The sequence below is a fragment of the Bacillus cereus group sp. BceL220 genome, from assembly GCF_051776965.1.
GTDB lineage: Bacteria > Bacillota > Bacilli > Bacillales > Bacillaceae_G > Bacillus_A > Bacillus_A cereus.
On record NZ_JBPWBC010000001.1, the window covers coordinates 517,606 to 748,291 of the forward strand.

Consider the following 230,686-nt stretch of genomic DNA (forward strand, 5'->3'; position numbering starts at 1 on the left):
TAAGCAACTCATCGGAAATAACAATTCACCATCTGGATCTAATCCAAAGAAAACAAGGGGCATAATAAAATACACTAACCACATAACCCGAAAAAAGAACAAATCTTTATAGATTAGCTGACGCATAAGCACCTCTCCCTTTCGCAGTGTAAACGATGATATCGTCTAATGTAGGCTTTTCTAGTACAACCTCATTTCCAAACCAATCGATAATTGCTTGTTTATCCTTCGCTAAACCTTCGAAACCGAATTTATTTTTTCGTAATCCAACAAATAGTTCTTTTCCTTCTCGATCTAATAAATCATTGCTTCCCTTTACGATTACGTAGTTCTCCATTAATTCATCTTTTTCACCAGTAAATATAATTTCTCCATCGTTGATAAACGTAATATAATCTGCAATACGTTCTAAATCCGTTGTAATGTGGGTTGAGAATAATACAGATACTTCATCTTCCATTACAATTTCTTGCAACATATCAAGTAATTCACTTCGGACAACTGGATCTAATCCTGCTGTCGGCTCATCCATAATGATAAACTCTGCATGATGTGAAAGTGCGATGGCAATCGCAAACTTCATTTTCATCCCTTTAGATAGCTCTTTAATTTTTTTATACTTTGGAACTTGCAATCTTTGCATATACGATTGGTATTGATTTTCGTCCCACTTTTTATATAACGGTGCAATAATACGTTTCATTTGTTCACACGTTAAATCTTCGTAATAATGATTTTCATCATATACAAAACCAATATTTTGTTTTATGTCCTTTTCAGCTTTCTTATTGTCTTTGCCAAAAATTTTTATATCGCCGCTATCTTTTCTAATTAAATTCATAATCATTTTGATCGTTGTACTTTTCCCAGCACCATTTGGTCCGACAAACCCCATAATATATCCTCGTGGTAATGCAAAACTTATATTGTTCACTGCAAAATCTTGATAACTTTTACAAACATTTTTTAGCTCTAACATCTCTTATTCCCCCTTATATAAACACGCAATCATCTGCTGCAATTCTTCAAGTGAAAGCTGCAACACTTTACTTTCTTTTACGATTTCTTCAGCCTTACTTTCCAATAGACGTAGCCGCTGTTCTTTTAATAGTTCATTATTTTTACGTGAAACATAAGTCCCCTTCCCAGCAACAGTTTCTATATATCCTTCTTTTTCAAGCTCCTCGTACGCACGCTTCGTTGTAATTACACTAATTTGCAATTCCTTCGCTAAGCTACGAATAGACGGTAATTGGTCTCCACCCTTTAAACCACCATTTAAAATAAGCTGGCTTAATTGTTTTCTTATTTGCACATAAATAGGGTCTTGGGAAGAATTCGAAATAATAATATTCATGTTTTCCTCCAGTGTGTGTATATACTGTATATACCTTATATATACAGTATATACACAGCATCCTATTTTTGGCAAGAAAAAAAGACCAACATTTTCCTGTTGGTCTTTCGTATATGTATCACTTTTCAAAGCGATCTAACATCTCATCTCTCATTCCGAAACTTACTACTGCAATTCCTATATACATAAACAGAAGGAATGCCGGATGAACCGTGTTGTACCAGCTGCTGTCAACGATTAAATAAATCGTTAATGCCACAACAAGAACAAACGCTAAGATAAACATATAAAAGTGTCTTGTACTACCCATGATAAACTCCTCTCTTCTCACTTCACCATTCAACAGTTTATTTTATCGAATAATTCGATATGACTCAAGGTTAACTTTCTGTTATGTAATCAAGTTCCACCTTTACAATGTCCTCACATGCTATTGAAATGATTGTTCCTTGTTTATCAATCGCCGTCACTTCTCTATTATCCATTACACGATTTGCTACTCTTTCTAACACTTTTCCTTGGTCTCGATAGCAAAATTCTTTTACATCTTTAATTGTTTCTCCATTTTCTAAATGGTATACCATTCTATAACATCGATATCCCACACTTTCACCCCCGTCTTGTTCGTTTTTTCACATATACATAAAAATGAGTAAGCTTTGCCTCATCACATCTTCTTAATTTCAATAAAATTCTAACAAAAATAAATACTTTTATCAAACCGACTTTTTCAACAAAACTACCTATAAAACTACACCTTTACACCATTAGGAAACAAAAAATATAATTTTTTAACATTTTCTTCACTATTTCTGCACAAATTCTCCATACAAAAAAAGAACCCGCCGCAGCGAGTTCTTCTTTTGTTATTCTAATCAAACTTGTACAGGAGCTGGCTTTGCATAACGTAAAACTGGTTTACGTGCAGCCATCGTTTCGTCTAAACGTTTAATGACTGTCGTATGCGGTGCTTCTTGTACAACTTCTGGATTTTCTTCTACTTCTTTAGCGATTTGAATCATCTTATCAATGAAACCATCTAATGTTTCTTTTGATTCTGTTTCTGTCGGCTCAATCATAATACATTCTTCCACATTTAATGGGAAGTAAATTGTTGGTGGATGGTAACCGAAATCAAGCAGACGTTTTGCAATATCTAATGTACGTACGCCAAGTTTCTTTTGACGACGACCTGATAATACAAATTCATGCTTACAATGTCTATCGAATGGAAGATCGTAGAATGGCGCTAATCTTCTCATCATATAGTTCGCATTTAATACAGCATACTCAGTTACTGCACGCAAGCCATCTGGACCCATAGAGCGAATATACGTGTATGCACGAACGTTAATTCCGAAGTTACCATAGAATGGCTTCACACGACCAATTGCTTCTGGACGGTCGTAGTTGAAGTGATAACCATTTTCCGTTTTTTCTAAAATCGGTTTTGGTAAGTACGGAATTAAATCAGCTTTCACACCTACTGGACCAGAACCTGGGCCACCACCGCCGTGAGGACCTGTAAATGTTTTATGAAGGTTTAAATGCACAACGTCAAATCCCATATCTCCTGGGCGTGCTTGGCTTAATACCGCATTTAAGTTTGCACCATCATAGTATAACTTACCGCCTGCATTATGGACGATTTCTGCCATTTCTAAAATATTTTCTTCGAATAGACCTAATGTATTAGGATTTGTTAACATAAGTGCTGCTGTTTCTTCGTTTACAACACGTTTTAAGTCTTCTAAGTCAACAAGGCCATTTTCATTTGATTTTACTGTAATTGTTTCAAAACCAGCTACAGTTGCAGATGCCGGGTTCGTTCCGTGAGCAGAGTCAGGTACAATTACTTTCGTACGGTTAAAGTCACCTTTCGCTTCATGGTATGCACGAATTAACATTAAACCTGTCCATTCTCCGTGTGCACCAGCTGCTGGTTGTAAAGTAACAGTATCCATACCTGTAATTTCAATTAAATGCTCTTGTAAGTCATACATTAATTCCATTGCACCTTGTACTGTCTTTTCATCTTGCAGTGGATGAATATTTGCAAATCCTGCGAAACGAGCTACACTCTCATTAATTTTCGGATTATATTTCATCGTACAAGATCCAAGTGGATAGAATCCAGAATCAACACCGTGGTTACGGTTTGAAAGTGCTGTATAGTGGCGCATAATATCAAGTTCAGATACTTCTGGTAGCTCTGCATCTTCTACTCGAATATAATCGCTCTCAAACACATCTTCTAGTTTCACTTCTTCTACATCTAATTTGGGTAAGCTATATCCTATGCGTCCTTCTTTACTCACTTCAAAGATAAGTGCTTGGTCTTGATTCTTCATTGGATAGCCCCCATTTCGTTTACAAGTGTGTCAATTTCCTCTTTTGTACGAAGCTCAGTTACTGCTACAAGCATATGGTTTTCATGCTCTTTATAATCACGGCCTAGATCGTAACCACCGATAATATTCTTTTGTAATAATGCATCGTTTACTTCTTTCACTGGACGTTTGCAATCTACAACAAACTCATTGAAGAATGGTCCAGCAAATGTTACTGTGAAGCCTTTCGCCTCAAATTGACGTTTTGCATACTGTGCTTTAGAAATGTTTTGACGTGCCATTTCTTTCACACCTTGTTTGCCAAGTGCCGTCATTGCAACAGAAGCTGCTAATGCATTTAACGCTTGGTTTGAACAAATATTAGACGTCGCTTTATCACGGCGAATATGCTGTTCACGTGCTTGTAACGTTAATACAAATCCACGTTTACCATCTGAATCTACAGTTTGTCCAACAAGACGTCCTGGAATTTTACGCATAAATGCTTTCGTTGTTGCAAAATAACCACAGTGCGGTCCACCAAACTGCGTTGGAATACCGAATGGTTGTGCATCACCGATTACAATATCAGCACCAAATTTCCCTGGTGGTGTTAATGCGCCTAATGATAATGGATTTGAAGAAACGATAAATAATGATTTTTGTTGATGAACGATTTTTTCAATATCAGCTAATTTTTCAACTTGTCCGAAGAAGTTTGGATATTGAACGATTACACAAGCAACTGTATCATCTACTTCACTTTGTAATACGTCTAAATCTGTTACACCATCTTTATGATTAATTTCAACAACTTCAAGATTTTGACCTTTTGCATACGTTTCAAGTACTGCTCTTGATTCTGGATGAACCGCGCTAGATACAAGAATTTTCTTTTTGCGAGTATGGCCAGCTGCTAACATTGCCGCTTCAGCTAAAGCTGTACCCCCGTCATACATAGAAGAGTTTGCTACATCCATTCCTGTTAATTCACAAATCATTGTTTGGAATTCAAAGATTGCTTGTAATTCCCCTTGTGAAATTTCCGGTTGGTATGGTGTGTAAGCTGTATAAAATTCTGAGCGAGAAATAACATGATCTACAATTACTGGAGCATAATGATCGTATACGCCTGCTCCTAAGAAAGAAGCGTATTCTTTTAAGTTAGCATTTTTACTAGCCATTTGAGATAGCTCTTTTAAAAGCTCTGGCTCTGATTTTGCTTCTTTAATTTTTAAATCCCCTTTAAAACGAACACTCTCTGGAATATCAGAGAATAATTCATCGATCGTTTGAACGCCGATCGTTTGTAACATTTCTTTTTTGTCTTCTTCTGTCATTGGAAGATAACGATGCAACATGAAATCTACCCCTCTCCCCGTTACTTTGAACGTTTGTAAAATGGTGTTGGAACAACTACTGCTTTGACGCGTTTATTACGAATTTCAATTTCTACTTCTGTATCAACTGCTGCGTATTTTACATCAATTAGTGCTAAACCAATGCTTTTCTTTAACGTTGGAGATTGTGTACCACTCGTTACTTCCCCAATTTTTTCTTCACCAATAAATACAGGGTAATGCGTACGAGGAATTCCACGTTCGATTACTTCGATGCCGACTAATTTACGAGGCGCACCGTTTTCTTTTTGCTCTTTTAACGTTGCTTTTCCAAAAAAGTCTGCTTCTTTATTTGTTTTTACCGCAAAGCCAATTCCAGCCTCAATCGGTGTAATATCTTTTGATAATTCTTGTCCATAAAGTGGTAATGTTGCTTCGAATCGAAGTGTATCACGAGCACCTAAACCACATGCTTTTAAGCCCTCTTCTGCTCCAACTTCAAGAAGTTTCTCCCAAAGTTTTGCAGCATCTTCACTCTTACAGTAAATTTCGAATCCATCTTCACCTGTATAACCTGTACGAGATACAAGTGCTGGAATTCCATCTACAAGAATATCGTTTTTAAATTTAAAGAACTTAATTTCTTTCAAATCTTCTGACACAACTTTTTGTAAAATGCCTTCTGCTTTTGGTCCTTGAATTGCAAGCTGTGCAACTTCACTAGAAACATTGACTACTGTCGCATCGCCAATTACATGACTTGCTAACCATTCGTAATCTTTCTCGATATTTGATGCATTGATTACTAATAAATAGTCTTCTTCACCACGTTTGTAGATTAATAAATCATCTACTGTACCACCATTTTCGTAGCACATAGCTGTATATTGTGCGCCCCCTACCTTTAAGGTAGATACGTCATTTGTAACAACACGTTGTAAAAATGCTAAACTATCTACACCTTTTACTTCAACTTCTCCCATATGAGACACATCGAACAAACCTGCAGCTGTACGTACAGCTTCGTGTTCTTCTTTAATGCTTGAAAATTGAACTGGTAATTCCCAACCACCGAAGTCGATTGTTTTCCCACCATACTTCGCGTATACATCAAATAACGGTGTACGTTGTAATGTAATCATGCTCTCTCCCCCTTATGCTTTGACAAATCAATAAAAGTTGCTTCCCTTTTCTAAACATTTTCATTCTGAAAAGATAGGATATACGGAATCTCATTATATTTTTTTATGAAAGCGTAAATAAAAAATCACTTTCTTGGATAAAATACGAAAGATTCCACACATTTCACACCATTATCCTAACATCATTCGCTATATTTCATCAATATTCTAGCATAAAAAATAATTTAGAATTTTTTATGTTAAAACACAATAAATACAGCTTTTGAGATTTAATACTTTATTATTGTCTATCATATAGCCTTTAATAACGATAATTATGCCTTCTTTTAAGGCAAATCATCATACATTAAAAAATAATTACTTTAGTTTATAAAAGGTGGGAGAGTCGTAATGAATGTCGATATTTCCGTAGATCGGACGTGGCAAAACAATTTTTTAAATAGAATTGATGAAGATGGTCCTTGGACAAACTGGGATTTATATCACTTAGCTTATGAAACAGAAAAATCGTTACTTGTTCCTACTTTTGATGGACTACAAGCACCGAAACATTTATCCCATTTCACACCGCTTCCGCATCAATTAGAAGTCGCTCAAAATGTAATTGAACAAATGAATGGTAAAGCGATTCTAGCAGATGAAGTAGGTCTTGGAAAAACAATCGAAGCTGGACTTATTTTGAAAGAATACATGGTCCGCGGGCTTGTGAAAAAGGTACTTATACTTGTCCCAGCTTCTCTCGTATCACAATGGGCATACGAGCTGAATACAAAGTTTTTCATTCCCGCTGTAGCACAAAAGAAAAGCTACTCGTGGGAACAAGCTGACGTAATCGTATCATCAATTGATACTGCGAAACGTTCACCACATCGCGATATCGTGTTGAACTTAGAATATGACCTTATTATTATCGATGAAGCACATAAACTGAAAAATAATAAAACAAAAAACTATGAATTTGCACAACGATTAAAAAAGAAGTTTTGTTTATTACTAACTGCTACTCCTGTTCAAAATAAGATTGATGAAATTTTTAACCTTGTTTCTTTATTAAAGCCAGGACATCTAGGCAATCAATCCAACTTTGAAGAATATTACGCTCCCAAAAATCGTTCAGCCGAATCAGATGAAGACTTAAAAGCTCTCATTAACAAAGTAATGGTGCGAAATAGACGACATAATACCGGTATCGATTGGCCGAAGAGACATGTACGTACAATTTTTGTTGAGTTTAATGAACAAGAACAAGCTCTATATAATGATATCGAAAATTGGCGAGGACAAGACGCCTTCACATCTGCTTTCTCATCGTTAACTTTAAAACGGGAAGCGTGTAGTAGTCGTGAGGCTGTTTACTATTCATTGAAAAAGCATGTAGAAAAAAGACAGAAAGAAAATGAACATTATATAAAAGATCCACATATCGATGTGCTAATGGACAAAATTAATCATATTCCTTTCAACTCGAAAGCAACTAAAGCTCTAGAGCTTATAAAAGAAATTGACGATAAAGTCGTCATTTTCACGGAATACCGAGCATCACAGATGTACTTACAATGGTTTTTACAACAACACGGTATTTCTTCTGTCCCATTCCGCGGCGGATTTAAACGCGGGAAGAAAGATTGGATGAAGGAACTTTTCCAAAATCGTGCCCAAGTGTTAATTGCAACGGAAGCTGGCGGAGAAGGCATTAACTTACAGTTTTGTAGCCATATGATCAATTATGATTTGCCATGGAATCCAATGCGTCTTGAGCAAAGAATCGGACGTATTCACCGTCTCGGTCAAAAGAATGATGTTCATATTTATAACTTAGCTACAAAGCATACTGTTGAAGAACATATTCTGAAACTGTTATATGAAAAAATCAACTTATTCGAGCGTGTTATCGGTGAACTCGATGAAATTTTAACGAGAATTAATATGAAAAACATCGACGCGCATATTCAAGAAATTTTCGCGCAATCAAAAAGCGAAGGTGAAATTAGAATTAAGATGGAAAACTTAACATCTATTATCGACTTTGCGAAACGAAATGAAGCTGAGGTGCAAGGCTATGCAGCAACATGAAATTCATAATTACTTATACAATTTCTTTGAGGCGAATAACTGTGAAATTTTAGAACGTTCTCCTCATTTATTAGATGTACAGTTAACAATTGAGATGGATAAATTATTAATGAATCGCCCTTTTTATTGGCACTATCTTGAGAAAACAGGAGGCGTACCGAATCCGATGCGCCTTACTCTTATTACAAATCCAGAAAATGAAGAAAATGATGGTGAGCTTATTCACTACGGTTCACCACGTCTACATCAAATTTTCCAAACGACAAAAGAATTAGGCTCTTACATACGTTTATATGAGGATGTAAGACATAATGGGGCAACACATACACCGCTCCACCCTTGGCTCGGTATTAATATAAAAGTTTCCTATCAATGTGATCGAAAAAAAGACATCCTTCACTCGATTGGCATTCATCTCATTTCTGGAACAATGATGGCAAACTTTCATGAAACATTAACAAACATTAAACTTACACCAAAAATACCTGATTTTTGTTTTACGCTCTCGCCCATCATTAAACCTCAAAGTGGTTTACAACGCATAGAAGACGCTTTAAAAAATATAATTGCAGAAGATGACCATACGTGGGCAAAAGAAGCAAGAGTGCGTTGGAATCATGATTTAGACCTTTTAAACCGTTTTTATGAAGAAAGTGACGAACTTCCTGAGAGCTATGAAATTGAAAAACAAGCTCTGCAAGAACAGTATGAACCACGTATTACAGTGCAAATTATTAACGGTGGCCTTTTTTATGTTACCGCGAATCATTTTCTATCTTGAAGAAGCTCCTTCTGCTTTAGAAGGAGCCTCTTTTGAGCTATTTTCTACCCTACTCGCTATCGCCACTACGCTCTTGCTGTTTTTTCTGTGCCATACGTTTCTGCTGTGCACGATCCTTTGCGCTCACATGATTTGCATCAGTTGGAAGATTTTCTTTCGAACGTCCAATTCCATTGCTCATCTTTCCCACTCCTTTTTGCGTTTTTCAAAATACATGTTTATTTTCAGCTAGAGTTACAATCCTTATACAAAAAATAAGAGCAGCCATTGGCTACTCTTACTCGCTCACATATTTTTGAAACATATCATGGATGCCTTTATTTACTAGGTTCGAGATCTGCTCGTCAGATTTATTCGGATAACGATCACGCAATCTGATAGATGCCTTCACCATTAAATTTTCTAATACAGAACGGCCACCTTCTCCATAAATAATTTCAGCATATTTAACAAGCCTTCCATCCTCTACTGTTGCTGGATTATGATTGAAGAAAAATTTACTCATTGTCTCCACCTCTCTCTTTTGATAACGTTTACATTTATATAGATTATTTATGTTATTTATTTCACAATATTGTATGCATGTATATTTAATTAGTTTCATTATAAAGCAACATATCGATAGTAAATATGTGATTTTCCGTCCATTTTGTGAACAAACTAAAAATGAAAGCGTTTCCTTTATTATATACTAAAAAAACTTACTACGCTAGGGGCAATTTTTTTCAATCTACTAATCCCTCAAAAATTGATATATTTTTTCTTTTCCCATTAAACCTTATACAATTTTCAGAAATTATATTATAAAATATATGTATGACTTAAGGAGGCTTTGTATGAATCAAAATAAAAAAGCTATATTAGATCTTGTCTTTTATCTCGTAATCCCATTCCTCATTTGGAAATTTGCAAAACCTTATATCGATCCTTATTACGCGATGTTACTTTCCTCTGTTCCGGGGATTATTTATACACTGTATACCTTTAAAAAAGAAAAACAGTTTAACGTGACAGGGTTCTTTATTTTAATTACACTCATTTCTAATACAACGGTAGATCTATTATCTGGGTCAGCTGAACGAATGTTATGGAACGATGCGTATTATCACATCGTACTCGGTATTATCGTCATATGTACAATTTTTATAAAAAAACCACTTATGTTATATTTCGCAGCAGATATTGCCGCACTTCAAGGTCATGACCGTGATAAAAGTCGTGAGCTTTATCGTGATAGTCGTATCTATCCAGCACTGCAATATTTAACGTTATTTTTCGGGCTACAATTTATATTAAAAAGCTTTTTAAAAATTTATTTCATCTCTGTTTTTGGTGTAGATGGCTATGGTGAAATGAGAGCGATTATGACCGCTGTCGGCTGGGGCATTTCTATTTGTATCGGAATAGGGTTCGTATGGGTGAACAATAAAATACATGCCGTTACGGAAGAACAAGAATCCGTGCAGTAAACAAAGATGCCCTAGTGTATTACGACACTAGGGCATCTTTATTTTGCTAGACATATGACTAAAATTTAACTTGATTTTTTTCTTTTACTTTTTACATTTCGATAAAACAAAGCAGCACTCAGCGGCATAACACCAAACCACTTATTCATAAATGGCTCTTTTTCAGCACGGCGTTGTTCTTTCTTTTGTTTTCGATCTTCTTTTGGAGCATCCATATACGACACAAACTGCTGCGTCACAAAGCGAACATAATCATTAGTAGACATATTATCATCACCTCTACTTGATTAGTATGTCCACTTTTTTATACATTAATCTTTTCCTTTAATTCATTCATAATTTGCTTTACAGACTTATTTGTCGTATCGATATGAATATGAGCCTCTTCATAATAAGCTCGGCGTAATTCAAATTTCGTTACAAATGCATCTATATCTTTCTTTTGAAATAATGGACGTGTCGTATCTTCACGAAGCCTTTCTGCAATTACATGCGGATCACAATATAAATACACGACAGTTCCGTTCTCTTTCATCCACTTGCGATTTTCCGCTCGTTCAATAATTCCCCCACCAGTTGTAATAATGACATTATGGACTGGTAGCGAACGTAACATTTCGCTTTCATATTCCCGAAAAGCCGTTTCGCCTTCTTCGGCAAAAATATCACGAATTGCCTTCTCTTGCTTCTCTTCGATTTTTTGATCAGTATCTACAACATCCATTTGAAGTTCTTTACTTAACGCTTTTCCAATTGTTGTTTTCCCTGCTCCCATGTAGCCGGTTATGTATATAGATTTCATTTTCTGTCCTCTCAATCGTCATTTATTAATTGTTATTATAACGAAAGATGCTACTTTGTTTAATAAAAAAACGTTTTGTTCTTATACTATGAAGAACAAAACGTAACACTCGCTTTTACTTATAAGTACCTCTTCTCACCCACTGCGTTGCAATCCATTTCTCGCCTTTCGTTACAGGTGCCCCTCCGTGTAACGTAAGCTCATTTAGTGATTGATCTTGATAAAAATACTCAAAGTATACTGCCATTCCCTTTCTAGGATGTACAGAAAGATTTAATTTCGGGAAGTACGTTTCCCCGCCTTCTTCTACATCATTTAAGTACATTACAAGCGTACTAATACGATTGTTAGCAGCTGATCTACTATGTTCCGCAAAATAATCATAGTGTGCTTTATATTGTTGATCCACTTCATAATTTAAAATGTGTAATCCTTCACCATGCGACGCAGGAACATTCATGATAGATGAAATTCGTTTTTCAATCTTTGAAGTAAGTTCATTGTCTTCCAAAAATGCACCGCTACTTGTTCGAATATCATTTACATCACGTGATGAACCAACTTTAGACCGCTTCATTTTATTTTTAGACATTTCAATCAATTCACCACACTCTTCATCACTTAGTACATTTGCTAATACGACAATAAGAGGTTCTTCGAATTTTGAAATAATGTGTATTTCTCTATCCTCTGTCATAATCTTATTTCCTTTATGATCAAAAATAGTTTGTTCCTTATTTTCACCTATTTGATTGTTGTTTGTCATTTCCCTATTCTCCCTAAAAATAATGATTGGATAGCATGAATATATCACATTCTTTCTACCTTTCTCTTTTTTGAGAAAATTTAAACTTTTAATCGTTATATTTATCCATTTCTTCTAAAAAATCAATTCAATTTACAATAGAAATCCCTGGTTTTTCTTCTTATTTTTACATATTATCCTTCTATCCAATCGACTATTTTTCCATCCTTCTTTCTATACCGAAAGCTCACCGTATAGAAAGCTTCCTGTTTGAGTGTACACTGCAACGCAACGAGAATTAAATCATTTTCAAAGATATAATTTCCACTCACTTCTCCCTTTTCATACTGAAAGAAAAATGCACCTTCTTTTTCTTTTTGCTGTAAGTCTTTTTTTATATCTGTAATAGATCGGTTAAGTAGTTCATCCAGTAAAAACTTTTGTTCTATTTCTATATAAAAATTTTTATCTGTAAACAACATATTTGTTTCGTATATAAAAAAAGAAGTTAATAAAATAAGAAAGATGAGTGTTCCAGGCATTGTAAACCCATTTTTCCCTCTCATACATTCATTTCCATTTCACTATATCGCATAACTACACCTTCATATATTTTTCCGCTAGTATCTTTCACATTTATAATGAGTACATGAGGTGTTAGTTTGTAAGAAACCGTTCCAATATTTTGTAAAACAACTTCCCTCCCGCGCCTATTTACCTTTCTTATAAGACGACTATTCTCTTTTTCATACGATACTTCACTCCCATTACGCGATCGAAATCGTAAAATACTTTCTCCATTTTCAAATGCTAGCTGTTCTCCAGATGATACTTCACGAAACTCCAATTGCATTTGACCTAAAAATACATCCCACTCCCAATCATTTAATCCTTTTGACTGTTTATTTTCCATTTCAATGAAATGTAGGCGGGGAAAGAGCAAAAAAAATATTGATAATAGAAACAGACATACAATCATTTCTATTAATGAAAAACCAAATTCTAATTTATTTTTTCTCCTACATAAAAGCATTGTTCCATCACTCTGTCTTTCACATCTCTCCACATGGTACAAACTTCATTGCCTCCCCAATATGTGTAATACACAATTCCATTTATATTCTTTTCTATTATTCGCTTTTCTTCATTTCCATACATATATATAATTGCTTCCTTTTTTAATAATCCAGATGCCTTATAACGAATTTGTATATTTTTTCTTTCTTGCATAACTAATACTGTTTGCGGTAGTAGTAACGATACAGCCATCATTAAAATACTTAACGATACAATCATTTCAGCCATTATGGATCCTTTTTGACATTTCACGATACGTAAATCTCCCTCTTCCAAGCTGAAATACAATTTCATATTTATAATTTCGATATGAAATTATAATCGTACCACCTCTATTAATATTTCCACTTGGATTATATGTCATCGGATTTGGAAACGTATGCAAATCAATTTGTATATCTTCTTCATACTCCCGCTTGACGATATAATACTTTGTACCTGACTCTTTTATAGCATACATATTTCTATCTTTATGCCAACGTAATGTATAGTGCTTTTGACGATTTATCGCTAATTGCTGCATATACAAAATATCATTTGAAAACTGTCTCAAAAATTGTTCAACTTTTTGTCGCTCGTATAAGGAATGAACACTAAAATACGTAACTACACTTAATACAGAAATAGCAAATAAAACGAGTAACATTTCTAAAAAAGTAAACCCCTGTTGTTTCACAATGCCCTAATTGATACTGCGCCATCATCTGAAATATGAATAGATTCGCCATTCGGGCACTTATCAGTTGTAATATACTTTTCATCTGTCAGTTCTTTTAACGATGGAATTTTATTATGTTGTAATTGATATACTTGTATTTGTGCTTCTATAGATTTCACGTAAGCTGCACACCCTTTTCCTTGGACCGATGAACGCTGTGTAACTACATTTGGAATAATTAATAGTAATAATATAGTTATGACAACCATTACTAATAGCATCTCTAACAGAGTAAATCCTTCCTCATTCCGCATACAAATGCCCCCTAAATAGAATTCATCATTTGAAACATTGGCATAATCATCGCTAAATACATAAGGACAACGATTCCTCCAATACATGTAAATAAAATAGGCTGAATGATAACTAACATATGTTTAATTTTCCGTTCCATCTTTTCCATAATAAGATCGCTATAGTCACCTAATTCAATCGCTAAATTGCCGTTTGCTTGTCCATGCGTAATAACATAAGAAAGTTCTTTCTCGTAATACCCACTTTTAGCAATGATAGATTGTAACCGTTCTCCTCCAATTAATTGTCTTTCAATCCGGCTCGCTTCATATTGAAAGAACGGATGATATCTTTGCTCCATCATTATTGTTAAAGCTTCGCATACTGATAGTCCACCATTTAATAAACCACTCAACTGAGTAGCAAAATAATGTGAATGCTTTAAAATAAGAAATGTTTTGATGAGGGGCATACGAAGCATGATTTTTACTTGGCTAATATGTGGAAGTTTCCTAAAATACAACATATACAAACTACATCCAATAATAACAGTTAAAATAACGGTTAAAATAATGTAAGGCAGCAGTTTTATTGCACTTAAAATTTGTTCTGTAAGTAGTGGTGTATTAGAACCGAACGAACTATAAACCATTTCAACCTGAGGTAATAAAATGAGGTTGAAAATAAAAAGCATGATTAGTAGAAAAAACATTAAAAACATAGGATACTGCATGATTTTCATCATGTCTCTCCTATACTTATCTTTCTTATAAAGAAGTGCACTTCCTTGTTGCAAAGCAAAAGAAATATCACCATGTCGCTCGGCATAAAATAAATAACTTAACATGTCCTGATGAAACTTTAACTGATGAAAAGAATCGTGTAGACTTTTCCCATCTTTTAACCCCTCAATCATGTGCTGCAATTGTACTTTCTTTTCTACAGGTAATTGAAACTGTAAAAATTCTAATGCTTGTAAAAGAGAGTAGCCTTTTTCTAGTAATTCTCCTAAACGTTTCAACAATACTACTTGATCACTTAAACTCCAAGTTTTCTTAAACATAAACATCATCTTCTAAAAAACCTAAAGCATATCCTTTTCTTATTGACGATTCTAAAGTCTCATGTTTGTAAGTAACACATTCTCCATCTGCTTCTTTAAGCGCTTGTTTTAACTCATATCCATATAGCAGCTCATAAATGCTTGCTTGCCTTACTTGCCTCATTGATTTACATAAAGTTGAGCACTTTCCTCTGCAAAACGGACACTTCAATTCGACAAGTCGCTGTGCAGCTACAGCCAATAAAGACTGTTCAATCTCTTGCCTCGTTATACCATAATCCATGAAACGAATGATTGCTCCTTTCGCATCATTCGTATGCAACGTTGTCATGACTAAATGTCCTGTCAAACTTGCTCTTATAGCTATTTTTGCTGTTTCTTCATCACGGATTTCACCGACTAAAATAATATCTGGATCATGACGTAAAATAGCCTTTAATCCTGTTTCATATGTGAGACCCGCTTTTTCATTTATTTGAATTTGTAATACATCGTCACTTCTTTTTTCAACCGGATCTTCAAGTGTAATGATGCGACGTGTTTTCTTTTTTCTAATTACCTCTAATAATGCATACATTGTCGTTGTCTTCCCAGAACCAGTCGGTCCAGTAAACACGAGTAGCCCCTGTGAATAGCGTAAAAACGAGAGTAGTTTTGCTGCCGTACTTGGAAATAACGAAAGATGTGATAAGGGCTGCACAGATGCTTGTAAATGAAGGCGAATAACGAGACTTTCTTGATATACTGTTGGAAGTGTTGAAAGGCGTAAATACACTTCTTGTCCATCAATTTGCAAATACAACGAACCATTCTGTGGCTTCCGTTTCTCTCCTATGTCCATAGATGCTAAAAATTTAAAATGTGAGACAAGTTTTTCTCCAAACTCCTTTTTAATACAATGTCTCGTCATTAAATCTTTTCCTATACGTAGTTGCACCGCTACATCCTTCTGCCGGGGCACAATATGTAAATCTGACGCTTGTACCCTACACGCTTCTTTTAAAATTGTATTCGCAAAAATTTCAATCCCATTCATCACTTTTCCCTCCTCACTATGTATATAGCATGAAAACATGCACAATAAAAATTTGGAATTTTGTATTTTGACTAGAACAAAAAGGAAAAATATGTTTGTGAAATTATGAACAATTTCCGAATTATTGTCTGAAATTACCTATACTCATGTTTATCTGTATTATAATGTTATTATCTTGGATAAAGTGATAAAGGTGGAGATCCTCATGGAACAAGCTTTAAAAATTACAGGTGTATTATCTGACCCAACTCGTTATTACATTTATAAATATATTTCGCAAAAACATAGTTACGTAACGGTACAAGAAATTGCAGATGAGTTTGACATTCATCCAAACGTAGCGCGTTTACATTTATCTAAACTAGAAGATGTTCATATGCTAAAATCGGAAACGAAGAAAACTGGAAAAGGCGGACGACCGAGCAGATTGTATGTCTTATCTGAAGATGTTATCCAATTACAATTTCCATTCCGTGATTATCAATTGTTAGCAAGAATCGCATTTAATTCTTTACTTAGCCTTGGCGCTGCTGGTGAAAAAGCGCTATACGAAACAGGAAAACAATTCGGGGCCGAATTAATGCAACAACATATGCAACGTTTAAATGTGAGTGAAGATGCTTTAACAGTAGAGCAAAAAGTTCAAATTGCAAAAGAAGCTTTCTCAACAGCCGGCTTATCACCTGCATTTGAATTAAGTGCAGATGGAACAAAAATTTTCTATGATGTACACAATTGTCCATTTAAAGAAGTTGCTGTTCATCATCCAACTGAAATTTGTAACATGCACGGAGATATGATGAAAGGCATTTTTGAAATCCTATTCCCTAACATGGAATTAACTCGACATGATAGTCTATTAGATGGATGTAAATCTTGTAATTATAAACTAACAATTTAATTTATCATATAAAAAGAAGCCAATAATAATTGGCTTCTTTTTATATGAACGAATATTTACAATAGTAATAAAAATAAACTATAATGAAAAGAGGTTTTACTTTTTCTAGAAAAGGAGGGAAATAGCATGGATCGCATGTTTCGCGTTCTCGGCTTTTGGACTGGAATTTTCTCGGTTATGTTTTACGTAGGAGATATGCAACAGGCTGCACTACTATTTTTAGGACAAACAGGTTTCTTCGTACTTTTAAGCTATTTAAAATTAACAGAGCGTATGTATATATACGTATTCGGGGCATATTTAACTGTTTTCTTCATAGGATTTACATACTACACGACATTTTTACTTGTCCCTGGGGCTGGACATTAAAAGATGGCATTTTGCCATCTTTTTTTTAATCCCGGAATTTCCTAGTTGACTTATAGGTTTTATTACCTTATATTCTATATAACAGATTGGAATTAGGGGGAATCAACATGAATACACTGCTTGTCGGAATTAACGTTGCAGTCATGCTCATCTTAGTTGGCGTATTATATTATATGCAACGTAAGCATGTATCTTTTAATAAACGTGTATTTACCGCTTTAGGAGTCGGAATTTTATTCGGTCTTATATTACAATTCATTTATGAGCCAACTTCTAAAGTAATTATTGAATCAAATACTTGGTTTGGCTTAATTGGTAACGGTTATGTGAAATTACTTCAAATGATCGTTATGCCACTTATTTTAGTATCTATTATTTCAGCATTTACAAAATTACAGTTAACGAAAAACCTTGGTAAAATTAGTGGTCTTATTATAGGAATTTTAATTCTTACTACAGGTATCGCTGCAGCTGTCGGTATCGCTGCAAGTGCAGGATTTGATGTATCTGCAACAGGCTTGCAACAAGGTGATGCAGAATCTGCTCGTCTGAAACTAGTTGAAGAAAGATTTACTTCTATTGAAAAGACAACAATTCCAGATAAATTATTAGAGCTATTGCCTACAAATCCGTTTCTTGATTTAACAGGCGCTCGTCCAACATCAACAATTTCTGTCGTAATATTTGCAGCCTTTATCGGCATTGCCTTTATAGGTGTAAAACGAAAATATCCAGAACAAGCAGAGCTATTTAAGAAAATGCTTGATGCTGTATATGCAATCGTAATGCGTATGGTAACATTAATTTTACGCCTTACTCCATACGGCGTATTAGCTCTTATGGCAAAAACAGTTGCTGGTAGCGATATAAATGCTATTTTAAAGCTTGGTAACTTCGTGTTAGCCTCTTATGTAGCACTTATCGTAATGTTTATCATTCACTTATTATTAATTGCATTGTCTGGTTTAAATCCAATTCAATATTTGAAAAAAGTGTTCCCTGTACTAACTTTTGCATTCACATCTCGCTCTAGTGCTGGTGCGATGCCATTAAATATTGAAGCTCAAAAAGAAAAGCTTGGTATCTCCGAAGGAATTGCAAACTTCGCAGCTTCATTTGGGGTATCTATCGGACAAAACGGTTGCGCAGGTATTTATCCAGCAATGCTTGCAATGATGGTCGCTCCAACTGTAGGAATTGATCCATTACAACCACAATTTATTTTAACTTTAATCGCTGTTGTTGCTATTAGCTCATTCGGTGTTGCCGGAGTTGGTGGCGGTGCAACATTCGCAGCTTTAATCGTACTATCTACAATGAACTTACCAATCGGTATTGTTGCTCTAGTTATCTCGGTTGAGCCATTAATCGATATGGGTCGTACAGCTCTTAACGTAAGTGGTTCTATGACAGCAGGTCTTATTTCAAGTAAATGGCTTGGTGAATTAGATCAAGATACGTACAATCAAGATGATACAAAAACTGGTGAAATTGCTTCATAATGAAAAAAAGACGCTAACATACAATTGTTAGCGTCTTTTTTATTCCGTTCCCTCTTTATAAATCTTATCTTGAGAATTATCACTCCAAGTATTCTTCTAATTGCTCTTTTAACTCTTCCTCAATCTCATAACAAGATTCATCAGCGAGTTCTCCTACTTTCTTACTACCCAAAATGTTTGATTGAATTGGCATTCCTAAAAAGATTCTTTCACATTCCTAAATTGGAATATTGTGAAATTTAATCATCTCTTTTTCTTCATCTAATATAGCTATAGCAACTGTTGAATAATAACCCACCTCAAAGGGATTCTCTTTTTCTCTTGCAAATCCCATATCTAATTCCATGTTTTTTTCTATGTATAAATGCGAATACTCTTTATACAATTTAAGTGACATTCGCTCTATTTCCTTCTCCATACATTGAATGTTCTCTTTTAACTCCAACGTAAACTCCTGTTCTTTATATTTCATTTTCGCCTCCTTAAACATAGAAAAAGAGAATACAATAATATATTCTCTTTCCTCAAATATATTTCATTATCTCACAGCCCGTCCTTTTCACAAATAACCATTTTGTTCGCACCATTTATGAAATTGTCCTACGTCTACTCCAACTAACACGATATCCTTTAGCTCTACATCAATAATTTGTTCTCCAATTACAATAGCAAACTGCGATGCTAATTTTGTCTCGTTTTTCTTTACAATTCCAATTCGGTTCCGATGCGGTCCATCTTTTATATATGCTTTTTGTCCTACAATATCAAAGTTCAAGATTCTCACCTCTTTTACTGCGCTCAAATTGGAAATACGATCTCCACCTCGGAAAATTTCCTTTCATTGCACTATTTCTCTATATATATGACGAAACAATAAAAGAGTCCTTCCTTCTTTACAATTATTTTTTCTTTGTTTCATTTTTGTGATTGAAACGTAAAGTTTATAATAAAATACACTTGGAAGCGCTTTCTATGTAATTTTTTATGTTATAATATAAAAGTAGAACTTCGTAAAGAGGGTTAAAAAAATGAATACAAAAATGATTAAAAAAGTAATTGAAGCATTAAAAGTATATGGCTTTCAGGATGTATCATTCTGTGACAAAACGAGGCAATTTTTATTTCATAACGAAACCGATATTATGAGCGGCTATGCAGAAATAACATATAGTAGTCAATTTGAAAAATTCAACGTACAAATTCATCCAATTGAAACACATCACCAAGCAGAGTTACAAGAGGTTGAAAGACATATACAAGCTTGTATAAGAAAAGTGGAATATTTAAACGCACTTCTTACCGGGCAGACAAAACTAGATGATAAAATTATTATTATGTAAAAAAAGAACGTGATTGAATCACGTTCTTTTTTCATTATATGTTCATCTTTTCCTTTAGTTGTAATCCTGTAACAGATTCTAATACATCCATCGATTCTCCAAATGTCATATCAAAAATTGTATTGTCCTCTATGTACGGAAACTGTCTGAAACGCTTTTCTAACACCTTTACAGCATCTGATGTAAAGTTTGCACTATCAATGCCAAATTCTGTTTCAAGAAGAACGATCCAATCTAACACATGAAAACCTAATCCATTGACGAATGCAATAAGTTTTTCTTCTGGGTTTGAAGATAAGAATACTTGGCGTTCCATCTCACTAAAAAGTTCTTCTCCTAAGATTTCAGCTAACTCATCATCATGTTCACGTTCAACAAGTTCTTCGTAGCCGTAATCATCCACAAGCTCTTCTACTTCTTCACTATCCTGACAAAGCAATTGACTAAGAAGTGCCTCTTTCTTAAATTCACTATTTTGTACGACTTCTAAAAAGCTCGTTTCCCATCCATTTTCTAATTTCATATTATGTACTCCTTTATATACGTTTCTTATCATCACTGTACCCAAAAGATCACTTTTATAACCTTTTAGGTAGTTACTATTATTTCACATGATTCATAACATAAGATGCAAACTCAGCTACATCTCCTTCAAAAATATTTATTTCTGGCAAGTGATAGAACGTTGTTTGGAGCGGGTTTCCTGCATGATATACATATATCGTTTTCTCTAGTGCAATCGCCATTCCAAACTCTGTATGGCTCCCGTTTCCGCCATCTAATATAAGTAAAAACACATCCGCTTCTTTTACAGCATTTTTTTCTGCCTGACCAATTTCTCTTAATTGTTCTTGATTCACTGCTCTTTCGTTTTTGGTCCAATCATATGTATGGTGCCATCCTGCATGTTTCAGTTCATTTGCTACGGAACATACTAGATGTTTATTTTGGAAACCTGAGGCGATATAAAAATTCATTTATATACACTCCTTCATTATGTATCGGGAAACTCCTTTTTAGCGTTATTTGTTATAGCTATAATAAATAACAACTTCAAAAAAAATCCCCATCTTTAAAACTTATTTGCGTTTAAATGATGGGATGCTTCATGGTCTTCTTTTATTTTTTGTTTTTTATAACTTTCATCAGCTAACATTTCTAGTTCAGCTGTTATCTCTGATTTTTCAAGCTCTCTTTCTTGCGAAAATTTCCTTGAAATATAAACAATAACACTACCAACGTACAACACAAAGCATATAATAAGTGCAGTATTTTCATAGAGACTTAGCTCCAACACAGTCACTCCTAATCCATTCGTATTTTCACGCTTCATTAATTGGAATTTCCCTATTAACCCATTTGTTATCCCGCTATTTGAGGGCAGTAAACCCCCCTCCTCAAATTCCAGTGAAAGCAAAGAAGTTAGATGGAGGATGCCCCCAACTGATTAAAGTTTCACTTTATTGTAACATAAAAATATCAATTCTTGGAATCTTTCACCCTACTAAAAGAGGCATGATTGTTTCATCATGCCTCTGAAATATTTTGAATGATTGTTTTAATTGCTTCTTTTCCATTATATTTTTTTAGTGCTGTTTTATACTTCTCATTATTTTGATTCAATTCTTCGACATACTTTATAAGAGATTTTACAGTTACATCTTCTTCATATAATACGGAGGCATACCCTTGCCTTTCAAAGGACTCTGCATTTAATATTTGATCTCCACGGCTTGCAAATTTCGATAATGGAATTAAAACCATCGGCTTTTGTAATGTTAAAAATTCAAAAATTGCGTTGGAACCCGCGCGTGAAATAACAAAATCTGTTACCGCTAATATATCTGGCAGTTCTCCATGTACATATTCAAATTGTCTATATCCTTCTTTATTTTGTAAACTTTCATCAAGGTTACCTTTTCCGCAAAGGTGAACAATTTGATACTTTTTAAGAAGTTCTGGTAATGCTTCTCGAGCCGTATCATTAATTTTTTTCGCGCCCAAGCTACCTCCCATAATCGTAATAACTGGCTTTTTACGTGAAAAACCTAAAAATGCTAAACCTGTTTCTCGATTTCCCTTCAGCACTTCTTCACGTACAGGAGATCCCGTATATATTACTTTTTCTTTCGGTAAATGTTTCGCTGCTTCTTCAAATGTAACAAATATTTTCGAAGCAAAACGAAGCGCAATTTTATTTGCTAGTCCTGGCGTCATATCAGATTCATGTAATAAAACTGGTACTCTATTTAGCCATCCTCCAATTACGACTGGTACAGATACGAAACCGCCTTTTGAAAAAATCACATCTGGTTTTAGTTTTCGAATCCTTACATACGCATCCATAACACCGATACGATAAACTTAACTAAATCTATACAATTCAATCAAATTTACACGAGTTAGTGCTTCATCGTGTTCTCGCAGCCCCAAAGGGACGAGGGGTATAACACTCCACACGAGGCAGTATCGTTACCTCCTATTATCAAGCATTTATTTTACCCATCTTGATAAATTTATCGCAGCATTTACATCCCTATCGTGATAGCTATTGCATGAAGCACAACGCCATTCACGAATCTTTAAACTCCACTGTCCTTCTGGTTGAACTGAATGGTCGTATTTCACTCCGCAACATGAGCAAATCTTGCTTGAAGCGAACCATTTATCAGCTTTTACATACGCAATGCCGTACTTCTCGCACTTGTATGACAAACATTGAAAGAAGAAGTTTAATTTTTGAAATGAAAATGCTTTCGATAGTTTTTTGTTTTTTAACAGGTTTGAAATAGATAAGTCTTCCACAACAATCCTCATTGGTTTGGTTTTCACCAATTTAGCTGTTGCTTGATGGATATGGTTATTTCGGATATTCATAATTTTCCTAGATAACCGCAGGTGCTCAGCTTTCGCTTTTTCATATCCAGCAGATTGAATTTTCACACCTTTTTTAAATCTCCTAGACATATCTCTTTGCGCTGACTTTTTCCTTTTCAAAAATTTTTTAACCTTGGCATCTTTGTTTATATTTCGTTCTTTCGTACCATTAGAAGCTACAAAAAGCTCTTTTAAACCAACATCCACACCAATCGACTCATCGGTTAATTCTTGTGATTCAAAGTCTTCTTGGAACCCTACACTCATCCACCAGTGACGACCGTCAAAGGTAACTCTTGGATTGGATGGTTTTTTATTCCTTGGTAGTTGTTGGCTTGTTTTCACTTCTCCAATAGACTGAATATGAACTACTTTCTTTCCTATAACCAGTCTTTCATAATTGGCATAAAATCCTTGGATTAAATCTTTTTTGGATTTATAAGAAGTGTGATAACCATTTTTGTACTTTTTGAACGAATGTTTTCTCGCCGTATCAAAATCTTTTGAAGCCTGTTTGGGAACTTGTGCGTTGATGTCATTTAACCACTCATATCTCTTTCGCTTCTTGATCTTTGTAAATCGTTTCTGTAAAGCTAACTGTGAAACAGATTTTCCAAATAGCTTATAATACCTATCACTCATTCTTTTACAATAGTTATAAGCGAATCTTGCAGCACCAGCATGGTTTCTAAGCACTTTTTCTTGTTCAGGCGTTGGAATCAGTCTGACTTTCTTCGCTAATATCATCAGAATGTAACTCCTTTAATGAAAGATTTGTTCTTCTGAATCGTAGCGTGTTCCACCAGCATTCTCGTAAGACTACTCGGATGCAAACCTGTTAATTCTGATACTTGACTAACTCGTGAAAATTTCATTATTATTCTTACCTCATTGAACCCACAATAGCACATGCGTTCGATAGATTCAATGAGGTTTGATAGATTTAATTAAATGTATCTCGTTCAACTAAGGGCGCAATTCCTTAGCCAGTTCTCTTATGAACTTCTCATGTTTTCACATGAGCGCAGACTATATGTTTATCTCTTTAGAGATAGAGGATTTTTCCATCACCATAGGCTTGTGATGTACTCTCGTCAGTTATACGAGATAGTCGTTGAACGTTCATCTTATCGCTTTTGACTTAGATGATTCGAGGCGGAAGACCCATTGTTCTAGTGTTTAGGATTTAACCTTGCACGATCTGATTGATTTTTTCTGCTTTCGCAACATTCACGCTCGCCATTTCTAGCCACGTTGTAGTTCAATCAGCTTTAGGGATTGCCCGCAGTTAACCCTCACTACTAGCCAATCACTTGACTAGCAGGGCTTACTGATATATTTAATTAACTTTCGTTATAATTGGTTAAATAAATCGTAACAGTTAGTTACCCTTTATTACAAGAAAAGGATCTTTTATATTTTTCAAATCAAAATAACGACGTAGCTTTCCACTCGAAATACTATAGTAGGGAATGCCTTCCTTTTCTATAATCGTTTTCTCAATACCTTGATGAGAACCAATGTAAGAGATATCCCAGTTGTCTTCTTGTAAATATGGGATAATGGCTAAATTAGGTGTTACATGTCCTGCCGAACCGCCACCTGTAAAGACTATTTTCTTCATACGTCTCCCCCTTCTAGACTATAATACACTAAAATATCTTGCCTCAGGGTGAGAAAATACCATAGCCGTTACGGACGCTTCTGGCTCCATCATGAATCCTTCTGTTAATGAAATACCTATTTCCTCTGGATGAATTAAGCGAAATAGCTTTTCTTGATCTGCAAGTTCTGGACACGCCGGATAACCAAATGACACGCGTATTCCTCTATATTTCGTACGGAAACGTTCTTCCATCGTCAGTTCAGGTGAGTCTGGAATGCCCCAGCGGTCACGAATGAGCATATGTGTTTTTTCAGCAAGTCCTTCTGCTAATTCAAGCGCTAACGATTGAATGGCATGACTACGTAAGTAATCACCTTTCGCCTTCCACTCTTCAGCAATGTCCCGAACTCCTTCCCCAACCGTAACAGATAAGAAAGCAACATAGTCCATCTCATCTCCAATTGGGCGCAAATAATCGCCTAAAGTACGATAGGGAGCCTTTCCTTGTCTAGGGAATGTGAAACGCTCTATAACACGCGTATGATTTTCTGGATCATATATTACAATGTTTTGTCCGTCGCTTTGCGCTGGGAAAAATTGATACACTGCTTTCGGCTTTAACCAAGATTGTCCTTCCTGCAATAATTCATCTATTAAATCATTTAATTCATGTGCTCTCTTATCTCCCTCTTTCAAAAGCTTCTTCACATTTCCTTTTAATCCAAGGTGATGCCCAAGTAGCATTTGTCTATTTAAAAATGGAGCGAGATGAAGAGCCGGAATATCACGTAATACAATTCGTTTTGTTGAATCAGGCACCATAACCTCAGCCTTCGGTAATGGCTCAATTACTGTTGGAATTTCTATTTTCTTCTCCTCTTTTTTTACGATATGAAGATGACGTTCTTTTTTATCCTGTTTCATCTTCTCACGCTCTTCTTCTTTTTGAAGCTTATTAATAATATCGAGCCCCGTCATCGCATCACTCGCATAACAAACGAGCCCTTTATATGATGGTGAAATTCGATTATCTGTAAACTTTCTCGTTAACGCTGCACCACCTACAACAATGGGCACATCAATATTTGCTGCTTTTAAATCTTCAGCAGTCGTTACCATTTGTTGCGCTGATTTTACTAATAAACCTGAAAGGCCTATAATGTCCGGCTTCTTTTCTTGTACTTCTTGAACAATTCGATCCGAACGTACATTAATTCCTAAATTAATAATCTCATATCCGTTATTCGCTAAAATAATTTCAACGAGATTTTTCCCAATATCATGCACATCACCTTTTACAGTTGCTAATAATACTTTCCCTTTTTTTGCACTATCGCTAGATTCCATATGTGGCTCTAAATAACTTACAGCAGCTTTCATACTTTCGGCACTTTGCAATACTTCAGCAACAATAAGTTCATTATTATTAAATAGTCGTCCTACCTCATCCATCCCTGTCATAAGCGGACCGTTAATAATATCAAGAGGTTTTCTTCCTTCTTCAAGTGCAAGACTTAAATCCTCGTGTAATCCTTGTTTCGTACCTTCTACAATATAATTTGCTAGTCGTTCATCTAGCGTTAACGTTTCTTGCACAACGACATCTTTCTTTTTAGCGACTCGGTAAAAGTTTGTAAATTCTTCTAACGTCTCTTTCGTCGTTTCAAACAGTAATGCATCTGCAAGGTGTTTTTCTTCCTCTGGAATCGACGCATAGCGTTCTAATTTTTCCGTATTAACAATCGCGTAATCTAATCCAGCCTTCGTAGCATGATATAAAAAGACGGAATTCAATACTTCACGTCCAGCCGGTGGTAAACCAAATGATATGTTACTTACACCTAAAATCGTTAAACACTCTGGTAACGCTTCTTTAATAAGGCGAATGCCCTCTATAGTCGCTGCCGCTGAACCAATATATTCTTCATCACCTGTCCCTACTGGAAACACAAGTGCATCAAAAATAATATCTGACGGGCGTATCCCATATTTCGTCGTTAATAATTCGTAACTTCTTTTTGCAATTTCTAATTTTCTTTCAGCACTTACTGCCATACCATCTTCATCGATTGTACCAACTACAATTGCAGCACCATACTTACGAAGAAGCGGTGTTACCTTTTCAAAACGCTCTTCTCCATCTTCTAAATTAATAGAGTTGATAACAGCTTTTCCTTGAATATAAGTAAGTGCTCTTGCCATAACATTTTCATCCGTTGAATCAATCATAATCGGTACTTTTAACACTTTCGTAACTTCTGTCAAAAATTTCTCCATATCTTCTATTTCATCACGATCAGGATCTGCCATACAAATATCAATAATATGAGCATTTTTCTTCACTTGCGCTCTTGCCACTTCAGCAGCCTCTTCAAATTTCCCTTCTGCTACTAATCGTTTAAATTTACGTGATCCAATAACATTCGTTCTTTCACCTACAAATAACGGTCTCATAGACTCATCATATTGCAGTGCCTCTAATCCACTAATTCCATGTCCTTCTCTCTCATGATGGTCACGAGGCTTAAGAGATGCTAGTGCTTCTTTCATTGCTTTTATATGTTCTGGTGTCGTGCCACAACAACCACCGATAATATTAACCCATCCTTCTTCAGCAAATCGCTTCACCTTTTCAGCGAGAGAAGATGGAGACTCATGGTAATGTCCATCTTCATCAGGAAGACCTGCATTTGGATAACAAGAAATGTAACACTCCGATAAATCAGATAGTGAACGAATATGGTCCCTCATAAACTCCGGACCAGTCGCACAATTTAACCCAACAGATAATGGTTTCATATGTTCTACTGATAAATAAAAAGCTTCAATTGTTTGCCCAGCCAGAGTCGTTCCCATTGGCTCAATCGTTCCTGAAATCATAATAGGAACCGTTTTTTTCAGTTCTTCAAAAGCAGCTTGAATTCCAATATAAGCTGCTTTCACGTTACGCATATCTTGACTCGTCTCAACGAGTAATACATCAACTTCTCCCTTTAATAATCCTCGTGCCTGCCTTGTATAAGCCTCAATCAATTCTTCAAAAGTCACACCACCAGTAACACTAATTGCTTTCGTTGTTGGTCCCATCGCTCCCGCAACATATACTTCCTTACCGCTTTCTTTAACAGCTTGCTTCGCCAAAAGTGCTGCCTTTTCATTTAGTTCTTCATCTAAATGAGACAGCTCATAATCACTTAGTACAATATTCGTTGCCCCAAATGTATTTGTTTCAATAATATCCGCTCCAGCTTCAATATAAGCTTTATGAATCTTTAAAATAACGTCTGGTCTTGTTTCTACTAAATATTCATTACAGCCCTCGTACTCTTCTCCTCCGAAATCTTCAGCAGTTAAATCCTCTTGCTGAATCATTGTTCCCATTGCACCATCTAATATTAAAATGCTATTTTGTAATTTTTCTTCTATACACTTCATCAATTAATACCTTCTTTCACTTCTTGCTTTTCTCTTACATATTTAACAAGATGTTCTGTAATTTCATATTTTAAAAATGGTGTAATAAGATAAATACCATTAAAATATTTCATCGCTGCGTCGATCAATTCTTGCGAAATGCGAATCCCTTCCTCAATTGCCGCCTCTTTCGTTTCGTGTCCATCCATTCTCTCTCTTATTTCTTCTGGAAGAGTAATACCCGGTACCTCAAAATGAAGAAAATCTGCATTCCGCTTACTTACTAACGGCATAATTCCAATAAAAATAGGTTGTTCCAAATGCTTTGTCGCTTCATACACTTCTTCAATTAACGCGATATCGTAAATTGGCTGAGTTAAAAAATATTCCGCTCCAGCATCTATTTTTCGTTCCATTCGCTTAACCGCTGCTTTTAAGTGCCTCACGTGAGGATTAAATGCGCCGCCTACAGAAAACCTTGTCGCCGATCCAATTGATTTCCCTAAAATTGAACGTCCATCGTTCATTTCTTTAATCATTTTAATGAGCTCAATAGAGGACAAATCGTATACAGAAGTTGCACCAGGAAAATCACCAACGCGCGCTGGATCACCAGTTAAAGCTAACACTTCTTCCATCCCTAACGCCGATAAACCTAACAAATGAGATTGTAGTCCAATGACGTTATGATCCCTACACGTTAAATGTGTCAATACCGGGATATCATGCTTCGTTAATAACGCACCCATTGCCATATTAGAAATACGAGGCGATGCTAATGAATTATCTGCTAGAGTAATAGCATCTGCTCCCGCTCTTTTTAAAGCTCTTGCTCCTTCAAAAAACCGCTGTGTATCTAACGTTTTCGGTGGATCTAATTCCACTACAACTGTCGTTTGTTTTTTCGCTTTCTCTGCTAGAGTGACGTGAGCCTTCGAACGTTTCTCATGCGTATGAACAACTTTCGGCCTTTGAATGGTGTCTTTTTCTATTACAGGTGTAACATTCGCAACAGCGTGCTTCATACTTTGAATATGTTCTGGAGTCGTACCACAACAACCACCTAATAACCGAATACCTTGCTCAATAAATCTCGGCGTCATCGCCTCAAAATAAGCTGGGCTTCCCTCATATACGTAACGTCCCTCCACATAATTCGGGAGACCTGCATTTGGGTATGCTGATAAATAGCCATTTTGCGGAATCGATATCATTTTGAAAGCCTCCGTCATATGAAGCGGCCCTAGTTGACAATTTAATCCAACAACATTTGCACCGTAATCTATAAGTTGCTTTAATATTTCATTGACATCATTTCCATTTTGAGTCGTACCTGCTTCATGTAACGCTAATTGAGCAACAATTGGAATGTTCGTTTGCTTACGCAATACTTTAACAGCATGAAGTAATTCAAATTCATCGTAAAAAGTTTCTAATAGTAATCCATCAACCTGTTCTTCTAGTAAAGCCCCTGCCTGTTCAAGTAGCATAAACTCCCTTTCCATATCAGTCGTTGTAACGGCTCCGATATGTTTCATACCACCAATTGTTCCTAAAATTGCATTTTTATCTGTAACAGATGCTTTCGCCAGTTTTACTGCCGCTCTATTAATTTCTGTAACTTGATTTTCTAAGCCGTACATACGTAATTTCGCCTCATTTGCTCCATACGTATTCGTTTGAATTACATCTGCTCCAGCAGCTACATATTGTTTATGAATCGATATAATTAAGTCTGGATCAGATACATTCAATTCTTCAAAGCTACTTTGCAAGCCATGTGAATGCAATAACGTCCCAACCGCACCATCACCTATTACAATTCCTTTTGATAATAAATCTAGTAATTTCACGAATCTCCCTCATTTCTATCAATATAAAAACCCCCTCTTCACTTTGAAGAGGGGGACATAATCGTTCCTCCTCTTATTATGCAAAACATTCGTTTTGCAGGTATTAGCACCGTTTCAAACATTTCGTTTGAAGGTTGCCGGGTTTCACAGGGCCTTTCCCTCCACCGCTCTCAATAAGAGTTGTCTTTATTATTTTATTTATGTAGCTAAAAGGAAATGCGTTCCCCTTTTAACAATGTTTGTTAATTTTTTAATAAATTTAGCATGCACAAAAGTAAAAGTCAATGACACTTGCGGAAAAATAAAAAATATTTAAAATAAAGTTGCAATTCAATTATCTTTTGTTGTAAAGTTAAAAACATAATAAAAATTTCATACGAACATTCTTATCTAGAGAGGTAGAGGGACTGGCCCTGTGACGCCTCAGCAACCATTAACATTTTGTTAATAAGGTGCTAATTCCAGCAAATTGTGAAAGATTTGACAGATGAGAAGAAGACTCTATTCAAACCGAAAGCCTTCTTCTTAGAAGGCTTTTTTTATTTTATATTCACTTAATGTTTCAATTTAAAAAGGAGGAATTTTCACATGTCAACAATCGAAACAAAACTAGCACAAATCGGCAATCGCAGTGAAACTACAACTGGAACGGTTAATCCACCAGTTTATTTCTCAACCGCTTATCGTCATGAAGGAATTGGTAAATCTACTGGCTTTGACTATTCACGAACTGGCAATCCAACTCGAGGTCTTTTAGAACAGGCAATCGCAGACTTAGAATATGGCGAACAAGGTTATGCCTGTAGTTCAGGGATGGCGGCTGTTCTCCTCGTCCTTTCTCTATTCCGCTCTGGAGACGAACTTATTGTATCTGAAGATTTATACGGTGGAACGTATCGATTATTTTCTGAACATGAAAAAAAGTGGGATGTTCGATGTAGATACGTAAATACACAGTCTATTAAACAAATTGAGCAAGCTATCACAACTGAAACGAAGGCTATTTTCATAGAAACTCCAACTAATCCATTAATGCAAGTTACTGATATTGCTGCTGTCGCAACTGTAGCGAAAAGGCACGGACTACTTCTTATTGTAGACAACACATTCTACACACCTTATATACAGCAACCATTAACAGAAGGTGCTGACATTGTACTTCACAGCGCAACGAAATATTTAGGGGGACATAACGATGTACTAAGCGGACTTGTCGTTGCAAAAGGAAAGGAACTTTGTGAAGAAATCGCTCATTATCATAATGCATCAGGTGCAGTTTTAAGCCCATTTGACTCATGGTTATTAATTCGCGGTATGAAAACGTTAGCGCTTCGCATGAGACAGCATGAAGAAAATGCGAAAGCAGTTGTTGCATATTTAAATGATGAAGACGGGGTGACAGATGTATTTTATCCTGGAAGAGGCGGCATGATTTCATTTCGCCTTAAAGATGAAGCTTGGATTAATCCATTCTTACAATCTTTATCCTTAATTACATTTGCCGAAAGTCTTGGTGGTGTAGAAAGTTTAATGACTTATCCAGCAACGCAAACACATGCTGATATTCCTGAAGAAATTAGAACAGCAAACGGTGTATGTAATCGTCTTCTTCGATTCTCCGTTGGCATTGAAAATAGTAACGATTTAATTCAAGACTTAAAGCAAGCCATTAAACTTGTAAAAGAAGGTGTAAGAATATGAGTTATTCTATAGATACACTCTTACTACACAACCAATATAAACATGACTCGCAAACAGGAGCTGTGAACGTTCCTATCTATAACACATCAACTTTTCACCAGTTTGATGTAGATACGTTCGGAAAATATGACTATAGCAGGTCAGGAAATCCAACTCGTGAAGCTCTTGAAGATATCATTGCTTTATTAGAAGGTGGAACAAAGGGATTCGCCTTTGCATCAGGCATTGCAGCGATTTCCACTGCATTCCTCCTTCTTTCACAAGGTGATCACGTACTCATTTCAGAAGATGTATACGGAGGCACTTACCGAGTGATAACTGAGGTACTCTCCCGTTACGGTGTTTCACATACATTTGTTGATATGACCAATTTAGAAGAAATAAAACAAAGCATTAAACCAAATACAAAGCTCTTTTATGTAGAAACACCTTCTAATCCACTTTTAAAGGTGACAGATATTCGCGAGATTTCTAAACTTGCAAAATCTATTGGGGCTCTTACTTTTGTTGATAATACATTTTTGACACCACTATTCCAAAAACCACTTGAACTTGGAGCTGATGTTGTTCTTCATAGTGCCACAAAATTTATTGCTGGGCATAGTGATGTTACTGCCGGATTAGCAGTAGTAAAAGATGCAGAACTCGCTCAAAAGCTTGGATTTTTACAAAATGCATTCGGCGCTATTTTAGGACCTCAAGATTGTTCTCTCGTACTTCGCGGTCTAAAAACATTACATGTACGCCTCGAGCATTCAGCTAAAAATGCCAATAAAATTGCACATTATTTACAAGAGCACGCTAAAGTACAAAATGTCTATTATCCGGGATTACAAACACATCTCGGATTTGATATTCAACAATCTCAAGCAACATCAGCTGGAGCAGTCTTATCATTTACTTTGCAGTCAGAAGATGCACTCCGCCAATTTTTATCAAAAGTAAAATTACCTGTTTTTGCAGTTAGTTTAGGAGCTGTAGAGTCAATTCTTTCTTATCCAGCAAAAATGTCACATGCAGCACTGTCGCAAGAAGCTCGTGATGAAAGAGGAATCTCTAATTCATTACTTCGGTTATCAGTCGGTCTTGAAAATGTTAACGATTTAATATCCGATTTTGAAAATGCCCTTTCTTATGTAGAAGAACCTGTAAATGCATAGAGAAAAAAGAAGATATGAGAATAGGTTTTCATATCTTCTTTTTATGCGATTTAGTTATAGTCATTTGAAATTTTTCTTATAGTCCATAAAAAATAAAAGTATATCATCTATTTCTAAATAATGGGTTAATTGATATATTAAGAAATAAAAAAGGGGTAAAAATAATGGATACTTGTGCAGATATTTTAATCGTTATCGATTTACAAAATGGCGTATGTTATGGCGGAGAGCATTTATTTGATTTACAGAACTTACTAACAAAAGTAAATAAAAGAATTTCTTCATACAGAAAATTAAATAAACCAATCCTTTTTGTTCAACATTGTGATGATGATTTAGTACCCGAGAAAGAACTTTGGGCTATTCATACCGATCTTGATGTTCAAGAACAAGATTTTTTTGTAAGAAAAACACATGCAAATTCATTTTATAAAACAAACTTAAAAGAAATTTTAGATCAATTATCTGTAAATCGCATTGAATTTTGCGGTGCCCAAACAGAGTACTGTATGGATGCTACGATTAAGTTTGCCCACGGACTAGGATACGAAAACTTTATGGTACAGAAAACAACCTCTACGTTGAATAATCCTTTTATGTCCGCAAAAGAGACAATTGATTTTTACGAGAACATATGGAATCACAGATTTTTAACGTTGCTAAAAGATGAATTTTAGAATAAATGACTAATGACTTGATTATCCTAAGATTTATCAGCCGTAATCAAATATTTTATGATCACCATAAAGAAGCGAATTACATTCAGCTTCTTTTCTTTTAACCTGTTTTATATTCTATATATATCATTATAATTCCTTTGTCATATTATTTTAAAAATTTTGTATATTCATTTGAAAGAATAAGAAAATCATGATAAAATTGTGTTACAAATATATCTATATCTTTCAATTTTTAAAACGCATCGAAATTTTCACCCAAAAATGTCATTTTACAAAAACGTGCTAATTTACCTATTTTATTTACATCATGGTCTCTTTTCTTACAATTTCTTTACTTTAGGACTTTTTTTCTGCAACAACTATTTTCTTTTCTTTAAATTTTTGGTATGTATAGTATGGTATAATAGCTCACACGGAGGTGGAAAAGAACATGTTAGAAACCTTTCAAAAAGAATTAGAACTATATGAAAGTAATGCAGAATTATTAAAAGTGCTGGCTCATCCTGTTCGTTTATGTATCGTAAAAGGATTAATTGAGCGCGGTCCAAGCAACGTTTCTACAATGTACACTGGCTTAAACATGCCACAATCTACAATTTCACAGCATTTAGCAAAATTAAAAAGCGCTAAAATCGTTTCTAGTGAAAGAAAAGGATTAGAAATTTATTACAAAGTAGAGAACGAAACAATAATTCAACTCGTTCGCGTATTATTAGGTTAGGGACTAATAATCGAAGAAAAAGAACGTATTCTATATTTTTTATCTCATATCTTTAATATAAATATATATCATGAGAGGAAATATATAATACTACATAAGTCGTATTAAAAAACAAGACACAGTATATACTGTGTCTTGTTTTTTATATTGTTACATACCGCTCCAAATGTAAATGTTGCATATCTTTTGTATGTATAACAACATCAAACGCACTCCCTACTCCTCCATTCAAAATCATAGAACGAACTGCTCGATTTTGTTTTTGCGTTTCAGAAAAAGGATTCATATCTTGATGGCTCGTAAGCTGTTCTAATATCCCTGCAGCTAACAAGAACTCAGATTGTTTCTTATGCCATACTGCACTCATTCCTTGCAGACTAAACATCTCCTTTAGCTCGTCCCAATGAATATGAGTAGTAAGATCCATTTCACCTGGATGCGCTAGTGGGTTACGTATTAGCTTATGCTGATAATAACCTCGCAAACTTCCTTCACGGTGTGCTGGATGCATCCATTCTTCTTTTGTGTATCCGTAATCAACTGTAATACATATACCTTTTTGAAACCATTTCGCAATTTCTTTTACATACTCCTCCATCACAAGTGGTACTTCAAAACGTTGTCCTTCAGCAATATGAATATTATATTTCAATAAATATCGACCAATTCTTTTATCTAACGGCCTACATACTTCTGAAAGGTTTCCTTCCTCTGTATATGTAATACGCACTTCATACAACATACCATTTCTTTTCTCAATTATTTCAACAGGAAATGCATCAAACAACTCATTCGAAAAGAGAATTCCCTCAAAAGAATCTCCCATTTCACTATAGGAGGTATAGTACGATACATTAGAAAATGAGCCAAGTTGCTCCTGCTGTAATTTCCTATGAAAAGGGCTCACTTCAATCATTGAATAGTTTAAATCAATAAAGGTTTTTGGAGATAATTGCTTCCATTCTTGTAAAACATCATAGGCAAACTTTCCAGTTCCCCCACCAACCTCACAAATATTCGAAGCAACTTCACCACTTTCAACAAGACGAATAAAAAATTTAGCAAAAGTTTTTGCAAAAACAGAGGATACATTGCTACTTGTAAAAAAATCCCCTTGTCTTCCAATCTTTTCACGTTCTTTCATATAATATCCATGACCTTCTGTATACAATACAAGGTTCATATACGTACTATATGAAATTGAATAATCCTTTTCTTTCCTCATCCATTCTCTTAAAATGAGCTCCATTCCCATAATGATTCCTTATTGTAAAAACGGATTATTTTCTTTTTCAAAACCAATGCTTGTTTCTGGACCATGTCCACATAACACCGCTGTCTCATCTGGTAATACAAATAATTTCTCTTCAATACTTCCAATTAATTCAGCAAAACTTCCACCAGGCAAATCTGTTCTTCCAATGCTCATTTGGAACAATACATCTCCTGAGAATACAGCATTTGCCTCTTTACTATAATAAGAAATACTTCCTGGAGAATGTCCTGGCGTCTCAAAAATTTCAAAATTAAATGATCCAATTGTTAATGTACCTTCTGCATCAATAATATGATCCGCTGGTTTTGCTGTAATACTGCGGTTCATCATAAAAATTTGAGAGCCGTTTACAGTTGCATCTCCTAACCAATCTGCTTCTTCTTTATGTACGTATACAGGAATATGAAAAGCGTCTCTTACCGCATCAACAGCACCGATATGATCAAAGTGAGCATGCGTTAATAAAACAGCCAATGGTTTTAATTGTTCTTCTTGTAAATATGTAACGAGCTTTTCACCTTCGTGACCGGGGTCAAAGATAATGCACTCTTTTTGATCATTCATTAAAATATAAGCATTTGTTTGTAATGGGCCTAACGGCATTTGTATCCATTTCATATGAAAATCTCCTCCAGTTATTAAACTTACTTTTAATGATACAACATTTCTTTCTCTTAGGAAAAGAAAGGATGCTATCTCGACAATCATTTTTAAAACATGTACAATATAAAAGAGTAAATATTCCAAAAACTCATAATAAGAAATGGGTAGACAGAGGAGGATATTGCATGGGCCTTGTTATTATTTTTACACTTGTCACTCTGTTAGCTGTATTTGCTACGCTTAGAACACTTGGTGAAAAAAACTTTTTCGCGAGCGGCTTTGCAATTGCAACTGTACTCGTTTTCGGATGGTTTACGATCATGACTGTTCTATATAACGGGTATCCACCAGCAGCTTAATTCGTTTACACTTTATTCTTCATCGAGATTTCACACAAAAAGAGGAAGGGTTCCCCTTCCTCTTTTCATATTTCAAAACTTATATCATCTTCGCTTCGTATTTGTGCTTTTTTACAAGCCAAGCTCCTCCGATAACACCTGCATCATTACCAAGTGTTGCAATAGCTAACTTCGTGCTCTTTACAGCACGTGAGAAAGCGTATTGCTCGAAATAGCGTTGAATTGGTTCTAATAGCGCATCTCCAGCTTTAGACACGCCTCCACCAATAACAATTTTCTCTGGGTTCAACGTACTAGATAGGTTCGCTACAGCTAACCCTAAATAAGAAGCTACTTTTTCTACTACTTCGCCTGCTAATTCATCACCTTGTCCAAGTGCTTCAAAGACATCTTTTGATGTAATACGTCCTTCTTCAGCTAACATAGAACGCAACATGCTTTCTTTATTAGTCTCCTGTATTTTTTGCATAGCAACACGTACAATACCTGTCGCAGATGCTACTGTTTCTAAGCAACCAGACTTCCCGCAATTACATGGGAAAGCATTTTCTGTAACTACTGTAATATGTCCAATCTCACCAGCAGCACCACTCACGCCGTGTACAATCTCACCATTGGCGATTACACCACCACCAACGCCCGTACCAAGTGTCATGCAGATTAAATCTTTTGCACCTTCACCGGCACCTTTCCACATTTCACCAAGCGCTGCTAAGTTTGCATCATTATCAATAACAACAGGTAATCCTGTTTCTACTTCTAATAAATCTTTTAGCGGATAGTTTTTCCACCCTAAATTAACCGCTTCATAAATCATTCCAGATGCCACATGTACAGGGCCAGGAGCTCCCATACCAATACCAATTAACTTGCTCTTCAATTCGCCTAATTCTTCTAGCTTTTTATCAATTGCTTTCGCAACATCAAGTGTAATATGTTTTCCTTGCTCACCTGTATTTGTAGGGATTTCCCACTTATGTAAAATTTCGCCGTATACATTAATAAATGCTAATTTAATCGTTGTACCACCAAGGTCAACACCAACTAACCATTTCTCTTCCATGTTGCTTACCTACCTTTATCTAATTCTTATTTAGCTCTTTTTGAATTTCTTGCTTCAATAAAAATAAAGCTGTTTGATAGTCTTGTGGATCGATTAGCTGTGATTGATTTAATTCACGCAATTCATCTTGCATTAATTGTAAATCTGCAATTCGATCTCCCGTATAAATAATCGTACCAAATTTCTTTAGCAATTGCTGAATATCATAAATAGATACCATTTCATCACCCTCTATGCTCACTTACTATAAAAATTATAATAAGAAAACGTTCACATATTTTATTATAATCAAGAAGAAAAAGTCTCGTCAATTTTTATTTGTCTATACAAGCTCATTTATAAGCATTGTTCCTTTTTCTGTAATAATTTTTTCTATATTTTTATCAAATGACTCTACCGGAATGTGTTTTACCATTTGAAAATCATATGCTAATGATAGCGTTTTCCCTTTATAATGCACGAGATAACGATCATAATAGCCCCCGCCGTATCCAATCCGTTCTCCTCGCTCTGTATAAGCTACGCCTGGCACAATTTGAAGATCAATGTCATCCGCACTCACTTCTTCCGTAAGTCCCGGAATCGGTTCACGTAAATTCATGTACACCGTTTCTAATTGATCAAAATCACTAATTTTCCGGAAGGACATCGTTCTTGTTCCTTTATTACACTTAGGAACTACAACTTTCTTTCCTTCTTCCCAAGCTTTTTCGATAATAGGATATGTATTCACTTCATTTTCCATTGAGAGAGTAATTCCAATTGTTTTAGCTTCAACCCACTCTTTTTGCGCATACAACGAAAATGCAATCTGTTCTGATAAAGTTGTATATTGTTCTTCTGATAAAGAATTCATGTGTTCTATTATTTGTTTACGCAAACGCACTTTCTCTTCTTTCACACATTCTCCTCCTTACAGTGACACTTTACTCTATGATGATAGTGTATCACTTTTAACATAGGAATCGAATAAAAAAAGAAACAGTAGGAAAATATTCCTACTGCTTACTTTGTTTCACGGTGTAACGTAGACTTCTTGTCACGCTTGCAATACTTTTTAAGCTCGATACGCTCAGCGTTGTTACGTTTATTTTTCTTTGAGATATAGTTACGATCTCCGCATTCTGTACATGCTAGAGTAATATTCACACGCATTCTTATTTCCCTCCAGTACTAATAACTTAAATCAGACTATACTATAATACCACTTTTAAAATAAAAATTCTACACCTTTTGATATTGTCTAATTTTTTCTATAAGATTTTTCATGTTTTCCCTTGCTATTACTGGGTTTCTAGCATGTGAATACACTAAAAATTTTGGTTGTTTTGTGTCAGAAACGATATAAGACCACTCTTTTTCAGTATATTTGAACTGTACTCCTTCAAATATACCTTCTCCCTTCCTTTCAATATCATCCAATAATTTCCTCATAATTTTCCCTTTTTCATTCCATGAACATACCACTTCATCATAAAGTAAATAGAGCGGAGGTGATTGCTCTACTATGCTCAGAAACGTTTTTCCTTGCAATGCTATTAGCTCAAATAATTTTCCAATTCGATATAAAATATCTCGCTTCCACCTTACTTGAAACGACTTCCTTTCATCCTGCGTATAAAACAGAAGATAACATTCTCCTAATTTCAAAGACATTGGGTAAATATTCCCTGTAGATTCGAGTAAGAAATCTGGAATATCTACCTCTTCCAAATCTGTACCCTGGTAAATATTACTATGTTTATCGTATAACTCGAAATGATTTCCTTGCTCAGAAAACATAAGAGCCATATTCGCTTTACTTGATTTCATCAAAGCTTTCACATGATCTTTTTGTTCGCTTGCATAAATCCATGTAACTGTACAACCAAGTCTTTGTAGAAAGAGCATAAGTAAATGTTGCAACGTATCATTTCTCTTATTAATAAGAAGATGAAACTTCTGCATCTGTATTTTCTCGATATCAATATGCCCCAATATAACTTCTATATACTCATTCATAGAAACATGAACCAGCTTATTTCGCCCCATCTCTTTCTCATGCACGTAATAAAACAATTCGGACATATATACTTGTTCTATCTCTTTTTGCTGCTTATACGTTAACGGCATGCCAGCTTGACCATACAACTTTATAACAATCTCATTCTCATTCTCCACTTGAATGAAAACCCCACCTGCACATTGCAAATGATGAACACTATATTGAAAAAGTGACTCGTTCATTTCTTTGCATTCCATCGTATGAATCCCTATACCATGAATAGCATGTAAAAATAAATTTTTATAAGAGGTTGTTTCTATATTTTCTTGACTTCCAATTAATATACTTTCTCCTTTTGTAAAAAGAGAGCCATACGCCATCGCAATCTTCACGATAAACTGGGGAGTAATTTCAACATTCCCTCTTCCTACAATGCGGCTTTTTTGTAACCACCCTGCACTCATTTCACTCTCTTGAATACCAGCCGCTCCTACTATCGAATGACTATCAATCGCCTTATAAGGCCATAGTTTTCCTTTTTGCTTAATTATCGTACTTCTCCCGATATGACAGTGGTCCGCTACAATGCTTTTTTGAAACAATGTAACGTCATCTTCAACTATTGTACGCTCTCCTATTGTCGTTTCTAATAGTTCACAATACTTTCCAATATGGGCATTTGCAAAAACAATACTTTTTTGAAGATGAGAATAATTTGAAACGATACTATTTTTTCCAATAATAGAATATGGCTCAATTACAGCTCCTGTACCAATCTTTGCTCCTTCTCCAATGAAAGAGGGGCCATGAATTTTTGTCCCTTTCCCAATCGTCACCCCTTCTCCCATCCATACCATCGGTAATACTTCCGTATAAGGAATAGGTACTTGTAACTTTTTCGTTAACAAATCAAATTGTGCTTGTCGATATTGATTAAATGTGCCGATATCTAACCAATAACCTTCTGACAAATATGCGAATAACACATTTTTGTTTGCCAATAACGGAAACACATCATGACTGAAATCAAAAAATTGTCTAGGCGGTATGTAAGAAAAGATTTCTGGCTCCATAATATATATGCCTGTATTCACAACATTAGATACTACCTCATTCCAGCCCGGCTTTTCTATATATCGTGTAACCTCCTGGTCTTTATTCATTACAACCAATCCAAATGAGAGTGGATTTTCTACTTCTTTCACAAACATTGTTACCATTCTTCTCTTTTGTTCATGAAACCTAATTCCTTCTGATAATTGAAAGTCAGTTAATGCATCCCCGCTTATTACAACAAATGTTTCATCTAAAAATTGTTCTGCTTGTTTAATACTCCCTGCTGTACCAAGCGGAGGAGAGTCTTCAAAATAATACAAGTTAACTCCCCATTTACTACCATCACCAAAATATCGCTTAATCGTCGTACTCATATATTGAACAGTAATTGCAATTTCACGAATACCATGCTGGCGTAATAACTCAATATTGTATTCTAAAACTGGTTTTTCTAATAATGGTAACATCGGCTTTGGAGTATTACATGTTAATGGTCTAAGGCGTCTTCCTTTTCCTCCAGCTAAAATAACCCCCTTCATATACTTCAGCCTCCACTTATATAATGTTCAGTAGCTCCATATACCATATGTATATTCTCTATCCCACATGAACTAGCAGCATAAACTTGATTAGTTAAACGAATCCTCATTTAAAAGACCCTATAATTAAATTTCCCACCTATAAAAACGTACGTTTAAAACGACAAGAAAGCGCTTACTATTAATTGATAAATAATACTTATTAACGAACAACATATATACTAATTTTCCCATTACATTATGATACATCTTATCATCATAAACTAAAGGAAACAACGAGCTTTTTTTGTCATGTTTTGACTAAAAAAAGCAGGTGATTTCTCATCACCTACTTTCATTCCTACTCATTCAATAAATAATGCTTTCCTTTTACTAAATAAAATACATTTTCAGCAATATTTGTAATATGGTCTGCTACACGCTCAATATATCTCGCCACAAATGATAATTGTGTAATTTGCGTAATTGCTTCTGGTTGTTCCGGAACTGAAGATATAAACTCACGAATTGCTTTTCCATATATTTCATCAACGGAATCATCCATTTCAGCAATTTGTTTCGCGAAAGTTAAATTTTCTTGTTCATATGCTTCTAACGCTAAATGCAACATCTTATTTGCAACCGCAAACATTTCATCCAGGTTGTGCAAACTAACAGCCACTTCTTTTTCCCCAAGACGAATTGTAGCCTTTGCAATATTAACAGCATGATCTGCAATACGCTCTAAATCTGTCGCTGTTTTAATTGAAATAAAGATTCTTCTTAAGTCACTTGCTACAGGTTGCTGCTTCGTAATGAGCATAAGCGCAAGATCGTTTATTTCCTCTTCTAAATTATCCATACGGTAATCACCATCAATGACCTCTAACGCTTTCTCTACATCCCTTGTATGCAGACCTTCCATAGCAATCAATAAAGCCGCATTCGCTAATTTGCCAAGCTCAATCACCTTTTGCTGTAACACTTTTAAATCACCTTGAAACTGTTCTCTTACCATTTTTTCTTCCCCCTCAATATTATGTGCCATTATATACAAAGTGAAACTTTAATCACCCCTCATCAATCGGGCTTTTACAGGCCGCCCGCCCGCCCACCTAACTTCTTTGCTTTTGCTGAATTTTGAGGTGGGGTCTTACTGCCCGCAAATAGCGGGATAAATCTCCTACATAACCTCTTACGCTTGTAATAAACCTTAAGATAAAGAGAAGGTATTACTTCCCTATTAAAGTGAGATAAAAATAAGAAATGCCCTCTGTTAAGAGGGCATTTTCTCTTAGCTTTGCAACGATATCAACCAAAGCGACCTGTAATATAATCTTCTGTACGCTTATCTGAAGGCGTCGTAAATAATTTGTTTGTATCTGTATACTCCACAACTTCCCCGCTTAAGAAGAAAGCGGTTTTGTCTGAAATACGCGCTGCTTGTTGCATATTATGCGTTACGATAACAATACTAAAGTCTTTCTTTAACTCTTGAATTAATTCTTCTACTTTTAATGTTGAAATTGGATCTAGTGCCGATGTTGGCTCATCCATTAAAATAACGTCTGGCTCAATAGCTAAGCAACGTGCGATGCATAGACGCTGTTGCTGTCCACCAGATAAACCGTATGCATTATCGTGCAAACGATCTTTTAACTCATCCCAAATCGCTGCTCCGCGTAAACTTTTCTCAACAATTTCATCTAATGTCTTTTTGTCACGGATACCATGGATTTTTGGACCGTATGCTACATTCTCATAAATAGATTTTGGAAATGGATTTGGCTTTTGGAACACCATTCCTACGTGCGTTCTTAATTCTTCAACTGGATATGATTTATCAAATATATTGCGTTCTCTATATTCAATTACACCTGTAGTTCGAACGATCGGTACTAACTCTACCATGCGATTTAACGTTTTTAAGTACGTTGATTTACCACAGCCACTTGGACCGATAATTGCTGTAACTTCATTCTCATGAATACTTAAATTAATATCTTTTAAAGCATGGTCTTCCCCATACCATAAATTTAAGTTTTTCGTATCAAATACTACTTTCTTTGGCGCAGTCTCGATTTTCTCTTCGTTTTTCACCTGTACATTTACTACTGTTGCTACCATTTGAATTCCCCTTTCATCCACTTCCAACTTATTTTCGATTTCGTAACCATAAAACAAATATATTGATAAATAGCAACAAACCTAACAAAACAATCATCCCAGCTGCTGCTACATACTGAAATTCTTCTTGTGGCCTACTCATCCAATTAAAAATTTGAATTGGTAAAACTGTAAATCTATCAAACATACTAAATGGAACATAATTTGCAAACGCAAGTGCCCCAATAACTAATAGTGGTGCTGCTTCTCCAATTGCTCTTGATATCGCTAACGTACAGCCCGTTATAATCCCCGGGAAAGCATATGGCAATACAATTTGATACATCGTTTGCCACTTCGTAGCACCTAATCCGTAAGAACCCTCTAATAATGCACTTGGTACTGATCGGATTGCTTCTTGACTCGCCACAACAACTGTTGGTAAGACGAGTAAACTCATCGTCAGTGCTGCTGCAACTATACTCTCTCCTAAATGAAGAGCATATACAAAAATAGTTAAACCAAGCAATCCAAATACAACGGATGGTACTCCTGCTAACGTTTGATTATTAATCTCTACTATTTTTTTAAATAGAGATTCCTTCGCATATTGCTCTAAATAAAGAGCTGTTCCAACTCCAAATATAAAAGAAACAGGTATAACAATACTCATAAATAATATTGTCCCTGACAAAGCTGCAGCAATACCAGCTTCTTTCGGATTACGCGAAGCGAAATTTGTAAAGAAATCTATTGAAAGATAGCTTATACCTTTTTCAACAATTTGAAACAGTAACACAAACAAAATTACGATTGAAAATAAAATTGCTATATAAAATAACAATTTGTAAATTCGATCTTTTAAAAAGCGTGATGCCATATTTTTTTGTATTTTTTTATGATTCAACATCCGCATATTATGTCATCCTCCTAAAACGGCGCATAATTGACTGCGAAATGATGTTCATAATAAAAGTAAACAAAAATAATGTTGCACCTACAGCATACATGCTGTAATACGTAATCGTTCCATGCGGAGCATCACCTAAACTTACTTGCACAATATAGGCTGTTAACGTTTGAATAGAATGTGTCGGATCAAGCGATACATTTGGTGTGGATCCTGCCGCAATTACAACAATCATCGTTTCACCAATTGCACGCGAAGCCGCTAATATAATTGCTGCCATAATCCCTGTAAAAGCGGACGGAAACACCACTTGTTTTACCATTTCAAACCGCGTCGCTCCGAGTGCTAATGAAGCTTCTTTCGTCCCTTTCGCCACAGCTCTCATCGCGTCTTCAGATAGAGATGCAACTGTAGGCATCATCATAAATCCGATAACGATTCCTGGGCTAATCGCATTAAAAAACTGTAAATCTGGTATAATCCTTTGTAAAAGCGGCGTAACAATTGTTAATGCAAAAAAACCATATACAATTGTCGGGATACCTGCTAATAGCTCTAACATCGGCTTTAATATTTTCCGTGCACTATTTGAAGCATATTCGCTTAAAAATACGGCACACGCTAAACCGATAGGAATTGCTACAAACATAGCGATTGCTGTTACAAGGAACGTTCCACATATAAGTGGTAATATACCGAATTTAGGATTTTCAAAAAACGGTAACCATTCTTTCTCCGTCAAAAAGGAGTACAATGATATTTTTTGAAAAAACATGATTGTTTCATTAGAGAGCGTAAAAACAATTCCAAGTGTCGTAACAATAGAAACGCTAGCAATTATTTTTAGTAACAAAGGCATTATTCGATTGATTCGCTGCGTTTTTTTTCTTTGTTTTGTATTTCTTTCAATCAAATGTTGTACAGAAAATGTAATTTGACTTTTGTCATTATGAGCCAAAGATGAAAACCCCTTTCCACCCTGACATTACCTTATTATTTCTGTTAACATACGCAGCTGTTCATTGTATTTTTCTTTTCGTAATTTTACATACCCGACCTCTTCAGCGAGGTTACCAACATGCTGAATCATAAACTCAACATAGTTTGCTACATTCATTTTATTTCGGATAGATGCATTATTCACATAAGTAAGTAGCGGCCTAGATAACGGCTTATACTTCCCTGACTGAATGGTCTCTTTCGTCGGAAATACACCATTCACTTTTATTGCTTTCACCTTATCTCGATTAGCCATATAATAAGCATATCCTACAAAAGCAATGGCATGTTTATCATTCATTACCCCTTGCATAATAACTTGATCATCTTCAGACAAAGAGACTTTTTTTACAATGCGATGATTTTGTAAGATGACATTTTGAAAATAATCATAAGTACCAGAGTCTACGCCTGGTGCATAAAACTTCACTTGTTCACGTGGCCATGTTGAATGAATTTGTGACCATCGCTTCTCTCTTCCATCTTCACTCCACAGTAAACGTAACTCGTCTACTGACATATCGTCTACCCATGTATTGTGCCGATTCACAACAATTGTAAGACCATCGTTAGCGACCTCAAAAGGTGTGAACTGAATAGAGTTTTTCTTCATCTCATTTTTCTCGACTTGTTTCATTACTCTCGAAGCATTATTTATATCTACTTCTCCTTTACTGAAACGATTAAATCCTCCTCCAGTTCCAGAAACACTGATGGAAATTTTCACGTCTGGATGCACCTTTGTATATTCCTCCGCTACTGCTTCTATAATAGGAAAAACCGTTGAGGATCCATCAACTCTCACTTCTCCCATATCATTTAAAGCAAATGCAGTAGACATTTCAAAACAGAGGAACCATATCGATAGTACGAAAATTATAATCGGTGTACGCATCCATTTCACGTGTTCTTCCTCCTAGAAGTAACCGGAAATAACAGGATTACAGATATAAGAATACTGCTAAACTATTAATTCGGTTTTAATTGTTTGTAAAAGTTTTGTAAAGTTCCACAAAAATCAACATACGATAAAGTGAAACTTTAATCAGCCCTCACCAATCGGGCTTTTACGGACAGCCCGACCCCCCACCTAACTTCTTTGCTTTCGCTGAATTTTGAGATGGGAGTCTTACTGCCCGTTAATAGCGGGATACAATTTTAATCGGTAGTAGTTATTCATTTTCTCTGATAATTCCCCTATAAAACAGTTATCCCCTATCTCATCATATACAAGTATTATTTATAAGGCCGCGTGTTTTCCCAATATTGTATACTTGTCCACATTTATTACACGATATGCATAAACCATAAAAAAAAGCACACTATCTTTTCAGATAGTGTGCTTTTTTACAACTTTTTTATTCATCATCTTGCTCTTTATTTTTATTGTCTTTATCATCTTTTGGAGCTTCACCATTTACTTCTTTGTTTTTCAAATCAAAGTAAGCGTCCATAATTTCACGACCAATATATCCATTAATACCAGTCTTATCATCATGTACCCACGGAACGACAACAGAGAATGCTACTTCTGGATCTTCAAGTGGCGCATAACCTACTAATGTTAAGTTATATGTTTCCACACGTTCACCGTTTGCCTTTCTACCAATCTCTTTATCTCCGCCATACACAGTTTGCGCGGTACCTGTCTTCCCTGCCGCTTTATATTTTGCACCTGTAAAGTATTTTGTAGCTGTACCACCTGAATCATTATACACTTGTCTAAATCCTTCTTGAACACGTTTAATTTGCGATTCTGGCATATCAACACGATTTAATACTTTCGGTTCCATAGATTGAACAACTTTCCCAACTTCATCCGGTTTCACTGCCGGTTGACGAATTTCTTTTACAACTTGTGGTTGCATACGATATCCGCCATTGGCAATCGTCGAAATATATTGCGCTAATTGAAGCGGTGTATACGTATCATACTGTCCAATTGATAAATCTAGTAAGAAACCTGGTTGACTACTTCTACCCATCTGACCAGCAGATTCATTCGGTAAATCAATTCCTGTTTTTACACCAAGTCCAAACTGTCCGAAATAATAACGCATCGTATCAAATGCTTTTTGAGGTATATCTAACGTACCACCTCTCACATACTGAACACCGGCGATATTCATCGCTGTTTTAAACATATAAACGTTAGAAGACATTTTTAAAGCTGTAAGATCATTAATGTATCCCATCGTTTTCCAAGACGACTTCGTAGGTGTACCTTTTAATTTAATTGGTTCATCCAATTGCACCGATCCTGGTTGAATCGCACCAGTTTGATATCCAGTAAGTACTGTTGCACCTTTTACAGTTGATCCCATCGGATAAGAACTTGTCATGGTACCTAATGCAAAGTCATTTACTTTCGTTTGACCATCTTCGTTAACTAATTGTTTCCCCGCCATAGATAAAACTTCGCCATTTTTTGGGTTCATCATTACAACGAATGCGCGATCTAAAAGAGGTTCGCTTCCTTTAAACCTCATTAAATTCTTCGCAAGAATATCTTCCACGCGCTTTTGTAATTCCATATCAATTGTTAAGTTCAGGTCATTACCACTTTGTCCTTTTGATACATTAATCGTTTCTAAAATATTACCGTTTTTATCTGTAACATTTCTAACTTCTGCTTTCGTACCGTGTAGGCTATCTTCATACTGTTGCTCAAGATAACTTTTTCCTACTCGGTCATTTCGATTATAATCACGAACAAGATAGTAATCTAGTCTTTCTCTAGGTAAGCCTTCATCAGATGTCGACACCCCACCAAGTACACTTCGGAATAAATCATCGTACGTATATTTTCGATCCCAATCAACATTCGTATCTACACCTGGTAATACTGCTAAGTTTTCACTAATAATCGAATATTCCTTTTCTGTAGCATCCTTTTTAATAACTTGAGGTGTCATTGCATATCCGCCATCCATCTTACTCTTAATCGCTAGTATTTCTAGATCTTTTGCGGATAATTGATTAACCTCTTCTTCTGTTACACGACTTCGCTGGCGCTCGTCTAATTCTTTATCATCAATTTTTTTATCTTTAAACTCTTGACGATCTTTATTCGTAATTTTTTCTTTAGCTTCCTCTTTATGCATAGCAAGCCAATAATCCTTTTTATCGCGATCCGTTAATTTATCTGTCGGTACTTCAATCAAATCTGCTAGCTTTTTCGCTGTTTCTAAGCGATCTTCTGCAGTTGATCCTTTCATTTTTGTAAATGTAATAGTACGAATGGCTACATTATCTACTACAGCTCGCCCATAACGGTCAAATATTTTCCCACGCGGTACAGGATTACTTATCGTTGAGTTTTCTTTCTTCTCCACTTCATTCTTATATTCTTCACCACGAACAATTTGTACATATCCGAGCCTTACAATAACCGCGGAGAACATTAAAAACACGCAGAAAAACAGCACGTTTAACCGAAAAGGAACGTGGGTCTTTTTCTTATTTTGCTTCTGTTTCTTGCTCATACAAACCCCCTCTACCAACAGCTATGTAATGTGAAAGGGACACCTTCATACAGGTGTCCTCACTGCTGTCTTACATCTTTTTCTATTCTAGCATAAAACAAACGAGAAGTTAACCTTCTGGTTCAGTTTGGTTTTGCGCGTTCCCTTGCGTTACAACACTTGCTTTACTCGCATTTCCCTCATCATATTTGACATTTTTAACTGCAAAATAAATAAGAAAATGTCCAGCACCTAAAATACATAATAAGTAAGGTAAACTTTTTTCAGGTGGAAAGAATAGTACAGCACATAAAAAACTTAAAATGGAACAGATTCTTCCGGCGTTTAACCACAGCTCCCGAACAACGACATATTCCACACGCCATTCTCTCGCATTTTTCGCTCTACCAATTACGTCATATGTCATTGATCCGTACGGAACAAGTAAAATAGGATATGCAATTGCAATACATGCCGCATAAATAAGTAATTTCGTGTATGTAACATTGAAAATAACTAAAAAGACGACAGCATATAAAATAATGCCTCCAAGTAAAATTGCTTTTTTTCGCCACTCCTTCTTTAACATACGAGCAACTAAGTAATAACATACAAAGGATACAGCAGAGTTCACTAAACTGTATTTCCCTAATGCAAACTCACTATTAGTTGCTAAATAAACATATACTGAAATGACAAAAATAAACGTTCCTTCTCTCAATCCTTGGAAAAAATGAGCTCGTGTAATCTTTCCCCAATTTTTATCAATCCGTCGTTCTTTCAATACTTGCACGATTTCATAACGCCCTTCACATTCTCTTTTAGATAAAAAGAAGCTTAAGACGACAGCAATTGCAAATAGAACTAATGAAAGAAAGAATATAACAGTATAACCACTCCATTTCTCCATACGTGAAATTGTGTATCCTGCTGCTATTGGTCCGATCATCCCAGAGAAGGATGTAAGAAGTCCAAGAAACCCATTAAAGAAATCTCTTGTTTCTGGTTCTGTAATTTCAAATGTCAATAAGTTAAAAGCCAACCAGTAAAAACCGTATCCTACTCCTAAAAGAGCCCCCATTAATAAAATATACTGAGAAGCACTTTTCCCCGCTACTAAGACAACAATAAAAAAAATTGCGAGCGTTCCTACTCCTATTCGTAATAAAATCGAGCGATCGATACGTTTCGCTAATTTTCCCCCTACAAGAAATGTGAGAGGCTGTAATATAACGCTGGCCAAATTATACAAGCCAAGATTCACATAATTTTGTGTTTGTTTCCATAAATAAATATTTACAAACGTATTCGATAAAGAAATTGCGAGCGTGTATAAACCTCCTATAAGGAGCAATAACACTAAATCCCGATTCACTTCAACGTCACCAATTATATGTTTCCACTTCATACACAACTCTCCTTTACTTCATGTTCTAGTCTTCCAAAGACAAGCTCAATTATGTAAAAGGAAAGCATAGAAAAAAGCTAGGGGTTCTCCCCTAGCTTTTTTCTATATTTATTACAATTATTTTGCTTCTTGGTAACGTTTTTCAGCAGCGTTCCAATCTACAACGTTCCAGAATGCACCGATGTAGTCTGGACGACGGTTTTGGTAGTTTAAGTAGTAAGCATGCTCCCAAACATCTAAACCGATAACTGGCGTTTTACCTTCAGTTAAAGGAGAATCTTGGTTTGGAGTGCTTGTTACTTCTAGCTCACCATTGTTTACTACTAACCAAGCCCAACCAGAACCGAAGCGAGTTGCGCCAGCTTTTGCGAATTCTTCTTTGAATGCATCGAAGCTACCGAATTTTGCTTCAATTGCAGTTGCAAGTTCACCTACAGGTTGTCCTCCGCCGTTTGGAGATAGGATTGTCCAGAAGAATGTATGGTTAGCATGTCCGCCACCATTGTTACGTACTGCTGTACGGATTGCTTCTGGTACTTCGTTTAAGTTTGCAACTAATTCTTCTACGCTTTTGTCAGCTAATTCTGCATGACCTTCTAAAGCAGCGTTTAAGTTTGTAATGTACGTGTTGTGATGTTTTGTATGATGGATGTTCATTGTTTCTTTGTCAAAGTGAGGCTCTAAAGCATCATACGCATAAGGTAAATTTGGTAATTCGTGTTTTGCCATTGTTATATTCCTCCCAGTTTATGTATTGCCACTTAAGTGACATACAACTTCATTCTACCCTAATTGCCATAGGGTGCAAACAAATAAATCACATTGTCTTGCTATCATTAAAGTAGCAAAATTCCCACTTCTTTTCAATTAAAATGCTCATATATTCCGTAAAAAAAGCTTCCTTCTACAAGGAAGCTTCCTGCTAACATAATAAACATGCGAAATGGATATGGACCCTGTAGGACTCGAACCTACGACCGGACGGTTATGAGCCGTCTGCTCTAACCAGCTGAGCTAAGGGTCCACAATTATGTATGTAACAACATATCAAATAAAGGAATTCCTATCGGATATGCCCTTTAAGAAATGTAAGATAAATTTACCATATAGAAAAGAAAAGTGTCAATTGTATTTTTCTTATTTAAAAGAAGAAAGTTAATAAAAAGAAATTTAGTTATCTCCACTATATGTAAATATAATATATCTTGAGATTCTCTAGATTCCTACGTTACAATGATTTTATACATACATAAAGGAAGTGAATCTATGTCCATATTTACCCAATTCGTAAAAAGCATATACTCGCCTAAAGATATGGCGCTATTCCGTTTTCAAAAAATCGGTAAAACCATTTTGTATATTATGCTACTTTGCTTAATTACTACTATTCCAAGAACTTTTTTGTACGGTAGTTTTATCCAAGATGGTGTAGGCATGGTAAATCAAGTCATCGATAAAGATTTACCTGATTTTAAAATTGAAAATGGCGAACTAAAAGCCGATATTGATCAGCCTATTGAAAAAGAAGAAGGAAATGCACTTTTCGTATTTGATCCAAATTCAACAGACCTAGAAAAATATCAAAATAAAACAGGTTTATTTGTTTTAAAAGATAAAGTAGTCTCTATGGGAAATGGTCAAACACAAACGTATTCTTATAACGATTTGTTAGGTGCATCTCTTGAGAAAAAAGATCTACAAGAATTTATTTCTTTATTCGATAATATTTATCCAATTTTATTATTTGTTATTGGATTCTTAGTGTACCTATTCCAATTATTCATCACTTTTGTAGGCGTGACTTTACTTGCGTTCATCGGTTCTGCTATGAGCGGTCAACGTAAACTATCCTATAAACAAGTTTGGACACTAACTGCATACAGCTACACAATCCCAACCATTTTCTTCATGATTATGGATTTATTCAAAATCGTCGTACCTGGGGCAACATTCATTTATATCGCTGTTGTTTTAATCGTTCTATACTTAACGATTAAAGAGGTACCCCAACCGAAAGAAAAATAAAAAAATGCCTAAATAGGCATTTTTTTTTTGGACAAGCATATATTCCTAGCAAAGGAGTGAAGAATATGAAGAGGTTAGGTATATTCCTATTCGTGCTTGTTCTCGGTTATATATTTTATTACGATATAAAAATCGGTACTTTACCGATGTTAAGTTCATATAAAAAAACAACTGCTGCCCAAACGATTAAAAAAGAAAACACAGACAGCCAACAAAATAAAGAGAATAAAACAGAAAAAGAAACGGATACATCTTATAAAACAATTGAAGTAAAAACTGGCGAGACAGTTCTTTCTATTACAGAACAAATTAACAAGAAAAAAATTCCTTCCATAGAAAAAGTCATTGACGACTTTAAACAATTAAACAAAAGTACATCTGCTACAAAAATACAAATTGGAAAGTCTTATAAATTCCCGTTATATCAATAAGCCATCACTTAATCCTTGTCAATTACATAAAGGCGCTGATACAATAGTAAAAGTGAAACCGAGCACTTCGGTTTCTATAGCCCTATATCACGTATACTATTATTGATATGAGGGACTAAATAAGAAACTTCTTTTATAAGGAGAGCGATCTATTCGTGAATGAAATGACTCATCGTACAAAAACACGTCCAGTTAAAGTCGGTAATTTAACAATCGGCGGTAATAATGAATTAATTATACAAAGTATGACAACAACAAAAACACATGATGTTGAAGCAACAGTTGCTGAAATCAAGCGTTTAGAAGAAGCTGGCTGTCAAGTCGTCCGTGTTGCCGTTCCAGATGAACGCGCAGCAGATGCTATTGCTGATATAAAAAAACAAATCAACATTCCACTTGTTGCTGATATTCATTTTGATTATCGCCTTGCTTTAAAAGCAATTGAAGGTGGCATCGATAAAGTACGTATCAATCCAGGTAATATTGGTCGTCGCCATAAAGTAGAAGCTGTTGTAAATGCAGCAAAAGAGCGCGGTATTCCAATCCGTATTGGTGTAAACGCTGGTTCATTAGAGCGTCACATTTTAGAAAAATACGGGTACCCAACTGCAGATGGTATGGTTGAGAGCGCGCTACATCATATTAAAATTTTAGAGGACTTAGATTTCCACGATATTATCGTATCTATGAAAGCCTCTGATGTTAACTTAGCAATCGAAGCATACGAGAAAGCTGCTCGCGCTTTTGATTACCCATTACATTTAGGTATTACAGAATCTGGAACATTGTTTGCTGGAACTGTAAAAAGTGCCGCTGGTCTTGGAGCAATCTTAAGTAAAGGCATCGGAAATACACTACGTATTTCATTAAGTGCTGATCCAGTTGAAGAAGTAAAAGTTGCTCGTGAATTATTAAAATCATTCGGTCTTGCTTCTAACGCAGCGACACTTATCTCTTGTCCAACTTGTGGTCGTATTGAAATCGATTTAATTAGCATCGCTAACGAAGTGGAAGAATACATCTCTACACTTCAAGTACCAATTAAAGTTGCAGTACTTGGTTGCGCTGTAAATGGTCCTGGTGAAGCTCGTGAAGCTGATATCGGTATTGCTGGTGCACGTGGAGAGGGATTATTATTCCGTAAAGGGCAAGTCGTTCGTAAAGTACCAGAAGAAACAATGGTAGAAGAACTGAAAAAAGAAATCGACGTAATTGCTGCTGAAATGGCTGCTGAACGAGAAAAAGAAAAAGAGACACAAGAACAATAAAAAGAAGGTTGCCACAATATTTGTGAGCAACCTTCTTTTCTACGTAAAAAAGCTCGTCAGTTATATAACCGACGAGCTTTTACTTTGCACATTTTGGACAACGACCATATATTTCAAACTTATGACCCGTTACTTCATAACCAGTAAAATCTTTATTCATAAAATCCATTGGGCAGGAAGTAATCTCTTTCGTCCCCCCACAATCCAAACAAATAAAATGATGATGATGTTCCATAATAGAACAAGTGAAACGAAAATGTTTTTCACCATTTAATTCCGTTTGTTCTAAAACACCAATCTCAGCAAAAACTGTTAAGTTACGATAAATCGTATCAAAACTAAGCCCTGGATAATCGTCTTTCATATGCTCTAAAACGTCTTTCGCAGTTAAATAACGATTATGTGCTGCAAATAATCTGAGCATCTCTTCTCTTTTTCCAGTATGTTTGTATCCTTTTTCCTTCATTAGGCGTAAAGCTTCTGTTAGATTCATACCTATCCCTACTTTATGCAGTTTTTTTCTTCTTCCATAAAATCGCACCGATTAAAATAAGAACTGCTATCATAACAATTGTACCACCTGGTGCTAGATCAAGTTGATACGAAGCAAACATTCCACCAATTACTGCAATTTCACCAAATAAAATGGAAAAGAAAATTGTTTGTTTAAATCCTTTAGCAATACGAATACTTGCTGCAACTGGTAACGTCATTAATGATGATACGAGAAGAACCCCTACTACACGCATTGATACTGCAATGACAAGAGCAACTAATATAATGAAAATAAAGTGAATCCATTTCGCTCTTAAACCAGTTGATACTGCGTATTCCTCATCAAATGATAGTAGAAACAGCTCTTTATATAATAAAATAATTGTCGCAACAACAACAATTGCTACAATCCCAATAATAATTAAATCCGTACTTGTTACAGCACTGACACTACCAAATAAATAACTAAATAAGTCTGTGTTAAATCCATTTGCAAGTGAAATGAAAATAACTCCAACTCCCATCCCTGCCGAAAGGATAATCGGAATTGCTAATTCTTGATAGTGCTTATATACAGTTCTTAACTTTTCGATTAATAGCGCTCCACCAATTGAAAAAACCATCCCCATATATAAGGGGTTTAAAAATCCACCTGTAAAAATGGTTTTTTCAAGTAATAAACTTGCTGCAATACCTGATAACGTCACGTGACTTAATGCATCCGCAATAAGAGATAAACGACGAATAACAACAAACACACCTATTAGCGGTGCAACAAGTCCAATTAAAATACCTGCGTATAAAGAATTACGTAAAAAGTCATATTGTAAAAAATCTTGTATCATTATATCCTCCCGTGATGCTCATGTTCGTGTTCTAAACGATGAACATGATGTCCATATAAGACGGACATTTCTGCATCTTCTAACTCTCGGAACTTCTCTACATTTCCATGGAAATGTAGATGTTGGTTTAGGCATGCAACATGTGTTACTTTTTCGATAACAGCTCCCATATCATGAGTAACAAGAATTAATGTGATCCCGAGCCTTTTGTTTAAATCCTCTAATATTTCGTAAAAACTTTCCACATTTTTTACATCGATTCCAACAGTAGGCTCGTCTAAAATAAGCAATTCAGGATCACTAACGAGCGCACGAGCAATAAATACACGCTGTTGCTGTCCACCAGAAAGCTCTCCAATATTACGACCTTGAAACTCACTCATCCCTACATCAGCAATTGCTTTTTCTACCTTTTTCTTATCCTCTTTTGTGAAAAAGCGAAAAAGCCCTTTTTTCGAAACAAGTCCCATTGACACAACTTCAGAAACAGTTGCTGGAAAACCAGAATTGAAACTATTTGCTTTTTGAGATACATAACCAACTTTATTCCATTCCTTAAACTTCTTACTATCAACGCCAAACACACGAATGCTTCCTTCTTTTGGCTTTAAAACGCCTAATAAACACTTAAGTAAAGTTGATTTACCTGAACCATTCGGTCCCACTAAACCTAAAAAAGCTCCCTTCGGAACTTGCAAATTAATATTTTCTAACACATTCCGATCTTCGTATCGGAATGTTAAACCTTCAATCTCTAATATATTATTCATAGCATCTCACCTATTTTAATTCAGAATGATTCCGATTTATATCTATTTGAATTATAGTACAGCTTATTATAGTTGTAAACCAATCTGCCTAAAATATATCTATTTTTTCAAGAAACCTTACTATTATAACAAAAAGCAGAGAAAAATTCTCTGCTTTCGAAAAATATTCCTATATACGTTTAGTGAATAGCCGATTTAAACTTACCACCATTTGTCTCTTGCGTGCTCATAATCGTAACAAACGCATTTTCATCAATTTCATGCACAATTGACTTTAACTTCGTCACTTCTAGACGCGTTACAACTGCATAAATAACTTCTTTTTCTTTATCTGTATAACCACCTTTTGCTACAAGCTTTGTAGTTCCACGGCCGAGTCGATGTAAAATCGCATTTGATACTTCCTCATATTGATCAGATACAATTAAAACTGCTTTCGTTTCATCTAGCCCTTGAATTACTGTATCGATCGTTTTAAATGCAATATAGTACGTCATAACAGAATACATCGCTTGTTCCACACCAAACACAAATGCTGCCCATGCAAAAATAAATAAGTTCACAAACATTACGAATTCACCAACAGAGAACGGTAATTTCTTCGTTAATAAAATCCCCATAATTTCAGTTCCATCTAACGATCCACCATGACGAATTACAAGTCCTACACCAAGACCTAAAATAAGACCACCAAACACAGTCGCTAAAATAGGCTCTGTTGTAAACGGTGGCACCGTATGTAACGTTGACTCAATGAACGCTAACGCTACAATACCAAATGCCGAAGATAACATAAATGTTTTTCCAATTTGCTTATAACCCGAATACATAAATGGGATATTGAGAACAACGACTAAAGTAGAAAAACTTAACCACCAAATATTAGGAGTAAGATAATCTAATATAAGAGAAATACCAATAATTCCACCATCAATAATTTTATTTGGCATTAAAAATAGTTCAATCGCTACCGCTGCGCATGCTGCCCCAAAAATAATCATAACTAAACGATAAATGAGATGAATAACACTTTCTTTTCGATGTTGCTTTTGCTCCATAGGTCCTCCCTTTACTCTTTTTCTGTAGTTTTGTCCTTATATTATAACATACGCTTCTTTTCCTCATGAAAAAAGAAACTCTATACGAATATGTACAAGCTATATGCTCATATATTTCGATAGAAGAACGCGTGAAGGAGGATAACAAGATGAACCTCATTAAACAAATTGTTAATAAAAAATTAAATCATATTTCTACAAAAGAGTTATTAAAATATAGCAAAGAATATGAAGTTTCTATTACGACTGCACAAGCTGACCAAATCGTTTTACTTATGAAAGGTAAAAATATTAATATTTACGATAACAACGAGCGACTAGAGCTCTTAAAACAGATCGCAAAAGTAACTTCCCCTGCCACTGCCCAACAAGTAAATACATTATTTCAGCAATTACTAAAATAAGGAGGGGAAATCCCCTCCTTATTGCGCTTTAATTTTTTCAAGAAGCCCTTCATCAAAAGTACCGTTTTTCAGCATTTCGATTTCCAATTTGTATGGTGGCTTCTTATCTTTTTTATCTTCCCCTACATACGGTGTTTCAAGAATTTTTGGTACATGCATTAACTGTGGATGATGTACAATGTGATGCAACGCTTTATACCCAATGTGACCAAATCCGATGTTTTCATGACGGTCTTTTCCTGCTCCGCGTACATTTTTACTATCATTAATATGAAGTACTTGTAAACGATCTATACCAACGATCTTATCAAATTCGTTTAATACACCGTCAAAGTCATTTACAATATCATATCCTGCATCGTGCGTATGACACGTATCAAAGCATACAGATAGCTTTTCATTATATTTTACGCCATCAATGATCTTTGCAATTTCTTCAAAGCTACGACCACATTCTGTTCCTTTTCCTGCCATCGTCTCTAACGCAATGTTAACCGTCTGTTCTGGCGTTAGTACTTCATTAAGCCCTTTAATAATTTGTTGAATACCAGCATCTGCTCCAGCACCAACGTGCGCTCCTGGGTGAAGAACAACTTGTTTCGCTACACCTAATGCCGATGTTCTTTCAATTTCCATACGAAGGAAGTCTACACCTAATTGGAATGTTTCTGGCTTCGTCGTATTCCCAACATTAATAATATACGGCGCATGGACGATAATTTCCTCAATACCATTCAGCTCCATATGTTTTCTTCCTGCTTCTATGTTCAATTCTTCAATTGGTTTTCTTCGTGTATTTTGCGGTGCACCTGTATAAATCATAAACGTTGTTGCACCGTATGAAACAGCCTCTTCACTTGCTGCTAATAACATGTTCTTACCACTCATGGAAACATGAGATCCAATCTTTAACATACAATCACCTCTTCAATATACAATAGATATAATGATAGCATAATTTGTAGAAATATGTAGTGAATTGTTTGTTCACAAAAGACGCACTACACAAATTTATATGAGTATTTAAACAGACTATACTCTTCATTTAAATTAGCGGGATTAAAAAAAGATAAGGGAAACCCCTTATCTTTTTTTATTGCTATATTTTCTCTTCACTTTGTCACGTTCTGTTGCAAGTTTACGTTTATAGTTTGGTTTTACTTTTTTCGGTTTTTTAATAACTTTCGTTGCCATAACATCAAGTTCGTCATTTGGTTTTTTACGGCTCTTACGACGACGACGCTCACCTAAATCCGCCCACTCATCTCCGCGTAAATCTACATGTTTAAACTCGATATGACGTTGTTTTTCTAAGCTATCTAATGCTTCTTCGTTTGCTGGATCATAAATCGTCACTGCAATACCAGAATGCCCCGCACGTGCTGTTCTTCCAACGCGGTGAACGAAGAAATCTAAATCTGATGGTAGTTCATAGTTAATAACATGGCTAATTCCTTCAATATCAATACCACGTGCTGCTAAATCAGTCGCAACAATATATTGGAATTCAAGGTCACGAATTTGTTTCATCATTTTTTTACGATCACGTGGTGATAAATCCCCGTGAATTCGTCCAACTTTTAAGCCGCGTTCCATTAATCCATCAGCAACTTGATCTGCCATTTTTTTCGTATTCGTGAAAACAACTGCTAAATACGGTTTAAATTGAAGTAGCATTTTATTCACTAAATCAATTTTATTACGATGTTTAGAAGGCACTAAATAGTGTTCAATGTTTCCAGCTGCAACTTGTTTTGGATTGATATGAATATGCTCTGGATTCTCCATATATTTCTTCAGAAACGGTTTTAGTTTTTGAGGAATTGTTGCAGAGAAAACTAGCATTTGCAAGTTTTTAGGCATGCGTGCTGCAATTTTATCTACATCGTGAATGAATCCCATATCAAGCATTAAGTCAGCTTCATCGACAATAATCGTATTTGCTTTATGAACAAATAATGCTTGTTCTTCTACTAAGTCTTTAATACGTCCTGGTGTCCCGACTACGATATGAGGTTGTTTTTTCAACTTTTCAATTGAACGTTGTTTATCAGTTCCACCAATTAAACAACGCGCTGTAATCATTTGATCTTCCGCACAGAATTTTGTTAATTTCACAATCTCTTCGTAAATTTGTTGTGCTAACTCACGAGTAGGTGCTGTAATAACAAGTTGTACTTCTTCACGGCTTGCATTAATTCTGTTCAATGTAGGAAGTAAGTATGCATGTGTTTTCCCAGAACCTGTTTGGGATTGTCCAATTACACTTACACCTTTTTTCACGACCGGGAAAATTTTCTGCTGAATTCCTGTCGGCTCTGTAAAGCGTAGTTCACGAACTGCATCTATTAAAAATGGTTTAAAATCATACTGTGTAAAAGTTTGTTGTGTCATAAGTTACACCTTCTTTCTAAATTTCTACTGCGCGCACAAATCAGTCAAGTCTACATTATATCGAAATCTACAAGTAAAATCCATCTTTAGTTTAGGTTTTCCCTTCAAAAACTAACCTTCTTCCCCCTTATTGCATATTGTATGTGTATATACCTAACTGAAGAAAGGAGGATTTCTCACATGTTTCCAAAATCCCCCACAAGACAAATGTATCCAAATCAAGGGCAGCAACCTTATACACCATATCCAATTCCACAACTACCACCGATGGCACAAAAAAAGAAAGGGTTCCTTGCTAAACTCTTTAAAAAACACGATCCAACCGAACCTTACATGCAAATGGTTCCGCCTTATCGACAAATGGAAGGACCGCCACCAATGATGCACCAGCACCAGCAACCGCCACCTCAATATCGGCAACAATATCAACCCCAATATCAACAGCAATACCCACAGCAGTACTCACAGCAATATCAACCATACATGCAGCAGCATCCAGAGCAAATGATTCCCCCTCAAATGTACGAATCAAACGAAACGCGCGGCGGTGCAACAACTACAGCAGCATCCAGTAGCGGCATCGGCAGTTTTTTTGCGAATTTAATTTCGAATCCAACTAATATGATAAACAATATAGAAAAAGTATCCCAAGTCGTTCAATCTGTAAGCCCTGTCGTCGAACAGTACGGCCCTATTATGCGTAACCTACCAAGCATTGTTAAAATCCTCACCTCTGGAAAAAGTACGGAAGAAGATTCAACTAAAAATCAGGCTGAAGACATAACAGAAAAGGTTGAGGTAGCAACTCCGCCTCCTCCACAAAAAAAAAGAAAAAGAAAAAAAATAGTGATTGAGCCAGTCATAGAAAAAGAATTACGAGAGGAGCCTGTTCAAAAAACAGCAACAAAACCAAAACTATATGTGTAACAATCCTTTGTTTTCTATCCACTCCTCCTTTATAATGTAAAAGACTATGCACAAAAGTATCCCTTGTTTAGAAGGAGAGGATTACTCATATGAAAATTGTTAAAATTTCCCCTCGTGGTTATTGCTACGGTGTTGTCGATGCAATGGTAATTGCACGTAACGCCGCATTAGATAAATCATTGCCGAGACCCATTTATATTTTAGGTATGATTGTTCACAATAAACATGTTACAGACGCTTTTGAAGAAGATGGAATCATCACATTAGACGGTCCAAGTCGCTTAGAAATTTTAGATAAAATTGATTCTGGTACTGTTATTTTCACTGCACACGGTGTTTCTCCAGAAGTTAAACAACGCGCAAAAGAAAAAGGTTTAACAACAATCGATGCCACTTGTCCAGATGTTACCAAGACACATGACCTTATCGAAGCTAAGAAAGCGGAAGGGTATCATGTCATTTATATCGGTAAAAAAAATCATCCAGAGCCAGAAGGCGCAGTTGGTATTGCACCTGACATCGTTCACCTTATCGAAAAAGCCGATGATTTAAAAACATTAGAAATCCCAACAGATAAAATTTTAGTAACGAATCAAACAACGATGAGTCAATGGGATGTTCAACATTTAATGGAGGACATTCAAAAAAAATTCCCAACAGCAGAATTCCATAAAGAAATTTGTTTAGCAACTCAAGTTCGCCAAGAAGCTGTCGCTAAACAAGCTGATGTTGCAGACTTAACAATTGTTGTCGGTGATCCGAAAAGTAACAACTCAAACCGTTTAGCACAAGTGTCACAAGAAATTGCTGGTACGAAAGCATACCGCGTTGCAGACGTAAGTGAGATTAAATTAGAGTGGCTACAAGGTGTAGAAAACGTAGCTGTTACAGCAGGTGCTTCTACTCCAACTCCAATTACAAAAGAAGTTATCGCTTTCTTAGATCAATATGACCCAATGAATCCCGCTACATGGGAGAGAGTTCGAAAAGTACCGTTACAAAAAATATTACCTCGTGTAAAAGTGAAAAAAGAACAATAATAAAAACCGTTGCCTATATGAGCAACGGTTTTTATTTTTCTTATACAAATGTAAATGGATCTGTATGTAATTGCGAAGCATGAATGTGTACATTGAGTTTCTTTGCATCCACTTTTTCTTGTAATTGCTTTTGCACACCTTGCTTCATTACTTTTTCAACGTTATGTCCTGGGTCAACTATATTTAAACCGAGCATCATCGCATCATGAGCAACATGATAATACATGTCACCTGTTACATATACATCTGCTCCTTTAAATTTAGCTTGATTGATGTATTTGTTACCATCACCACCAAGTACAGCTACTTTGCGCACTTTATCATCTAATTTCCCAACAACTCGTGCACCCTTTACATCTAATGATTGCTTTACATGTTCTGCAAACTGTCCAAGTGTCATTTCTTCTTTTAAGTATCCTATTTTCCCAAGCCCTAATGTTTCGCCTTTGTTATCAAGTGGATACACATCATACGCTACTTCTTCATATGGATGTGCCGTTACCATTGCTTTAATCACTTTTCGTTGTAGTGAAACTGGAATAATCGTTTCGATCCGCACTTCTTCTACGCGCTCTAACTGTCCAGTTTCCCCTACATAAGGATTTGTCCCCTCTTGAGGTACAAACGTACCTGTACCCTCGCTACTAAACGTACAGTGGCTATAATTGCCGATATGACCAGCACCTGCGTCTCCTAATGCTTTTCGTACTTCCTCTGCATGAGTTACTGGCACAAACACAACAACTTTTTTCATTTCTTCTGCATATGTCGGTGCCAAAACTTCTGTATTTTGCAACCCTAACGCCTCAGCAAGTAAATCATTTACCCCGCCCTTGGCAACATCCACATTTGTATGCGCTGCATAAATGGCAATATCATTTTTAATACACGTTTCAATAATTCTTCCGTACGCTTTATCTGTATGAATCGCTTTTAACGGATTAAAAATTAAAGGATGATGCGCGATAATGACATTCGCCCCTAATTGAATCGCTTCCTCCACAACTTCCTCCGTTACATCTAATGCAATTAATACGTGTTGTACAGATTTATTAAGCGCTCCAATCTGCAGACCAATTTTATCTCCTTCCATCGCCAGATGCTTCGGATACATACTTTCAAATAAAGAAATAATTTCATGGCCGTTTGGAATTTTACTCATGATAAAATCTCCCCTATCATTTTCATTTTCGCTTCTACTTCTGCACGTTTCGCTTTTGTTTCTTCAGAATTAGCCGCACGTTCTAACTGTTTTAAAATATTTTGGAAGTTTTTCAATTCCCCTTCCCATTTTTCAACGAAAGCTTCACTTTTTTCTTTTATTAAAAATGGCCCCATAAACAATCCCGCTTGTTTATTTTCCGAGTAAGGTGCTTCGACATTTCCTCGCTCTCCTACTAAAATCTCATAAATTTTCCCATCTTCTTTTACGATTTTTTCATGGATAAGCTCCCAACCATTTTCAACAAACCATTCACGAATATGATGTGCTGCAATATTCGGCTGTAAAATTAAACGTGTTACACCTTCTAATTTTTCTTTACCACTTTCTAAAATGTCACGAATTAACGCTCCGCCCATTCCAGCAACCGTAATTACATCTACTTCTCCTGGCGCTATAACAGCTAATCCATTCCCTTTACGCACATCTACTTTATCTTGCAAGCCACTTTCAGCTACAGTTGCTTGTGCAGAGCGAAACGGTCCATCTACAACCTCTCCAGCAACTGCTTTTGTAGCAATATTATTTATAATTGTATAACACGGTAAATACGCATGATCCGATCCAATATCAGCAACTGTAGATCCTACCGGTATTTCACGCACAACTTCTTCTAATCGTTTTGAAAGCTTTACTTCATTCATGTATTTCCATTACTCCTTCTCTTGTCAGTCTGTCTCCATGATAATGAATTTATAGTAGTTGTTGCAAGCCTATAACAACAATTCACTTCTCTATCATTCATCGTATTTTAGAAAATATAGAAAAACAAGCCCTTTGCATAAGCAAAAGACTTGTCATACGGAACTTTATTTTTTCTTCGATAACCAATCAGCTACTTTAGTGGCTTGATCAGCTGGAACTATATTAGCAGGCATATTGCCCTTTCCTTTCGAAAGAATTTCTTTAATTTCATCCTTTGAAAGTTTCCCACCAATTTTTTGTAAGTTAGGTCCTACTGCCCCTTGTAACTGATCACCGTGGCAGCTCGTACAGCTTTGCTTCACAATATCCTCTGGTTTTGATGCTGTTTGTGCTGGCTTCCCGCCATTTTTTGCATCAGCTAACTCTTTAGATTTATTTAGCCCCTGAAATGAAAATACAAACATAACGATAATACCCAATGCTGCAATAAGAGCGAACGGAATCAGCGGATTACGTTTCATATCTCTTCTCCCCCCTCTATACCCCTAAATAGTTAGATGATTCAGTCATTTCCATTGTACTTGAAAACGCTCTATCAGAAAAGAGAAAACTACTACTTGTTAAAAATATTCCATAAATTCAGTTTATTGTTTTTTATTGTCATATAGCTTATTATTTCGATAATTATTAACGTTTCTCATCATATTTTTCGCTTTTCTACATATATTTTTGTATAGAATAAACAAAATTAATCGAAAAATCGAAAAATGAGCATTTGCAAATCAAAAGACAATTCTGTAAAATAAATTACAAGAAATTGTAATCGTTGCCGATAGCTAAATTTTAACAAAAATTAACAAAATAAAAAAGTTTACTTCACAAAGGTGAAGTAAACTTAAAAAATAACCTATTCTAAGAAATCCTTAAGACGCTTACTACGACTTGGATGTCTTAATTTGCGAAGTGCTTTTGCTTCAATTTGACGGATACGCTCTCTCGTTACGCCGAATACTTTCCCAACTTCTTCAAGCGTACGAGTTCGTCCATCATCTAAACCGAAACGAAGACGCAGAACATTTTCTTCACGATCTGTTAGTGTATCTAACACATCTTCTAATTGTTCTTTTAGCAATTCATAGGCTGCATGGTCCGCAGGCGATGTTGCTTCTTGGTCTTCAATAAAGTCACCTAAATGGGAGTCATCTTCTTCACCAATTGGTGTTTCAAGAGAAACTGGCTCCTGTGCAATTTTTAAGATTTCACGTACTTTTTCTGGAGCAAGATCCATTTCTTCACCAATCTCTTCAGGAGACGGTTCGCGACCTAAATCTTGTAATAATTGACGTTGTACACGAATTAACTTATTAATCGTTTCAACCATATGAACTGGAATACGAATTGTTCGCGCTTGGTCCGCAATCGCACGTGTAATAGCTTGGCGAATCCACCAAGTTGCATACGTACTAAATTTGAAACCTTTACGATAATCGAACTTTTCAACAGCTTTAATTAGACCCATATTACCTTCTTGAATTAAGTCTAAGAAAAGCATACCACGGCCTACGTAGCGCTTTGCAATACTTACTACAAGACGTAAGTTTGCTTCTGCAAGACGACGTTTCGCTTCTTCATCGCCTTCTTCAATACGCGTTGCAAGTCGAATTTCTTCTTCTGCAGATAGTAAGTCTACACGACCAATTTCTTTTAAATACATACGAACAGGATCGTTGATTTTAACCCCAGGTGGTACACTTAAATCATTGAGGTCAAACTCTTCTTCTGTTTTTGTAATTTGGCGATTATTAGGGCCTTCTTCGTTGTCATTATCACCAACTAAGTCAATGCCTTGTTCACCTAAATATTCATAGTATTCATCCATTTGATCGGATTCAATTTCAAATCCATTCATGCGTTCTGCAATCTCTTCATATGTAAGAACGCCACGTTTTTTTCCGAGCTCAGTGAGTTGTTCTTTCACTTGCTCAAGGGTCATTTCAGTTTCAATTTGTTTAGAACGAGCTGGTTTGTCAGCCATCTGTTCCCCTCCTTACGCGAGATACAAACATTCATTATACTAAAACTTTATCAAAAAAGCTATTTTCTCGCTTTTTGATTTTGTAAATATGCTACATAATATTTAGCAGCCTCTACAGGATCTGTTTTTTCCATTTGTTTCACTTTAAAGATGATCTCCATCTTTTCAAGTTTTTCCTGATGCCGTCTAAGCGTCTCCAAATGGCCTTGCAACACTTCTTCTGTGTATTCTGGATTAATAAATTCATCCGTCGAAATATCAGTGATAATATTTTTCAACTTTTCATCAGAGAGCCAACTTAAAAATGTTCCGACTGAAGGTTCATTTCCCTTTTCATAATATGCGTATAGTTCATATAAAATCCCTTTATGTTCTTCTGTATGAAAATCTTCTATATGGGATTCCATACGAACAGCTACTTCTGCACTTTGCAACATATGGTAAATAATTTCTCTTTCCGCTCTTTCAAAACCTGTTAACTTCGGTTTTGTTTGAACGACTTGAGACGGTTTAGCAACCTGCTTTATTTGTTTTTGCTGTACCTTTTGTTCTTTGCGATATTGGTGCAATTGATTCAAAAGTGTTTCCATTGAATACGAAAATTCTTGCGATAATGACTTCAAATATGACTCTGCCTGCATCGCATCTTGTAACAACGATAACTCTTTTAAAACACTTTTCACATATTCTTCTTTGCCAGACTCATCTTGCAAATTTTTCCCTAAACGCAAATAATTTATTTTAAAACCAACAAAACTCACACTTGATTTCACAAGATTTTCAAAAGCGGTAGTCCCATATTGTTGCACATATTCATCAGGATCAAGCTTATCTGGCAAGGATGTGACTTTCACTTGGCAACCAACTTTTAGCAATAATTGCCCTGCTTTCATCGTCGCTTCTCGCCCTGCTTTATCACCATCATAGCAAAGAACAACAGTTTCAACGTTACGTCGCAGAAGTTTTGCTTGTTCTTCAGTTAAAGCTGTTCCCATTGTCGCAACAGCTTCTTCCACACCACTTTTTACCGCAGCTAGTACATCGGCATATCCTTCAAAAAGAACCACTTGCCCACGCTTTCTAATAAACGGTCTTGCTTGGTGGAAGTTATACAACAATTTACTTTTGTGAAAAATCGGTGTTTCAGGGCTATTTAAATATTTCGGAGTGTCATCCCCTAACGCCCTTCCACTAAACGCTATCACCTTACCTTGTAACGTATAGATCGGGAACATAACTCTTCCACGGAAGCGATCGTAATGACTACCATCCTTCTCACTTCTTATTAGAAGGCCAGCTTGTTCCATACTAGACAGCGATAAACCTCTTTTTTGTAAAATTTTCGTCGCTGCATCCCAAGCAGGTGATGCATAACCAATTTCAAACTTCTCAATCATCTCTTTCGTAATACCACGGTTTAATAAATATGAAAGTGCTTCATTTCCCTCTTCCGTATTTACTAATAAATGATGATAATACTTTTTCAATAATTCATGAGCTTGTTGCATGATGACAGTGTCATCAGATATGTCTTCTTGTTGTCCTTGTCCTGATGTGTACTCTGCAACCGCAATTCCATTTCTTTCGCCTAGCTTTTGAACAGCCTCGGTAAAAGCCAGTCCTTCCATTTTCATTAGAAAGGAAAATACATTTCCACCTTCTCCACATCCGAAGCAATGAAAAATTTGCTTATCAGATGAAACAGAGAATGAAGGAGAATTCTCACCATGAAATGGACAAAGGCCGAAATAGTTACGCCCCTGTTTTCTAAGTTGAACGTATTCACCAATGACTTCTACAATATCGGATGATGTCCGAATCTGTTCAACAACTTCTTCGGGAATTCTGTTCCCCATAACTCCATCTCCGTGTCGTATTTTGTATTCGATATAAATTAAAAAATTCCTTTATAATTCGACAATATTTTTCTAAACTTGTTAGAAAGTGTTGCCGATTACATTGTATAAACGATTTTGAACCTTCCCTATAGGTCCTTTATCTGCATAAATCGCATATACATACTTGCTATATAAAATTGTATACATTTGCTCATCTGTTACAAATGTATCTCTTAGAAACAATACATATACACCTTTTTACAAGAAGAGTAGCAAGCCACATATACTGTTTGATCTTGAGATCTGTAACTTTTTCATGTTGATCCATATAACAATCAACTCCATTTTGTTCAGTATCTACAATGATCCAATTGCCTTGCTATTTCCTTAAAGGATGAGCATATGATGCGACAAACAAAATTCCGACATGAAATTCCGCTCCAACTTGCACAATTTCAGCCTTCACGGGATATACATCTACACCAACTAATATGTTGTTGATGTTTTGCATATTTCTGTATTCTACATCCCTTCTGTGAATCCTTCCATAATGTGCGTTTTCTTGTATAGATTTTGTCGATTTAACGTAATTACATGTCTTTTTCGTAAATCCTATCCCTAGTTTATTCTGAAAAATTAAAGTCTAAACGTAAAATATAGGTTTTTATCACAATTTTTTATTATAATATATTTTCTTCAACTACGCTACATATCCCTTTATTTTTTCAGCTTACATTTCAGGATGACAAACTCACACCTTGAATATACTAAAAGACAAAGGAGTATAAGTATAACCATTACACTACAATCTATTACAAAATCCATAGGTATCATATTTCACACGAGCGAAAAAAGCACATTCACCTTTGGTAAATGTGCTAAAACATTTTTTGGTTTTGCACTGCATTCACAATAATATTTGCTGTTTCTTCAATCGCTTTATTCGATACATCGATTACTTGGCAATTTATTTTACTAATTACTTCCTCAAAGTGATCAATTTCTTCTTGAATACGATTAATATTTGCATATGTTGCTCCATCACTTAATCCAAGTGATTTTAATCGTTCTTTTCGAATATGATTTAACTTATCTGGCGTAATTTTCAAACCGAAACATTTTTCTTTTGCCACTTGATATAGTTCTTCAGGTGGGTCAACTTCTGGCACGAGTGGTACATTCGCAACTTTCAAGCGTTTGTTATGAGCTAAATATTGGGAAAGTGGTGTTTTTGATGTACGCGAAACACCAATCAACACGATATCTGCTTTTAAAATACCTCGTGCATCTCTGCCGTCATCATACTTCACAGCAAACTCAATCGCTTCAATCTTTTTAAAGTATTCTTCATCTAACCTACGGACAACACCTGGCTCATATCTCGGCACTTGCCCCGTAATTTCTTCAATTTGATCAATAAGAGGGCCGATAATATCGTATGCCTCTACCCCTTCTTTTGCAGCCTCTGTTACTAAATACTGGCGCATATCAGGCTTAACTAACGTAAAACATATAAGTGCTTGATTACTCTTAGCAATCGAAATCACTTCTTTTAATGTCCCTGTATCTTCTACATACGGTACACGTCTAATATCAGGAGCAAACGGGAATTGCCCCATTGCTGCTCGAACAACCAAATCAGCCGTTTCCCCTACAGAGTCAGATACGACATATACGATTTTATTATCCATTACATTACCTCACTTTAAACAAATTACACTTATTCGTTATTTACTAAATTTACAAACGCACGTGTAATATTTGTCTTTGTAATTCGCCCAATCACTTCTAAACCTTGTTTCGTATCTTTTACAACTGGCATTGCATCAATCTGTCTTTCTATTAATTCCATCGCAATATCATATAAAGAATCCTCTCTACGACACATCGCAATGTTTGGCATCCTTGTCATGATAATATTAACCGGAAGAGAGGTTAAATCCTGCTTTCCTAAGCTCGCTCTTAATAAATCTTTACGAGACACAACACCAACTAATAGAGTCATCTGATCTACAACGAACAATGTACCAACATCCTCTAAAAACATCGTACAAATTGCATCGTATACGGAAACATTTTTATCAATTACAACCGGTCTAGATTGATAATCTTGTACTTTAATTTTCTTAACAGCTTCAGATAATAGCTGCCCCCCAGTTTTACCCGTATAAAAATAACCTACGCGTGGACGTGCTTCTAAATAACCAGCCATCGTTAAAATTGCTAAGTCTGGTCTTAGCGTCGCACGTGTTAGACCCAATTGCGCTGCAATTGATTCCCCTGTAATAGGACCGTGATCTTTTACAATCTGAATGATATGTTCTTGCCGTTTATTCAGCTCTATGATAATCACCACCTTTAATGCACAACGAAAAAAGTTATACTATCTCTTAAATATTATATACTAAATATGCTATTCGAAAAAGAAAGTATGTAAAAAGGACCGTATACGGCCCAAAATTATATTTGAAACTTATCAAGTTGTTCTAAAAAACGTCTTGATTTCAAATAAATTCCGCAATATTCATCATAATATGTATTCAATACTAAACGCATTTGTTTTTTTGTGCTATCCTTTACCGATACATTTCCGAGCCTATGTAAATCGAAATGGAAGAAAAGACGTAATAATTTATGAACAGCTTCTCCTACCGGTATACGATATGGGTCTTGCTCTGCATGACGTGAGCACAGAAAACCGCCTTCCCTTACGGAGAAGGCGACAAAGTCTGTTTCTTGATGACAAATCGCACATGTATCAAAGTACGGGCGCATCCCTAATACCGGAAGCATTTTCGTTTGATAAATTAATGATAATACTTCTGGATCAACACCCTCACACATATAATGCAACGTTTGATATAACATTTCAAATAAATACGGATTATGTTTTTTATCTTCTGTTGCTTTATCAGTTAACTCAACAATAAATGATGCATAAGCAGTTAAAAATATATCCTCGCGAATTTCTTTCATAGTTGAAATAATCTCGCCTTGTTGCAATGTTCCAAGCCCAGATCCCATTTGAATAAGAAAATGGCCATGTGTCATTAATTGCGACACAGATGCTAATCGGCTTTTCGGTTTTTTTGCCCCTCTTGCCATTGCACTTACCTTACCAAGTTCTCTTGAGAATATTGTAACAATCTTGTTCGTTTCTCCGTAATCTGTCGTACGGATAACGATGCCCTCAACTTTTTGAAACATGTTCGTCACCATCCAAGGTTTGAACAAAACGGGTCAAGAAATTGGAGAGTCTAGATGCGCTAGCTCCTCTTCATGTTGATCCATCTCATCGTTTACGTCTTTTTCCATTTCTTTCAAAAGCAAGTACGTTTCAATGCTTCCTGTTTTGGAGAAAAACTTCCAGGTAAAATCTAGCATAAGAATCCACCTTTCTCAATAAGCGTAGCCTATAAACCAATTTCCTTTGTTGTTATTAAATTGACCCATTTTGTCCATTTTCATGTGAGAAAAATTTTTCCTAATTTATCAAAGTTCATAAAAACCAATAATCAGTGGATGAACCAACCATCCACTGATTACAACTTTACTCTATTTTAGTACTCATCCTCGCGGAAACCTAGGTCACGAAGCTGAGACATTTTATTACGCCAATCTTTTTGCACTTTTACCCATACTTCTAAAAATACTTTAGAACCAAGTAGCGCTTCAATATCAAAACGAGCTCGCTTACCAACTTCTTTTAACATTTTCCCTTGTTTTCCGATGATGATTCCTTTTTGTGATGCACGTTCAACAACAATCGTTGCATTTATATAAACTGCCCCGCCCTCACGCTTTTGAATCGCATCGATAACAACAGCCACAGAATGCGGCACTTCTTCACGTGTTAAATGTAGTACTTTCTCACGAATAAGCTCTGCAATAATAAATCTCTCCGGATGATCCGTTACTTGATTCTCTGGATAGTATTGTGGTCCTTCTGGTAAATACTTTTTAATTGTTCCAATTAAAGCGTCCACATTATTACCGTCTAACGCAGAAATTGGTACAATCTCTGCAAATTCATGTAGTTTACGATATTGATCAATTAACTCTAGTAATTGCTCTGGATGAAGTTGGTCAATTTTATTAATGACTAAAAATACTGGTTGTTTCGTTTCTTTTAATTTCTCAATGATGAATTCCTCACCACGACCAAATCCTTCAACTGCATTAACCATAAACAGAACAATATCAACTTCTTTTAATGTCGTTTGCGCCATCTTTACCATGAAGTCGCCTAATTTATGTTTAGGTTTATGTATTCCTGGTGTATCAATGAAAATAACTTGTGCATCATTTTCTGTATATACACCTTGAATTTTATTACGAGTCGTTTGTGGCTTATCACTCATAATAGCAATTTTCTGGCCGATAATACGGTTTAAAAATGTAGATTTTCCAACATTCGGTCTGCCAATAATAGAGACAAAACCTGATTTATAACCTTTTCTATTCATGTAAATCCTCCGCTAAAAATGCTCCTGGTAACAATTCTCCGACTGTCGTCTCTTGAACGTCACCATGTAAGTTTGATAAGTATACTTTCGTATCCTGTTTACATAATTCTACCATAACTTGTCGACATGCTCCACAAGGAGGTACTGGGCGCTTTGTATCTGCTACAACCGCAATGGCTACAAATTCTTTATCTCCTTCAGAAACCGCCTTAAATAAAGCTGTTCTTTCAGCACAATTACATAAGCCATATGATGCATTCTCAACATTACACCCACGATATACTTTTCCACCGCGCGTTAATAATGCTGCACCTACTTGAAATTTAGAATATGGTACGTACGCTTGTTTACGCGCTTCGATTGCTTCTAGAATTAATTGTTTACTATTCATATTCCCGCATCCTTCCTGTTCACAGCTATGAAGAGATACACTCTCTCATTAAAGGCCCTTACAGCACTTCCAAAGCTTAATAAAAGCTTCGGAATGCAACTATACCATATACGGTAAAAAGATAATAGCACCAATTATAACAGCTATAATTGCAAACAATAAAACCGCTCCTGCCGCAACATCCTTTGCAATTTTTGCAAACGGATGAATATCGGCAGTCGCTAAATCTACCGTTTTTTCCACAGCCGTATTTACCATCTCTAAACTCATTACACTCCCTATTACAATAAGTAATATCATCCACTCTATTTTCGTAATATGGAAATAAAAGCCGCAGCATATAACAATGACTGCGGCTAAATAATGGATTTTCATATTTCGTTCATGACGAAAACAAAAGAATATACCAGCTATAGCATATCCAAAACTATCTATAAGTTTTCCTTTTTTCATCGTCCTAATCCAAAAGCTTCTAAAATTTCTTTTTGTCTTCCGAACATTTCATTTTCATCTTCTTCTGTCATGTGATCATAACCAAGTAAATGTAAAAAGCCATGTAACGCCAAAAATCCAAGTTCACGATCGAAAGAATGTCCGTACTCTTCAGCTTGCTCTTTCGCCCTTGGAATAGAGATAATAAGATCCCCTAACATGCGCGGCATCTCTGCACCAACAATCTCCATTTCTCCTTCTCCCATCTCTTCCATGGCAAAGGATATTACATCTGTAGGTTGATCTTTATCTCGGTAATCACGATTAATTTCTCTAATGCGCTCATTATCTACAAATGTCACCGATACCTCCGCACCATCCTCGATATTTTCCATTTGAGCTGCTTTTTCTAACACTTCACGAATTAAACTCATATACTCTTCTTTTACTTCTTCTGTTTCATCAATAAAATCAATTAACAAACTCATTCTTTCTCCTCTTCTTCCGGAGGTTCCGGATATGTAATACGCGAATGGAAAATACCATTTAACGTTTCACACAACGTTTTCCCAACGATTTGTAGTTCCTTAAACGTCAAATCACATTCACTAAATTGACCGTCTTGCAGTCGATCTTTAATAATACTTTGCACCAAATTATTAATTTGTTCTGGCGTTGGGTGATTCATAGAACGTACCGCAGCTTCTACACTATCAGCAATACCAACAATTGCCGATTCTTTCGAAGTTGCTTTTGAACCTGGATAACGGAACATCTCTTCTGTATATTTTTCTTTATCTTCTTTAATAGCTTTATAATAAAAATATTTCAGTAACGTTGTACCGTGATGTTGCCCAGCGATATCAATAATTTCTTGTGGAATATGATATTCTTCGAGCATTCTTACTCCATCCGTTACGTGAGCAATTATAATATCTTTACTCGTTACAGGATCTAATTTATCATGCGGATTTTCAATTCCCATTTGGTTTTCAATAAAGAATTGCGGTTGTACTGTTTTTCCTACATCATGATAATATGCCCCTACACGCGCTAATACACCATTTGCCCCAACTGCTTCACAAGCAGCCTCAGAAAGATTCGCTACCATTACACTATGATGATATGTCCCTGGCGCTTCTAACAAAATTCTGCGTAAAAGCGGATGATTTGGACTTGATAGTTCCATAAGCTTCATACTTGATACGATTCCAAGTCCACTTTCTAAATATGGTAAAATCCCCATAGCCAAAACGGATGATATAATCCCTGAAAGTGAAGCCATTAATAATTGCGTACCAATTTCAAGAGGCGAAAAATTCCCATTACGTAATAATAAGAGCGCCGCTAATACGACTACATTTAATACAGAAACGAGTATACCAGCTTGTAAAATCATTGTACGACGATTTTTTTCTCGCAAGAAAATACTAACCGATAATGAACTTAACAATACGTAAATCCCTACACTATAATTTAATGTACTCGTTACTCCTTCATTAAACATAATACTTCCGCATACAGAAAAAATCATACTCGTTAAAAAGACAAATCGATCACCAATCATTAGTTTTACAAGTATTGTTCCCATCGCAACTGGGACAACATATGCAATCCCTGCGTATTCAAGTTTTTGAAACAAACTAATGATTTTCATTAAGACGATTGTGATAGACAAAATTGTAATATACGCTAAAACATACGGTCTATCTTCTCTTTTTCTCTTTAAAAATAATTCAAATTGTTTATGCATAAAGTATAGTAATACACCAATGAGTACCGCTAATCCAACATAAGGTTGAAAGCCGTTCCCTTTTTCTAACAAACCAACTAATTTCAACTGATTATACACATCACTTGAAATCGTTTCACCTTCTCTAACAAGAACTTGTCCTTGAAGAATATAAACAGGTGGAACTAAATCTTCCTCTGCTTTTCTCTTCTCTTTCGTTAAGATCGGGTCATAAAAATAGTTCGCTGAAATTGCATATCTTCCTAGCGCCTTAATTGACTCTTTTAAACCATTATCAACATTAACACTATTCATCTCACTTACATATCGTTCTTTCGCATCTTTCAATTCGTCCATTTTAATATGCTCAGTCATGATACTATTAATCGCTGTGACCGCAGCATCTTTCGCTAATACTAATTGGCTCGAATCTGCATTAATCAAATTTAGTAAGTTTGAATCAGATAATTCTTTCGTTAAGTCAGCGGGTAGTTTCTTTTTTAACTTATCCACTTTCTCAGCATCAGTCATCTTTTTTTGATCATCCGGTCCAACAGCTTTAATCTCTTGCACCACTTCATCCACTTTAGCAAAGACGTCATTCACAATATCAACTTTGTTTTGTTTATACTCACTTTTATATGTATATTGATCTTCAACTTTTGTAGCGGCTTCTTTTTTCTTTTTATCCGTTGTAACTTTATCTTCAATTTTTATAGGAGAATGGATTGTCTTTTTCGCAATAGAATACATATTAACATCTAATTGTTCTGGTTTTACATTATTCATAAGCGCAAAAAACAGCACTGCTCCTAACACAACGTAAGAAATCCAACTTAGTTTTTTCGAATGTTGTAAATTACGAAACCACTTAGAAATTTCTTGAGATCTTGACATGATTTCAATACCTTCTCCTCTCCAGAAATAAAGTGAAACTATTTATAGCTTTCATTTCTTCTACCCAACGATACTTTGAGGCAACATTTTACACACCAGTACCTATAGTTTATTTTCCTTATCTTTCATGATAGTAAAAAATATGACGTTCGCCAACCTTATCATACAAAAAGAAATGATCCTGACAAATAGGATCATTCCATTTTATCATATGCCTCAATAATACGTTGCACCAATGGATGTCTCACAACGTCCGTTTGTTCTAATGTAATAAATGACAGACCTGATACACCAGATAAAATATTAGCAGCTATAGATAGCCCTGATTTTACCCCTTTTGGCAAGTCTACTTGTGAAGGGTCCCCTGTAATAACCATTTTAGAGCTAAAACCTAATCTTGTTAAAAACATTTTTATTTGAGCACCCGTTGTATTTTGAGCCTCATCTAAAATAACAAATGAATCATCAAGCGTACGCCCCCTCATATAAGCAAGCGGAGCTATTTCAATTACTCCTCGCTCCATCATACGCTGCGTATATTCTTGTCCAAGAATATCATGTAAGGCATCATATAATGGACGTAAGTATGGATCTACCTTCTCTTTCAAATCCCCTGGTAAAAAACCTAAATTTTCTCCAGCTTCTACAGCAGGTCTTGTTAAAATAATTTTCTTTACATATCCTTGTTTTAAAGCTCTCACAGCCATTACTACAGCTAAGTATGTTTTTCCAGTTCCTGCAGGCCCTATCCCAAAGACAATATCATTCTTCTTCATCGCATGAATATATCTTCTTTGCCCCATTGTTTTTACACGAATGGATTTACCTTTTGCAGTCTTGAAAATTTCTTCTTCATATAACTCTTCAAATTGAGCAATTTTCCCTTGTTGCGCGAGCTGAATTGCATACGCAACATCTCTCTCTGAAATTGATATACTTTTACGAATTACAACAAGTAATTGCTGTAAGATTTTTTCTACGAGTGTCACCGTTTCAACTGCTCCAGATACATGAACAGTTTCTCCTCTAGTTACGATCGATACATTCAGTTCTCGTTCAATTACTTTTAAATGTGCATCATTGACTCCAAAAAGAGCGATTGCTTCGTTAGTATTTTCCAATTGTTGGTTCATTTCTACTAATTGTTCTGCCATTACTCAGTCTCCTTGAATATCGGATTCGGATATTGGTTGTGGCTCTGCAATATTTTCAACCACAGTATAATGCAATGTGACTTTTAGTTGATCCGCCTCAACCTCTTTACTCAAAATCTTATCACTTACAATCATAGCATGTTCATCCAATTTTTTCTTTAGTTCTTTTTCGGCCATCTCCTTCGCTACTTTCAGCGCTTGCTTTTCTGTATATTCTCGATTCGCTTCTTCCTCTTCTCTCACAACATCTTTTTCATATGCAATCGGCAGTGTAAAACCAAATAATTTCACATCATGCTTTACACTTTCAGTACGAGAGCGTTTATACTTATCATGCTGAAATCCCCATATTTTTATTTTCGTATCCCCGAATTTAAGAAAATGTTCATTGTATACATTACCAGTATACACTTGGAATTGCGTCTTTAGCGGAACATCTACCTTAGATGTATACCACGTTTCGCCATACACAATACCTTTCGCTGAAACAATCGTCGGACTTTCCTCATTACCATATATTCCCGATACGAGAATCTGCCCTTTTTCTACATGATCATTCTTCAGTACAACCGGCTTTCCAACTTCTACAAACGTTTTTGTAATAATCGCTTCTTTTTTTGCTACTAAATTTTGCGGCCTTTGTTCCTTTTCTTTTTTTGGTTCGTTTTTTTCAACAATTTTAAAATGATACGTCGTTCCTCTTACTTCTAGTCCCGCCCAAGTAATGGCATTAATATTATCTGTCAAATGGCGTTGTACATCTTCTACATTCGGCATTTGAAATTGTAGTTTCCCTTTTTTAATACCCATTTTATCCAATTCTTTCATCAATATATATTCTGTTTCGGGTTTTGCTCCTGTAATTTCAATTTTCCAAACCATATTTGACATTGCAATCACGCCAAAAAAGAAAATTAAAAACCCAATTAAAAATCCACTATTTTTAATTAAACGCTTATTCCAAAAAGGAAAACCATAACGTCCAATAAAATATAATTTACATTCATTTTTTCTATAAATTGGTTTTATTTTTTTCACATCGCGTAACAACATACAAAAAACTAACGTTTCATCAGCTATTTTCTTAACATCCCAAACTAACAAATTCCTCCGTACACATTCATTAACAAACCGTTCCGCTCCTCTACCTTCAATCCGCACTTTTACATATCCAAGCCACTTTATAAACCATTTATTTTTCATTTACCACCTTCACTGCCTTTCTAAAAGTAGATATACTACTTTTTATTTGAAGCATTAAAATAGCTCGTACTAAAATGAAACAAATTAAAACTGTAATCGGTCTCTATCAACAAAACTTTTACAGGATAAAGAAGAAAAACTTCACAAATGGAAGTTTCACTTCAATCACCTTTTTTTTCATTTTCTAAAAATGTTACTTGCTCAATTATCCCTTCGAGTAAAAGCTCTTCTGGAAGAATCGTTTTAATAACAAAGGATTGTCCTTTAATTAGTAATTGACCATGTTTTAAAAGCAATCGCACTTCTTTATCTGAAAACACTAATAGCCCCCGATGATTTTCTATATAAATATGTATTTGCCCAACAAGAGTAATCCGAGGCAGATCCATTAATACATCCACTGGTAGGTCTACTTGTTTTGTTAACCAATTTTTCATTTGTTCTAATTTCTTCATCTCGAAAGACCCCCTCCTCATCCCATATATATGTATTTCTTCACAAGTGCCTATCGTGTTATAACGACTTCACTAACATAACTATATTCTGTAAGAGTTCATCTCATGTTAATTAAAACAGTCGCTATATGAAATCATATTTATCAGGACAATGATGGATCAGAGAATGTTACCCATAATAATAGAAGTATTAATACAAGAATATGCACCCTCAGGGGATATCAGTACAAGTTAAATTAAGAAATTGAGCCTAGCAAGAAGTTGGAAACTTGAAAAAACCTGTTACAATTCGTTCTGGACGTGACATACTGACCATAGAATAAGTAGTTGTCATTCATTAGACAAATGAGATAAAATCCGAAAAAGGAAATTGCTCCACTCTGAATTTTGCGGTGTAAGTAAGAATATTTTATAGGTGGTTGTTATATGAATTTCAAAAAAATATTAGGATTCATTAAAAAACAAAAAAATGAATTAATAAGCGAAGAAATACGAAAGGAAATTGGATTTAGTCAAGAAATTTTGAATGTTATAAAACAAGCTACTAACAGCAGCATCCAGCCCTTTTATGCAACTGATTCAAAATCTAAAATAGCCGGAGTCTCTTTCGTTACCTTTGAGGATTATGCTGAACAGCAAGTTATAAAACTTCAATCTGAGGTTCAGAAGCTTGGATACTTAGCTTTTATTTGCGAAAGAAGTTTTAGTCAAGGAAGTAAGAGTGAGTGTAGAATTGCAATTACACAAGGAAATGGCCAATTTGATATCCTTACAATCCAACAAACAAATGGCGTTAATTACGAAGTTAGCAATATAGATGTTATTTTTAAACTAAGAAAATGGAATGATCGCTATCCTTTTATCATAATCGGTGCAGATCATGACTGGGTTGATGCCATTTTTAGCGCGTTACCTACAGACGAAGAAATGCAATCTTTCGCGCAAGAAATGTATGAATTTTGTCCAGATATAGTGGAACAAGGAACAGAAAGCATTGAGGAGTTAGTCGAAGAAATTAAGAAAACGAAAAAGCTTTTTTTATGGTGGGATTAATCATAACTAAGGCCGTTACTTTTTTTACATACCAGAGGCGTTTCTATCACTTACAGAAACGCTTTTTAAGCAATATAGCGTTTTTCCTTAATAAGAACAATAAAAAAACGTCTCATACGAAATGAGACGTTTTTTTATGCTAATAGCTGGATAACCAACTTATTCACAAGTGATCCGTCTGTTTTACCTTTTACTTTCGGCATAACAGCAGTCATCACCTTACCCATATCTGCTTTAGAAGTCGCACCAACTTCAGAAATAACTTGCTTGATTACATCAACTAGTTCTTCTTCAGTTAATTGCTCTGGCAAATATGCGCTTAAAATCTGAATTTCACTTTGCAGTTTATTAACAAGGTCTTCACGACCAGCTTTTTTAAATTCAAGGAGGGAGTCCTTATACTGTTTTACTTCACGAGCTAAAACTGTTACTTCCTCTTCTTCAGTAAGAGTATGTTGCAGTTTAATACCTTCATTTTGTAAAGCAGCCTTAACCATACGAATAACGGTTAATTTTTCTTTTTGTTTATTCTTCATCGCTTGTTTCATATCATCGTTTAAACGACCGAGAAGACTCATAACTTACACCCTCTCTTAGAATTTACGCTTTCTTGCCGCTTCAGATTTCTTCTTACGTTTTACACTTGGTTTTTCATAAAACTCGCGCTTTCTTGCTTCAGCAAGTGTACCAGTTTTAGAAACCGATCTTTTAAAACGGCGAAGTGCATCCTCCAAAGACTCGTTTTTACGAACGACTGTTTTTGACATTCTCTTTCCCTCCCTCCGAAACATCACACTTACATACTAACTTCAGCATGCAAAAAGAAACACTTCTTCAGCATGTCTTTTACGATTATAATACATTTTATCACTTCAGGTCAACTATTTGGCAGAATAAAAGAAGAATAGAAGCATTTCCTTTTCAAAAGTTATACAAATAGCTAGTATCCTTCTTTCATGAAGACAACTATATTTTTATCATTTCAACTTTTTTCATACAGGGATGCACGAAACGCCTCTCCACCTTCTAGTACTTAACCGCTTCAAATAAAGAAAGCATGCAAACCGTTTCCGGTTGCACGCTCTTTTTTATGCGCTTGCTGATTCTTTTTTCACATCATCTTCAATAACACGAACAAATTGCGCTTCGTTATATGGATAGCCAGCTTTCGTAATTTTCACTTTCACTAGCTTACCAATTAATTCTTCTGATCCTTCAAATACAATTTTCAAGTAGTTATCTGTATACCCTACATATAACCCTTCACGGTCGCCGTCTTTAAATTGCTCTTCTGGAATGATTTCAAGCACTTCACCTTCAAACGCTGATGCATATTCTTTCGCTAATTGATTAGATAGCTCAATTAAACGATGAACACGATCGTTCTTCACATCTTCAGGAACTTGATCTTCCATGCGTGCTGCAGGTGTTCCTGTACGTTTTGAATAAGGGAACACGTGTAACTCAGAGAAGCGGTTCTCTTTAATGAAATTGTATGTTTCCATGAATTCTTCTTCTGTTTCACCTGGGAAACCAACGATTACGTCAGATGTAATCGCAAGGCCTGGTAACGCTTCTTTCAAACGATCTAAACGCTCTTGGAAGAATTCCATCGTATATTTACGACGCATACGTTTTAATACAGTATTAGAACCAGATTGCAACGGAATATGCAAGTGACGTACAACTACTTCAGATTTATCTAACACTTCAATTACTTCATCTGAAATTTGACTCGCTTCAATAGAAGAAATACGAAGACGTTTTAATCCGCCTACTTCCGCTTCCATATCACGAAGTAATCCAGCTAAGTTATAATCTTTTATATCTTCGCCGTATCCACCTGTATGAATACCCGTTAATACGATTTCTTTATAGCCTGCATCCACTAATTGTTGTGCTTGTTTAATAACCTCTTTTCCATCACGAGAACGCATTAAACCACGCGCCCAAGGAATGATACAGAATGTACAGAAGTTATTGCAACCCTCTTGTATTTTTAAAGACGCACGTGTACGATCCGTGAAATAAGGTACATCAAGTTCTTCGTACACACGTGTTTTCATAATATTGCGGACAGCATTAATTGGTTGACGCTCTTTACGGAATTCTTCGATGTAACCTAACATCTTTTCACGATCCTGTGTACCAACTACAATATCTACACCTGGAATCGCCATAATTTCAGCTGGAGATGTTTGTGCATAACATCCCGTTACGCAAATAACTGCATCTGGATTTTGACGCACAGCACGTCTGATTACTTGACGGCTTTTTTTGTCCCCAGTATTCGTTACTGTACATGTGTTAATAACATATACATCAGCTTTCTTTTCATATTCTGTTCTTTCATAACCACCTTGTTTAAACAATTGCCAAATGGCTTCTGTTTCATAGTGGTTTACTTTACAACCTAACGTATGGAACGCAACAGTTGACATTGATCATCACCCCATCAATTCAAAATGATACGAAGCAGCACTTAACGCGTATAACGGCGCCGTTTCTGTTCTTAAAATTCTTGGTCCTAAACTACATGGTACAAATTTATGTTCACGAAGCGCTGTAATCTCTTCCTCAGCTAAACCGCCTTCTGGGCCAAATACAATCAATAGCTTTTGACCTGGTTTCATTGTCGTTAAAGCTTTCGCAAAATTAGATTTCTCGCCTTGTTTCGCTTCCTCTTCGTAAGCAACAAGACAAACATCATACTCACCACTCATTGTAAGCAGTTGCTTAAATGATGCCGGAGCATGTACTTCCGGAATTTCACTTCTATGTGATTGTTCCGCAGCTTCTTTCACAATTTTTCTTAAACGCTCAACCTTTTTATCAGCTTTTTTCGCATCCCATTTTACGATAGAGCGAGATGCTTGAAATGGTAAGAATGCAGCTGCCCCAAGCTCAGTTCCTTTTTGAAAAATCAACTCTAGCTTGTCTCCTTTTGGCAGTCCACTTGCAATCGTCACGAAAACAGGAAGTTCACTTGACGCCTCTACCCATTCTACAATAGCCGTATTAATAAATTCACTGGTAATTTCATCAATTGAACATACTGCTGTTTTTCCGTTTACACAGCAATAAATTTGATCGCCAGCTGTCATACGCATTACTCTCGCAATGTGATGTACATCATCACCTACAATGCGAATTTTTGCTTCACTTACATGTTTTTCTTCTACAAAATAACGTTGCATATAATCACCTTAGTAGAGTTTCGTTCCTTTCGTAAGTCAACACTTACGAAAAGAACGAAACATTATCATTTTTCATATAACAAACGGCAAGTCCCTCACCTTATAGTGAGAGACTCCCCTTTTCATTATAGACTAAAATCTATATTACGCATTTCGTGCAATAATTGCTACCCAATCTTCCATTCGTAACACTTCTTCAATTGTAAATCCAGCTTGTTCTAACGCCTCAGAAATTACTTTTTCCTTCGCAGCAATAATGCCCGATGTAATAAATAATCCACCTGACTTCACAACTCTCGCTGCATCTTCAGGGAATAAAAGAATAATTTCTGCTAATAAGTTAGCTACGATTAAATCAACAGGACCTTCAATACCTTCTAAAAGACTATTTTGCCCAACAGACACGATATCATCTGTTTTATTTAAACGCACATTCATTTCTGCACTTTCAACTGCAACCGGATCTAAATCATATGCTTGAACAGAAGACGCACCTAATTTTGCCGCTGCAATACTAAGCACACCAGAACCTGTTCCTACATCAATGATAGTGTCACCTGGCTGTACTGTTTTTTCTAAAGCACGAATACACATCGTTGTTGTTGGATGAGTTCCTGTACCAAACGCCATACCTGGGTCTAATTCAATGATTTTTTCATCAGGAGAAGATGGTGTATATTCTTCCCACGTCGGTACGATTGTGAATGTATCAGAAATTTGTACTGGATGGTAATATTTTTTCCAAGCAGTAGCCCAATCTTCTTCATTGACTTCGTTAACGGTAATATTTCCAGTACCAATTTCAATGTCGTAAGATGGAAGCACATCAATAGATGATTTTACACCTGCAATCGTTTCATGTAAAGAATCCGTTTGCGGGAAATATGCTTTTATTAATACACCTTCCGCCGGATATTCATCTGGATTCAATGCATAAATTTCACCATATTGTTGCTCGCGCTCTTTCGTTAACTCCGCTGGATCCTCAATCGCAACTCCGCTAGCACCAGCTTCATGTAAAATATGAGAGACAGCTTCTACTGCTTCTTCTGTTGTATGAATACTAATTTCTGACCATTTCACAATTTACCAACTCCATTTTTTATTTCCATTATTCCCCTTTGAAAGCACGTTTAAGCTTTCCGAATAAACTATCATCCTGCTCTTCTTGTCCTGCAAATTCACGTAATAAATCTTTTTGCTGTGAAGTCAATTTCGTCGGTACAACAACACGAACGACTACATATTGATCTCCTTGGCCGTATCCACGTACGTTCGGAGCACCTTTTCCTTTTAAGCGGAATTCTGTTCCAGTTTGTGTTCCTGCTGGAATTTTCAGCTTCACTTTACCATGAACAGTAGGAACTTCCACTTCATCACCAAGCGCCATTTGCGCAAATGTTAATGGCATTTCGCAAATAATGTGATCTCCTTCACGCTCGAAGAATTCATGATTTCTTACATGAACGACAACATATAAGTCTCCTGCTGGTCCGCCATTTACGCCGGCTTCACCTTTTCCAGACACACGAATTTGTTGACCATTATCGATACCCGCTGGAATTTTAACATTGATTTTTTTACGCTTACGAACTTTACCTGAACCGTGACATGTCGTACATTTTTCTTTAATAATTTGTCCAGTTCCTGAACAATGACCACAAGCTTGACGGTTTACGATACGACCAAACGGTGTGTTTTGTTCTACACTCACTTGACCAGAGCCTGAACAATGTTTACATGTTTCTTTTGAAGTTCCTGGTTTTGCTCCACTACCTTTACAAGTATCACATGGATCTTCTACTGGAATTTCCACATTTAATTCCTTACCAAAAATAGCTTCTTCAAAATCTAAAGTGACTTGATATTGTAAGTCAGCACCTTGGCGCGGAGCATTTGGATCACGACGTCTGCCGCCGCCACCGCCAAAGAAAGAACTAAATATATCTTCAAAACCGAAGCCACCGCCGAAGTCTCCTCCGCCGCCAAATCCACCGAATCCTTGATTTGCACCAGCATGACCAAATTGATCGTACTGCGCACGCTTTTGATCATCACTTAACACTTCGTATGCTTCTTGTACTTCTTTAAACTTTTCAATTGCATTTTCTTCTTTGCTTACGTCTGGATGGTATTTTTTAGCCAAACGACGATACGCTTTTTTTATTTCATCTGTTGAAGCGCCCTTGCTAAGTCCAAGGACCTCATAATAGTCTCGTTTACTCATAAATTTACAACCCCCGAATCTTTCACATAAACGTAATTTTAACACCGAAAGAAAGTGCTTTGCAACAAAGTTTCCTCACTTACAGTATGCAAAGCGAAAAACTTAAGATCCTCACACATCGCTTCTCATTCGTGAAAAAAGCCAAAGTCAAGGCACGCTTGACTTTGACTTTTTGTCATCTTACTTATTATGTTTACAGTTGAATTACTTGTCTTCTTTTACTTCTTCAAACTCAGCGTCAACTACATTGTCTTTCTTCGTGCCAGCGTCTTGTGCACCTTGCGCACCTTCTGCTTGACCAGCAGCTGCTTGAGCTTGCTCGTATAATTTAACAGTTAATTGTTGTACGATTTCTTGTAAAGCATCTTTTTTCGCACGAATTTCTTCAAGCTCGTTTTTCTCAATTGCAGCTTGTAATGCTTCTTTCGCTTCTGTTGCTTTTGCAACTTCAGCTGCATCTACTTTACCTTCTAAATCTTTTACAACTTTGTCTGTTTGGAATACAAGTTGGTCAGCTTCGTTACGAAGTTCAACTTCTTCCTTACGTTTTTGATCAGCGTCAGCATTTGCTTCCGCTTCTTGTACCATACGTTCTACTTCTTCATCAGAAAGACCTGAAGAAGATTGGATTGTAATAGCTTGCTCTTTGCTTGTTCCTAAGTCTTTCGCACGTACGTTAACGATACCGTTCGCATCAATATCGAATGTTACTTCGATTTGTGGAATACCACGTGGTGCTGGTGGAAGGTCAGTTAATTGGAAACGACCTAACGTTTTGTTGTCAGCTGACATTGGACGCTCACCTTGTAATACGTGAATGTCTACTGCTGGTTGATTATCAGCAGCTGTCGAGAATACTTGTGACTTACTTGTTGGAATTGTAGTGTTACGCTCGATTAATTTCGTGAACACGCCACCCATAGTTTCAATACCTAAAGAAAGTGGAGTTACGTCTAATAATAGAACGCCTTCTACATCACCAGTAAGTACGCCACCTTGAACTGCAGCACCTAATGCTACAACTTCATCAGGGTTTACACCTTTATATGGCTCTTTACCAGTTTCACGTTTAATAGCTTCTTGTACAGCTGGGATACGAGTAGATCCACCAACAAGAATAACTTTATCTAATTCGCTTGGAGCAAAACCAGCGTCTTTTAATGCACGACGAGTTGGCTCTAATGTTCTTTCAACAAGACCTGCTGAAAGCTCTTCGAATTTCGCTCTTGTTAACGTTAATTCTAAGTGTAATGGACCAGCAGCTCCAGCACTAATGAATGGTAATGAAATTTGAGTTTGTGTTACACCAGAAAGATCTTTTTTCGCTTTTTCAGCTGCATCTTTCAAGCGTTGAAGCGCCATTTTATCTTGGCTTAAATCAATGTTATTTTCTTTTTTGAACTCAGCTACTAAGTGATCGATGATAACTTGGTCAAAGTCATCGCCACCAAGACGGTTGTCACCAGCAGTTGAAATAACTTCGAATGTGCCGTCTGCTAACTCAAGGATAGATACGTCAAATGTACCGCCACCTAAGTCATATACTAAGATTTTTTGTTCTTCGTCTTGTTTTTCTAAACCGTAAGCAAGTGCTGCTGCTGTTGGCTCGTTAATGATACGCTCAACTTCTAAACCAGCGATACGACCAGCATCTTTCGTTGCTTGACGCTCTGCATCGTTGAAGTATGCAGGTACTGTAATAACAGCTTTCGTTACTGTTTCACCTAAGTATGCTTCAGCAGAAGCTTTTAAGTTTTGTAAAATGATTGCAGAAATTTCTTGAGGTGTATAATCTTTACCTTCAACTTCTACTTTGTAGTCTGTACCCATATGACGTTTAACAGACATGATTGTATTTGGGTTTGTAATTGCTTGGCGCTTTGCAACTTCCCCAACTTGACGTTCTTCATTTTTGAAAGCTACAACAGAAGGTGTTGTACGGTTTCCTTCTGGATTTGGGATAACCTTTGGTTCTCCACCTTCCATAACAGCTACACAAGAGTTTGTTGTACCTAAGTCAATACCGATAATTTTACTCATGGCGAATCCTCCTAGTTTTATGTAAATTATTGATTTACTTTTACCATTGATGGGCGAATCACACGGTCTTTTAATTTATAACCTTTTTGGAATTCTTCCACAACCGCGTTTGATTCAAATTCACTATCTTCCACTTGCATAATAGCTTGGTGTTCATTAGGATCAAACTGTTTACCAACAGCTTCAATCACTTCCACACCTTCTTTAGTCAGCGCTTCTAACAATTGACGATGCACCATTTCCATACCTTGTAACAAGGATTTCGTTTGCTCATCAGTCGCTTCCACTTGCATTGCTCTTTCAAAATTATCAAGAGCTGGCAAGATGTCTGAAACTAGACTTTGTGCTCTATATTTTTCAGCAGCCTGTTTATCCATTTGGACACGGCGCTTATAATTTTCAAAATCAGCTTGTAGACGTAATGTGCGACCTTCCGTTTCCGTTAGTTTCGCTTGTAACTCATCTACTTTTTCTTGTAAAAGAGCAGCCTCACTTTTTTCTTCTACAGTTTCTTCACTGTTTTCTGGCGTGACAGCTTCTTCAACTTGCGCTTCTTTTACTTCTTCTACCACTTGTTCGTTACGCTCTTCCACAATATTCACCTCCTTAAAAGGTATTAGGTATCATGCATAGCATGATTACCTAAGCATTATATATTACACACAGCAATGAAAATTTCATCACTTGAGCGAATGTATTACTCTCATTTACTTTTTAAGTCCATCAGTAAATTGTCTCGTAAATAACTGTAACAAACTAATTACACGAGAATATTGCATTCTCGTAGGACCTAAAATAGCAATTGTTCCAAGTTGCTCTTCGCCGATCGAATATGTTGCAGAAATTAAACTGCAATCCTCCATAGCCGTCGAAGTGTTTTCCCTACCAATTTTCACTTGAATCCCGACTTGTTTATGACGCAAAATGTCATAAAATTCGGCTTCATTATCAATCATGGTAAGCAAAGATCTAACCTTTTGAATGTCATGGAACTCTGGCTGCGAAAGCATATTTGCTTTTCCTCCAAAGTATATCTTTTCCGATAACGGAACTTGAAATGTACCATCTAACATTTTTATTGCACTATCGTAATTATGAACATACCCACGTAAAACTGTAACAATTTCCTTAAAGATTTTATTATGAAGTTCTTCCATCGGTACGCCAGATAGCTTTTCATTTAAAACATTAACCATTTTTTCTAAATCTGATAAATCAACAGATTCCGGAACGGTAATCGTTTTACTTTGTACATGCCCTGTATCAGTTACAATAATAGCGACTGCAGTTTGACGATCAAGCGGCACAATTTGTACATTTTTAAGTTTATTTGTACTTAACTTCGGTCCAAGAACAATGGCCGTATAATTCGTAAGTTCTGATAAAATTTGAGCAGATTGCTGTGCAATTTTTTCCGCTTCAAAAATTCTTTCAGCAAATAAATCTTTAATTTGTACAATTTCAGCGTTCGGTAAGTTTTGCGGCGCTAAAAGATGGTCTACATAAAATCGGTAGCCTTTCTCAGAAGGAACACGTCCAGAAGAACTGTGCGTTTTTTCAATAAAACCTAATTCTTCTAAGTCCGCCATTTCATTTCGAATAGTAGCTGAACTAAATGTGATTTCATCTTTTTTAGCCAACGTTCTAGACCCAACAGGCTGCGCTGATCCAATAAAGTCATCAATAATTGTTTGTAAAATTAAGAGCTGACGTTCCGTAAGCATCTCATCATCACCTCTGTTAGCACTCTTTGTCTTTGAGTGCTAAATCTATTAATAACTTACCAAAATTGACATTCAATTGTCAACGGAAACGTCACGAAATAATGAAACTTTTTCACGCCTATGGAACATTTAATTAGTCAATCAAAAATGATTGGAATACTTCATTCCCTAATAATTTTCCTTTTCGCGTTAAACGCACATGTCCATTTTCCTCTTCAAGTAATCCTTGTTCTTGATTGCTTTGTAACTGCTTCGCGAAAACTTGATCCATCTCCACATTAAATTTATTGCGGAATGCCGTTTTAGAAACACCTTTTGTTTTTCGAAGTCCTAAGAACAGTTCTTCTTCCATTCTTTCTTTCTCCGTCACCTTATGAACATCTAAATACGGAAATCCTGTTTCATCAATTTTATTAAAATATTGCTTCAGCGGACCTACATTTTGAATACGTTCCCCATTCACATAACTATGAGCTCCAGCTCCAAAGCCATAATACTCTTCATTATTCCAGTATGTGAGATTATGTCTACTTTTATTGTCACCTTTTGAGAAATTACTAATTTCATACTGGTTATAACCGTGTTTCTCCATTTCATCCATTACCATTTCATACATTTTAGCTTCATGGTCTTCACCCGGAAGACGCAATTTCCCTTTATTCATTAAGTTATAAAACACTGTTTTAGGTTCCACAATTAATGAATATGCCGAGAAATGTTGTACACCAAGCGTAAAAGCAATGTCTAATGTTTCCTTCACATCTTCTATCGTTTGTCCTGGCAAAGCATAAATAATATCTACATTAATATTTTTAAAGCCTACTTCCTGAGCTTCTCGAATTGCTAGGAATGCATCTTCCCTCGTATGCTTGCGCCCGATTTTCTCAAGCAGTTCATCACGGAATGTTTGCACACCAAAACTAATTCGATTCACTCCACCTTCTAGTAGTACATTCAACTTCTCTTTCGGTAGATCTCCTGGATTCGCTTCAAATGTCAATTCACAATTCGGAGCAAACGGACGCAAATGACGATTAATAATCTCGAGTAATTTTTTTGTCTGTTCCATATTTAACGCTGTCGGAGTTCCACCGCCCACAAAAATCGTTTTCATACTATCAAACGGAACTTTTTGAACCGTATTTATTATTTCCTTCTCTAAATAATCTAAATATTGATCAACCGGTTGGCGTTCAATAAACACTTTATTAAAATCACAATAGTGACAAATGTGCTGACAAAACGGAATATGAATATATGCAGCTTGTACCAAATATAACTCCTACCTTTCTAAAAAGAAAACCTCCGCACTCCGGAGGATTCTCTACTTCTCTAACGTATTACGAATTTGTTCCATTCGCATTTTTCCCCAATCATACATCATTTCAACGATCGGTAAAAGTGACATGCCTAGTTCCGTCATATAATACTCAACACGAGGAGGAATTTCGGGATATACTGTTCGATCAACAATCCCATCTTCCATTAACTCTTTTAATTGGTTCGACAAAACTTTATGAGAAATGCTTGGGAATAACCGTTGTAATTCACTAAAACGATGAGGCCCTTCCACACCAAGATGCCACAGTATCACAACTTTCCACTTTCCACTAATAATAGAAAGCGTCAATTCCTTTTCACAATTAAAATTGCCATTTTGTATTTTATCTTGAATATCTTTTCGAATATTTTCGGACATTAACAATCTCCTAACTCTATATGAACTAAAAAGCTCTCTCATTATTGTAAATGAGAGCTGCTCAGATGTCTAAAAAGTAATTATACAGAAAAAAGAAGCCGCATAAACGACTTCTTTTTTATTTCAAATATTAGTTGTCATCCATTTTCAGTACAGCCATGAATGCCTCTTGTGGCACTTCTACAGAACCAACAGACTTCATACGTTTTTTACCTTCTTTTTGCTTATCAAGAAGTTTACGCTTACGAGAAATGTCACCGCCGTAACATTTTGCAAGTACGTTTTTACGCATCGCCTTAATTGTAGAACGTGCTACAACTTTATTTCCGATAGTCGCCTGAATTGGTACTTCGAACTGTTGTCTCGGAATTAATTCTTTTAATTTCTCTACAATTACTTTACCACGGTCATACGCTGAATCACGGTGTACGATAAATGATAAAGCATCCACTTGTTCATTATTTAAAAGAATATCCATTTTCACAAGTTTAGATGGTTTATAACCAATTAACTCGTAGTCAAATGATGCATACCCTTTCGTATTTGATTTCAATTGATCGAAGAAGTCATATACGATTTCTGATAACGGGATTTCATATGTTAATGTAACACGCGTTTCATCTAAATATTGCATATCAATAAACGTTCCACGTTTACCTTGGCAAATTTCCATTACAGCTCCAACATAGTCATTCGGAACCATAATTGAAGCCTTCACAAACGGCTCTTCTACACGATCGATAGACTGTGGATCTGGCATATTAGATGGATTATCAACAATAACATCTTCACCGTTTGTTAAATAAACTTTATAAATAACGCTTGGCGCTGTTGTAATTAAGTCAATCTTAAATTCACGTTCAATACGTTCTTGAATGATTTCCATGTGAAGAAGTCCTAAGAATCCACAACGGAAACCAAATCCTAACGCTTGAGATGTTTCTGGTTCAAACTCAAGAGCAGAATCGTTTAACTCTAATTTTTCTAACGCATCACGTAAATCGTTATAACGAGCAGAATCAATTGGATACAGCCCACAGAATACCATCGGGTTTAATTTACGGTAACCTGGTAACGCCTCTGCAGCTGGACGTTTCGCATGTGTAATCGTATCACCAACACGTGTATCACCTACGTTTTTAATAGATGCTGCTAAGAAACCTACATCACCTACTGTTAACTCGTCACGTTGCGTAGTTTTCGGTGTAAATACACCTACTTCTGTTACTTCAAATTCTTTACCCGTTGCCATCATACGTACTTTATCGCCAACTTTTACCGTTCCATTTACAACACGGATATAAGCAATTACACCACGGTACGGATCATATAAAGAGTCGAAAATCATACATTGTAACGGCTCTTCTGAATCACCTGCCGGAGCTGGTACTTTTTCAACAATTTGTTCTAAAATTTCTTCAATACCAATTCCAGCTTTCGCAGAAGCAAGTACCGCTTCTGATGCATCTAAACCAATTACATCTTCTACCTCTTGACGTACACGTTCTGGATCCGCACTTGGTAAGTCGATTTTATTGATAACTGGTAAAATTTCTAAGTTGTTATCGAGCGCTAAGTATACGTTCGCTAACGTTTGAGCTTCAATACCTTGCGCTGCATCTACTACAAGAATCGCGCCTTCACAAGCCGCTAAACTACGAGATACTTCGTACGTAAAGTCGACGTGTCCTGGTGTATCAATTAAATGAAGAATATATTCTTCACCATCTTTTGCTTTATAGTTTAATTGAACTGCGTTTAATTTGATTGTAATACCACGCTCACGCTCTAAATCCATAGAGTCAAGCAACTGAGCTTTCATTTCGCGTTGTGTTAACGCATTTGTTTTCTCTAAAATACGGTCTGCTAACGTTGATTTTCCGTGGTCAATATGAGCAATAATAGAGAAATTACGAATTTTGGACTGTCTTTTTGCTCTTTCTTCTTTGTTCATCTATGTTCTCAACTCCTAATAGTCTCGCCAATATACACTAGCACTGATTATATCAATAGAGCAACAAAGATTCAATGAAAACTCGTGCTGCTTACGATACAAATCATTCTATCTATATCTTATGCGAATAAACCATAAGAGACAAACCCTTTTCAAATTTTAAAACGGTTGTCTTACAAATCAGTAAAACAACCATCTCCCATGCTACTCTTAGCTAAAAATCCCCTTTATTTTCCCAACAACTATATCCGTTCCGAACTTCGTCATTTCATAAGCTACACTTGCTACCGCCATCCCAATTCCTTCTACAACATTAAAACTTCTTAAACGTTCTAATTGTTGTTGTTTTTCTGAAGCTGAAAACGAACTACCCAAAATTTCTGATTCAACACCTGTACTCTCTGTCCCTGTCATATGAGCTATTTGTTCATACGACAATTGCCGATAACCTTTCATACTTTTCAAACCATGATTAGCAAGTGACACTCCTGCTATCATCATAAGTAAACATAAAGCTACACTACATATACACAAAAGCGCAAAACGACTCAAACTATTATCATCTTTCTCCCTCAATGTGTATACGCTCCCGTATTATCTTGATCAATTTGATGATGCAGCGCTGCATTTAAACCACTCGCTATTACATTCGCCATATCCTCAATAAAAGTATCTACTTCTTTTGGGGTCACCATTAAGTTATGACCAAGGGGCGATAGCACTTCATAAATCAACCTTCTTTTTTCTTCTTCTTCTAACGTACCAACAGCACCTAAAAACATATTTCGGCTCTTTTCATCTGGCATATCTTCTTCTGTTAATTTTTTCTTTTCTCCAAATGAAAATCCCGCTGGTAACAAAGATCTTGAAGGTTTGTTTCCTTCTTTCATCTCTCGACCAAAATGTTTCAAAATAAAATCAATTGTATCACTTGTAATCGAAACGGCATCGACCACAGTCGGAACACCAATTGCGATAACAGGGATACCTAATGTCTCGTTACTTAGTTCCTTACGTTTATTCCCAACCCCTGATCCAGGATGGATTCCAGTATCAGAAATTTGTATCGTGCTATTTACTCGTTCAATAGAACGAGCAGCTAATGCGTCAATCGCAATTACAAAGTCTGGATTTGTCTTCTCAATAATCCCATAAATAACATCGCTCGTTTCGATGCCTGTAATCCCCATTACCCCCGGCCGAATTGCACTAACAGGCCTGAATCCTTCTTCTACACTTTCAGGCTGCAATTGAAACAAATGTCTCGTTACTAATACATTTTCTACAACTATTGGCCCAAGAGCATCCGGTGTTACATTCCAATTCCCAAGGCCTACAATTAAACAGCTCGCTTCTTTTGTAACACCAACCTCTTCTAAGAAATAAGAAAATTCTTTTGCAAAAATACGCTCCACTTTTTGTTGAAGTTCTGTATCTTGCTGACGTATACCTTGTACTTCAAGCGTTAAATAATTTCCAGGTTTTTTACCCATCGCTTCAGAGGCAGCTTCATCAATTGTTACTTTTGTAATTATAGTACCTTCTTCTTCCCTCTCTTTTACAATTACCCCCTGTATCCCTTTTTGTTCTTCTTGGCTTTCTTGCAACATTTGATGAGCTTCTACAGCAAGGTCAGTTCTAACGCTATATTTACTTAAATCCAATGGTTCTTTCATCGTATCTCCTCCGTAATTCATAGTAAATATCGTTAGATTTCCCAAAGTTATATAAGGTCATTCTTTCCTTTACGTGAAATTTCATGGATATACTATTGCAATTCTCTTCACCGTTTGATAGAATATCACTTGTTCTATGTAAGAATCGAGTCATTCGATTGCACCAGGGAGGTGAAAAGTATGGCAAACATCAAATCTGCTATCAAACGCGCTAAACTTAGCGAAGAGCGTCGTGCACATAACGCTTCTATCAAGTCTGACATGCGTTCTGCTGTTAAAACTGTAGAAGCTTTAGTTACTAATAACGATCTTGAAAATGCTAAAGAAGCTTTCAAAACTGCTTCTAAAAAACTTGACAAAGCAGCTCGTAAAGGTCTTATCCACCAAAACGCTGCATCTCGTCAAAAATCTCGCTTAGCGAAACAAGTAAACGCGTAAGGCGTTTAAAAAACGATCCATTTGGATCGTTTTTTTATATACAAAAAAAGTTCATGCACTAGGTACATGAACTTTTTTGTGTCATCACATATGATTTAATCGCATTAAGAAAAACTCGAGCACAAGTTTCTTATCCATCTTTCCCGTCTTCATACTATAATCAGCTTCTGCTAATTCTATAATCACTTTTTTTAATTCTTCAAAAGAGAAAAATTTCGTTTGATTCATCGCCAATTTTACACGATACGGATGTACACCAATATGAGATGCAATTTGATTTTGCCCATAACCACGTTGCTGTAACTCTTTCACTTGATACAACAAACGGAATTGACTCACTAATAACGCAAGCAATTTAATCGGCTCTTCCTGCTGCGTAAATAATCCATCCAAAATTCGCATTGCACCTGCAATATCTTTTTTCACCACTTTTTCTGTCAAAGCAAATACATTTTGCTCAACTGATTTTGGCACAAGCTCTGCAACAAGTTTCGTCGTAATCTCTCCGCCCATACCAACGTATAACGTTAACTTGTCCATTTCCTTCGCCAACATCGTTACATTACTTCCCACAAGCTCTAGCAACAAACTAACAGCCGCGTTATCAATGTGCACATGCACTTCATCTGCACGAGCAATAATCCACTTCTGAACATCCTGCACTTGCATCGCATTCGCTTCTACTACATCTGCTGTTTTCTTTAATAGTTTTGTAATTTTTTTTCGCTCATCAAGTTTTTCGTAAGGCGCAACAAAAACAAGAATAGAAAATGGAGAAGGTTCACCAATGTATTCTTCTAAAATTTTTATATTTTGCTCTAACTTTTCTTTTTGCGAAGTCAGAAATAGCGGTGATTTTATTAACAGTACTTTCCGTTCTCCAAAGAAAGGAAGCGTACGCGCATCCTCAACCACATCTTCTAAATATGCTTCTTCCAAATCGTATGTCACAACATTAAACTCTCGATCTTCTTCTTCAAGTGCTTCTGTCGTAATAAGCTTTATCGTTTCATTTATAAAAAAAGCTTCCGTTCCATATAGTAAATATAACGAAGCAAACTGTTTCTTTTTAATTTTTTTATGTATATCACTCATACTTTTTCCTACTCCCTAACTTGGCAATATATATTTATACTAATGCCCTAGCTTTTGTTTTACAAGTACAAAGGAACAGGCTTTATAACCCGTCCCTTTATTTATATTAAACGCCACGCAATAAGCCCCGGGTTTCTTATTGGTGTGCGGTAATCACCTTCCCTTTATTATTCACAATAAAAATTCGAGTATAAGTGCCAACTGTTAACATGCTTGGAAACAAAAAACTCACGTTACTTCATGATCTAAAAGTAGCAAAAAAGCTCATTTTCTCTTCATATGGAAATTGTAGATTTTTTTCTGACAATATTCTATACTAAAGTGGAATGTTGGGGAGGGATTCTAAATGAATGATTTTGAACAAAACGTTCAAAGTAAACGCAATGACGCTATTGATTCAGGGGTAGGATTTATCGTCTCATTTGGTTTTTTCGCAACACTTTTCATCATTGCAACTGTTATTAAATTTATCGGTTCTTAAAGGCTGCCACTTCATGGCAGTCTTCTCTTTTTCACCTATTATATGTCTTATCGTATGTGATTTTACTTTGAAAGGTTCCATTTTCCCCTTTAAAAACATAGGAAATAGCACCTTGCTTGTCCGTGCGCCATATCGCACTCCCCATCTTCTCCAAACGCTCTATCACTTCTTTATGCGGGTGTCCATATCTATTCTGCTTACCAACAGATATAATCGCTACACGGGGCTGTATAACGTTCAAAAAAGACTCTATAGATGACGTGTTACTTCCATGATGAGCAACTTTTAAAACATCTACTCGCAAATCTGGATACGCAGATACTAAAAACTGCTCTCCTTCTTCTTCTAAATCGCCTGTAAATAGCCACGTCAATCCTCCAAATTTTGCCCATATTACAATTGAAGCATTATTTTCACTTTTTTCTTTTCCTTTTGGAGCTAAAACGAAAAATTCAGCTTCATTTACACTCCAATTTTCCCCTTCCCCCACTTCAGTTATTTTCATTTCCTTTTCTAATGCCTGTTTCTTTACTACTTTTTCTAATACTGCATCTTTTCCCTTCCGGCCAAACACAACTTCTTTTACAGGTATATATGATAATAATTCTTGCGCAGCACCTATATGATCTGCATCTCCATGCGTTACGATTAATTTATCAATTGTTTTAATACCTTCTTTTTGTAAATAGGGTATTAAAACATCATTTCCAACAGAAAATTCATGCTTTTTTTGTTGCCACTCTTCCTTATTGACACGAAGCGTTCCACCTGTATCAATAAGATAAACCCCTTTATCATACGGAAGGCGAATTAATATTGCATCACCTTGTCCAACATCAATAAATGTTACACTTCCACTTCCTCTAAAATATGGATATACATAATGACACGTGCTAATAAAAAGAAATATACTCACAACTATACAAACCATTTTTTTCGGCGCTCTCCTTTCCCAAACCATCAATATACTGACAATACTCGCGCAATATACAGCTACAAGATTGAAGGACGTTTTCCCGAAAATAAGCTGGTTAAATGGTAAACTTTCACAATAACTTAGAAAAACATTAGACATACTCAAGCCTATTGATAACACATCCGCAAATCCTTTTGCGAGAAACGGGACAATTGGCATACACAGTAAAATAATAATGCTACATGGTAATACAATGGTAGATAAAAACGGAACGTATAAAAGATTGAGGAAAATGCTATATGGAGAAAAATAACCAAAGTGATATAACAAAATCGGAGTACTAACGAGCTGTGAAATGATAGAAATATAAATAGAATTTCGGATTACTCCGTTGCTACTCACTAACAATAACGGAGCAGACAAAAGTAAAGCGAAGCTACCTACAAAAGAAAACTGAAATCCAATATTAAAAACAAGATAAGGGTCATATATAAGCATACATATAGCTGTTACACTTAAAGCATCTAAACTAGATAAACGAATCGAGCACATAAAAGCAATCAACGTCAAAACTCCTGTTATAGAAGCCCTTATAACAGAGGGTGACGCTCCTGCTAAAACCATATACAAAGGAATACAAATGATAAGGCAAATTGTTGCTACCTCCCTCGTCGCACCACTTCTTAGCAAAATAAAATATACTATCACCATTAACAATACAATGTGCGAACCTGAAATTGCTAACAAATGTACAAGACCAAACTGTTGATATTGCTCTTCCACTTCAAACGTCATTTGTTGTCTATCACCAAATAGTAACGCATTCATAAAAGCACCTGATTGCTCTGGAAACATCTCTGTAACTTTCGAGATTACTTGTTGCCTCAAAAGGAGAATCCGTTGTATGAGCGACAGTGATGTTTTATAGCATTCAGAAATATATGTAGCCTCAAATGTGAAATGAATATGTTGCTTGTATAAATAATCACGGTAATTAAAACCATGAAAATTCCGAGCTGTTTGCGGTTCTTTCCTCTCACCCTCGAATACACATGATATCCCTGCGTATAATTGTTGCATTTTTTCCTTTTCCAAGGCTGATTTTATTCTATAACTTAACTGCACTATATTTTTATTGTGATCTTCAAACTGAAAAGATAGGCGATCTCCATTAACAAGCGGTTTATTTTGTATAACCCCTCTTGTAACTCCATAGGACTCTCCTAGAGACTTATTCCACCCTTGAACATAGGAAGTGTATATAGCGCCACTAAAGCACGCTACAATGCAAAAAAAGAAGGTTTTACGCGAAGTGCGATATAAACAGAAGAAAACATTTAAAAAGAGGCAAAAAACTATCAATAAAAGTGACGAGGAAAAGGCAATTGCAATCCCTATTATAAACGAGATTGCAACATACCCCCATTGTTCCTGCAACTTATACTCACTCCTTATAGCATCATTTTTGCTTTCGTGAATACATGCTGTAATTCTTCCATTGATAAATTATCTTTTTCTAAAGACGCAAATAATTCTTTTAACTCCGTATAACGTTTTTGCTCCTCTAATGCAGCGATATCATATTCTAGCGGAACGTGCTTCACTGTTACATTCGCTTGTTCAAATAACTCTATGGCGTATGGATGATTTTTATAATCCTGCGCATAATAAACCGCTGTAATACCACTTTGAATAATTGCCTTACAACATTGTAAACAAGGGAAATGCGTAACGTAAATTTCTGCTTCCTCTGTTTTCGCACCAAACTTGGCACATTGTAATAAAGCATTCATTTCGGCATGAATTGTCCGAACACAATGATTATCGATTACGTAACAACCATCATCTATACAATGTACGCCACCTTTAATCGAACCATTATATCCACCAGCAATAATTCGTTTATCGCGAACGATTGTCGCTCCTACCGCAAGCCTTGTACATGTACTACGTAACGATAGTAGATGGCTTTGCGTCATAAAATATTGATCCCATGAAATTCGTTCCATATTTTTCACCTACTTTTTTGTCTACTTGTAGTGTAGCGAAAGAAGAAAAACTTCGTCAATCTTTTACGGAATAATAATTTGATCTTTTATCTTTTCAAGAGACTTCGCACCAATCCCATCAATCTCTAATAAATCTTCTATTTTCTGAAACGGACCATGCTCTTCTCGATATTTCAAAATACTTTCTGCCTTTCGAGAGCCAATCCCTGTAATTTTTTCCAATTGCTCTTTCGCTGCTGTATTTATTCGAATCTTGCCATCTTCCTTAGAAGAAGTAAACATCCCTTGTTCTGACTCATTTTTACTCGGTATATAAAGAAGCATTTGATCTTGTACAATTTGTGCTAAATTCACTTTTTTCATATCTACTTCTGATAAAAAACCACCAGCCTTTTGAACCGCATCCTTTACGCGATCTCCTTCCTTCATTTCATATACCCCTTCTTTATTAACCGCTCCTTTCACATCAATTATAATTGTTCTTTTCTGTTCCTTTGTATCCGATATTTTCGGTTTACCCTTTTTTTCTATCTCCTTCTCTTGCACATTCATTGTAATAGGCGTTCGTTCTACACTCTGATTCGTTTTCCAAAAAACAAGAAAAAGTAAAGTTCCAATAATAGCCACTAAACCTAACCACTTTTTCGGAAAATCCCACATCATTTTACACCTCTAATCATAAATTTATAACATCATTCATATTGTTTAGGAGAAAGCTGTTACGAAGGAGGGATGAAACTTTGAACATAGGAATTATAGGGACAGGAAACATGGGGAATATACTAATCGATGCATTTTTAGAAACCCGTGCTGTCAAACCTTCGTGCCTTACAATCATTAATCGGACGCCTGCCAAAGCATATCATATAAAAGAAAAATACCCTTCTGTTCATATAGCAAAAACAATCCCGGAAGTAATCGAACAATCACAACTTATTTTTATTTGCGTTAAGCCGATAGATATATACCCTATCCTAAAAAAATACGCTGAACATTTTTCTGATGAAACGTGCTTAGTTTCTATTACAAGTCCAATATCTCCATCACAATTAGAGACTCTCGTACCGTGCCACGTCGCACGTATCATTCCAAGTATCACAAATCGCGCCCTCTCTGGCGCCTCACTATTTACATTTGGAGATAATTGCTCTGAAGAATGGCAACAAAAACTACTTCGTCTATTCAAAAATATTTCTACACCTCTTGTAATAGAAGAAGATATAACACGTGTTTCATCTGATATAGCAAGTTGCGGTCCTGCTTTCTTTAGTTATTTGCTACAATGCTTCATTAACGCTGCTGTAGATAAAACAAATATTACACACGAAGAGGCTACTACTTTAGTAAGTGAAATGGTCGTGGGGATGGGGAAATTACTTGAAAAAGAAATCTTCACATTACCTACCTTACAAGAAAAGGTTTGCGTGAAAGGCGGCGTTACCGGGGAAGGCATTCGGGTTTTAGAAGAACACGTTGGAGATATGTTCCATAAGTTAATCGAGCGAACACATGAAAAATTTGATGAAGATTTAGAATGCGTTGATCAGCAATTCAATAAACACACATAATAAATACGTCATTTTCATTCCAAATCCTTTTTATAAATACTTACTTTTTTACAATACATTTTCACTTCAACTACTATTCCCACACTTTACGCATACGATCTTCAGATTATGCTAGAACTAAAAATACATCTTCTTTATAAAACAAAAGCAACCTTCTCGGTTGCTTTTGTTTTATTTGTTTTATCCGTTTTTCTTCGCCATGAAGAAAATACGCTCTGTTTGTTCTGTAACTTCAAGTCGCTCAAAATCACCTGTTACACGAAGAACTGTAAAACCTGCTTCTTCAAGCCATTTCGTTAACTCTTCCACTTGATATGCACGTTGCACGTGACATTCGTCAAACCGATGGTACACATCTTCTTCCGGATCTTGAACAAAGAATGTCAAATCATGCTCTACACTATTTGATTCTTCACCAGGGAAGCAATTCCAAATAAGAGATATTTCTTCTCCATTCACTGTATACGTTTCATTTTGAAATACATGATGTATTTTATATAAAGAATGTACATCAAATAAAAACAAACCATCTTGACGCAAATGGTGAAACACTCTTCTAAATGTTTCTTGTACTCCATCTTCTTGCAATACATAATTTAATGAATCACAAAAGATAGTGACGCAGTCAAACTCACCTGGAACATCAAGCTCTCGCATGTCTTGTTGGTAAAAAGGAATAAAGTATCCCTCTCCTCCTAGTTTTTGCTGAGCGACTGTTAACATTTCTTCTGAAAGATCGACACCTATTAAATCGTAACCCTTTTGCACAAGCGGAAGGGTTACATTACCCGTACCGCATGCTACATCAAGAATTTTTGCCTCTTTCATATCTGCCTGCTGCAGGCTTTCCTCTGTGAATTCTACCCATTTATCATAAGGGACATCATTCATCAGTTCGTCGTACAACAATGCAAATTGTTCGTATTTCATTGGCCTAGCTCTTCTGTTATATCTTCACGTGGCACATCGCCCCATAGACGCTCTAAATTATAGTGATTACGCTCATCTTTATGGAATACATGGGCAACTACATCTCCAAGATCAACTAATACCCAACGTGCTTCGTCAAAACCTTCCATACGTTGTACGTCGATTTGGAACTCATGTGCTTTTGATTTAATTTCACGTGCAATTGCTTGCACTTGTTTATCTGAATTACCGTGACAAATAATGAAATAATCTGCAATTGGTGAAATACCTTGCATATTTAGGACAACCATATCTTCTGCTCTTTTATCATCAGCTGCTTTTGCCGCTAACACTAATAAATCTTTATCGTTCATTTACTCATTTCCTCCTTGATAACTGCATTGTATGTTTGGAATGTTAATGGATAAATCGTCTGATTTTTTTCCATTAAAAATTGAATTGTTCTCTTTAAGGCAAATAATAAAGCTTGATTTATATCCGTATATGCGAGTTTACGAGCCTCTTCCACACCTGGAAACTTTCGCCCTGGCTCAATGTAATCAGCTACATAAATCACTTTATCTAACATCGTCATGTTCTCATGACCACTTGTATGATATGTAATAGCTTGCAATATTTCAGAATCCGTAATGCCTACCTCTTTTTCTACTAAGTATGCCCCAACAGGCGCATGCCACAACTCTTTATTATAACAAAGTAAATCTTTCGGCAAATCTTCACGTTTAATAATCTCTTCCATCTCTGAAATTGCTCTACATTTCGCATAATCATGGAATATAGCTGCCATCTCTGCTTTTTTCTCGTCCACACCGTATAACTTAGCAAGCTCAATCGCTGTCTCCATTACACCAATTGTGTGTATATAACGTTTTTCATGCATTTGTTGTTTGACAATATGAAGTGCATTCTCACGATTCATACAACCCATTCCTCTCGATATATACCTGTACTTTTTCAGGAAGTAAATATTTACACGTTTTCTTCTCCTTATATCTCTCACGTAATAAGGATGAAGAAACTGCAAATTCCGGAATTTCCACTGTAGTAATCTTATATGGTGTATGCAATGTATACCCAGGTCTTGCAACTCCAACAAATGTTACAAGATTAAGTAAAGCTTCAATGTTATACCACTTCGGTAAATACTCAACCATATCCCCACCGATAATAAAGTGAAACTGCACATCCGGATACTTCTTCGTCAATTGTAACATAGTGTCATACGTATAAGATGGGCCCTTCCTGCTTAGCTCTTCTAAACAAATAGAAAAGTGTTCTTCTGCCTCAGTCGCAAGCTCTAACATATGTAAACGACTTTCTATACTTGTAATATTACGTCCTTGTTTATGTGGCGGAATCTGGTTTGGCAAGAACCATACTTCTTCCAATTCCAAAGCGTGATATACTTCATTTGCAATTAGCAAATGTCCATAGTGAGGCGGATCAAATGTACCGCCAATGATGCCAATTTTCCTCAAAAGAAACGCCCCTTCCTTTTACATACAGCAACTCTCCTTGGTTAGGAACGAAGAGAGTTGCTATTAATAAAAGTTCAATTGGTTTCGCTCTCTACATCATTACGCATCAGCGATAAAAAATAGCGCATGCTAATCTTTTTATCGAGGAAGCTTAATTTGTTTATTTTCTCTTGATTCTTTGTATAAAACGATTGTACTTCCAATTACTTGAACGATTTCAGCACGTGCACCTTTTGCAAGTTCTTCCGCAACCTCACGGCGATCAAATTCACAGTTTTGTAATACACTCACTTTAAATAGTTCACGAACTTCTAACGCTTCTCCAATTTGTTTTACCATATTTTCATTTACTCCGCCTTTTCCTACTTGAAAAATTGGTGTTAAATGATGTGCTTGTGCACGTAAAAATCTTTTTTGTTTTCCTGTTAACATATATGTTAGCCTCCAAGCTTTTCTATAACTAATTGTTTCATTCGATCAATATTTGGTACACGTCCTGTCCACATTTCAAATGCAAGTGCTCCTTGATAAACAAACATATCAATACCATTTTGAATGATTGCACCTTGCTCTTTTGCCTCACATAAAATTTTCGTTTCAAATGGATTATAAATTATATCTGATACAATCGTTCCTTTTTTTAACGAACACATTTGTAATGGCGTATGTTCGACGTGTGGATGCATACCTATCGTTGTCGTCTGAATGATAATATCATAATTTCCTTGTTCTTCTGTCGCTTTTTCTAACGACAAAGCAACAGAATTAACATCGGCCGTACGTGCAGCAATAAGTTCTTTCGCCTTATCTACTGTACGATTGGCTACATCAATCTCTTTTACACCTACATCAGCAAGAGAAAAATAAATAGCTCGGCTAGCACCACCTGCACCAAGTAACAAAATACGTTTCCCTTGAAGTGGTTCATTACTAATTGACTGCAGCGCTCGAACAAAACCAATTCCATCTGTGTTGTAGCCAATTAACCTTCCATTCTTATGAACCACTGTATTTACTGCACCGATTTTCCTTGCCAATGGATCAATCTCATCCAAATACTCCATGATAGCAACCTTGTGCGGAGTTGTTACATTAAATCCTGAAATACCTAATGCTTTTAAACCTCTTACTGCTTCCCCTAGCGCTTCCTCTTCAACAAGGAATGCATGATAATGGGCATCCATATTCAAGTGTTCAAATGCATCGTTATGCATAACGGGTGATAATGAATGTCCAATTGGATTTCCGATTACACCATATAATTGTTTCATAAATCCCTCTCCATATTAAATTAAAGATTTACGTAGTGAAACACTTACTCCTTTTGGTACGTGTGCAACAATTTTTGCGCCTGGTTCGTTCACAGTAACCCATCCTAATCCAGAGAATACAACATCCGTCTTTGGTTCACGAATATTAAATTCGTATTTCACTAACTCAGGCATATTTGCTAATTCTTCTGGTGTTGGCGGGCTTAGTAAATCTCCAGCATGATTTTTATATAATTCATCTGCTTTCTCAAGCTTTGTACGATGGATTGTTAAACGATTCGAGAAGTGACAAGTAAACGCACGACGACCACCACTTACATAATCAAAACGTGCCAATCCACTAAAGAATAACGTTTGTTCTTCATTTAATTGGAATACCATCGGCTTAATTTCTTTTGTTGGTGTAATAAGCTTTAAGCTTTGCTTCCCAACATAATGAGCCATTTGGTGGTGGTTAATAATACCTGGCGTATCATATAAAGAAGATTCTTCGTCTAATGGAATATCAATTAAATCCAGTGTTGTTCCTGGGAAATGAGATGTTGTAATTACATTTTCAGTCTCATCACTAAATTCTTTAATCATACGATTAATAAATGTCGATTTCCCTACATTCGTACATCCAACAACGTAAACATCTTTGCCGCCGCGATAATACTCAATAGCATCTGCTAGTTCAGCAATTCCTTGTCCCTTCGCTGCACTAATTAAAAAGACATCTTCTGGTTTTAATCCTAGCTGCTTTGCACTATAGCGCATCCAATGCTTTACTTTATCATGTTTTACTGACTTTGGAATTAAATCAGCTTTATTTCCAACAAGTAATACTTTATTATTTCCTACGAAACGATGTAAGCCAGGTAACCAGCTACCATTAAAATCAAAAATATCTACAATTTTGACTACTAATGCATCTGATTTTCCAATTCCATTTAAAATGCGTAGGAAGTCATCATCTGTTAACGATACATCTTGAATTTCATTGTAATGCTTCAAGCGAAAACAACGTTGACAAATGACTTGTTCTTTCTCTAAAGATGAGGTAGGAGCATACCCCACTTCGTTTTTATTTTCTGTTTGAATTTCTACACCGCAACCAATACATTTAATTGTTTCAGTCAAACTTTATTCCTCCCAGTTAATTAAACCTTTTTTCTTCATATTTTTCATGATTCTTCGTTCAATTTTTCGATTAAAGCGCGTCACTAATCCGTCCGTTTGTGCTACCGGTACAACTAAAATTGTATGAAGCCCTACTCGGTTTCCACCAAGCACATCAGTCAGTAACTGATCTCCAATTACTACAACTTCCTCTGCCTGCAGATGCATCTCTTGTATCGCACGCTTAAACGCTCGAACAAATGGTTTACGTGCACTATGAATAAATGGAATACCTAATGGGTCAGCAAAATCTTTTACACGTTGCTCATTATTATTTGAAACAACCGTTACTTGGATGCCTTGCTCTTTCATTTTTAAGAACCATTCTTCAAGTTGCGGGGTTGCATTTGGACGATCCCATTCAATTAAAGTGTTATCTAAATCAGTAATAACACCTTTAATCCCACGTTTTTTTAAATCTTCTGGTTGAACATGATATACATTTTTCACGTATTCATTTGGTAAAAATAGCTTCAATTTCTTTCACCTCTTTGAGGATTTTTCATAAAATTTTTCGACAACATTTTTCGATATATAACCTGTGGATAAAATTGTACACATTTTCCACATTAATCTTTCAGCTAATTTGGAATTTACTAACAAACTATACACACTTTATCCACCTAGGTATGTGGATAACCACTCGTTTGTGACTGTCATACTTTTTTGGTACATTAAATGCATCAACGAATCAATCCTTATATTATTAGGAGGTGACTCACCTTGAAAACAAAACATATGGAACAGTTATCCACTGAGTTACTCACTGAGTCTTATTATAAAGCAAAAGAACTAAAATTAAATCCCGACTTCATTTTACTTATAAAACAAGAAATCATTAGACGCTCATTAGAGGACAAGCTTGTCAAATCTTCTTGATTACATATAAAGTGAAAGTTTAATCAGCCCGTACCAATCAAACAGTTACAGGATACATTATTGAATGCCCTGTAAAAAGAGCCATCCTACGATGGCTCTCGAATAAACAAGTACTCCCATCTAGGGGATTTCATCATTAAGTATCTTTGCCCATAACTCTTACTTACGGTTATAAAAGCTTTTCTTTATTTATGAGCTAATCGAGTAGCTATTTTTTCACCAAGACGCAGCTCTTGTCCACTCTTTAATTCCTGCACTACTTCTATCATATCTTTTTCAAACAATAACACAACTGTTGAACCAAATGTAAAGTATGCCATTTCTTCACCTTTTTGAACAGTGTCTCTCTCATGCAAAAGCTCAATACTATTAACAAACATGGCCCCTACTTTTACAAGAGCCATATGTTCGCCATCACTGCTTACTTCTGTAACAGAACGATAATTTTTTGACAGCGGTTCTTTCCCGTATTCCATACCAGCTGCATTTACCGGATACGATTTTCTACCGAGTACAAATCTTTCAGTCACAGAACCAGAAAGCGGACTATGAATGCGATGATAGTGACTTGGACTCAAATAAATTACCATATATGTACCGCCTGCATATCGCGTTGCACGTTCTTCATTACCTAGCATATCCACAATTGAATAGCGCTTTCCTTTAATATCAAATGTTTTTGTATCCTCAATAGGACCATGATCTGCAAAAACACCATCAACAGGACTAACGATACTCGATGCATCTGTATCAATACTACGCTTTCCTTCTTTTAGCTTACGCGTAAATAATTCATGCAATGTTCTATATTCCTTCAAACCCTTTTCCATCTCATCTTGATTAATTTGAAAAACTTTCGCATACGATGGAATAATGATAGAGCTCAAACGAGATTGTGCAAATTTACGTAATATATAAGAAGTAAAGCGACCATTTGTAAGTTCTATCATAAGTCGATATAATGTACGTCGCAAATTGCGAAACCCCCTAATCAGTCTATAACTTTAGTTTTCCCTTATTTTCTTTCTATATCATACGTAAAATTGGTTCTTATTCCCACATATCATATAAAGCAGCCTTATTATACATACAGAAAACTAAGTATGGTATTATTCTTAAATTATTTAGCACCTTCTAATATTACAGATAGAATCCGTCATTTTCAACAGTGAACATGTATTTCTTCTTAGCATAACGCGTTTTCTTTTCTTATTTACAATAAGAAAAGCAGCCTATTTTAAAATATGGCTGCTTCTAATACACTTTACTCTTTCGCTTTTTTCTCTTTCTCTGCCCTTACAAACTCGTGGAACATTTTCATTAAAGCACGCTTTTCGATCCGTGATACGTAACTTCTAGAAATGCCAAGCGCCTTAGCTATTTCCCGCTGTGTTTTCTCCTTATCTAGCCCAAGTCCAAAACGTTTCACAATCACTTCTTTTTCTCTTTCGTCTAAAATATCGATATACTCTTTAATTTTTTCTAACTCCATACTAAGCTGAATCATATCAATTACATCTTCAGACTCTGATTTTAATATATCAATAAGCGATATTTCATTGCCCTCTTTATCTTGCCCGATCGGATCATGAAGTGAAACATCTTTTTTCGTTTTCTTTAGTACACGTAAATGCATCAAAATTTCATTTTCAATACAGCGTGCTGCATACGTCGCAAGCTTCGTTCCCTTTCCTGCAGAATAGCTCTCGATCGCTTTAATGAGCCCGATCGTACCAATTGAAATTAAATCTTCTGCATCTTCTCCTGTGTTCTCAAATTTTTTAACGATATGAGCTACAAGCCGTAAATTATGTTCAATTAAAAGATTTCTCGCTTGAGCATCACCTTGCTCCATTAACTCTAAGTACTTTCTCTCATCATCTGATGATAACGGCTGCGGAAACGCATTATTTTTCACATAAGAAACAAAGACAAACACTTCTCGAACCATATATCCAATTGCGGCGAATAGACTCAAACCTTTCACCTCCGCCAAAATAGTGGTCTTTATTATGTGTATGTGGGCTTGAGGTTGTTTGTGTCTGTACAGTTTATTTATAAAACTCAACACTTCCAACATTTAAAATATTTTATTGTTATATTATAATTATATAAAATTGTTATTTATATATGAATATGCTATTAAAGGGGAAACTATTCATGCTTACATTAGATCGATTATTAAATGTAACAATTTATTTAGGGGTATTTTTACTTTTCATTTCGTTCATTACTTTTGTTATTAAGAGAGGGCCTGATTTATTATTTTTTCAATTTGGAATTTCTTTGTTTTTTGGAGCTCAAATTATAATTGGAATGAAATTTTTTCATAATTATGGTTTCTCCTTTCACTCAAAACTAGAACTACTTATCTTTATTTTCTATGTAATTGGATTTATTACATGTATACTACTGTTCTTTAACTTTCAAAATCCGTATCGAATTTTTTTATTAATTTGTAGTTTTTTATTTTTAACTGGATCCAATTATTACTTTAAAGAAACATTAAATTTTAGTAAAAAAACTCCAAAGCAACATAAAACTTTTTTAAGTACACAAGAAGACTCTTTTCCAAAAGAAGTCCGTAAATTTTCAGAGGATTACAATAACATAATAAGGAATGATTTTTATGAAATACCGATGATTCCTACTGAATTACAGATTACAAGCAAAAAACATTCTTCCCATAGTACATCTTTCTTAGTTGAACTTTATAATAGCGAGAATGAAATTACTGATGACTCTGTACAATTAACTCCATCAGACCGTTTTTATATACTGTTAAATACACAAAAAACAAAAATATCAAAAATAGTATATGAAGGGCAAAATTTTTTCACATTAACAGTCACACTAAAGGCTCTTAATTTACAGCAAGAACCAGAAATTCATAATATGTTTTTAGAAATAGATAAACGTAGAGCGATGAATCTTCTTAATTTTGAAATTAAAGCCCATACTAAAGAATGGAAAGTAACATTTAAAAGTGATAATTCTTCTTCCAATCTTCCTATCACATTTAATTTTGAAAAACGAACAGACAAATTATAAAAATAAAAAGAGTTATTTTCTTTGAAAAATAACTCTTTTTACTTTACTTACTCCAAATCTTTCTCCCAGTTTGGGCATCAATATAACGAATTTCCCGACTACAATCAAAAGGTTCTTTATGTTTTTCATCTGTCGTTTGTTTGTACAGTAGTTTGTATTTCGTTTCCTCTGCATCATGATCTACAAACCATTCTAATTTAACTCGGATAGCCTCTCTGTATATTTCTAACGCTTTTTCTTTTGTTACTTTTGGTGTTGTTTCATATGTAAGTAATTCTTTTATAAAGTTGCCAGACTCTCCAGAGTAGTGCATCACAGCACCATTTTCTGCATTGATGTTGATCATAATATATTTCCGCTCTACATGAATGTCATTTACATAGATTGAAAAGGAAAACCTCTCTATCCCCTCTTCCTCCTCATAATTATCCCAAAGTTGAACATACTTTGTCGCATCTGGGATAATATGCTCTAAAAATTGAAGTGCCTTGCTTAAACATTGCTCTCTTGATAAGATTGTTTTCCTTTTTTTCTCATCCTTCCACATAAAAAAAGAAAGCAATTGATTTGTTTCTTTATCTAGAGTAATTACAACGAATTCATCATGTTTCAACATTGGAAAATGTTTTTTATAAAACTCATCCATTGAATATGAATCCTTCTCTTCTATTTCTTTTTGTAATTCTTCTTTTAATACAAATTTTATCCGGACTTCATCCTCATCTACTTTTTCATCTATTTTGACAAACTTCCCCTTGTCCCAATCAAATAAATCAAACACATCTTTTTTTTGACTACTCTTTAGCGGTTTATCAACAAGTACTGTAGAAGGTAATTTATAGTGTTCTGGCCCATATAAATCTTTACCTGTACTTGCATCAATAAACGCATGACTAGGCTCTGGTTCATATACAAGATGGTACCCTTTTACTTCTTCCCCGTTTTCATACTCACATGAAGAGTATGTTAAATCTACAAATACAAGTCTCATATCTTGTCTAGCTTTCAAATTTTCTAAAACGATATTCTCCCCAACAATTTCACTTGGCCATAACGGTTTTTTCTCTATGGCTTTTTGTCCATTGTAATGAAAATGCACAACATTACCTGAAGGGTGCACTTGCACAACACACCCAGTATTCGGCAATGGATAGCTATTCACTTCTTGCATATAATTTACTTCTTTCCAACCGCGCCTGTCGTCCTTAACCGTTACATATGTATAGAATTCATATCCTTCTTTTGTATATTTTTTTAAGAATGTATTTGCAACCTCTCTTGCTTTATTCTCCTCTATCGCTCCCTTATCACTCGAAAAAGAATTTCCATCATCTATCCTAAATTCAATTAAATTACCAGTATGTCTATTTAATGTAATTTGTATCTGTTTCTCCTCATCATCTTTATGTCCCCACCATAATAGATGATACGGGTCATCAACCCCTTCTTGATCATCTACAACAAGCCTATATTCATCTGGAATTTCAATAATATGAGCTACGTGCTCTTTTCTTTCTTTATCTTTTTGATTCACCATACCCTCTCCTTCGTTACAATTTAAGGTAATTATAACAAAGAAAACCAAAACTTATTAACAAAAAAAGACTAGAGATATCTCTAGTCTTCTACTTCGTCTCACGATGTAACGTTACTCGCTTTAATCGTGGACAATATTTTTTTAGTTCGATGCGTTCTGGATTGTTTCGTTTATTTTTTTTAGAAATATAATTACGATCACCGCACTCCGTACAAGCTAATGTAATATTTACACGCATAGGTAATTCTCCTTTCTTTCAAAGATCGCAAACTAAAACGTAATGATTACGATTTATATATTATAAAACTTCATTCTATTTGTCAATTGCAAAAACAAGAAGATTCTATTTAGAATCCCCTTGTTTTTATAGTTAAATAAATTTTATTAAAACGATTCGTATGTAACAAACTCACTAATTGGCTTTCGATATCCTCTTGGACGAACTTTAGTCGTATCACTTTTCCCTATCGTAATCATTAAAACAGGTATTACATGCTCTGGCATATTTAATTCACTTTGTACTGCTTTTTCATCGAAACCAATCATTGGACATGTATCATAGCCATAATATTTAGCTGCGTACATAAAAGTCATCGCACTTAACGAAGCATTTCTAATCGCTTCATCCTCCATGAAACGCTCTCCTTTTCCTTCATATAAACCTTTCGTTTGCCTAATGGTATCTTCATATTCGCATTCATCAATCATTTTTAAAACTTTCATACCGAAGTAAATATTTTCAACATTTTGGTATGCTCTTTTATCACCACAAACGAGCACTACCGCTGATGCACTCGATACTTTATATTGACCGAACGCTAATTCTTTTAATCTTTCTTTTCGCTCTTGATCACGAATTACAACATAATGTGTGTGCTGCAAATTATAGCAAGATGGAGAAAGCTTAGTTAACTCAAATATTTTTTTAAAATCCTCATCAGGGATTTCTATACCTTGTATAAATTTCATTGCAGAACGTCTAGCAATTGCTAATTCTTCAAAGTTCACCGTATATCCTCCTTAATAACTATAAATTTAAATATACATTAATTTATACAAATGGATAAATCAAATAAAAACACTTTAAATCCGAATAATAATTATGATTAACAGCAAAAAAGACAAAAAGCTGAAACAATTAGTTCATACGAAATTCACACGAATCTATTACTATAGAAATTGTACATAGTGAACTTATTAACAATCACGTTTATTTATATAGAATCTTACTCGAAAGGAGTTGAAAGTATGAAAACTAAATATCGCTTTATGATCTCATCATTTGCCGCTTGTGCTTATATGATTTGGTATTTAGTATAATAACAACCTCACTTGTAAATAGGAAAAGGTGTGTATATAAAATGGAATATAATCAATCAACAGTTAACTACTGGAAAGCTTTTGTATTACCATATACATTTGCTTTAGAAGAGTTAAAAACTAAATTTGAAATTATGAACCGGGAAGCTCAATTTTTAGAGGATTACAACCCGTTTGAACATATAAAAACAAGACTAAAACAACCTGAAAGTATTATTAAAAAGCTTGAACGTAAAAATTTATTACCGACAGTTGAAAATGCCCAAAGGCATTTACAAGATATTATTGGTATTCGTATTACATGTTGCTTCGTAGAAGATATTTATCATTTAAAAGAAGTCATTCAAAAGCGTGAAGATATGGAAATCATAGAGGTAAAAGATTATATCGCTAATCCAAAGGGAAACGGTTATAAAAGTTTACACATGATTATTAAATATCCTTTATCACTGAATTCTGGTACAAAAGATGTATTTGCAGAAATTCAGTTACGTACACTGGCAATGGACTTTTGGGCAAGTTTAGAACACAAACTTTATTATAAATATGAAGGGAAAATACCGGAGTATTTAAAAGATGAACTACATGATGCAGCAATGAAAGCTGAAGATCTTGATAATAAAATGGCCACAATTCGTCAAGATATTGATGATATTGAGGCATGCTCAAATCAAATTATGCTACCACTATAAAAAAAGGTTCTCGCCAATGAGAACCTTTTTTGTACCATTTTTTAGAAGTGCGACTCCCACACTTATTAAAGTTTCACGTTATTTTTTCTCTATCGTGCGAACCTCTTCAATCTTCCATTTCTCATCTTCTTTTCCAAGAGCGTACTGTACTTTCTTTTGAAGAGTGACACTATCGTCTACTTCCTTTTCTTTCGTTTCAACAATAACATACCCTACTTTACTAGCTTTCATATCTATATGTTCCAATTCAATCTTCTTATTTCCCTTTTGAAATGCGGCTTCTTTTTGTGTTTTTAAGTCTTCAGCACTAGGCATCTTCTTTGAAAATAACTCCATATGTTCTGCAAAATTTTTTTCATTCGTCGTTCGCACAAATGTAGTAATAACATCTTGAATAGATTTCTCTTCTTCTTTTGTTATTTGTACCTTTTCCTCAGTTTTTTTAGTAGTAGATTTTTGTTCTACGTTATTCTCTTCTTGTTGACATCCAACTAGTAATACTACAAATACTAGAAGGAATCTTAATTTCCTAAATATTTTTTCCATATTCCCAACTCCTAAAAAGAAAAGTGAGGCATTTCGCCTCACTTTCGCTCTTAATTAACGTCTTCCTTTATTCGGATCGCCACCGCCAACGATATCAAAGACACGTTTCGCTATATTTGTATTCTCTTGAACGCCTGAGAATAAGTATTTACCTGGACCAAATGCATACACGTTCACATCTTCCCCTGTATGCCCACCAGTTGTCCAGCCTGTAACCGAGCGCTTATTGAAAATATCTTCAATTGCATTATCAATCTTTGTTACATCTTTTGACGGAGCTATATCATTTACAGCTTGAATTTCTTCTGGAGTTAATTGTAAATCAATATACTTTTTCAATGTTTCTTCTACATTTGCACCTTTTGCAATCTCATTTGCCATAAAGTCTGGTGTGCGTTTTGCAGCTTTAATTGGATCTACTTTAAAGTTATACTCGCCATTGGCACCTAAAGATAATCCACCTGTAGCGTGGTCTGCCGTTGCAACAACTAACGTATTTTTATCTTTTTTCGCAAACTCAATCGCTGCTTTGAAAGCTTTTTCGAAGTCTTCCATTTCACTCATTGCACCAACGATATCATTATCATGTCCAGCCCAGTCGATTTGACTTCCTTCCACCATTAAGAAGAAACCATTTTTATTTTTGTTCAAACGCTCAATTGCTGCATTAGTCATTTCTTCTAATGAAGGTGTTTTATCATTACGATCAATCATTTTATCTAATCCACCTGGTGCAAATAAACCAAGAATTTGATCATTTTTATCATTTAACAATTGATCTCGATCCGTTACATAGCTATAACCAGATTTCTTAAACTCTTCTGTAAGATTACGATCTTTTCTAACAAAGTTCTTTACACCGCCGCCAAGCATAACATCTACTTTATGCTTCCCTTTAATTTTCTCATCAAAATAATCATTTGCAATTGCGTCCATATTTTTACGGCTAATGTCATGCGCACCGAAAGCAGCTGGTGTTGCATGTGTAATTTCAGAAGTTGCAACAAGTCCCGTTGATTTCCCTTTTTCTTTCGCTTGCTCAAGAACCGTTTTCACTTCCGCTTTATCATTATCAACTGCAATTGCAGCATTATATGTTTTAATCCCTGCTGACATAGCTGTTGCTGCTGATGCAGAGTCTGTAATATTTTCATGCTCATCTTCTGGGTATGTTTTTTGTGTTCCTACAAGATGCTTATCAAATTCTGTAGATTCCATTTCAAAGGTTTTTGGATTATCTTTCATATAACGGTGAGCCGTCATATATGAAGGGCCCATACCATCCCCAATTAATACGATAACATTTTTAATCTTTGCATTGCTTCCGTTCTCATCTGCATTAACCTCACTAGAACGAGTAAAATTCCATGTTGCTACCGAAGTAACTGCTAATGATGCCACAACTGCAAATGGCCATGCTTTTTTCACAAACTTTTTCACTGTCTTGTCCCCCTAATTAGGTTATTCATTTCCCACTATCAAATTTAATGGAAGACTATTAAGAGAAAATTAGCTGTATGTAAATTTTTTGTTAACTTATGTAAATATCAGTTATAATTTGTATAACTTTGTCTCTTCGTATCAGCCATCCTGCCCTTTACAATTTAAATATAAACAGGTTGGATTTCATTTAACGTAAATCTCTTTTTTTTACATTTTGACTCTATTTTTATGAAATTAAATAGAAATGCGGTGAGCCTTTATGAAAATAGTAAAGCTAAATGAGTCTTTTATTTTTGAATTACTTAATCTTTGCAAATCTGTTGGATGGTTACACGATGAAATTTTTATGAAAAAGCAATTCGAAATGTATCTTTCTATCGGCACACTTGTAGGTTATATTCATGAAAACAAACTCATTGCGACTGGAGGAGTATTTCCCTTTACAAGTAACTTCACTTCCATTGGTATGTTAATCGTTCACCCTAATTTTCAAGGACGAGGAATAGGGCGCATGTTGCTAAATCATTGCTTGGAACAAATTCATCCAAAACAACCAATTGCACTTATTGCGACAAAAGCTGGCGAACCTCTATACACATCATGTGGATTTCAAACAGCAACAACAATTCATCGTTTTGAAAAGCAAACTACTAAGACGTATCCTTCTCACTTACAACAAGTACGAGAAGAAGACCTTATATCTCTTACTTCTCTTGATCAAATTGCAACTGGTGTGAATCGTTCTCTACTTTACTCTTTGCTATTACCAAGGGCCATACACGCTTTTAAAATTGAAAGAAATAACCGTATAGAAGCTTTTTCATTATGCATACGAAAGGGCAATATATTATGTATCAATCCACTTATCGCCAAGCAAGAAGAAGATGCTATTCAAATATTAAAAAAGATATGTGAATGTTGGAATGGTATAGTACGAATTGATGTCCCACACTCACAATTTACATTTCGTAAATTTCTTCAAACAGAAAATTTCCAAGAAACGCTCCTTTCACCTCTTATGATAAAAAATGGTAGCCAACTTCCTGGAAATCGTAATATGCTATTTGCTATGATAGATACAGCGTTATGTTAGAAAGGAGACACCTAATTGAAGCGATTTAGCTATTTTATGGTAGGTTGTCTTACTCTTACACTATTAGTAGGATGTAGTGCAGCAGAAAAGCCAGTAGAACAAGTAAAGCAAGTGAAAAATACAATTACAGCTAAACTAGCTACCGAGGAAAAAATGGTAGAAATAGATGGTCAAACCATTTACTTTAAAAAGATTGGTAATGAAAAACAACCTTTACTTATGATTCATGGCTTTGGAGGGTCATCAGATGGTTTTCAAAAGATTTACTCCGATTTAGCAAAAGATCATACAATTATTTCTGTAGATGCTTTAGGATTCGGGCGCTCATCTAAGCCAATGGATTTTTATTATTCTTTTCCAACTCATGCAAATTTGTATTATAAATTAATGAAAAAACTAGGGTATGATTCATTCGCAATACTGGGGCATTCCATGGGGGGAGAAATTTCTCTAAATTTAACATATTTATATCCTGAAGCAGTTACTCACCTTATTTTAACTGATGCTACAGGTGGTCCTCATACATTCGTTACTAAACAAGGCTCACCAAAACCACAATTGTCGACTGATTTAAATGCCGTTTCTTCTATTACTGATTATGATGAGAGCAAAGTGAAATTCAAACGTAACGATGAAGAGCATTATAACAAAATGAAACTATGGCCTAGACGTCTTAAAATTAATGCGAATGAAATGAAACAGCCTACTTTAATTATATGGGGCAGAAATGATAGTAGCGTTTCTTGGAAAGAAGGAGAAACGTATCATCAATTCTTAAAAAATAGCACTTTACATATTATTGAAAAAGGTTATCATGCACCATTTCGCCAAGAACCACAAGAATTTGTCGGGTATGTACAAGACTTCTTTAAGAACAATCCGATCAAAGTTGAAAAATAACATAAACGGGTATCTCATTTTGAGATACCCGTTTTCATATATTAAGCAGCTTGCTTTTGGCGTTTTTGAGTTTTTGATCCTAATACTTTCGGGATAACAAAGCCATCCATTCCAAATTTCCCAGCGTTCATACCGGCAACAAGAACAAACATAGATAAGATAACCATCCCAGGGTTCACACCAATTGACCCACTAAACATATAGGAAAAGTTCATTACAAGACCAAAAAAGACTGCTGTTTTTGTTAAACAGCCTACAATTAAACCAATTCCGACTAAAATTTCTCCCCATGTTACAAGCGTATTAAACAAATCTACATTTGGAATTGCAAATTCTTGTAAGAATGATGCCCACCAAGATTGAACAGCCGGTTGTGCACCTTTAGATTTTTCAATTGCGCCTTGCAAATAACCTGTTGCATCGAATCCTTTTCCTTGTAGTTTACCGATTCCAGCCATTAACCATGTGTAACCAAGATATACTCGAATTACTGCTAATACAAAAGAAACTGCTTTGTTTTCTCTTAAAAATTGAATAACCATATCTTCCTCCTAAAGTTGTAATTAAGTTAGTTACAGTTAATATAATAACATTAGTTACTTATTTTTCAAATGTTAATTATGAATAATTCATGAAATGTGTATGAAACATTAAAAACTAACGTTTATATAGTAACTTTTATTACCTGTAAAAACTTGAACATATCATACCACAGGTGATAATCATTTTCATTGAAAAAAATGTAAAATAATTGTGAGTTAAATGTGAAACACGTTTATTCGAATATAGAATAAACGTGTTTCACACTAATTATAGAATCGAAATGTATGTGTCTCCTCATCAATTAAACTCGCTTCTTGAAACGCTTCTTCTAACGTTTTCCCATGGTTAATAACCCCATAAAATAAGCGTATAGTAAACATAAGTGCTGCATTTCCATCTACATAATCAATCGATCCAATATATGATTTTGCACCACTATGTAAAAAGATTTTGCAATATTTTTCTCCCCTAACGTGCACCCGCTATTTACAATATGTGTATTATGCAATTTTGCATATTTATAAATTTCTGCTGTACCAAAATATCCTCTCGGTTCATCTTGTTCATATACTTCTTCGTCTAATTCTTCCATGACAAACTTTCCTTCTTCACCATGAAAGCAAAAAATAATATAATTAATATCGTTAAATAAGTTCTTTCCAGAAAGAACTTCCACAAAATCTTTCGGTCTACCAATCCAATATATCACAACTCTTGCACCAAAATACTCAAGAGATGCTCGGATTGATTGCGCCTCTAAATCCGAATTAAAACCAACTACTAATGCAATATTCAACATACAACCCCATCCTATAATCAGCCCTTATTAATCAGACTTTTATGGGATATATCCATTTCATATATGCCCGTTTCTTTCAAAAAGTCTGATCTATTTAAAACGACTTTCTGTAAATATTGCCTATATGCTGTAATTGTTCCATCGTGAGATACAATGCAAATTCTTTCAACACTCAGTTCATAACACCAAAGAAGAAATTCATCTACTATTTGCTGAAAACTATTCTCTGAAATAGTGTTTATACCTTCCTTCCATAACTGATTATTTGAGCTTTTCTCTATCGAAAAATGCGGAAATAACTTTGTTATCATTCCCTGATCTACTATATAATCGCACGGTAATGTTTTCGCTCCTTCTCGATAAGGAAAAATACGTGGAGATACATATGGATGGACTATTTTTTGACAAGCTACTTTCGCACTCCATATTGTCGCCGTTTGTAAAGTTCTAAGTGTAGGACTAACAATTAATATATCCGCTTCTTGTAATGATACATCACGTTGAAGTAATTTAGCTTGAGCCTTTCCTACTCTCGTCAATGGTGGGTCAAACACTTGTAAACTTTCTGGTAAATCCGTTGTATGTTTACCTTCACCATGCCGAACAAAAACGATTTTCATATTCAGTCTCCTCTTACTATAAAATCCTCACACATATTTCTTCCCTATTGCATTCTTTATTCCTGCTGTATAAAAACCGATATGTAAAAAAGGTTTGACACGAAGGTTTGTAAAATATTACAATATTACATGTAAAATACTTTTTACACCGGAAGGAGAATTACATATATGAAATGGATAATTGTCTTTATTGGAATGATTGTATGGGGATATATAAACGGCTTCTTTAGTAGTGATAAAACTGCTAATCCTTGGATTACAGATGATGAACGTGAAACAAAAATTAAACAAAAAGCAATTACGGCAAGCTGGTCCGGTGTTTTTATGTTTTGTACCATTAGCCTCTTAAATAAATGGTTAGGTTTAAGCACAAATGATAACTCACCGTACTTACCAGACCCTATCGCAGCTATTTTAAAGGCAAATGTAGAGTTACAAGTTTTACTCATGCTATTTGTTATGTATGGAATATTTTACTTACATTATCGAAGAAAATTAAGTGCCTAACTTCTAACTCATGATTATCCTCCTAAATGGTTATAGTAATCATGACAAAATGAAAGGAGAGATATAAACATGAGTAACTCGAATGAATTTTTAGATACACTACATGAAAAACAAGCAAAAGATGAACAAAATAGAAAGCGCCAAGGGAACGGAAACCCAGCGAAAAAAAAGCCAAATAAAACACATAAATAACAGTAAAAAACTGCCTAAAACGATCTTTTAGGCAGTTTTTTATTCTTCTTTCACCGAGATAACATTTTCCCAATTCCATTTCTCATAATACCACTCTGGTATATCTACATTTTCAATCCACTTTTTTTCATGTTTTCCATCACTATGAGCTATCCATATATTAGCTTTCTTACGATCTGAACGTATCCATATTAATTGATTGCTCTTCTTCATGAAAATTGGATGATAATCGCCTTGCTTATTAGATGACTTTGTAATTTGATATTGTTTATCGCTTGTGCTATTTATCTCATATAAAGATGGGAATGGCCTTTTTTCTGGCAGAGTTTCAAACCCTCCCTCTTTTGCTCGTGAAACGATAATTACATTATCGTTCTTCCATGTAAAATCCCAATCCACATATCCTTTCGGCGTAAATGTTTGCTGCTGGAGTGCTGGCAGTTCTTTTATTTTTAAATGTTTATTCTCTAATGCAACTCTCCCGCTTCCCTCAATATAAGCCAATATGTTTTTTGATGGCGCCCATTTGAACCATTCTGTATTTAATAGCATTTGATCTACTATTTCAAACCGACTACCATCTGCTCGAACTAAGCAAAGCGTATTACTATCAGCTGACCATGAAGCTGTCGGTATCGCTAAAAATGAAATCCACTTTTGATCTGGTGACCACTTAAAGCCACTTGCTACTAGCGCTAGAAAATCATCATGTTCATTTGGCAATGCATACAAATGCTTCATTTTGTGAGGATTCATATGTGCATCTTTTTGTACTTCATATAGCTGAGCCCCTGTCCATCCTGTTGGAAGTAAGTGCGCTTCAGAGGATACAAGAAAGTTCTTTCCATCAGGATACCATGCATAATCACCCACACCAGCCGATACATTTTCAAAATCTGCATTCTTTTTTTCTACATCAAATGTATTCAATGTACCTGTAAATATAAATGCAATTATATTTTCTGTTGGTGACCATTGATAATTCGATGCTTCTGAGTGAAACGGCGTAACTTTCTTTCCATCTTTCAGCCGATATAACTCAAGAATATTTTGTTTCTCCCCTTTTACATATGCCAGCCATTCTCCATCATGTGACCACTTTGGCCCTGTTATGTTCTCTCCTTTTGTAAGTTGTTTTTCTTTCCCATCAACTTTAATCCAAAGGTTATGATGACGAATAAAAGCAACTTTCACACTATTATTTTCTGCGCTAGTAATAGCGATAGAACATAAAAACATAAACAACACTACACTACCACTTACTATTAGCCTTTTCATACCATCACTCCATTTCCCTCATAGCATTCCTCACTTTCTTCCTACAATATGTGAAAAATATCGATTCGACATAATCAGAAAAAATTCCCCAAGAAATTTTCAATTCATAGAGGATTGGTATGAATTATGTCGAAAGTATAGTTTAGCCAACATTTATATTTATAAGTTCTAACTAAAATGTAAGATTCCATTTCTGAATATTGGCACTTTTTATTAGGGGGAGTATCAATGAAAAAAACTACATCTACACTATTAAGCATGGCGCTTGTCTTTTCTAGTTTTGGAGCTTTAAGCACTCATGCTGAATCACTACAAAAGGAGAAGCAATTTAGTCCACAATTAAAAACAACGATTGAACAGTGGGGAGAACATAAAATTGCTCAAAATGTTGAAACGAAAACAACAAAAGAAATATCAGTAATTGTAGAATTGCAACATGCACCTCTCGCTGCTCAAAGTAATATTCAGCATGCTCCAGATTTACAAAATAGTAATGCGCAGTCTTATCATGCTGAGCTAAAAAAAGCACAAGAAGATACGACTAAGAAAATAAAAGAAAAAGCACCTGGTGCAAAAATTAAAGAAGTGTATAATACGTTATTTTCCGGATTCTCTATTTCAGTTCCTGGAGATCAAATTACCTCTCTTGCCTCTTTACCTGAAGTAAAAGCAGTCTATCCGAACTTAACATATAAATTGCATGAAACATCAAAAAGTACTACTAACGAAGAAGCACCAAATATCGGTGGACCGACAATTGGTGCACCTGAAGCGTGGAATTTAAAAGATCCATCTGGCAAACCGCTTGATGGAAAAGGCATGAAAGTAGCCATTATCGACTCTGGCGTAGACTATACACACCCTGACTTAAAGGCAAATTATATCGGTGGATATGACACGGTTGATGAAGATAGCGATCCAATGGATGGTAACGTACATGGTACTCATGTAGCTGGAATTATTGCGGGTAATGGACAAATTAAAGGCGTTGCTCCAAACGCTTCTATTCTAGCCTATCGTGTAATGAATGACGGTGGAACTGGTACAACAGATGATATTATCCAAGGGATTGAGCGAGCGATTCAAGATGGTGCAGATGTGTTAAACCTCTCCCTTGGGCAGGATTTAAATGTACCTGATCAGCCTGTAACATTAACGTTAGAACGAGCAGCGAAACTTGGTGTTACTACTGTCGTTTCAAATGGAAATGACGGACCAAAACCTTGGTCTGTTGATGCTCCCGGTAACGCAAGTAGTGTCATTTCTGTTGGAGCATCTACGGTTTCTATCCCGTTTCCAACATTCCAAGTAGCTGGTTCCAGCAAAACATATCAAGGGTTACCGTTATCAAAATCCGATTTTCCAATAGGAAATGATTCCCCTCTTGTATACGTTGGTTATGGCAATCCAAGTGATTATGCAAAACAAGATGTGAAAGGGAAATTCGCACTTATTTTACAAGGTACTTCTAGTACATTAGTAAAAGCAGAACAAGCGAAGCAAGCTGGGGCGCTTGGTGTGTTATTAATCTCTAGCGAAAAAGAAATGAATATGATGCCGGAATATTTTTCACGTGAACATCTAGCTGTCCCAGTAATGCAATTATCAAATACAAATGGGGAAGAATTAAAAACTTTAATTACAAAACGAAAGAAAAATATAAAAATTGGACAACCAAAGCAAACAGAACTTATCGGTAACTTTAGTTCAAGAGGACCATCACAAGGAAGTTGGCTAATAAAGCCTGATGTTGTTGCACCTGGAGTACAAATTACTAGTACAGTACCGCGAGGCGGCTATGAATCGCATAACGGAACAAGTATGGCTGCTCCGCAAGTAGCTGGAGCGGTTGCCCTCTTGCGTCAAATGCATCCTGATTGGACGACAGAACAATTGAAAGCGGCTCTTGCTAACAATGCAAAAACATTACATGATGTCAATGAAAATACATACCCTGTTATGGCACAAGGATCAGGTTTAATTAACATTCCGAAAGCAGCTCAAACAAATGTATTAGTAAAACCTAACAATGTCAGCTTTGGTCTTATTAAGCCAAATAGCGGAAAAGTAAAACTGACGCAAAATGTTACATTACAAAACCTTTCTAGTAAAAAGAAAAGTTTTTCAACTCGTGTGGAGTTACTAGATGCAAACACAAACACAAAAGTAAAAGCTTCTGTCCCTTCATCGATTAGCATTCAACCGAATAGTAGTACCGAAAAACCATTTACTATCACTGTAGATAGCTCACTACCACAAGGTGTGTATACTGGAAATGTATATGTAAAAGAACAAGGGGCAAAAGAAGAAATTCGAATTCCATTCACATTTAGTATCGATCCTAAAGATTATAAACGTATCGATGGACTTGAAATTATTAATTCTACTTTTAGCCCAAATGGCGACCACGTACTAGATGATAATCTCATCAACTACTATTTAGTTGCGCCTGTGGATGATGTAACATTGCATGCAAATTTAGTTACGAAAGAACGTGTAACGTATCAAGGGATTATCCATCAAGCTAAAAATGCAACTCCTGGATACAAACCTTTCAAATGGAATGGTACAAAAACCGATGGAACTCCTTTAGCTGACGGGCTATATCAAATCGAAGCAGTTGCTTCTAATTCTGGCGGAGAAACAAAACAAACAGCTGCTGTATTTCTTGATCGAACTGCACCTAAGTTAACATACGAAGTTGACCAAGAAAATCTCGTAATTAGAGGAAAAGTTGATGATATTCTACTAGATTGGATGTCAGAATCTGGTTGGATAGCACCTGGTATTCCAGTGAGAATGTAATATGAAATTAACGGAAATGGTGTATGGGACCAGGCATTCCTGAACCCTTGGGATAAAAGCTATGACATTTATTTCGATCGTACTCAATTACAAGAAGGAAAAAATACTATTCACATTGTAGCAACTGATGCAGCTGGCAATACCTCTAATTTAACTGTTAATTTAGAAGTGAAATAAAGTGAAACTTTAATCAGTAGAGATTTCGTTCATCCCCACTGATTATTACCCTTCACCAATCGGGAGTTACGGGCAGTTAATCTCCCATCTCACTTCTTTGCTCCAACCGAATTTTGAGGTAGGAATTTTACTGCTCATTAACACGGGATAAAAAATTTTTGTTGACAATTTTTTTAATATAGTTTTATAATACAAAACATAGTTTAGTTGAACGAATTATATATCGGCTTTGAAGGAATACTAGTAGCGACTTATATCACTGTCTCAGAGAACTGATGGTTGGTGCGAATCAGTACATATACAAGCGTGAATTACAATTCTGGAGCTTCTTTCCCGTAATGCTTTTTATGCATGAAGAGAAAGACGGATCTTTCCGTTATCGTAAAGTGAGTGGTAAACAATTAGTTGTTTACAAATAGGGTGGTACCGCGATTTTTATCGTCCCTATCGGATTTTCCGATAGGGACTTTTTTGCGTCCATCCTCTTACACAATTTCATATATACGCGTTGAAAGAATCGCAGTAGTATCTTATATCCCTGTTACAGAGAGCTAATGGTCGGTGGAAATTAGCACATATATAAGTATGAATTACAATTCTGGAGCTTCTTTTTCGTAGTGCTTTTATGCATGAAGGAAAAGACGGAATTTTTCCGTTATCATTAATTGAGATGTAAGTATATTTTCACTTACAAATAGGGTGGTACCGCGATTCTTTCGCCCCTATCGGATTTTCCGATAGGGGCTTTTTCTATTTCTCACAGAAACAGATGTTAAATAATTCCGAATCTTATGATAAAATTTTATAAGCGCTTACAAATAATGAAGGGAGGTGATACAAGCTATACGAAATCGATATTCAATTTTATAGAAAAAAAGGAGGATGTCTAAATGACAAAGAAAACAGAAATTCCATCGCATTTAAAACCATTCGTATCCACACAACATTATGATCAATACACACCGGTGAATCACGCTGTGTGGCGTTACATTATGAGACAGAATCATAGCTTCTTAAAAGACGTTGCTCATCCAGCCTATGTGAACGGACTACAATCATCTGGTATTAATATAGATGCAATTCCAAAGGTAGAAGAAATGAATGAGTGTTTGGCACCAAGTGGCTGGGGCGCTGTAACGATTGACGGACTTATTCCCGGCGTAGCATTCTTCGATTTTCAAGGACACGGATTACTACCGATCGCAACAGATATTCGGAAAGTAGAAAATATCGAGTACACACCAGCTCCAGATATCGTACACGAAGCCGCAGGACACGCACCGATTTTACTTGATCCTACATATGCAAAATATGTGAAACGTTTTGGGCAAATTGGTGCAAAAGCTTTCTCTACAAAAGAAGAACATGATGCATTTGAAGCTGTTCGTACATTAACGATAGTGAAAGAAAGCCCTACTTCTACTCCTGATGAAGTTAAGGCTGCTGAAAATGCTGTAATTGAAAAACAAAACTTAGTTTCTGGTTTATCAGAAGCTGAACAAATTTCACGTCTTTTCTGGTGGACAGTAGAATATGGATTGATCGGAAATATAGATGATCCAAAGATATATGGTGCTGGTCTCCTTTCTTCTGTTGGCGAAAGCAAACATTGCTTAACAGACGCTGTAGAAAAGGTTCCATTTTCTATCGAAGCATGTATAGGGACAACTTATGACGTAACAAAAATGCAACCACAACTATTTGTTTGTGAATCCTTTGAAGAATTAACAGATGCGCTTGAAACATTTTCTAAAACAATGGCCTTTAAAACAGGTGGAAAAGAAGGTTTAGAAAAAGCAATTCGCTCTGAGAACTATGCAACAGCTGAGCTAAATAGTGGATTACAAATTACAGGTACATTTAGCGAGACAATTGAAAACGATGCAGGTGAATTAATTTACATGCGAACAAATTCGCCAACGGCATTAGCGCTTCATAATAAACAGTTAGCAAATCATTCTAATTCTGTACACAGTGACGGATTTGGAACACCGATTGGATTACTCACTGAAAATATTGCATTAGAAAATTGTACAGACGAACAACTACAATCATTAGGAATTACAATTGGAACTATCGCTGAGTTTACTTTTGCAAGTGGTATTCATGTAAAAGGAACAGTAACAGATATTGTAAAAAACGATAAGAAAATTGCTCTTATTTCCTTTATCGATTGCACAGTTACTTATAACGCCCGCGTTTTATTTGATGCTTCATGGGGCGCATTTGATATGGCTGTTGGCTCACAAATCACTTCAGTATTCCCAGGTGCCGCAGATGCCGCAGCATTTTTCCCAATGGATGAAGAAGTTCACGAAATTCCTGCTCCACTTGTACTGAATGAACTTGAACGTATGTATCAAACAGTTCGAGATATTCGAAGTGAGGGGATTTTACACGACGCGCATATCGATCAATTAGTAGCAATTCAAGAAGTATTAAATAAATTTTATGCGAAAGAATGGTTGCTGCGCCTTGAAGTATTAGAGTTACTTTTAGAGCATAACAAAGGGCATGAAACATCGGCAGCATTACTACATCAACTTTCTACTTTCACAACTGACGAAGCTGTAACACGCCTTATTAACAATGGTCTTGCGTTACTTCCAGTAAAGGATGTGAAAAATGATGCTAAGATTAACTGAAGAAGAAGTTCACGAAGAATTATTGAAGGTAGATAAATGGATGGTAAAAGATGAGAAATGGATTGAACGAAAATATATGTTTTCCGACTACTTAAAAGGAGTCGAATTTGTCTCTGAAGCCGCCAAACTATCAGAAGAACATAATCACCATCCATTTATCCTTATCCAGTATAAAGCAGTTATTATTACTTTGTCATCTTGGAATGCAAAAGGTTTAACGAAACTAGATTTTGAGCTTGCAAAACAATTTGATGAACTATTTTTACAAAACGAAAAAGCAATTATAAGAAAATAAAAGGAGAAGCCTTTTTAGGCTTCTCCTTTTATTTTGAAATGGATACAATGTCCAAATGGATCCTCGACTTGTAATATTCCATCTTTGTACGTAGCAATCTTGCCAATATTTTTTAAGCTTTCACATACTTGCTCTTTTTGTTTTTCATTCGCTAGTACAACTGTGAAATATTTCAAACCAACAGAACCTGGCATTTGCGGTGGTACCCCTTCACCTTGCCATGTATTTAAACCGATATGGTGATGATAACCACCTGCAGATACGAACAATGCTCCATTACGAGATGGAATCGTTACTTCAAAACCAAGACCATCAACATAGAAACGTTTCGCTTCCTCTAAATCAGCTACATGAAAATGAATATGCCCCATCACAGTACCAGCTGGAAAGCCATTCCATGTACTTCCTTGCTGTAATAATTCTTCACCAGCTAACGGGTTACTAACAAATGGGAGTTCTCCATTCTCATCACGCCAAACTTCTTTTTGTCGATCATGATAAATTTCAATCCCGTTTCCATCTGGATCAGCTAAATAAAGAGCTTCACTAAAGTAATGATCGGCTCCGCCATGTAGTGGATATACCATCTCTACAAGATGACGAAGAACATTCGCTAAATCCTGTCTACTTGGTAATAAAATTGCGTAATGATATAACCCTGTTCTTCCTCTTTGCTTCGGAAAAGCTTCTTTCTTTTCTTCAATGATAAGAAGTGGTTCATCATTTTCATTCCCAAATGTAACGACTGCTTCTTCTTCTCTTAGCACCTTCATACTTAGTACTTCCGTATAAAACTCTAGTGATTTCTTTACATTAGATACGTATAAATGAACAACATCAAGTGTTGTATCGGGATGAAGTTGAAAACTCATCTTGTTAGCCCCCCCATTTAAATTAGTTCTTCTTTGACATTTTTTCTTTTAAGAAATTATCTACAAAGCCATCAGCTTTTGCAACAAATAAGTATGCACCCATTGCTAATAATGCAAGTTCTAATTCGAAACCAGGATTTTTTCCATCTCCCAATAAACCAGCTGACCATTTCACTTTTACGATTGCTCCAACCATAACAAGTGCAAATAATAATCCAATATATCTTACACCTAAACCTAGAATTAATAATAGACCTCCAACTAATTCAAACGTTGCTACACCGTATGCAAGTCCTCCTGGTAAACCAATACTTGTAAACCATCCTGCAATATTGTCAATTCCTGATTGGAATTTTGTTAAACCGTGCATGAAGAATGTTACCCCTAACACGATACGAATAATTAAGTTACCAATATGTTGATTCATTTCATTCTCTCCTTTATAGTTTTCTTATACAAAACTTTTATTTACATTACAAAACATACACTAATTTTTTTTATTCGTCAATTCATTTTCACTGGGAAAAAATATATTTTTTTTGCTATGATACAAATAGTTGTTTACAAAAAGGAGCTTGATTTTATGAATATTGGTTCTGCAATACGTGAAATTCGTCAACGTAGAGGCATAACAATTGCACAAATTTGCGAGGGAACAGGTCTTTCTAAAGGATTTATGAGTCAGGTTGAAAATAATAAAACATCACCATCTATCTCAACTTTAGAAACGATCTCCAATTTTTTAAACGTTCCCCTTCCCTATTTATTGTTAGAGCAAAAAGATCGATTAAAAATTGTCAAAAAAGAAGAACGGAAATACAGTGTATACGGCAAAGATGAGCAAAGAATTGAACATGTTGCGGAGCAAGGGGGCCTTCGCCTATCTTTAGTAGAAATCCCTACTGGATTCCCGAAAGAAAACTCACCAAATGCCCATGAAGGGGAAGAATGTCACCTTGTATTACGCGGAAAACTAGAAGTTCAGCACGGTGAAGATATTGCAATTGTAGAAGAAGGTGATTCTTTCTCATGGAATGCATGCGTTCCTCATATTGTTCGTAATATAGGAGAAGAAACTGCATTATTACTCATCTCTAGTTATGCGGAAAATCGAAAACGTGTTTATTAAATAACAAAAAAAAAGAAGCCTGTTAAACAGGCTTCTTTTTTATCCCCTTATAATTCCATAACTTGTCCCAACTAGTACAGTCTTTTCATGCTGATTGCGATAAACTGACTCGATTGAAACTTTTTTATAGCCTTCCATTTGCTCAACATTTGTTAAAGTTAGTTCACAAGTGATCGTATCTCCTGTGAAAACTGGTCTAATAAACTCACTTACTAATTCTCTTGCTATGTAATGTAACTCTTCTCCCACTTTCGTTCCAATGCTAGCAGTCAATAAACCATGAACCATTAATCTTCCATTTTCATCGTATTCCACATGGTGTCTACCTTTATCACCGGTAATATTTGCAAATTCAAAAACTTCTTCCTCAGTAAATCTTCTTTCATATTTAAATACATCCCCAGCTTTTACACTCATTTTTATCCCCCTAATAATAAACAGAATTTTCTTTTATTTTAGCATAAAACGAGCCTCAATCCATTCTCTATTATCAAAAGTCTCAAAATTACCTCGCTATACTTTTTTACTTTCCATTCATTTATCGGTGACCATCTCTTTTCGCGACTTGGTATCCATAATACGCACATGTTCCATTTCTTGATAGCTCTCTAACTTCAAATCCACAACTTCTATAAAAATCAAAATTGTTCGCTGATGTATGCGCAAACCAATCACCGTGGGGAAGTTTTTGCAGGCAAAGAGCTACAAGCTTCTTACCTAATCCCTTCCCTCTATATTCACACTTCACAACTAAATTTACTATGTTCGCAATCATAATTCCATCAGAAATGACTCTAACCATCGCAACCATCTCTTCCTCATCCCAAATTGTGAAAGCCCATGTTGAATTTTCGAATGCTATCGTAAATTTTTCAATTTGCCAAGAAGGGATATTATCATTACTCCAACCGGCATCTTCAAACAAAGCTTTAATTGCATATGCTGGTACGCTACTCGTTCCCTCACGAATAATAAGTCCATTATGATAAATGTACATGTAATCCCTCCCTTTATTTTCATATACCATTCTTCAAAAAATGCAATTTACCTTTAAAAAAGTAATTTTTTCATCCAACACGCTTAATAGAATAAACTAGAACATCGATTCCATGAAATGACGTTGTTTTCTCATAGCTGAGCCCGGTTTTTCTAGCAACAAATATTGAGGCGGGATGATTCGGATTAATAAGAGAAATTAATTTATTCATTCGTAATGCTTGGAAACCGTAGTCACGAAATGCTGCCGCTGCTTCTTTTGCATACCCTTTTCCCCAATACTGAGGAAGTAACCAATAACCAATTTCAATTTCCTCTTTTCCATCTATCTTCTGCTTTACCAGCCCTGCATGACCAATTCTTGTTCCCATTTCCTTTTCAATCAATACAAATAAACCGAGACCGTTTTTATAGCTAGGAATCACCCATTCCTCCAGACTTTTTTTACACTGCATATATGTTTTTAACGTCCCATTTCCAATATAACGCATTACCTTCTCGTTCCCCCATAGTGAAGCGTAGAACTGTAAATCATCCATTGTATATTTGCGAATTTGTAAACGTTCTGTATGAAACATGCTGGCACTCCTTTCCACTAATTTTTTCTTCATTTCACGATCACGTTTTGTGTGTATACGAAATGTTACTATTTATTATAAAGTGAAACTTTAATCAGTGGGAAATTTTGTTCATCCCCACTGATTATTAGCCTTCACCAACTAGGCGTTTACGGGCAGTGTATCTCCCGTCTAACTTCTTTGCTTTAGCCGAATTTTTAGGCGGGAGTCTTACTGCCTGGAAAATAGCTGGATAAATGAACCAACAATAAAATACAGAATATTCATTCTTAATAACTAAAAAAAGCAGTAGACAAATATTGTCCACTGCATCCATATCATAACTAGCATAAAGAAAACTACAATTGAGGGGGGTGTAGGATTTTCAAATATACTAGATACTGATCCCGTTCTAACGGGCGGTAAACTTTCCAATTGTTTCAAGTGAAAAGTTTACCGCACATAAGAACTTCCTTCGTTCATTAAGATAGTATTGCTAAATAATCATATACACGCTTAGATTTCTCTCCACCCATTCGTGCATGTTGAAGAAGAGAAATACCATGAGGGCCAGATGCACGCAATGCTTCTGGTTGAGCTACTAAAATAGCTTGTACAACTTCTAATTCACCAAGCATAGCTGCTGCAAAAATATCCATCCGAGCACCCTTTTCTAGTAAATAAAGAGCAATATCTTTACGACCTACATGTGCCGATGCGCCTAACGCACTTTCCCAATCTGATCCACCCCAATTATAAGAGGCGTGAAGTAAGCTTGGTGATTCAACCAATAGCTCTTGTACTTTCTCTAAATCCCCGTGAGCTGCCATAACAAATTCTCTTACTAATTCAGTGGTAATACGCTCTTCTATTTGCATCGCTCTTCTCCCCTTCTAGAAATTCGTTTCGGTGTAAAAAACGGTTTGTCATTTCCTTGAAAAATATCTACATCTATGCCAAATACATGTTGAAACATTTCATGGCATAGTACTTCTTCTGGTATACCATCATACTGAATCTTTCCTCGCTTTAATACAAGTAAACGATCGCTATATTGAGCAGCTTGGTTAATGTCATGTAAAACCATTATAATTGTCATTCCAAACTCCTCATTTAATCGTTTCACAAGTTCCATTACTTCCAACTGGTGAACGATATCTAAAAAGGTTGTTGGTTCATCCAATAATAAGACATTTGTACGTTGCGCTAGCGTCATCGCAATCCAAGCACGTTGCCGTTCCCCTCCTGATAAAGAATGTAAAAGACGATATTCATACCCTTCAAGATTTGTAACAGACAATGCCCAATCAACAATTTCTTCATCTTCTTTATTTAAGCGGCTACTCCATGATTTATGTGGACCTCTTCCGAACTCAATTAGTTCTTTCACTGTCAAATCTAATTGATGATCATGCATTTGTGGTAACATCGCTAATTGCTTCGCTACATCAGCACTCTTCATCATATGAATATTTTTCCCATCTAAAATGATGTCCCCTTCGCTTTGTTTCAGTAGCCTTGCTATTAAACGAAGCAAAGTAGATTTTCCCGATCCATTCGGACCAATTAAACTAACGATTTCTCCAGCCTTAATATGTACATTCATATTTTGCATTTGAAATCTTTCAGAGTGTGCATAAAACACTTTGTTAACGGAAATCACGTTGTTTTCCTCCTCTATGAATTAAATATAAGAAGAAAGGACCACCTAAGAAGGACAGTAAAATACCAACAGGCAATTCAATTGGGTCAAACCAACTTCGAGCTATTGCATCCGCAAAAACAAGTAATACCCCGCCGCCAAGGCATGATAAAGGTAGCAAATATCTATAATCATTTCCAACTAATAAACGTAGCATATGTGGTACGACAAGACCGACAAATCCAATAAGACCAGACACACTTACCGCAATTCCAGCTAATAATGTACTTACTACGATTAAATAAAACCGACTTTTTTCCACATTATGTCCTAATAGTTTTGCCATTTCATCTCCAAGCATTAACACTCGAATATGCTTAATACCAAAGAAAGCTAATATAATGGCGAATATTGCATAATAAATAATCATGTTTAAATGTGCCCAACTTACACCACCAATGCCGCCCGCTAGCCACGGTAACACGGATTGTACTTTGTCACTATGTAATAACATTAAAGCTGACGTTGCTGCACCAATTAATGCATTGATTGACACTCCTACTAAGACGATTCTTGAAGGTGGTGCCCCTTTTTGCCATGATAAAGCATAAATAACCATCGCTGTTATGAAAGCTCCTAAAAACGCCCCTAGTGGTAAAAAAGCTAGATGCTGTGGGAATAAAATCATGATGACAATTGCTACAAGGCCTGCCCCAGATGAAACCCCGATAATACCAGGATCTGCAAGAGGGTTTCTCATAACCCCTTGCAGCAGTGTACCAGATGCAGCTAAACATGTTCCTACTATAAACCCAACGAGAACTCTCGGTATGCGAAGATCCCATACAATTCGATGAACTGTCGAACCTTCATCTTGTATACCTGTTAGAATGTCTCGTACAGAAAAAGATAAACTTCCTGCGAAAAGTCCGTAAAAGAGGCCTAGAATTGTTAATACAACTAAAGTAACTGCTATTATCCATCTTTTTTTCGCAAAAGGATGTTCCTTTTCTCTTACTACTTCACTACTTTCCATACGTATCATTTCCTTACATCTTGTATACTTTTATACATAAAGTCCATTGCTTCTGTAACTTTTGTCCCAGGATTAGATCCAAATAAATCAGGTGGCAAAATAACTACGCGGTTTTGTTTTACTGCATCTAAATTTTTCCACGCTTCATTTTTCATCATTTCGCCTTCGAATGCTTTTTTCACACTTTTTGGATCTCCGTGTGTAATTAAATAAATGACATCTGGATTCGCCTCAATAATACGTTCTACACTTAGCTGTGCATATTGCGGATATTCTTTCGTTTCTGGAAAATCAGAAGCAATATTTTTCCCGCCTGTTTTTTCTAAAACATCACCTGATAAAGATGTTGGTAATGCCGCTAAATAAGTACCTGGTGCGCCATACACTAGCAATGCTTTCACATCGCTCTTTTTCTCATATTTCTTCATTTGATCATTGATTTTTTGATTAAGTTCTTTTGCTTTATCTTCTTTCTTCATTACCGTTCCATATAATTCAATATTCTTTTGAATATCTTGTACAGAATTCGCAGAAGAAATGATTACTTTCGTTCCCTGTCCTTCAACCGTTGGCACATTCTTTTGGAATCCATTGTTAGCAACAAGTACATCGGGCTTTAAACTAGCAATTTGCTCAAAGTTCGGTTGATGTGCATTCCCGATTACTTTTGCTTTCTTTAACTCCTCTGGAAGAGTTAATTTCGTATCCGGACGACCTACTACTTTTCCACCTAAAGCATGAATAATATCCATGTCTCCCATACTTAATGTTGCAAAACTTTCTGGTACTTTATCGAATGTTACCTTTCTCCCTGACAGGTCGGTAATTTCGATTTTTTCTTTTCCTTTTTCTGTTTTGGTTGCAGACGCTTTCTCGTCCCCTTTGGCACTGCAACCTATTAACAAGAAAAAAATAGATAAAATCGCTGTAAATAGCGTAATAGATTTTTTCATTCCTTCACCTCTAATTGATAATGATAATCATTAACTACTATTCTACTTTAATTGATAAGGATTATCATTGTCAACATGAAACGCATACATTTTTCTACAAAAAACAAAAAGCGCGACAAAAAGATTCTTTCTTTTCGCCGCGCTCTAGTTAACAATATTATTCACATTCGTTTTCCTCTAACTGGTCACGCATCACTTTCACACGCTGAAAGAAAAAGAACGATAAACTTAAAAATATAACGATGCTCCCCATCATAACAAAAAATTGGATTGTCTCTTTTGCTCCATCCGGAATCAACAAGCCAACCATTAACAATGTACTTACAGCGAGAAGAATTTGTCCAAACCGAGTATAATCTTCTATTTTTCCTTGTAATTCTTTCATTATATTCTCACTCCTCCATTTCACTTTATCATATTCTATGAAACTGAAAGACCAGTAAATACAGCCATTCTGGGAGATGTTTTCCAACAAAAAAAGAGCCGCTTTCTGCGGCTCTTTTTTAATCATTATTCACCTTTATATGCTTCCATATAAATTTCTTTCAGCTCTGAAATAAGCGGTAACTTTGGATTAGCAGTTGTACATTGATCTTCAAAAGCTCTTTCTGCTAATACTCCAACAACCTCTTCAAATTGCTCTTTATCTACCCCTTGTCCTGCAATACTCATATTAATATTTAAGCTTTTTCCAAGCTCAATAATTGCTTTGACGAGTGATTCCACACCTTCTGCTACTGAGCTTGCTGGAAGCCCGAGCATTCTCGCAATATGTGCATAGCGTTCATCTGCTACAAAGTGCTCATATTTTGGGAACAATGCGTGTTTTCTTGGCTTAATAGCATTATAGCGGACTACATGCGGCATAAGAATTGCATTTGCACGTCCGTGCGGAATATGGAATTCTGGACCAATTTTATGTGCTAAGCTGTGATTAATACCTAGAAAAGCATTTGCAAATGCCATCCCTGCAATTGCAGAAGCGTTATGCATTTTTTCCCGTGCTTCTTCATCATTTCCATCTTTATATGCTCTCGGTAAATATTTGAATACGAGATCAATAGCTTTTAATGCTAATCCATCTGTATAGTCATTTGCCATAACAGACACATACGCCTCAATTGCATGTGTTAAAACATCCATACCAGTATCTGCTGTTACATGTGGTGGTACTGTCATTACAAATTGTGGATCAACAATTGCTACATCTGGTGTTAATTCATAATCTGCGAGCGGATACTTTATATTATTTTTCTTATCTGTAATAACCGCAAATGGTGTCACTTCTGATCCTGTTCCTGATGTTGTTGGAATCGCAACAAACTGCGCCTTATTTCCTAATTCCGAATATTTACATGTACGTTTTCTTATATCTAAAAACTTCTGTTTAATGCCATAGAATGTCGTTTCTGGATGCTCATAGAATAACCACATTCCTTTTGCTGCATCCATAGCTGAACCACCACCAAGTGCGATAATTACATCTGGCTTAAAGCTTCTCATCATTTCCGCACCTTTAAAGACAGTTTCATCTGATGGATCTGGTTCGACCTCAAAGAAAACTTCAATTTTCACATCATTTGCATGCTTGTTTAAATAGTGCGTGACTGTATCCACATAGCCATGTTCAACCATTCCAGGATCCGTTACAATAAATGCACGTGAAATGTTAGGCATATTTGCTAAATACGCTGTAGCATGTTTTTCAAAATAAATTTTTGGCGGCAATTTGAACCACTGCATATTCTTTTTTCTATTTGCCAGCCTTTTTATATTTAATAAATGAGTCGCTGTTACATTTTGGGAAACTGAATTTTTTCCGTAAGAACCACAACCAAGTGTAAGTGATGGAATAAATCCGTTATATATATCCCCTATTCCACCTTGTGATGAAGGTGCATTTACAATGAGACGGCAAGCTTTCATACGTAATCCAAATTGCTTTTGCACTTCTTTATTTGTAGAATGAATAACTGCTGAATGTCCTAAACCACCGAGGTTCAACATTTCTTCGCAATATGTAAATCCTTTTTCTAATGAATTCGCCTTCACACAGGCTAATACTGGGCTCAGTTTCTCACGAGATAACGGGTATGCTGCTCCAATACCTTGAATTTCAGCTACAAGCATTTTTGTATGTTCAGGAACAGTAATCCCAACTAATTCGGCAATATACTGTGCTGATTTTCCTACAATATCACTATTTACTGCACATGTATTTTCATTTATAACGAGCTTTTCTAATTTTTTTCTTTCTTCTTCTGTTACAAAGTAACAATTGTTTTCGATCATTTCTGTTTTAACATCATCATAGATTTCTTTATCGACAATGATTGCTTGTTCCGATGCACAAATCATACCGTTATCAAATGTTTTCGATAAAATTAAATCATTAACAGCTCGTTTTACATGTGCTGATTTTTCTATATAACACGGTACATTACCAGGACCTACACCTAGCGCTGGTTTTCCAGTAGAGTAAGCTGATTTCACCATACCAGCGCCTCCAGTTGCTAGAACGAGTGCCACACCCTCATGGTTCATTAATTGTTTCGTCGCTTCGACAGACGGTCTTTCAATCCATTGAATACAATGTTTTGGTGCACCAGCTTTCATTGCTGCATCATATACGGTTTTCGCTGCTGCCACCGAACAATTTTGTGCAGAAGGATGAAATGCGAAAATAATTGGATTTCTCGTTTTTATCGCAATCAACGCTTTAAACATTGTTGTCGACGTTGGATTCGTTACTGGTGTTACCCCAGCTACTACACCGACAGGTTCTGCAATTTCTATTATTTCTTCATGAGGATCTTCGTGAATAATTCCTACCGTTTTATCTTGCTTTATACTATGCCAAATATATTCAGTGGCAAAAATATTTTTAATGCATTTGTCTTCATAGACACCACGGCCTGTTTCTTCAACAGCCAATTTTGCAAGTGGCATATGTTGATCAACACCTGCTAATGCCATTTCATGAACAATGTTGTCAATCTGCTCTTGTGTAAAACTTTCTAATGCTTGTAAAGCTTGTTGACCGTTATTTACTAACGTATCAATCATCTCTTTTACCTCTTGCATTTCATTGACAACTTTCTCTTTGACTACCATGTAAATTTCCTCCTATTCTGTTATCACGGTCTTTATAAGTCCCTACAGGTCATAATAAGTCCCGATTAGCGAAAAAAAATAGAGTTACCGTCCTACATGAATCCCATTGTTTGTGAAACATTTCACAAGTTTACTCGTGAATAACATTTCATGAATTCAATATACATGAAATCATTTCATTTGTGTATGTCTAATTTGTGAAATATTTCACAAATTAACATAATAAAAATGCACTGCTCCACATTAGCAGTGCATTTTTTATTACGCTAGCGCTTGTGCTAAATCTTCAATTAAATCTTCACCATCTTCAATACCGACAGAAATACGAATTAATGTATCTGTAATTCCTAATTCTTTACGGCGATCCGCTGGGATTGATGCATGTGTCATTTGAGATGGGATAGAAATTAAACTTTCTACTGCTCCTAAGCTTTCAGCAAGTGTAAAGTATTGCAGTTTCTCAAGTACTTTATTTAATGTTTCCTCACTATCTACATCAAACGAAATAATAGCACCAAATCCATTTGCTTGTTCTGTTGCTAATTCATGGTTTTGATGTGATTCAAGACCTGGGTAATATACTTTATTTACTTTTGGATGATTATTTAAGAATTCAGCAATAGCGCGTGAATTCGTTTCATGTTCTTCCATACGAATTCCTAATGTTTTTAAACCGCGAAGTAGTAAGAAGCTATCTTGTGGTCCAAGAATACCTCCTGTTGAGTTTTGTACAAAGTGAAGGTCTTCTGCTAGTTGTGGGCTATTTACCACTACTAGACCTGCAACTACGTCACTATGACCTCCTAAATATTTCGTTGCACTATGAAGTACAATGTCTGCTCCTAAAGAAATCGGCGACTGCCAATATGGCGTCATGAATGTATTATCAATAATTGTTAATAAATCTTTCTCTTTAGCAAGAGTAGATATTTTCTTAATATCAGTAATTTTTAGTAATGGGTTCGTTGGTGTTTCCACATAGATCGCTTTCGTATTTGGACGAATTGCTTCTACAACTTCCTCTAAGTTTGTTGTGTCTACAAATGTATGTTCAATACCGAAGCGGTTTAATACTTTCGTAATAACACGATACGTTCCACCATAAACATCATCTGTTAAAATAACGTGGTCACCTTTTGAGAACAACATAATTGTCGCTGTAATAGCAGCCATTCCAGAACCGAATGCAAATCCAGCATGACCATTTTCTAATACAGCAATCATTTCTTCTAAAGCTGCACGTGTTGGGTTACCTGTACGTGAATATTCATATCCTTGATGCTTACCAACCGCTTCTTGTTTGTACGTACTTGTTTGATAGATCGGTACGTTTACAGATCCAGTTGAAGGTTCTCCTATGCGAATACCATGAATTAACTTTGTCTTTGCTCTCATTTTTTATTCCCATCCTTTGTATATGTCTTTACTTAAATAGCGCTCACTACTATCAGGAAAAATGGTTACAATATTTGTACCTGGTGCTGCCTTCTCTGCCTCAAGTAAACTCGCATGAAATGCTGCTCCTGAAGAGCTCCCAACGAGAAGTCCTTCTTTTTGCGCTAATTCTTTCACTCGTAAAAATGCATTTCGATCAGAAATCGTATGAATTTCATCAAAATAAGATGTCTTCAAAAATGGCGGGATAAATTCCAGTCCAATTCCTTCGGTCTCATGTGAACCAGCCTTACCACCATTTAAAATAGATCCTTCTGGCTCTACGATAACTGTTTTAATATCTATATTTTTTTCTTTCAAATAAGATGCAGTCCCCATAAACGTACCGCCAGTTCCTGCTCCAGCAACAAATATGTTAATCTCTCCATTCAGTGCATCCCAAAGTTCAGGACCTAGTGTTTTGAAATAAGCACGCGGGTTTGCTTCATTCGCAAACTGACTTGGAGAGTATGAATTCGGTATTTCATTTACTAATTCTTTTGCTTTTGCAATTGCACCGGTCATTCCTTGCTCAGTCGGTGTATGGACGACCGTTGCACCTAGTGCTTTCATTAATTCTTGTTTTTCAATACTAAATTTCTCTGGTACACAAACGATAACACGTAAATCATGTTCTAATGCTGCAAGTGCCAGTCCAATACCAGTATTCCCAGCAGTCGGTTCAATAATTGTTCCACCTTGGGTAACAAGCCCTTTTTCTAGCGCATCTTCGATTAATTCTCTTCCTAAACGATCCTTAACGCTTCCGCCTGGGTTATAAAATTCAAGCTTTGCAAATAAGCGGACCCCTTTCGGAAGTGAAAAACGAGTAATTTCTACAATTGGTGTATGACCAATTAACTCATGAACTCCACGATATACATTCATCGTGTTCTCCCCCTTGTTTGCCAATAAAGAAAAGGCAACTGTATGTATTTTCTTTATATGAGACAGTTGCCTTTTTGTTACATTACTTTAACTCTTCTAACACTTTTACGATAAAGTTTGTAGAATGAAGAGCTGCTTGATCTAAAAACTGATCAAATGAAACATTTGATTCTTTACCAGCAATATCAGAAAGTGCGCGAATGATAACAAACGGAACTTCATATTGGTGGCATACTTGTGCGACAGCTGCTGCTTCCATTTCTACCGCATAAAGATTTTCAAATTTATCACGGATGGCTGCAACGCGGTTCGGATCACTCATAAATGAATCGCCTGTTGCAATCATGCCTTTTACAACTTGAATATTTTCTTCAGTTTGCATACATTTCTCAGCTAATGCAACTAACGCCTCATCAGCTTTAAATCCAGGCGGCATTCCTGGTACTTGACCATATTCATAGTTAAATGCTGTTACATCTACGTCATGGTGACGAACTTCAGTGGAAATAACTACATCACCAACGTTTAGAGAATGATGGAATCCACCAGCTGAACCAGTATTAATTACTTTTTCAGGCTTATATTTTTCTAATAAAATTGTCGTTGACATCGCTGCGTTTACTTTACCAATACCAGACTTTAACAAGATTACTTCATGTCCTGCTAATAGTCCTTTCGTAAATTCACAACCTGCAACCGTTTCTGTCTCTGCTTGTTCTAATTTGTCACGTAAAATACGTACTTCTTCTTCCATTGCTCCAATTACAGCAATTCTCAATCTAATCCCTCTTTCTATTGCTTAGTTGCCTCCATTACCCAAACGAAATGATTTAATCTCGTAAACGTTACATGGAAGCCATTGTTTTCAAAAATAGTCTGCATAACTGGAATACGTGTATAGTATTCCGTTTGCAAATCGTTTGCTAACTGGTGAAAACCTCTTTGTTTTGCTGTTTCAACAGTTTTATCATATGCATCTTGATCTGCAAATATCGTATCAGCAAACACTATTTTACCACCTTTGTTTAGCAATTGACTATACTTCGCAACCGCTACATTTTTTTCATCATCTGTTAAATGATGAAATGCATAGGTGCTTACAATGGTATCAATTGAATTTGGGACTTCAAACGAAAGAAAATCACCTTCTGTAATCGAAAATTCTTTTGGCAATTTCTCTTTTGCAATCATACGCATTTCACGCGACGGTTCTATACCGTAAACTGTGCGGCCAGCAAGTAATAATTTATTTGTTAAATTACCTGTACCGACACCAAATTCTAATACATTACCAAATGACTTGTTAACTACATCCTCTAGAATATCCTCATAATGGGCGAAAACTTCTTTATATTGTATATCTTCGCCTTGTACGAATGAGTCGTACGTATGAGCCCACTCATCAAATAAACCATTAAATTCTGTGCCCATAAAAATTCCCCTTTTTCTTATCGGTTTTATCAGTATGATATTCCCTCTTTCTAAAAATGTCAATTGAAATGTACATGGTATTTCCTTCTTTTCTTTGTTACACTATAGTTGATTACATAGGAGAGGGGCCGTCTTCATGTCATTTACCTTTGAAATGTTAGAAGATAAAGTAGAATTTTTTGAAGCGGGAGACTTAGCTTCTTTAGAACGAAAAATTAGTGAACAAATCGATAATAATAAAGCACTTATGCTTGAAGTTCATCACATCTCACATCAAATGGTTATGGATCCTGAAAGCAAAAGACCGTATTATAGCGCGGTTGTTCATTTTAAATTAAAGAAATTGCGTTAACTAAAAAAGAGAAGCTCCTAAGGAGCTTCTCTTTTTTAGTTTAGAGTTTGAACAAGTACTGGTTTCCAGCCCTCATTGTCTACCCAATCAATATTTACGTAATATCTTTTTCCACTTTGCTTATCTTGAACGTCACCATAAGCTTTACTCTTTCCAGTTTTGTCTCTTCCAACAAAATGGAATACTAATTGCTCCTTCGGTACTTCAATACCTGCAGCAATTGCACTTTGCATCTCATTCCAATCTGATGACCCCTGTTTAAACGTCATCGCTGGTGATGAACCTTGTTCTGTTCCTACAGCTTTCCAAGAAGGTTTTGTATAAGCCTCTTTTGCCTTGGATACAGTTTTTTCAGCTGATACTTTCTCGTTAGCTTTCGCTTCTTCTTCAGCTTTTTTCTTTTCTTCCTCAGCCTTTAACTTCTCTTCTTCAGCTTTTTGCTTAGCTTCTGCTTGCTCTTTTTCTTTTTCTTTTTTCTTAGCAGATTCTTTATCTTCTGATTTTCCAGCTTTCTCATTCTTTGTTGTTTGTTGAGAGACTTTCTTATCAGTAGAAGATGCTTGCTCTTTCGTACTAGGAACGAACAATTGATATGCTACAATAGCTACTAATAGTAATACAATAGCGATTGCAATATTTAAAACACCGTTTTGACGACGTTTTTGTTGTTTCTGTTGGAATCTTGATCCTCCTGCCATTCTCCAAACCTCCATGCAGTTTTTCCTAATTGCTATTGTAACATTAAATCTAGAAAGGTTGAACATTTACAATGATATTTTCATGAAATGAAAACAATTCACTATAAATTGCAAGATTACTTTTCATTCTCCAATTGATAGATTGCTCCTACCATATCTTTAAAAATAGGTGTGACTTTATTCACTTTGTTATCAGTCTCTAGATCAACAACAACTAAAGCATATCTTGGATTCTCATACGGAAAATAACCTGCAAACCAGCGATTCACCCTCGTCCCTTTCCCTGTTTGCGCTGTCCCCGATTTTCCAGCGACACTGAGCGGCAACGAACGGAATGCCGTTCCTGTTCCTTTCTCCCTTGTTACAACGCCTCTTAATAACTCTTGTAATGTTTTCACTGTTTCATACGAAAGCTGTTTTCCATGTAACGTATGGTTCTCAAATGTAAAAAAATCCGCTCCATTTTTATATACTATTTTTTCAACAGCTTTCACTTCCATTTTTTCTCCATTCCTCGCAATCGTCGCCATCATATTTGCAATTGCTAGAGGTGATATACGTACATCTTTCTGTCCAATCGCTGTTTGCTCTACCGCTTTTTTACTATTTTTGTTTTCTTCATTCCCCCAAATAGTAGTGCCTTTTTCTTCTGGCATTTGCTCGAAATGAGGTGTATGAAATACAGAACCTTTCCATCCAACCTTTTCATTTGCTCCTAAAGCTGCTACGTATGTTTCTAGCACCGTCCTATCCTTTTGTAATAGCTCGTTACCTAACTCGGAAAATGTCCTGTTACAGCTCCTAGCAAAGCTCTCTTTGAAGTTAAGTGTACCCATCATAACTTGTGGGTCGTTTTCACCATATAAATCTTTATTACAATTAAATGTCCGATTAAACAAATTTACTTTTTGATCAATGACTGCAGCTGCAACTACTGTTTTAAAAACAGAGCCTGGAAAATGCGGCGTTAACATTTGATTTTCAAGTGTAGTCTTATATAAATTCTTATCTCTTACTTGTAAAGACGGCTTACTGACCATCGCTAATATTTCATTTGTCTTTACATCAAGTAATACTAATCCCCCCTTCTTTATTTCATTTGCTTCAATCACTTCTTCTGCTTTTTGCTGCAACCCTTTATGTAAAGTAGTTTGAATCCTAACTGGGTAAAATGGATTTCCTGGTGAAGTATACTTCGCTTGCTTTCCGAAAATTGGTTCTCCTTGCCGATCTACTTGATACAATACTTTTGCCTCTCCATCAGTCAATAAAAATTCATCAAATGATTGCTGTAATCCTGAAATACCTATCGGCGTTTGTTTTGAAATTTTTTTCACTTCTCCATATCGCTTTTGAAATTCTCTTTCGTTCTCCCCTACATCACCAATTAAATGATTTATCTCCCCAGTTTGTTTTAATCGCACTTCAGCTGCTACAATACCTAATACATGTAATTGATTCACCTTCTCCATCTGCTCTCGTGTCACTCGAAATGGAGCAGTTTCCCCTTGCAGTATAAATGCATTTTTTTTATTTTTCATTTGTCTTCTGATCTCTTGTCTCGACACACCAATGATATGCGCGATTTTCTCTAACATGTCATTTTTTATTTGTAAAAATGAAAAAACAATTAAAACAGGATACTTTTCCTCACCTATTTCTTTACCACTACGATCTATAAACTGCCCACGTCCATCGTCTACTGCAATGTATTGCGTACGTTGCGTAACACTTTTTTCAATTAAATTTATTTTGCGATCAGTAAATGATTCTGTATCTATAATTTGGATTTGAATTAAACGACAAAGCAATAAAAACATAATGCCCATAAAACAAATTAAAACAATTGTAATTCTCCGTTTTATTTTCATAAAAAAACACCTCGTCTATTATAGTTTGGACGGAGTGTTTCATCTTTTATACAAATAAAAAAATCACTCGTTTTTACACGAGTGATTTTTTTATTATTTTACAGAGACAATCTCTACTTGCATTTCCCCGCCTGGTGTTTGGATTGTTACTTTCTCACCAATTTGCTTACCTAATAAGCTTTTTGCGATTGGAGAATCGTTAGAAATTCTTCCTTCAAATGGATCAGCTTCCGCGCTACCTACGATTGTGTACGCTTCTTCATCTCCGTTTGGTAATTCTTTAAATGTTACTGTTTTACCTAATGTAACAACAGTTGATACTTCGCCAGTATCTTTAATGATAACTGCATTACGAATCATATTTTCTAATTGTGTAATACGTCCTTCTACGAACGCTTGCTCATCTTTTGCTGCATCGTACTCAGAGTTCTCAGAAAGGTCCCCGAAGCTACGTGCGATTTTAATACGTTCTACTACTTCTTTACGTCTTACTGTTTTTAATTGCTCAAGTTCGTTCTCTAGTTTTTGCTTACCCTCTTGCGTCATAGGGTATGTTTTTTCTGTTGACATATTTTCCACTCCTTTTATATACCAATCCCCCGAAAAAAAGAGGAGTTCCATATGAAAACTCCTCCGCTTCCATTGTTAGCGGAGGTTTCTAGTACCCTCGCACTAGCGGAGTTGTCACATACAACCCCGTATTTCCAATTCTTCTTTATATAAAGAAGATATGTATGGAAAGTTGATATAAATATGCCCTCACCTATATATAGATGAGGTTGCATGTTTCATTGTATTCGATGGGAAGGGAAAAAATCCCTTCCTACCGTATATCTTTTACTATGCTATTACAAATTTACTTTTTGTTCAAGAATTGTTGCAATTTTTGTCACCATAATATCAATTGCAACATGGTTTTGTCCACCTTCAGGGATAATAATATCCGCAAACTTCTTAGAAGGCTCAATAAATTGATTGTGCATTGGACGTACAACAGTTACGTACTGATCAATAACTGAATCCATCGTACGACCGCGCTCTTTAATATCACGCTGCATGCGGCGCAGAATACGAAGGTCAGCATCTGTATCAACGAATAACTTAATGTCCATCAACTCACAAAGACGTGGGTCTTCTAAAATAAGAATTCCTTCTAAAATAATTACATCTTTCGGCTCAACTGGAATAATTTCTTCTGAACGCGTATGCAATGTATAGTCATATACAGGCTTATCAATTTGCTCATATGCAAGCAACTGCTGCAAATGTTCAATTAACAGATCATTATCAAACGCAAGCGGATGATCATAATTTGTTTTTAAACGCTCTTCCATTGGTAAATGGCTTTGATCTTTGTAATAATAATCTTGCTCCAAGATTAAAATGGAATGACCTTTAAAATGGTCAAAAATCGCTTTCGTTACACTTGTTTTTCCTGATCCTGAACCACCAGCGATTCCAATTACAACAGGCTTATTCGTCCCCATTCGACTACCACTCTTTCTTATTGAAGTATGCTTTTGCGCATCATATTATTCACATACACTGGTTGATCCACTTTGAATTTCACGATTTGCAACGGATGTCTCGCTGCATCTAATTCGTTTCCATCCTCATCCCAAATTTTCTCCACCGTCTGCGTAAAGTTTTCTATTTCTGGTCCAAAGAACTCCACTTCATGTCCTGGTTTGAAATGATTACGTTGCTCAAGCGTTACGATGCCCGTTTCTTCATTATAATCTAACACTAAACCAGCAAAATCATACGTTGTTTTCTTACTATGATTTCCAAACATTTGCTCTTGATGTCCTGGAACCCCTTCAAAGAATGCAGGAGCTGTATCACGATTTGCACATTTATCAAGCTCATCTAACCATTCTTGTTTAAACTCAAAGTTATCCGGATCCGCACAATAAGCATCAATTACTTTACGATATACAGTTGCTACAGTCGCTACGTAATGGATTGATTTCATACGTCCTTCTACCTTTAAACTATCGATTCCAATTTCAATCATTTTCGGAATTGATAAAATTAAATTTAAATCTTTTGGACTCATCGCAAAGTGAGCATCTTCTTCTTGGAATAGAGGAAGCTCTTTTGCATCTTTATGTTGTGATACTGTTTGAACTAAATCATAATCCCAGCGGCAAGATTGGCAACAACCGCCACGATTAGAGTCACGCGCTGTCATATGGTTACTTAGTGTACATCTTCCTGAATATGCGATACACATTGCACCATGGACGAATGCTTCAATTTCAATATCCACTTTGTCTTTAATTTCTTTCATTTCTTCATAGCTTGCTTCACGAGCTAATACAAGACGATGTAAACCTTCTTCTTTCCAATACTGTGCTGCTTTCCAGTTGGATAGTGATTGCTGTGTGCTTAAATGCACCTCAACAGAAGGCGCTACACGTTTACACGTCTCAATGATAAGCGGATCAGCAACGATAATTCCCGTTACGCCAGCTTTTTCAATCCCTTTTAAATATTCCTCTAGCCCGTCCATATTTTCATTATGTGCGAAAATATTTGTTGTTACATATATTTTCGCTCCATATTTCTTTGCAAATTCAACGCCTTCTGCCATATCTTCCAGCGTAAAGTTACCTGCATTCGAACGAAGACCAAATTCTTGTCCACCTAAATATACAGCATCTGCCCCATAATGGATAGCTACTTTTAATTTTTCTAAGTTACCCGCAGGGATTAACAGTTCAGGTTTCTTCACAATAACGCGCTTGCCATCGATCACTCGTGAAATTTCTTGTACAGTCATTTCCTACACCCTCCTCGTTTAGTAAACCGTTTCTTTAAAGAAGAATCCTGTGTCTAACGGACGATTTACTGGTTGCATTTCTTCTATTTCTTTATATAGAGCATCTTTCACGTCATAATACGCATCACGATCTTCTACGCATAAATCAATCGCTTGACGATATTTCTTCGTTACTTCAATAATGTATTCAGAACTTTTTAGTACACCATCGATTTTTAAGCTGTCAACTTCAGCTTCGATTAGTTCCTCTAATTCATCGATGAAACAAATATCGTTCGGACTCATAATATGAGTACCATTTTCATCTTCATAGATTGGATATTTATTATTACGCTCTGGGTCATATAAGAACATATTCTCTTCATATTTTTTCTTTTCAATGTCAAGATTACGTCCTTGATACTCAAAGTAGTTTCCTACTAATGAACGCTTCGATTGGAACATACAAGTCATACCGTGAATTTGTACTTCTAGTTCCACTTCAGCATTTTCTTTTAAATCAACAATTTCATCTAAGCTCAGCTCACGAGCTAATACAGCACGCTTCGCTCCTCTTTGTCCCCAGTAATTACAAGTGAACCAATTCGTTGCTGTCGTTTCTGTATTCCAGTGCAACTGCATATTTGGCGCTACTTCGCGAACAGCCATTAATACTGCTGGATCTCCGAAAACAATTGCATCTACATTTACTTCATTTAAAAATGAAACGTAATCTGTTAATTCTTCTACTTTATCGTTGTGGAACATAGCGTTCATTGCTACGTATACTTTCACACCATTTTCATGCGCAATCTTCACAGTTTGTTTTACATCTTCACGTGAAAACTCCCCTGCTAAACGTAAACCAAACTTTTGCTCACCGATCATTACCGCATCTGCTCCTGCTTTCGCAAGAAGTTCGATATCCGCCACCGCTCTTGGCGTTACTAACAATTCAGGTTTCTTCATACCTTGGTCACCCTCTCTTTTTACTAACAGCTACTCCATCACCAATTGGGAAAATCGTTGTATCATATCCTTCATGGTTCATAAGCCACTCATTGTACGTCTTAATACGACGGATTAAACCACGTGTACGTCTGTTTTCAATCTTCTCTTTTGTCGTTACAAGACCATGGTACATAACATTATCTGAAATAATTACGCCACCAGGATTTAATAACGGTTCATATAAGTCAAAAAAGCGACGATACTGTCCTTTTGCTGCATCAATAAAAATAACGTCAAATGTCCCGTGTTCTTTTACTTGTTCACCTGTCTCTAACGCATCACCGTAAATAACTGAAATACGATCTGTTACTGGGGAACGTTCTATATATTCAAGTGCTTTTTCATATCGCTCACGATTGCGCTCAACTGTCACAATACGTGAATTTGGAATAGCTTGCATCATACGAATACTAGAATAACCGATTGCTGTTCCAAGTTCTAAAATGCTTTTCGGTCCAATTAAACGTAAAAATTGCAGCATAAATTCCATTCCAAGTCGATCCATAATCGGCACATGATTTTCGGTTGCATATTCTTCCATTTCAAGAATTAATTTATCTTTCGGATCAATAAATGATAATAGGTACTCGTTAACTGCATCCTCCATAAATGGTCCTCCTTATTTACATGGAGAAGTGCCTCTATGACGTCTTTTCCCACATAGAATGCAATAAAAATACAAGCCAGCTTTACCCTTAGCTTGTACGTCCCGTTTTGATATTAAAAACGATTCTTCTGCCAGTTTTTAACCCGATATATTTTACCACAAAAAAGAGGGATGTGCGACTTTTTTCGCTATCCCTCCCCATTTCACTGTTTTTTCGTAATGTATTTTTGCTTTAATGCATTATGCTCTTCTAATGTTTTCGCATAGTACACTTCACCACTTGGTGCAGCTAAGAAATAATAATAATCTGTTTGCGCAGGTTCTAACGCAGCTTCCACTGAATGTTTACCAGAGTTTGCGATTGGCCCTACCGGCAATCCTTTTACAACATACGTATTGTACGGTGAGTTGACCTTTAAGTCTTCGTATAATACACGTTGTTTATGCTTTCCAAGTGCATATAATACCGTTGGATCCGTTTGAAGCGGCATACCTTTTGCTAAACGATTATAAAAGACACTAGCGATCTTTTGACGATCTGTAAAACCAGTTGCCTCTTCTTCAATAAGTGAAGATAATGTTAAAAGCTGATGAACATCCCAGTTCTTCGCTTTCATTTTCGCCTCATTTTGAACAATGATTGCATTTGTTTTCTCAAGCATCGGAATTACAATTTCTTCTAACGTTGTATCTTTCTTATAAAACGAATACGTTGCAGGATATAAATAACCTTCTAATGGGTATTTAATATTACTATCAAAGATTTTATCCGTTAATAACTTCGGATACTTTTGCTGCATTTTTTGAATAAATGCTTTATCGTTTAATTGACGCGTAACATCATCTTTATTCCACTTTAGTTCTGTCGCAATCGTTTCTGCAATTTCAGTTACTTGCGCCCCTTCTTTAATCGTCACTTTATAAAGAGCTGGACGATGCACGTTGCCAGATGACATTTGTTCGATCACATCTTCAGCATTCATTGAAGGGTTTAATAAATATGTACCTGCTTGTAAACTTTTCGATTTAGCCTTTGTATAAAAACTAAAAACTGTACCGTTTTTTACAGCGCCTTTTTCTTCTAAAATTTCTCCAATTTTACTTGTAGATGATCCTTTCGGAATTTCTACTTCAATCTCTTTTTTATTCCCGCTATCAACTGGTCCTAATGCGGATGAAATATACGCATAGACTGAACCACAAACTAAAAGCAGTGCAATAATCGAAAATAAAAAGATGCGTCTACGCTTCTTTTTCACTTGATTCTCTATCAAAACATTTCCTCCTTACTTAATTGTAGACCGTATGTACACCTTTCTATACAGCACGATGTAAAAACGCAACAAATTCACTTATCTTTTTTAATAGACACTTTATTTTTCTACAATCCGTCTCATTATACTACAAAGACTTACACAGTTTCGACAAAAAATCTTTCATTTTACATATAAATACAAAAAAAGATGGACTGTATGTCGTCCATCTTTTCAGTACCTATTATTCAGCTTCTTGCTCATCAGCAAGAGTGTTGAACATTTCTTGTACCATTTCCCACTCTTCTTCAGATTCGATTGGAAGTAAGCTTCCGCCCTCTTCTTCATTTTGCTCATAAGCCATTGCATCATAAATTGGGTCTCCATCTTCGTCTACTTCACCGATTGGAGAGAAGACTACATATGATTTTTTACCAAATTTTTCAGCATCAAAAGTGAAAATAATTTCACATAAATGTTCGTTACCTTTTTCGTCTACAATTGTAATTTGATTTTCTTCCATTTTGGTCACCTCTTATTTACTATCTAAAAATCCTTGTAAGATTACGACTGCAGCCATCTTATCGATTACTTGTTTTCGCTTCTTACGACTTACATCAGCTGAAATGAGTAGACGTTCCGCTGCCATCGTTGACAAACGCTCGTCCCACATTACAACGTCTAATTGTAACAGCTCTCGTAGGTTTTCTGCAAATTGTTGGCACGCTTCACCACGTGGGCCAATTGTACCATTCATATTTTTAGGTAAACCTACTACTATTTTATCCACATTGTACTGCTTTACTAACTCAGAAATACGATCAAAACCAAAGTGACCTCGTTCTTCGTTAATCTTAATTGTTTCTAATCCTTGTGCTGTCCAGCCCATTTCGTCGCTAATTGCAACTCCGACTGTTTTTGTACCTACATCTAAACCTAATATCCGCATAAACTACTCCTCACGATGATGTTTCAAGTAAGACTTCACAAGCTCTTCAATAATCTCATCACGTTCAAGCTTGCGAACGATGCTACGTGCATCTTTATGGCGAGGTATGTATGCTGGGTCTCCACTTAATAAATAACCGACGATTTGGTTAATCGGATTATAGCCTTTTTCTTGAAGTGCATCATACACAGTTAAAAGTACATCATTTACATGGACACTCTGTTTTTCATCTTGAATGCTAAACTTCATTGTTTTATCAAAACCGTCCATTTCAAGCACCTCACTTATATAGTAAGTATAGGGAGAAGAACTTCTCCTCTCCCTACCATTGTACACTACTATCTCTTTATTTTGAAACAGATTTAACGTACTCTTGTACAAATGCTAAAGCTTCTTCGACTTGAGCTGGGTTTTTACCGCCTGCTTGTGCCATATCAGGACGGCCACCACCGCCACCGCCGCAACGAGAAGCTACTTCTTTCACAAGTTTACCAGCATGGTAACCTTGGCCAATTAAGTCTTTCGTTACACCTGCTAGGATGTTTACTTTATCGTCATTAACAGACGCTAATACAACAACTGCTGACTCTAATTTATTTTTTAGATCATCCATCATCGTACGTAAGTTATTCATATCTGCAACATTTACTTTCGCTGCTAATACATTTACGCCATCAACTGTCATTACAGAATCAGTTAAGTTTCCAGCTTCGATATTGCTTAATTTCGCAGCAAGAGATTCGTTTTCTTTTTGAAGTTGTTTTACTTCAGCAAATAGACCATCAACTCTTGTTAAGATATCTTTCGGATTTGTTTTCATTTTTCCTGCTGCTTCTTTTAATAAACCTACTTGATCGTTCATTAATTCGTATGCAGACTTACCAGTTACTGCTTCAATACGACGAGTTCCTGCACCGATACCAGACTCAGCAACGATTTTGAAAATACCGATAGAAGCTGTATTATCAACGTGACAACCACCACAAAGCTCTAAGCTGTAATCGCCAACTTGTACAACGCGTACAACATCACCGTATTTTTCACCGAATAATGCCATTGCGCCCATTTCTTTCGCTTCTTCGATTGCTTTTTGAGAAATCTCAACATCAATACTTTCCCAAATTTTCTCGTTTACCATACGCTCAATTTTTTCTAATTCGTCAGCTTGTACTTGACCGAAGTGAGAGAAGTCAAAGCGTAAACGTTCAGAAGTTACAAGAGAACCTGCTTGGTTAACGTGTGTTCCAAGTACATCTTTTAATGCTTGGTGTAGTAAGTGAGTTGCTGTATGATTTTTCACAACGCTACTACGGTTTTTCGTATCGATAATAGCTTTCACAGCCGCATCTTTCGTTAATGTACCTTCTTCAACAACAACTTTGTGTAAGTTTTGACCATTTGGTGCTTTTTGCACGTCTTTTACAAGAACTTTCACGCCATCAGCAAGAAGGTAACCACGGTCTGCAATTTGTCCACCGCTCTCAGCATAGAATGGTGTTACATCAAGCATTAATTGTCCTTCTTCACCAGCTTGTAAGCTGTCTGTGTATTCGCCGTTTTTCACAAGTGCAACAACGTTACTTTCTGTTGCAACTGTACCGTAACCAACGAACTCACTCGCTACTTTAACTTCTCCAAGTACACCGCCTTGAACTTGCATTGAATCAACGTCTTGACGAGCAGCACGTGCACGCTCACGTTGTTTTTCCATTTCATTTTCGAAGCCTTCTTGGTCAACTGTCATACCAGCTTCTTCTGCATATTCTTCTGTTAATTCGATTGGGAAACCGTATGTGTCATATAGACGGAACGCATCTACTCCAGAAATAACAGTTGTTTTTTCTTCTTTTGCTTTTGTAATAACTTCAGCTAAAATTGCTTCACCATCATGAAGTGTTTCATGGAAACGCTCTTCTTCGTTTTTCACAACTTTCGCAATGAAATCTTTCTTTTCAAGTACTTCTGGATAGAAGTCTTTCATTACTTCTCCAACAACCGGTACTAATTCAAACATGAATGGACGGTTAATGTTTAATTTCTTCGAATAACGAACAGCGCGGCGTAATAAACGACGTAATACATAACCACGGCCTTCGTTAGAAGGAAGAGCACCGTCACCAACAGCAAATGTTACTGTACGGATATGGTCAGCAATTACTTTAAACGCCATATCTTTTTCTAAATCGCCATTACGATATTTCTCACCAGAAATTGATTCTGTTGCACCAATCATCGGCATGAATAGATCTGTATCAAAGTTCGTAGGCACATCTTGAACGATAGATGTCATACGTTCTAGACCCATCCCTGTATCAATATTTTTCTTAGGAAGTGGTGTATATGAACCATCTGGATTATGATTAAATTGAGAGAATACAAGGTTCCATACTTCTAAGTAACGCTCGTTTTCTCCGCCTGGATATAATTCTGGGTCACTAAAGTCATTACCGTAAGCTTCTCCGCGGTCATAGAAAATCTCTGTATTCGGTCCACTTGGTCCTTCACCGATATCCCAGAAGTTTTCTTCTAAGCGGATAATACGCTCTTTTGGAACGCCCATTTTCTCATTCCAAATTGTGAATGCTTCTTCATCTTCTGGATGGATTGTAACTGATAGTAATTCTTTATTGAATCCGATCCATTTGTCGCTCGTTAAGAATTCCCAAGCCCATGTAATTGCTTCTTCTTTGAAGTAATCACCGATTGAGAAGTTTCCTAACATTTCAAAGAATGTATGGTGACGAGCTGTTTTCCCTACATTTTCAATATCGTTTGTACGAATTGATTTTTGAGCATTTGTAATACGTGGATTTTGTGGGATTACACGTCCATCAAAATATTTTTTTAATGTAGCTACACCACTATTAATCCATAGAAGAGATGGATCTTCATGTGGAACTAGTGATGCACTAGGTTCTACTGCATGTCCTTTTTCTTGGAAAAAGTCTAAAAACATTTGACGAATTTGTGCGCCTGTTAGTTGTTTCATTGTATTTTCCTCCTTAAATATAAAAAACTCCCGCCCCTATAAAAGGGACGAGAGTTAACTCGCGATACCACCCTAATTATGAATTGATTACAATAACAATCAATTCATCACCTCATGGTGCCGTAACGTGGCAAGACGGCAGTGATTAGCTGCTCTCAGGATTAGCTTTCTGTTACCCTTCATTTAAAGCTTCTTTCAGCCATATGGAAGCTTCTCTCTATAAATGGACTGTAACGTACTTGTTCCGTCATTGATTTAATGTATTATATGACTAAATATAATAGAATTCTCTTAAGTTTGTCAATGTAGATAATCATTTATATTGTATGAATCGCTTATTAATCATAGGTATTCTACTATTCATTCTTAACAGCCTTTTCATATATTATGCGTTTATTAATAAATTGGAATCTCCTTACAATAATAATTTATAAAAATTTCTAAATATTACTTTTTTTGCTATAATTAAATTATTGTTAATAAAATAAAGGAGCGATCACAATGACAACCTTACTTAACAAAGCTAAAAACATATTAGCGACTGACGAAACGATATTATTTTACGCAGCATGTTCATTAGACATATTTATTTATCGTTCCGTCGCAAGGCCAGGATTGCTAATTTTAACGAACAAAAGGCTATTCTTTTACGGGCCAGATGTAAGTAAGAATCCAATATTTGAAGAGTACTCTTTTGCAAAAATTTCTAATCTAAAAGAACAAAAGCGTCTTTTCAACAATCAAATTGTATTTATGTATGATAATGAATGGAAAAAAATAAAACATATTCAAACAAATGATGTGAGCTCCCTCGTTCAAAAGATACACGAGCAGCTTTCTAAATAAATATATATGATTAGCCCTCTATTTCTTACATAGAGGGCTTCTATACTTACACATTTTCTTTTTTCAAGAGAGGTCTCACATGAACAATGACAGTACGAATAACTGCTAAAATCGGAACCGATATTAGTAACCCTACAATACCAGCTACTTCCCCCCCAACTAGTAATGCAAGCATAATAATAACAGGATGCATACGAAGTGACTTACCAACAATGTAAGGCGATAAAATGTTACTTTCCACAAATTGCAAAATAGCAATCGTAATCCCCGCCTTAATAAGTAAACTCGTTGATACTGTTGCTGCAATCATTAACGTCGGGATCGCTCCTAAAATAGGACCAAAGTACGGGATTATATCCGTTACCCCAATAATAATGCCAAGCAATAATGGATATTTCATACCGATAAACCAAAAAGAAAGAGCTGATACTCCCCCTAATACTAAACAAACAAATAACTGTCCTCGAATATAACTTCCAAGTGACTTATCAATTTCTTTCGCAAGCATTTGCCCCGTACCTCGCCATTTACTTGGGACTAGTTTCCAAAAGATATGATAAAACTCACCATAATCTTTTAATATGTAAAATACAATAAACGGTATTAAGAAAATAATGAGCAATGAATCGAGTACACCACGAGCTGTACTCATCACTTTATTTAAAAGCGCTTGAATCTTCGTTTCCACACCCACAAAAAGTTGTTTCACCTTTTCATGAATGAACGAAGGGAAATTCGCTGTTTGTTCTGTAACGCCATCCATCCACGAATCGTACATCTTTGTAAACTGCGGAAATTGTTCATTAATCTCTTGTAACTGTTTAATAACGACTGGTGTTCCTTTATAAATCCCATAACCAATTCCGCCAAAGAAAAGGATATAAATGAGCAAAATGGCAAGTGTACGGGGCATCCCTTCCTTATGAATTTTTTCAATTAAAGGGTGCAATAAATACGCAATAAAACAGGCGATAAGAAACGGCGTAATTGCTACTTTAAGTACAAAAATAATCGGTGCCCATAGTGGCTTAATTTTTAAAAAGACGAGCAAACAAAGAAAAACAAGTAACAATAATCCTAAACGATATATCCAAATGATTTTAAGATTCTTCACATGAAAAACCTCCTCCACCTTTATTTTGAAAATAAATGGGTTAGGTTATGTGTGAAACTTTTAAAATCTTTTCATACGGACCATACTGTTTTTTAAAGACGTACATATAAATAACATAACAAGGACAACCACCCCTGAGAATACAGCATGAAATAATGTAATCAGGAGGGCTAATTATGGTTTTGTTTATGCTTGGATTATCAGCACTTTTTATGATTCTTGAATGGATTTGTATCGGCTTTGGTATTTGGAAGGGGTTCTTTATTCGTTCCTCACGTAAAGAAAAAGCGAAGCAATTATGGCAGTATGGAATACTTGGCGTCGGCTGTTACGGTCTATCTTATCTTTTCTCAGAAATTGGACTTTTTTATTTGCATATGAGTGCATAAAAAAACTCCCTTGTCTATAAGGGAGTTTTTCACTTTATCGAAATGATTATAAGTAAGACTTAATCATCTTACGTGCTTTTTTCATATTGCGTTTTGAAAATACATCTTGCTTACGAGCATATTGATATGCTGCAGCTCCAACACCTAATGCGATTAATGAATTGCGTAGATTCAAAGTAAATCCCCCTTTTCGTTATCCGATCGTTCTTTCATTCTCATCAAATAAATCATCAAGAGAGCTTAATGAACCATCTTCCTCAACTTGATGCGTATGGATTTTCCCCTTTGAAACCGATAATTCGATATAACAATTCCAGCAATAAAATTGGTTGACACCTATTTTCCCAATGTCTTTCCCTTTGCAATTTGGACAAATGAACATATGGCTTTCATCTCCTTACAGTCTCCCAGATTCTATTCGCCATTATGTCCAAACCGCATTCATTTATACATTGCTGGAGCCTTTCAACGCTATGCGTTTGAAAGTTTCACTATATAATTTCACCTTGTTACATGAAATCATACGGTGAAATGTTTTCCACGTCCATTTCTTCGCCATTAACTGTGACCATCTGCACTTCTCCTTGTGACTCCTGCAAGCGACTAGCTAAAGTTGTTTGACGCATTGCATCATCAAGGCGATTTACACCAGATTGGAAAGCTACTTCCTCCCCGCAAATAATAAGGAACTTCTTACTTCTTGTAATGCCCGTGTAAATTAAATTACGGCGTAACATACGGTTGTAACTTTTCACAATCGGCATAATAACAATCGGAAATTCACTACCTTGTGATTTATGAATGGAACAACAATATGCATGCGTAATTTGATTTAAATCGGGCTTCGTATACGTTACCTCAATTCCATCAAATGAAACGATAATCATATCTTGTTGCTCAACGTTCTCTTTCGCATAAAACACCGAAACAATTTCCCCAATATCACCATTAAACACTTGGCTCTCCGGCTGATTCACGAGTTGCAGTACTTTATCGCCTCTTCGGTACACAACATCACCGTAAGCAATTTCTTTACTCTTTTCCCTCTTCGGATTAAATACTTGTTGCAGCGCTTCGTTTAATACATTAATACCAGCAGGCCCGCGGTACATCGGTGCTAATACTTGAACATCCCTTGCACTAAAGCCTTTTGTTTTAGCGTTTTCGCAAACTTTTTTCACAACCTCAACAATTTGAGCCCCTGTACAGCTGATAAACGAACGATCTTTTTTATTTTGCGCTAAATCTGGCGGGAGTGTGCCGTCTTTGATCGCATGGGCAAGTTGAATAACAGATGATCCTTCTGCTTGACGATAAATTTCAGTAAGCTTCACTGTCGGAACTGCACCTGCATTTAATAAATCTTTTAATACTTGTCCAGGTCCTACAGATGGCAACTGATCTTCATCACCTACAACGATAACTTGAATATTCGTTGGTAGCGACTTAAATAGCTGATTTGCGAGCCAAATATCAACCATTGAAAATTCATCGATAATAAGGAGCTTACCTTGGACAGGATCCGTTTCATTGCGCTGGAAAGATCCTTCTGGCGTCCAACCAAGTAAACGGTGAATTGTGCAAGCTGGAAGTCCTGTCGATTCACTCATCCGCTTCGCTGCTCTTCCTGTTGGAGCTGTTAATAGTATTGGAAATGGATTATCATCACTGTATTCATTCGGATTTAACGATAACCCGTGAAGTGACGCATACATTTCAACAATCCCTTTAATAACTGTTGTTTTCCCTGTTCCTGGTCCACCTGTCAATAACATCATCGGTTTATGAAGTGCCGTTTGAATTGCTTCTTGCTGAAACGGTGCATATTGTACATTCAACTGTTCTTCAATTTCACCTAATGTTTTTAACACTTCTGCTTCAGGAAATGAAGGTGTTTCCTCTTGATTCATCAATCGACGAATAGACTTTACAACACCTTTTTCAGAGTAGAATAAAGTTGCTAAATACACTCGTTCTTCTTCTATGATGACTTTCCCTTCACTTTGCATCGTTTCAATACAACCTATAATATCTTCTTCAGTCACTCTTCCTTCTTGATTGTTTAAAAGTGACATCGTTTCTCTTACAAGTTGATCTTTCCTCATATAAACGTGACCAAGTTGCAATGAGACATTCTCTAATGTGTAAAAACATCCCGCTCGTACACGGTCGTCGTGATTACCCGATATCCCTAACGCACGCCCTATATCATCCGCTCGTCCAAAACCAATCCCGTCCACTTCTTCAATAAGTTGATACGGATTATTACGAATCACTTCTAATGTCATCTCTTTATATTGCTGGTAAATCTTAATAGAAAGTTTCGTTCCAAAACCGTAACCATTTAAAAAGCTCATTACTTTTTCTAATCCTTGATGTTCAACAATTGTCTCATATATTTCCTGGGCCTTTTGTTTGTTAACAACACCATTTAACGCCTCAGGGTCATCCATAATTTTAGAAATAGCATGTTCCCCGAGATGATCCACAATTTTTTCGGCTGTACGCTTTCCTATCCCTTTAAATAAATCACTCGCTAAATATTGCACCATACCTGCTTTTGTTTGCGGCAATTCTTTTTTAAATGTTTCAACCATATATTGTTTTCCATACTTTGGATGGTCCTTAAAGTGACCTGTCAATGTAAACACTTCATCTTCATGCATGCGGGGAAAATGACCGTTTATCATTACTTTCTTTTCGTCATACGTTTCATTCGTTTCAATGACTTTCATACTGACAACGGAATAGAGGTTTTCTTCGTTGTGGAAAATGGTATGAAGAACTTGCGCTTTTATAAATTTTTTCTCTTCCTCAAACAAATCCATTGCATGTTGATTTCCCATCTTTCCTCTCCTTTCCGATATTTTCACTTTAATGAGCAGTACATCCCCCACCTTTTTAGATGAGGGATAACTACCCATTAAACTATATTTTTATCTTATTCAGCTTCTTGCTCTAATAAACGAACGCCATTACCAGCTAAAAAGTGATCTGGCTGAATTTCAGTTGCTTTCTTAAATAAAGCGAGAGCTTTCTCGTTATTTTCTTCAAATACGTAAGCAACACCTAAATTGTAATACGCATCTGCATGCTCTTCATCCATTTCTAATACCTTTTCAAAATAAGGTTTCGCCTCTTGAATATGTTCTAGTCGCGCAAAGCAAAGTCCGCACTGGAATACAGCTTCTACATCGTTTTCATCTAATTCTGTTGCTCTTTGTAAGAATGGTAGTGCAAGACGATCATTTCCAAGCTGTACATGTGTAATACCTAACATAAATGTTACATCAGCTGATTGTAATCCAGCTTGCATTGCTTGTTCGAATACAGCTTTCGCCTCAGTAAATTGCTCTTGGCCATAATATACGTTTCCTAAGCCATAATAAGCAGCTGCAGATTTATCATCTAACTCTAATGCACGTTTATAAAATAAAATCGCTCGCTCACTATCACCTAATACGTCTAATAAATTTGCAAAATTAATGTATCCAAGCGCATCTTTCGGATTTTCTTCAATTGCTTCTGTAAAATTTTTAGCCGCTTCTTCCCAATTTCCTTCTTGCATATATTGAATACCTGTTTCAAGTTTGTTTGACATGTCCTTCACCTCTACAACAAATTATAACAAAGAATGTATTTTCCAAGCGAACGAAAATTCGCTTTATGTAAAAGAAACCTCTAACCGCTAATCGGCAGAGGCTTCTCATTTATCCTAAATAATCCAATTTCTTACCACTACGGTATACTTCATCAATTGTAGCACCGCCTAAGCACTCATCTCCATCATAGAAAACGACTGCTTGTCCTGGTGTAATTGCACGAATTGGCTCATCACAAAGAATACGAACTGTATTTTCATCAACGATTTGAACCGTTACTTTATTGTCTTCTTGACGATAACGGAATTTCGCCGTGCACTTAAATTCTGTTTCTTTTTCTTTGTTACTTACCCATCCTACATTCGTAGCAATAACTTCATCACCATATAGAAGTTCGTTATGGAATCCTTGATCAACATATAAAATGTTTTCTTTTAGATTTTTTCCAACAGCAAACCATGGATCACCATTACCACCAATTCCAAGACCATGACGTTGTCCAATTGTATAATACATTAAACCGTCATGCTTCCCTTTCACTTCACCAGATAATGTTTGCATTACACCTGGTTGTGCTGGTAAGTAGTTACTTAAGAAATCTTTAAAGTTACGCTCACCAATGAAGCAAATACCTGTACTATCTTTTTTCGCCGCTGTCGCTAAGCCAGCTTCTTTCGCCATTTCACGAATTTGTGGTTTCTTCAGTTCACCTAACGGGAACATTGTTTTTGATAATTGCTCTTGGCTTAATTGATTTAAGAAGTATGTTTGATCTTTATTGTCATCAACGCCGCGAAGCATTTTATATTCGCCGTCCATATAAGCAACGCGTGCATAATGACCTGTTGCTACATAATCGGCACCAAGCGCAATTGCATGCTCTAAAAATGCTTTAAATTTAATTTCTTTATTACACATTACATCTGGGTTTGGTGTACGACCAGCTCGGTACTCATCTAAGAAGTACGTAAATACTTTATCCCAGTATTGTTTTTCAAAGTTTACTGCATAATACGGAATACCAATTTGGTTACACACTTCAATTACATCATTGTAATCTTCTGTTGCTGTGCAGACACCATTCTCATCTGTATCATCCCAGTTTTTCATAAAAATTCCGATTACATCATAACCTTGCTCTTTTAATAAAAGTGCTGCTACAGATGAATCGACGCCACCGGACATTCCGATGACAACGCGTGTTTCGTGAGGTAGTTTGTTCATCATGTCACCTCCCATGCTAATTTTGTGTTAATCGCTTCACGATTTTCACTGTTTCGTACGCCGCTTTTTCAATTTGCTCTTTCGTATTTCCAAGTCCAAAACTAAAGCGTACGGATGAACGTATTTGATCGGAATCTTTTCCAAACATCGCTACTAATACATGTGATGGATCAATCGAACCAGCTGTACAAGCAGAACCACTTGATACTGCAATGCCAGCTAGGTCTAAGTTCACAAGAAACGGTTCAATGTTCATTCCTGTAAAACTTACATTAAGTACATGCGGTAAGCGATGTTCTAAGTTTCCGTTTACCTCGAAAGTAATGCCTTCATTTTTGAAGACAGATACCATTATATCTTTAAACTCTTCATATTGGGCATTTTTTTGCTCACGAGTTTTTTCAGCTATAAGAATTGCATGCTGAAGCCCAGCAATACTAGGCACATTTTCCGTACCAGCACGGCGTTTTCTTTCTTGCTCTCCACCTATTAATAACGGCTCAAATTTCACATTTGCACCAGCGAATAAGAACCCTACACCTTTTGGCCCATTAATTTTATGAGCTGAAATTGATAATAAATCAATACCAAACTCTTTCACGTCAATTTCTACTAAACCGTAAGCTTGTACCGCATCTGTATGGAAATAAGCTTGATGCTCTTTTAGCAACTTTCCTATTTCCACAATTGGTTGCATTGTCCCTACTTCATTATTCCCAAACATAACAGATACAAGAATCGTCTCTTCTGTTAATGCCTTTTGTATGTCAGAAACTTGAATGCGTCCTGTTTCATCGACAGGTAAATATGTCACTTCAAACCCTTCACGCTCTAACAATTCGCACGTATGCAAAATCGCATGATGTTCAATTTGCGTCGTTATTATGTGGTTACCTTTATGACGGTTCGCACGTGCTACACCTATAAGCGCTAAATTATCAGCTTCTGTACCACCACTCGTAAATATAATTTCATTCGGATTCGCATGAATGCTGCGTGCACACACTCGTCTCGCCTCATCTACTGTGTGACGAGTTTGACGTCCATAAAAGTGAATACTAGACGGGTTCCCGAATATTTCTGTCATATATGGAATCATCTTTTCGACCACTTCTGGGTGAGTCGGAGATGTCGCAGCATGATCTAAGTAAATGCGTTCCATTAAATCTCCTTCTTTCCAAATCGTTTCACAAGGAATTAAATGTAAAACATATAGCCCCCGTGATTTTCTTCCTCATAACGTACTAAATCTTCTAACGTTGTACTATCTAACACTTCTTGCACGGCATCACGAACACGCATCCATAACTGGCGTTGTGCTGGCTCTTCTTCTTCTATCATTTCTACAACACTAATCGGTCCCTCTAATACACGGATTACATCCCCAGCTGTAATGTTAGCCGGTTGATCAGATAATACATATCCGCCATATGCCCCGCGCGTACTCTTTACAAGACGAGCGTTACGAAGTGGTGAAATTAATTGCTCTAAGTAATGCTCGGATAAGTCATGCGCCTGCGCAATTGATTTTAATGAAATTGGACCTTCACCAAACTTTTTTGCAAGATCAATCATAATTGTTAAGCCATAGCGGCCTTTTGTTGAAATCTTCATCTATTTTGCACCTCTTTTCAAATTTTCACTTCTATTGGTTATATCTTATTTATAAAAAGAACACAATTTAAAATCCTATGAAATTATAGCATAATATAGTATTATAAGAAATTTCAACTTGTGTATCAAAATGATAACATAAAATCACATTGAAAAACTCGGAAATTATTACAATTGAAAGAAAAATGAAAATATTCATCTTCATTTTTCCCATAAAACAGCATCCTATTTCAAATTTCGTAGAAAAAAATGATACGATAGAACGAGATTATATATTAAGGGAGACGGTCTAAATGAAACAACCACTCGCACATCGAATGCGCCCTACAAATATTCAAGAAATTATTGGGCAACAACATTTAGTTGGTGAAGGAAAGATTTTATGGCGAATGGTCCAAGCAAATCATTTTCAATCTATGATTTTATACGGTCCTCCAGGTACAGGAAAAACATCCATTGCCAGTGCAATTGCAGGAAGTACCGGTACCCCGTTTCGTCTATTAAACGCTGTTACTCACAATAAAAAAGATATGGAAGTTGTCGTACAAGAAGCAAAGATGCATCGACACCTCGTTTTAATTTTAGATGAAGTTCACCGTCTAGATAAAGCAAAGCAAGACTTTCTATTACCTCACTTAGAAAGCGGACTTCTTACTTTAATTGGTGCAACGACAAGTAATCCATTCCATGCAATAAACTCCGCTATTCGAAGCAGGTGTCAAATTTTCGAATTACACGCACTAACAGAAGATGATATTTTAATTGGGTTAAAAAGAGCTTTAGAAGATAAAGAAAAAGGCCTTGGAGAATATGCTGTAACGGTAACAGATGAAGCACTACATCATTTTGCAAATGCCTCTGGTGGTGATATGCGTTCCGCTTATAACGCACTTGAACTTGCTGTATTATCTAGCTTTACTACAGACGATCAAGCGGCTGAAATCACACTCGAGATTGCAGAAGAATGCTTACAAAAGAAGAGCTTCGTTCACGACAAAGGCGGCGATGCTCATTATGACGTATTATCAGCATTTCAAAAATCAGTACGCGGAAGTGATGTAAATGCAGCGCTCCATTATTTAGCACGCCTTATTGAAGCAGGTGATTTACAAAGTATTGGCAGACGCCTTCTTATTATGGCTTATGAAGATATTGGACTTGCTAGCCCACAAGCTGGACCGCGTACACTAGCTGCAATTGAATCAGCTGAACGAGTTGGATTCCCAGAAGCACGCATCCCACTTGCAAATGCCGTTATAGAGCTATGCTTATCACCAAAATCAAATTCAGCTTATAAAGCACTTGATGCTGCATTACACGATTTACGCAACGGTCAAACAGGTGACATTCCAAGCCATTTAAAAGATAGTCATTACAAAGGCGCAGAATCACTCGGAAGAGGCATTGGATATTTATATCCACACGACCATCCAAATGGCTGGGTAAGGCAACAATACTTACCTGATAAAATAAAAAACAAGCAATATTATAAACCGAAAACGACAGGGAAATTTGAGCAAGCACTTTCTACTGTTTATGAAAGATTACAAACTTCGAATAAAACGAAAAATAAAGGGTAACATAAACGAAAACGTCACCATTATGGAGGCTTCGCTTATGAAAACACGTCAAGATGCATGGACAAAAGAAGATGATCTCCTTTTAGCAGAAACTGTTTTGCGACATATTCGCAGCGGAAGTACACAAATAAAAGCGTTTGATGAAGTTGGCGACGCTTTAAACCGCACTTCCGCAGCTTGTGGTTTTAGATGGAATGCTGAAGTAAGACCGAATTACGAAGATGCGGTGCAGCTTGCAAAAAAACAACGTAAAGAATTAAAACGTTCTGAAGCTAATATAGAAAAAGATCGGTTCACGAAAACGAAACAACTCGTAATTGACGCCGATTTTTCAGAAGATATTACGCCAAGTAAACAAGATCTTACAATGCAAAATGTCATCTCATTTTTAAAAAATTTAGAACATAACAATCCTTCACTTGCAAAGTTGCAAACTGAAAATGATGTATTACAAGCTCAGCTCACTTCTCTGCAAAAAACGAATCATGAACTTGAAACGAAATTAGCGGTACTCACAAAAAAACAACAAGCAATCGAAGAAGATTACGCGATGCTTGTTCGAATTATGGATCGCGCTCGAAAACTCGTTTCGGTTGAAGAACAAGAAGAACATATTGCTCCCATTTTCAAGACAGATCAAAATGGAAATTTAGATATTATATATTCTGCAGAGAATTAAAAACAAGGGTGTCACTTTTTTGACTAAGTGACATCCTTGTTTGTTTTCGATAAACCATATATACATATCGGTAAATGAAATTATATTAACGATTTTTCGAATATATCTATCGTAACTTGCAATATATCAACGATTTTTCAAATATATCTATCGTAACTTGCAATATATCAACGATTTTTCAAATATATCTATCGTAACTTGCAATATATCAACGATTCGACAAAGGAGATCGATTTAATGACAAATATTTACAATAACATTACTCCCTGTCATACAAGAAAACTCCTAAAACATATTGGATAATTTTTACTAAAATATTATTATAACCATATACCTTTAAAGGGAGATGGTTGCTATTTCATTAATAATCTTCAAAATAACTCTTGGCCTTCTCGTCCTGACTTTAGCTCTTTTCACCATTAACAGTCTAAAAAAGACATCCGCCTATAAATCAGATAAATATGATTATTACTTACTAACCTTACTTACATTTGAACTAGTAGTGATGCAAATATCCATATTTCTTTAATACATATAAAAAAGCATATATCCAAAATGGATATATGCTTTTCTTTTATTCTTGCCCTACACGTTTCACTTCTACATTTTTAATACGTTCACGTACAACGTGACTTGCCATAATTAAGCCTGCCACAGATGGTACGAATGCATTTGATGAAGGCGGTAATTTCGCTTTACGAATTTTTGCATTCTCGTCTGGTACGATTTCTTTACGTACTTCTTCACGAATTACGATTGGGTTTTCGTCAGAGAAGACAACTTTTACACCTTTTTTAATACCCTCTTTACGAAGCTTCGTACGAATTACTTTCGCAATTGGATCTGTATGTGTTTTAGAAATGTCCGCAATACGGAAACGAGTTGGGTCCATTTTATTTGCTGCACCCATACATGAGATAATTTTAATTTTACGACGTAAACATTGTTTAATTAAATGGATTTTGAACGTAATCGTATCAGATGCATCCACTACGAAATCTAAACCGTGTTTAAAGAACTCTTCATATGTTTCATCTGTATAAAACATTTCTAATCCAATTACTTCACATTCCGGATTAATGTCTGCAATACGCTCTTTCATTAATTCTACTTTTGAACGTCCTACAGTAGATACTAAAGCGTGAATTTGACGGTTTACGTTTGTAATATCTACAACGTCTTTATCAACTAATACGAGACGTCCTACTCCAGAACGCGCTAACGCTTCAGCTGAAAATGAACCTACGCCGCCAATTCCTAAAATACCGACTGTACTATTTTTTAATATTTCAAGTCCTTCTTTACCGAAGGCTAATTCATTACGTGAAAATTGATGTAACATTCAGCTCTACACTCCTATTACAAAAATGGTCTACCATGTATTCTAGCGTTTTTCCGACTATTTGTATAGAAAAAGTTATAGAATTCCTAAAAATACATATTTCGATAATGAAAACATAGTGTAAACCGGGATTTTGTTTCTTCTTTTAATTATCCATTAAAAAAGTCTAGATGGTTATAGTATAACCATCTAGACCCTATTCTTACTTCTCTTCTTTTAAGCTTAATTTTAAGTTTAACTCTTCAAGCTGTGCTTCTGCAACTGGGCTTGGAGCTTCTGTTAATAAGCAGCTTGCGCTTGCTGTTTTTGGGAATGCAATTGTATCACGAAGGTTCGTACGGCCTGCAAGTAACATAACAAGACGATCTAAACCTAATGCGATTCCGCCGTGTGGTGGTGTACCGTATTCGAATGCTTCTAATAAGAATCCGAATTGCTCTTGCGCTTCTTCTTGTGAGAATCCAAGTGCTTTGAACATTTTTTCTTGTACGTCACGCTCATAAATACGAAGTGATCCACCACCAAGCTCATAACCGTTTAATACAAGGTCATATGCTTGTGCACGTGCTTTTTCTGGTGCTGTTTCTAGTAGCTCAACGTCTTCACGGAATGGCATTGTGAATGGATGGTGAGCTGCGAAATAACGATCTGCATCTTCATCGTACTCAAGAAGTGGCCAATCCGTTACCCATAGGAAGTTAAATTTACTTTCGTCAATTAACTCAAGCTCTTTACCTAGACGTAAACGAAGTGCGCCTAAGCTATCTGCAACAACGCTCTTCTTATCTGCTACGAATAGTAATAAGTCGCCAGCAGTAGCTTCTAATGTGCTCATTAACACATTTGCATCTTCTTCACCGAAGAATTTCGCAATCGGTCCTTTTAGGCCGTCTTCTTCAACTTTAAGCCAAGCTAGACCTTTTGCACCGTATACTTTCACGAATTCAGTTAATGCATCGATGTCTTTACGAGAATATTTACTTGCAGCACCTTTTGCATTGATTGCTTTTACTTGTCCGCCGCTTTCTACAGCACTTGTAAACACTTTAAAGCCACAACCTGCTGCAAACTCAGATAAGTCTGTTAGTTCCATTTCAAAGCGTGTATCTGGCTTATCAGAACCGTAGCGAGCCATTGCATCAGCATATTTCATACGAGGGAATGGTGCACTAACTTCTACACCTTTTGCATCCTTCATAACTTTCGTCATCATACGCTCCATCATTTCTAAAATTTCATCTTGTGTTAAGAATGAAGCTTCGATATCGATTTGCGTGAATTCCGGTTGACGATCTGCACGTAAATCTTCATCACGGAAACAACGTGCTACTTGATAGTAACGCTCAAATCCGCCGACCATAAGAAGCTGTTTAAATAACTGTGGTGACTGTGGTAATGCATAGAATTCACCGTCATGTACACGACTTGGTACTAAATAGTCACGAGCTCCTTCTGGCGTACTCTTCGTTAAAATTGGTGTTTCTACTTCTAAGAACTCTTCTGTATCTAAGAAGTTACGAATTGTTTTTGTTACGTCGTGACGCATTTTGAATGTGTTGAACATTACAGGACGACGTAAGTCTAAATAACGATATTTTAAACGCACATCTTCTGATGCATCTGTATCATCAGCAATGATAATTGGTGTTGTTTTCGCTGCATTTAGTACATTTACTTTTGTTGCTTGTACTTCAATACGACCAGTTGCCATATTGTCATTAATTGCGCCTTCACCACGTTCAACAACTGTACCTTCTATGTGTAATACGTATTCGCTACGAATTGTTTCTGCTACTTCTAACGCTTCTTTTGATGTTTCTGGGTTAAATACAACTTGTACGATACCTGTACGGTCACGTAAATCGATAAAGATTAATCCACCTAAGTCACGGCGTTTTTGTACCCAACCTTTTAATTGAACTGTTTGTCCAACAGCTTCTACTGTTACTTTTCCACATGCATGTGTTCTTTCAGCCACTGTAAGTTCCCCCTATATTAATTTCTCTGCTACGTATGAAGCAAATACATCTAAAGCTACTTCTTCTTGTTCACCTGTTGCCATATCTTTCAAGTTAATGATGCCTTTATCTAGCTCATCTTCTCCTAATACAGCTACAAATTTCGCCTTTAGACGATCTGCTGATTTAAATTGTGCTTTCATTTTGCGATCTAAATAATCTTTTTCAACCGACAATCCAGCTTTACGAAGATCGAATGCCACTTTTGCAGCATGGTCTTTCGCTTTTTCACCAAGCGCTACAACGTAACAATCAATGCTATGTTCAAGTGGTAATTCAATGTTTTCAGCTTTTAGCGCCATAATTAAACGTTCAATACTCATTGCAAAACCGATACCTGGCATTTCTGGTCCACCGATTTCTTGTACAAGTCCGTTATAACGGCCACCACCGCTTAATGTAGTGATCGCACCGAAACCTTCTGCCTCACTCATAATTTCAAAAACAGTATGTTGATAGTAGTCTAAACCACGCACTAAGTTCGGATCTTTTTCAAATGGAACATCCATCATCGTTAATAGTTCTTGTACTTTGTCGTAGTATACTGCTGAATCTTCGTTTAAGTATTCTGTAATAGATGGAGCTGTTGCCATTAATTCATGGTTACGGTCCTTCTTACAGTCTAAAATTCGAAGTGGGTTCTTTTCTAAGCGAGATTGACAGTCAGAGCAGAATTCGCCGATACGTGGCTCAAAGTGTGCGATTAATGCATCACGGTGTGCTTGACGACTCGCTGCGTCACCTAAACTGTTTAATACAACTTTAATATTTTTTAAGCCCATGCCGCGGTAAAATTCAACAGCAAGTGCAATTACTTCTGCATCAATTGCAGGGTCATTACTGCCGATTGCTTCGATACCGAATTGTACGAATTGACGATAGCGACCTGCTTGTGGTCTTTCATAACGGAACATTTGACCGATATAGTATAATTTCGTTGGTTGTGTTGCATCACCAAACATTTTATTTTCAACGTAAGAACGTACAACAGGTGCAGTACCTTCTGGACGTAATGTTAAGCTACGCTCTCCACGATCTTGGAATGAGTACATTTCTTTTTGTACGATATCTGTCGTATCACCAACACCGCGTAAAAATAGCTCAGTGTGCTCAAAAATTGGTGTACGAATTTCTTTATAATTGTAACGACGGCAAATTTCGCGTGCTTGCCCTTCGATATACTGCCATAACTCAACAGTGCCTGGAAGAATATCTTGCGTTCCGCGTGGGATTTGAATAGACATATTCAGTTCCTCCTCAAATTGTTTTAATCTTAATAAAAATAAAAAAACTCCCGCCTCTACTGTTTAAACAGTAGGGACGAGAGTATTATACCCGTGGTGCCACCCTAATTGAAGCACGTATGCTTCCACTTTTTTAATAACGCTTAAATATGCGTTCATCCCTACTAAGCATATATGCCGTTCAAGTTGAAACCTCTAGAGTGTCATTCAATCAGTCATCATGCAGAAATGTTTTCAGCCTAAGACATTCCTTCTCTTTCCATGTGTATCTCATTTACTCTTCTCTATCAACGGTTATATTCATATGTAAATATAAAATTACTATACGTTTGTTAAGTAGGATTGTCAAGTGCTCTAAGAACGTTCAATCTGCTTCTTTAAACGCTTTACATCTTGAAGAGAAATCCCAAACTCGGAAGCAAGCTCCATTGAAGTATTATTTTGCTCTTTTGAAATAAAATCATGAAAATTCACGTTAAACAGTTGATTTGCACCATTTGTAACAGAATGCCCTTTTTCATTCATACGCATACGTATATCCCTCACATTCAATATGGATGTTTTACTTCTTATTGTTCCATATTGATGAGAGAGTTATACATAACCGAAACTGCTATTGATTCCAAATAAATGAACAAAACATACAACAATGTATAAAAAAGAGAGGATTATATAACCCTCTCTTTTTTATCAACACTATTTACTTTCTACAATTAAGGTCACCGGACCATCATTGATCAAAGAAACGTCCATCATTGCTCCAAACTTTCCTGTTTCCACATGTAATCCTTGTTTACGAACTTCTTCATTAAAGAAATCGTATAAACGCTCTGCATAGTCAGGTTTCGCAGCATCCATAAAGTTTGGACGTCTGCCCTTGCGGCAATCTCCGTATAATGTGAATTGCGAAATAGATAGAACTTGTCCTTCTACATCAAGTACAGAATGATTCATCTTTCCGCTCTCATCTTCAAAAATACGTAAGTTTGCAATTTTTTCCGCAATGTAAGTTGCATCTTTTTCTGTATCTTCGTGCGTAATGCCAACTAGTAATGTTAAACCGAACGGAATTTGTCCTACGATCTCACCGTCTACTGTGACAGACGCTTTCTTTGATCGTTGTAAAACAACTCTCATCTTTCTACACTCCCTATTAATGCATCATGCGTCGTACTGCATAAATTTCTGGAACGCGTTTAATGCGTTCTACTACTTTTTTCAAGTGTTGTAAGTTACGAATCGAGATTGACATATTAATTGTTGCCATTTTATTACGGTCACTTCTACCAGAAACAGCTGAAATGTACGTTTTCGTCTCTGTAACAGCTTGCAGTACTTCATTTAATAAACCACGGCGATCGTAACCCGAAATTTCAATATCAACGTTATACTCAATTTCTTTTTCAGGGCTACCTTCCCACTCTACTTCTAATAAACGTTCTACAGCTTCTTCTGTATGAACGTTTACACAATCACGGCGGTGAATCGATACACCTCGGCCTTTCGTAATATATCCAACGATATCATCGCCTGGAACTGGGTTACAGCATTTCGATAAACGGATTAATAAATTATCAGCACCGCTTACCTTTACACCAGAATCCCATTTTCGAATTTTCATCGGTTTACGAACTTCTTTAACTTCAACAATTTCTTCTTCTTCGCGTTGTTTGCGGAACTTGTCCGTTAGTCGCGTAACAATTTGCGAAGCTGTAATTCCGCTATATCCAACTGCTGCAAACATATCTTCTTCATTTGCAAAGTTAAATTTCTCAGCGACGCGTTTTAAGTTATCAGGCGCTAATACTTCTTTCATCTCATACTCTAGACCACGTACTTCCTTTTCAACAAGTTCACGGCCTTTTTCAATATTTTCGTCTCTACGTTGTTTCTTAAAGAATTGACGAATTTTATTTTTTGCATGAGATGTTTGAGCAAGTTTTACCCAATCTTGACTTGGGCCATACGAATGTTTCGACGTTAAAATTTCAATGATGTCGCCTGTTTTTAATTTATAATCCAACGTCACCATTTTACCGTTTACTTTTGCACCAATTGTTTTATTCCCAATTTCCGAATGGACACGATACGCGAAATCAATCGGAACCGATCCAAGTGGTAATTCCATTACATCGCCTTTCGGTGTAAAGACGAATACCATGTCAGAAAATAAATCAATTTTTAATGACTCCATAAATTCTTCTGCATTAGAAGCTTCATTTTGCCATTCTAGTATTTGACGGAACCATGTGAGTTTCTTCTCTAATGTACCTGTTGTTTCTGCTGTTTTTCCTTCTTTGTACGCCCAGTGTGCCGCGATCCCGAATTCTGCAATTTCGTGCATTTCTTTCGTACGAATTTGCACTTCAAGTGGATCACCTTTTGGTCCAATTACAGTCGTATGAAGAGATTGATATAGATTTGCTTTTGGCATTGCAATATAATCTTTAAAACGACCTGGCATCGGCTTCCAGCACGTATGAATAATTCCAAGCACCGCATAACAATCTTTAATACTATTTACAACGACACGTACAGCTAATAAATCGTAAATTTCATTGAACTGCTTATTTTGCAGTGCCATTTTACGATAAATACTGTAAATATGTTTCGGTCTTCCAGAAATCTCAGGTTGAATTGCAACTTCTTTTAATTTCTCACGAATACCAGTCATTACTTCGTCTAAGTATTCTTCACGTTCTGCACGTTTACGCTTCATTAAATTTACAATACGATAATATTGTTGGGGATTTAAATAGCGAAGTGACGTATCCTCTAGCTCCCATTTAATAGTACTAATTCCGAGTCTATGTGCTAAAGGTGCAAAGATTTCTAACGTTTCATTCGCAATGCGACGCTGCTTCTCTTGAGGCAAATGTTTCAATGTACGCATGTTATGAAGACGATCAGCTAATTTAATTAAAATAACTCGAATGTCTTGAGCCATTGCAATAAACATTTTGCGATGGTTTTCGGCTTGTTGTTGTTCGTGAGATTTATATTTAATCTTCCCAAGCTTTGTAACACCATCAACAAGCATAGCAATTTCTTTGTTAAATTCCCGTTCAATATCTTCTAACGTAATCTCTGTATCTTCCACTACATCATGTAAGAAACCTGCTGATACCGTAGCTGGATCCATGTGTAAATCAACTAAAATACCTGCAACTTGAATCGGATGAATAATATACGGTTCACCCGATTTTCTATATTGTTCGCTATGCGCATCACGTGCATATTCATAAGCACGTGCCACTAGCTCAATATCTTCATCCGCTAAATATTGACTTGCTTTCTCGAGTACCTGTTCAGCTGTTAGTACCTGCTCATTTGCCATCGAATCACCTTTTATTGAAAATTGACTTTATCTTTATTTAATAGAATAAATTATATTCTATCATTATAACCCAATGATTGTGAATTGTGAAAAGGAAAAGATTTTACTGACATTTCACCATGATTTTTTGTTCAATTATACAAAAGTACCCGCTCCTCTCCAAGAGATTCACGGGTACTTTTTATCACCGTAGTTTTACCTATATAGTGATTAGTATTTTTCTAATACTAATACATCGTAACCATCTAACATTTTACGACCATCTAAGTAAGTAAGCTCTACTAAGAATGCAATCCCTGCTACAACTCCGCCTAGCTCTTCAACTAACTTAATTGTCGCTTCGATTGTTCCACCTGTAGCTAATAGATCATCTGTAATTAATACGCGTTGACCTGGCTTAATTGCATCTTTATGGATTGTTAAAACATCTTTACCATATTCTTTACCGTAGTCAACAGTAATTACTTCACGTGGTAATTTTCCTAATTTACGAACTGGTGCAAATCCTACTTCTAACGCATAAGAAACTGGGCAACCGATAATGAAACCACGAGCTTCTGGTCCTACTACAACATCGATATCTCTTTCTTTTGCGTATTCAACGATTGCATCTGTTGCTGCTTTGTATGCTTTACCGTCATTCATTAAAGGTGTAATGTCTTTAAACACAATACCTTCTTTCGGATAATCCGGTACAATTGCGATATGTTGCTTGAAATCCATATTTCTGAATCCTCCTCAGATCTAAAAGGTTTGTAAATACAAATCCTTTACCCTAACTGTTCTACTTCTTTATGATTACGAATCGTTTCAAACCATGTATATAGTTGCTGATATGTGCTATAAACCAATTCTTTTTCTAATTGTAAGTGGTTCATTTTCTCACGATATGTGTTCGATTCAATTAAATCACGCTTTTGTTTTTTGTCTGCCATAAAAATGACGCCATCTTTTATTGTAACAAATTCTAACTCAAAAAACACCTGTGTCATGAAATTTACTGTATCTTTTGACCAACCTTTATGACGACATAGTTGTTCTCCATATTGTCTTAAAGAAAATGGTGTTTTTTGGCTTAAGAAAGAATAGTACCATTTAAAGTGTTCTCTCGTCGGAACTGTACTAAATAAGTGGTTATTCTCTTGATAAAATAGCGTATAAATTCGCGCTGGGAATCCTACTTTAAATAGCTCACTTAATTCATCTGTTCCTTTTGGTAAATCAAGTAACACGATATATTGATCATCTAAATGCGTTACTTCTGAAGCATGCATGAGCTTTTCTTTATAGCTCTCTAAAGAAAATTTATTCAATACCTCTTCAGAAAAATACACCATTGTTATTTTTTCTTTCGGAAGTTCTGCTAAATTTGCTTCTGCATTACGCATACTACGCCAATCAAATAATTGCCACGCCTCTACAGCAATATCTTGTACCATTAATTGTGGCTTCTTAAAATTATTCCATTCATTGATGGATGCTTCTCCTATTACAGATACTTTTGCAACTGGAGAGATTTCTTTCGCATATGCACCAAAACCAAATCCAATTGTATCCAGTGTTGCTTGTCCATCACGAAGAGCCATTTTTAAATGAGAGCCATCTGATCCGATCGCGCGAATACTTTCTAACTCTGCATCTTTCACTGCAATACGTGGTTTCGGATTTCCAACACCAAACGGGGCTAGTTTTTGCATATCTTCAATTGCCGCTAGTGTTACATCCTCTACTTTACAAAAAACATCAACTGCTGTAATTGGAATAAAATCTTCTTCTGTTAAAATTGCATCTGCTTGTTCATTTAAGCGGCGACGTAATTCATCTACATCATTCATATGTAGCGTCATTCCCGCTGCCATCGGATGCCCTCCAAAGTGTGGCAATAACTCTCTACAATCTGATAAATTTGCAAACAAATCAAATCCTGCAATACTACGCGCTGAGCCTTTTGCTGTTTCTTTTATAGGATCAATGCATAATACAATAGTCGGACGATAAAAACGTTCAACTAATTTAGAAGCGACAATCCCAATTACACCCGGATTCCAACCTTCTTTTGCAAGTACTAACACTTTGTTTTCTTCTGGCGGAAAGTTATTTTCAACTTCAGCGATAGCCTCTTCTGTAATTTGCTTTACAATATCTTTTCGCAGTTTGTTCAGCTCATCAATTTCTTCGGCCAACTCTTTCGCTTCCTCAGGATCATCTGATAATAAAAGGTGTACAGCCGGCGTTGCATCTTCTAAACGCCCGACCGCATTAATACGCGGTGCAATTGAGAAGCCAATACTCTCTTCTGTAATTTCACTTTGCGAAACGTTAGCAACTTTAAACAATGCCTTTAAACCAATATTTTTCGTCATACGCATATGTTTTAAACCGCGTTTCACTAGCAACCTATTTTCACCATGAAGTGACACTAAATCAGCTACTGTACCGATTACTGCAATCTCTAATAAATGTTCTGGTACACGGCCTAATAGTGCATGCGCAACTTTAAACGCAACACCTACACCAGCTAAATAGTGAAACGGATATACACCGCCATCTAATTTCGGATGTATAATCGCAAGTGCTTCTGGCAATTCTGGCGGTGGCTCATGGTGATCTGTAATAATTAGATCTATTCCAAGCTCTTTCGCTACATTCGCTTCATGTACTGCTGCGATGCCAGTGTCGACAGTAATAATCAGTGAGAACCCTGCGCTATGCGCCCAACGAAACGCTTCTTCGTTCGGCCCATACCCTTCTGTAAAACGATTTGGAATATAAAATTCTACTTCTGCACCTAATTCTTGAAGAGCAAGATATAACACAGTTGTACTACTTACTCCGTCTGCATCGTAATCACCAAATATTAATATTTGTTCTCCATTTTGAATCGCCTTATTTACACGTTCTACCGTTCTATCCATTCCTTCTAATAAAAATGGATCATGAAATTCTTGATTTTCCGTATTTAAAAAATCTAAAATCTTATCTTCTGTATCTAGTCCTCTACCGAGGAATAATGAAACGACAAGTGGCGATAACTGTAATTTACTTGCTAATTCACTCACTCGTTCGTCATTATATTCTTTTTCTTTCCAACGCGTCTTCGGTTGTAACACGAAATCACCCCTTAACCTGTTCATTATACAAGACAGATTAAGGGGTGACAATATAATGCAAACTACGATGCAATATCTATATACTAAAATGTTAATGATGTTTAATTTGGAGAATACGGATTTATATGTACGAATACATTTTGTACATTATCTTGTTTCATAAGTATTTCTTTCACATGTTTTCCAATACGGTGTCCTTCTTCTACAGTAATGTATGGATCTACAGACACTTTAATATCGACAATAACATAATGACCATGCTCCCGTGCATATAAAGAACCAATTTTTTTCACACCATCTACTTGAAGGACTGCTTCTCTAAGCGGAATAACATCCTCCTCATGAAGAACATGGTCAAGCGTTGCATGAATTGCTTCCGCTCCAATGCTCCATGCCATTTTTACAACAAGAAGCGAAACAACTAATCCTGCAATCGGATCAGCATATACAAGCCAGTCTATACCAAGCTTACCACCGAGTATAGCTGCACAAATACCGATTAAAGCTGCAATTGAAGAAAATACATCCGAACGGTGCTCATATGCATTTGCAATAATTGCATCACTATTTACCCTTTTCCCTAATCGGAATTTATATTGAAACATTCCTTCTTTCACGACGATTGAAAGAACAACAGCAAAAATCGTAATTCCTTTCGGCGGTTCTAGTTCTTGCGAAAAAGCTTTTATAGATGAAATCGCGATTTCAAGTCCCACAATAAATAATAATACCGCAACAATAATCGCTGAAATCGATTCCGCTTTACCATGACCATACGGATGATCTTCATCAGGTGGCTGCTTTGCCGCTCGCAATCCAAAAAGTACAGCTAGCGAACCAATTACATCTGATGCAGAATGCACCGCATCTGCTAGCAGTGCTTTACTGTTCCCAATATAACCAATTACCGCCTTTACAATTGCTAATATAATATTACCAACGATCCCGACAATAGCACCAAACTCGGCCTGTTTAAAACGTTCATCTTTTTCCATAATTAAAATCCCTTCTTTTCTTAACCTATCTTTTTATTTTAACAAAAACAGCGATAACACCACCACTTTCTTCCATCTTCTTCCCATCAAAAAGTTGCTATCTTATTGTATCCACAAACGAAAAAAGAGATGCCTCATAATAAGGCATCATCTTTTCTATACTTGCGGTTCAGATTCTACTTTCTCAACCTTCTTCTTGTTTTTCCCCTTTTTCAAACGACGGTTTTCAAGCATTAACCAAATTTGAGAGGCAACGAAAACAGAAGAGTACGTACCTACTATTAATCCAACAAGTAACGCAAACGAGAAGTTACGTAGTGACTCACTACCGAAGATAAGTAGTGCAATTACTGGGAGTAACACTGTTAATACGGTGTTAATCGAACGACCAAGCGTTTGGCGAATACTTGCATTTACAATTTCCTCTAGGTCTTTTATATCGCGCACTCGTTTTTTCTGTTTGTATAATTCACGGTTTCTATCAAATGTAACAATCGAGTCATTAATAGAATAACCGATGATTGTTAGTACTGCAGCGATAAACGTTAAGTCTACCTCTAATTGGAAAATACTAAACATAACAACCATAACGAATGCGTCATGTAATAATGCAAGTACTGCAGATAACGCATACGTAAATCGGAATCGAATACTTACGTATAAAATGATAACTGCAGAAGCAATCAGTACAGCGATAAATGCATTTCGTGCAATTTCTTTACCGATTGTCGGTGAAACTGTACTTATGTTTGGATCCGTACCATATTTATCATGGAAGAATGTTTTTGTTTTCGCAATTTCATCTTTTGATAAAACACCTAATGTACGAACTGCGAAACCTTTATTGTCATCCCCAGTCGGTACAATATTTTCTTCCTTCACATCAATGTTCAACTCTTTAAAATCTTTATGAACATCAGCTACAGTAAGTGCTTGTTTTGATTGCAAGTCCATACGTGTACCACTTGCAAAGTCAATACCAAGATTCAATTTGAAAATTGGCAGGATAATTGCACCTGCAATTACAACTACAATTGAGAAGATAAGGAATTTATGACCGATATTCACGAAGTTAATACGATCAAATTTCGTTGGTGGATGTACTACACCTTTTGTTAACGGAATAATATCCTTTTGTTTCACACCAAAATATCCTGGTTTTTTATCGAAGTAACGGCTCTTTACAAGTAAACCTAGTAAGAAACGAGTACCGAATACGTTCGTAATGAAACCGACTAAAATACTTACGATTAAACTTGTTGCAAACCCTTGTACTGAGCTTGTACCATATACAAATAACACACCTGCAGCTGCAAGAGTCGTAACGTTCGCATCTAAAATTGTTGCTAATGAACGATGGTTACCAGCTCGGAATGCTGACATCATGGACTTACCAATTTTCAGCTCTTCTTTCAGTCTCTCGTACGTAATAATATTCGCATCAACTGCGATACCTACCCCGAGCACTAATGCGGCAATACCTGGTAATGTCAGAACCGCATGCATCCAGTTAAAGACAAGTAATGTAACAAAAATGTATAGACCTAACATAATAACCGCTACAAGTCCTGGTAAACGGTAATACACAAGCATAAATAAGAAAATAAGAGCGATACCAATCGCACTAGCGAAAATTGTTTGGTCTAATGCTTGTTGACCAAATTTCGCTCCAACAGATGTTGAATACATTTCTTTTAAATCAACAGGCAGTGCACCTGCATTTAATAAAGATGAAAGTTGTTTCGCACTTTCAACTGTGAAGTTTCCACCTACGATAGATACTTCAGCTTGGTTAAATACTTGGTTTACTGTTGCTGCTGATAAGAACTTTGGATTCGGTTTTGCAGATTCTGCTTTATACGAATCTTTTCCTTCTTCAAAATCAAGCCAAATTACCATTAAATTCGTTGGTGGTGGCATTTTAGAAATTTTTTCAGTTACTGCACGGAATTTTTCAGCGCTTTTTAGTGTAAGACCTACGCTCGCACGGCCTTGCTCATCAAATGTTTGCTTCGCTCCGCCGCCTTTTAAATCCGTTCCATCCATAAGAAGGTTATCATCCACATCACGGAATGTTAATTTCGCTTGTGTTGATAACATTTCACGTGCTTTTTGCTGATCTTGTACACCAGCAAGCTGTACACGAATTCGATCTTGCCCTTCGATTTGAATGTTCGGCTCACTTACACCGAGAACATTGACACGATTTTCAAGAGCACCTACTGTACTTACAAGTACATCTCGATCGATTTTATCACCTTTTTTGGCTGGTTTTACTTCATACAGAATTTCAAAACCACCGCGAAGGTCTAGTCCTAGACTAATTCCTTTTGCTATGTCTTTTCCTGCCGCACCAATTACTCCACCGATTAATAAGACGATGAGGAAAAAGGCGGCAATTCTCGTACCACGCTTTGCCATATGTACCCTCTTTCTGCTACTAACACTTTCAATAAATCTTTTACGATTCACTGCTATACGTGTGCATACGCCTAGTTAGTAGACTTCCTTTCTATAATTTTTGCTAGCTCATCACTAGCTGTATAGGTAAGCTTTTACACTCCCTACACTTTCATCATTTATTTTCCTCTTCACTACCTCCTTTATATATAATCTTAGACACAATTATTTCCTCTTTATCAATACATATCATTATACTGCAAAAGGAAGAACAAACCAATTGCAGTCGGTTATTTATTTTCGTACTCATCAAATGACCAAAGCGGTGCTTGATAAGCTTCAACAGTTAAATATGTCATATATTCATTAGTACTTACTGTTAATACGTCATTAACTAATTCATACAATCTAACATCGCTGTCTATCTTCTTCCACTTTTTCACTTTAAGAAACTTCCAAATGTCATCATCTGTCACTCGGTCGTAACCGAACATTTGAAACTCTTCTACTTTACTTTCTAAAACGACTTGTAACTGTCCGCGGTATGATTCTACCAAAGCCTCTCTATCTAACATTTATAACATCTCCTTCTTATTTCAGCACGAAAAAGTCGCTTTAATCCCGCTCTAATGGACAGCAATAACTACTTTCAAGAGCACTATCATACTTCACTCTCTTAAATGCTTGTCATTCTTGTCTCATACGTGCATATAAATTATTGTAAATCATTCCATTGATTTTGAGAAGGTAGGAGAAGAACATGACGAGACAAAGCTTTTTAAAAGGCGCATTTATTTTAATGATAGCCGGCTTTATTACAAAAATACTTGGCTTTATCAACCGCATAGTAATGGCACGTATTTTAGGAGAAGAAGGCGTTGGTCTTTATATGATGGCCGTTCCTACATTCATTTTAGCAATTACATTGACACAAATTGGTCTTCCTGTCGCCATCGCAAAGTTTGTAGCAGAAGCGGAAGCTGTAAACGATAAACAAAGAGTTAAAAAAATATTAACCGTATCACTAGCTGTTACATCCGTTATTAGTATCATTTTAACAATCGGAATTATGTTCCTCACGCCTATTTTAGCAAAAACATTATTAACCGACGAAAGAACGTACTATCCATTAATGGCCATTTTGCCCGTTGTCCCGGTTATTGCTGTTTCTTCTGTTTTGCGTGGTTACTTTCAAGGGAAACAAAACATGAAACCTAGCGCTTATGCGCAAGTTCTAGAACAAGTTGTCCGCATTACCATTATCGCTATATGCATTCAATTATTTTTACCTTACGGCATAGAATATGCTGCAGCCGGCGCTATGTTATCAGCTGTTCTCGGTGAAGTTGCATCCTTATTATTTTTACTCACGTTATTTCAGCGAGAAAAACATTTATCAATACGCTCTGGATTTTTCACTACTGTAAAGGAAAGCAAAGGGACATTTTATTCTCTGATGGATATTGCCCTTCCAACTACAGGAAGTCGTTTAATCGGCTCCGTTTCATATTTTTTTGAACCTATTGTCGTTATGCAAAGCTTAGCAATCGCTGGTGTCGCTGCTTCTGTTGCAACCCAGCAATACGGTATATTAAACGGTTATGCATTCCCGCTTCTATCACTACCCGCCTTTATTACATACGCTCTTTCTACAGCGCTCGTCCCTTCTATTAGTGAAGCAATGGCAAAAAGACAACATAAATTAGTGGAGCACCGTTTACAACAAGCACTTCGAATTTCATTAATTACCGGCGGATGGTCTGTCGTTATATTATACGTATTCGCTTCTCCTGTTTTAACTCTTATGTACGGATCAGACAGCGCAACAGCATTCATTCAACTTCTTGCGCCTTGCTTTTTATTTCATTATTTCCAAAGTCCACTTACCTCTGTTTTGCAAGCTTTAAACTTAGCAAGGGCTGCAATGATGAATACATTTATTGGTGCCATCGTGAAATTAATCGTTATTTTTGTACTAGCATCAAGGCCAGAATTTCAAATGATGGGGGTTGCACTTGCTATCGCTGCAAATATTGTAACAGTAACATTTCTTCACTACGCTACTGTTTTAAAAAAGATTACATTTACCATTTACGCAAAAGACTATATTTTCGGCGGACTTGCCATCGGTATCGCAGGCGCCTTCGGTTTTTATCTCCATAAATATATTATTTTCTCTCATTCCCTTGGCATACAAACATTATGGGAAATCACTTTAACAACAATTGTTTATATCGTACTTCTCTTCACTTTCAAACTCATTCGAAAAGAAGAGTTAAGTCGTCTCCCTATCATTCGTAAACTTTCATTTTTGAAATAAGATGAAACTTTAATCAGTGGGGTAATCTCCACTGATTATTAGTTAAACCAATCATTCTTACTCTTTCAAAGGATAAATCTCTAATTTTCTTTTACATCAACAAAAAATTGTCCGTTTTGAAAACTACAGTATAAAATTTGTGTTACATCGTTATAACCTAAGTTTTTTAATTTCTCAATAAGCCATTCATCTGTATGCTCAATCATTTGTAAATGACTAGATTGAATTTCTCCATCAATAATAAGAGGAAGCGTAAACTGTAATGTATCTTGTTTATTTTTTTGTTTTTGAAAGACAGATAACTTCCCAGACGGTTCCAAAATAGCATATTCTACATCCCGAATATCTCCAACTCCTTGTTCCCTTAATTGCATCATTAAATCATCTATATTATACCGTTGCTTTCTCATCTTCTTTTCATCAATCTTCCCCGCGTTTACAAGAATAGCTGGCTCACCTTCTATTAAATGCCGAAAGCGTTGATACTTTAGGGAAATGACTGACAAAATAATTTGGATGCACATAAGAAAAGTCATCGGAACTAATTGATGCCAAAGTGATTTATCGGTATTTTCAATTGCCACTACGGCCATTTCTCCAAGCATAATAAATACGACTAAATCTAATACACTTAGCTCTCCTATCTCACGTTTACCCATAAGACGAAAAATAATTAAGATGATGATATACAAAAGCATTGTCCGTCCAATTATTGATATCCATTCCATTTCTACATCTCCTTTTTTACGTATAGACTCCCCTATAAAAAAGAAACTAGTCTAACTTGGGCAAAAGGAAAATATGCTTGTATTAAAAAGGGGGAATGCATAAATGGATGGAACGAAAAAATTATCAACTGCAATTGGCTTCGGTATTGTTACACTACTAATTCTCGCATCTATTACTAGTATGATTATGGCTCTTTTATTAAAGTTTACAAATATAAATGAAGGGACATTAACCGTTACTATTTTTATACTCGCTCTTTTATCTATGCTTATGTCTGGATTTACTGCCGGCAAAAAGGCTCAAGGAAAAGGTTGGCTAGTAGGTTTCACAACAGGGCTCACATTCACTATACTCGTCTTTCTAGTTAACTATTTAGGCTTTTCTCAAACCTTATCGAACTCACAATTACTTTATCAATTAGCATTAATGGGGGCGAGTACACTCGGTGGTATTTTCGGTGTAAATATGTCAAAGCAAAGTAACTAAAAAAAGGCCCTGCACATTTCATGCAGGGCCTTCCACATTAGTTTTTCACAACTTCACGAATCGCATTGCGATCGAAAGTTAAGTGTGAACCACCAGATTTAATAACGATTTTCGTCTCATCTACTGATTCGATTGTACCGTGTAAACCACCGATTGTTACGATAGCATCACCTTTTGCTAACTCACTTTGCATTTGAGCAACTGCTTTTTGACGTTTTTGTTGCGGGCGAATTAATAAGAAATAGAAAATCGCAAACATCGCAACGATCATAACGATATTCATCATACCTGCATTCATCTTTTGTTCCTCCTTTTAAATTATGTATTAGAAGTTTTTAGCATTCGGTTTATTAAAGCCATACTGTTCAAAGAACTCTTCGCGGAAATCGCCAAGACGGTCTTCACGAATAGCTTGTCTCACCTGCTCCATTAAGTTTAACAGAAAATGAAGGTTGTGATAAGACGTTAAACGAATTCCGAACGTTTCATCACATTTCATTAAGTGACGAATATACGCACGTGAGTAGTTTTTACATGTGTAGCAATCACAGTTTGGATCAAGCGGACCGAAGTCTCTTGCGAATTTCGCATTTTTTACAACGAGTCGACCTTCACTTGTCATACATGTACCATTTCGAGCGATACGAGTTGGAAGTACGCAGTCAAACATATCAATACCACGAATTGCACCATCGATTAATGAGTCAGGAGAACCTACACCCATTAAGTAACGAGGCTTATTATCTGGAAGAAGTGGTGTTGTAAACTCAAGTACACGGTTCATAATATCTTTCGGTTCACCAACAGATAAACCACCTACAGCGTAACCAGGGAAGTCCATTGAAACAAGGTCTTTCGCACTTTGACGACGAAGCTCTTCGTACTCCCCGCCCTGTACAATACCGAATAAACCTTGATCTTGCGGACGTTCATGCGCTTTTAAGCAACGTTCTGCCCAGCGGCTCGTACGCTCTACAGATTTCTTCATATATTCAAAAGTAGCCGGGAATGGCGGACACTCATCAAATGCCATCATAATATCTGAACCTAATGCATTTTGGATTTCCATCGCTTTTTCTGGTGATAAGAATAATTTATCTCCATTTAAGTGATTACGGAAGTGAACGCCTTCCTCTTCAATACGACGGAAGTCACTTAAACTGAATACTTGGAAACCACCAGAGTCTGTTAAGATTGCACGATCCCAGTTCATAAATTTATGCAAGCCGCCTGCTTCACGAATAATTTCATGACCTGGACGTAGCCATAAATGATACGTATTACTTAAAATAATGCCAGAATCCATTGCTTTTAATTCTTCCGGTGACATTGTCTTAACTGTCGCAAGTGTACCAACTGGCATAAATGTTGGTGTATCAAATGAACCGTGTGGTGTATGCACACGACCTAAACGGGCACCCGTTTGTTTACATGTCTTAATAAATTCATAACGAATTGCTGTCATAACTTACTCCTTTTATTTGTTTCTCATTTTAGCGTGAGATGCAACGAACATTGCATCACCGAAGCTAAAGAAACGATATTTTTCTTTTACTGCTTCATTATAAGCATGAAGTACATTATCTCTATTTGCAAATGCACTTACAAGCATGATTAATGTTGATTTCGGCAAGTGGAAGTTTGTAATTAAACCATCAATTGCTTTAAATTCATATCCCGGATACATGAAAATATCTGTCCATCCAGAAGCGGCGCAAAGCTTACCGTCATGATCTGTTGCAATTGTTTCTAACGTACGAGTTGATGTCGTACCTACAGTAATAATACGTCCACCATTCTCTTTTACACGATTTAATAATGCCGCTGTCTCTTCAGACATATGGTAATATTCTGCGTGCATATGGTGTTCTTCAATCGTGTCTGCAGAAACTGGTCTAAATGTTCCAAGCCCTACGTGAAGTGTAATGAATGCCAACTGAACGCCTTTTTGCTTTAACTTCTCAAGTAACTCTTCTGTAAAGTGAAGTCCCGCAGTCGGCGCTGCTGCTGAACCGATTTCTTTCGCATATACTGTTTGATAGCGATCGCGATCTTCTAGCGTCTCTTTAATATATGGAGGAAGTGGCATTTCCCCAAGTTCATCTAAAATTTCATAGAAGATGCCGTCATATGAAAATTCAAGCTGACGTCCACCTTGATCTGCAGTTCCTGTGCAAGTTGCTTTTAATTTCCCTTCGCCAAAAGAGATAACAGTTCCTTCTTTTACACGTTTCGCTGGCTTTACAAGCGTTTCCCACTTATCGCCTTCTTCTTGTTTTAAAAGAAGTACTTCAATGTGCGCGCCTGTATCTTCTTTCACACCGTGCAAACGAGCAGGCATAACTTTCGTTTCATTTAAAACTAAGCAATCCCCCTCATGTAAGTAAGAAAGAATGTCCGTAAAATGTTTATGCTCAATATCACCTGTTTCACGGTCTAACACCATTAATCTTGATGTTTCACGATCTTCTAACGGGACTTGTGCAATAAGTTCTTCTGGTAAATGAAAATCAAACAGATTTATATCCATAGCTATATCCACCTATTTCTTATTTAAATCGATTTATTATATACATAATAAAAGATAGTACAATACTTAACACAATACATGTAATGATAGGAAAATAAAAGGTAACGTTTCCTTTTTTCACAAAAATATCGCCTGGAAGCCTGCCAATGAACTTCCAAGCTAATCCAACAACGATGAGTAAGATTCCCGCTGTAATAAGCATTTTGGGCATCTCCATCATACTTTTGGCATCTCCATTCCGAAATGTTCATACGCAAGCGGCGTTACAATTCGGCCCCTTGGCGTTCGTTGTAAAAAGCCAATTTGTAATAAATACGGCTCATACACATCTTCAATCGTATGAGATTCTTCTCCAATTGTTGCTGAAACCGTTTCTAATCCAACTGGACCACCACGGAATTTCTCAATAATACCAAGCAGTAATTTATGATCAATATGATCTAGACCTAATTTATCTACTTGCAGTAGCTCTAATGCCATTTGCGTAATTTCCATCGTAACCGTTCCGTTACCACGAACTTGCGCGAAATCACGTACACGTCTTAAAAGACGATTCGCAATACGAGGTGTACCACGAGCACGTCTTGCAATTTCTAATGCAGCTAACGAATCGATTTCAACTTCAAACACTTCTGCTGTACGTTCAACAATCGCAGAAAGCTGATCTACTGTGTAGTACTCTAACCTTGAAAGTACACCGAAGCGGTCACGAAGCGGTGCCGATAATGCTCCGGCGCGTGTCGTTGCTCCAACTAATGTAAATGGCGGTAAATCTAGGCGTACAGAACGTGCTGAAGGCCCTTTTCCAATTACGATATCAAGGCAAAAGTCTTCCATCGCAGGATACAATACTTCTTCAATTGATCTATGCAAACGATGAATTTCATCAATAAATAATACATCCCCTGGCTGAAGCGCTGTTAATACAGCAGCTAAATCTCCTGGTCTTTCAATCGCGGGACCTGAAGTTGTTCTAACATTAACGCCCATCTCATTTGCAATAATATTCGCAAGCGTCGTTTTACCAAGACCTGGCGGTCCATATAAAAGCACGTGATCTAACGTTTCTTCACGCATTTTCGCTGCTTCAATAAATACTTCTAAATTATGTTTCGCTTTATCTTGGCCAATATACTGACGGAGCGTCTGTGGCCGTAATGAATATTCTAAATCCGCATCTTCATATGCAGATTCCCCTGAAAGGAGACGTTCGTCCATTATACTCACCTCTTACCATTTAGTAAAAGACTAAGTGCCTTTTTAATATACTGATCCGTCGTTAATGATTCTTTTAATAACTCTGGTACAACGCGAGAAACTTCGCGTTCTGCGTATCCAAGTGCGCGCAGAGCTTCCAGTGCCTCATCAAGCTCAGCTGATGAACCTTTCTTCTCATCAAAACGTTCTGTGTCTGAGAATAAATCCACAAATGCATCTGGTACGACATCTGCTAGTTTTCCTTTTAAATCTAAAATCATTTGGCGTGCTGTTTTCTTTCCGACGCCTGGGAATTTCACTAAAAACTTCTCATCTTCATGCTCAATCGCTTGAACGACCTGTCCTGTTTGACCAGAAGCTAAAATTGCAAGAGCGCCTTTTGGCCCAATGCCAGACACGCCTAACAACTTTGTAAATAATAAACGCTCTTCACGTGTTTTAAACCCGTAAAGTGCCATAATATCTTCTCTCACATAATGATATGTATAGACACGGATTTCTTGCTTACTTCTTTGAAATACATACGGATTCGGTGTGAAAATTTGATAACCAATTCCATTATGGTCAATTACGACATATTCCGGCCCTACATACTCCACGTAACCTGTAACATATTCAAACAAAATACGATCTCTCCCTCTTAAATCATGTATTCCATTTTAACATATTTAATGATAGAAAAGCGAGACTGCCCCAACAAATGTTCTCCACTTGAAACTTCTGTTATTTTCCATTGACAGAAAGGTTAAAGCACCTTAATATACAGAGGTCGATAATGATTATCAATACTAATTAAAGGGGTTACATTAGGATGAAACGTAAGCTATTTATTTTATTTACTATTATGCTTGTTGTTCTTTCTATCGTTGGCTGTTCTTCTCAAAAAGAAGAATCAAAAGCAAAAGAACAACCGAAAACAAAAGTTGTAAAACATGCTAAAGGTGAAGCTACAATTCCAGTAAATCCAAAGAGAATTGTTGACTTATCTGGATCAACAGAAGAACTATTACTTCTTGGACACAAACCTGTTGGTACAGCAAATACATATAAAGATAAAATCCAAAATCACTTAACAGACAAATTAGATGGAGTAAAAGCAGTTGGTTGGTACTGGGCACCTAAAGTTGATTTAGAAGCTGTTACTGCTTTAAAACCAGACTTAATAATTTTAAACAACCGTCAATTAAAAATTTATGATCAACTAGAAAAGGTTGCACCTACAGTTGTTCTAGAAACAAACTTAGAAGACTGGCGTGGTAAGTTTAAAGAAGTAGGTAAGCTATTTGAGGAAGAGAAGAAAGCAGACAAATGGATTGCAGACTACGATAAGAAAGCAGACTCTTTATCTAAAAAAATTAAAGAGAAAACAAAAGATGAGAACTTTATGTTCGTTGCAGTTACACCTCAAAACTTCCGTGTATACGGCAGCTTCGGATACGGTGACATCATCTTTAACGACTTAAAACTTCCTGCAACAAAAGGTACAGATTTAAAACAAACGATGGCGCAAGTATCACTAGAAGGTCTAGTTGCATTCCAGCCTGATCAAATGTTTATTGTAAACTTCGGCGGCGAAGCTGATAAAGTGTACGAAGACTACAAAAACAGTGCCGTTTGGAAAGACAATAAAGCAGTTAAAAATAATCACGTATATGAAGTATCAAATGAAGTCTTCAATACGAAAGCATTCAATCCAATTGGAAAAGATATGCTAATTGATGAAATCGCAAAAGAAATTTTAGCTAAAAATAAGTAAGAAAAAGCAGCTCACCATGAGCTGCTTTTTTTCTTATTTTGCACTGCGTATTGTTTCATTTTTTCAATCGTCTTTACAAAACCTTCTTTTGATTTAATCCGAATACCACGCTTCAATTTCGCACGCTCATAACTCTCAAGCTTTTTCATATCAATTTGAAAGAAAGAATGGATCGCATTATCACTTTTTGGCACACCTTTGAAAATTTGTAATATCCCTTCCTCTGAAACACCAAAATATCCGCTCGTTTTCAATAACGGAGAAATATCATCAACTTTCTTTTGTAATACGATTTGTACATCATCACGATCAACAAGTTGCCATTCTTTATATTGCTGTAAAAACTTTTCTAAATCCGCTACTTTTTCTGTAAGTATTTCCTCACTTACTTCTCCATCAACATACATACGCTCTAATAAAATTGTAACCTCAGGTTCTTTTTCCGTTACTTCTGGTACTGGCCCTTCCGCCTTCACATTCGTTTCATAAACGAAACAAAACATCATAACGAAAGCTTGCATCGCAATCAGTATCCATTTCATTTCCGTTCACCTCTTTTAGGCAAGATCATACTTTCATTAGTAGTTTTTCCGGAAATGGTGGTTTTATCCATATTACATTTCTTTCGAAAAATAAAAAATGCAGATAAGGGTTTACCTCATCTGCATGTATCATTTACTTTTATATAAAATGAAAGACGCCTGCAAAGCAGGCGTCTTGATGCGTTTACGGCGAGAGACCAGGCGACCACATTCGCGTGTTTAGCACTTAAGCATATCTCTCGTCTTACGTAAATTAGCTCATCGCTTTGTTAATATAACATTAATAAATTATAAGTGCAACATGTTTATAAAAATATTTTATTCCCTCTTTTATCCAACTGAATAATATGCAAATTATAAATTGATAAAAGTAACATATATGTTACAATTAATATAACAGCGAAATCATAATAAACAGGAGATGGATATTGTGAAAAAAATAAAGGATGAACGTCTCATTCTGAAAACATTAAAAAACATACGTATTACCTTTCTTTTTCAATCGCTTGGTATAATTGGCATTTTAGGCTATATCGGATTCACTGAAGGAATGGATCAAATTACGAGATCTCCATTATGGCTATTATTTATTCTTACAAGTATCGTCCTTAGTTATTTACAGTTAAGTGTTTCAATCGATGTAGAAGAAAGTGAAAAGGAAATAAAGTTAACTCCTTATTATAAACTTGTCTTCCGCTCCCTTATTGTAGGAATCGTTATGGCTATTATTTATATTATTTTCAGTCCAGAAAGACCACTGTTTGAAGCTATTTTAACAGGTAGTATTCTTTTCATATGCTTTTTAGTTTCTTACTCCGTTAGTTATTTTATTAAAAAACGTCGTTTACAAGACAACGATGAATAAAGAGGAAGGGCTCACCCTTCCTCTTTTGTTTTGTTATCGCACTGTACCAGTTAAACCGTAACGAATGTCTCGGAACATATTCACTATGTCACGATTAAAATCGTTTGTAACTGTACCGTTACGTAGACGCGTACTCATTGCATCGACACGAGTAAACATATCATTTCTTACAGAAACATATACGTTTCTGTTTCCAACTTCATTTGAAACCGCTTGACGAATTTCGTTCGCCATCGCCGTTTCATTTGTCACTGTGTTACGTGGTTTTACCGCAATCGCTACATCGTTTCCATATACAACTGTAGACACACGGTCTACGTTATTCATACGTTTCACACGATTTGTTATTCTTTCAGCTGTTTTACCATCATTGTTAATGTATGAATTGTTCATTGTAATATTACGAGTTGGATGCGGATTAGCAATTTGTCCATTGTAATTTACATCTCGATAATAATTGTATCCTGTATCGTTACGACCATTTCTATATGTTACATAATCTGTATAACGATCATTACGTGTCACATTATCACGATACTGGTGTGTATCATTATAAGATGTACGTTCGTAATTGTAGTTACGTCCATCCATTGCATTGTTATCTTTCGGTGTACCACATGCAGCTAATGCACTGGTAACTAACAAAGAAGCAGCAATCACTTTTACTTTCGTATTCAATACAAAAACCCCCTCTGTTAGAATGAGCTTCTCTACTGAAAAGCTCCCTCTTATGATGAGTAACAGAGAAGGTTTTTACACTGTTAATATTTCACTGGGAATTTTCTAGCACTTCATAAAAAAACTGCATTTTCTTAATTAACACGAATGCAAAAAAGGCGGGAATACTCCCGCCTTTTTAAACTTCTTCGTCCTCTTCTTCTGAAACGGGCTCTCCAAATACATTTGGTGGATCTGGTTGATAATACATCGTTCCTGGCTGTGGTGCATATGCAGACTGAGTTGGTTGATAATATAAAGGATTCGCATATTGCGGACCACCTGGTTGTGGACTATATAGTCTACTTTCTCCTCCGCATCCACAATCTTCCTCACCCTGCACAAGCGGCGGCATATTATTATCCATTGGCATCATATTCGGATTTGGCATAGACGTATATTGTGGTCCAAACGGCGCTCCTTGCTGATATGGCATTTGATATGGATTTGGTTGTTGATAATACGGATTCGGCGGCATCATGGGCTGTTGATACGGCATTTGATATGGCATCATATTCGGTGGTTGATTGTTATCCATAATTGGCATCATATTCGGCATTTGATTGTTATCCATAATTGGCATCATATTCGGCATTTGATTGTTATCCATAATTGGCATCATATTCGGTGGTTGGTTGTTATCCATTATCGGCATCATATTCGGCATTTGATTGTTATCCATTATCGGCATCATATTCGGCATTTGATTGTTATCCATTATCGGCATCATATTCGGCATTTGATTGTTATCCATTATCGGCATTATATTCGGCATTTGATTGTTATCCATAATTGGCATTATATTCGGTGGCTGGTTGTTATCCATAATTGGCATTATATTCGGCGGCTGGTTGTTATCCATAATTGGCATTTGAATGTTTGGCATTTGAATATTTGGCGGTATGACTTGTGGAATAACTACATTTTCTTTCGATACATTTGGCGATACTATATTCCCTACGTTTTCTTTCTTCACTTGCGGCGATATTATATTCCCTACATTTTCTTTCTTCACTTGCGGTGACACTATATTCCCTACATTTTCTTTTTTCACTTGCGGTGACACTATATTCCCTACATTTTCTTTTTTCACTTGCGGTGACACTATATTCCCTACATTTTCTTTCTTCACTTGCGGCGATACTATATTTCCTACATTTTCTTTCTTCACTTGCGGCGATACTATATTTCCTACATTTTCTTTCTTCACTTGCGGCGATACTATATTTCCTACATTTTCTTTCTTCACTTGTGGCGATATTATATTCCCTACATTCTCTTTCTTCACTTGCGGCGATACTATATTATTTTTTTTCGTTTGCGGAGAAATGATATTGTTAGGTTTCATTTTACTAATTTGAGGAGCAATTAACTCGCTGCCTTTTTTTATTACATCCGAAATTTTATATTCTTTTTTCGGTTTTATTGGTGGTTGTGGCGGTTGCGGTAATACATTTACCGAAAACTTCGTGTTTTCTTTTTCCGCCGATTTTTGTTTTTCTATTACAGGTGGTTTTTGAATAACAGACGGTTTTTCAACTGGTTTTTCTTTTTGAATTGGCTGTTCTTTTTGCACCTCTTTTTGCGGTTTCACCTGTACTTCTTTTTGCGGCTTTACCTGCATTTCCTTCTGCGGTTTTACTTGCACTTCTTTTTGTGTTTGTTGCATAGCTGGCTGCTGTGTAATTGGTTCTGATTGATACGTAACTTCTTCTTCATCTTCTATTCCAAGTGGAGTTGGTGTTGCTGCAAATTCTTTTTGTTGCACTTCTTTTACGTATTGCTTTGGAGGCGCTGAACCTGCTCCAGCCTGTTGTTTCATGTGAACACTCTTGGATGGCACTTTAATTTTCATACCTGGCATGATTAAATCTGGATTACTAAGTTGTGTATTTGTTTTTTTCAACGTATCAAAATCCACTCCGTACTTTTTCGCAATTTTCCAAAGGGTATCCCCTTTTTGCACGATATGAATTTTCAAATTTTCCCCCTCCTGTATAACTTATCTATAAGTAACAAATCTCATGAAGTAACTCTTTCTAAATAACATTAACTTCTTTTCACTTTTATCACTTCTTCGATTTTCAATATCATTCGAAGTGGAATAAGCATAAAGAACCACAATGATTTCTTCAAAACAATGTATGCCCATTTTGTTCTTGTTATGATTATATGTATGAAAAAAAGCAACGGGAATACCGTTGCTTTACACACGCTCTAACATACGATTTAATGCAAGAACCGCTTCTGCCGTTACTTGTTTATCTACGCTAATAACGTTAATTTCTTCTCCTCTTTCTATCGTTTCAAGTACCCATAATAAGTGAGGCAAATCAATTCGGTTCATCGTTAAGCATGGACACATAAATGGATTAAGTGAAACAATTTCTTTATCTGGATGTTGCTGAATAATTCGGTTCACTAAATTCATTTCTGTACCAATCGCCCATTTGCTACCAGATGGCGCCGATTCAATCATATCAATAATATATTTCGTTGAGCCTGCATAATCTGAAGCAGCTACAACTTCATAGCAACATTCTGGATGTACAATAATATTCATATCAGGATGATTTTTTCGTACGCTCTCAATGTTCTTCACTGTAAAATTTTGATGAACAGAACAATGCCCTTTCCATAAAATCACTTGAATTTCTTCTATATCCCCATCGTACTCTAATGAATCTGTGTGTGGGTCCCATACTGCCATTTTATCTAACGGGATACCTAAATCGTACGCTGTATTTCTCCCTAAATGTTGGTCTGGTAAAAAGACGAGACGCTCTTTTTGAGTAAACGCCCAAGATACCATTTGCTTTGCATTAGAAGAAGTTACTGTTGCTCCTCCGTTACGACCACAAAACGCTTTAATTGCAGCTGTAGAGTTCACATATGTTAACGGAATCATCGTATCTCCAAATAATTTCTTTAACTCTTTCCACGCTCTTTCTGTTTGTTCAATATCTGCCATATCCGCCATCGAACAACCTGCACGCATATCTGGTAAGATGACAACTTGATCATCTGTCGTTAACATATCTGCTGTTTCCGCCATAAAGTGCACCCCGCAAAATACAATATATTTTGCGTCTTTATTGCTCGCTGCAACTTGCGCAAGCTGAAGTGAATCCCCTGCTGCATCTGAAAATTGTACCACTTCATCTTTTTGATAATGATGCCCTGGAATGAATAACATTTTCCCCATCTTCTCTTTAATTTCACGAACACGCTTTTCCATATCTTCCGTTGACATCGTGTAATAACGCTCTGGTAACATCGTTTCAATTGGCTGTACTTGTTCTAAAATACTCATATACGTTTCTCCCCCTCTAAGCCACTTTCCTTACCCTTCAATATTGAAACTAATATCAAGTGCTTTCACTGAATGTGTTAACGCTCCAAGTGAAATATAATCTACCCCTGTTTTTCCGTATTTCGATAAATCTTCAATTGTGATGCCCCCTGAAGCTTCTGTAAAAATAGCGCTTGGTACAATTTTTGAAAACTCCCGGATTTCATCTGGCGTACGATTATCGAACATAATAATATCCGCACCAGCAGCAACAGCCTCTCTCACCTGTTCCTCAGTTTCTGTTTCTACTTCTACTTTCACCATATGTCCTAACTTTTCTTTCACTGATGTAACAGCTTTTGTAATAGAACCAGCAAACGCAATATGATTGTCTTTAATCATGACACCATCATATAAACCGAAGCGATGATTAAATCCACCACCACACACGACTGCATACTTATCAAACATACGTAGTCCTGGCATCGTTTTTCGCGTATCACAAATACGAGTATGGCTACTATCTAAAGCAAGAACCGCTTTACGCGTCATCGTCGCTATTCCGCTCATACGCTGAATAACGTTTAATATAACGCGCTCTGCTGTTAATAACGATGCAATTGGCCCTTGCACAGTTGCAATGATTTCGCCTTTTTCTACAAGATCCCCATCTTTTTTATGAAGCTCTACTTCAATTCTCTCATCAATTAATTTAAATCCTGATTCAATTACTAAACGTCCTGCAAAGACCCCTGTATCCTTCGCAAGAAACGTTCCTTTCGAAAGTAAGTTATCTGGAAAAATAAGCTGAGATGTTACATCTCTTTCTCCTATATCTTCTAAAAAAAATCGATTTAATGCTTCTTTAACTTTTATCGTGTTCATAAAGCCCCTCTTCCCCTCATCACACAAGTTGTAGTTTTCTCTTTACTCGAACAATTTCTTTCTTTCTTTCCTATATTTTTATCTGGATAATCACTTCGGTAATGCCCGCCAATACTTTCTTCTCTTTGCAGGGCTGAAACAACTATAAGCTCACAAACTGTTAACATATTAATAAGCGTTATCTCTTCATTCGTAAGAACATCATGTTGTAATATCATATTTCGAACACCATACTTACTAAGCCATCTCTTCGCATAAGATAAACTTTGCTCTGTTCGCACAATCCCAACATATTTCATCATGCATTTTTGTATTTCTTCTTTCGTCGGTAAATGATTCAGAACGATAAACTTTGCTTCTTTTTCAGCTAGCATGTTCACCTTTTCTTTTGTCTCTCTAGATAAAATGTGTCTTCCGATTCTTCCTCCAAACACAAGACCTTCTAATAATGAATTACTCGCTAATCTATTTGCACCATGAACCCCATTACAAGCTACTTCCCCGACTGCGTATAGGTTCGGAATAGACGTCTCTCCATCACAGTTCGTTTTCACGCCACCCATGTGAAAATGAGTACCGGGCACGACTGGAATAAGGTTTTTATTTATATCGACTCCATTCGTTTTACATATCGATGACACGGTCGGAAAGCGTTGTTCAAAGTTTTGAATCATTTCGATGTTTAAGTACACTTTTTCACCCGCAAGTAGCTGTTCATGAATAGCCCTTGCGACTACATCACGAGGCGCTAAATCCTGTTCGGAATGTATATCCATCATAAAACGCTGCCCTTTGCCATTTATAAGGACAGCTCCTTCTCCGCGAACAGCTTCGGACACGAGGCCGGAACAACGCCCACCCGCGTATAACATCGTCGGATGAAATTGTATAAACTCTAAATCTACAAGCTCTCCGCCTGCACGGTACACCATTGCAAGTCCATCACCTGTAATTGTCTCATCATTAGAAGTAAAGGCGTATAAACCGCCAATACCGCCTGAAGCTAACACCGTATAATCTGCATTGTAACGTTTCAGTTCTCCTTTATTGTTGCGAGTTAAAACCCCAACACATTTATCTTTTTCTATAATAAAATCGAGCACCATTTCCTGTTCCACTACCGTAACGTATGGAGCTACTTCTTGAATAAGATGCTCTAATAAATTCTTTCCTGTTGCATCGCCACCTGCATGTAAAATACGACGTTTTCGATGCGCTCCTTCTTTTCCAAGATGAGGACCTGTTTCATCTCCATCAAATTTCATTCCTCTTTCAATAAGGTTATTAATTTCTTTCGGTCCTTCCTCGACTAAATAACGGACCACTTCTTCATTGTTATAATGACACCCTGCTACTAACGTATCTTCAAAATGATCATTAGGATTGTCATATGTAGCTACCGCTGCGGCAATTCCACCTTGAGCTAAATGTGTATTATTACTACGTTTCGTCTCCTTTGTGATAATAATCACATTCTTTTCGTGACAAATCTCTTTTGCAACACGAAGTGCCGCAACGCCACTTCCAATAATTAAGACATCTGCACTTGGCATAATTGTTGCCTCCTACTTTACACTTTTCAACTGTCTTGACACCTATATTTACATAGTTTTAAAATAATGACAAGAGTTTTTTATAATTCTTATTTTCACTACCATTTAAAAAGTAAAAGAAATGTAACTCTTACTAGAGAGAGGAACTTACATGATGATATATCTTGACTATGCAGCTACTACACCTATGAGCGAGGAAGCGTTACAAACATATATGAAAGCAGCTTCGCAATACTTCGGAAATGAACAAAGTTTACATGATATTGGAGGAACGGCTTCTTCTTTATTACAAGTTTGCCGAAAAACATTTGCGGAAATGATTGGAGGCAAAGAACAAGGAGTATTTTTCACAAGCGGTGGATCGGAATCGAACTATCTTGCAATTCAATCACTTCTAAATGCCCGAAATAAGAAGCATATTATTACGACACCTATGGAACATGCATCCATTCGAAGTTATTTTCAATCTCTAAAATCAAAAGGCTATACGATCACTGAAATTCCTGTTGATAAAAGCGGACTCATTTGTTTAGTAGATTTAGAGGCAGCTATTACAGAAGATACTGTGCTAGCAAGTATACAGCATGGAAACTCTGAAATCGGAACCGTTCAAAACATTACAAAAATCGGGGCACTTTTAAAAAAATATAATGTTTTATTTCATACGGATTGTGTGCAAACGTTTGGTAAACTGCCTATCCATGTTTTTGAGATGGGGATTGATAGTCTTTCTGTTTCAGCACATAAAATATACGGACCAAAAGGTGTCGGCGCTTGCTACATAAATCCGCAATCTCGCTGGGAACAAGTATTTCCAGGAACTTCTCACGAAAAAGGATTTCGCCCAGGTACAGTAAATGTTCCCGGCATCGCATCTTTTTTAACAGCTGCTGAAAATATATTAAAAACTCAATGGGAAGAAAGTTTACGTTTTAAAGAGTTACGATCCTACTTTTTAGAGCAAATACAAACACTTCCGCTAGAAATTGAAGTAGAAGGCCATTCTACTTCTTGTTTACCACATATTGTTGGGGTTACAATAAAAGGAATAGAAGGTCAATATACTATGCTAGAATGTAATCGTCATGGTATTGCCATTTCCACCGGAAGTGCTTGCCAAGTCGGTAAACAAGAACCTTCGAAAACTATGCTTGCAATTGGAAAAACGTATGAAGAGGCCAAACAATATGTCCGCTTCTCTTTCGGACAACAAACAACGAAAGATCAAATTGATACTACTATTCATGCACTACACACAATTGGAAATCAATTTTATAGAGGTGTTAAATCATAATGAAACAAAATGAACAAAAAAAGATTTTAGGTGAAGAAAGACGACAGCTTATCCTCCAGTGGCTTCTTGCTGCAAATGAACCGTTATCTGGGAATGAACTATCGAAAAAGACGAACGTAAGTAGACAAGTTATCGTGCAAGATATTTCCTTGCTTAAAGCACGAAACGAACCAATTATTGCGACTGCTCAAGGTTATTTATATTTAAAGCCACAAGAGAAGCAACAAACTTTCGAACGCGTAATTGTATGCCAACATAAACCAGCAGAAGTACGTCAGGAACTTACAATGCTTGTTGACCATGGCGTTACGATTAAAGACGTAAAAGTTGAGCATCCTGTATACGGTGACTTAACAGCATCCATTATGGTAAGCAATCGCTTTGATGTAGAGCAATATTTACAAAAAATCGAAAACACAAATGCTTCCTATCTTTCACAACTAACAGATGGTATTCACTTACATACAATCGAGGCAGATTCTAAAGAAAAATTAGATGCTGCTTGTGAGGCACTGGATAAAGCAGGATTTCTCGTTTATTAATGTAAAGCACAGAGTTTTTATCATTCTCTGTGCTTTTTTAATGCTATAATATTGTAATCAATCGTAAAGGAGATCAAATATGGGAATTGAACTCGTTCACTTTAGCATTGGCAAACCGAAACAAATGAAATATGGCGAAGATAAAGAAATGATAACAGGTATATGTAAAGCTCCTACAGAAGAGGCCTTTCTCTCAAAAGACGGATTTCGTGGTGATGACGTAGCGGATTTAAAACATCACGGGGGACCTGATCGTGCTGTTTGTGTGTACCCACACGAGCATTACGCACTATGGGAAGAGGAATTTCAAACTACACTTCCCGCTTCCACATTTGGTGAAAACATTACCGTAACAAATATGTTAGAGCATGACGTATGCATCGGAGATACATATCAACTAGGCGAAGCAATCATTCAAGTAACGCAAGCTCGCGTACCTTGTAGCACAATTTCAAAACGTCTTGGCATCCCTGGCATTTTGCCGCGCATTGTAGCAACTGGATTTACTGGCTACCTATGCCGTGTTCTTCAAGAAGGTACTGTACGTAAAGATTCTAAAATTACATTACTAGAACGTCAACCCGGCAATGTTTCTGTTTTGTTCTCTAACGAAATTTATTTTCATAATAGAAAAGATAAAGATGGCATTGAAAAAATTCTTGCTGTTCCAGAACTAGCTGATATTTGGCGTGGTCAGTTAGAAGATCGTCTTGCGAAGTTAAAATAAAGTGAAACTTTAATCAGCCCTCACCAATCGGGCTGCCCGGCAAATAGCGGGATAAAGAATCCCACCTTTTGCAGGTGGGATTTTATTAATCTATCAAAAAATATACTAGGCAATGAAATGATATGGACGATTAGGCAAATACAAATATTTCATCTACATCTTACAACCAATAAGAAGAATAACTCCCCAGCACAGTAACAGAAAAACCGAGTGCTTCAAGTTCCATCGTTACGCCTGGCAATAATACGTCATCGTATGCTTTATCGACATCGATTAAGAAAAAGTAATTTCCAAGACCTGTTTTCATCGGACGCGATTCGATTTTTAATAAGTTTAATTTTCTCCATGCGAAAGCTGATAGCACTTGATATAGGGCACCTGCATAATCTGCAGGTAACGTTATCATAAGCGTCGTTTTCTCTCCGCGGTTTTCTCCGTTATTCGGGAGTATTGCTTTCTTTTTCTTATGGAGTACTAGGAAGCGTGTATGGTTATTTTTATGCGTATGAATACTACGTCTTACAATTGTTAATCCGTATTTTTCTGCAGCTGCTTCATTTGCAATAGCGGCAATTTTTTCTTCAGGATGTTCTTTCACATATTGCGCAGCGGCACTTGTGGATGTCATATCTCGAACAGTTACTCCTTTTAATTCTTCATTTAAAAACTTATGGCACTGTGCAATGGCATGCGGATGAGAATGCACCGCATATACTTCATCCCACACTTCTGCATACTGCGGATGTACAAGTAAATGCTGCTGAATTGGTACTGTAATTTCTCCTACAATAGAAAGCGGCTGCTCATGTACAAGATAATCAACCGTTATATTCACTGAACCTTCTATTGCATTTTCTAACGGTACGACTGCGAAGTCTACATTTTCATTTGCAGCTGCATCTATACAATCTGGAATCGTTCGATACGGTACATGATCTGCTTCCGGAAAAAAACGACTCACCGCCATATTTGTAAATGTTGCTTCTGGTCCTAAATATCCTACTCGAATCATCGTCTTTTCCCCTCTTTTTCGTTTTCTTACTGTTATACCATACTTTTTTATATTCTTCTATGTAAATTTCGAATATTACAAAAAGACTAGCATTTGCTAGTCTAAATGTTTCTTATATTCTCTTTGAGCGAAGAAGAAATAAATGATACATGCTACGATATAAAACAGAATGAACAAACCTACTTTTTTTAATGATCCATCCATAAAAAAAGTATTATGAAACGTATATAACGCAACTGCACTATGCATACTCCCTACTATAATTGGCGCAAAAAATAGCATACATAATTGCCAACGAGAAATTTTCCATACTTCTTCCTTCGTCATTCCAAGTTTAGAGAGTGCACCATACTGCTTTCGGTCCGATGCAATATTATGGAACCATTTAAAATACACGATACTACATGAAGTAAGAAAGAATAATATACTAATAAACGAGCCCACAAATAGAGTAATATCGCCGCCTTCTTTCATACTTACATATAACTCCATATTACTTCGAAATGCATTATTATTATCTTGTTTCATATGTTTCCGTAAATCTTCGTTCAATTTCTTCGTCTTTTCGATATTTGATAATGTGTAGCCTCTATATATCATCTTTTCAGAATCAGGAACCTTATTTGCTATATTGTCAAAGTCTTCATCATTCATAACGAAGAACAGACCATTAATGTACGAAGGGTGATAGTTAAATTGAACCCCTTCTTTCTGACCGTTAAATACGAATTGATATGGTTGATTCATTACTTGCAATTGAATCTCTTTTTGATTATATACATTCGAATTATTGTATTTATTATAATAAACGAGTGTCACTGTATCTTTTTTAGGATGATATGTTTTCTGTTTTTGTTTCCTCGCTTCTTGGTTATAATCACTTTCTTTTATAAGCGGTGCTATTGTTGTTTCTCCTTTATTAGACTGAAAGGATGCATACACTCCAACAAAACTCATATATTGAAAATCATCATACCCATATTGATTCAGTAATTTTTCAACCGCACCTTCTTCAAAGACTTCATAAGTAGAAATACCTTTTTCTATGTACGAAAACGAGTGTACCCCTCCCGTTCGCCACATATCTTGCATGCTAGAAAAATACAAGAACACCGTACCTGTTGCCGTAACTACAAACGTCGTTGCCATAGACATCAGAAAGAAAAAGCGACCATTTTCCTTCATTCGATGTGACAATTGATTCACTATAAATAAATATGGATATGTATACATAATCTTTTTATTTCGCTTTATCATTTCTAACACTTGGGTAGCACCATGCGCGAAAGAAAAATACGTTCCCAAAAAGACAAGTATAGACACAGGGAAAAAGTATATTGCTATCGTAGCCATCGTCACTTGTAGCGCTAACGCATATCCTATCCCTAAACAAATAAAGCCGAATATACAAAGCCACTTTGATGTTTTCTTCTCTTTTTTATCTGTTCGAAATTCTTTCAATAACCGAATGATTTTTATATTCCATATACGTAAAGCACTTATAAAAGATAACAGAATAAAAACGACCATATATGTAATAAATGTTACACCCATCGCACTTACGTCAAATATAACAGGGAGTTCTTTCGGAAGCCCCAGTAACATACTAAACACCATGAAGAAGAGCTTTAAAAAGATCAAGCCCAGCCCTATACCGAAAATATTAGCAAAAATTCCAATTAATATTTGCTCGGTCATAATTACTCCTATTACGTTAGACTTCGTTGCTCCCATTAACATATATAACCCTAATTCTTTCTTACGTGCTTCTATGAAAATAGAAGTAGAGTACAAAATAAATATGACGAAAAAAGAAATAATTATAACATTACATATGATAAGTCCCCAGCGTACGTTTTGATACCACATCGTCTCTTGCATATACGGATGTACAATGACAGACATATATGCAAAAGATGCATATATCGCAAAACAACTACTTAAGAAAAACACTTTATAATTACGCCAATTTCCTTTTATATTTTGCAGCGCTAGTTGCCGAATGTTCATCTATCTTCCTCCTGTAACTTACTACATAGGCAAAAAGCTAGAGGTTCCCCTAGCTTTTTACGTGTTTTAAATATCCTCTTTGCGCGATCATAAAGTAAATGGCAGAAGCTAAAATGTATGCTCCAATTACAAGCGCACCTGATTTCCACAAATTAATATAAAGCATTTTCCCTAACGTATGAAGAGCAAATCCACTATGAATTGAACCGATTAAAATTGGTATAAAGAAGATAACTCCCATTTGTCGAATCGCAATTTTGCGAATTTCTTTATCTGTCATACCGATTCTCTTTAACGATTTAAATTGAATGCGATCTTGTTCTTTATCGTTAAACCATTTAAAATATGTCATACTACAAGCGAAGAAGAAGAACAGTACCGCTACGAAGAAACCGATGAACATTGTAATTGCTCCACCTTCTCTTATATCCTTATACGCAAACACTGAATTTCTCAATTCTCCTTGCTTTTCTGGTGCAATTTCATTTTTCAAATCTAATACAAGATCTTCTGTACTTTTCCAATTCTCAATATAATAACCGTAATATTTCGTCTTTTCTTCATCTGGTACTAGTTTTGCATATTTCTCAAAATCTTGATCATTTACAACGAGATATTCACTATCATTAAAAACAGAATACTGCGTTGGATTATTTAATTGAACAGACTGCTTTTGTCCGTTAATTGTAAATTCATACGGTTTCGTGCGGTCTATCTTCATCAGTTCATTTGACATATCGACCATAACCATCGTTGCACTGCCTGGTGCATTATGAACTTCTGTAGGTTGCTCTCTCTTTTGTTTACGCACTTCCGTATTATATTCTTTTTCTGAAATAATCGTCATCGGTACTTCATGTTCACTATTAAACAACGTTATTTTCTGTGTTGCCGGTAGTTTAACGTAGGTTACTTTTCGCGCATCTTCAAACCCATGCCTCTTCACAAGCTCCTGTACCTTTTCTTCATTAATAAGGCTATGCGTATTTAACCCCTTTTCCTCATATGAAATAGCGTGTGGTGTAAGTTCTACCGTTTTCGCACTCAAATTTTCAAAATATACGTAAAGCGTGCCAACTGCCGAGGATACAACCGCCGTAATAATAGAAATTACAAATAGAAAACGAGCATTATCTTTCATTTTATAAATAAGGTTACTAAGGACGAACATATTTGGGTACGTATAAAAAGATTGTTTTCGTTTTTGCAATGCTTTTAATACGACTGTACTACCTTGTGTAAATAGTAAATACGTTCCGCCAATTGTCAGTCCTACAACCGGTAAAAAGAGGATGAGGAAATTCAGAAACGTTACTTGGAAGCTAAGTACATACGCAGCAATAATACATCCTATACCAACTACACATAACCATGTAAATGCAAACGGCTCTACTTTTTGCTTTCTTGCTTCTCTTAATAAATCAATAATTTGCAAGCGCCCGACTGTCCAAACACTAAACAATGATAGGATTAAAAATAGAATAAAGTACACACCAGCTGTAATAAGAATTGCTTTACTATTCCAAACGAGTGGAAGTGTCTTATCTATTTTCAATAATACGCTTAACGCTTGGAAAAATAATTTTGAACAAAGCATTCCAGCCCCAATACCAACTACAATTGCAATACTACCTAACATCAGTTGCTCTAATATAATCATTCGGCCGAGCTGCGATTTCGTTCCGCCAATTAATGTTAGTAGACCAAACTCTTTTTTTCTTGCTCGTAAAAACGTTGAATTTGCATATAAAATAAAGAGTGCCGAGAAGATGACCACAATATAATTCATCGATTCTAATCCTTTTGTGATCATCTTCCTCATACTAATATTACCGCTTACGACATCTGGATGATAAATAAAAGAAGCATACATGAAAAATACGACAATCGATAAACAACTACTTATAAGAAACGCTTTATAGTTACGCCAATTTCCTTTTACGTTATTAAGCGCGAGCTGGCGAAAGTTCATGATACTCTCCTCCTAGCATCGCAAGTACGTCCAGAATTTCTTGGAAAAAGGCTTGTTTCGTTCTTCCTTTATGTATTTCCGAGAAAATTTCTCCATCGCGTATGAAAAGGATACGTTCACAATAACTAGCCGCTACTGGATCGTGCGTAACCATTGCAATCGTTACTTTCTTTTGCTCGTGTAAATCTTGCAGAGCGCCCATTAGCGATTTCGCTGACTTCGAATCTAAGTTTCCAGTTGGCTCATCTGCTAAAATTAACGTCGGTTCATGAATGATTGCTCTCGCTGCTGCTGCACGTTGTTGTTGTCCGCCTGATACTTCGTATACTTTTTTATTTAATATTTCTTCAATATTTAAAAACTTTGCAATCTCAAGCACTTTCGCATCGATTTCATTTACAGATTTCTTCGCCATTACAAGCGGTAAAATAATATTTTCTTTAATCGATAACGTATCAAGTAAGTTAAAATCTTGGAAAATGAACCCTAAATGTGTACGGCGAAACTCCGCTAATTTTGCAGCACGCATTTGATTAATTTCTTCACCATTTACAAGCACATGACCTGAAGTTTGCTTATCAATTGTTGCTAATAAATTTAAAAGCGTCGTTTTTCCGCTTCCTGAAGGACCCATAATCCCTACAAATTCGCCTTCTTCTATTTTAAAATTTATATCGTTTAAAGCAGTCGTCGCTACTGAACCTTTTGATTGGTACACCTTCGTTAATCCTTTTACTTCAAGAACACTCATCTCTAATCCCCCTATGTGTTTTCTTCTTACATTTACTATAAGAAAAATAAGAAAAAGAAACGAGTGATTTCCCTTACAAAACATTTTGTTATCTTACAGTTTTGTCATTTTTCTCATTAATGTATGATACTCTTCATCTTTTGCAAATTGGAACGTGAATGTTGTTCCTTCTCCTTCAGCCGATTGAACATATATTCCATGATGTAAATTATCGCAAATTTCCTTCGTAATATATAAGCCCATCCCAGTCGCTTCTCTCGTTTTACGTCCATTTATTCCCGTAAAGAATGGATCAAATATGCGCTTTACGTCTTGCTCTGGAATACCAATTCCATTGTCCTTAATATGTAATAACACCTTTTGATTTTTCTCTTCAATTTGAAATTGAATTTCTTTTTTCTCTGCCGCTGAAATTTTTGTATACTTGATTGCGTTTACAACAATTTGACCTATAGCAATACTCAGCCATTTTCTATCAGATGCAACCATACAAGTATCTTCTTCAAACATCACTTTCGGAAATACAGACGATTGAATGAAGGATTTTCGATTTTCATTAATAATACCTCGCACGACATCTATAACATTTACTACTTCTACTTTATAATCCTTCGCAAACTGCTCTAGCCTTGCCATATGTAACGCTAAATCTAAACCATTTAGTATACGGTTATTTTCTTCACGAATACTTTCAACTGTTGCTCTTGCCTCACGATGCTCCTTGCCAAACTTCTGCAACAATAATTCAATAACAGATACTGGTGTTTTCATTTGGTGAATCCATTGGTTCATAAATATCATTTGCTGTTGCTCTTTCGCATGCTGTTTATGAACTTCATTCATATATTGCTGTCTTAATAACGTAAAAGATTCAACGACCATTTCTTGCTCTAATGTATAAGATTCATCAATAAGTAAAGAGTCATGTAATGTATTTCCGCCAGTAACATACTTTTTGATACTCTTTAAAAACACACTCCGTTTTCGGTAATCGTAAATGAGGTATACAGTAAACACAACTGTTCCTAATAAAAGTCCATATAACCACGTACTCCAATCAATGGATTTCTTTTCTAAAAGACTTTGCAACTGCAAAACAAGCCCAAATAAACAAAGGCTAACAATATAAGAAAGAATTAAAGAAAAACGGTCCATGAGGTAATTTTTAACCTTCATGCCCTTCGCCCCACTCTGTAAGAAGCGCATAACCATATCCACGTTTCGTTACAATTGCATTTTTAATGCCTAGCTCTTCTAGTTTCTTCCTTACACGTTTTACATTTACGGTTAATGTATTATCATCCACAAATGCTACTTCATCCCATAGAGCTTCTAACAGTTCTTCACGCGTTACATATTGATTCACCTGTTTCATTAAACACTCTAATAAGTAAAACTCATTTTTTGTCAGTTCAGTTTGTTGTCCCTGCCACTCAACGATATGCTGGGACGGGAATAACAACAGTCCATTTACACCTAAACAATCACTCTCAGCAGCAGAGGCATACTCTCCATAGCCACGGCGAAGCGCACTCTTCACCTTTGCCATTACGATATCTAAATGGAATGGCTTCGTAATATAATCATCGCCGCCATTTTCAATCGCCATTACTTGATCCATTTCCCCTGTTCTTGCAGAAACAAAAATAATCGGCGCATTCGATACAGTACGAATTTGACGACACCAATAAAAACCGTCAAAGTACGGTAAATTAATATCAAGTAACACAAGATGAGGATTTATTTTTACAAACTCATCTTTTATATGACGTAAATCACTTGCTCTAAATGATTGATAGCCATACCTTTCTAAATGCTCCTCTAATATTCCCGCAATTTTCTCATCGTCTTCTACAATTAATATTTTATACATGTTCTTTTTCTCCCCATAAAAGAATTCTTTTACATTTACTCCTTTTTCCATTATAAATTGAAAATTTAATTAGTGGGGATTTTTCCCTATATAAATCCGATTTTTACGATATAAAAAAAGACTGCCGTATTTCGGCAGTCTTAATCGATAAATTCAAATTCATATTCAAGAATTTTCACAATATCTCCGTCTTTTGCACCACGTGCACGAAGCGCTTCATCAATACCCATTCCGCGCATTTGACGAGCGAAACGACGTATAGATTCATCACGTGAGAAGTCTGTCATCTTGAATGTTTTCTCGATATCGTAACCAGAGATAACAAACGTGCCATCACTTTCACGTGTAATTTCAAATTTAACACCTTCAGTATCAAATTTGTACATTACACTTGTATCAGACTCATCCGCAACTTCATGTATTGGGAATTCTGGTGTTGTTTCTATTAAGTTTGCTACTTCAAACAGTAAGTCACGAACACCTTGTCTTGTTACAGCTGAGATTGGGAAGATTTTTACTTCGTCTCCCACTTTCTCTTTAAATGCTTGTAAGTTTTCTTCTGCATCTGGCATATCCATTTTGTTTGCAACAACAACTTGTGGACGCTCAGTTAAGCGAAGATTGTATTCTTTCAATTCATTATTAATCGTTACGTAATCTTCATATGGCTCACGGCCTTCTAAACCAGACATATCAATAACATGCACGATTACACGTGTACGCTCAATATGACGTAAGAATTGGTGTCCAAGTCCGACGCCAGCATGTGCGCCTTCAATTAGTCCTGGAAGGTCAGCCATAACGAAGCTGCGGTTATCACCAGTTTCAACAACACCAAGATTCGGAACGATTGTTGTGAAGTGATACTCTGCAATTTTCGGACGCGCTGATGATACAACAGATAATAATGTAGATTTACCTACACTTGGGAACCCAACAAGTCCAACGTCTGCTAGTACTTTAAGTTCTAGAATGACATCACGCTCTTGACCTGGTTCCCCGTTCTCAGCGATTTCTGGCGCTGGGTTCGTAGCTGTTGCAAAACGTGAGTTACCACGGCCACCACGGCCACCTTTTGCAATTACAGCAGTTTGTCCATGCGTTACTAAATCGGCAAGAATTTGACCAGTTTTTTCATCTTTTACTACTGTTCCTGGCGGAACCTTTACAAGTAAATCTTCAGATTTACGCCCGTGCTGACCTTTACTCATTCCGTGCTGACCGCGATCAGCTTTGAAATGACGTTGGTAGCGGAAGTCCATTAATGTACGTAAGCCTTCCTCAACTACGAAAACAACATCTGCACCTTTACCGCCGTCGCCACCTGCTGGGCCACCTTTAGGAACATACTTCTCACGACGATACGCAACCATACCGTTACCACCGTCGCCGCCTTTTACATATATCTTGACCTGATCTACAAACATTATTTCACCACACTTTTTTCAATTGGTTGTAATATAACTGAGACTTCTTCGTCTCGCACTGTATAAGAAATGGAATACCATTTATTGTTTTGGGTCGCAAGCCAATTTTGTAGTTCTTCTACACTCGTTAGCTTACCACGAAAATCAAAAAAGAAACGAGCATTCTCCGCGTCACATTCAATTGTGATACAAACATAATTTTCAACATATACGTCTAAACTATGCTGAAGCATTGAGAAAAATTGATTCGTCCATGTACATACAGTCTCATCTAAGTGAGATAAGTTATGTAATTTCCCTAATACTTCGTACTCCAATAAGCACGGCTGCTGTTTCCAATTATATGTTAAAATCCACTCTGAAAATAAAGGCATTGATAGCCCCATCAGATTGGATTCTTGTCTCGCTTCTTGGACAAAACGATCGATGAGACTATGAATTTCTTCCACTTTTCCAAGTGAAAGGTTTCCTTTCACCATCTGCATACGATTGAGCCAATCATGTCTTGAATGGCGCAATGCATCTATAATTGTCCATTTTTCATTCATTTAGATACCCCTTAATATAGAAAAACTCTAACCTGCACTCAGGTTAGAGTTTTCCGTGAGTTCTTATGCTTCTTGAGCAACAGGATATACGCTCACTTGTTTGCGGTCACGGCCAAGACGCTCAAAGCGTACTACGCCGTCAACTTTCGCGTATAAAGTGTCATCGCCACCACGACCAACGTTAACACCTGGATAAATTTTTGTACCGCGTTGACGGTAAAGAATTGAACCACCTGAAACCGTTTGACCATCTGCGCGTTTAGCACCAAGACGTTTTGACTGAGAGTCACGACCGTTCTTTGTACTACCTACACCTTTCTTAGATGCGAAAAACTGAAGATCTAATCTTAACATACGTTACACCTCCTGCACTTTTTCTATTAAACGGATATACTTTCCGTAATCAAGTTCGATCGTCTTAAGCGAAACAACCAATCCTTCTAAAAGTATCTGTGCTTTTTCTGCTGCATGAACGTCTAAATCATTAGGCAATTCATACGTTAAGAATCCGCCATCACTTCCGAGTTCAATAGTTGCCTGCACATTACAAAGTTCTTCCACTGCATTTATAGAACCAAACACAACCGCTGTAGTTCCAGCACAGACAAGGTCTTGTCCATGTGGCGCATAATCGGCATGTCCAGTCATTTTAAATGATTGGATACTTCCTAATTTCGTGCGACTTATCGTAATTTTAATCATGTTAACCAGAATTAAGCGTTGATAGCTTCAACAACTAGCTTAGTGTAAGGTTGACGATGACCTTGTTTCTTACGATTGTTCTTTTTCGCTTTGTATTTGAAAACGATGATTTTCTTAGCGCGACCTTGTTTTTCAACTTTCGCAGTAACTGTTGCACCTTCTACAACTGGGCTACCAACTTTAACGTTTTCGCCACCAACGAAAAGAACTTTGTCAAAAGTAACAGTTTCACCAGCTTCAACATCTAATTTTTCAATGTAGATTGCTTGACCAGCTTCAACTTTAATTTGTTTTCCACCTGTTTCGATAATTGCGTACATACTTGCACCTCCTCTTAATTACTAAGACTCGCCAAAAACGAGGTAGACATAAATGCCTTTAGGGAACCTGTCTTGTGCGGTTGTAGCATATAGCCGTTTAGGTGCTATAAACTATAACATAAAGATGTTACCATAATTCATTGAGTATTGTCAATGAATCTTCTACTAACTATTTTTTCCGTTCTACAATTTCTTTTTTACTTCCAAAGCGGATAATAGTGTACTTTTCGATAATATCATCTTTGAAATAAATTTCAAATGGAATATTTTTTTGTAATTCTTTTTGCAAAAATTGTTTTTGCAGTTCTTTAGGCGCAGCGATTAATACTGCCTCATCCTCTATGTTGCCATATGTGATTAATTCTCTCTCTAGCTCATACGCAATTGTTTCATACGACATTACATAACTCGTCGCTTTGCAAGATACACACTCTTCTAGTAATACGTCACGTAAAGAATGTTTTTTACGTTTTCGTGTCATCTCCAAAATTCCTAACTCAGTAAATCCAAGTACTCTTGTATAAGTACGATCATCTTTCATAGCAGCTATGAGACATTCTCTTACCTTTTCTTTATCTTCTCTTTTTTTCATATTAATAAAATCAATTAATATCATACCACCAATATCACGAAGTCTTAATTGGCGTGCAATTTCTTCAGCTGCCATCTCATTTGTGCGAAGTACTGTATCTTGTAAATTTTGTTTTCCAGTAAACTTGCCCGTATTCACATCAATTACAGTCATCGTCTCCATTTGCTCTACAATTAAATAAGCACCATTTGGAAGCCACACAATTTTTTGGAGTGCTTTCTCAATTTCACGCTCTATTCCAAAATGGTTAAACATCGAAGACTTTTCATTATAAAAAGATACTTTTTCTTTTCCAACTTTGTCTTCTAATTCTTTTACTATACTTCTTGTATCTACAACTACTTTTTCAATTGTTTCAATTGGGTTCTCTTGAAATACACGATCTAAAAAGGTCGCCGGTCGATGAAGTAATAACGGCGCCTTTCCTTGATCCTCTTTTCTTTTTAACTCTTCATACAACTGTTGTAACCCTTGCATTTCAGCTTGTATTTCTTCAATTTCCCCTTTTTCAGAAGCAGAGCGGAAAATGTAACCTCCCGTTCCTTCTACTTCAATTTCAAGTAACTGTTGTCTTCTTTTATTATTTTTTATTTTCCGAGAAACCGCTCGCATCTCATCAAACGGCATATAAACGACATATTTCCCAGTAAATTCTATATTCGCTGTCAATTTAGGCCCTTTCGTATCAATTGCCTCTTTCACAACTTGTACGAGTATCGCTTGCCCTTCATGTATACGATAAGAAGGTGGTACATCATCGTATGAAAGATACGCATGTTTTTCTAAACCTATATTTACAAAAGCTGCGTTCATTCCAGCAATTGTTCTTACGATACGTCCAACATAAATATGCCCAACAATCTCTTGCTCTTCATTACGTTTCCATAAAAACTCAACAATCTTTTTCTTCTCTTCAATTGCAACGCGCTTTTCCGAACCAGCGTAATTCACATATAACGTTTTCAAAATTATTTCCTCACTTTATAATCTTCTTTGCTTTTACAATAATAAAAGGTTAGTGCTATCGTCAACACTAACCGATTAATTCTTCAACTGATGAGGTTGTTCGTTTTTCAGTAAAATATGCATAGAGCAATTCATTTTCATCCAATGTGTAATGCTCTTTATATTTTCCACGGACGATAATAGAATGCTTATATCCTCTACGAAATTTTGTGAATATCTTATATAAATGATCTTCTGATTGCACTTCAATAGGTGCAATCTTTTCAATCCCTCTTTTATTTCCATAATAACGTTCTAATAAAAAACGCATAAATGCATACCGTCTTTGTTTCCACTCTTGATATAACGACACTGCCAAAAATATGAGTAGTACCCACATCATAATATTGTTACTATTCCAGAGCAACTGCCATCCTAATATTACACCAAAAAAAACACATGACAATTTCATCATCTTTTCATGTGCTTGTAAATAAGGAAAACGATATGATAGTATATTAAACAATACTTTCCCGCCATCTAACGGCCAAATAGGGAGTAAATTAAACGCTAAAATAATTATATTATTCCACATAAAGAAATAATATAAATCTGCATTCAACCAACCGGCTTCAAACAACATATAACCTACCAGCATCATCCAAACATGTTGAATCGGCCCTGCAATTACGACAACAAGTTCCTCTTTCAATGACTTATTACCATGTTCCTCAAGCTCGGCCACGCCACCAAACGGCAAAAGCTGAATTCTTTTTATACGCCAATTATAGTGTGCTGCTGCAATAGCATGCCCAAGTTCATGAATAAGAACGATACAAAATAACAGTAGTAACTCTTTAAAACGTGCAGTAAAAATACCAATGACAATAATAACCCAAAATAATGGATGCACGGAAATTTTCGTCAAAACGTCTCTATATTTAATCAAATGATATCACCTGGATCGGATCAATAAATTTTTCATTCTTTTTTATCGCGAAATAAAACTTTCCATTTTTATCATTTATATCATTACTCACCGTTCCAATTTTTTGTTTCTTTGAAACGTAATCATATAATTTCACTGACATATCGTTTAAGTTTGCATACCATGACTCCGTACCATCTGCATGTTGAATTTGAACTGTATTTCCAAGTTCCTCTTTCTTACCCGCAAAAACAACTAATCCTTCATTCACTGACTCAACCGTTGCATTTGTAGCTGTTTGGACAAATACACCTTGGCCATTTTTTTGAAACCCTTGCATTACCTTTCCAGAAGCGGGAATTGCATAATCTTTTTGCTGAATACTTCCTTCTTTTTTCTCGTTTGGCGAATAGAATACGAGCGGTTTTCCAAATTGCTTTTCGTACCATTTCGCTACAGTAGCAAACTGAAATTCCTCTTTCATCACTTTTTCTGTAACAGCTTTAGCTCCATTGAATGAAGAAGGAGCATTCTTATATAAAATAGCAACCGAAAGAACTAATATTGCCGATAATAAAACTTTGAAGAAAAAGACTTCCTTTCGAAATAAAGGATGCATTTCCTTTTCTCCATCTTCAATAACTACTGTTTCGCTATCAAAATTCCCTCCGGTAAAATACTGTTCTTCCTCCATCCTTTCTTGCTCGGCCTTCCTTTTTGCAATCCGCTTTTTAATTTCTTCTACGCGTCTATTCTTCATACTGTCTCCTTTCTTTCGTTAAGCTAATTTCAATAGAAACAGTTGTATACAGTTTGTACATATGTATGAGCTAAGAAAGAAAGATATTCGTGTGAAGAAAAAAGAAAGCACCTCGCATATGTGCGAAGTGCTCTTAACGGATTCCAAAGAAGTTTTTCACCTTTGCAAATACCGATACCTTTTCTTGTTCAAATGCTTGTAATGGTACATTCTCACCTAACAAGCGTCTAGCAATATTACGATAAGCCAACGCTGCTTTTCCGCTTGGTTGCAACGCCACAGGTTCACCTGTATTTGTAGCTCGAATAACTTCATCGTCATCTTCGACAACACCAAGAAGCTCGATTGACAATGTACGTACAATTTCATCAACATCTAACATATCCTGTTCATGAAGCATATGACTACGTACACGGTTAATAACAAGTTTCGGTGGTTCAATATCCTCTTTTTCTAAAAGCCCAATAATACGATCCGCATCGCGCATTGAGGATACTTCTGGAGTCGTAACAACGATTGCTTTATCCGCACCAGCTACCGCATTTTTAAATCCCTGCTCAATCCCCGCAGGACAATCGATTAATATGTAATCATAATCTTGACGTAATACTTGTATTAATTCATCCATTTGTTCAGGTGTTACCGCTGATTTATCACTCGTTTGTGCTGCAGGTAATAAATAAAGATCATCAAAACGTTTATCTTTAATAAGAGCCTGAGGTAAACGGCAACGCCCTTCAACGACATCAACAAGATCAAATACAATACGATTTTCCAGCCCCATTACTACGTCTAAATTTCGAAGACCGATATCTGTGTCAATTAAGCACACTTTCTTTCCAGATAACGCTAGGGCCGTACCAATGTTCGCAGATGTAGTAGTTTTACCTACTCCGCCTTTTCCAGATGTAATTACTATTGCCTCTCCCACAGCTATACAATTCCCCTTTCTAACTTTGTTAAATTAGGTCTAAGATGAGTGAGAAGTTGCAGGCGATCGACAACAATGTGATTGTTCTCATTAATATACGCACATTCTGCCGCCTCCGCTCCGTCTTCTTTCTCTTCCGGAGCCCGCATTGCCACATCACTAATTCGAAGTTGCATCGGGTTCATAACAGATGCAGCGATTACAGCATCTGAATCCCCATAATACCCAGCATGTGCAATTCCTCTTAATGATCCTACGACAAAAATATTCCCCCCAGCGATAACCGTTCCGCCTGGATTAACATCTCCAATTAACAACAAATTTCCTTTTACATGTAAAACTTGTCCAGAGCGAACAATTTTGGAAATAGGGACAATTTCTGTTTCTTCTTTCCAAGCTATTGCTTCTGCTTTAGTGATAACATCACTTTCAATTGAATCCACAACAAGATTCTTTTTATTACGAATTAACGTACGAATCTCTTCTTGTTGGACTTCTGTTAAATAACGATTTCCTACTTTCACATGCACTTCAATTAAAGAGCGCCCATCACCATCGTAGTAATGTGTAGAAAGTTTTTCGTCTAATTCCATCAATAATTCTGAGAATGAACAACAATCATCTAAATGAAGCGTTATCCCATCTTTTGTCCCTTTTATCGTTACATTTTGTTGCTTTTTTTCTTCCACTAAAGTTCACCCCACCGATTCAATTCGACATAAAATTAGAAAATCCTCTTTTCTTTTTCTTCCATCGCTTTTGAAAGACGCACTATATATCGTCTCAGTGGGAAACAAACTATCAATAAGAAAATAGCATTTAACAATAAAGTAGAAAGGAGACGATCTGTGAAAAAGACATGCGCTGGCATATGAGTACGTCCTAACAAAGTTAAGAATCCATACACATAATACTCTAGTGCTACAATGCTAGCTAATATGATAGAAACAACAATAAATAAATTCAATTGTAATACTTTCATCACACTATAAACTAAATAAGCTAAAATCGGATAAGCAAAAATATATATCCCGACAAGTTCTGTGTATACGGTATCAAATAAGAAGCCAAATAATAGTCCGTAATAAATCCCTTGGACCGGACTATAATACACTGTAATAAAACATAAGACGATTATAAAGAAATGCGGTGCTGCTATACTGTCTTTCCAAAACACATCCGTTGGAACAACAGTAGCAAACATATTTTCAAATAGAAACACAAAAAGGAGCAAAAGAGGAAGAGCTGCTCTTTTTAATATCTTCATCATCTCTTCTTCTCCTCCTATTCTAATGGCGCTGAAGGTGTTGCACGTTTAGCAACCGTAATATGCTCTACGTCATTTAAATCAGCGGCAGGTTTTACATAAGCTGTTTTTGTTAAGCCATATGCATCCGGCTGAACATCAACGATTTTTCCAATTACAAGACCTTTCGGGAAAATATCACCAAGTCCAGATGTTACAACTAGTTGATCTTTTTCTACCGGTGCATCAGAGCCAATCTTTGTGAAAAGAAGTAATTGTTTTTCTTTGTCATAACCTTCAATCAAACCAAAGATTTTCTCTTGCCCTTGTACAATAGCAGAAACGCGATTTGTTCGGCTCATAGAACTTAGTAATTCTACTGATGATGTAAACTGAGATACACTTTTCACTCTTCCAACTAACCCTTGTGAAGTTACTACAGCCATATCTTTTTTAATTCCTTGCTGTGCCCCTTTATCAATTCCAATTAAATCGTACCATTTATCTGGATTACGAGAAACAACAGTAGCTGGAATTTCAGTATACCCGCTATTTAACTCTTTTTTACCAGTTAGCTCTTGTAGCTTCTTGTTATCATCTTCTAGTTGTTTTACTTTCCCTGATAGACCTGCATAATTATCTAATTTTGCTTTTAATTCTTTATTCTCTTCATACGTGCGCTTTACATCCTCTACATTTTCGAAGAATCCAGCTACGTATTTCGCTGGCTTTTGGAATACACGTTCTACAACACCGACAGTGTCTTTAACAAACTGCTCTGGCCATGTTAAACTGTTCCGTTCTTTCAATGAGATTCCAATCAATGCCACGAGAAGAATAATACTAACCAACAAAACAATTAATCTTTTGTTTAAGAAAAACTGTGGCACGTTCACACCCTCTTAATTTCACTGATTTTTATTTTGCAATATTATCGAGCAGCAGTTTTGAAAAGATCGATATTGTCTAATGCTTTACCTGTTCCAATTGCTACGCAATCTAATGGATCTTCTGCAACAAGAACTGGCATTTTCGTTTCTTCACTAATTACTTTATCTAAATTACGTAGTAATGCCCCGCCGCCTGTTAATACGATACCGCGGTCCATAATATCAGCCGCTAATTCAGGTGGCGTTTTTTCTAACGTATTTTTAACTGATTCTACAATCGCATCTACTGTATCTTTTAATGCATCTGCAATTTCTTCTGGCTGAATTAGTACTGTTTTTGGTAAACCACTTACTAAATCACGACCGCGAATTTCCATAGGCTCGATACCTTCTGGCTCGCCTGCAGAACCAATTTCTAATTTTAATGCTTCAGCTGTTCTTTCACCAATCATTAAGTTATAGCTTTTCTTAATGTACTGAATGATTGAATCGTCCATATCATCACCAGCAACACGAACTGACTGACTTGTTACAATACCACCTAAAGAAATAATTGCAACTTCTGTTGTACCACCACCGATATCAACAACCATACTACCAGTTGGTTCCCAAACAGGTAAGTTTGCACCAATTGCTGCTGCAAATGGCTCTTCGATAGGATAAGCATCACGAGCACCCGCTTGACGAGTCGCATCGATTACTGCACGTCTTTCTACAGCTGTAATACCAGATGGTACACATACCATTACATACGGCTTACGTGAGAAGAAACCGTTTGATTTTTGAGCTTGTTGAATGTAATATTTCATCATTGTTGCAGTTGTTTCATAATCAGCAATTACACCGTCTTTCATCGGGCGAAGTGCCACAACGTTCCCTGGTGTACGACCAATCATTTGTTTTGCATCGCTACCTACAGCAACGATTTGTTTCGTATCAGTTTGTAACGCAACTACTGAAGGTTCACGTAAAACTACACCTTTTCCTTTTACATATACAAGCGTGTTCGCAGTTCCTAAGTCTATTCCAAGATCGCGAGTAAATCCACCAAATCCAAACATATTATTTATCTTCCTTTCTTGTTTTCACGGACTCATTTTTTCTTACTTTATATTATAAAAACAGTACGTTTTTTATATCTTTATCCTTTTTGTAGATAAATTTCTACAAAAAACTCATAAATCACATTATAAAACAAAATAAGTAAAAAGCATAGTCTTAAATATGACCTTTTTCCTTTAAACTCACGAATTTATGGTCACCTATTATAATATGATCAAGCACTTCAATTCCGATAATCTGACCGCATTCTACTAAGCGTTTTGTTACTTCAATATCTTCACGGCTCGGCGTGGGATCTCCTGAGGGATGGTTATGAAGACATATGATAGAGGCTGCTGCACGACGGAAGGCTTCTTTAAAAACTTCCCTTGGGTGTACAATTGACGTGTTTAAACTTCCAATAAAGATCGTTTGCCTATGTATAACTTGATTTTTTGTATTTAAATATAAACAAACAAAATGCTCTTGTTGTAAAAAGCGCATTTCTTCCATCATGTATTTCGCACAATCTTCTGGACTTCGAATACTATATCTATTTTGATATTCTAAACGTACCATTCTTCTGCCTAGCTCAAAGGCTGCCATAAGTTGCGATGCCTTTGAAATCCCAATACCATGTATACTAATTAGCTCTTCTAATGTTGCATCTTTCAACATACGTAAGCCATCAAATTGGTGTAAAATTTTATCTGACAACTTTAAAACTGTTTCTTCTTTAGAACCTGTTCTGAGTAACACTGCGAGGAGCTCTCGATTTGATAAACTTCCAGCACCTTCTGACAATAAACGCTCCCGTGGTTGTTCTTCTCTTACAACATCACGAATACCGTTCATCTCTCCACCCCTTTATTTGTTCTCTCAAAGAAAACCCCATGCAATTTTACGCATGGGTTACATCAATATCAAATTGTTTTAATTCTCGAACGAGACGTGCAATTGGTAAACCAACTACACTATAGTAGTCCCCTTGAATATGTTGAACGAAAATAGACCCTTTACCTTGAATCCCATAACTACCTGCTTTATCAAGAGGTTCTTTCGACGCGACGTATGTATCAATTTCCTCTTCTGTTAATTCCCAAAACGTAACTTCTGTACGCTCATAAAAAGTAACCGTTTTTTCTTTTGATATAATCGCAACACCTGTATACACTTCATGTGTTTTCCCAGATAGTAATTGTAACATCTCTTTCGCCTCATCCTCATTAGAAGGCTTACCAAGAATACGCGACTCATATGTAACAATTGTATCTGCACCTAACACAATGTGATCACTATTATTTTCTGTAACCGCTGATGCTTTTTGCAAGGCAAGCGACATTACAATATCAGAAGGCGATGAATATGCACCAATTGTTTCCTCTACTTCACTTAAAACGATTTCAAATGGTACGCTAGCTAACTCAAGCAATTCCTTCCTCCGAGGTGACCCTGAAGCTAAAATTATTTTTTTCATATTTTCTCCTTCCTTTCTCACATGAAGCAGAACAATTTATATCAATCGTATCAAAGGAATAGTTTGCCCACAAATGAAAGAAATATTAATTTCTCTAACTAAAAATAACACTTCTTTATTGCATACGATTATATTCCTGTCATAGAGAAAGCACTTTGCTCTAAATTCAAAAGAAAAGAAAGAAGTACATGTACTTCTTTCTTACTCATTTTATTATCCTATCATTTCACTTTCTACGAAACAATTTTTTCATACGAGAGTAAGCCATCAATAATAACTTGATTTAATTTCGCCAAAGATTCCTTATCCATTTTCCCATCTTTTACTGTTTGTACAGCTACCGACGTATACATATACAGTTTCTTTGCTTCTTCTCGCTTCATACTTTTCCCTTCTTTTTCAATCGCTTTCCATTCTTTTTCAATCACTTCTATATCTTTTGCGCTGCTTTTTCCACCAACTTGTACGCTAGAAGCATATTTTGCTAAATGAGTATATAATGGCTGCACTTTTGTTAAAAATGTTCCTACTTCTTTATCATCTTTCAGCAATGCTTTATCTGTTATATCCCAGTTCTTTTTTAAAACGGAGACACCATCATTTTTATACTTAGTCATTAATTGATTTATAGCCTGTTCATCGCTAGCAATACCAACAACTATTGCATACTTATCCCCGCTCGGTCTCAAAGCACCAATGCCCCCATTGCCTTTCCATTCTTCAAGAGCTGCCTGTCCCTTTTCTTCAGAAGAATAAAGCCCCCCTTGAACAAAGAATAATTTCATCGGATCCAATGACGTTCCTGTCTGCGCCTTTTGTTTTTCTTCTTTCGGTGCTGGTGTTTGTTCTGCCGTTCCACCCACCTTTGATTCTCCATTTCCAGTCGGCCTTGAAGCAGTTACTTCACTTCCTCCTGTTGTTCCTTGTCCAGTAAGTAAATGAAGCATCCCCATTCCAAACGTCGTACCGATAATAATTGCGGTTGCAACGATTGCAATTAATGTATTACTCCACTTCTTTCGGTATTTTTCCACAGACACTGATTTCGCTTTTTGAAACGGAACAACATTTTTAGGTCGTTCACTTTCTACTACCATCCATTCAAATTCATCTTTCTTCTTTTCCTCATACTTCGCTTCTGTTCCATTCACTTTCACTGAGATCGTTCGTGATTGCTTGTCCATACACTCACACCTCACCTCTTATCGTTGTCCGCATCATATCATATTCATTTCACAAAAAAACGAGATATTTGTCAGAGGAATTCGCCAAATAACCCTATATATTTATCTTATATGTATGCATTTGACTTCATTTGTAGAACAAAAAACTAGATAGCAAAGACTATCTAGTTTTTCTCTCGAATATATTTTCGAACTTCAGAAATGAAATAAAGAGAACCTGTTATGATAAAAACATCATTTTCCCCTATCATTTCAACTTTTGTATCAATTGCCTCTTTCCAATTTTCAAAAACTAATTTTGATTCTTTTTGTGAATATGATGCAAGCTTGTCTGCAGAAATAGCACGATCAAAGGCGAATGTTGTAAAAATCATTTCATCTGCAATGGTTTCTAATCGGCCTACCATGTTATGCAATTGTTTATCACCAAGGGCAGTAAATAAAACTATTACATTTTTATCTTTGTAATGCGCTTCTACTGTTTTCACAAGGCTTTCGATACCTTCTGGATTATGAGCACCATCTATAATAATATCCGGGTTACTTTGTAGCTTTTCAAAGCGCCCAATCCAATACGCTTCCCGTAATCCCGTTCTTATTCCCTCTTCCTCAATTAAAAATGATAAATATGTTTTTACATACATTACTGCCATAAGTGCTAGCGCTGCATTTCCTACTTGATGAATACCTTTCATTGAGATTTGCAAATCTTCAAATGCGGTAAAAGGACAAGTAAAATCAAACTGTTCCCCATCTTCGTTAGACTGTTTATGTAACGCTGTAAAATGCTTGCCAAGTTCGTATAAGTTTGCATGGTTTTCCTTTGCAACATTTTGAATGACTTGCAAAGCTTCTTCATCTTGCACACCAGTAATTACCGGCACACCAGACTTAATAATCCCCGCCTTTTCATATGCAATTTCTCCTAGTGTATTCCCTAAAATATGCATATGATCGTGACCGATATTCGTAATAATCGTGAGAACAGGGTGTATAACATTGGTAGAATCAAAACGTCCACCGAGCCCTGTTTCAAATAAAACAACATCACAGAAATTGACTTTACCGAAATAGCAAATTGCCATAACGGTAATAATTTCAAACTCAGTCGCTTCCCCTAAATCCGTTTCATCTAGTTTTTCCACGACTGGTTTTACCATCTTTACGAGTTCAGTAATCTCTTCATCTGCAATTGGTGTTCCATTCACACTAATGCGTTCATTAAATGTTTCGATGTAAGGAGAGGTAAACGTTCCTACCTTATATTTCGCGCCTTCTAACATGTAACGCATATATGTTAACGTTGAACCTTTTCCATTTGTACCAGCAAGATGAACACATTTTATATGACGCTCTGGATTTCCGAGCTCTTCTAGCATCCAATTCATTCTTTCTAATCCTGGTTTAATACCAAATTTCAATCGGCTATGAATCCACCCTATCGCTTCTTCGTATGTATGTATCACGTATGCTTTTCCCCTTTCAAAAGACAACTTTCATAGTTCTATTATACGCAAAGAAAAGAGACTCACCAATATAGTGAGTCTCTAAAAATATTTTTACTTTTCAAGATCTGCTAGACGTTGACGAACTGCTTCGCGTTTTTCTAGGTAATCTTGCTCTTTCGCACGCTCTCCTTCAATAACCGCTGCAGGAGCTTTCGCTACGAAACCTTGGTTAGAAAGTTTCTTCTGTACACGTTCTACTTCTTTATCGAACTTCTCAAGTTCTTTCTCAAGACGAGCTCTCTCTTCATCAAGATTGATAAGATCAGCTAACGGTAAGAATAACTCTGCACCTGATACGATTGCAGTCATTGCTTTTTCTGGCGCTTGTAAGTCCGTTTGAATTGTTAATTCGCTTGGGTTACAGAAACGCTCAATGTAAGAGCTATTTTTCGTAAGTTGAGCAAGTACAGCCTCATCTTTTGCTTTAATTTGCATTTGAACTTTTTTGCTCATTGGTGTATTTACTTCTGCACGAATGTTACGAACAGAGCGAATGATATCAACTAGAAGGTGCATTTCTGCCGCAGCTTCCGTATCTTGTAAATCTTCGCGAACTGTTGGCCACGCAGCTACTGTAATAGACTCGCCTTCATGCGGTAAATGTTGCCAAATCTTCTCTGTTACGAATGGCATGAATGGGTGTAATAGACGCATTGTTTGATCTAATACGTAAGCTAAAATAGAACGAGTCGTTTTCTTAGCTGCTTCATCTTCACCGTATAGTGGAAGTTTCGCCATCTCAATGTACCAGTCACAGAAATCATCCCAAATGAAGTTGTATAATGAACGACCAGCTTCACCGAACTCATATTTATCCATGTTACGTGTTACACTCTCGATTGTTTCGTTTAAGCGAGTTAAGATCCACTTATCTGCAACTGATTTTTCACCAGTTAAATCGATTTCTTCATACTTCATATCATCCATGTTCATTAATACGAAACGTGATGCGTTCCAAATTTTATTAATGAAGTTCCAAGTAGATTCTACTTTTTCCATGCTGAAACGTAAATCTTGACCTGGTGCACTTCCTGTTGATAAGAAATAGCGCATTGCATCTGCACCGTACTTCTCGATAACATCCATTGGGTCAATACCGTTACCAAGAGATTTACTCATCTTACGACCTTGCTCATCACGAACTAAACCGTGAATTAATACATCTTTAAATGGACGCTCGCCTGTAAACTCTAAACCTTGGAAAATCATACGAGATACCCAGAAGAAGATGATGTCATAACCCGTTACTAGTGCATCTGTTGAATAGTAACGTTTGAAGTCTGCTGAATCTTCATTTGGCCAACCAAGTGTTGAGAATGGCCATAGCGCTGAACTGAACCATGTATCAAGTACGTCGTTATCTTGATTCCAGTTTTCAATATCTGCTGGTGCTTCTGTACCTACGTATACTTCACCAGTTTCTTTATGGTACCAAGCTGGAATACGGTGTCCCCACCATAATTGACGAGAAATACACCAGTCATGAATATTTTCCATCCAACGTAAATATGTGTTTTCAAAACGCTCTGGTACGAACGTTACTTTTTCTTCTTCTTTTTGTTGAAGCGCTACTGCTTTTTCAGCAAGTGGAGCCATTTTTACGAACCATTGTGTTGATAAGTAAGGCTCAACAACTGCACCGCTACGCTCACTATGACCTACTGAATGCATATGTGGCTCGATTTCTACTAATACGCCAGCTTCTTGTAAGTCCTTCACTAATTCTTTACGGCATTCGAAACGATCCATACCGTTATATTTACCAGCTTTTTCGTTCATCGATCCATCTTCGTTCATTACTAAGATGCGTGGTAAGTCATGACGGTTACCTACTTCAAAGTCGTTCGGGTCATGAGCTGGTGTAATTTTTACAACACCTGTTCCGAAGTCTTTTTCTACGTACTCATCAGCAATAATCGGAATCTCACGGCCTACGATTGGAAGTGTAACTGTTTTTCCGATTAAATGTTTGTAACGATCATCTTCTGGATGAACTGCTACCGCTGTATCACCAAGCATCGTTTCTGGACGAGTAGTAGCAAGGCGAATGTGACCTGAACCGTCTGTTAACGGATAGTTCATATGGTAGAATGCACCTTGAACTTCTTTATGAATTACTTCAATATCAGAAAGAGCTGTGCGTGTTGCTGGATCCCAGTTAATAATATATTCACCGCGGTAAATTAAGCCTTTTTCGTATAATTGAACGAATACTTTATTAACCGCATCAGATAAACCTTCGTCTAATGTGAAACGTTCGCGAGAATAGTCTAGTCCTAAACCGACTTTCCCCCATTGTTGACGAATGTGAGAAGCGTACTCTTCTTTCCACTCCCAAGCTTTTTCAAGGAATTTCTCACGGCCAAGATCGTAACGTGAAATACCTTCTTCACGAAGTTTTCCTTCTACTTTCGCTTGTGTTGCGATACCAGCATGGTCCATTCCTGGAAGCCATAGCACATCGTAACCTTGCATACGCTTCGTACGAGTTAAAATATCTTGAAGAGTTGTATCCCAAGCATGACCTAAGTGTAACTTACCAGTTACGTTCGGAGGTGGAATTACAATTGTATACGGTTGTTTCTTCTCGTCTCCTGTTGCTTCAAAATATTTGCCTTCAAGCCACCATTGATAAAGGCCTTCTTCAACGGACATATGATCATATTTAGTTGGTAAATTCTTTTCCGTGTTTGACATTATTTTCCCTCCTTAAAATAAAAAATGTCCCTCATCCAAAAAGGACGAGGGACATCGCGGTACCACCTTTATTTACAAACAAATTCATAATTTGCTTATACTCTTAATTTGATAACGGACAAATCCGTCTTTTCCTAATGAGAACTATTCTGTTCAGAAAAGATGCTCCAGGGCTACCTTCTAACATAACTATCTAGAGAATCTCCCAGCTACTGATTCTCCTCTCTGAAGACGTTTCATGTTATACTCTTCCCCTTCAAGGCATTTATATGATTGTTAATTATTATATACAATAGTGTAAAAAACGAAACCTTATTCGTCAAGATAAATTTAAAACTATGACTTTTCGGGTGAATATAAAGAAGATAAGTAGCATTCTCTACTTATCTTCTTTATCCCGCTATTTGCGGGCAATAAGACCCCACCTCAAAATTCAGCTAAAACAAAGAAGTTAGGTTGGAGCCACCCGCTGATTAAAGTTTTACTTTACCCGTTCCCTTGCTGGGCAGCTTGTAATTGTGACAGAAAATATTCTATATTGCTAACGAGCCAATGCGATTGTTGCAAACTCTTTACTCCGCGCAGTTCATTTTCCTCGTTGCGATTATCTCTTCTTTTCTTATAAGACTGGATTTGCCGAATAAATTGCGATGGATACGTCATATACGCAAACATAAGTAGTTGCTCTTCTTTCGTAAAAGGGAAATTTTTTTGATACATTTGAAACCATTCAAACCGATCACTTCTTGCGATTGGATATGTGTTTAAAGACCGTGAATAAAAACCTACTATATCTTGCACAGGCGTTGCAAACTTCGATTTTTCCAAACTAATAAAATAGCCATTTCGCTCATAGTCAAATAAAAAATGATTAAGTGACACGTTACCATGCACAAAAGTAATACGTGTTTTCTCTTTTTCTTTCATCGCATCGTTCCACTCATTTAATTGCTTCGTTGCAAATTCACGCGCTCTCATTACATGATGATAGTACGTACAATATTGTAATTCAAACGGGGACATATACCATTTTGATTCAGATTCTACGAGAAACTCTTCTAACATCTCACCATCATTTTCCCAGCGATCGGATATAGTTGTATAATGTTTTTCTAAATCTTCTTCCGTATATGTTTCTTCCTTCACAGTTTTTTGATGCAACGTTCCAAGTGTCTGAAACATTTTATGGTATTGATCATTATCCTCGCCGTTTCCTTCTGCACGTTCTAACCAAGGCATTAAATAATAATTATACGTCCCGTCACTTAAAATATAATTTCCATCCGTCGCGTGGTATATAGGTACATAATTTGAAAAACCTTTCTCCTTCAAATATTGAATATGATGCAGAAAATTATTCCGCTCTAACTTTCTGCCTTCTATTTTCTTGAGTGCATATGGACCTTGATTCGTATAAATTTTCATTACGCTTCCGTGCTCTTCCATATGCTGCGTATCCAATCTATATTGCCTCACGATAGGTTCATAGTGATTTCGTAATTCAATATCCATACGAATAACCCTTTCTATTCAAAACATAGCCTCTAAGAAAAGAAGCGAGTGAAAACACTCACTTCCTTATTTCGCCTTTACCCTTGAAACGGGAATATAAATAATTTGCCCCGTATTTAAAAATATATCTTCTGTTTGATTGACACGGCACACATTTTGCACAGACGTTTCATAACGTTCTGCAATAGATTCAATTGTATCCCCTTCTTGCACGAAATACATTCTTAACTTTGTAAATTCTTCTTCCGGTTCTTTCGTAAATAGTTTTGTTAAATAAAGCGCATTTTCATCTCGCTGTGAGTACTCTTCTTCTTGTTCTTCCTGCTTTTTCGCTTTTTCTTTCTTGAAATCTTTTCGCCCAAACAATTCAAATTGCGGCGTTGTTTCTTGCTCCTCTTCACGCTCCACAAATTCATGTTCCTCTATCTTCTCTTCTTCTAATTCCTGCTCTTTTCTTTCCTCTAATTGGAACGGTTCAAATGCGTAATCTTCCCACTCATCTGATTCCTTATATGCTGGTTCTTCTACATGCGGCGCCGGTCTATTTTCATCCTCTTGCGCTGAATCTTCTTCTAACTCGGCATACACCGTTTCTTCCTCTTCAGCTTCATCCTCGTTTCTCTCTTCATCACACAAACCGGTAATAGATATATCCGCTAATAATTGTAAGCAACCATTTTCCTTTAATTCATAATCAAATTCCTCAATTGATACATATAGCTCTTCAATTACTTTCACTCGATTTCTCGGAATTGATATTTCAAGCGGAAAGGAATGAACAAGTTCATTAACCCCATCTTCCCTTGTTTCTACATAATCAATTGACTTTGCTGGCGATAGTTCTCTTAATGAATACGCCGAATCATCTTTTCGTGCAACATACTCTCCCGTTAAATCTAATTGCCCTCTCACGATTACTTCATGATCAAGCTCTTCTATCTCAACGTCTGGATCTAACGAAATTGACAAAAGTTCATCGACTTCCTGTCCCTTTTGGAACCAAACAGATTCTTTTAATGAAAATCGTAACGAATGATCTGCAGCCACTTCTTTTCCCCCTCCCAAACTATATGTCATTACAGATTTATGTAGGGAAAGCTTACTTTATGAATAAAAAAAAATCGCTCCCCTTATGGAGAGCGATTTTTCTCTAATACATTATTTTAATTTTGACATTGCAATTTCAGCTGCTGCCATCGTCGCCTCAATATCTGCGTCACTATGTGCTGTCGATAAGAATAAACCTTCGAATTGAGATGGCGGTAAGAATACACCTTGTTCTACCATTTCACGATAGTAAGCCGCAAAGAATTCTAAGTTTGAAGATTTTGCTGCATCGTAATTAATAACGGGCTCATCTGTAAAGAAAATACCAATCATAGAACCTGCACGGTTAATACGATGTGGAATGCCATGTTTTTCAGCTGCTTTACGTAATCCAGCTTCCAACATTTCAGCTTTACGCTCAAATTCTACATATGATTCTGGCGTTAACTGTACTAACGTTTCATAACCTGCTGCCATTGCAAGTGGATTACCTGATAAAGTACCAGCTTGGTAAATCGGTCCGCTTGGTGCAACTTGGCGCATAATTTCTGCTTTACCACCGTATGCTCCTACTGGTAAACCACCACCGATTACTTTACCTAAGCATGTTAAATCAGGTGTTACGCCATAATAACCTTGGCCACAATTATAAGCTACTCGGAACCCTGTCATTACTTCATCAAAAATAAGCAATGCACCGTTTTGTTCTGTTACTTCACGAAGACCTTCTAAAAATCCAGGCTGCGGAGGAACAACCCCCATATTTCCTGCTACTGGTTCTACAATTACACAAGCAATATCATCACCGAATTGTTCAAACGCGTATTTTACGCTTTCTAAATCGTTATAAGCTACTGTAATCGTATTTTTCGCTACACCTTCTGGTACACCAGGACTATCTGGTAAACCTAAAGTCGCCACACCAGAACCAGCTTTAATTAATAGCGAATCACCATGACCGTGGTAACAACCAATAAATTTCAAGATTTTATTACGACCTGTATAACCACGAGCTAAACGTAGTGCACTCATTGTTGCTTCCGTTCCAGAGTTAACCATACGCACAATCTCAATTGATGGCACGCGCTCAATAACAAGTTTTGCTAATTTATTTTCAATTTCTGTTGGTGCACCGAAGCTTGTACCTCTTTCAGCAACAGATTTTAACGCTTCTACAACACGATCATTTGCATGACCATGAATTAAAGGCCCCCATGATAATACGTAGTCGATGTATTCATTCCCATCAATATCATATACTTTAGAGCCTTTTCCACGCTCCATAAACAACGGATTCATCCCAACAGATTTAAAAGCACGAACCGGGCTATTTACGCCACCAGGCATTAAGTCTTGTGCCTCTTCAAACGCCGCAATCGATTTATCAAACTTTTTCATTATTTAGCGCCTCCTTCTTGTAACCATTTTGCTGCATCTTTCGCATGATACGTAATAATTAAGTCTGCTCCTGCACGTTTCATACTAATTAATTTTTCAAGAACAACTTCTTTTTCATTAATCCAGCCATTTTGCGCTGCCGCTTTAATCATCGAATATTCACCACTTACATTATAAGCGACAACTGGTAAATTAAAGTTATTTTTCACATCACGAACGATATCTAAGTAAGAAAGAGCTGGTTTTACGATTAAGAAATCTGCACCTTCCATTACATCTGATTCTGCTTCACGGAATGCTTCCATACGGTTTGCCGGATCCATTTGATATGTTTTACGGTCACCAAATTGCGGTGCACCGTGCGCAGCATCACGGAATGGTCCATAAAATGCTGATGAATATTTCACAGCGTACGACATAACTGGCACGTGTCCAAAACCATTTTCGTCTAATGCATGGCGAATTGCTGTTACGAAGCCGTCCATCATGTTTGATGGCGCAATAATGTCCGCTCCTGCTTTCGATTGACTTACAGCTGTTTTCGCAAGAACTGCAAGAGACTCGTCATTTAAAATAATACCATCTTCAATTACACCGCAATGACCATGGCTTGTAAATTGACATAAACATGTGTCTGCAACTACTACTAGCTCAGGGAAATCACCTTTAATTTGCTGAATAGCACGTTGTACAATTCCATGATCACAATATGCTGATGATCCAACTTCATCCTTTTCAGCAGGTAAACCAAATACAATAACAGAACGAATACCTAAATCAACAACTTCTTGCATTTCAGCTTGCAATAAATCTAAAGACATTTGATATACGCCTGGCATAGAAGGAACTTCATTACGAACATTTTCACCTTCTAATACAAAAATAGGGTAAATAAAATCTTCCGTATGTAAAAACGTTTCACGCACAAGCGCACGCATGCCCCCGCTTTGTCTTAAACGACGATGACGATTAAATTGTAAAGAGTTCATAGATTTCTATCCCCATTCTTTCATTTTATAGATTCACAAACACATTGTAGTAATGCTTCTACAGTGTACTCTTTCGGCACAATAACAGACGGAAAATAACGACTTGCCTCTTTTTCCGTAATAGGTCCTATACAAGCAATTGTACATTTTTTTGTCCATTCTCTCCAGTTTGCACCCTCAAGTAAACGAACAAAACTAGTAACAGTTGAAGGACTCGTAAATGTAATAATGTCTACTTCTCCTAACTTCAACGCTGCTATAAGCTCTTGCTTTTTTTCTACATTCACTTTCGTACCGTATACGATCAACTCATCTAGAGAAACACCAATTTCACGCAGTTTAACTGGTATTACATCTCTTGCTAAATTGCCTTTTGGAAATAAAATGCGTTCGTTTCCATTTAATTCTTTTAGAAGCTCTTCGGCAAATGCTTCTGCAACAAATGAAGTCGGAACAAAATGAACTTGATAGCCCCTTTTTTCTAACTCTAATTTTGTTTTCACACCTACCGCAGCGATTTTAATGGTTAGTGGTAGTTTCTTTTTTAAACTATCTAGAAAAAAAGCTACACCATTTCTGCTCGTAAAAATAACCCAGTCGTATGAATGTAGCTGCTCTTCAATATGTTGAATTTGCCTATGAGACATACCTTCCATACGCAAAAGCGGAATTTCCAATGGAATTCCGCTCTTTTCTTTCACTGCTACACTCATTTGTTTCGCTTGATGCTGGGCACGTGTAATCAATACCGTTTTTCCAGCGAGAGCGTTCATATTTATTGTTGCTCCTTATTTGCAGCAAGAATGAGTTCTTTGGCGCCTTGTTTAATTAAACGGTCCGCGGCCTCTAATCCTACTTCTTCAGGATTAGTACCCACTACTGTCTCTTTTAATAAAACAGAGCCATCCATAGAGCCGACAAGAGCTGTTAATTCGATTGCATCGTTTTCTGTAAGGGTTGCATATCCAGCGATTGGAACTTGGCATCCACCTTCAAGTTTATGAAGAAATACTCGCTCCGCTGCCACTGTTCTTTCTGTTATCGCATCATTAATATGCGCTAACAATTGCAATAAATCCTTATCATCCTCACGACACTCAATCGCTAATGCACCTTGTCCTACAGCAGGTACACATAACGCTTCATCTAAATGTTCTGTAATAACTTCATCATCCCAGCCCATTCTTTGTAATCCAGCTGTCGCTAAAATAATCGCATCGTAATCTTCTTCTTTTAATTTACGTAAACGTGTATCGATATTCCCGCGAATCCACTTCACTTGTAAATCTGGTCTCGCAGCGAGTAGCTGTGCACTACGTCTTAAACTACTCGTACCTAAAATAGCACCTTCCGCTAACTCTTTAAACGATGCTCCATTTTTTGAGATAAAAGCATCCCGAGGGTCAACACGCTTTGGTGTACAGCCAATCATTAAACCTTCTGGAAGTACGGCCGGCATATCTTTCATACTATGTACAGCCATATCGATTTCTTTCGTAAGTAACGCATGCTCAATTTCTTTAACGAACAAGCCTTTTCCGCCTACTTTTGAAAGAGTAACATCTAAAATAACATCACCTTTTGTGACAATTTCTTTCACTTCAAATTCATATGGTAGACCTAGCGCTTTTAACTGATCAATAAACCAGTTTGTTTGCGTTAATGCTAGTTTACTCTTTCGTGACCCTACAATAATTTTGCGCATAATTCTCTCTCCTCATTATAAATACCAAAAGTGGAAATTGGATAAACTGCTTAATAGAAAAATGTTTACTAGCATTACGAGAAACGATCCGATATTCCACTGTACAATTTTCTTACCTTGCAACACATCTGCCGCTCGTAAATATAAACCTGTGCAATACACAAATAGAACGACAAAAGATCCGATTACTTTCGTATCATACCAATGGAAATTGTCCAATTTTGTATATCCCCATATACACCCCAATAAAATTGCTAGTAAGAAAAATGGAACAGAAAATAAATTTAATCCGTAAGACGTAGATTCAAGCTTCGGTAAATTCCCTAACCTTCTTAATCTCGCATTCCACTTTTTCTTTTTTAATAGGCGATATTGCAGTAAATACATAATAGAAAAAATAAACGATACCGTAAACGTTGCATAAGAAATAATCGCCATTCCAACATGCACGTATACAAGTTCTGAAACTAATTGCTCTGCAAGTACTGGCGACATCTTTCCGAGCGGTGTAAAAATAGAAAAAGCGCTTACGCCAAATGCAACAACATTTGTAAAGAAGACTAAAAAGTCAACGCGCATAAATCGATTTATGACTAACGACATCGTAATCAATAACCAAACATAAAAATAAATCCCTGATAATAAAGTTAAAATGGGATTCGTTTCTGAATCTGTCGCCCTAAGCAACATAAAAATAGACTGCAATACCCATACAATCGAAAGTAACCAAAAAGCAAATCGGTTCGCCTTTCGGTTACTTTGGAAATAATCTATAAAATATAAACTAATGCTACAAGCATATAAAATAATTGCAATATGATAAATAATACTGTTATTTAAAAAACTCATCCGATCATCCTTCCAAATTATAAAGATGGAACGGATGGTGTCCACACTCTTTTATGTTCTACTTCTTCCGCACGACTCTCTACTTCTTCCGTTTCTAAATCAAAAATCTTTGCAAATAACGCTAGTTTTTCGCTCGCTCCCTCTTCAGCAGCTATTTCTTTTGCTACTAAAATTGGGTCTTTTAATAATTGATTAATAATACTTTTCGTATGCTTACTAATAACTTTTTTCTCACGATCACTAAGGTTTGGTATTTTCCGCTCTAGGCTTACCATCGTTTCACTTTGGATTGCAAGTGCCTTATCACGAAGAGCTGATATTAATGGAACAACACCAAGTGTACTTAACCACGTTTTAAATAGAACAATTTCCTCTTCAATCATAAATTGAATTTTCTCTGCTTCTTTCAAACGCTCAGCACGGTTTGCCTCCACTACTCCTTGCAGATCATCAATGTCATACAAGAAAGAACC

General features: G+C 36.3%; 237 protein-coding genes, 1 tRNA gene, 7 pseudogenes, 2 riboswitches and 6 other annotated features (2 of these 253 running past the window's edge). Of the genes and pseudogenes, 46 read left to right on the forward strand and 199 right to left on the reverse strand.

From position 1 onward, the window contains the following. From ACS2FK_RS02750 to gcvT, 8 genes are all read right to left on the reverse strand, one after another. A protein-coding gene (locus ACS2FK_RS02750; RefSeq protein WP_063548632.1) for an ABC-2 transporter permease crosses the window boundary here: on the reverse strand, positions 1-126 show its 5' portion. It extends 540 nt beyond the left edge of the window; the window shows 126 of its 666 coding nt (coding positions 1-126); its start codon is at positions 124-126; its stop codon lies off the left edge, out of view. Continuing rightward, on the reverse strand, positions 107-979 hold the full coding sequence (locus ACS2FK_RS02755) for an ABC transporter ATP-binding protein (RefSeq protein WP_000891323.1): 873 nt from the start codon (positions 977-979) through the stop codon (positions 107-109). Before ACS2FK_RS02755 ends, ACS2FK_RS02750 begins: the two co-directional genes overlap by 20 nt. A 3-nt stretch (positions 980-982) precedes the next feature. Continuing rightward, positions 983-1,357, reverse strand: coding sequence for a GntR family transcriptional regulator (locus ACS2FK_RS02760; protein WP_001021349.1), 375 nt, complete (start codon positions 1,355-1,357; stop codon positions 983-985). A gap of 118 nt (positions 1,358-1,475) precedes the next feature. Next, positions 1,476-1,667 (reverse strand): hypothetical protein, encoded by a 192-nt coding sequence (locus ACS2FK_RS02765; RefSeq protein WP_000535933.1) that lies wholly within the window; start codon positions 1,665-1,667, stop codon positions 1,476-1,478. A 70-nt stretch (positions 1,668-1,737) separates the two neighbouring features. After that, positions 1,738-1,941: a DUF3929 family protein gene (locus tag ACS2FK_RS02770; protein WP_000262496.1), complete on the reverse strand. Its 204-nt coding sequence runs from the start codon at positions 1,939-1,941 to the stop codon at positions 1,738-1,740. Between the two features lie 291 nt (positions 1,942-2,232). After that, on the reverse strand, positions 2,233-3,708 hold the full coding sequence (gcvPB, locus tag ACS2FK_RS02775; RefSeq protein ID WP_000795695.1) for an aminomethyl-transferring glycine dehydrogenase subunit 2: 1,476 nt from the start codon (positions 3,706-3,708) through the stop codon (positions 2,233-2,235). Next, complete coding sequence (gene gcvPA / locus ACS2FK_RS02780) at positions 3,705-5,048, reverse strand: aminomethyl-transferring glycine dehydrogenase subunit 1 (RefSeq protein ID WP_000903240.1); 1,344 nt, start codon at positions 5,046-5,048, stop codon at positions 3,705-3,707. The genes gcvPB and gcvPA overlap by 4 nt, the downstream gene beginning before the upstream one ends. A 20-nt stretch (positions 5,049-5,068) precedes the next feature. Next, on the reverse strand, positions 5,069-6,169 hold the full coding sequence (gene gcvT, locus ACS2FK_RS02785) for a glycine cleavage system aminomethyltransferase GcvT (RefSeq protein ID WP_000631769.1): 1,101 nt from the start codon (positions 6,167-6,169) through the stop codon (positions 5,069-5,071). A 390-nt stretch (positions 6,170-6,559) separates the two neighbouring features. Between gcvT and ACS2FK_RS02790 the strand changes: the two genes are divergently transcribed. Both ACS2FK_RS02790 and ACS2FK_RS02795 read left to right on the forward strand, forming a co-directional pair. After that, entirely contained in the window at positions 6,560-8,242 is a 1,683-nt protein-coding gene (locus tag ACS2FK_RS02790; protein WP_063548634.1) for a DEAD/DEAH box helicase, read from the forward strand. After that, complete coding sequence (locus ACS2FK_RS02795) at positions 8,229-9,023, forward strand: YqhG family protein (protein WP_001183963.1); 795 nt, start codon at positions 8,229-8,231, stop codon at positions 9,021-9,023. Before ACS2FK_RS02790 ends, ACS2FK_RS02795 begins: the two co-directional genes overlap by 14 nt. Before the next feature lie 49 nt (positions 9,024-9,072). Here the strand turns inward: ACS2FK_RS02795 and ACS2FK_RS02800 are convergent, their stop codons facing one another. Both ACS2FK_RS02800 and ACS2FK_RS02805 read right to left on the reverse strand, forming a co-directional pair. Beyond that, a complete protein-coding gene (locus tag ACS2FK_RS02800; protein WP_000064665.1) occupies positions 9,073-9,204 on the reverse strand; it encodes a hypothetical protein in 132 nt (43 codons plus the stop codon). A gap of 96 nt (positions 9,205-9,300) precedes the next feature. Beyond that, positions 9,301-9,528 (reverse strand): hypothetical protein, encoded by a 228-nt coding sequence (locus ACS2FK_RS02805; protein ID WP_000032702.1) that lies wholly within the window; start codon positions 9,526-9,528, stop codon positions 9,301-9,303. 73 nt (positions 9,529-9,601) lie between these two features. On the opposite strand from ACS2FK_RS02805, the gene ACS2FK_RS02810 reads away from it, so the two are divergent. Together ACS2FK_RS02810 and ACS2FK_RS02815 are read left to right on the forward strand one after the other, a co-directional pair. Continuing rightward, a complete protein-coding gene (locus ACS2FK_RS02810; protein WP_003279814.1) occupies positions 9,602-9,718 on the forward strand; it encodes a hypothetical protein in 117 nt (38 codons plus the stop codon). Positions 9,719-9,859: 141 nt separating this feature from the next. Beyond that, a complete protein-coding gene (locus ACS2FK_RS02815) occupies positions 9,860-10,492 on the forward strand; it encodes a VC0807 family protein (RefSeq protein WP_001073111.1) in 633 nt (210 codons plus the stop codon). Positions 10,493-10,557: 65 nt separating this feature from the next. Here the strand turns inward: ACS2FK_RS02815 and ACS2FK_RS02820 are convergent, their stop codons facing one another. The 10 genes from ACS2FK_RS02820 to comGA form a co-directional block, all read right to left on the reverse strand. Next, positions 10,558-10,758 carry a YqzE family protein gene (locus tag ACS2FK_RS02820; RefSeq protein WP_000106083.1) on the reverse strand — a complete coding sequence of 67 codons (201 nt, stop codon included), beginning with the start codon at positions 10,756-10,758 and terminating at the stop codon, positions 10,558-10,560. A gap of 38 nt (positions 10,759-10,796) precedes the next feature. Beyond that, a complete protein-coding gene (gene aroK / locus ACS2FK_RS02825; RefSeq protein WP_000836649.1) occupies positions 10,797-11,294 on the reverse strand; it encodes a shikimate kinase AroK in 498 nt (165 codons plus the stop codon). A gap of 115 nt (positions 11,295-11,409) precedes the next feature. After that, positions 11,410-12,060, reverse strand: a complete 651-nt coding sequence (locus tag ACS2FK_RS02830) for a 2OG-Fe(II) oxygenase (protein WP_000183853.1) — start codon at positions 12,058-12,060, stop codon at positions 11,410-11,412. Positions 12,061-12,233: 173 nt separating this feature from the next. After that, positions 12,234-12,605, reverse strand: a complete 372-nt coding sequence (gene comGG, locus ACS2FK_RS02835; protein WP_001214374.1) for a competence type IV pilus minor pilin ComGG — start codon at positions 12,603-12,605, stop codon at positions 12,234-12,236. Beyond that, positions 12,602-13,072 (reverse strand): competence type IV pilus minor pilin ComGF, encoded by a 471-nt coding sequence (comGF, locus tag ACS2FK_RS02840; protein ID WP_000923097.1) that lies wholly within the window; start codon positions 13,070-13,072, stop codon positions 12,602-12,604. The genes comGG and comGF overlap by 4 nt, the downstream gene beginning before the upstream one ends. Beyond that, positions 13,042-13,344, reverse strand: coding sequence for a hypothetical protein (locus ACS2FK_RS02845; protein WP_000829462.1), 303 nt, complete (start codon positions 13,342-13,344; stop codon positions 13,042-13,044). The genes comGF and ACS2FK_RS02845 overlap by 31 nt, the downstream gene beginning before the upstream one ends. Next, a complete protein-coding gene (gene comGD, locus ACS2FK_RS02850; protein WP_002094140.1) occupies positions 13,337-13,792 on the reverse strand; it encodes a competence type IV pilus minor pilin ComGD in 456 nt (151 codons plus the stop codon). The genes ACS2FK_RS02845 and comGD overlap by 8 nt, the downstream gene beginning before the upstream one ends. Next, positions 13,789-14,088, reverse strand: coding sequence for a competence type IV pilus major pilin ComGC (comGC, locus tag ACS2FK_RS02855; protein WP_001243321.1), 300 nt, complete (start codon positions 14,086-14,088; stop codon positions 13,789-13,791). The genes comGD and comGC overlap by 4 nt, the downstream gene beginning before the upstream one ends. Before the next feature lie 11 nt (positions 14,089-14,099). Beyond that, complete coding sequence (gene comGB / locus ACS2FK_RS02860) at positions 14,100-15,131, reverse strand: competence type IV pilus assembly protein ComGB (RefSeq protein ID WP_000475180.1); 1,032 nt, start codon at positions 15,129-15,131, stop codon at positions 14,100-14,102. Beyond that, on the reverse strand, positions 15,124-16,167 hold the full coding sequence (gene comGA, locus ACS2FK_RS02865; protein ID WP_001013177.1) for a competence type IV pilus ATPase ComGA: 1,044 nt from the start codon (positions 16,165-16,167) through the stop codon (positions 15,124-15,126). The genes comGB and comGA overlap by 8 nt, the downstream gene beginning before the upstream one ends. Before the next feature lie 205 nt (positions 16,168-16,372). Between comGA and ACS2FK_RS02870 the strand changes: the two genes are divergently transcribed. The 3 genes from ACS2FK_RS02870 (at position 16,373) to ACS2FK_RS02880 (ending at position 18,939) form a co-directional block, all read left to right on the forward strand. Next, positions 16,373-17,068 carry a helix-turn-helix transcriptional regulator gene (locus tag ACS2FK_RS02870; RefSeq protein WP_000434124.1) on the forward strand — a complete coding sequence of 232 codons (696 nt, stop codon included), beginning with the start codon at positions 16,373-16,375 and terminating at the stop codon, positions 17,066-17,068. A 126-nt stretch (positions 17,069-17,194) separates the two neighbouring features. After that, positions 17,195-17,437, forward strand: a complete 243-nt coding sequence (locus tag ACS2FK_RS02875; protein WP_000375619.1) for a DUF2626 domain-containing protein — start codon at positions 17,195-17,197, stop codon at positions 17,435-17,437. A 107-nt stretch (positions 17,438-17,544) separates the two neighbouring features. Beyond that, entirely contained in the window at positions 17,545-18,939 is a 1,395-nt protein-coding gene (locus ACS2FK_RS02880; RefSeq protein ID WP_001094344.1) for an L-cystine transporter, read from the forward strand. Between the two features lie 79 nt (positions 18,940-19,018). On the opposite strand, the pseudogene ACS2FK_RS02885 reads toward ACS2FK_RS02880, so the two are convergent. Together ACS2FK_RS02885 and ACS2FK_RS02890 are read right to left on the reverse strand one after the other, a co-directional pair. Continuing rightward, positions 19,019-19,411 (reverse strand): annotated as a pseudogene (locus ACS2FK_RS02885) (hypothetical protein). Between the two features lie 87 nt (positions 19,412-19,498). Further along, positions 19,499-19,714, reverse strand: coding sequence for a DUF3912 family protein (locus tag ACS2FK_RS02890; RefSeq protein ID WP_001008326.1), 216 nt, complete (start codon positions 19,712-19,714; stop codon positions 19,499-19,501). A 253-nt stretch (positions 19,715-19,967) separates the two neighbouring features. On the opposite strand from ACS2FK_RS02890, the gene ACS2FK_RS02895 reads away from it, so the two are divergent. Beyond that, the gene (locus ACS2FK_RS02895; RefSeq protein ID WP_001093240.1) at positions 19,968-20,279 is read left to right on the forward strand and encodes a hypothetical protein; all 312 of its coding nucleotides are present in this window, start codon (positions 19,968-19,970) and stop codon (positions 20,277-20,279) included. 34 nt (positions 20,280-20,313) lie between these two features. Here ACS2FK_RS02895 and ACS2FK_RS02900 read toward each other — a convergent pair whose 3' ends face one another. From ACS2FK_RS02900 to ACS2FK_RS02940, 9 genes and pseudogenes are all read right to left on the reverse strand, one after another. Then, positions 20,314-20,802 carry a hypothetical protein gene (locus ACS2FK_RS02900; RefSeq protein ID WP_000764263.1) on the reverse strand — a complete coding sequence of 163 codons (489 nt, stop codon included), beginning with the start codon at positions 20,800-20,802 and terminating at the stop codon, positions 20,314-20,316. A gap of 79 nt (positions 20,803-20,881) precedes the next feature. Continuing rightward, complete coding sequence (locus ACS2FK_RS02905) at positions 20,882-21,256, reverse strand: nucleoside 2-deoxyribosyltransferase (protein WP_001012331.1); 375 nt, start codon at positions 21,254-21,256, stop codon at positions 20,882-20,884. 95 nt (positions 21,257-21,351) lie between these two features. Further along, positions 21,352-21,612 (reverse strand): DUF3966 domain-containing protein, encoded by a 261-nt coding sequence (locus tag ACS2FK_RS02910; protein ID WP_000817964.1) that lies wholly within the window; start codon positions 21,610-21,612, stop codon positions 21,352-21,354. Between the two features lie 194 nt (positions 21,613-21,806). Then, positions 21,807-22,631, reverse strand: a pseudogene (locus ACS2FK_RS02915) (undecaprenyldiphospho-muramoylpentapeptide beta-N-acetylglucosaminyltransferase); the annotation flags it as partial. Between the two features lie 141 nt (positions 22,632-22,772). Then, positions 22,773-23,903 carry an RNA-guided endonuclease InsQ/TnpB family protein gene (locus ACS2FK_RS02920; RefSeq protein WP_063548636.1) on the reverse strand — a complete coding sequence of 377 codons (1,131 nt, stop codon included), beginning with the start codon at positions 23,901-23,903 and terminating at the stop codon, positions 22,773-22,775. Continuing rightward, positions 23,903-24,031, reverse strand: coding sequence for a hypothetical protein (locus ACS2FK_RS02925; RefSeq protein ID WP_000672787.1), 129 nt, complete (start codon positions 24,029-24,031; stop codon positions 23,903-23,905). Before ACS2FK_RS02925 ends, ACS2FK_RS02920 begins: the two co-directional genes overlap by 1 nt. 512 nt (positions 24,032-24,543) lie before the next feature. After that, positions 24,544-24,780: pseudogene (locus ACS2FK_RS02930) on the reverse strand (glycosyltransferase); the annotation flags it as partial. 18 nt (positions 24,781-24,798) lie between these two features. After that, a complete protein-coding gene (metH, locus tag ACS2FK_RS02935; protein ID WP_063548638.1) occupies positions 24,799-28,197 on the reverse strand; it encodes a methionine synthase in 3,399 nt (1,132 codons plus the stop codon). Further along, positions 28,197-30,029 (reverse strand): bifunctional homocysteine S-methyltransferase/methylenetetrahydrofolate reductase, encoded by a 1,833-nt coding sequence (locus ACS2FK_RS02940; RefSeq protein WP_023523019.1) that lies wholly within the window; start codon positions 30,027-30,029, stop codon positions 28,197-28,199. The genes metH and ACS2FK_RS02940 overlap by 1 nt, the downstream gene beginning before the upstream one ends. A 70-nt stretch (positions 30,030-30,099) precedes the next feature. Continuing rightward, positions 30,100-30,209, reverse strand: a riboswitch (SAM riboswitch). Positions 30,210-30,412: 203 nt separating this feature from the next. After that, positions 30,413-30,523: riboswitch (SAM riboswitch) on the forward strand. Between the two features lie 94 nt (positions 30,524-30,617). On the opposite strand from ACS2FK_RS02940, the gene metI reads away from it, so the two are divergent. The 4 genes from metI (at position 30,618) to ACS2FK_RS02960 (ending at position 34,291) form a co-directional block, all read left to right on the forward strand. Next, positions 30,618-31,730 carry a cystathionine gamma-synthase/O-acetylhomoserine thiolyase gene (metI, locus tag ACS2FK_RS02945; protein WP_063548640.1) on the forward strand — a complete coding sequence of 371 codons (1,113 nt, stop codon included), beginning with the start codon at positions 30,618-30,620 and terminating at the stop codon, positions 31,728-31,730. Further along, positions 31,727-32,890, forward strand: coding sequence for a cystathionine beta-lyase (gene metC / locus ACS2FK_RS02950; RefSeq protein WP_063548642.1), 1,164 nt, complete (start codon positions 31,727-31,729; stop codon positions 32,888-32,890). Before metI ends, metC begins: the two co-directional genes overlap by 4 nt. A gap of 164 nt (positions 32,891-33,054) precedes the next feature. After that, positions 33,055-33,567: a cysteine hydrolase family protein gene (locus tag ACS2FK_RS02955; RefSeq protein WP_000379154.1), complete on the forward strand. Its 513-nt coding sequence runs from the start codon at positions 33,055-33,057 to the stop codon at positions 33,565-33,567. Between the two features lie 433 nt (positions 33,568-34,000). After that, positions 34,001-34,291 carry an ArsR/SmtB family transcription factor gene (locus tag ACS2FK_RS02960; RefSeq protein WP_000894377.1) on the forward strand — a complete coding sequence of 97 codons (291 nt, stop codon included), beginning with the start codon at positions 34,001-34,003 and terminating at the stop codon, positions 34,289-34,291. A gap of 142 nt (positions 34,292-34,433) precedes the next feature. Here the strand turns inward: ACS2FK_RS02960 and ACS2FK_RS02965 are convergent, their stop codons facing one another. Then, complete coding sequence (locus ACS2FK_RS02965; protein ID WP_063548644.1) at positions 34,434-35,546, reverse strand: class I SAM-dependent methyltransferase; 1,113 nt, start codon at positions 35,544-35,546, stop codon at positions 34,434-34,436. 9 nt (positions 35,547-35,555) lie between these two features. Further along, on the reverse strand, positions 35,556-36,185 hold the full coding sequence (locus ACS2FK_RS02970; protein WP_000871225.1) for an MBL fold metallo-hydrolase: 630 nt from the start codon (positions 36,183-36,185) through the stop codon (positions 35,556-35,558). Between the two features lie 170 nt (positions 36,186-36,355). Between ACS2FK_RS02970 and ACS2FK_RS02975 the strand changes: the two genes are divergently transcribed. Next, a complete protein-coding gene (locus ACS2FK_RS02975; protein ID WP_080469879.1) occupies positions 36,356-36,529 on the forward strand; it encodes a DUF2759 domain-containing protein in 174 nt (57 codons plus the stop codon). Positions 36,530-36,608: 79 nt separating this feature from the next. Here ACS2FK_RS02975 and glcK read toward each other — a convergent pair whose 3' ends face one another. The 14 genes from glcK to ACS2FK_RS03045 all read right to left on the reverse strand — a co-directional run bounded on the left by glcK (position 36,609) and on the right by ACS2FK_RS03045 (position 51,061). Further along, on the reverse strand, positions 36,609-37,592 hold the full coding sequence (glcK, locus tag ACS2FK_RS02980; RefSeq protein WP_000391701.1) for a glucokinase: 984 nt from the start codon (positions 37,590-37,592) through the stop codon (positions 36,609-36,611). Positions 37,593-37,611: 19 nt separating this feature from the next. Beyond that, positions 37,612-37,812, reverse strand: a complete 201-nt coding sequence (locus ACS2FK_RS02985; protein WP_000253699.1) for a YqgQ family protein — start codon at positions 37,810-37,812, stop codon at positions 37,612-37,614. Positions 37,813-37,914: 102 nt separating this feature from the next. Beyond that, positions 37,915-38,493 (reverse strand): 5-formyltetrahydrofolate cyclo-ligase, encoded by a 579-nt coding sequence (locus ACS2FK_RS02990; RefSeq protein WP_063548646.1) that lies wholly within the window; start codon positions 38,491-38,493, stop codon positions 37,915-37,917. A 104-nt stretch (positions 38,494-38,597) separates the two neighbouring features. Then, on the reverse strand, positions 38,598-38,747 hold the full coding sequence (gene rpmG / locus ACS2FK_RS02995) for a 50S ribosomal protein L33 (RefSeq protein WP_001265616.1): 150 nt from the start codon (positions 38,745-38,747) through the stop codon (positions 38,598-38,600). Between the two features lie 69 nt (positions 38,748-38,816). After that, entirely contained in the window at positions 38,817-41,171 is a 2,355-nt protein-coding gene (locus tag ACS2FK_RS03000; protein WP_000679345.1) for a sugar phosphate nucleotidyltransferase, read from the reverse strand. A 340-nt stretch (positions 41,172-41,511) separates the two neighbouring features. Next, positions 41,512-42,168, reverse strand: a complete 657-nt coding sequence (gene phoU / locus ACS2FK_RS03005; protein WP_063548648.1) for a phosphate signaling complex protein PhoU — start codon at positions 42,166-42,168, stop codon at positions 41,512-41,514. Between the two features lie 293 nt (positions 42,169-42,461). Next, positions 42,462-43,277 (reverse strand): phosphate ABC transporter ATP-binding protein, encoded by an 816-nt coding sequence (pstB, locus tag ACS2FK_RS03010; RefSeq protein ID WP_000226681.1) that lies wholly within the window; start codon positions 43,275-43,277, stop codon positions 42,462-42,464. A 28-nt stretch (positions 43,278-43,305) separates the two neighbouring features. After that, positions 43,306-44,172 carry a phosphate ABC transporter permease PstA gene (gene pstA, locus ACS2FK_RS03015; protein WP_029443309.1) on the reverse strand — a complete coding sequence of 289 codons (867 nt, stop codon included), beginning with the start codon at positions 44,170-44,172 and terminating at the stop codon, positions 43,306-43,308. A 1-nt stretch (position 44,173) separates the two neighbouring features. Then, positions 44,174-45,124 (reverse strand): phosphate ABC transporter permease subunit PstC, encoded by a 951-nt coding sequence (pstC, locus tag ACS2FK_RS03020; RefSeq protein ID WP_000940904.1) that lies wholly within the window; start codon positions 45,122-45,124, stop codon positions 44,174-44,176. Between the two features lie 27 nt (positions 45,125-45,151). After that, entirely contained in the window at positions 45,152-46,060 is a 909-nt protein-coding gene (locus tag ACS2FK_RS03025) for a PstS family phosphate ABC transporter substrate-binding protein (RefSeq protein ID WP_153596372.1), read from the reverse strand. A gap of 463 nt (positions 46,061-46,523) precedes the next feature. Then, on the reverse strand, positions 46,524-48,650 hold the full coding sequence (locus ACS2FK_RS03030) for a peptidoglycan D,D-transpeptidase FtsI family protein (RefSeq protein WP_000038978.1): 2,127 nt from the start codon (positions 48,648-48,650) through the stop codon (positions 46,524-46,526). 109 nt (positions 48,651-48,759) lie between these two features. Then, positions 48,760-50,037, reverse strand: a complete 1,278-nt coding sequence (locus ACS2FK_RS03035; RefSeq protein WP_000871362.1) for an MFS transporter — start codon at positions 50,035-50,037, stop codon at positions 48,760-48,762. Positions 50,038-50,154: 117 nt separating this feature from the next. Continuing rightward, positions 50,155-50,766, reverse strand: coding sequence for a superoxide dismutase [Mn] (sodA, locus tag ACS2FK_RS03040; RefSeq protein ID WP_001052031.1), 612 nt, complete (start codon positions 50,764-50,766; stop codon positions 50,155-50,157). Between the two features lie 221 nt (positions 50,767-50,987). Next, positions 50,988-51,061 (reverse strand) — tRNA-Ile (locus ACS2FK_RS03045). A gap of 242 nt (positions 51,062-51,303) precedes the next feature. Between ACS2FK_RS03045 and yqgB the strand changes: the two genes are divergently transcribed. From yqgB to ispG, 3 genes are all read left to right on the forward strand, one after another. After that, positions 51,304-52,062 carry a protein YqgB gene (yqgB, locus tag ACS2FK_RS03050; RefSeq protein WP_000021895.1) on the forward strand — a complete coding sequence of 253 codons (759 nt, stop codon included), beginning with the start codon at positions 51,304-51,306 and terminating at the stop codon, positions 52,060-52,062. 65 nt (positions 52,063-52,127) lie between these two features. Beyond that, positions 52,128-52,493 (forward strand): protein YqfZ, encoded by a 366-nt coding sequence (gene yqfZ / locus ACS2FK_RS03055; RefSeq protein ID WP_000825415.1) that lies wholly within the window; start codon positions 52,128-52,130, stop codon positions 52,491-52,493. A 164-nt stretch (positions 52,494-52,657) separates the two neighbouring features. Next, entirely contained in the window at positions 52,658-53,761 is a 1,104-nt protein-coding gene (gene ispG / locus ACS2FK_RS03060; RefSeq protein WP_153578351.1) for a flavodoxin-dependent (E)-4-hydroxy-3-methylbut-2-enyl-diphosphate synthase, read from the forward strand. A 79-nt stretch (positions 53,762-53,840) separates the two neighbouring features. Here the strand turns inward: ispG and ACS2FK_RS03065 are convergent, their stop codons facing one another. The 4 genes from ACS2FK_RS03065 to ACS2FK_RS03080 form a co-directional block, all read right to left on the reverse strand. Beyond that, the gene (locus tag ACS2FK_RS03065) at positions 53,841-54,254 is read right to left on the reverse strand and encodes a Fur family transcriptional regulator (RefSeq protein ID WP_001054516.1); all 414 of its coding nucleotides are present in this window, start codon (positions 54,252-54,254) and stop codon (positions 53,841-53,843) included. A gap of 13 nt (positions 54,255-54,267) precedes the next feature. After that, positions 54,268-55,101, reverse strand: a complete 834-nt coding sequence (locus ACS2FK_RS03070; RefSeq protein ID WP_000613817.1) for a metal ABC transporter permease — start codon at positions 55,099-55,101, stop codon at positions 54,268-54,270. After that, complete coding sequence (locus ACS2FK_RS03075; protein WP_063548650.1) at positions 55,101-55,871, reverse strand: metal ABC transporter ATP-binding protein; 771 nt, start codon at positions 55,869-55,871, stop codon at positions 55,101-55,103. The genes ACS2FK_RS03070 and ACS2FK_RS03075 overlap by 1 nt, the downstream gene beginning before the upstream one ends. A 179-nt stretch (positions 55,872-56,050) precedes the next feature. After that, complete coding sequence (locus ACS2FK_RS03080; protein WP_063548652.1) at positions 56,051-56,929, reverse strand: YitT family protein; 879 nt, start codon at positions 56,927-56,929, stop codon at positions 56,051-56,053. A 149-nt stretch (positions 56,930-57,078) separates the two neighbouring features. Between ACS2FK_RS03080 and ACS2FK_RS03085 the strand changes: the two genes are divergently transcribed. Next, positions 57,079-57,333, forward strand: a complete 255-nt coding sequence (locus ACS2FK_RS03085) for a DUF2624 domain-containing protein (protein WP_001048958.1) — start codon at positions 57,079-57,081, stop codon at positions 57,331-57,333. 18 nt (positions 57,334-57,351) lie between these two features. Here ACS2FK_RS03085 and ACS2FK_RS03090 read toward each other — a convergent pair whose 3' ends face one another. Together ACS2FK_RS03090 and ACS2FK_RS03095 are read right to left on the reverse strand one after the other, a co-directional pair. Then, positions 57,352-58,248: a deoxyribonuclease IV gene (locus tag ACS2FK_RS03090; RefSeq protein ID WP_063548654.1), complete on the reverse strand. Its 897-nt coding sequence runs from the start codon at positions 58,246-58,248 to the stop codon at positions 57,352-57,354. Positions 58,249-58,416: 168 nt separating this feature from the next. Continuing rightward, positions 58,417-59,727, reverse strand: a complete 1,311-nt coding sequence (locus tag ACS2FK_RS03095) for a DEAD/DEAH box helicase (protein WP_000194023.1) — start codon at positions 59,725-59,727, stop codon at positions 58,417-58,419. A 180-nt stretch (positions 59,728-59,907) separates the two neighbouring features. Here ACS2FK_RS03095 and vrrA point away from each other — a divergent pair, with 180 nt between their 5' ends. After that, on the forward strand, positions 59,908-60,654 hold the full coding sequence (vrrA, locus tag ACS2FK_RS03100) for a VrrA/YqfQ family protein (RefSeq protein WP_000484179.1): 747 nt from the start codon (positions 59,908-59,910) through the stop codon (positions 60,652-60,654). A gap of 89 nt (positions 60,655-60,743) precedes the next feature. Continuing rightward, positions 60,744-61,694: a 4-hydroxy-3-methylbut-2-enyl diphosphate reductase gene (locus ACS2FK_RS03105; RefSeq protein ID WP_000706657.1), complete on the forward strand. Its 951-nt coding sequence runs from the start codon at positions 60,744-60,746 to the stop codon at positions 61,692-61,694. Positions 61,695-61,734: 40 nt separating this feature from the next. Here the strand turns inward: ACS2FK_RS03105 and ACS2FK_RS03110 are convergent, their stop codons facing one another. The 18 genes from ACS2FK_RS03110 to yqfC all read right to left on the reverse strand — a co-directional run bounded on the left by ACS2FK_RS03110 (position 61,735) and on the right by yqfC (position 78,164). Next, positions 61,735-62,856, reverse strand: a complete 1,122-nt coding sequence (locus ACS2FK_RS03110) for a Nif3-like dinuclear metal center hexameric protein (RefSeq protein WP_000036248.1) — start codon at positions 62,854-62,856, stop codon at positions 61,735-61,737. Next, positions 62,853-63,560 (reverse strand): tRNA (adenine(22)-N(1))-methyltransferase, encoded by a 708-nt coding sequence (locus ACS2FK_RS03115; RefSeq protein ID WP_001006547.1) that lies wholly within the window; start codon positions 63,558-63,560, stop codon positions 62,853-62,855. Before ACS2FK_RS03115 ends, ACS2FK_RS03110 begins: the two co-directional genes overlap by 4 nt. 165 nt (positions 63,561-63,725) lie before the next feature. Further along, the gene (gene cccA / locus ACS2FK_RS03120; protein ID WP_000828142.1) at positions 63,726-64,082 is read right to left on the reverse strand and encodes a cytochrome c550; all 357 of its coding nucleotides are present in this window, start codon (positions 64,080-64,082) and stop codon (positions 63,726-63,728) included. A gap of 386 nt (positions 64,083-64,468) precedes the next feature. Beyond that, positions 64,469-65,596, reverse strand: coding sequence for an RNA polymerase sigma factor RpoD (gene rpoD, locus ACS2FK_RS03125; RefSeq protein WP_000764066.1), 1,128 nt, complete (start codon positions 65,594-65,596; stop codon positions 64,469-64,471). A gap of 59 nt (positions 65,597-65,655) precedes the next feature. Beyond that, positions 65,656-67,452, reverse strand: a complete 1,797-nt coding sequence (dnaG, locus tag ACS2FK_RS03130) for a DNA primase (protein ID WP_000528221.1) — start codon at positions 67,450-67,452, stop codon at positions 65,656-65,658. A gap of 81 nt (positions 67,453-67,533) precedes the next feature. Further along, positions 67,534-67,677, reverse strand: a complete 144-nt coding sequence (locus ACS2FK_RS03135) for a hypothetical protein (RefSeq protein WP_000479733.1) — start codon at positions 67,675-67,677, stop codon at positions 67,534-67,536. A 635-nt stretch (positions 67,678-68,312) separates the two neighbouring features. Continuing rightward, entirely contained in the window at positions 68,313-69,125 is an 813-nt protein-coding gene (locus ACS2FK_RS03140) for a pyruvate, water dikinase regulatory protein (protein WP_000368944.1), read from the reverse strand. A 29-nt stretch (positions 69,126-69,154) separates the two neighbouring features. Continuing rightward, entirely contained in the window at positions 69,155-69,787 is a 633-nt protein-coding gene (locus ACS2FK_RS03145) for a helix-turn-helix transcriptional regulator (protein ID WP_000583756.1), read from the reverse strand. A gap of 107 nt (positions 69,788-69,894) precedes the next feature. Next, positions 69,895-70,641: a DNA repair protein RecO gene (recO, locus tag ACS2FK_RS03150; RefSeq protein WP_000487009.1), complete on the reverse strand. Its 747-nt coding sequence runs from the start codon at positions 70,639-70,641 to the stop codon at positions 69,895-69,897. A gap of 33 nt (positions 70,642-70,674) precedes the next feature. Next, entirely contained in the window at positions 70,675-70,818 is a 144-nt protein-coding gene (locus tag ACS2FK_RS03155) for a YqzL family protein (protein ID WP_000883924.1), read from the reverse strand. 176 nt (positions 70,819-70,994) lie between these two features. Continuing rightward, a complete protein-coding gene (era, locus tag ACS2FK_RS03160) occupies positions 70,995-71,900 on the reverse strand; it encodes a GTPase Era (protein ID WP_001080230.1) in 906 nt (301 codons plus the stop codon). Next, complete coding sequence (locus ACS2FK_RS03165) at positions 71,893-72,291, reverse strand: cytidine deaminase (protein ID WP_001086285.1); 399 nt, start codon at positions 72,289-72,291, stop codon at positions 71,893-71,895. The genes era and ACS2FK_RS03165 overlap by 8 nt, the downstream gene beginning before the upstream one ends. Positions 72,292-72,390: 99 nt before the next feature. Further along, entirely contained in the window at positions 72,391-72,744 is a 354-nt protein-coding gene (locus ACS2FK_RS03170; RefSeq protein ID WP_000715464.1) for a diacylglycerol kinase family protein, read from the reverse strand. After that, positions 72,741-73,211 carry an rRNA maturation RNase YbeY gene (ybeY, locus tag ACS2FK_RS03175; RefSeq protein ID WP_000054685.1) on the reverse strand — a complete coding sequence of 157 codons (471 nt, stop codon included), beginning with the start codon at positions 73,209-73,211 and terminating at the stop codon, positions 72,741-72,743. The genes ACS2FK_RS03170 and ybeY overlap by 4 nt, the downstream gene beginning before the upstream one ends. Beyond that, positions 73,208-75,352: an HD family phosphohydrolase gene (locus tag ACS2FK_RS03180; protein WP_063548656.1), complete on the reverse strand. Its 2,145-nt coding sequence runs from the start codon at positions 75,350-75,352 to the stop codon at positions 73,208-73,210. Before ACS2FK_RS03180 ends, ybeY begins: the two co-directional genes overlap by 4 nt. A 194-nt stretch (positions 75,353-75,546) precedes the next feature. Next, positions 75,547-76,506 (reverse strand): PhoH family protein, encoded by a 960-nt coding sequence (locus tag ACS2FK_RS03185; RefSeq protein ID WP_000840520.1) that lies wholly within the window; start codon positions 76,504-76,506, stop codon positions 75,547-75,549. 3 nt (positions 76,507-76,509) lie between these two features. Then, positions 76,510-77,709, reverse strand: a complete 1,200-nt coding sequence (yqfD, locus tag ACS2FK_RS03190; protein ID WP_000792498.1) for a sporulation protein YqfD — start codon at positions 77,707-77,709, stop codon at positions 76,510-76,512. A gap of 161 nt (positions 77,710-77,870) precedes the next feature. After that, positions 77,871-78,164, reverse strand: coding sequence for a sporulation protein YqfC (yqfC, locus tag ACS2FK_RS03195; RefSeq protein ID WP_000732269.1), 294 nt, complete (start codon positions 78,162-78,164; stop codon positions 77,871-77,873). Positions 78,165-78,590: 426 nt separating this feature from the next. On the opposite strand from yqfC, the gene ACS2FK_RS03200 reads away from it, so the two are divergent. Further along, the gene (locus ACS2FK_RS03200; protein WP_001009613.1) at positions 78,591-79,217 is read left to right on the forward strand and encodes a DUF4253 domain-containing protein; all 627 of its coding nucleotides are present in this window, start codon (positions 78,591-78,593) and stop codon (positions 79,215-79,217) included. Positions 79,218-79,351: 134 nt separating this feature from the next. Here the strand turns inward: ACS2FK_RS03200 and ACS2FK_RS03205 are convergent, their stop codons facing one another. The 14 genes from ACS2FK_RS03205 to gpr all read right to left on the reverse strand — a co-directional run bounded on the left by ACS2FK_RS03205 (position 79,352) and on the right by gpr (position 93,734). Next, the gene (locus ACS2FK_RS03205; RefSeq protein WP_000054582.1) at positions 79,352-79,795 is read right to left on the reverse strand and encodes a GatB/YqeY domain-containing protein; all 444 of its coding nucleotides are present in this window, start codon (positions 79,793-79,795) and stop codon (positions 79,352-79,354) included. 15 nt (positions 79,796-79,810) lie between these two features. Then, a complete protein-coding gene (rpsU, locus tag ACS2FK_RS03210) occupies positions 79,811-79,984 on the reverse strand; it encodes a 30S ribosomal protein S21 (protein WP_000048061.1) in 174 nt (57 codons plus the stop codon). 321 nt (positions 79,985-80,305) lie between these two features. Further along, complete coding sequence (gene mtaB / locus ACS2FK_RS03215) at positions 80,306-81,658, reverse strand: tRNA (N(6)-L-threonylcarbamoyladenosine(37)-C(2))-methylthiotransferase MtaB (protein ID WP_000108678.1); 1,353 nt, start codon at positions 81,656-81,658, stop codon at positions 80,306-80,308. Between the two features lie 6 nt (positions 81,659-81,664). Then, positions 81,665-82,414: a 16S rRNA (uracil(1498)-N(3))-methyltransferase gene (locus ACS2FK_RS03220; protein WP_001190142.1), complete on the reverse strand. Its 750-nt coding sequence runs from the start codon at positions 82,412-82,414 to the stop codon at positions 81,665-81,667. A gap of 144 nt (positions 82,415-82,558) precedes the next feature. Next, a complete protein-coding gene (gene prmA, locus ACS2FK_RS03225) occupies positions 82,559-83,497 on the reverse strand; it encodes a 50S ribosomal protein L11 methyltransferase (protein WP_000872103.1) in 939 nt (312 codons plus the stop codon). Between the two features lie 28 nt (positions 83,498-83,525). Then, positions 83,526-84,641: a chaperone protein DnaJ gene (gene dnaJ, locus ACS2FK_RS03230; RefSeq protein ID WP_000043947.1), complete on the reverse strand. Its 1,116-nt coding sequence runs from the start codon at positions 84,639-84,641 to the stop codon at positions 83,526-83,528. A gap of 204 nt (positions 84,642-84,845) precedes the next feature. Continuing rightward, entirely contained in the window at positions 84,846-86,681 is a 1,836-nt protein-coding gene (gene dnaK / locus ACS2FK_RS03235) for a chaperone protein DnaK (protein WP_000034701.1), read from the reverse strand. A gap of 26 nt (positions 86,682-86,707) precedes the next feature. Then, on the reverse strand, positions 86,708-87,274 hold the full coding sequence (grpE, locus tag ACS2FK_RS03240) for a nucleotide exchange factor GrpE (RefSeq protein WP_000392711.1): 567 nt from the start codon (positions 87,272-87,274) through the stop codon (positions 86,708-86,710). 114 nt (positions 87,275-87,388) lie between these two features. Next, a complete protein-coding gene (gene hrcA / locus ACS2FK_RS03245) occupies positions 87,389-88,405 on the reverse strand; it encodes a heat-inducible transcriptional repressor HrcA (RefSeq protein WP_000954942.1) in 1,017 nt (338 codons plus the stop codon). Between the two features lie 133 nt (positions 88,406-88,538). Then, a complete protein-coding gene (gene hemW / locus ACS2FK_RS03250; protein ID WP_000249436.1) occupies positions 88,539-89,678 on the reverse strand; it encodes a radical SAM family heme chaperone HemW in 1,140 nt (379 codons plus the stop codon). A gap of 51 nt (positions 89,679-89,729) precedes the next feature. Further along, positions 89,730-90,104, reverse strand: a complete 375-nt coding sequence (locus ACS2FK_RS03255) for a winged helix-turn-helix transcriptional regulator (protein WP_001293539.1) — start codon at positions 90,102-90,104, stop codon at positions 89,730-89,732. A 130-nt stretch (positions 90,105-90,234) separates the two neighbouring features. Further along, the gene (gene lepA, locus ACS2FK_RS03260; RefSeq protein ID WP_001030948.1) at positions 90,235-92,058 is read right to left on the reverse strand and encodes an elongation factor 4; all 1,824 of its coding nucleotides are present in this window, start codon (positions 92,056-92,058) and stop codon (positions 90,235-90,237) included. Positions 92,059-92,268: 210 nt separating this feature from the next. Further along, positions 92,269-92,634 (reverse strand): YqxA family protein, encoded by a 366-nt coding sequence (locus ACS2FK_RS03265; protein ID WP_001207095.1) that lies wholly within the window; start codon positions 92,632-92,634, stop codon positions 92,269-92,271. Further along, positions 92,631-93,734, reverse strand: coding sequence for a GPR endopeptidase (gene gpr / locus ACS2FK_RS03270; RefSeq protein WP_000662646.1), 1,104 nt, complete (start codon positions 93,732-93,734; stop codon positions 92,631-92,633). Before gpr ends, ACS2FK_RS03265 begins: the two co-directional genes overlap by 4 nt. Positions 93,735-93,914: 180 nt before the next feature. On the opposite strand from gpr, the gene rpsT reads away from it, so the two are divergent. Then, a complete protein-coding gene (gene rpsT, locus ACS2FK_RS03275; RefSeq protein ID WP_001274012.1) occupies positions 93,915-94,172 on the forward strand; it encodes a 30S ribosomal protein S20 in 258 nt (85 codons plus the stop codon). A gap of 84 nt (positions 94,173-94,256) precedes the next feature. Here rpsT and holA read toward each other — a convergent pair whose 3' ends face one another. Next, entirely contained in the window at positions 94,257-95,267 is a 1,011-nt protein-coding gene (gene holA / locus ACS2FK_RS03280) for a DNA polymerase III subunit delta (protein WP_001279934.1), read from the reverse strand. A 346-nt stretch (positions 95,268-95,613) separates the two neighbouring features. Here holA and ACS2FK_RS03285 point away from each other — a divergent pair, with 346 nt between their 5' ends. Next, the gene (locus tag ACS2FK_RS03285; RefSeq protein WP_000997609.1) at positions 95,614-95,748 is read left to right on the forward strand and encodes a YqzM family protein; all 135 of its coding nucleotides are present in this window, start codon (positions 95,614-95,616) and stop codon (positions 95,746-95,748) included. Between the two features lie 31 nt (positions 95,749-95,779). Here the strand turns inward: ACS2FK_RS03285 and ACS2FK_RS03290 are convergent, their stop codons facing one another. The 3 genes from ACS2FK_RS03290 to ACS2FK_RS03300 form a co-directional block, all read right to left on the reverse strand. Continuing rightward, on the reverse strand, positions 95,780-98,101 hold the full coding sequence (locus ACS2FK_RS03290; RefSeq protein WP_063548658.1) for a DNA internalization-related competence protein ComEC/Rec2: 2,322 nt from the start codon (positions 98,099-98,101) through the stop codon (positions 95,780-95,782). Between the two features lie 14 nt (positions 98,102-98,115). Next, positions 98,116-98,673, reverse strand: coding sequence for a ComE operon protein 2 (locus tag ACS2FK_RS03295; RefSeq protein WP_000439773.1), 558 nt, complete (start codon positions 98,671-98,673; stop codon positions 98,116-98,118). 63 nt (positions 98,674-98,736) lie between these two features. Then, positions 98,737-99,336 carry a helix-hairpin-helix domain-containing protein gene (locus tag ACS2FK_RS03300; protein ID WP_000989936.1) on the reverse strand — a complete coding sequence of 200 codons (600 nt, stop codon included), beginning with the start codon at positions 99,334-99,336 and terminating at the stop codon, positions 98,737-98,739. Between the two features lie 77 nt (positions 99,337-99,413). Here ACS2FK_RS03300 and comER point away from each other — a divergent pair, with 77 nt between their 5' ends. After that, positions 99,414-100,241: a late competence protein ComER gene (comER, locus tag ACS2FK_RS03305; RefSeq protein ID WP_001020554.1), complete on the forward strand. Its 828-nt coding sequence runs from the start codon at positions 99,414-99,416 to the stop codon at positions 100,239-100,241. A gap of 180 nt (positions 100,242-100,421) precedes the next feature. On the opposite strand, the gene ACS2FK_RS03310 is transcribed toward comER, so the two are convergent. The 8 genes from ACS2FK_RS03310 to ACS2FK_RS03345 form a co-directional block, all read right to left on the reverse strand. Further along, the gene (locus ACS2FK_RS03310; RefSeq protein ID WP_000873069.1) at positions 100,422-101,171 is read right to left on the reverse strand and encodes a class I SAM-dependent methyltransferase; all 750 of its coding nucleotides are present in this window, start codon (positions 101,169-101,171) and stop codon (positions 100,422-100,424) included. Then, the gene (gene rsfS / locus ACS2FK_RS03315) at positions 101,168-101,524 is read right to left on the reverse strand and encodes a ribosome silencing factor (protein ID WP_000998173.1); all 357 of its coding nucleotides are present in this window, start codon (positions 101,522-101,524) and stop codon (positions 101,168-101,170) included. Before rsfS ends, ACS2FK_RS03310 begins: the two co-directional genes overlap by 4 nt. Further along, positions 101,521-102,090, reverse strand: coding sequence for a bis(5'-nucleosyl)-tetraphosphatase (symmetrical) YqeK (gene yqeK, locus ACS2FK_RS03320; protein ID WP_001078478.1), 570 nt, complete (start codon positions 102,088-102,090; stop codon positions 101,521-101,523). Before yqeK ends, rsfS begins: the two co-directional genes overlap by 4 nt. Beyond that, positions 102,080-102,649, reverse strand: a complete 570-nt coding sequence (gene nadD, locus ACS2FK_RS03325; RefSeq protein WP_001226037.1) for a nicotinate-nucleotide adenylyltransferase — start codon at positions 102,647-102,649, stop codon at positions 102,080-102,082. The genes yqeK and nadD overlap by 11 nt, the downstream gene beginning before the upstream one ends. Positions 102,650-102,787: 138 nt before the next feature. Next, positions 102,788-103,081 (reverse strand): ribosome assembly RNA-binding protein YhbY, encoded by a 294-nt coding sequence (gene yhbY, locus ACS2FK_RS03330; RefSeq protein ID WP_000955227.1) that lies wholly within the window; start codon positions 103,079-103,081, stop codon positions 102,788-102,790. Positions 103,082-103,086: 5 nt separating this feature from the next. Further along, a complete protein-coding gene (gene aroE / locus ACS2FK_RS03335) occupies positions 103,087-103,920 on the reverse strand; it encodes a shikimate dehydrogenase (protein WP_000812072.1) in 834 nt (277 codons plus the stop codon). A 15-nt stretch (positions 103,921-103,935) separates the two neighbouring features. Beyond that, positions 103,936-105,042, reverse strand: a complete 1,107-nt coding sequence (gene yqeH / locus ACS2FK_RS03340; protein WP_000140807.1) for a ribosome biogenesis GTPase YqeH — start codon at positions 105,040-105,042, stop codon at positions 103,936-103,938. A gap of 3 nt (positions 105,043-105,045) precedes the next feature. Then, the gene (locus ACS2FK_RS03345; RefSeq protein ID WP_000765307.1) at positions 105,046-105,558 is read right to left on the reverse strand and encodes a YqeG family HAD IIIA-type phosphatase; all 513 of its coding nucleotides are present in this window, start codon (positions 105,556-105,558) and stop codon (positions 105,046-105,048) included. A gap of 246 nt (positions 105,559-105,804) precedes the next feature. Here ACS2FK_RS03345 and ACS2FK_RS03350 point away from each other — a divergent pair, with 246 nt between their 5' ends. Then, on the forward strand, positions 105,805-105,960 hold the full coding sequence (locus tag ACS2FK_RS03350; protein WP_000850094.1) for a sporulation histidine kinase inhibitor Sda: 156 nt from the start codon (positions 105,805-105,807) through the stop codon (positions 105,958-105,960). A gap of 185 nt (positions 105,961-106,145) precedes the next feature. Here the strand turns inward: ACS2FK_RS03350 and ACS2FK_RS03355 are convergent, their stop codons facing one another. Both ACS2FK_RS03355 and sigK read right to left on the reverse strand, forming a co-directional pair. Further along, positions 106,146-106,934 carry a phosphatidylserine decarboxylase gene (locus tag ACS2FK_RS03355; RefSeq protein WP_001255000.1) on the reverse strand — a complete coding sequence of 263 codons (789 nt, stop codon included), beginning with the start codon at positions 106,932-106,934 and terminating at the stop codon, positions 106,146-106,148. Between the two features lie 290 nt (positions 106,935-107,224). Further along, the gene (sigK, locus tag ACS2FK_RS03360) at positions 107,225-107,938 is read right to left on the reverse strand and encodes an RNA polymerase sporulation sigma factor SigK (RefSeq protein ID WP_000051382.1); all 714 of its coding nucleotides are present in this window, start codon (positions 107,936-107,938) and stop codon (positions 107,225-107,227) included. Between the two features lie 152 nt (positions 107,939-108,090). Between sigK and ACS2FK_RS03365 the strand changes: the two genes are divergently transcribed. Next, positions 108,091-109,011, forward strand: coding sequence for a hypothetical protein (locus ACS2FK_RS03365; RefSeq protein WP_003271732.1), 921 nt, complete (start codon positions 108,091-108,093; stop codon positions 109,009-109,011). Between the two features lie 43 nt (positions 109,012-109,054). Here the strand turns inward: ACS2FK_RS03365 and ACS2FK_RS03370 are convergent, their stop codons facing one another. From ACS2FK_RS03370 to ACS2FK_RS03380, 3 genes are all read right to left on the reverse strand, one after another. After that, entirely contained in the window at positions 109,055-110,548 is a 1,494-nt protein-coding gene (locus ACS2FK_RS03370; protein WP_000248008.1) for a YcdB/YcdC domain-containing protein, read from the reverse strand. An 88-nt stretch (positions 110,549-110,636) separates the two neighbouring features. Beyond that, entirely contained in the window at positions 110,637-110,786 is a 150-nt protein-coding gene (rpmG, locus tag ACS2FK_RS03375; protein ID WP_001265617.1) for a 50S ribosomal protein L33, read from the reverse strand. A 146-nt stretch (positions 110,787-110,932) separates the two neighbouring features. Next, positions 110,933-111,556, reverse strand: a complete 624-nt coding sequence (locus ACS2FK_RS03380) for a nitroreductase family protein (protein WP_001008498.1) — start codon at positions 111,554-111,556, stop codon at positions 110,933-110,935. 353 nt (positions 111,557-111,909) lie between these two features. Between ACS2FK_RS03380 and ACS2FK_RS03385 the strand changes: the two genes are divergently transcribed. Beyond that, entirely contained in the window at positions 111,910-112,560 is a 651-nt protein-coding gene (locus ACS2FK_RS03385; protein ID WP_000456210.1) for a GTP pyrophosphokinase, read from the forward strand. Between the two features lie 78 nt (positions 112,561-112,638). On the opposite strand, the gene ACS2FK_RS03390 is transcribed toward ACS2FK_RS03385, so the two are convergent. Together ACS2FK_RS03390 and ACS2FK_RS03395 are read right to left on the reverse strand one after the other, a co-directional pair. Beyond that, on the reverse strand, positions 112,639-113,106 hold the full coding sequence (locus tag ACS2FK_RS03390) for a hypothetical protein (RefSeq protein ID WP_000411095.1): 468 nt from the start codon (positions 113,104-113,106) through the stop codon (positions 112,639-112,641). A gap of 54 nt (positions 113,107-113,160) precedes the next feature. Further along, a complete protein-coding gene (locus ACS2FK_RS03395) occupies positions 113,161-114,546 on the reverse strand; it encodes an alkaline phosphatase (RefSeq protein WP_000714908.1) in 1,386 nt (461 codons plus the stop codon). Between the two features lie 262 nt (positions 114,547-114,808). Between ACS2FK_RS03395 and ACS2FK_RS03400 the strand changes: the two genes are divergently transcribed. Then, a complete protein-coding gene (locus tag ACS2FK_RS03400) occupies positions 114,809-115,642 on the forward strand; it encodes a GNAT family N-acetyltransferase (RefSeq protein WP_000706703.1) in 834 nt (277 codons plus the stop codon). A gap of 15 nt (positions 115,643-115,657) precedes the next feature. Further along, complete coding sequence (locus ACS2FK_RS03405; protein WP_063548660.1) at positions 115,658-116,542, forward strand: alpha/beta fold hydrolase; 885 nt, start codon at positions 115,658-115,660, stop codon at positions 116,540-116,542. Positions 116,543-116,583: 41 nt separating this feature from the next. On the opposite strand, the gene ACS2FK_RS03410 is transcribed toward ACS2FK_RS03405, so the two are convergent. The 3 genes and pseudogenes from ACS2FK_RS03410 to ACS2FK_RS03420 form a co-directional block, all read right to left on the reverse strand. Beyond that, on the reverse strand, positions 116,584-117,084 hold the full coding sequence (locus ACS2FK_RS03410) for a DoxX family protein (RefSeq protein ID WP_063548662.1): 501 nt from the start codon (positions 117,082-117,084) through the stop codon (positions 116,584-116,586). 264 nt (positions 117,085-117,348) lie between these two features. Then, a pseudogene (locus ACS2FK_RS03415) lies at positions 117,349-117,884 on the reverse strand (delta-aminolevulinic acid dehydratase). Between the two features lie 17 nt (positions 117,885-117,901). Next, positions 117,902-118,504, reverse strand: coding sequence for a histidine phosphatase family protein (locus ACS2FK_RS03420; RefSeq protein ID WP_023523078.1), 603 nt, complete (start codon positions 118,502-118,504; stop codon positions 117,902-117,904). Between the two features lie 168 nt (positions 118,505-118,672). Between ACS2FK_RS03420 and ACS2FK_RS03425 the strand changes: the two genes are divergently transcribed. Both ACS2FK_RS03425 and ACS2FK_RS03430 read left to right on the forward strand, forming a co-directional pair. Then, positions 118,673-119,011 carry a hypothetical protein gene (locus ACS2FK_RS03425; RefSeq protein ID WP_000871151.1) on the forward strand — a complete coding sequence of 113 codons (339 nt, stop codon included), beginning with the start codon at positions 118,673-118,675 and terminating at the stop codon, positions 119,009-119,011. 69 nt (positions 119,012-119,080) lie between these two features. Further along, the gene (locus ACS2FK_RS03430; protein WP_000071866.1) at positions 119,081-119,203 is read left to right on the forward strand and encodes a DUF4023 domain-containing protein; all 123 of its coding nucleotides are present in this window, start codon (positions 119,081-119,083) and stop codon (positions 119,201-119,203) included. 39 nt (positions 119,204-119,242) lie between these two features. On the opposite strand, the gene ACS2FK_RS03435 is transcribed toward ACS2FK_RS03430, so the two are convergent. Further along, on the reverse strand, positions 119,243-120,481 hold the full coding sequence (locus ACS2FK_RS03435; RefSeq protein WP_000825717.1) for a TolB family protein: 1,239 nt from the start codon (positions 120,479-120,481) through the stop codon (positions 119,243-119,245). Between the two features lie 228 nt (positions 120,482-120,709). Here ACS2FK_RS03435 and ACS2FK_RS03440 point away from each other — a divergent pair. The 3 genes and pseudogenes from ACS2FK_RS03440 (at position 120,710) to ACS2FK_RS03450 (ending at position 126,403) form a co-directional block, all read left to right on the forward strand. Then, positions 120,710-123,463 (forward strand): annotated as a pseudogene (locus tag ACS2FK_RS03440) (S8 family peptidase). A 220-nt stretch (positions 123,464-123,683) separates the two neighbouring features. Then, positions 123,684-123,912 (forward strand) — a binding site (T-box leader). 50 nt (positions 123,913-123,962) lie between these two features. Beyond that, positions 123,963-124,190 (forward strand) — a binding site (T-box leader). A 163-nt stretch (positions 124,191-124,353) separates the two neighbouring features. After that, positions 124,354-126,108, forward strand: coding sequence for an aromatic amino acid hydroxylase (locus ACS2FK_RS03445; RefSeq protein WP_000163185.1), 1,755 nt, complete (start codon positions 124,354-124,356; stop codon positions 126,106-126,108). Further along, positions 126,089-126,403, forward strand: a complete 315-nt coding sequence (locus ACS2FK_RS03450; protein WP_000979537.1) for a 4a-hydroxytetrahydrobiopterin dehydratase — start codon at positions 126,089-126,091, stop codon at positions 126,401-126,403. The genes ACS2FK_RS03445 and ACS2FK_RS03450 overlap by 20 nt, the downstream gene beginning before the upstream one ends. A 14-nt stretch (positions 126,404-126,417) precedes the next feature. On the opposite strand, the gene ACS2FK_RS03455 is transcribed toward ACS2FK_RS03450, so the two are convergent. Together ACS2FK_RS03455 and ACS2FK_RS03460 are read right to left on the reverse strand one after the other, a co-directional pair. Continuing rightward, entirely contained in the window at positions 126,418-127,275 is an 858-nt protein-coding gene (locus tag ACS2FK_RS03455; RefSeq protein WP_000009849.1) for a VOC family protein, read from the reverse strand. Between the two features lie 22 nt (positions 127,276-127,297). Continuing rightward, positions 127,298-127,702 (reverse strand): DoxX family protein, encoded by a 405-nt coding sequence (locus ACS2FK_RS03460; protein WP_001071553.1) that lies wholly within the window; start codon positions 127,700-127,702, stop codon positions 127,298-127,300. 156 nt (positions 127,703-127,858) lie between these two features. Between ACS2FK_RS03460 and ACS2FK_RS03465 the strand changes: the two genes are divergently transcribed. Further along, on the forward strand, positions 127,859-128,404 hold the full coding sequence (locus tag ACS2FK_RS03465) for a helix-turn-helix domain-containing protein (RefSeq protein WP_001020693.1): 546 nt from the start codon (positions 127,859-127,861) through the stop codon (positions 128,402-128,404). 39 nt (positions 128,405-128,443) lie between these two features. Here the strand turns inward: ACS2FK_RS03465 and ACS2FK_RS03470 are convergent, their stop codons facing one another. From ACS2FK_RS03470 to ACS2FK_RS03530, 13 genes are all read right to left on the reverse strand, one after another. Next, positions 128,444-128,821 carry a MaoC/PaaZ C-terminal domain-containing protein gene (locus ACS2FK_RS03470; RefSeq protein WP_000111564.1) on the reverse strand — a complete coding sequence of 126 codons (378 nt, stop codon included), beginning with the start codon at positions 128,819-128,821 and terminating at the stop codon, positions 128,444-128,446. A gap of 121 nt (positions 128,822-128,942) precedes the next feature. Further along, entirely contained in the window at positions 128,943-129,401 is a 459-nt protein-coding gene (locus ACS2FK_RS03475; RefSeq protein ID WP_000276127.1) for a GNAT family N-acetyltransferase, read from the reverse strand. Positions 129,402-129,471: 70 nt separating this feature from the next. After that, on the reverse strand, positions 129,472-130,011 hold the full coding sequence (locus ACS2FK_RS03480) for a GNAT family N-acetyltransferase (RefSeq protein ID WP_003271719.1): 540 nt from the start codon (positions 130,009-130,011) through the stop codon (positions 129,472-129,474). Positions 130,012-130,439: 428 nt separating this feature from the next. Further along, complete coding sequence (locus tag ACS2FK_RS03485) at positions 130,440-130,835, reverse strand: ankyrin repeat domain-containing protein (protein ID WP_063548664.1); 396 nt, start codon at positions 130,833-130,835, stop codon at positions 130,440-130,442. Further along, complete coding sequence (locus ACS2FK_RS03490; protein WP_063548666.1) at positions 130,826-131,620, reverse strand: ABC transporter ATP-binding protein; 795 nt, start codon at positions 131,618-131,620, stop codon at positions 130,826-130,828. The genes ACS2FK_RS03485 and ACS2FK_RS03490 overlap by 10 nt, the downstream gene beginning before the upstream one ends. Beyond that, the gene (locus tag ACS2FK_RS03495) at positions 131,607-132,635 is read right to left on the reverse strand and encodes a FecCD family ABC transporter permease (protein WP_002082127.1); all 1,029 of its coding nucleotides are present in this window, start codon (positions 132,633-132,635) and stop codon (positions 131,607-131,609) included. Before ACS2FK_RS03495 ends, ACS2FK_RS03490 begins: the two co-directional genes overlap by 14 nt. Before the next feature lie 5 nt (positions 132,636-132,640). Then, on the reverse strand, positions 132,641-133,588 hold the full coding sequence (locus tag ACS2FK_RS03500) for an ABC transporter substrate-binding protein (RefSeq protein WP_016080223.1): 948 nt from the start codon (positions 133,586-133,588) through the stop codon (positions 132,641-132,643). 157 nt (positions 133,589-133,745) lie between these two features. Further along, on the reverse strand, positions 133,746-133,973 hold the full coding sequence (locus ACS2FK_RS03505) for a YrhC family protein (RefSeq protein WP_000661454.1): 228 nt from the start codon (positions 133,971-133,973) through the stop codon (positions 133,746-133,748). 125 nt (positions 133,974-134,098) lie between these two features. Continuing rightward, a complete protein-coding gene (gene adhE, locus ACS2FK_RS03510) occupies positions 134,099-136,702 on the reverse strand; it encodes a bifunctional acetaldehyde-CoA/alcohol dehydrogenase (protein WP_000260464.1) in 2,604 nt (867 codons plus the stop codon). Between the two features lie 261 nt (positions 136,703-136,963). Continuing rightward, positions 136,964-138,097, reverse strand: a complete 1,134-nt coding sequence (locus ACS2FK_RS03515; RefSeq protein WP_001201921.1) for a bifunctional cystathionine gamma-lyase/homocysteine desulfhydrase — start codon at positions 138,095-138,097, stop codon at positions 136,964-136,966. Between the two features lie 3 nt (positions 138,098-138,100). Then, the gene (locus ACS2FK_RS03520) at positions 138,101-139,024 is read right to left on the reverse strand and encodes an O-acetylserine dependent cystathionine beta-synthase (protein ID WP_001103877.1); all 924 of its coding nucleotides are present in this window, start codon (positions 139,022-139,024) and stop codon (positions 138,101-138,103) included. 82 nt (positions 139,025-139,106) lie between these two features. Then, positions 139,107-139,802 carry a 5'-methylthioadenosine/S-adenosylhomocysteine nucleosidase gene (gene mtnN / locus ACS2FK_RS03525; protein WP_001217027.1) on the reverse strand — a complete coding sequence of 232 codons (696 nt, stop codon included), beginning with the start codon at positions 139,800-139,802 and terminating at the stop codon, positions 139,107-139,109. A gap of 14 nt (positions 139,803-139,816) precedes the next feature. Next, the gene (locus ACS2FK_RS03530; RefSeq protein ID WP_000536323.1) at positions 139,817-140,455 is read right to left on the reverse strand and encodes a class I SAM-dependent DNA methyltransferase; all 639 of its coding nucleotides are present in this window, start codon (positions 140,453-140,455) and stop codon (positions 139,817-139,819) included. 136 nt (positions 140,456-140,591) lie between these two features. On the opposite strand from ACS2FK_RS03530, the gene ACS2FK_RS03535 reads away from it, so the two are divergent. Next, a complete protein-coding gene (locus tag ACS2FK_RS03535) occupies positions 140,592-140,807 on the forward strand; it encodes a YrzA family protein (protein ID WP_000010984.1) in 216 nt (71 codons plus the stop codon). 35 nt (positions 140,808-140,842) lie between these two features. On the opposite strand, the gene ACS2FK_RS03540 is transcribed toward ACS2FK_RS03535, so the two are convergent. The 12 genes from ACS2FK_RS03540 to alaS all read right to left on the reverse strand — a co-directional run bounded on the left by ACS2FK_RS03540 (position 140,843) and on the right by alaS (position 152,949). Beyond that, positions 140,843-141,505, reverse strand: a complete 663-nt coding sequence (locus ACS2FK_RS03540) for a YrrS family protein (protein WP_000897094.1) — start codon at positions 141,503-141,505, stop codon at positions 140,843-140,845. A gap of 116 nt (positions 141,506-141,621) precedes the next feature. Beyond that, a complete protein-coding gene (locus ACS2FK_RS03545; RefSeq protein ID WP_063548668.1) occupies positions 141,622-143,376 on the reverse strand; it encodes a peptidoglycan D,D-transpeptidase FtsI family protein in 1,755 nt (584 codons plus the stop codon). Between the two features lie 93 nt (positions 143,377-143,469). Beyond that, a complete protein-coding gene (greA, locus tag ACS2FK_RS03550; RefSeq protein WP_000102591.1) occupies positions 143,470-143,946 on the reverse strand; it encodes a transcription elongation factor GreA in 477 nt (158 codons plus the stop codon). 278 nt (positions 143,947-144,224) lie between these two features. Next, a complete protein-coding gene (udk, locus tag ACS2FK_RS03555; protein WP_000537080.1) occupies positions 144,225-144,863 on the reverse strand; it encodes a uridine kinase in 639 nt (212 codons plus the stop codon). Positions 144,864-144,880: 17 nt separating this feature from the next. Then, positions 144,881-146,161: a peptidase U32 family protein gene (locus ACS2FK_RS03560; protein WP_000217961.1), complete on the reverse strand. Its 1,281-nt coding sequence runs from the start codon at positions 146,159-146,161 to the stop codon at positions 144,881-144,883. Positions 146,162-146,179: 18 nt separating this feature from the next. Then, entirely contained in the window at positions 146,180-147,109 is a 930-nt protein-coding gene (locus ACS2FK_RS03565; protein WP_000742793.1) for a peptidase U32 family protein, read from the reverse strand. Positions 147,110-147,116: 7 nt separating this feature from the next. Next, positions 147,117-147,758, reverse strand: coding sequence for an O-methyltransferase (locus tag ACS2FK_RS03570; protein ID WP_000389102.1), 642 nt, complete (start codon positions 147,756-147,758; stop codon positions 147,117-147,119). 203 nt (positions 147,759-147,961) lie between these two features. Continuing rightward, complete coding sequence (gene mltG, locus ACS2FK_RS03575) at positions 147,962-149,032, reverse strand: endolytic transglycosylase MltG (RefSeq protein WP_000572135.1); 1,071 nt, start codon at positions 149,030-149,032, stop codon at positions 147,962-147,964. Positions 149,033-149,255: 223 nt separating this feature from the next. Beyond that, positions 149,256-149,534, reverse strand: a complete 279-nt coding sequence (locus tag ACS2FK_RS03580) for a DUF1292 domain-containing protein (RefSeq protein ID WP_000392245.1) — start codon at positions 149,532-149,534, stop codon at positions 149,256-149,258. Positions 149,535-149,546: 12 nt separating this feature from the next. After that, entirely contained in the window at positions 149,547-149,960 is a 414-nt protein-coding gene (ruvX, locus tag ACS2FK_RS03585) for a Holliday junction resolvase RuvX (protein ID WP_001221193.1), read from the reverse strand. 3 nt (positions 149,961-149,963) lie between these two features. Further along, positions 149,964-150,230, reverse strand: coding sequence for an IreB family regulatory phosphoprotein (locus ACS2FK_RS03590; protein WP_000348591.1), 267 nt, complete (start codon positions 150,228-150,230; stop codon positions 149,964-149,966). 76 nt (positions 150,231-150,306) lie between these two features. Next, positions 150,307-152,949 (reverse strand): alanine--tRNA ligase, encoded by a 2,643-nt coding sequence (gene alaS, locus ACS2FK_RS03595; RefSeq protein WP_000811849.1) that lies wholly within the window; start codon positions 152,947-152,949, stop codon positions 150,307-150,309. Between the two features lie 40 nt (positions 152,950-152,989). Beyond that, positions 152,990-153,209 (reverse strand) — a binding site (T-box leader). 241 nt (positions 153,210-153,450) lie between these two features. On the opposite strand from alaS, the gene ACS2FK_RS03600 reads away from it, so the two are divergent. Further along, positions 153,451-153,795: a PH domain-containing protein gene (locus tag ACS2FK_RS03600; protein WP_000209466.1), complete on the forward strand. Its 345-nt coding sequence runs from the start codon at positions 153,451-153,453 to the stop codon at positions 153,793-153,795. 46 nt (positions 153,796-153,841) lie between these two features. Here the strand turns inward: ACS2FK_RS03600 and ACS2FK_RS03605 are convergent, their stop codons facing one another. Beyond that, positions 153,842-154,909: an AI-2E family transporter gene (locus ACS2FK_RS03605; RefSeq protein ID WP_063548670.1), complete on the reverse strand. Its 1,068-nt coding sequence runs from the start codon at positions 154,907-154,909 to the stop codon at positions 153,842-153,844. A gap of 176 nt (positions 154,910-155,085) precedes the next feature. Here ACS2FK_RS03605 and ACS2FK_RS03610 point away from each other — a divergent pair, with 176 nt between their 5' ends. Next, positions 155,086-155,298: a hypothetical protein gene (locus tag ACS2FK_RS03610; protein ID WP_000242539.1), complete on the forward strand. Its 213-nt coding sequence runs from the start codon at positions 155,086-155,088 to the stop codon at positions 155,296-155,298. A 46-nt stretch (positions 155,299-155,344) separates the two neighbouring features. Here the strand turns inward: ACS2FK_RS03610 and ACS2FK_RS03615 are convergent, their stop codons facing one another. From ACS2FK_RS03615 to cymR, 7 genes are all read right to left on the reverse strand, one after another. Next, the gene (locus tag ACS2FK_RS03615) at positions 155,345-155,473 is read right to left on the reverse strand and encodes a YrzQ family protein (RefSeq protein WP_001053553.1); all 129 of its coding nucleotides are present in this window, start codon (positions 155,471-155,473) and stop codon (positions 155,345-155,347) included. Positions 155,474-155,491: 18 nt separating this feature from the next. Beyond that, complete coding sequence (locus tag ACS2FK_RS03620; RefSeq protein WP_000469281.1) at positions 155,492-155,680, reverse strand: hypothetical protein; 189 nt, start codon at positions 155,678-155,680, stop codon at positions 155,492-155,494. 127 nt (positions 155,681-155,807) lie between these two features. After that, a complete protein-coding gene (gene recD2 / locus ACS2FK_RS03625) occupies positions 155,808-158,144 on the reverse strand; it encodes an SF1B family DNA helicase RecD2 (RefSeq protein WP_063548672.1) in 2,337 nt (778 codons plus the stop codon). 95 nt (positions 158,145-158,239) lie between these two features. Further along, a complete protein-coding gene (locus ACS2FK_RS03630; RefSeq protein ID WP_000066406.1) occupies positions 158,240-158,899 on the reverse strand; it encodes a tetratricopeptide repeat protein in 660 nt (219 codons plus the stop codon). A gap of 109 nt (positions 158,900-159,008) precedes the next feature. Then, positions 159,009-160,124 carry a tRNA 2-thiouridine(34) synthase MnmA gene (gene mnmA / locus ACS2FK_RS03635; RefSeq protein ID WP_001038010.1) on the reverse strand — a complete coding sequence of 372 codons (1,116 nt, stop codon included), beginning with the start codon at positions 160,122-160,124 and terminating at the stop codon, positions 159,009-159,011. Between the two features lie 16 nt (positions 160,125-160,140). Next, entirely contained in the window at positions 160,141-161,286 is a 1,146-nt protein-coding gene (locus tag ACS2FK_RS03640; protein WP_000439889.1) for a cysteine desulfurase family protein, read from the reverse strand. Positions 161,287-161,321: 35 nt separating this feature from the next. After that, positions 161,322-161,738 carry a cysteine metabolism transcriptional regulator CymR gene (gene cymR, locus ACS2FK_RS03645; protein WP_000704116.1) on the reverse strand — a complete coding sequence of 139 codons (417 nt, stop codon included), beginning with the start codon at positions 161,736-161,738 and terminating at the stop codon, positions 161,322-161,324. Positions 161,739-162,031: 293 nt separating this feature from the next. Here cymR and ACS2FK_RS03650 point away from each other — a divergent pair, with 293 nt between their 5' ends. Together ACS2FK_RS03650 and ACS2FK_RS03655 are read left to right on the forward strand one after the other, a co-directional pair. Beyond that, positions 162,032-163,318 (forward strand): replication-associated recombination protein A, encoded by a 1,287-nt coding sequence (locus ACS2FK_RS03650; protein ID WP_000812919.1) that lies wholly within the window; start codon positions 162,032-162,034, stop codon positions 163,316-163,318. Positions 163,319-163,355: 37 nt separating this feature from the next. After that, the gene (locus ACS2FK_RS03655) at positions 163,356-163,997 is read left to right on the forward strand and encodes an RsfA family transcriptional regulator (RefSeq protein ID WP_063548674.1); all 642 of its coding nucleotides are present in this window, start codon (positions 163,356-163,358) and stop codon (positions 163,995-163,997) included. A gap of 574 nt (positions 163,998-164,571) precedes the next feature. Here ACS2FK_RS03655 and ACS2FK_RS03660 read toward each other — a convergent pair. The 11 genes from ACS2FK_RS03660 to ACS2FK_RS03710 form a co-directional block, all read right to left on the reverse strand. Next, entirely contained in the window at positions 164,572-165,339 is a 768-nt protein-coding gene (locus tag ACS2FK_RS03660) for a tRNA threonylcarbamoyladenosine dehydratase (RefSeq protein ID WP_000903182.1), read from the reverse strand. Between the two features lie 202 nt (positions 165,340-165,541). Continuing rightward, positions 165,542-167,317, reverse strand: a complete 1,776-nt coding sequence (aspS, locus tag ACS2FK_RS03665) for an aspartate--tRNA ligase (RefSeq protein WP_000840885.1) — start codon at positions 167,315-167,317, stop codon at positions 165,542-165,544. Positions 167,318-167,329: 12 nt separating this feature from the next. After that, positions 167,330-168,601, reverse strand: coding sequence for a histidine--tRNA ligase (gene hisS, locus ACS2FK_RS03670; protein ID WP_000027079.1), 1,272 nt, complete (start codon positions 168,599-168,601; stop codon positions 167,330-167,332). A 69-nt stretch (positions 168,602-168,670) separates the two neighbouring features. Further along, positions 168,671-168,901: a binding site (T-box leader), on the reverse strand. A 54-nt stretch (positions 168,902-168,955) separates the two neighbouring features. Further along, entirely contained in the window at positions 168,956-169,132 is a 177-nt protein-coding gene (locus ACS2FK_RS03675) for a hypothetical protein (RefSeq protein ID WP_001242605.1), read from the reverse strand. Between the two features lie 165 nt (positions 169,133-169,297). Beyond that, positions 169,298-169,738 (reverse strand): D-tyrosyl-tRNA(Tyr) deacylase, encoded by a 441-nt coding sequence (locus ACS2FK_RS03680; protein ID WP_001266965.1) that lies wholly within the window; start codon positions 169,736-169,738, stop codon positions 169,298-169,300. Between the two features lie 16 nt (positions 169,739-169,754). Continuing rightward, positions 169,755-171,938 carry a GTP diphosphokinase gene (gene relA, locus ACS2FK_RS03685; RefSeq protein ID WP_001262795.1) on the reverse strand — a complete coding sequence of 728 codons (2,184 nt, stop codon included), beginning with the start codon at positions 171,936-171,938 and terminating at the stop codon, positions 169,755-169,757. A 210-nt stretch (positions 171,939-172,148) separates the two neighbouring features. Further along, complete coding sequence (locus ACS2FK_RS03690) at positions 172,149-172,661, reverse strand: adenine phosphoribosyltransferase (protein WP_000346215.1); 513 nt, start codon at positions 172,659-172,661, stop codon at positions 172,149-172,151. A gap of 47 nt (positions 172,662-172,708) precedes the next feature. After that, positions 172,709-175,048 carry a single-stranded-DNA-specific exonuclease RecJ gene (gene recJ / locus ACS2FK_RS03695; RefSeq protein WP_000941225.1) on the reverse strand — a complete coding sequence of 780 codons (2,340 nt, stop codon included), beginning with the start codon at positions 175,046-175,048 and terminating at the stop codon, positions 172,709-172,711. Positions 175,049-175,149: 101 nt separating this feature from the next. Continuing rightward, complete coding sequence (locus tag ACS2FK_RS03700) at positions 175,150-176,043, reverse strand: cation diffusion facilitator family transporter (protein ID WP_000409746.1); 894 nt, start codon at positions 176,041-176,043, stop codon at positions 175,150-175,152. Positions 176,044-176,199: 156 nt separating this feature from the next. Further along, positions 176,200-178,464, reverse strand: a complete 2,265-nt coding sequence (gene secDF / locus ACS2FK_RS03705; protein WP_063548676.1) for a protein translocase subunit SecDF — start codon at positions 178,462-178,464, stop codon at positions 176,200-176,202. A gap of 269 nt (positions 178,465-178,733) precedes the next feature. Further along, positions 178,734-179,018: a post-transcriptional regulator gene (locus ACS2FK_RS03710; protein WP_000886979.1), complete on the reverse strand. Its 285-nt coding sequence runs from the start codon at positions 179,016-179,018 to the stop codon at positions 178,734-178,736. Between the two features lie 185 nt (positions 179,019-179,203). Between ACS2FK_RS03710 and spoVB the strand changes: the two genes are divergently transcribed. Beyond that, positions 179,204-180,763: a stage V sporulation protein B gene (gene spoVB / locus ACS2FK_RS03715; protein WP_000198301.1), complete on the forward strand. Its 1,560-nt coding sequence runs from the start codon at positions 179,204-179,206 to the stop codon at positions 180,761-180,763. A gap of 80 nt (positions 180,764-180,843) precedes the next feature. On the opposite strand, the gene ACS2FK_RS03720 is transcribed toward spoVB, so the two are convergent. Further along, positions 180,844-181,491 carry a DUF421 domain-containing protein gene (locus ACS2FK_RS03720; RefSeq protein ID WP_000454821.1) on the reverse strand — a complete coding sequence of 216 codons (648 nt, stop codon included), beginning with the start codon at positions 181,489-181,491 and terminating at the stop codon, positions 180,844-180,846. A 103-nt stretch (positions 181,492-181,594) separates the two neighbouring features. On the opposite strand from ACS2FK_RS03720, the gene ACS2FK_RS03725 reads away from it, so the two are divergent. Next, positions 181,595-181,978 carry a TIGR04086 family membrane protein gene (locus tag ACS2FK_RS03725; RefSeq protein WP_000349148.1) on the forward strand — a complete coding sequence of 128 codons (384 nt, stop codon included), beginning with the start codon at positions 181,595-181,597 and terminating at the stop codon, positions 181,976-181,978. Between the two features lie 37 nt (positions 181,979-182,015). Here ACS2FK_RS03725 and yajC read toward each other — a convergent pair whose 3' ends face one another. From yajC to ruvA, 6 genes are read right to left on the reverse strand one after another with little or no spacing between them, the layout of a single operon-like run. Continuing rightward, positions 182,016-182,276: a preprotein translocase subunit YajC gene (gene yajC, locus ACS2FK_RS03730; RefSeq protein WP_000991115.1), complete on the reverse strand. Its 261-nt coding sequence runs from the start codon at positions 182,274-182,276 to the stop codon at positions 182,016-182,018. A gap of 27 nt (positions 182,277-182,303) precedes the next feature. Beyond that, complete coding sequence (gene tgt, locus ACS2FK_RS03735) at positions 182,304-183,443, reverse strand: tRNA guanosine(34) transglycosylase Tgt (RefSeq protein ID WP_000125365.1); 1,140 nt, start codon at positions 183,441-183,443, stop codon at positions 182,304-182,306. Between the two features lie 12 nt (positions 183,444-183,455). Beyond that, positions 183,456-184,508 (reverse strand): tRNA preQ1(34) S-adenosylmethionine ribosyltransferase-isomerase QueA, encoded by a 1,053-nt coding sequence (queA, locus tag ACS2FK_RS03740; protein ID WP_000354014.1) that lies wholly within the window; start codon positions 184,506-184,508, stop codon positions 183,456-183,458. Between the two features lie 19 nt (positions 184,509-184,527). Beyond that, positions 184,528-184,728 (reverse strand): DUF2905 domain-containing protein, encoded by a 201-nt coding sequence (locus ACS2FK_RS03745; RefSeq protein ID WP_000970410.1) that lies wholly within the window; start codon positions 184,726-184,728, stop codon positions 184,528-184,530. Further along, complete coding sequence (gene ruvB, locus ACS2FK_RS03750) at positions 184,725-185,726, reverse strand: Holliday junction branch migration DNA helicase RuvB (protein ID WP_000344450.1); 1,002 nt, start codon at positions 185,724-185,726, stop codon at positions 184,725-184,727. The genes ACS2FK_RS03745 and ruvB overlap by 4 nt, the downstream gene beginning before the upstream one ends. Before the next feature lie 5 nt (positions 185,727-185,731). After that, positions 185,732-186,349 carry a Holliday junction DNA helicase RuvA gene (gene ruvA, locus ACS2FK_RS03755; RefSeq protein WP_000464511.1) on the reverse strand — a complete coding sequence of 206 codons (618 nt, stop codon included), beginning with the start codon at positions 186,347-186,349 and terminating at the stop codon, positions 185,732-185,734. Between the two features lie 188 nt (positions 186,350-186,537). Between ruvA and ACS2FK_RS03760 the strand changes: the two genes are divergently transcribed. After that, positions 186,538-187,482: an iron-hydroxamate ABC transporter substrate-binding protein gene (locus ACS2FK_RS03760; RefSeq protein ID WP_063548678.1), complete on the forward strand. Its 945-nt coding sequence runs from the start codon at positions 186,538-186,540 to the stop codon at positions 187,480-187,482. An 11-nt stretch (positions 187,483-187,493) separates the two neighbouring features. Here ACS2FK_RS03760 and ACS2FK_RS03765 read toward each other — a convergent pair whose 3' ends face one another. After that, positions 187,494-188,024: a BofC C-terminal domain-containing protein gene (locus ACS2FK_RS03765; protein WP_000871172.1), complete on the reverse strand. Its 531-nt coding sequence runs from the start codon at positions 188,022-188,024 to the stop codon at positions 187,494-187,496. Positions 188,025-188,454: 430 nt separating this feature from the next. Between ACS2FK_RS03765 and ACS2FK_RS03770 the strand changes: the two genes are divergently transcribed. Continuing rightward, positions 188,455-188,889, forward strand: coding sequence for a hypothetical protein (locus ACS2FK_RS03770; RefSeq protein ID WP_063548680.1), 435 nt, complete (start codon positions 188,455-188,457; stop codon positions 188,887-188,889). Positions 188,890-188,922: 33 nt separating this feature from the next. Here the strand turns inward: ACS2FK_RS03770 and ACS2FK_RS03775 are convergent, their stop codons facing one another. The 5 genes and pseudogenes from ACS2FK_RS03775 to nadB all read right to left on the reverse strand — a co-directional run bounded on the left by ACS2FK_RS03775 (position 188,923) and on the right by nadB (position 195,336). Next, on the reverse strand, positions 188,923-189,567 hold the full coding sequence (locus ACS2FK_RS03775) for a YhcN/YlaJ family sporulation lipoprotein (RefSeq protein WP_001093537.1): 645 nt from the start codon (positions 189,565-189,567) through the stop codon (positions 188,923-188,925). Between the two features lie 1,863 nt (positions 189,568-191,430). Next, positions 191,431-191,587 (reverse strand): annotated as a pseudogene (gene safA, locus ACS2FK_RS03780) (SafA/ExsA family spore coat assembly protein); the annotation flags it as partial. Positions 191,588-191,812: 225 nt separating this feature from the next. Next, positions 191,813-192,919 carry a quinolinate synthase NadA gene (gene nadA, locus ACS2FK_RS03785; RefSeq protein ID WP_000025335.1) on the reverse strand — a complete coding sequence of 369 codons (1,107 nt, stop codon included), beginning with the start codon at positions 192,917-192,919 and terminating at the stop codon, positions 191,813-191,815. 30 nt (positions 192,920-192,949) lie between these two features. Then, positions 192,950-193,783, reverse strand: a complete 834-nt coding sequence (gene nadC / locus ACS2FK_RS03790) for a carboxylating nicotinate-nucleotide diphosphorylase (protein WP_001092228.1) — start codon at positions 193,781-193,783, stop codon at positions 192,950-192,952. A gap of 19 nt (positions 193,784-193,802) precedes the next feature. Next, a pseudogene (nadB, locus tag ACS2FK_RS03795) lies at positions 193,803-195,336 on the reverse strand (L-aspartate oxidase). 151 nt (positions 195,337-195,487) lie between these two features. On the opposite strand from nadB, the gene ACS2FK_RS03800 reads away from it, so the two are divergent. From ACS2FK_RS03800 to ACS2FK_RS03810, 3 genes are all read left to right on the forward strand, one after another. Then, positions 195,488-196,630 (forward strand): IscS subfamily cysteine desulfurase, encoded by a 1,143-nt coding sequence (locus tag ACS2FK_RS03800; RefSeq protein WP_000973780.1) that lies wholly within the window; start codon positions 195,488-195,490, stop codon positions 196,628-196,630. Beyond that, entirely contained in the window at positions 196,630-197,172 is a 543-nt protein-coding gene (locus ACS2FK_RS03805; protein WP_000812275.1) for a transcription repressor NadR, read from the forward strand. Before ACS2FK_RS03800 ends, ACS2FK_RS03805 begins: the two co-directional genes overlap by 1 nt. 79 nt (positions 197,173-197,251) lie before the next feature. Next, entirely contained in the window at positions 197,252-197,899 is a 648-nt protein-coding gene (locus ACS2FK_RS03810; protein WP_063548684.1) for an MOSC domain-containing protein, read from the forward strand. Between the two features lie 160 nt (positions 197,900-198,059). Here ACS2FK_RS03810 and pheA read toward each other — a convergent pair whose 3' ends face one another. The 32 genes from pheA to hemA form a co-directional block, all read right to left on the reverse strand. Then, a complete protein-coding gene (gene pheA, locus ACS2FK_RS03815) occupies positions 198,060-198,911 on the reverse strand; it encodes a prephenate dehydratase (protein WP_063548686.1) in 852 nt (283 codons plus the stop codon). A gap of 96 nt (positions 198,912-199,007) precedes the next feature. Then, positions 199,008-200,921, reverse strand: a complete 1,914-nt coding sequence (locus tag ACS2FK_RS03820) for an ABC transporter permease (RefSeq protein WP_063548688.1) — start codon at positions 200,919-200,921, stop codon at positions 199,008-199,010. A gap of 49 nt (positions 200,922-200,970) precedes the next feature. Further along, positions 200,971-202,893 (reverse strand): ABC transporter permease, encoded by a 1,923-nt coding sequence (locus ACS2FK_RS03825; protein ID WP_001011417.1) that lies wholly within the window; start codon positions 202,891-202,893, stop codon positions 200,971-200,973. Beyond that, a complete protein-coding gene (locus ACS2FK_RS03830; protein WP_000114529.1) occupies positions 202,868-203,644 on the reverse strand; it encodes an ABC transporter ATP-binding protein in 777 nt (258 codons plus the stop codon). The genes ACS2FK_RS03825 and ACS2FK_RS03830 overlap by 26 nt, the downstream gene beginning before the upstream one ends. Before the next feature lie 93 nt (positions 203,645-203,737). Next, entirely contained in the window at positions 203,738-204,820 is a 1,083-nt protein-coding gene (locus tag ACS2FK_RS03835) for a HAMP domain-containing histidine kinase (protein WP_000865403.1), read from the reverse strand. Beyond that, positions 204,810-205,517, reverse strand: coding sequence for a response regulator transcription factor (locus ACS2FK_RS03840; protein ID WP_002082113.1), 708 nt, complete (start codon positions 205,515-205,517; stop codon positions 204,810-204,812). The genes ACS2FK_RS03835 and ACS2FK_RS03840 overlap by 11 nt, the downstream gene beginning before the upstream one ends. Positions 205,518-205,657: 140 nt before the next feature. Continuing rightward, entirely contained in the window at positions 205,658-206,944 is a 1,287-nt protein-coding gene (obgE, locus tag ACS2FK_RS03845) for a GTPase ObgE (RefSeq protein ID WP_000497130.1), read from the reverse strand. After that, a complete protein-coding gene (locus tag ACS2FK_RS03850) occupies positions 206,944-207,492 on the reverse strand; it encodes a sporulation initiation phosphotransferase B (protein WP_001003587.1) in 549 nt (182 codons plus the stop codon). The genes obgE and ACS2FK_RS03850 overlap by 1 nt, the downstream gene beginning before the upstream one ends. Positions 207,493-207,555: 63 nt before the next feature. After that, on the reverse strand, positions 207,556-207,846 hold the full coding sequence (gene rpmA / locus ACS2FK_RS03855) for a 50S ribosomal protein L27 (RefSeq protein ID WP_000944957.1): 291 nt from the start codon (positions 207,844-207,846) through the stop codon (positions 207,556-207,558). 3 nt (positions 207,847-207,849) lie between these two features. Then, entirely contained in the window at positions 207,850-208,194 is a 345-nt protein-coding gene (locus ACS2FK_RS03860) for a ribosomal-processing cysteine protease Prp (protein WP_002094147.1), read from the reverse strand. An 11-nt stretch (positions 208,195-208,205) separates the two neighbouring features. Continuing rightward, positions 208,206-208,514 carry a 50S ribosomal protein L21 gene (rplU, locus tag ACS2FK_RS03865; RefSeq protein ID WP_000270907.1) on the reverse strand — a complete coding sequence of 103 codons (309 nt, stop codon included), beginning with the start codon at positions 208,512-208,514 and terminating at the stop codon, positions 208,206-208,208. A 14-nt stretch (positions 208,515-208,528) separates the two neighbouring features. Then, positions 208,529-208,606, reverse strand: a sequence feature (ribosomal protein L21 leader region). Between the two features lie 77 nt (positions 208,607-208,683). Next, positions 208,684-210,072, reverse strand: a complete 1,389-nt coding sequence (locus tag ACS2FK_RS03870; protein WP_063548690.1) for an Rne/Rng family ribonuclease — start codon at positions 210,070-210,072, stop codon at positions 208,684-208,686. A 67-nt stretch (positions 210,073-210,139) separates the two neighbouring features. Beyond that, positions 210,140-211,000: a stage IV sporulation intramembrane metalloprotease SpoIVFB gene (gene spoIVFB / locus ACS2FK_RS03875; protein ID WP_000599064.1), complete on the reverse strand. Its 861-nt coding sequence runs from the start codon at positions 210,998-211,000 to the stop codon at positions 210,140-210,142. After that, on the reverse strand, positions 210,993-211,739 hold the full coding sequence (gene spoIVFA / locus ACS2FK_RS03880) for a stage IV sporulation protein SpoIVFA (RefSeq protein ID WP_063548692.1): 747 nt from the start codon (positions 211,737-211,739) through the stop codon (positions 210,993-210,995). Before spoIVFA ends, spoIVFB begins: the two co-directional genes overlap by 8 nt. Before the next feature lie 133 nt (positions 211,740-211,872). Next, positions 211,873-212,670, reverse strand: coding sequence for a septum site-determining protein MinD (minD, locus tag ACS2FK_RS03885; protein ID WP_000503309.1), 798 nt, complete (start codon positions 212,668-212,670; stop codon positions 211,873-211,875). A gap of 2 nt (positions 212,671-212,672) precedes the next feature. After that, on the reverse strand, positions 212,673-213,359 hold the full coding sequence (gene minC / locus ACS2FK_RS03890; protein ID WP_000391521.1) for a septum site-determining protein MinC: 687 nt from the start codon (positions 213,357-213,359) through the stop codon (positions 212,673-212,675). 35 nt (positions 213,360-213,394) lie between these two features. Then, positions 213,395-213,940 carry a rod shape-determining protein MreD gene (mreD, locus tag ACS2FK_RS03895; RefSeq protein ID WP_000975765.1) on the reverse strand — a complete coding sequence of 182 codons (546 nt, stop codon included), beginning with the start codon at positions 213,938-213,940 and terminating at the stop codon, positions 213,395-213,397. A gap of 14 nt (positions 213,941-213,954) precedes the next feature. Then, entirely contained in the window at positions 213,955-214,806 is an 852-nt protein-coding gene (gene mreC, locus ACS2FK_RS03900) for a rod shape-determining protein MreC (RefSeq protein WP_001135487.1), read from the reverse strand. A gap of 41 nt (positions 214,807-214,847) precedes the next feature. After that, the gene (gene mreB, locus ACS2FK_RS03905) at positions 214,848-215,867 is read right to left on the reverse strand and encodes a cell shape-determining protein MreB (RefSeq protein ID WP_000466736.1); all 1,020 of its coding nucleotides are present in this window, start codon (positions 215,865-215,867) and stop codon (positions 214,848-214,850) included. A 157-nt stretch (positions 215,868-216,024) separates the two neighbouring features. Further along, the gene (gene radC / locus ACS2FK_RS03910) at positions 216,025-216,702 is read right to left on the reverse strand and encodes a RadC family protein (RefSeq protein ID WP_053563605.1); all 678 of its coding nucleotides are present in this window, start codon (positions 216,700-216,702) and stop codon (positions 216,025-216,027) included. 46 nt (positions 216,703-216,748) lie between these two features. After that, positions 216,749-217,324 (reverse strand): Maf family protein, encoded by a 576-nt coding sequence (locus ACS2FK_RS03915; RefSeq protein ID WP_063548694.1) that lies wholly within the window; start codon positions 217,322-217,324, stop codon positions 216,749-216,751. Positions 217,325-217,557: 233 nt separating this feature from the next. Further along, positions 217,558-218,508, reverse strand: a complete 951-nt coding sequence (locus ACS2FK_RS03920) for a hypothetical protein (protein ID WP_023523114.1) — start codon at positions 218,506-218,508, stop codon at positions 217,558-217,560. Between the two features lie 164 nt (positions 218,509-218,672). Beyond that, positions 218,673-219,974 (reverse strand): bifunctional folylpolyglutamate synthase/dihydrofolate synthase, encoded by a 1,302-nt coding sequence (locus ACS2FK_RS03925; protein ID WP_063548696.1) that lies wholly within the window; start codon positions 219,972-219,974, stop codon positions 218,673-218,675. A gap of 93 nt (positions 219,975-220,067) precedes the next feature. Next, positions 220,068-222,713 (reverse strand): valine--tRNA ligase, encoded by a 2,646-nt coding sequence (locus ACS2FK_RS03930; protein ID WP_000072222.1) that lies wholly within the window; start codon positions 222,711-222,713, stop codon positions 220,068-220,070. Positions 222,714-222,750: 37 nt separating this feature from the next. Next, positions 222,751-222,982: a binding site (T-box leader), on the reverse strand. A 217-nt stretch (positions 222,983-223,199) separates the two neighbouring features. Next, positions 223,200-224,225 carry a spore coat protein YsxE gene (gene ysxE, locus ACS2FK_RS03935; protein ID WP_000350660.1) on the reverse strand — a complete coding sequence of 342 codons (1,026 nt, stop codon included), beginning with the start codon at positions 224,223-224,225 and terminating at the stop codon, positions 223,200-223,202. Between the two features lie 66 nt (positions 224,226-224,291). Beyond that, positions 224,292-225,302 carry a stage VI sporulation protein D gene (gene spoVID, locus ACS2FK_RS03940; RefSeq protein WP_003271973.1) on the reverse strand — a complete coding sequence of 337 codons (1,011 nt, stop codon included), beginning with the start codon at positions 225,300-225,302 and terminating at the stop codon, positions 224,292-224,294. A gap of 81 nt (positions 225,303-225,383) precedes the next feature. Then, a complete protein-coding gene (gene hemL / locus ACS2FK_RS03945) occupies positions 225,384-226,670 on the reverse strand; it encodes a glutamate-1-semialdehyde 2,1-aminomutase (RefSeq protein WP_063548698.1) in 1,287 nt (428 codons plus the stop codon). Beyond that, positions 226,670-227,659, reverse strand: coding sequence for a porphobilinogen synthase (gene hemB / locus ACS2FK_RS03950; RefSeq protein ID WP_063548700.1), 990 nt, complete (start codon positions 227,657-227,659; stop codon positions 226,670-226,672). The genes hemL and hemB overlap by 1 nt, the downstream gene beginning before the upstream one ends. A 20-nt stretch (positions 227,660-227,679) precedes the next feature. Continuing rightward, entirely contained in the window at positions 227,680-228,432 is a 753-nt protein-coding gene (gene hemD, locus ACS2FK_RS03955) for a uroporphyrinogen-III synthase (RefSeq protein ID WP_023523117.1), read from the reverse strand. 2 nt (positions 228,433-228,434) lie between these two features. Beyond that, positions 228,435-229,364, reverse strand: coding sequence for a hydroxymethylbilane synthase (gene hemC / locus ACS2FK_RS03960; RefSeq protein ID WP_063548702.1), 930 nt, complete (start codon positions 229,362-229,364; stop codon positions 228,435-228,437). 15 nt (positions 229,365-229,379) lie between these two features. Next, positions 229,380-230,213: a cytochrome c biogenesis protein gene (locus ACS2FK_RS03965; RefSeq protein ID WP_000009005.1), complete on the reverse strand. Its 834-nt coding sequence runs from the start codon at positions 230,211-230,213 to the stop codon at positions 229,380-229,382. Positions 230,214-230,230: 17 nt separating this feature from the next. After that, on the reverse strand, positions 230,231-230,686 hold the 3' portion of the coding sequence (gene hemA / locus ACS2FK_RS03970) for a glutamyl-tRNA reductase (protein WP_000547868.1). 879 nt of this gene lie beyond the right edge of the window; the window shows 456 of its 1,335 coding nt (coding positions 880-1,335); its start codon lies beyond the right edge, outside the window; its stop codon occupies positions 230,231-230,233.

Excerpts from the sequence above, each read along its gene's own strand:
- ACS2FK_RS03110 (WP_000036248.1), bottom strand. The coding sequence starts at position 62,856 with ATGAGTAAAATTCCAAACGGCCATGAAATTATTTCTTTATTTGAAAGT.
- ACS2FK_RS02965 (WP_063548644.1), bottom strand. The coding sequence starts at position 35,546 with ATGGGAATGGAGCTCATTTTAAGAGAATGGATGAGGAAAGAAAAGGAT.
- ACS2FK_RS03480 (WP_003271719.1), bottom strand. The coding sequence starts at position 130,011 with ATGAAGAAAAAATTAGTGGAAAGGAGTGCCAGCATGTTTCATACAGAA.
- ACS2FK_RS03255 (WP_001293539.1), bottom strand. The coding sequence starts at position 90,104 with ATGTCCGAAAATATTCGAAAAGATATTCAAGATAAAATACAAAATGGC.
- ACS2FK_RS03530 (WP_000536323.1), bottom strand. The coding sequence starts at position 140,455 with ATGGGCACAGAATTTAATGGTTTATTTGATGAGTGGGCTCATACGTAC.
- yajC (WP_000991115.1), bottom strand. The coding sequence starts at position 182,276 with ATGAATGCAGGTATGATGAATATCGTTATGATCGTTGCGATGTTTGCG.
- comGC (WP_001243321.1), bottom strand. The coding sequence starts at position 14,088 with ATGCGGAATGAGGAAGGATTTACTCTGTTAGAGATGCTATTAGTAATG.
- ACS2FK_RS03920 (WP_023523114.1), bottom strand. The coding sequence starts at position 218,508 with ATGGACAAGCAATCACGAACGATCTCAGTGAAAGTGAATGGAACAGAA.
- ACS2FK_RS03475 (WP_000276127.1), bottom strand. The coding sequence starts at position 129,401 with ATGTACATTTATCATAATGGACTTATTATTCGTGAGGGAACGAGTAGC.
- ACS2FK_RS03030 (WP_000038978.1), bottom strand. The coding sequence starts at position 48,650 with ATGAGCAAGAAACAGAAGCAAAATAAGAAAAAGACCCACGTTCCTTTT.
- ACS2FK_RS03140 (WP_000368944.1), bottom strand. The coding sequence starts at position 69,125 with ATGGATAATAAAATCGTATATGTCGTATCTGACTCTGTAGGGGAAACG.
- ACS2FK_RS02820 (WP_000106083.1), bottom strand. The coding sequence starts at position 10,758 with ATGTCTACTAATGATTATGTTCGCTTTGTGACGCAGCAGTTTGTGTCG.
- ACS2FK_RS03115 (WP_001006547.1), bottom strand. The coding sequence starts at position 63,560 with ATGAATGAAGTAAAGCTTTCAAAACGATTAGAAGAAGTTGTGCGTGAA.
- aroK (WP_000836649.1), bottom strand. The coding sequence starts at position 11,294 with ATGAAATCTATATACATAACCGGCTACATGGGAGCAGGGAAAACAACA.
- ACS2FK_RS03095 (WP_000194023.1), bottom strand. The coding sequence starts at position 59,727 with ATGACACAACAAACTTTTACACAGTATGATTTTAAACCATTTTTAATA.
- ACS2FK_RS02920 (WP_063548636.1), bottom strand. The coding sequence starts at position 23,903 with ATGATATTAGCGAAGAAAGTCAGACTGATTCCAACGCCTGAACAAGAA.
- ACS2FK_RS03820 (WP_063548688.1), bottom strand. The coding sequence starts at position 200,921 with ATGAACATTCGGCAACTAGCGCTGCAAAATATAAAAGGAAATTGGCGT.
- yqgB (WP_000021895.1), top strand. The coding sequence starts at position 51,304 with ATGTCCATATTTACCCAATTCGTAAAAAGCATATACTCGCCTAAAGAT.
- ACS2FK_RS02895 (WP_001093240.1), top strand. The coding sequence starts at position 19,968 with ATGAATACAAAAATGATTAAAAAAGTAATTGAAGCATTAAAAGTATAT.
- ACS2FK_RS03485 (WP_063548664.1), bottom strand. The coding sequence starts at position 130,835 with ATGCAAATAGAAGAGCGTATTACCACTGAATTAGTAAGAGAATTTGTT.
- rpoD (WP_000764066.1), bottom strand. The coding sequence starts at position 65,596 with ATGGCTGACAAACCAGCTCGTTCTAAACAAATTGAAACTGAAATGACC.
- ACS2FK_RS03505 (WP_000661454.1), bottom strand. The coding sequence starts at position 133,973 with ATGAAAGAATTACAAGGAAAAATAGAAGATTATACTCGGTTTGGACAA.
- lepA (WP_001030948.1), bottom strand. The coding sequence starts at position 92,058 with ATGAACAAAGAAGAAAGAGCAAAAAGACAGTCCAAAATTCGTAATTTC.
- ACS2FK_RS02800 (WP_000064665.1), bottom strand. The coding sequence starts at position 9,204 with ATGAGCAATGGAATTGGACGTTCGAAAGAAAATCTTCCAACTGATGCA.
- ACS2FK_RS03460 (WP_001071553.1), bottom strand. The coding sequence starts at position 127,702 with ATGAATCAACATATTGGTAACTTAATTATTCGTATCGTGTTAGGGGTA.
- ACS2FK_RS03690 (WP_000346215.1), bottom strand. The coding sequence starts at position 172,661 with ATGGATTTCAAGCAACATATCGCAATTGTACCGGATTATCCGAAAGAA.
- yqeK (WP_001078478.1), bottom strand. The coding sequence starts at position 102,090 with ATGAATCGTGAGAATGCACTTCATATTGTCAAACAACAAATGCATGAA.
- metC (WP_063548642.1), top strand. The coding sequence starts at position 31,727 with ATGAGTTATTCTATAGATACACTCTTACTACACAACCAATATAAACAT.
- ACS2FK_RS03560 (WP_000217961.1), bottom strand. The coding sequence starts at position 146,161 with ATGACTGTACAAGAAATTTCACGAGTGATCGATGGCAAGCGCGTTATT.
- ACS2FK_RS03170 (WP_000715464.1), bottom strand. The coding sequence starts at position 72,744 with ATGAAAAAAGGAAAACTTATAGATAGTTTTGGATATGCTATAGCTGGT.
- ACS2FK_RS03680 (WP_001266965.1), bottom strand. The coding sequence starts at position 169,738 with ATGAGAGTTGTTTTACAACGATCAAAGAAAGCGTCTGTCACAGTAGAC.
- ACS2FK_RS02900 (WP_000764263.1), bottom strand. The coding sequence starts at position 20,802 with ATGAAATTAGAAAATGGATGGGAAACGAGCTTTTTAGAAGTCGTACAA.
- radC (WP_053563605.1), bottom strand. The coding sequence starts at position 216,702 with ATGAACGGTATTCGTGATGTTGTAAGAGAAGAACAACCACGGGAGCGT.
- era (WP_001080230.1), bottom strand. The coding sequence starts at position 71,900 with ATGAATAGAAAAGGTTATAAATCAGGTTTTGTCTCTATTATTGGCAGA.
- ACS2FK_RS03545 (WP_063548668.1), bottom strand. The coding sequence starts at position 143,376 with ATGAAAATAAAACGGAGAATTACAATTGTTTTAATTTGTTTTATGGGC.
- metI (WP_063548640.1), top strand. The coding sequence starts at position 30,618 with ATGTCAACAATCGAAACAAAACTAGCACAAATCGGCAATCGCAGTGAA.
- recO (WP_000487009.1), bottom strand. The coding sequence starts at position 70,641 with ATGTTTCAAAAAGTTGAGGGCATCGTTATCCGTACGACAGATTACGGA.
- spoVB (WP_000198301.1), top strand. The coding sequence starts at position 179,204 with ATGACGAGACAAAGCTTTTTAAAAGGCGCATTTATTTTAATGATAGCC.
- ruvX (WP_001221193.1), bottom strand. The coding sequence starts at position 149,960 with ATGCGGATATTAGGTTTAGATGTAGGTACAAAAACAGTCGGAGTTGCA.
- dnaG (WP_000528221.1), bottom strand. The coding sequence starts at position 67,452 with ATGGGGAACAGAATTCCCGAAGAAGTTGTTGAACAGATTCGGACATCA.
- nadA (WP_000025335.1), bottom strand. The coding sequence starts at position 192,919 with ATGAGTATTTTAGAACAAGTACAGCCAATTGAAACGATGTTACCAGAG.
- ACS2FK_RS03570 (WP_000389102.1), bottom strand. The coding sequence starts at position 147,758 with ATGGAGGATGCAGTTAACGAGTACCTATTATCATTTATTGATCCGAAA.
- ACS2FK_RS03600 (WP_000209466.1), top strand. The coding sequence starts at position 153,451 with ATGACAACCTTACTTAACAAAGCTAAAAACATATTAGCGACTGACGAA.
- rplU (WP_000270907.1), bottom strand. The coding sequence starts at position 208,514 with ATGTACGCAATTATCGAAACAGGTGGAAAACAAATTAAAGTTGAAGCT.
- yqfZ (WP_000825415.1), top strand. The coding sequence starts at position 52,128 with ATGAAGAGGTTAGGTATATTCCTATTCGTGCTTGTTCTCGGTTATATA.
- hemD (WP_023523117.1), bottom strand. The coding sequence starts at position 228,432 with ATGAACGCTCTCGCTGGAAAAACGGTATTGATTACACGTGCCCAGCAT.
- ACS2FK_RS03515 (WP_001201921.1), bottom strand. The coding sequence starts at position 138,097 with ATGAGAGCAAAGACAAAGTTAATTCATGGTATTCGCATAGGAGAACCT.
- cccA (WP_000828142.1), bottom strand. The coding sequence starts at position 64,082 with ATGAAACGTAATCCGCTGATTCCGTTCGCTCTTATTGCAGCATTGGGT.
- udk (WP_000537080.1), bottom strand. The coding sequence starts at position 144,863 with ATGGGGACGAATAAGCCTGTTGTAATTGGAATCGCTGGTGGTTCAGGA.
- ACS2FK_RS03745 (WP_000970410.1), bottom strand. The coding sequence starts at position 184,728 with ATGATGGAGATGCCCAAAATGCTTATTACAGCGGGAATCTTACTCATC.
- ACS2FK_RS03420 (WP_023523078.1), bottom strand. The coding sequence starts at position 118,504 with ATGAAAATCGTTTTTGTTCGGCATGGTGAAGGTAAACATACAACGGAT.
- hrcA (WP_000954942.1), bottom strand. The coding sequence starts at position 88,405 with ATGCTTACGGAACGTCAGCTCTTAATTTTACAAACAATTATTGATGAC.
- ACS2FK_RS03410 (WP_063548662.1), bottom strand. The coding sequence starts at position 117,084 with ATGGTTATTCAATTTTTAAGAGAAAACAAAGCAGTTTCTTTTGTATTA.
- ACS2FK_RS03580 (WP_000392245.1), bottom strand. The coding sequence starts at position 149,534 with ATGGAAGAAAATCAAATTACAATTGTAGACGAAAAAGGTAACGAACAT.
- ACS2FK_RS02755 (WP_000891323.1), bottom strand. The coding sequence starts at position 979 with ATGTTAGAGCTAAAAAATGTTTGTAAAAGTTATCAAGATTTTGCAGTG.
- ACS2FK_RS03155 (WP_000883924.1), bottom strand. The coding sequence starts at position 70,818 with ATGCTAGATTTTACCTGGAAGTTTTTCTCCAAAACAGGAAGCATTGAA.
- ACS2FK_RS03800 (WP_000973780.1), top strand. The coding sequence starts at position 195,488 with ATGATGATATATCTTGACTATGCAGCTACTACACCTATGAGCGAGGAA.
- ACS2FK_RS03840 (WP_002082113.1), bottom strand. The coding sequence starts at position 205,517 with ATGTATAAAATATTAATTGTAGAAGACGATGAGAAAATTGCGGGAATA.
- ACS2FK_RS03930 (WP_000072222.1), bottom strand. The coding sequence starts at position 222,713 with ATGTCAAACACGGAAAAGAATTTACCAACTAAATATGATCATATGTCC.
- glcK (WP_000391701.1), bottom strand. The coding sequence starts at position 37,592 with ATGGAAGAGAAATGGTTAGTTGGTGTTGACCTTGGTGGTACAACGATT.
- ACS2FK_RS03220 (WP_001190142.1), bottom strand. The coding sequence starts at position 82,414 with ATGCAACGTTATTTTGTAGAAGAAAAACATGTAAGTGAAGCAAAAATT.
- ACS2FK_RS03620 (WP_000469281.1), bottom strand. The coding sequence starts at position 155,680 with ATGTTCATTTGTCCAAATTGCAAAGGGAAAGACATTGGGAAAATAGGT.
- ACS2FK_RS03495 (WP_002082127.1), bottom strand. The coding sequence starts at position 132,635 with ATGGAAAGTAGTGAAGTAGTAAGAGAAAAGGAACATCCTTTTGCGAAA.
- cymR (WP_000704116.1), bottom strand. The coding sequence starts at position 161,738 with ATGAAGATTTCAACAAAAGGCCGCTATGGCTTAACAATTATGATTGAT.
- dnaK (WP_000034701.1), bottom strand. The coding sequence starts at position 86,681 with ATGAGTAAAATTATCGGTATTGACTTAGGTACAACAAACTCTTGTGTA.
- metH (WP_063548638.1), bottom strand. The coding sequence starts at position 28,197 with ATGAAGTGTATAGAAGAAAAATTACAAAATAGCATTTTAATATTAGAT.
- hemC (WP_063548702.1), bottom strand. The coding sequence starts at position 229,364 with ATGCGCAAAATTATTGTAGGGTCACGAAAGAGTAAACTAGCATTAACG.
- ACS2FK_RS03385 (WP_000456210.1), top strand. The coding sequence starts at position 111,910 with ATGGAATATAATCAATCAACAGTTAACTACTGGAAAGCTTTTGTATTA.
- ACS2FK_RS02870 (WP_000434124.1), top strand. The coding sequence starts at position 16,373 with ATGGAACAAGCTTTAAAAATTACAGGTGTATTATCTGACCCAACTCGT.
- ACS2FK_RS03700 (WP_000409746.1), bottom strand. The coding sequence starts at position 176,043 with ATGGAAAAAGATGAACGTTTTAAACAGGCCGAGTTTGGTGCTATTGTC.
- comGF (WP_000923097.1), bottom strand. The coding sequence starts at position 13,072 with ATGCTTTTATGTAGGAGAAAAAATAAATTAGAATTTGGTTTTTCATTA.
- ACS2FK_RS03400 (WP_000706703.1), top strand. The coding sequence starts at position 114,809 with ATGAAAATAGTAAAGCTAAATGAGTCTTTTATTTTTGAATTACTTAAT.
- ACS2FK_RS03590 (WP_000348591.1), bottom strand. The coding sequence starts at position 150,230 with ATGGACGGTTTTGATAAAACAATGAAGTTTAGCATTCAAGATGAAAAA.
- comGB (WP_000475180.1), bottom strand. The coding sequence starts at position 15,131 with ATGTTTAAGAAAACTTGGAGTTTAAGTGATCAAGTAGTATTGTTGAAA.
- ACS2FK_RS03660 (WP_000903182.1), bottom strand. The coding sequence starts at position 165,339 with ATGTTACATCAATTTTCACGTAATGAATTAGCCTTCGGTAAAGAAGGA.
- ACS2FK_RS03285 (WP_000997609.1), top strand. The coding sequence starts at position 95,614 with ATGAATGATTTTGAACAAAACGTTCAAAGTAAACGCAATGACGCTATT.
- ACS2FK_RS02760 (WP_001021349.1), bottom strand. The coding sequence starts at position 1,357 with ATGAATATTATTATTTCGAATTCTTCCCAAGACCCTATTTATGTGCAA.
- mreD (WP_000975765.1), bottom strand. The coding sequence starts at position 213,940 with ATGATGAAGATATTAAAAAGAGCAGCTCTTCCTCTTTTGCTCCTTTTT.
- ACS2FK_RS03810 (WP_063548684.1), top strand. The coding sequence starts at position 197,252 with ATGGGAATTGAACTCGTTCACTTTAGCATTGGCAAACCGAAACAAATG.
- rpmA (WP_000944957.1), bottom strand. The coding sequence starts at position 207,846 with ATGTTAAGATTAGATCTTCAGTTTTTCGCATCTAAGAAAGGTGTAGGT.
- ACS2FK_RS03300 (WP_000989936.1), bottom strand. The coding sequence starts at position 99,336 with ATGATGTGGGATTTTCCGAAAAAGTGGTTAGGTTTAGTGGCTATTATT.
- ACS2FK_RS03470 (WP_000111564.1), bottom strand. The coding sequence starts at position 128,821 with ATGAGTGTAAAAGCTGGGGATGTATTTAAATATGAAAGAAGATTTACT.
- ACS2FK_RS03965 (WP_000009005.1), bottom strand. The coding sequence starts at position 230,213 with ATGAGTTTTTTAAATAACAGTATTATTTATCATATTGCAATTATTTTA.
- ACS2FK_RS03655 (WP_063548674.1), top strand. The coding sequence starts at position 163,356 with ATGAAAACACGTCAAGATGCATGGACAAAAGAAGATGATCTCCTTTTA.
- ACS2FK_RS02910 (WP_000817964.1), bottom strand. The coding sequence starts at position 21,612 with ATGAAGCGTGAAAATACGAATGGATTAGGAGTGACTGTGTTGGAGCTA.
- rpmG (WP_001265616.1), bottom strand. The coding sequence starts at position 38,747 with ATGCGTGTGAATATTACTCTAGCATGTACAGAATGCGGAGATCGTAAC.
- ACS2FK_RS03310 (WP_000873069.1), bottom strand. The coding sequence starts at position 101,171 with ATGAAATACGAACAATTTGCATTGTTGTACGACGAACTGATGAATGAT.
- recD2 (WP_063548672.1), bottom strand. The coding sequence starts at position 158,144 with ATGGGAAATCAACATGCAATGGATTTGTTTGAGGAAGAGAAAAAATTT.
- ACS2FK_RS03390 (WP_000411095.1), bottom strand. The coding sequence starts at position 113,106 with ATGGAAAAAATATTTAGGAAATTAAGATTCCTTCTAGTATTTGTAGTA.
- yhbY (WP_000955227.1), bottom strand. The coding sequence starts at position 103,081 with ATGTTAACAGGAAAACAAAAAAGATTTTTACGTGCACAAGCACATCAT.
- ACS2FK_RS03445 (WP_000163185.1), top strand. The coding sequence starts at position 124,354 with ATGACAAAGAAAACAGAAATTCCATCGCATTTAAAACCATTCGTATCC.
- rpmG (WP_001265617.1), bottom strand. The coding sequence starts at position 110,786 with ATGCGTGTAAATATTACATTAGCTTGTACGGAGTGCGGTGATCGTAAT.
- hisS (WP_000027079.1), bottom strand. The coding sequence starts at position 168,601 with ATGTCTATTCAAATCCCACGCGGAACGCAAGATATTCTTCCAGGCACT.
- hemB (WP_063548700.1), bottom strand. The coding sequence starts at position 227,659 with ATGAACTCTTTACAATTTAATCGTCATCGTCGTTTAAGACAAAGCGGG.
- ACS2FK_RS03035 (WP_000871362.1), bottom strand. The coding sequence starts at position 50,037 with ATGAAGTGGAAACATATAATTGGTGACGTTGAAGTGAATCGGGATTTA.
- ACS2FK_RS03465 (WP_001020693.1), top strand. The coding sequence starts at position 127,859 with ATGAATATTGGTTCTGCAATACGTGAAATTCGTCAACGTAGAGGCATA.
- ACS2FK_RS03090 (WP_063548654.1), bottom strand. The coding sequence starts at position 58,248 with ATGTTAAAGATTGGATCTCATGTTTCCATGAGTGGTAAGAACATGTTA.
- ACS2FK_RS02905 (WP_001012331.1), bottom strand. The coding sequence starts at position 21,256 with ATGAATTTTTATATCGCCTCAGGTTTCCAAAATAAACATCTAGTATGT.
- ACS2FK_RS02790 (WP_063548634.1), top strand. The coding sequence starts at position 6,560 with ATGAATGTCGATATTTCCGTAGATCGGACGTGGCAAAACAATTTTTTA.
- ACS2FK_RS02970 (WP_000871225.1), bottom strand. The coding sequence starts at position 36,185 with ATGAAATGGATACAAATGCCGTTAGGCCCATTACAAACAAATGCTTAT.
- ACS2FK_RS03455 (WP_000009849.1), bottom strand. The coding sequence starts at position 127,275 with ATGAGTTTTCAACTTCATCCCGATACAACACTTGATGTTGTTCATTTA.
- ACS2FK_RS03105 (WP_000706657.1), top strand. The coding sequence starts at position 60,744 with ATGAAAATTGTTAAAATTTCCCCTCGTGGTTATTGCTACGGTGTTGTC.
- ACS2FK_RS02880 (WP_001094344.1), top strand. The coding sequence starts at position 17,545 with ATGAATACACTGCTTGTCGGAATTAACGTTGCAGTCATGCTCATCTTA.
- obgE (WP_000497130.1), bottom strand. The coding sequence starts at position 206,944 with ATGTTTGTAGATCAGGTCAAGATATATGTAAAAGGCGGCGACGGTGGT.
- spoVID (WP_003271973.1), bottom strand. The coding sequence starts at position 225,302 with ATGACATATAGTTTGGGAGGGGGAAAAGAAGTGGCTGCAGATCATTCG.
- alaS (WP_000811849.1), bottom strand. The coding sequence starts at position 152,949 with ATGAAACAACTAACAGGCGCACAAATTCGTCAAATGTTTTTAGACTTT.
- ACS2FK_RS03760 (WP_063548678.1), top strand. The coding sequence starts at position 186,538 with ATGAAACGTAAGCTATTTATTTTATTTACTATTATGCTTGTTGTTCTT.
- ACS2FK_RS03565 (WP_000742793.1), bottom strand. The coding sequence starts at position 147,109 with ATGAAGAAACCTGAATTGTTAGTAACGCCAAGAGCGGTGGCGGATATC.
- greA (WP_000102591.1), bottom strand. The coding sequence starts at position 143,946 with ATGTCAACAGAAAAAACATACCCTATGACGCAAGAGGGTAAGCAAAAA.
- comGA (WP_001013177.1), bottom strand. The coding sequence starts at position 16,167 with ATGAATGGGATTGAAATTTTTGCGAATACAATTTTAAAAGAAGCGTGT.
- ACS2FK_RS03430 (WP_000071866.1), top strand. The coding sequence starts at position 119,081 with ATGAGTAACTCGAATGAATTTTTAGATACACTACATGAAAAACAAGCA.
- ACS2FK_RS03540 (WP_000897094.1), bottom strand. The coding sequence starts at position 141,505 with ATGGCAGGAGGATCAAGATTCCAACAGAAACAACAAAAACGTCGTCAA.
- ACS2FK_RS03850 (WP_001003587.1), bottom strand. The coding sequence starts at position 207,492 with ATGAATGAAAAATGGACAATTATAGATGCATTGCGCCATTCAAGACAT.
- ACS2FK_RS02985 (WP_000253699.1), bottom strand. The coding sequence starts at position 37,812 with ATGGTATCTATTTATGATATTCAGCAATTGCTAAAGAAATTTGGTACG.
- ACS2FK_RS03535 (WP_000010984.1), top strand. The coding sequence starts at position 140,592 with ATGTCATTTACCTTTGAAATGTTAGAAGATAAAGTAGAATTTTTTGAA.
- pheA (WP_063548686.1), bottom strand. The coding sequence starts at position 198,911 with ATGATTCGAGTAGGATATTTAGGACCAGAAGCAACATTTACAAATATG.
- rpsU (WP_000048061.1), bottom strand. The coding sequence starts at position 79,984 with ATGTCAAAAACAGTCGTTCGTAAAAACGAGTCTTTGGAGGATGCACTT.
- ACS2FK_RS02765 (WP_000535933.1), bottom strand. The coding sequence starts at position 1,667 with ATGGGTAGTACAAGACACTTTTATATGTTTATCTTAGCGTTTGTTCTT.
- rpsT (WP_001274012.1), top strand. The coding sequence starts at position 93,915 with ATGGCAAACATCAAATCTGCTATCAAACGCGCTAAACTTAGCGAAGAG.
- ACS2FK_RS03185 (WP_000840520.1), bottom strand. The coding sequence starts at position 76,506 with ATGGCAGAACAATTAGTAGAAATGAACCAACAATTGGAAAATACTAAC.
- sodA (WP_001052031.1), bottom strand. The coding sequence starts at position 50,766 with ATGGCAAAACACGAATTACCAAATTTACCTTATGCGTATGATGCTTTA.
- holA (WP_001279934.1), bottom strand. The coding sequence starts at position 95,267 with ATGAGTGATATACATAAAAAAATTAAAAAGAAACAGTTTGCTTCGTTA.
- secDF (WP_063548676.1), bottom strand. The coding sequence starts at position 178,464 with ATGGCAAAGCGTGGTACGAGAATTGCCGCCTTTTTCCTCATCGTCTTA.
- ACS2FK_RS03630 (WP_000066406.1), bottom strand. The coding sequence starts at position 158,899 with ATGTCAAACAAACTTGAAACAGGTATTCAATATATGCAAGAAGGAAAT.
- relA (WP_001262795.1), bottom strand. The coding sequence starts at position 171,938 with ATGGCAAATGAGCAGGTACTAACAGCTGAACAGGTACTCGAGAAAGCA.
- pstA (WP_029443309.1), bottom strand. The coding sequence starts at position 44,172 with ATGCGGATGTTGAATCATAAAAAAATACAAAAAAATATGGCATCACGC.
- ACS2FK_RS03365 (WP_003271732.1), top strand. The coding sequence starts at position 108,091 with ATGAATATGCTATTAAAGGGGAAACTATTCATGCTTACATTAGATCGA.
- comGG (WP_001214374.1), bottom strand. The coding sequence starts at position 12,605 with ATGAGAGGGAAAAATGGGTTTACAATGCCTGGAACACTCATCTTTCTT.
- hemL (WP_063548698.1), bottom strand. The coding sequence starts at position 226,670 with ATGAAAAAGTTTGATAAATCGATTGCGGCGTTTGAAGAGGCACAAGAC.
- vrrA (WP_000484179.1), top strand. The coding sequence starts at position 59,908 with ATGTTTCCAAAATCCCCCACAAGACAAATGTATCCAAATCAAGGGCAG.
- ACS2FK_RS03070 (WP_000613817.1), bottom strand. The coding sequence starts at position 55,101 with ATGATACAAGATTTTTTACAATATGACTTTTTACGTAATTCTTTATAC.
- ACS2FK_RS03765 (WP_000871172.1), bottom strand. The coding sequence starts at position 188,024 with ATGAAATGGATACTGATTGCGATGCAAGCTTTCGTTATGATGTTTTGT.
- ACS2FK_RS03830 (WP_000114529.1), bottom strand. The coding sequence starts at position 203,644 with ATGAGTGTTCTTGAAGTAAAAGGATTAACGAAGGTGTACCAATCAAAA.
- tgt (WP_000125365.1), bottom strand. The coding sequence starts at position 183,443 with ATGACAGCAATTCGTTATGAATTTATTAAGACATGTAAACAAACGGGT.
- ysxE (WP_000350660.1), bottom strand. The coding sequence starts at position 224,225 with ATGGATATTGAATTACGAAATCACTATGAACCTATCGTGAGGCAATAT.
- ACS2FK_RS02830 (WP_000183853.1), bottom strand. The coding sequence starts at position 12,060 with ATGACAAACAACAATCAAATAGGTGAAAATAAGGAACAAACTATTTTT.
- ybeY (WP_000054685.1), bottom strand. The coding sequence starts at position 73,211 with ATGAGTTTGTTAATTGATTTTATTGATGAAACAGAAGAAGTAAAAGAA.
- yqfC (WP_000732269.1), bottom strand. The coding sequence starts at position 78,164 with ATGAAGAAATTAGAACAAATGAAAAATTGGTTAACAAAACAAGTAGAC.
- mreB (WP_000466736.1), bottom strand. The coding sequence starts at position 215,867 with ATGTTTGGATTTGGTGGATTTACTCGCGATCTTGGAATAGACTTAGGA.
- ACS2FK_RS03200 (WP_001009613.1), top strand. The coding sequence starts at position 78,591 with ATGAATTTCAAAAAAATATTAGGATTCATTAAAAAACAAAAAAATGAA.
- ACS2FK_RS03500 (WP_016080223.1), bottom strand. The coding sequence starts at position 133,588 with ATGAAAAAATCTATTACGCTATTTACAGCGATTTTATCTATTTTTTTC.
- adhE (WP_000260464.1), bottom strand. The coding sequence starts at position 136,702 with ATGGTAGTCAAAGAGAAAGTTGTCAATGAAATGCAAGAGGTAAAAGAG.
- ACS2FK_RS03180 (WP_063548656.1), bottom strand. The coding sequence starts at position 75,352 with ATGTCAAGATCTCAAGAAATTTCTAAGTGGTTTCGTAATTTACAACAT.
- queA (WP_000354014.1), bottom strand. The coding sequence starts at position 184,508 with ATGGATATAAATCTGTTTGATTTTCATTTACCAGAAGAACTTATTGCA.
- dnaJ (WP_000043947.1), bottom strand. The coding sequence starts at position 84,641 with ATGAGTAAACGAGACTATTATGAGGTCCTTGGACTTAGCAAGGGCGCT.
- ACS2FK_RS03860 (WP_002094147.1), bottom strand. The coding sequence starts at position 208,194 with ATGATTAAAATTACGATAAGTCGCACGAAATTAGGAAGTATCCAATCA.
- ACS2FK_RS02955 (WP_000379154.1), top strand. The coding sequence starts at position 33,055 with ATGGATACTTGTGCAGATATTTTAATCGTTATCGATTTACAAAATGGC.
- ACS2FK_RS03075 (WP_063548650.1), bottom strand. The coding sequence starts at position 55,871 with ATGAATAATATATTAGAGATTGAAGGTTTAACATTCCGATACGAAGAT.
- ACS2FK_RS03520 (WP_001103877.1), bottom strand. The coding sequence starts at position 139,024 with ATGAATGTATATCGTGGAGTTCATGAGTTAATTGGTCATACACCAATT.
- ACS2FK_RS03435 (WP_000825717.1), bottom strand. The coding sequence starts at position 120,481 with ATGAAAAGGCTAATAGTAAGTGGTAGTGTAGTGTTGTTTATGTTTTTA.
- ACS2FK_RS03205 (WP_000054582.1), bottom strand. The coding sequence starts at position 79,795 with ATGAGTCTTCTCGGTCGTTTAAACGATGATATGAAACAAGCGATGAAG.
- mnmA (WP_001038010.1), bottom strand. The coding sequence starts at position 160,124 with ATGAACAAACTACCTCACGAAACACGCGTTGTCATCGGAATGTCCGGT.
- gcvPB (WP_000795695.1), bottom strand. The coding sequence starts at position 3,708 with ATGAAGAATCAAGACCAAGCACTTATCTTTGAAGTGAGTAAAGAAGGA.
- gpr (WP_000662646.1), bottom strand. The coding sequence starts at position 93,734 with ATGAAAGAACCATTGGATTTAAGTAAATATAGCGTTAGAACTGACCTT.
- ACS2FK_RS02975 (WP_080469879.1), top strand. The coding sequence starts at position 36,356 with ATGGGCCTTGTTATTATTTTTACACTTGTCACTCTGTTAGCTGTATTT.
- ACS2FK_RS02815 (WP_001073111.1), top strand. The coding sequence starts at position 9,860 with ATGAATCAAAATAAAAAAGCTATATTAGATCTTGTCTTTTATCTCGTA.
- ispG (WP_153578351.1), top strand. The coding sequence starts at position 52,658 with ATGACTCATCGTACAAAAACACGTCCAGTTAAAGTCGGTAATTTAACA.
- ACS2FK_RS03000 (WP_000679345.1), bottom strand. The coding sequence starts at position 41,171 with ATGAAGGGGGTTATTTTAGCTGGAGGAAAAGGAAGACGCCTTAGACCA.
- ACS2FK_RS02810 (WP_003279814.1), top strand. The coding sequence starts at position 9,602 with ATGCATGTATATTTAATTAGTTTCATTATAAAGCAACATATCGATAGT.
- ACS2FK_RS02805 (WP_000032702.1), bottom strand. The coding sequence starts at position 9,528 with ATGAGTAAATTTTTCTTCAATCATAATCCAGCAACAGTAGAGGATGGA.
- ACS2FK_RS03295 (WP_000439773.1), bottom strand. The coding sequence starts at position 98,673 with ATGGAACGAATTTCATGGGATCAATATTTTATGACGCAAAGCCATCTA.
- nadC (WP_001092228.1), bottom strand. The coding sequence starts at position 193,783 with ATGAACACGATAAAAGTTAAAGAAGCATTAAATCGATTTTTTTTAGAA.
- ACS2FK_RS03450 (WP_000979537.1), top strand. The coding sequence starts at position 126,089 with ATGATGCTAAGATTAACTGAAGAAGAAGTTCACGAAGAATTATTGAAG.
- ACS2FK_RS02875 (WP_000375619.1), top strand. The coding sequence starts at position 17,195 with ATGGATCGCATGTTTCGCGTTCTCGGCTTTTGGACTGGAATTTTCTCG.
- ACS2FK_RS03085 (WP_001048958.1), top strand. The coding sequence starts at position 57,079 with ATGAACCTCATTAAACAAATTGTTAATAAAAAATTAAATCATATTTCT.
- ACS2FK_RS03650 (WP_000812919.1), top strand. The coding sequence starts at position 162,032 with ATGAAACAACCACTCGCACATCGAATGCGCCCTACAAATATTCAAGAA.
- ACS2FK_RS03720 (WP_000454821.1), bottom strand. The coding sequence starts at position 181,491 with ATGGAATGGATATCAATAATTGGACGGACAATGCTTTTGTATATCATC.
- spoIVFA (WP_063548692.1), bottom strand. The coding sequence starts at position 211,739 with ATGAAGAATAGACGCGTAGAAGAAATTAAAAAGCGGATTGCAAAAAGG.
- ACS2FK_RS02770 (WP_000262496.1), bottom strand. The coding sequence starts at position 1,941 with ATGGTATACCATTTAGAAAATGGAGAAACAATTAAAGATGTAAAAGAA.
- ACS2FK_RS03825 (WP_001011417.1), bottom strand. The coding sequence starts at position 202,893 with ATGAACTTTCGCCAGCTCGCGCTTAATAACGTAAAAGGAAATTGGCGT.
- ACS2FK_RS03080 (WP_063548652.1), bottom strand. The coding sequence starts at position 56,929 with ATGGAGCAAAAGCAACATCGAAAAGAAAGTGTTATTCATCTCATTTAT.
- mtaB (WP_000108678.1), bottom strand. The coding sequence starts at position 81,658 with ATGTCAACTGTTGCGTTCCATACGTTAGGTTGTAAAGTAAACCACTAT.
- ACS2FK_RS02795 (WP_001183963.1), top strand. The coding sequence starts at position 8,229 with ATGCAGCAACATGAAATTCATAATTACTTATACAATTTCTTTGAGGCG.
- gcvPA (WP_000903240.1), bottom strand. The coding sequence starts at position 5,048 with ATGTTGCATCGTTATCTTCCAATGACAGAAGAAGACAAAAAAGAAATG.
- pstB (WP_000226681.1), bottom strand. The coding sequence starts at position 43,277 with ATGGTAGCAACAGTAGTAAATGTACAGGTGAAAAACGAAGAGAAAATC.
- ACS2FK_RS03725 (WP_000349148.1), top strand. The coding sequence starts at position 181,595 with ATGGATGGAACGAAAAAATTATCAACTGCAATTGGCTTCGGTATTGTT.
- ACS2FK_RS03370 (WP_000248008.1), bottom strand. The coding sequence starts at position 110,548 with ATGGTGAATCAAAAAGATAAAGAAAGAAAAGAGCACGTAGCTCATATT.
- ACS2FK_RS03675 (WP_001242605.1), bottom strand. The coding sequence starts at position 169,132 with ATGCGTATGAATGAAAAAGGGCATTCTGTTACAAATGGTGCAAATCAA.
- ACS2FK_RS03710 (WP_000886979.1), bottom strand. The coding sequence starts at position 179,018 with ATGTTAGATAGAGAGGCTTTGGTAGAATCATACCGCGGACAGTTACAA.
- ACS2FK_RS03065 (WP_001054516.1), bottom strand. The coding sequence starts at position 54,254 with ATGAATCTAACAGAAGCTTTACGCCTAATGAAGGAAAAAGGATACAAA.
- ruvB (WP_000344450.1), bottom strand. The coding sequence starts at position 185,726 with ATGGACGAACGTCTCCTTTCAGGGGAATCTGCATATGAAGATGCGGAT.
- ACS2FK_RS03915 (WP_063548694.1), bottom strand. The coding sequence starts at position 217,324 with ATGAAAAAAATAATTTTAGCTTCAGGGTCACCTCGGAGGAAGGAATTG.
- ACS2FK_RS03835 (WP_000865403.1), bottom strand. The coding sequence starts at position 204,820 with ATGAAGGTTAAAAATTACCTCATGGACCGTTTTTCTTTAATTCTTTCT.
- ACS2FK_RS03640 (WP_000439889.1), bottom strand. The coding sequence starts at position 161,286 with ATGGAACGCATTTACTTAGATCATGCTGCGACATCTCCGACTCACCCA.
- ACS2FK_RS02845 (WP_000829462.1), bottom strand. The coding sequence starts at position 13,344 with ATGGCTGAAATGATTGTATCGTTAAGTATTTTAATGATGGCTGTATCG.
- yqfD (WP_000792498.1), bottom strand. The coding sequence starts at position 77,709 with ATGAAAAATAAATGGTTTATAAAGTGGCTTGGATATGTAAAAGTGCGG.
- rsfS (WP_000998173.1), bottom strand. The coding sequence starts at position 101,524 with ATGAACGATAAAGATTTATTAGTGTTAGCGGCAAAAGCAGCTGATGAT.
- ACS2FK_RS02925 (WP_000672787.1), bottom strand. The coding sequence starts at position 24,031 with ATGAAATTTTCACGAGTTAGTCAAGTATCAGAATTAACAGGTTTGCAT.
- phoU (WP_063548648.1), bottom strand. The coding sequence starts at position 42,168 with ATGGTAAGAGAACAGTTTCAAGGTGATTTAAAAGTGTTACAGCAAAAG.
- ACS2FK_RS03610 (WP_000242539.1), top strand. The coding sequence starts at position 155,086 with ATGGTTTTGTTTATGCTTGGATTATCAGCACTTTTTATGATTCTTGAA.
- ACS2FK_RS02960 (WP_000894377.1), top strand. The coding sequence starts at position 34,001 with ATGTTAGAAACCTTTCAAAAAGAATTAGAACTATATGAAAGTAATGCA.
- aroE (WP_000812072.1), bottom strand. The coding sequence starts at position 103,920 with ATGAAACAATTATATGGTGTAATCGGAAATCCAATTGGACATTCATTA.
- ACS2FK_RS03025 (WP_153596372.1), bottom strand. The coding sequence starts at position 46,060 with ATGCGTACACCGATTATAATTTTCGTACTATCGATATGGTTCCTCTGT.
- ACS2FK_RS03165 (WP_001086285.1), bottom strand. The coding sequence starts at position 72,291 with ATGAATAGTAAACAATTAATTCTAGAAGCAATCGAAGCGCGTAAACAA.
- ACS2FK_RS03425 (WP_000871151.1), top strand. The coding sequence starts at position 118,673 with ATGAAATGGATAATTGTCTTTATTGGAATGATTGTATGGGGATATATA.
- ACS2FK_RS03805 (WP_000812275.1), top strand. The coding sequence starts at position 196,630 with ATGAAACAAAATGAACAAAAAAAGATTTTAGGTGAAGAAAGACGACAG.
- gcvT (WP_000631769.1), bottom strand. The coding sequence starts at position 6,169 with ATGATTACATTACAACGTACACCGTTATTTGATGTATACGCGAAGTAT.